The organism is Paraburkholderia sp. GAS38, from assembly GCF_050434965.1.
GTDB lineage: Bacteria > Pseudomonadota > Gammaproteobacteria > Burkholderiales > Burkholderiaceae > Paraburkholderia > Paraburkholderia phenazinium_A.
In genome coordinates, this window is record NZ_JBNDJO010000010.1 from 1 (window position 1) to 229536 (window position 229536).

Sequence of the window (229536 nt, forward strand, 5' to 3'; positions counted from 1 at the left end):
CAACTGGGTACGGACGCGGGCGACGGCCAGGCCCCCACGGCGACGTACCGCTACTACGACAGCGTGACGGGCTACCTCAACGGCTGGTTCGACCATGCGAGCCAGCAGGGCACGGTGTGGCTGCGCTATGCGCCGGACAGCCGCGACCTGTCGCGCATGGAGATGAGCGATGCGACGGTGGACTACAGCCGCGATGCGGAGCACCGGGTCACGCAGATCCAGTACCAGCTCAACCACGACGTGCGCACGTTCAGCTACGGCTACGACGCGCTCGGGCGGCGCAGCCACGCGACGCTGGCCAATGGCATCACGGCGGACTACGCGTGGGATGCGGCCAGCCAGCTGACGGGCATCACGTACAGGCGCGCGGACGGCAGCGTGCTGGGCGAGCTGACGTATGGCTACGACGCGGCGGGGCGTCGCACGAGGGCAGGCGGGAGCCTGGCGAAGGTGGACCTGCCGCAGGCGGTGAGCGACGCGCAGTACAACGGCGCGAACCAGCTCACGCGCTGGGCGGGCATGGCCTACACCTACGACCTGAACGGCAGTCTCGCGAGCGACGGGGCGAACCAGTACAGCTGGAACGCGCAGGGCCTGCTGGGACAGATCAGCGGTGCGGTGACGGCGAGCTTCAGCTATGACATGTCCGGGCGTCGCCGGGACCAGACGGTCAATGGCCACCGGATGCAGTCGTTCTGGATTGGCGACGAGCTGAGCTTCACGATTCCGGATAACGACTGGTCAAGGCGGATTCGCGTGTTCTCGCCGTACCCGGAGGGTGGACTGGATGAGCTGACGTACCGGCGGGTTGGGGATGATGCGGGTGGGGATCGCTATGTGCTGCGCGATGCGAATAACAATGTGATTGCGCTGACCGATGCGAACCAGCAGAGCCAGACGCAGTACAGGTACCAGCCGTATGGGGTGACGACGCCGGCGGGTGCCGCGGATGTGAATTCGCAGCAGTACACCGGGCGGGAGAATGATGGGACGGGGGTGTATTACTACCGCAATCGCTACTACAACCCAGCGACCGCAAGGTTCATCAGTGAAGACCCGATCGGCTGGGCGAGTGGGCAGACGAATGCGTATGCTTATGTGGCTGGGAATCCGCTTCAGTTCAGTGATCCCTTTGGTGAGGCAGGGATAATCACGGGATTTACGCGGCATGGCTTGAATCAGGCTATTAACCGAGGTGTTTCACCGGGCGCTATGTGCGACGCGGTGAACAATCCAATCAGCGTTACCGAGCGATCGAATGGGACTACCAGGTACACGGGGGCCGGTGCCGTTGTAGTGCTGAACCCAGCAGGTCGGGTTGTAACGGTTTGGGGCCAATAGAGGGGCAACCGATGAGCGGAAAACAGCGGCATAGCCAAGCCTTGCAGGATGCAGTCAAAGAGGTTCTGCTTCGTGAGTGGGATCCAATAGGTATCGGGGGGGAAGATGCCGCGAAGGATGAATACGACGCCTATGTCGCCAAGGTTTGCGCGCTCATTGCGCAAAGGCAGTCGGTTGAGGACGTGATCAAATATCTGTTATGGGCAGAGACAGAACAGATGGGATTGCAGGCAGATGTTGAGCGAGCGCGAAGAGTGGCCGGAAGGCTGGTTCAACTCGTTTAATTGCCGCGCTCCGATGATCTAACGTCGTTACGTGAACGAAGGGCCGCGCGAGCGGCCCTTCTGTATTCAAAGCGGCGTAATAAGGAGCTTCTGGTGTTGGTGATACGTACGCGCTGTCCGGGCTCGAAACCGGCGGTCTCGATCCATCGTCCGGAGAGCTTCATCCACGGAAAGGTGGCCGGTTCCTTGCACATATGGAAGGGCAGGCGTGCCGGTTTCTGATAGCGCCAGGATTCCTGGATGGTGACAGACCGTTCGGTGACGGGTGGACGTGCTTTATGATTGGCATCAGCCATGATCAACTCCTTGTGCGAGTTAGTGGTGGTCAGCGGGCGGTGAGTGTTGGTAGCACTCATCGCCCGCGCTGCGTTTACATCACTTCAGTCTGGACGAGCATCGTTCGGCCTCGTACTTGATGATCATGCCTTCGAGCAGTTGCTTGATAACGGCCTGCTGTTTCTTTGGCATGCTGGCGATGGCCTGGAACTGCATGGTCAGATCGGCGTCAGCCTCAAGCTCCTCCTCCTCAAAAATCAGGGAATCGGTGGTCACACGCAAGGTCCTGGCGATCTTCTTGATAGCCTCCAGGGAAGGTTGCGAGGTACCGGCTTCATAGCGCTTGATCTGGGTGATGTGCAGGCCGATGGCGTCGGCCAGTGCCTGCTGTGTCAGGCCCTTCTGCTTGCGCAGGGTGGCGAGTCGTGCGGCGATGCTCATAGTAGAAAACCAGTGGGTCGAGAACGCCCCGATCATATCCCCGCGAAAACCTGAAACAGGAGGCGGCGCTCAGGCGGGCAGGGAAGTTACCCCGCGGGCAGGCTGATTACTACGCTGGACGGCTGGATCTGGATATCTGAGATAACGATACTGTGCACGGAATCAAAGACGGTGTAGGGGCGGGTCCACCCCGCGCTGTTTTCCGCGTTGTTCCAATCGGGCCGATCTCACAAGGCCGTCTACCCACCCCTCTTCCCCCGCCGTCCCCCCGGCCCAAACGCAAACCCAAACGCCAGCAAAAGCAGCGAAACAGCCAGCACCGTATTATTCCCACTGCTCACATACGGCGTCTTCCCCGAGGTCCCTTGCACGGTGACATCAATCGCCCCTACCGTATAAGGCGCAAGCCGCGCCAACACGTTCCCATGCGCATCAATAGCAGCTGTAGTGCCGGTATTAGTCGCCCGCAGCATCGGCCGTCCGGTCTCGAGCGAGCGCATCCGCGCAATCTGCAGATGCTGGTCAAGAGCGATCGTGTCGCCAAACCACGCCAGATTAGTGGAATTAACCAACACCCCCGCCGGCGTATCGCTCTCACGAATCGATCTTGCAATCTCCTCGCCGAAAATATCCTCGTAGCAGATATCGACCGCCACCGGCTGGTTATGCACGAGGAACGGCTTCTGCACCGGCACCCCACGCGCCAGATCCCCGAGCGGAATATTCAGCATCGCCACGAACCAGTGAAAGCCCCAAGGCACGAACTCGCCAAACGGCACCAGATGATGCTTGTCGTAGCGGTACAACTCACGCGAGCCGGGCGTGATGCCGAACAGGCTATTGGTCACATCAGTCAGGTGACCATCAGGCGTAATCGTGCCGCCCAGCGCGCCGAACAAAACCGACGTCCCGGTCGTATCCACAAAGTGACGAACAGCGATCGCAAACGGGTCCGGCAGCTCCTGGATGAACACAGGAATCGCCGTCTCCGGCGTCACTACGAGATCGGCGGGCTTCGCCGTAATCATCTGCTGATATTCGTTGATGGCGGCGATCATGCCGGCCTGTTCGAATTTCATCTCCTGCTTGACGTTGCCTTGCAGGAGCCGCACGTTAAGCGGCGCATTGGCCGGAATCGTCCACGCAACCAAAGGCAGCAACATGCCAGCCGCGATCAGAACAATCGCCACCATCCCCGCAGGCACGACACGAGCCACGCGCGTGGCGCCGTTACGCGCTTCCGCAGGCTCACGCAGACGCACCAGCGCCTGCACGATCAACGCCGCGACCAGCGCCAGCATCCAGCCCACGCCATACACACCGGCCACCGGCGCAAACCCCGCCAGCGGCCCGTCCACCTGCGCATAACCGCTCGCTAACCACGGAAATCCAGTGAACACATAGCCCCGCAGCCATTCACTAACCGCCCACGCGCTGGCGAACGCAAACGCACCGTGCCACGTCGGAGAAAACGGCTTGTCGTCGAGCGTGCCGTTGCGTGCATGACCGGCGCAAAACGACCACACGCCCGCAGCCAACGCCGGATACACCGCGAGATACAACGTGAACAGCACCAGCGCCGCCCCCGCGAGCGGCGCTGCCATTCCGCCGTAGTCGTGCATGCTGACGTACAGCCACCACACGCCCGTGACGTAGTTGCCGAAGCCGAACGCACCACCCGTCAAGGCGGCGCTTTTCCAGCCGTTAGTGCGCGTGAGCCACGCAAAGAAAAACACAAAGATCGCCAGTTCGAGCCAACCGCCGTGCGGCGTCGGTGCGAACGAAAGCGTGTTCGCCGCACCGGCGATCAGTGCGACGAGGTAATGCCAGCGCGGCAAGGTCCGGCCCGGCGCTTGCGCGACGGCGGACGTCACGCTACGGCGCAGACGGGAAGTGATCGGGTCGGCCATTATTGCGCGGTCGGTGTTAAGGAAAGGGAAGAACTCAGGTCTGCACGTGCTGCGCTTCGCGCTCGCGCTGGCCCGCGAGCGGGTCGCGGCGCACCAGCAGCATGTGGATCTGCCGCGCGTCGCCGCGCAGGATCTCGAAGATCAGGTCGTCGATGCGCACCTTCTCGCCGCGATGCGGCACGCGCCCAAAATGATGCGTGACGAGCCCGCCGATGGTGTCGACTTCCTCGTCCGAATAGTGCGTGCCGAATGCTTCGTTGAACTGCTCGATTTCGGTCAGCGCACGCACGCGGTAGCGGCCGTCCGGCGAGGCGATGATGTTGCCGCTTTCTTCATCGAAATCGTACTCGTCCTCGATGTCGCCGACGATCTGCTCCAGCACGTCTTCTATCGTGATCAGGCCCGCGACGCCGCCGTATTCGTCGACGACGATCGCGATGTGATTGTGGTTCACGCGAAAGTCGTGCAGCAGCACATTCAGGCGCTTGGACTCCGGAATGAACACGGCCGGGCGCAGCATGCCGCGCACGTCGAATTCCTCTTCTGCGTAATAGCGCAGCAGGTCTTTGGCGAGCAGCACGCCGATGATGTTGTCGCGATTGCCCTCGTAGACGGGATAGCGCGAGTGCGCCTTCTCCAGCACGTAAGGGATGAATTCCGCCGGCGTTTCCGCGATGTTGATCGCGTCCATCTGGGCGCGCGGAATCATGATGTCGCGGGCGCAGAGTTCGGAGACCTGGAAAACCCCTTCGATCATCGACAGCGAATCCGCGTCGATCAGGTTGCGCTCATGGGCGTCCTGCAGGATTTCCAGAAGTTCGCCGCGGGATTCGGGCTCGGGCGAGATGAAGTCGGTCAGACGCTCAAGCAGGGAGCGTTTTTCCTGTGGTTTGTCGCTAGTTCGGTGTCGACTGGGATACGTGTCGTTCATGGTGGTGCGCCCGGCAAGACTGGGCGCGCTGTTGCAGAGCATTAAGGATACACCACGCACATGGCAGGACCGTGTCCCGCCGGGCTCGCCGGCGAGTCAACGGCCACTTCGCATGGTCGGGGGGCTTGGGTCAATCCTAACGGATAAAGACGGCCGATGCGCATTGGAGCAAAAATCGGCGGCGGAAAGCCGGGTGTAAGGCGACTCAGCCGCCGTCGCTGCCGGCTTCCCGGCAGCGCGCCAGCAGCGCTTCGAGCGCGCGGTCCGGCATGCCGCTTTCGCGCAGCGCCGTCACAGTGCGGCTGACGTAGTCGAGCGTCGTGCCGTAGCGGCCGCAGGCGCAGCCGAACACCGTCTGCACGATCTCATCGGCCAGCTTGCCGGTGTAGCTCGGCACGTCGCGGCGCATGACGAAGGCGAGGGCGTCGACGCGCCGGCCATCGGCGAGATTGCACGGCAGCCAGGCCGGCCGGTAAGAGCCCATTGCCATTTCGCGGCGCCACAAGGTTTCCAGGTGCGGCATCGCGCCCTCGGCGGCCAGCCGGAACGCAATGCCGGTGCACGAGCCGCCGCGGTCGAGCGCCAGCACGAGCCCCGGCTGCTCCGGCGTGCCGCGGTTTACCCGCGACCAAAGGTACAGTCCGCGGTGATAGCCATGCACCTTGGCGCGCGTACCTTCGACTGTTGGCATCCCCGGGTTCCAGATCAGCGAGCCATAGCCGAACAGCCACAGGTCGCTTTTCCGGTCCCAGTCGCGCAGGGCGCATTCCAGCGAGGCGTGCAGTTCCTCGTCCGTCAGGAGCCGCGATTCGCCGAGCGCCGGCGGGTAGCCGGGGCAGGGCGGGCGGTCGTCGTCGGGTTCGGGGAAAGGGGCGCTCACGGCGGATTGTTCAGGCGGCTATTGGTAGGGGTCGGGGAAGCCGAGCTTGGCGAGGATCTCGGTTTCGATGGCTTCCATTTCCTGCGCTTCCTCTTCGACCTCGTGATCGTAGCCTTGCGCGTGCAGCGTGCCGTGCACCAGAAGATGCGCGTAGTGCTCGGCGAGCGGCTTGCCCTGCTCGGCGGCTTCCTTCTCGACCACCGGGCAGCACAGGATCAGATCGCCCGTGACCGGATCGTCTTCCGATTCGGCGTAGGCGAAGGTCAGCACGTTGGTCGAATAGTCTTTGCCGCGATAGGTGCGGTTCAGCGTGCGGCCTTCTTCCGCGTCGACGAGGCGCACGGTCAGTTCCGCATCGGCAAAGAGCGCTGCCTTGATCCAGCCGGCCACGGTAGCACGCGGTAGAATCGCCTTGTGCTCCGGCCAGGCCTTGGCGGCGGGGAATTGCAGGTTCAGCGTCAGTTTCGGGGTGCGGCTCATGCGTCCTGGTGTCGTAGCGTTTTAAGCGGATTCAACGCGCATCGGCCGGGTTGGCGTTCTTCTGCGAGTGTGCATCGTAAGCCTCCACGATGCGCGCCACCAGCGGATGCCGCACCACGTCGACGCTGGTAAAGTGCGTGAGCGCAATCCCACGGACGTTCGACAGCACCTGCTGCGCTTCGATCAGCCCGCTCTTGTGACCGCGCGGCAAGTCGACCTGGGTCGTGTCGCCGGTGACCACGGCCTTCGAGCCGAAGCCGATCCGCGTCAGGAACATTTTCATCTGCTCCGGCGTGGTGTTCTGCGCCTCGTCCAGAATGATAAACGCGTGATTCAGCGTGCGTCCGCGCATATAGGCGAGCGGCGCGATCTCGATCATCTGGCGCTCGAACATTTTTGCGGTCTTGTCGAAGCCGAGCAGGTCGTACAGCGCGTCGTACAGCGGCCGCAGATACGGGTCGACCTTCTGTGCGAGATCGCCCGGCAGAAAGCCGAGCCGCTCGCCGGCTTCCACGGCGGGACGCGTCAGCACGATACGCTTGACCTGATCGCGCTCCAGCGCGTCCACCGCACAGGCCACTGCCAGATACGTCTTGCCCGTGCCCGCCGGCCCGATGCCGAAGGTCACGTCGTGCGCGATGATCTGCTTCAGATACTCGCGCTGCGCCGGCGTGCGGCCGCGCAGATCGGCGCGGCGTGTGTACAGCTTGGGGCCGAGCGCTTCGAGGTCTTCGTCGCCGGTGTCGGCCGGTTCGTCGAACGGATGATCCGGGTCGTGGCGAAAGCGCGCGTCCGGGCTCTCCGCGCCGTTGCTGCGGCCGCGCGCGGGATGGCGCGACTCGACCAGCGCAAGCTGGATGTCGTCGACCGACAGCGGATCGCGCGCGCTGTTGTAAAAGTTTTCGAGGGCGGTGAGCGCCAGCTTCGCGCCCCGGCCGCGGATCGAGATGCGGTGACCGCGGCGTTGCAGCGTGACATCGAGCGCCTGCTCGATCTGCCGCAGGTTTTCGTCGAGCGGGCCGCAGAGGTTGGCGAGCCGCGCGTTGTCTTCGCGCGGTGCGGTGAATTCCAGATGCTGCTGAGTGGTCTTCAAGGCGGTGGATCGATCCTGTCGGTTTCAGTGCGCTTAATGGGTCGTGGCCGGCGCGTCGTTGTACAGCGGGTCATGCACCATCACGAGCTCGCCACGTAGCGAATGTGGGTACGCCTGGACAATTTTCACGTCTACCATCTGGCCGATCAGCCGCGCGTGCGATGCCGGCGGCACCGGGAAATTCACCACGCGGTTGTTTTCGGTGCGGCCGGCGAGTTCGTTGGGGTCTTTGCGCGCGGGCCGTTCGACCAGAATGCGCTCGACCTTGCCGACCATCGACTCGCTGATGCGGGCGACGTTTTCCTCGATCGTAGCCTGCAGATGTTGCAGGCGTTTGAGCTTCACTTCACGTGGCGTGTCGTCGTGCAGGTTCGCGGCCGGCGTGCCGGGGCGCGGGCTGTAGATGAACGAGAAGCTGGTGTCGTACTGCATCTCGTGGATCAGCGTCATCATCTTGTCGAAGTCTTCCTCGGTCTCGCCGGGGAAGCCGACGATCATGTCGGTGGACAGCGACAGGTCCGGGCGGATCGCGCGCAGCTTGCGGATCACCGATTTGTATTCGAGCACGGTATAGCCGCGCTTCATCGCCATCAGGATGCGGTCGGAGCCGTGCTGCACCGGCAGGTGCAGGTGGCTGACGAGCTTCGGCACCTTGGCGTAGGTATCGATCAGGCGCTGCGTGAATTCCTTCGGATGCGACGTGGTGTAGCGGATGCGTTCGATGCCGGGAATCTCCGCGACGTATTCGATTAGCGTCGCAAAGTCCGCAATCTCAGACGAACCGAGCGTGAGGCCGCCGCGGTAAGCGTTCACGTTCTGGCCGAGCAGCGTCACTTCGCGCACGCCCTGGTCGGCGAGGCCGGCGATTTCGGTCAGCACGTCGTCGAGCGGGCGCGACACTTCTTCGCCGCGCGTGTACGGCACGACGCAGTAGCTGCAGTACTTGCTGCAGCCTTCCATGATGGAGACGAATGCGCTCGGGCCGTCGACGCGCGCCGGCGGCAGGTGGTCGAACTTTTCGATTTCCGGGAACGAGATGTCGACCTGAGGGCGCCCGCTTTCGCGGCGCTTGTCGATCATCTGCGGCAGACGGTGCAGCGTCTGCGGGCCGAACACCACATCCACATACGGCGCACGGGCGACGATCGACGCACCTTCCTGGCTCGCCACGCAGCCGCCCACGCCGATGATCAGATTCGGATTCGCTTCCTTCAGCTCGCGCGCGCGGCCGAGTTCGGAGAAGACTTTTTCCTGCGCTTTTTCGCGCACCGAGCAGGTGTTGAAGAGAATGACGTCCGCGTCTTCCGGGGTGTCGGTCTTGACGAGGCCTTCGGCCGCACCGAGTACGTCGACCATTTTGTCGGAGTCGTACTCGTTCATCTGGCAGCCGTAGGTCTTTACATAAACTTTCTTGGTCATCGAGTTTCGCCGGTCGCAGTGATTAATCTGGGGGCGTCGTTAAGAGTGAAGAGAGGCGAAAACGTGTGCGGACCGAGGCGCGGCGCGAGGGCCGAAGCCGAAGGCGGCTGTGGCAAGGTATGAGCGGCACGTTGACAGCGTAGGCGAATATTATAGCCCTTCGCCGCGCGCGGATTGATTCAGCGGCCCGAGCGCCGGCAGGCCGAGCAGGGCCTCCAGCTCGCCGGACACCTGGGCGAAACGCTCGGCCAGAAAATCCAGCAGCACCCGCACGCGCGGCGCCATGAAGCGGTTGCGGTGGTACAGCGCGTGCAGCGGCGCATCTGGATACCGCCAGTCGCGTAGCAGGACTTTCAGGCCGTCCGAGCGCAGATCCGCTTCCACGTCCCACATCGACTTCACCACGATCCCGTAGCCGCGCAGCGCCCATTCGCGGGCGACCGCGCCGTCGTTGGTCTCGCGGGCCGTCTCGAGCGGCACCGTGTAGTGCTGGATCTCCTCGCCGCGCGTGAAGCGCCATTCGTTGACGGGACCGGACGCCGTGCCGAGCACGATGCAGTCGAAGCGCGCCAGATCGAGCGGGTCCCTGGGCTCGCCGCGCCGCGCGATGTACTCGGGCGCGGCGCACAGGACACGCCGGTTGGGCGCCAGCGGCCGGGCGATCAGCGAGCTGTCCTGCGGCACGCCGAAGCGGATCGCGAGGTCGATGTCTTCCTGCACGAGGTTCGAGAGCGAGTCCGACAGCGTCAGCGCGAACGTCACCTCGGGGTAGAGCAGGTTGAATTCGTCGAGCCAGTGCATCAGCAGGTTGCGGCCAAAGTCCGAGGTGGCCGAGATGCGCACCTTGCCGCGCACCACATTTTGACCCGCCTGCAGCAGGGCCTCGGCGTCGTCGAGCGCCCTCAGCGCCTGGCGGCAGCAGTTCAGGTACAGGCGGCCTTCGTCGGTGAGGCGCAACTGCCGGGTGGTGCGCTCGAACAGGCGCGCCTTCAGGCCGGCTTCGAGCTTCGTCAGACGGGCGCTGGCGGCCGCCGGCGTCAGGCCCAGCTTGCGCCCGGCCGCCGACAGGCTGCCCAACTGCGCCGCTTCGACGAAGAGGCGGATGTCGCCGAGGTTATCCATCCATTCTTCAAAATAATTTGATAATGCTTCAAATGCTACGCCCATTCTCAAACTGACGTGCAGCCGGGACAATGCGCCTACTGAAATTCTCTGGCCGGCCCGCAAGCCGGACTTCTGCGATGCCTATTCCCCTTCTTGCGCTAGCGATTAGCGCCTTTGCCATCGGCACCACCGAGTTCGTGATCATGGGCTTGCTGCCCGAGGTTGCGCGCGATCTGGCGGTGTCGATTCCGTCCGCGGGTCTGCTGGTGAGCGGCTACGCGCTGGGCGTCGCCGTCGGCGCGCCGCTGCTCGCCGTGGTGACCAGCAAGATGCCGCGCAAACTCGCGTTGCAGTTGCTGATGGGCGTGTTTATCGTCGGCAACGTGCTGTGCGCGGTGGCGTCGGACTACTCCGTGCTGATGATTGCGCGGGTCGTGACGTCGTTCGCGCACGGCTCGTTCTTCGGCATCGGCGCGGTGGTCGCCGCGTCGCTGGTGCCGCAGGAAAAGCGCGCCAGTGCGATTGCGCTGATGTTCACCGGCCTCACGCTCGCCAATGTGCTTGGCGTGCCGTTCGGCACCTTCATCGGCCAGGAATTCGGCTGGCGCACGGCGTTCTGGGTGGTGGCGGCGCTCGGCGTGGCATCGCTCGCCGGCATCGCCGCGCTGGTGCCGAACAAACACGACACCGGCCCGGCCGGCCTTGCCCACGAAGTGCGCGTGCTGAAAGACCCGCAGGTATGGATGGCGCTGGCGATGACGATCGTGGGCTTCGGCGGCGTGTTCGTCGTGTTCACCTACATCGCGCCGATCCTCGAGCAGGTAAGCGGCTTCTCGCCGCGCGGCGTCACGCTGATCCTGGTGCTGTTCGGCGTGGGCCTGACGATCGGCAACACCGTGGGCGGCAAGCTCGCCGACCGCGCGCTGATGCCGTCGTTGATGGGCATTCTGCTGGCGCTCGCCGTGGTGATGGCGATCTTCACGCGCACCAGCCATTCGCAGGTGGCCGCCGCGATGACGATTTTCGTCTGGGGAATCGCCGCGTTTGCGACGGTGCCGCCGTTGCAGATGCGCGTGGTCGAGAAGGCCACGGCTGCGCCGAACCTGGCGTCGACGCTGAATATCGGCGCTTTCAACCTCGGCAATGCGGGCGGCGCATGGCTTGGCGGGCTGGCGATCGGCCACGGCATGGGGCTCGACGCGCTGCCTTGGGTGGCCGCGGTCGTCTCCCTCGCGGCGCTGCTGCTCACCTGGCTGGCGGCGCGCATGGATGCGCCGGTCCGTAAGGGCGCGGTCGGCGAGGCGATATGAAGATTCGGCACAAGCTTTGCCAGAAACGTCCTCCGCAATACTGATAACAGTGTGAAGATAACTTCGTTGGGCGTAACGAATCGCGGTGCTATCTTGCCTCCACTAACCCTTTGCCCGCCATGTGGCGGCGCTACTGGAGGCACTCATGCATTCCCCGCTTGCGCTGGTTCGCGATCCCGCGAGTGACGCTCTCGAAGGGCCGCGGGCCGCGGAACCCTTCGATGCGTTGGAACATCTGGTCGGTGTCAATCTGGCCCGCTTGCGGGCTGAGCGGCAGTTGTCGCTCGATGCGCTGGCCCGCGCCTCGGGCGTCTCGCGTGCGATGCTGGCGCAGATCGAATCGGCTCGCAGCGTGCCGTCGATCAAGGTGTTGTGCAAGGTCGCCGCGGCGCTGAAGGTCTCGGTTGCCGCGTTCCTGCGCCGTCATGCCACCAACGGTTTCGAACACCTGCCCGCCGACCGGGCGACTCGCCTCGTCAGCTCGAACGGCCGTTATTCCGCGCGGCCGCTGTATCCCGATGCGGAACCGGCGACCGCCGAATTCCATGAGCTACGCATTGCGCCCTTGCATACCGAGCCGGGCATCCGCCGTGCGCCCGGTACGACGGTCAATCTGGTGGTGAGCGAGGGCACGCTGGAAGTCAGCGTGCACGATCAGCGCCAGTTGCTGGCCACCGGCGACGCGATCGTGTTCGACGCCGACCAGCCGCATAGCCTGCGCAATCCCGGCGACACCGAAGCGCGCGCGTTTCGCGTCACGCTGAATGCGGAAACGCCGCCGCGCTGGGATGTGCCGCACGATGCGGCTCGGCACCACGCCGCGCCGGTTTGATGGCGCCGGCCCGCGTACTCGTACGCGAGGTGCCTTTCTAATCCGTACCCGCTGCGCTGCAGACCGAGCGTGGCTGTTGTATGCTTCACCTGCCGGAAATTCCGGCAATCAGTGCGTCTTCAGGGCGGGGTGAAATTCCCCACCGGCGGTATGCAGGCAGCGCAATCGCGCTTGCCGGCGAGCCCGCGAGCGCCCGCGTTGTGAATGTCTTCAGAGGATCGGAGGCGCAGCGGGGTCAGCAGATCTGGTGCGATGCCAGAGCCGACGGTCATAGTCCGGATGGAAGAAGATGTGCAGATAGTCATGTCGGTCCCCGTTGCGCTGCCCGCATTTCTGGGCGGAGCGTGGGCGTTCCGTTGAACGTCCGCCGGGGCGAGTGCTGCCTGTTTGCAATGCCCTGAAACGTTTTTCGCCCAACTTTTGCGAGAGCGTTTCACATGTCCTTGACTACTTTTCCTGCCCCTTCGACGATTGCAGACGATGCGTTCGCCGATCTCCCCCAGCTCGCCAGCGAACCGGCTCCGCCGCGCATCGCCGCTGCCTTGCAAGCCATGCGCGATGGCCGCGCCGTGGTCCTGCAGGACGACCACGACCGCGAGAACGAAGCCGATCTGATCGTCTCCGCCGAGCGGCTCACCAACGAGACCATGGCGCTGCTGATCCGCGAGTGCAGCGGCATCGTCTGCCTGTGCCTGCCCGACGACAAGGTGCGCGCGCTGCATTTGCCGCCGATGGCCGCCCGCAACGAGAGCCGTCACGGTACGGCGTTCACGGTGTCGATCGAAGCGCGTGAAGGCGTGACGACCGGCGTTTCAGCAGCGGATCGCGTGACGACGATTCGTGCCGCGATTGCCGAGAACGCCAAGCCGACCGATATCGTCAGTCCTGGTCACGTGTTCCCGCTGCGCGCGTCGCCCGGCGGTGTGCTGGCGCGGCGCGGCCATACGGAAGGCACGGTCGATCTGGCGATTCTCGCCGGTCTCCGGCCTGCCGGCGTGCTATGCGAATTGATGAACGCAGACGGCACGATGACGCGCGGCGCGGATGTCGAGCGCTTCGCGGCGCAACACAATCTGCCGATGCTGACGATTGCCGAACTGGTGGAATTCCGTGCCGCGCTGGCGGCGGCGCGCGAGTGCTGCGTGGACGAAGCGTGATGGAGGTGTGATGCAGGGCAGAGCCCGCGCACGATCGGCGAGCGTGGGTTTTGCCCTTCACACTGCCACCCGGGCCGGCACCTTAAGACTGCACTTCCCCGAACTCGCCGCGCACGCCGGCTTCGACGAGCGCCGGCAGTTCGTCCATATGCTCCATGATGCGGGTCATGCCCATCTTGCGCAGCGCATCCGCATAGCCTTCCGGAATATGACTCGCGCCGACGAACGCGATCGTCTTCATGCCGGCCGCGCGTGCGGCGTTCAGACCGGCGACGCTGTCTTCAACCACCAGACATTTGGCCGGCTCCACGCCCAGTTGTTGCGCGGCGAACAGATAGACATCGGGGTAGGGCTTGGGCCGCGCCACCTGCTCGGCGCTGAAGACACGTTCGCCGAACACCTGCTGCAGCCCGGCGCGCCGCACCGAGGCTTGCACGCGCTTCATACGGCTATTCGAGACGACCGCTGCCGGCAACGACACCCGCTGCAGCGCGTCGCGCACGCCGCCCACCGCGGTGAGTTTCGAACTGAGCGCGAGTTCGACGTTGTGCTCGACCGTCTCGAGAAAATCGGCAGGCAGTTCGATGTCGAACGACGTCTTGATACCTTCGAGAAAGCGCGAAGTCTGCTGACCGAACGCCGTCTTCACGGCGCTGGTGAAGTCGAGACCGGGGAAGGTGGCCGAGAGCGTTTCGAGGAGTACGTGGTCAGCGATAACTTCGCTGTCGACGAGAACGCCGTCGCAGTCACAGATGAGATGATCGATCATGCCGGAACAGGGAGCGAGAGGCGCGTAGGCCGCGAGGCCCGTGCGCAAACTTTAAAGCATCATGATACGTGCTTTGTCGGCGTCTGCGCGGCCGTTTCGCTCCCGGCCGGTATGAGCATCAATGGACGTGCAGGTAGATCCATGCGGCAGCCGCACCGCCGGCGAGCGGGCCCATCACGGGCACCCATGCATAGCGCCAGTCGCTGTCGCGCTTGCCGGGAATCGGCAGCAGCGCGTGCATCAGACGCGGCGACAGATCGCGTGCCGGGCTCATCGCATAGCCCGTCGGGCCACCGAGCGAAATGCCGATGCCGAGCACCAGCAGGCCCACCGGCAGTGCATCCAGCGCACCGAGCCCGACTTGCGGCGAAGCGAGATACAGCACGCCGAGAATCAGCACGAAAGTGCAGATCATTTCGGTCAGGAAGTTATGCGGGGCGCTTCGAATTGCCGGCGCCGTGCAGAACACGCCGAGCTTGATGTCGGCATCCGTTTCCTTCTCGAAGTGCTGACGGTAAGCCATCCACACGAGGCCCGCGCCCGCCATGCCGCCGAGCATCTGCGCCGCGATATAGCCGCCCACCTTGCTCCACGCGAACTTGCCGGCCAGCGCGAGGCTGATCGTCACGACCGGATTCAGATGCGCGCCGCTGAACGACGCCGTCATGAAGACCGCGATGAAGACCGCCATCGCCCAGCCCATCACGATGACGATCAGGTCGGCACCCTTGCCTTTGGTGCGGGCGAGCAATACGTTGGCGACGGCCCCGTTGCCCAACAGGACGAGCATCGCTGTGCCGATGAATTCGGCAATATAGGGTGACATGATTTGTTCTCCAAAATATATTTGTTAGGGAAGCCGCCTCGGACGCGGCTTCATGGCCTCAATGCTGTGTCAATGGAGACACGCCCCTCGGCGTGTGTCAGAACGAACGATCACGGCGTATCGGCCCAGGCTTTCGCCGCGCGGACCGCGCGTTGCCAGCCGGCCAGATTGCTCTTGACCTCGCCCGGCTCCAGATCCGGCGTGAAGCGGCGATCGAGCGCCCACTGGCTCTGCAGCTCGTTGACGTCCTTCCAGTAGCCCACCGCGAGACCCGCCAGGTACGCTGCGCCGAGCGCGGTCGTTTCGCTGACCTTCGGACGGACAGCGTCGACGCCGAGGATGTCGGCCTGGAACTGCATCAGCAGATTGTTCGCGCAGGCGCCGCCGTCGACGCGCAACTCCCCGATGCGGATGCCCGAGTCGGCTTCCATCGCCTTCAGCACGTCGAGCGACTGGTAGGCGATCGAATCGAGCGCAGCCCGCGCGATATGCGCCGAGGTCGTGCCGCGCGTGACGCCGAACAGCGTGCCGCGTGCGCGTGCATTCCAGTGCGGCGCGCCGAGACCCGCGAAGGCCGGCACCAGGTACACGCCGTCGCTGTGCTGCACGCTGCGCGCGAGCGTTTCGATGTCCGCCGCGCTCTTGATGATGCCCAGCCCATCGCGCAGCCACTGCACCACCGCGCCGGCGATAAAGATGCTGCCTTCGAGCGCGTAGTTGATCTGGTCGCCGATCTGCCAGGCGATCGTCGTGACGAGGTTGTTCTTCGATTCGATCGGCTTGTCGCCGGTGTTCATCACGAGGAAGCAGCCTGTGCCGTAGGTGTTCTTCACCATGCCCGAGCGCGTGCACATCTGGCCGAACAGCGCGGCGTGCTGGTCGCCTGCGATACCGGCGAGCGGGATCTTCGAGGCGAACACCGTGGTCTTGGTGGGACCGTAGACTTCCGACGACGGACGCACTTCGGGCAGCATGCTGCGCGGAATGTCGAGCGCCTGGAGCAGTTCGTCGTCCCACTGCAGCGTGTGGATGTTGAAGAGCATCGTGCGCGACGCGTTGGTGACGTCGGTGACGTGCAGGCCGTGCTTGGTGAAGTTCCACACCAGCCAGCTGTCGACGGTGCCGAACGCGAGACGGCCTTGCTTGGCCTTTTCCCGCGCGCCTTCGACGTTGTCGAGAATCCAGCGGATCTTGGTGGCCGAGAAATACGAGTCGATCGGCAGACCGGTCTTGGCGCGGACTTTCTCTTCGAGGCCCTGAGCCTTGAGTTCATCGCAGAAGTCGGCCGTGCGGCGGTCCTGCCAGACGATGGCGTTGTAGATGGGATGGCCGGTTTCGCGATCCCAGACAATCGTGGTTTCGCGCTGGTTCGTAATGCCGATGGCGGCAATCGACGTACCGTTCATCCCGGCACGCGTGACGGCCTCGGCCGCGACGCCCGCCTGGGTCGACCAGATTTCCTGCGGGTCGTGTTCGACCCAGCCCGGACGCGGATAGATTTGCTGGAATTCCTTCTGGGCCGTCGAGATAACGTTGCCCTGACGGTCGAAAAGCATCGCGCGCGAGCTGGTGGTGCCCTGGTCGAGCGCGAGGATGTACTGATCCTGCATTGTCTCTTCTCCATGTTATGAATCACCGGATCGACGATCCGGCAACGGGAACGGCTTGTTGTTTTTTAGATGCTGCAACTGCCGTGGCTTCGTGCATTCCGGTTGCCGGGTTGCGCGCCGGAATGCGGTGTTATCTGTGCCGTGTGCCGATCGCGTCTGCGTTGGACGCAATGGGCTGATTAGTGCCTGGTTGTACTGACGGGTTCTAATGTGTCCCTATGCATGGCACATACTCATCCGTGCCACGTGTATGTCCTATGTTTACCTAAGCGTGCTGGCTCGCCGTGGTTTGCCTGAGCGGTTTGCGTTCGACGGGCGAGCTGGCGAACCAGTCGTCGATGCCCTGCGTGACGCTCGCCAGCGTGCCGGGCTCGACGTGCAGGCCGAGCTTCGAGCGGCGCCACAACACGTCTTGCGCGCTGCGGGCCCATTCGGTGTCGCGCAGATAGCGCAGTTCGGCCTCGTAAAGTCCTGGCGCGAAGGCGCGGCCGAGTTCGGCAAGCGAGTGCGCCTGGCCGATCACGCTTTTGGCGCGTGTGCCGTACGCGCGCGCATAGCGGTGCGCGAGATCGGCGGGCAGCCACGGGTATTGCTGCTTGAACTGCGCGAGGAAGCGTTCGAAATTCGCTTGAGCGATATCGCCGCCGGGCAGCGGCGCACCGGCGGTCCAGGCCGGAGCCGGGTTGTGCAGGGCGCGGCCGAGTTCGTCGACGGCTTCTTCGGCAAGCTTGCGAAAGGTTGTGATCTTGCCGCCGAACACCGACAGCAGCGGCGCTTCGCCGGCGGGCGCGTCGAGTTCGAGGCGGTAGTCGCGCGTGACGGCCGACGGGTTGTCCGCCCCTTCTTCCTCGAGCAGCGGACGCACGCCCGAGTAGGTCCAGCGCACGTCGGCCGGCGTGATCTGCTGCTTGAAATAGCGGTTGATCGAATCGCACAGGTACTGCGTTTCGTCAGCGGTGATCGCAACCTGCGCAGGGTCGCCGCGGTATTCGATGTCCGTGGTGCCGATCAGCGTGTAGTCGTGCTCGTAAGGGATCGCGAAGATGATCCGCTTGTCCGGATTCTGGAAGATGTAGGCGTGATCGTGTTCGAACAGGCGCTTCGTGACGATATGGCTGCCCTTGACGAGGCGCACGCTATGGTTCGCGTCGCGGCCCAGCGCGCCATGCAGCAGTTCGCCCACCCACGGGCCGGCGGCGTTCGCAATCGCACCGGCGCGCACGTCGAGCTGGGTGCCGTCGGCACGGCGCAGTTGCGCATGCCATTCGCCGCCGGCTCGCACGGCGTTGACGAGCTTGGTGCGCGTCAGCACCGTCGCGCCGTGTTCTTCGGCGTCGAGCGCATTCAGCACGACGAGCCGCGCGTCGTTGACCCAGCCATCCGAATACACGAAGCCGCGCCGGATCGATTCGACCAGCGGCGCGCCGGCCGGATGGCGGCGCATGTCGATGCCGCGCGAAGGCGGCAGCAGTTCGCGACGGGCGAGGTGATCGTAGAGGAACAGGCCGGCGCGGATCATCCAGGCGGGCCGCAGGTTCGGCATGTGGGGCATCACGAAACGCAGCGGCCACATGATGTGCGGCGCCGCGCGCAGCAGCGTTTCGCGTTCCTGCAGCGCTTTGCGCACCAGCCCGAATTCGCGGTACTCGAGATAACGCAGTCCGCCGTGGATCAGTTTCGTGCTGGCCGACGACGTATGTGCCGCCAGATCGTCCTGTTCGCAGAGCAACACGGACAGGCCGCGCCCCGCGGCGTCGCGAGCGATGCCGGCGCCGTTGATCCCGCCGCCCACGACGAGCAAATCGTATCTAGAGCCTTGCGTCACCTGCTGTGTCCTCTGCGTCATGTAAAGAAAACCTATCGAACCGATAGTGTTCGTTTTCGAACTTTAATGAACAAAATCGAAAAAGTAAAGTTCGAGTTGTATGAACATTAGTCCGAGGGTGTGGCGCAACGGTCTGCCACCGACGATACTCATGGCAATAGCCATGTCGAGGTGAAATATGCGGGGACTTTGGGTAACTGGCGTGACGGCGCTGCTGGTGGGATGCGTCAGCACACCGAGCCTCAACGGCAGTCTGGGCGCGCCCTCGTTCGCCGCGTTGCAGCAGATGTGCAGCGCGGCGCCGGTGGACTACGGCAACGACGCGCAGTCGGTCTACACGACCTTCTACGATGCGTATATCGCCAACCGGCGCGGCAAGGTATCGACGGCGGATTACTGCGCCTTCCAGACTTCGATCGCGCAGCACTACTCGACGCTCGGCGCGAGCAGCGATCCGCAGGCGCGTAATCAATGGGCGGCGTATTTCCTGGATCAGCGGGCGAGGGCGCTGAGCTGGCGGGCGGCGGTTGATCCGACCTTGCGCAGTGGTTGAGCGGCTAGCGGTACGGCACGCGGGTGGTGAGCCGGGAGCACTGGACAGGTGAGCGGTTACTTCGACGCCGGCTGAGCCAGCGCGCCCCGCCATAGCATCTTTCGCAGCTGCGCGAGCACGGCTTCGCGGCTCGGCCCCGGATGCGCGTCACTTTCCGGCGCGCTCTGCTGCCCTTCGGGCGGCGGCAACTGGTTAGCGAGCGCCAACATCGCAAAGCCATGCAGGCTTGCCCAGTAGGCGTAGGCAATCAGCCGCGGATCCCCTTCAAGGCGCCCAGCCGCCACGAGCGGTTCGAAATGCGCGCCCAGCAGGCGCCATGCGCGTTGCGAGGCGGCGGCAAGTTCCGGGTGGGCGGCATCGTCCGGCTGGGCCACATCGAACATCAGACGGTACGCGTGCGGTTCATCCAGGGCGAACAGAACGTAGGCGTCGCTCAGCACCGTCCCCCTGTTGGCGGGGTCAGCCGCGAGCACGGCCGCTTCCAGGCGCTGCGCAAAGCGGGTGAACGCCGCGGCCCGCACCATCGCAAGGATCTCGTCCTTGTCGCGAAAATACCGGTAGGGCGTCATGGCGCTGCAGCCCAGTTCCCTGGCCAGCTCGCGCATCGTGACGCCCTGCGCGCCGCGCGTGGCGAACGCGTTCTCGGCAATGCGGCGCATGGCTTCGCGGAACTGGTGAATGTCTTCGTCGGAGAGTGTCTTGGGCATGCCGGATGACGCATCGGTCCATCGCGTCAATTTACTGCGTAAATCAAGCGGGCACAACAAAACAGAGCGGGAATCGGATCGGAGAATGATTGGATGGGCGTGACGCGCGTTAGCGCATGGGCGCGCGCCCGGTCCACGCAGACGGAGCGCGGACCGATCGCCTGGCTGGCGTTGTGCGCCTCGGCACGCCGACGCACTAGGAAAGACGCTTGATCGCCCGGATTGCCGTATCGCCGATGTCCGTGACGCGCCACTGTTTCAGGCCCGAGGCGAGCTTTTCGAGTTGAACGAGCTGTCGTTCGAACAGCGCATCCAGTTCCTCTCGATCCATGTCGACCTGATTGGGAGCATCCTTGACGAGCAACAACGTGGCGAATTCATGCGGACTCAGCATCGTTCTCTCCATGTCAGGCTTTGCGCGGACGGCCCTGGGGGCGACTGGCCAGCGGGGCGGCAGGCGCAGCGCGATCCGCGACAGGATCAGGTGGGAGCAACAGCAATTCGAACCGGCGCGCCGTGAAAAATGGCGTCGGGGAACTGGAGTGTAGTCAACCGCACACTGAACCCCAAATCGTCCCCCGAAAATTTTCCATTTGACAATCCGGCCCTTCAGAGGCGGTCTGGACGGGCGGGCAAATCCTTGATTTCACTCGAGGTTTGGCGTGCGCTGCAGCAAAGCCGCGATGGCGTTTTCCGGCTGGCAGATTCGGTCAACCCCTCACTCCGCGACATAGACCTGAGTGCCGGCCGCCGCCAGCGTTTCAGTCATGTCGGCGGGCGGAGCGGCGTCCGTGAAAAGCGCGTCGATCTGGTTCAGATGGCCCTGGCGGACCAGCGCCGGGCGGCCGAACTTCGAATGGTCCGTGGCGAGGAACACCGTGCGCGCGTGCTCGATGATCGCCTCGGCGACCCGCACTTCGCGGGTGTCGAAGTCGCGCAGCGTGCCGTCGGTTTCGATGCTCGAAGTGCCGATGATCGCGAAATCCACCTTGAACTGGCGGATGAAATCGATCGCCAGCTCACCGACGATGCCCTTGTCCCACGGCCGCACGATGCCGCCCGTCACCAGCACCTCGCAGTCCGGATAGCCGCTCATCATGCTGGCGACGTTCAGGTTGTTGGTGATCACGCGCAGTCCGCGATGGCGGTTCAGCGCGCGCGCCACTTCTTCGGTGGTGGTGCCCAGGTTGATGAACAGCGACGCCTGATCGGGGATATGCGTGGCCACGAGTGTCGCGATGCGCCGCTTTTCGTCATGGAACATGCGTTGCCGCGCGGTGTACGAGACGTTTTCGGAGCTGGTGGGCAGGCTGGCGCCGCCGTGGTAGCGGCGCAGCAGGTTCATGTCGGCGAGCCAGTTGACGTCGCGCCGGATCGTTTGTGGGGTGACGTCGAAGTGAGCAGCCAGGTCGTCCACGGTTACGAAGCCGTCGCGTTGCACCCACTCGAGCAGTTCCTGTTGACGTGCGTTGAGGGTCAGGCGGGGGTCTCGGGTCATGTGTCTCGGGTCAGGTGATTGCGTCGGCGCCGGATGCGGCAACCAGCGCCAGGAGCGAGCGATGATTTAGGTGAGCTATTGTAAGACCAACGGACGGGTTGTCCGCCAACGTACGCGACATGCGCACGATCGCATCCGACGCGCAGCCCAACCCAGGTCCGGCTATTCAGAGGATTTCTGCATTTATTCATTTGATAAATGAATTTGTTTTTTCGACCGGTTCGCGCTGCAATCGAAGGTTCGTTCCGTGCTGGTTTTCTAATGGCCCCGGCGGAGGTACCGAGCCGGGCCGCGCTTTCCGAGAGTCCTCTACATGACCCGCTTCAACTGGCAAAACCCTTATCCGACACCGCGCCTGCCGGTCTTCGCGCGCAACATCGTTTCGACTTCGCACCCGCTCGCAGCCCAGGCCGGCTTGCGCATGCTGTGGAAGGGCGGCAATGCGGTCGACGCGGCGATCGCGGCAGCAGCGGCCATTACGGTGGTCGAGCCGGTCTCGTGTGGCCTCGGTGGTGACGCGTTCGCGCTGGTGTGGGATGGCGAGAAGCTGCACGGCCTGAATGCGTCGGGGGTGTCGCCGGCGGCCTGGAATGTGGACTACTTCAAGCGCAAGTACGGTGAAGAGCATGGTCTCGCGAAGCAGCCCAAGCGCGGCTGGGATGCGGTGACGGTGCCGGGCGTGATTGCGGGCTGGGAGGCGTTGCATCGGAAATTCGGTTCGCTGCCGTTTGCCGACCTGATGGAACCGGCCATCGAAATCGCCGAGCGCGGTCATGCGGTGGCGAGCATCGTCGCCTACAAATGGGCGGCCGCCGTGCCCGAGCTGAAGGATCTGCCGGGCTTCGCCCAGACCTTCATGCCGCGCGGCCGGGCGCCGGAAGTGAGCGAGCTGGTGCGTTTCCCCGGTCATGCGAAGACCCTGCGCAAGCTGGCCGAGCTGGGGCCACGGGCGTACTACGAAGGCGAGATCGCCGAGCAGATCGCGGCGTTCGCGCGCGAGGGCGGCGGCGCCATGACGGTGGAAGACCTGCGCAACTACCGCGCGGATTGGGTCGAGCCGATCGCCAAGGATTATCGCGGCTACACGGTCCATGAGATTCCGCCGAACGGCCAGGGCATTGCCGCGCTGATCGCGCTCGGCATCCTCGAAAAGTTCGATGTGGCCTCGCTCGCGGTGGACAACGTCGCATCGCAGCATCTGCAGATCGAAGCGATGAAGCTCGCCTTCGCCGATGTCTACCGTTACGTCGCGGACCCGCGTTCGATGGATGTCACGCCCGAGCAGATGCTCGACGACGCCTATCTGAGCTCGCGCGCGAAGCTGATCGATCCGAAGCGCGCGACGCAGTTCGACTTCGGCATGCCGAAGGCCGGCGGCACGATCTACATGTCGGTGGCCGACGAGCGCGGCATGATGGTGAGCTTCATCCAGTCGAACTACATGGGCTTCGGCTCGGGCATCGTCGTGCCGGACAGCGGCATTGCGCTGCAGAACCGCGGCTGCGGCTTCTCGATGGACCCGAAGTCGCCGAACGTCGTGGAGGGCGGCAAGCGGCCGTTCCATACGATCATCCCGGCCTTCCTCACGCAACAGGTCGACGGCAAGCAGGAAGCGGTGATGAGCTTCGGCGTGATGGGCGGCGACATGCAGCCGCAAGGTCACCTGCAATCCATAGTACGGATGCTCGATTACGGCCAGCAGCCGCAGGCGGCGTGCGACGCGCCGCGCTGGAAGGTGAACCGCGATTTCACGATCGATATCGAAGCGACGCTCGACGCCAACACGGCCCGCGCGCTCGAAGGTCTTGGCCATACGATCAAGTCGGTGGACGATCCGTATATGGACTTCGGTTCGGGTCAGTACATCTGGAAGCTCGATCGCAACGATCCTGAACGCGGCTACGTCGCGGCCAGCGACAGCCGCCGTGACGGGCTTGCCGCCGGGTTTTGAACGCCGCTACGCCCCTTCGCTTTGCGTGGGGCAGCCCTGGGTGAGGATCAAACCTTGGGGGCTGCCCCGCGTCTTCTGCAGATCCGACCATGACCGACCTCGCTTCGCCTGCCGCTGCGGCGGCCGCTCCTTATCCCGCCGCGCCGGTGTCGAAAGCGATGGTCCGGCGCATCATCTTCTCGTCGTCCGTCGGCAATGCGCTGGAATGGTTCGACTTTTCGGTCTATGGCTACTTCGCCAGCCTCATCGCGAAGCAGTTCTTCCCGATGCACGACGAGTGGCTCTCGACGCTGCTGGCCATCGCCACCTTCGGCATCTCGTTCCTGATGCGGCCGTTCGGCGCCGTGATCCTTGGCATCTACGGCGACCGGAAGGGCCGCAAGGCGGCGCTGACGCTCTCGATTGCGCTGATGATGGTCGGCACCTTGACGATGGCCGTGATGCCGCCGTATGCGGCGATCGGCCTCACGGCGCCGGTATTGATCCTGGTCGCGCGGCTCGTGCAAGGGTTTGCGGTGGGCGGCGAGTTCGGCAGCGCGACGGCCTTCATGGTCGAACACAGCCCCACGCGGCGCGGCTATTTCGCGAGCTGGCAGTTCGCCAGCCAGGGGCTTGCGGCGATTCTCGCGGCCGCGTTCGGCTCGCTGCTCACCGCGTGGATGTCGCCCGAGCACCTGAGTAGCTGGGGCTGGCGCATTCCGTTCCTGTTCGGTGTGCTAATCGGGCCGATTGGCTATTACATCCGCTCGCATCTGGACGAGACGCCCGAATTTCTGGCGCTGCGCCGCGAACGCGACCATGACGAATCAGGCGGCAAGCCGAGCGGCACGCCCCGCGGCAAGACAAGCGACCCGGCCGCTTCGTTCAGCAGCCAATGGGTGAACCTGCTTCTTGCGATCGGCATCGTCGCGCAATCGACGGTGGGCGTATACGTCCTGCAGCTCTATATGCCGCTGTATGCCGTGAAACAGTTGCACATGCCGGCGGCCGTCTCATTCGGCGCCGTGGTGCTCAACGGCGGTCTGCAACTCGTGCTGTCGCCGGTGATGGGCGCGTGGTCCGACCGCATCGGCCGTATCCGTATCATGCTGGGCACATCGTTACTGATGGGCGTGCTGATCTATCCAATGTTCGCACTGCTGCAGAGTCACCCCACCGTCGGCTGGCTGTTGCTCCTGCAAGGCACGGCCGGCATCCTCAAGGCCGCGTATTCGGGGCCCATGCCGGCCCTGATGTCCGAAATCTTTCCGACCCATGTGCGTTCGACGGGTCTTTCGATCGGCTACAGCATCGGCGTGACGGTCTTCGGCGGCTTTGCGCCGACGATCGTAGAGACCTTCATCCATCTGACCGGCGACAAGCTTGCGCCCAGCTATTACGTGCTGGCGGCTGCGTTGCTGTCCGGCCTGTCGCTTGCGATCGTCGCCTGGCGCAGACGCCGTGTGGGGCGCAGCATATCCTTCGCGCATTAAACGCGCGGCCCGCAGCGCAGCCGCTTCCCGGCCGCTGAGCCTTACCGCGCATTACGTTGCGCGTCGTCTATCGCAGTGTGTCCAACGGCGGGCAGCGCGTCGCAGGCTGCCTTTTTTGTGCGCTGCGGCCGCTTTGTGTTGTTCTGGAACATTTCGACTACCGGCCGTCGGAACTGCCGCGCGTGGGTATGGTCTGTGCTGTGTTATCTGCAGAGTTGCGGAACACCAGCTAAGATGCAAGATACAAGGGGTTAACTCTAATTCAAGGCGCTGTATCGACGCGACAAGCAGCCGGGCGAAACGCAGGCGGTTCTGGGCACGCTCTAGAAGTCGATATAGCTTTCGGAGCAAGGAACAAATGCACACTGAGCGTAACCATGTGATGCCCTGGCGGATTGAGGACATCGACCTCAGCCGGATTGACAGGCAACGGGCCGTGGCCAACGAAGATCTGCTGCTTCTGCTGTGCGCCGCTTCGTTCATTGAAAGCGGTACGGATCTCTACACCAGCAATCTGAGTACCTTCTTCAACGGCGACCCTGAAGTGTCGGCGTGGCTCAACAACGAGTGGGAGCCGGAAGAGATGCAGCACGGCCGGGCCCTGAAGACCTATATCGCTTACGTGTGGCCGGAATTCGACTGGGACACGGCCTTCAGCAATTTCTTCGAGGAGTATTCGAAGACGTGCTCCGTCGAAGACTTCGAAAAGACGCGTGCGCTTGAAATGGTTGCACGCTGCGTGGTGGAGACGGGCACGGCGACCTTGTATCGCGCGATCGGCGAATGCTCGGACGAACCGGTGCTCAAGGAGATCACCGACCTCATCCGCACCGACGAAGTCCGTCACTACAAGCACTTTTTCAAATACTTCAAGAAGTACAACAAGATCGAGGGCAATGGCCGCCTGGCTGTGCTGGGTGCGCTGATGCGCCGCGTGCTGGAAATCAAGAACGAAGACTCGGAGATCGCGCTGCGGCATGTGTTTGCGATCCGCTATCCGGAGCGCGTGCACGATTCCGCCTATAACCGCGACCGGGCGGCGCGCATCAATACGCTGGTGCGTCGCAATCTGTCGGCGGACATGTGCGTGAAGATGCTGCTCAAGCCGCTCGATCTGCCCGCGCGGATTCAACCCGGCGTGCATTACCCGCTCGCCAAGATCACGCAGCATGTATTCTTTCGCTAGCGGCGTGGGCTGGGTTAGCGGCTCGCCGACTCGGCAAAAGGTTTGAAGAATGGCCCGCCTGTGCGGGCCATTCTTCATTTCGTAGTTCGATTCAAAGACGATTGATGAACCGGAGTCAGGCGATGACCGATTCTGCATCCCGACACCCGCTCGAACAGATCGTGTTCGACGAATGGCCGGCTGCGCCGCGCGCATTGTTCGACGGCACGTCTCTCGCCAGCAAGACGGGTTTTACGGCGTCCTTTCTAACGACCGACGCAAACAATAGCCATGTGCGGACCTCGCTGCTGGGAGTAGGGGAGTTGTATGCGCCCGACTCGCGCACGCTGTGCGTCGCGTTATGGCCGCAATCGCGGGCGGCGGGTGTGCTCGCGCGCAGCGGCCGTGCGGCGCTGACGTTCGTCTGTGAGGAAGCGTTCTATCAGGTGCAGTTGCAGTTCGAGCCGCTGGCCGCGGTGCCTGGAGACAGCAGCGGTCTCGCCCACTTTATCGGCGCGATCGATACCGGCGAAGCGCAGCGCGTGCCCTATGCGCGCCTGACAGGCGGCATTACGTTCGAACTGGAGGAGGGAGGAGCGGCGGTGCTCGATCGGTGGGAACAGCAGATCGAGCACCTGAAGCAGGCCGCTGCGGCGGCCCGCCGTTGACGCGGCTAGGCAGCCAGGCTCACCGCCCGCGCTGCCCACCATTGCGCGGCGGCTGCGAGCTGCGCGGCGCATCGCCACGCGGCTTGGCGCCGCTCAGCAACGCGCCCGGGTTGCCGCCTTGCGGCTTGCCCTGACCCTGCGGCTTGCGCGGCGCATGCGTCGCACCGGCGTTGTCATGCGTGGCCGGACCCGGCTTGCCGTGATGGCGCGTCGTCTCGTGGCGCGGATTGTCCTTGCGCACCTGCGGTTGCGCGGCCGAGCCAGCCGGCTTGGCGCCTTGCGGCTTCGCCTGCTGCTGGGCGCCCGCCGGGCGCTGTCCCGAGCGCTGCCCCGGCTTGCCGGAACCGCCGTCGCGCCGGCCGCCGCCGTCACCCTTGGGTGCACCTTGACCTTGACGCGGCTGACGGCCACCACCACCGCCGCCGCCCCCCTGGCCACGGCGCAGGATCGGCTCCGGCTTCGCGTTCGGATCCGGTTCGAAACCGGCGATCACTTCTTGCGGCACGGCGCGCTTGATCAGCTTCTCGATGTCCTTCAACAACTGCAGTTCATCGACGCACACCAGCGACACCGCTTCGCCCGACGCCCCGGCGCGACCGGTACGGCCGATGCGGTGCACATAGTCTTCCGGCACGTTCGGCAGGTCGTAGTTGACCACGTGCGGCAACTGGTCGATGTCGATGCCGCGTGCGGCGATATCGGTCGCCACCAGCACCTGCAGCGTATTGGTCTTGAACTCGGCCAGCGCGCGCGTGCGGGCCGACTGGCTCTTGTTGCCGTGAATCGCCAGTGCGCTGATGCCGTCCTTGGTCAGTTGCTCGGCGAGGCGGTTCGCGCCGTGCTTGGTGCGCGTGAACACCAGCACCTGGAACCAGTTGTGTTCCTTGATCAGGTGCGTGAGCAGCTCGCGCTTCTTGTCGCGGTCCACCGGGTGAATCTTTTGCGCCACCAGCTCGGCCGTCGTGTTGCGGCGGGCCACTTCGATCAGGGCCGGCGAATCGAGCAGATTGTCGGCGAGCGCCTTGATCTCATCGGAGAAGGTCGCGGAGAACAGCAGGTTCTGGCGCTTCGGCGGCAGCTTGGCCAGCACGCGCTTGATGTCGTGGATGAAGCCCATGTCGAGCATGCGGTCGGCTTCGTCGAGCACGAGAATCTCGAGATGCGACAGGTCGATGGTCTTCTGCTGCATGTGATCGAGCAGACGGCCAGGCGTGGCCACCACGATATCGATCCCACGACGCAGCGCGTCGATCTGCGGATTGATGCCGACACCGCCGAACATCACCGTCGACTTCAGCTTCAGGTACTTGCCGTACGCACGCACGCTTTCTTCGACCTGCGCGGCGAGTTCGCGCGTCGGCGTGAGGATCAGCGCGCGGACTACGCGCTTGCCGGCGGCCGTGGTGACCGGCGGCATGGTGTTCAGGCGCTGCAGGATCGGCAGCGTGAAGCCGGCCGTCTTGCCGGTGCCGGTCTGCGCGCCGGCGAGCAGGTCGCCGCCGTTCAGCACGGCCGGAATGGCCTGCAACTGGATCGGAGTAGGAGAGGTGTAACCGAGCTCGTGTACAGCGCGGACCAGCGGTTCGGACAAGCCGAGGGAATCAAAAGACATAAAAACTCTTTGCAATGCGGTATCGCGAACGGCAAATGCGCAGCCGAGAGGCGCGCATTCGAGGCCAAAGCCCAGATCCGGTCGCAGGGAAATCGGCGGCACACGCCAGCGTGTGCCGAATGCTTCAACGCGCTATCAAGACACGTTGACTGGCTTTAAGTTCGCCGTCGTGGTGTGTTACGCGACGTAGCGCGCAACACTGACGAATTGACACAGACTGCCCGCCAGTACGAACAGGTGCCAGATACCATGTCCGTGCCGGATGCGCTCGTCGTTGATGAAGAAGTAGATGCCGACGCTGTAGATGACCCCGCCGGCCACGAGCCATGCGGTGCCCGCGGTCGGTAATGCTTCGACCAGCGGACGAATGGCAACGAGCGCGAGCCATCCCATCAAGACATACAGCACCATCGAAACGCTACGGGTGCGGCGCCCGAGCGTCAGTTCCTGCACGATGCCAAGGACCGCAAGCCCCCAGCTTACCCCGAATAGGGACCAGCCCCACGGCCCACGCAAGGTGACCAGCGTGAACGGCGTGTAACTGCCGGCGATCAGCAGGTAGATCGCCGAATGATCGCATTTTTGCAGGACCGCCTTCACGCGCGGGTTGCGCACGCTATGGTACAGAGTGGATATAGCATACAGCACGATCAGCATCGCACCGTAGACGCTGAAACTGACGACCTTGTACGGATCGTCCTCCAGCGCGCCCATCGTCACGAGCGCAGCCAGCCCCGCCACCGACAGCACCGCGCCGACGAGGTGGGTAATGCTGTTAAAACGCTCACCGACATGCACGACATCTTCTCCTACCCGGTCCATGTGTGCCATTGTGCACGACGATGTCCGGCCCCGGTCCAAAAAACAGAAGGGCGCGGCCGCGATTTCCCGCAGGCCGCGCCCTCCTTACCTCTTGCGTCGCTCAGTCGAGCGGCGCGGAACGCAGATCCGCCACCTGCTGCGGCGACACCGCCGTGCCGTGGTTGCCCCACGACATCCGGATGTAGGTCACCACGGCTGCGACTTCCTGATTCGACAGCGATTGCGCGAACGGCGGCATGCCGTACGGCTTCGGATTGCCATCCGTACTCGGCGGATACCCGCCGTTCAACACCATGCGGATCGGGTTCACCGCCGACGGCATCTGGATAGACGGGTTGTTGGCCAGCGGCGGGAAGTTCGGCGGTTGGCCGAGACCGTTCGCCTCGTGGCACTTCGCGCAGTTGTCCGTGTAGACCTTTTGACCTTGCTGCAGCAGTTCAGTGCCGAACTGCGCCGACGTTTCCAGTTGCAGATTTTCCGGCGCTTCGCTCTTCTGCGGAATGGTCTTCAGATACGTGGACATTGCCTGGATGTCTTCGTCCGACATGTACTGCAAGCTGTTGTGAACCACTTCAGCCATCGGACCGAACACCGCGCCGCGTTGCGACACGCCGGTCTTCAGCAGATCCTGGATGTCCTTGATGTCCCAGTCGCCCAGACCCGCTTCCTTGTTCGACGTCAGCGACGGAGCGTACCAGTTCTGCAGCGGGATCAGGCCGCCCGCGAAGGCGGCCGAGTTCACCGGGCCGCCCATGGCGTTGATCGACGTGTGGCACATGCCGCAATGGCCGAGGCCTTCGATCAGGTACGCGCCGCGATTCCACTCCACCGACTTGGTCGGATCCGCCTTGTACTCGCCTTCACGGAAGAACAGCGTGCGCCAGCCGATCAGCAGGTTGCGGTTGTTGAACGGGAACTTCAGTTCGTGCGGACGGCTCGGCACGTTGACCGGCGCGACCGAGCGCAGGTACGCGTAGATCGCGTCCGCATCGGCCCGCGTGACCTTCGTGTAGCTCGTGAACGGGAAGCCCGGGTACAGCAGGCTGCCGTCCTTGGAGCGGCCGGTGTGCATGGCGCGGTAGAAGTCGTCCTGGGTCCACTTGCCGATGCCGTATTGATCGTCAGGCGTGATGTTCGGCGTGAACATCGTGCCGAACGGCGTGGCCATGGGCAGGCCGCCGGCGAACTCCTTGCCGCCGCGCACCGTGTGGCAGGCAATACAGTCGCCGGCCCGGGCGAGATACTCGCCCTTCTTGATCAGATCCGCCTGGTCGGCGGGGGTGGCGGCCATGGCGCTGCCGTTGTGCAGGTTGTCGCCGCCCGACCACAGGACGGGAACGAGGGCCGCGGCCGCAGCCACGACGACTGCCGAAAGGGCGAACACAGTCTTGCGTTTCATTTGGTCATCTCTCCCGGTGCCTTATTGCGGTTCGCTGCCGCAGGCAAGCGGAGTCTTCATCGAACGGGCCGGAGCCGGCACGGGATTCTGCGGTGCCGTCTGGGTGGACAACCATGAAGCGACAGCATTCACGTCGTCATCGGTCAAGCGGGTGGCGATGGTGTGCATGCAGTCAGGCGCAATGGCATGCCGCGAGCCCGAGCGCCAGGCGCCGAGCTGTGCGCTGATGTAGTCCGCATGCAGACCGACCAGACCCGGGATGGCCGGTTCCATGCCGGTCAGCGCCTTGCCGTGGCACGCGGCGCAAGCCGGGATCTGTTTCGATGCGTCGCCATGCAGCACGATGTCCTGGCCGCGCGCGATCGTATCCGACGAGACCGTGGGTTTGGCCGGAGGCGGGTACGGCGGGCGCTGCTGCGAGAAGTACGCCGCGATCTGATGAAGGTAGTCGTCCGAGAGATACGTGACGAGGTAGTTCATGGGCGGGTACTTGCGACGCCCTTCGCGGAAGTTCTTGAGCTGGTTGTACAGGTAGTCAGCCGGTTTGCCCGCGAGGCGTGGGAAGTAGTCGTTGTCCGTCCCCTGACCGTGCGTGCCGTGGCAGGCCGCACAGGCCTGCACGCGCGCTTCCATCGTGTCCGGAGTCTTGGGTTGAGTCTGCGCTTTCGCAGCGCTAAAGACGCCTGCGGCCGAGATCAGCAGCAGGGCGAGCAGCGGGCGGAAAATGCGTCTAGAAGACACGCGTAACTCCATCAAATTCGGGGACCCGACCGAACTTCGTGCGGCTCGGCTTGAGGGCAACGGGGGGCTGGCGCGACGCAGCATTCTATCATCGCTGGGTGATGGTGACTATTTGCCACAGGCTGCATCGTTCCCCTCGTAAACGCCGATGTGACAGTTTGGCGCAGTGTGTATCGGGCGTGTCTCACATGCTTTTGGGATCGGCTTTGCAACCCTTCGCTGACCATTGCGCGGCGTCGGCCTGCAACTAAGTTGAACCCACACGCACACGGACCATCGAAGCGTACACTCCCGGGGCGCCGGTGTCTTGCTGCGCTGCGCGCATCCCTTCCCCCTGTATTTTCGACAAGCAATCCGCCTTTCATGAAGCTATCCGATTTCCCCCGTTCAGCGCCGCAGCCACTCGCTGCCGGACGCTCCACCATCACATGGACCGCGGCTTCGGCTGCCGGCCATCGTATCCAGGGCACTCACGCGTTGGCTGTCAAATGAGGGTCGACGGATTGTGGATCGGGCAGGTCGCCATGGCCGCGCTCATGAATGTCGCGTTTGCGTATGCGGTCGGTTCGGCGCTGCTCGGCGCGTGGCTCGCGAAAGATGCCCAGGCCAAGGTCGCGCCGGCGCGTCCCGCATGGTTGCGTGCGCAACGCTCGATGCTGACGGCCACCGTCGTGCTGGTGCTCGCCGACCTCGGCTGGCTGCTGTATCAGGCCGCGGCGATGAGCGGCAGCGCCTTGCCGCAGGCGTTCGGCGTGATCCCGACGGTGCTGTCGCAGACGCACGTCGGCTATGCGTGGAGCGTTGCCTTTGTCGGTGCGCTGGTGTTGCTGTTGACCGCCATGTCTTCGCACGCGAGCACCTTGCGCAATGCGCTGCTGTGGCTAGCGGTGATCGCGATCGGCGCGGGCAAGGCGTCGCTCGGTCATGCGGCCGATGCCGGACCGGCGTCCGCCGCGATCGGCGTGCAGACCTTGCACGTGCTCGCCACCAGCGTGTGGGGCGGGCTCGTCGTGACGGCCGGCCTGACGGTGCTGCCGGCGCTCGGCACGTCGACCGCGCGCGGCATCCTGATCCGCACGGCCATGCAGGTCTCGAACGTGTCGCTGGTCGCGGTGGTGTTCGTACTGCTAACGGGGATCTTCAACGCTGTGCGGGGATCGGGTGGGTCGTTCGAGGCCATTCAGATCAGCACGTGGGGACATGTGCTGATCCTCAAGCTGGCACTGGTCGCGCTGGCGCTGGTACTCGGCGGGTTGAACCGTTTCCTGGCGCTGCCGCGGCTGCGCCGCACCGCGTCGACGATGGACGCTCACACTTTCACCAACGTGCTGTACCTCGAAGCGCTGGCGATGATCGGCGTGTTCATCGCGGCGGCCGCGCTGTCGCATAGCGTGCCGGCGTTCGTTCCGCTGGGCTGAGGGCGCGGGTCGCGGCTCGCGGCCCGATCAATCACGGCCCGGCCTATAGCAGCCCGGCCCGTGGCGTCTCGCCCCACCGCGTCCCAGCCAAAAAAACGCCGCACAGCATACATGTGCGGCGTTAAACACACGGTCGCCCGGCAGGAGCCGGTTGCCCCGTTATTGCAGGTTAAGCGGCGAGCGCCTTGGGCACCCGCTCCAGCATCGTTTCAGGAAACATCTCCTGACGCAGTTCGCCGTCGTCGTCGAACCATTGGCAGATCAGCCAGGTGCCCGGTGCGAACACCACCGGCCCGACCCATGTGGCCGTCATCGCACGGCCACCCGATTTGAGCGTCAGCACGTCGCCGCCGCGGTATGGGGTTCGTTTTGACAGAAGCATCGCTTTCATCCCGTTCGGTCGTCCACTCGGTTCTTATCGGCTGCTTCGGTCGGGCCGGGCGCTCAACGCCTGATGACCCGCGCCGGCTGCCCGGTCCGTTGCAGCTATGCGGCTTATTCGAAGCCCAGCTTGTGGCCGAGGATCGGCGCGCAGAACAGCGCGATCGCGCAGCCGCTTACCTTGCCTTCGAGTTCGGCGCTGGCGGCGTGTGCGCCGTAGAGTTGGGTCAGCAGGTCGAACAGTTGCGGCGCGCAATAGATCACGGCGGCGGCGAGGAAGCACTTCTCCACCGTCGAGATGCGCCAGCCGCGTTGAAACGCCATTACCGCGCCGATTACGCGCAGTACGCCGAACACCACTAGCGCGCCCACGGCCGCCTGTTCGCGGATCAGATAGTCAGGAAGAAATTCGCCCATGATGGTCTCTCGCATCGTCTTTTGCATGCGATAGAGCAAAGAGCGGGCCAGGCGCGCGGCGCGTGCCGGGGTGACGGCCTGAAAGCCTTGTGCGGCAAGGCTTTCAGGTGTTGAGGAGGAATCGTGAGCAGGCCCCGGACGGAGTTTTTAGACGGATTCTGTCCGGAATGTTACGTAACTGAGACGCCGTGGCCGTCGGGCGCCCGTAACATCCCCGGGCAGGCGTGGAGACGCTTATCGGATCCGTTCGATCCGGCCGACCAGAAACAGGTACGACAAAGCGCCCACCACGCCGACCGCGCTCATGAACACGAGGGCCGGCGCGAAATCGTTGCCTTTGACGAGCAGGCCGATCACGATCGGCACGCAGATCGACGACAGATTGCCCATCAGGTTGAACATGCCGCCGGTGAGGCCGAGCAGTTCTTTTTTCGCCATCGATGAAACCAGCACCCAGGTGATCGACGAAAAGCCGCTGCCGAAGAACGCGATGGCCATGAACAGGATCACCATCGACGGACTGTCGACGAAGTTCGCGCCGACGATCGTCGTGGACAGCAGCAGGCCCGTGACGATCGGCACCTTGCGTGCGACCGTGGCCGAGACACCGCGCCGGATCATCGCATCGGAGATCAGCCCGGAGGCCAGAATGCCGACGAAGGCGGCGAGAAACGGCACGGCGGCCATGAAGCCTGCCTTCAGGAAATCCATGTGGCGGTACTTGACGAGGTAGGTGGGAAACCACGTCAGGAAGAACCACAGCGTCGAGGTCACGGCGATCTGGCCGATATAGATGCCCCAGAGCTTGCGGTTGCCGAGCACGGCGCGCCAGTCGGCGGCGCTGTAGCGTGGCTGAGACGCGCGGGCGCTGCTGAGTTCGACAAGGCCGCCGCCGCGACGGATCGTATCGAGCTCCGCCTGGTTGATTCCCGCCGTCTCGGACGGTTCGCGATACAGCGCGTACCAGACCAGCGCCCACACCACGCCAATGAGTCCCGTGAGGATGAACACGCCGTGCCAGCCGAAGTGCTGCTGGGTGAGGACGAGCGCAGGCGTCAGGAAGGCGAGACCGACGTACTGGCCCGAGGTGTAGACGGCAATGGCGCGGGCCCGCTCGCTATCGGGAAACCAGGTGGTGACGATGCGGTTGAGCGTCGGATAGGCCGGCGCTTCGAGCACGCCGAGCAGCACGCGCAAGGACAGCAGCAGCACGAACGCGCTGGCGAAGCCCTGCAGGACGGTGGCGAGCGACCAGAGGCCGATGATCAGCGCCATCATCAGACGGGGCCGCGCACGATCCACCAGCATGCCGCCGGGAATCTGCAGCAAGGCATATGACCAGCCGAAGGCCGAGAACACCAGCCCCATGTGGGCCGGATCGAGTTGCAGGTCCTGCGCGATGGCGGTGGCCGCAATCGACAGGTTGCTGCGGTCCAGATAGGTGATGACGACGGTGATGAACAGCATGACCAGCAGACGGTGGCGCTTGCCGGTCGCGGCTTGCGTTTCGAACGTGGTTGTCTCCACTTAATGCTCCTTCTTTTATTGGCTTGCGCGCCGGATCTCACCCGACGCAAAAACGCCGCCCGCAGGCGGCGTTTCATCGCATCACAGGCTTACCACTCGGCGACGCTGCCGTCCGTATGGCGCCACACCGGATTGCGCCAGCGGTGGCCGACCTTGGCCATCTCGCGGACCTTCTCCTCGTTGACCTCGATGCCGAGCCCCGGGCCCTGCGGAATCGACACGAAGCCGTCTTCGTATTTGAAGACCTCGGGATTCTTGATGTAGTCGAGCAGGTCGTTGCCCTGGTTGTAGTGGATGCCGAGACTCTGTTCCTGGATGAACGCGTTGTAGCTGACCGCGTCGATCTGCAGGCAGGTGGCCAACGCGATCGGGCCGAGCGGGCAGTGCAGCGCGAGCGCCACGTCATAGGCTTCGGCCATCGAGGCGATCTTGCGGCACTCGGTAATGCCGCCCGCGTGCGAGGCGTCCGGCTGGATGATGTCCACATAGCCGCCCGCGAGGATGTGCTTGAAGTCCCAGCGCGAGTAGAGCCGCTCGCCGAGGGCGATCGGCGTGTTGGTCTGATTGACGATGTCGCGCAGCGCCTCGGCGTTTTCCGAGAGCACCGGTTCTTCGATGAAGAGCAGCTTGTACGGATCGAGTTCCTTGGCGAGCACCTTCGCCATCGGCTTATGCACGCGGCCGTGGAAGTCCACGCCAATGCCGATGTTCGGCCCCACCGCCTCACGCACGGCCGCCACGTTGTTGATGACGCCCTGCACCTTGTCGAAGGTATCGATGATCTGCAGCTCTTCCGAGCCGTTCATCTTCACCGCCTTGAAGCCGCGTTCGACCACGGCGCGCGCGTTGTTGGCGACGTCGCTCGGACGGTCGCCGCCGATCCACGAGTAGACCTTGATCCTGTCGCGCACCTGGCCGCCCAGCAGCGCATGCACGGGCACGCCGTGGTGCTTGCCCTTGATGTCCCACAGGGCCTGGTCGACGCCGGCAATCGCGCTCATCGTGATCGGGCCGCCGCGGTAGAAGCCCGCGCGGTACATCACCTGCCAGTGGTCTTCGATCAGCAGCGGGTCTTTGCCGATCAGATAGTCCGACAGCTCTTCGACGGCCGCCGCGACGGTATGCGCGCGGCCTTCGACGACCGGCTCGCCCCAACCGACGATGCCTTCGTCCGTCTCGATCTTGAGGAAGCACCAGCGCGGCGGAACGATGAAGGTTTCGAGCTTGGTGATTTTCATGGTGCGTGTCTCCTTGAGCCTGCTAGGCCGATCCTTGAGTGGCGGATGCTGGTGGATGCGTCTGCGTCCACCAGCGCGATATCTGAGGAGTCACATGCTACAACAAAATCGCCTTTAAATACTATTAATAGTACTATTGGCGGACGCATTCCATGCGCTTCCGGTGTAGGTGCTGTGGCCGGGATGCCGGATAATCGCGGTCGTTTCGACAATGAAGAGCGCCGGAAGACGGCGGGGAGAGCACTTATTCAGCACGATCTGCACGGGCGCGTCGCCCATCTGCTGGCCACAGCCATTCTGCGCGGCGACTACGCGCCGGAGACCATCCTGCCGCGCGAAGCCGAGTTGATGGAAACCTTCGGCGTGAGCCGCACGGTACTCAGGGAAGCGCTGCGCACGCTGACGTCCAAGGGGCTGATCGAGTCGCGTCCGCGGATCGGCACGCGCGTGCGACCGCGCGCGGCGTGGAACTTGCTCGATGTGGACGTACTCGACTGGTACTCGCGGGTGGCCGAGCCGATGGCCTTCGCGCTCAAGCTGCAGGAAATGCGCGAGATGATCGAGCCGTATGCGGCGGCGCTGGCGGCGGCCTCTCATACCGCGCAGACGTTTGCCGCGCTCGACGCGGCGCATGCGGCGATGGTGGCCGCGCGCAACGTCGACGAATGGGTGCGGGCCGATCTGCGTTTTCATCTGAGCGTGCTGACGGCGTGCAGCAACGAATTGCTGATCCCGCTGGGCACGCTGATCGAACGCACGCTCGAGGCGCAGTTGCGCCTGAATGCGAAGCGCGCGGAGGTCTACAACGCGTCGCTCGCCGAGCACACGGCGGTGTTCGAAGCGATCCGCGCACGCGACGCGGCCGGCGCGCAGCAGGCAATGGCGGGCTTGCTCGGCGTGACGCGGCGGCGCATCGAGGGCTGAGCGTCGAGCGCGCCGCTACGCGCGCTAGTCCATCGCCGCGTGCGCAACCGACGCGTCCGGCGCTTTGTGCGCAGGGCGAATCAACAGCAGCAGCGGCACCACCAGCAGCGTGGCCACGAACATCAGCTTGAAGTCGTTCAGGTAGGCGATCATTGAAGCCTGCTGGGTGATCGACGCATTCATCACGGCGATGTCGTAGCGCGAGCCGTTCTCCAGCATGGGCTGCATGACGGGATTGAAGATGTTGACGTTCGCCGCCAGGTCCGCATGGGCGACCTGGGTGCCGCGCGTCATCAGCGTCTGCACGATCGAAATGCCGATACTGCTGCCGATATTGCGCATCAGGCTGTAGGTTGCGGTGCCGTCGGCGCGCAGTTCCGGCGTGAGGGTGGAAAACGTCAGCGCGCTCAGCGGCACGAACACGAGGCCGAGTCCGAAACCCTGGATCACGCCGGGCCACACGATATCCGAGGCGGACAGCACGATCGTGTAGTTCATCATTTGCCACAGCGCGAACGCGGAAATCAGGAAGCCCGCGAGCAGCAGCAGGCGCGCGTCGATGCGTTTGAGCAGGCGTCCGGCGCAGAGCATGGCGATCATCGTGCCGGCGCCGCTGGGCGCCGTGACCAGACCGGTGGTGGCGACCGGATAGTTCATCAGCGTCTGCAGCATGGGCGGCAGCAGCGCGCGCGTCGCATACATCACCGCGCCGATGACGAAAATGAAGAACGTGCCGGTGGCGAAGTTCGGGTCCTTCAGCAACTCGTATTTGAAGAACGAAGTTTTGCCGACCGTCGCTGTGTGGACGAGAAAGAACGCGAAGCTGATGGACGCCAGCAGCGCTTCGATGACGATTTCGTGCGAACCGAACCAGTCGAGTTGCTCACCGCGGTCGAGCATGGCCTGCAGCGCGCCGATCGCGAGGGCCAGCGTCGCGAAGCCGAAGGCGTCGAACTTCACGTCATGGCGCGGCGCCTTGCTCGGCAGAAACGTCAGGACCCCGAACAGCGCAAATGCGCCGACCGGCAGGTTGATGAAAAACACCCAGCGCCAGTTATAGCTTTCCGTGAGCCAGCCGCCGAGCGTCGGACCGAGAATCGGCCCCACCATCACGCCCATGCCCCACACGGCCATGGCTTGCCCCTGCTTCTCGCGCGGGTTGATGTCGAGCAGGATGGACTGCGACAACGGCACCAGCGAGGCCCCAAAAATCCCCTGCAGCAAACGCGAGGCGACGATCTCGCTCAGCGTCTCGGACAGGCCGCACAGCGCCGAGGCGATCGTGAAGCCGGCAATCGAAAACGCCAGCAGCCGCTTGACGCTGAAGCGGTCGGACAGCCAACCCGTCAGCGGCGTGGCGATGGCGGCGGCGACGATGTACGAGGTCAGCACCCACGTGATTTCGTCCTGCGACGCCGACAGCGTGCCCTGCATGTGCGGTAGCGCCACGTTGGCGATGGTGCTGTCGAGCGTCTGCATCAAGGTGGCGAGCATGATCGATACGGTGATCATGGGCCGGTTCAGCGCAGCGGCAGTACTCCCAGATATTGAGTCGGAAGACATGGGTGGGCGGGGCGGGCGGCGGGTGGAGACTCGGGTTGGAATAGATAGTAAGCATGCTTAGTATATAGATGAGGACGCCGTGCGAATACCAGGAACTGTACGGGTGTGGTGTGTGGTGCAGTCGTACAGGGCGGGGCCGCTGTTCGGCGCCCGCTTAGCCGGGGCTTTCGTATAATCGCGCGATGAAAACCCAATTCGAAGAGCGCTTCGGCTTCCTGATTTCGGACGTGGGCCGCCTGACCGGCAAGCGTTTCGACGATCTCGCCAAGTCGAGCCTCGATCTGACTCGCGCGCAATGCCGTGTGCTGGCTTATCTCGCCCACTACGGGGACGTCAACCAGGCCCGTCTCGCGGACCTGCTCGAGGTCGCGCCGATTTCGGCCGGGCGTCTGCTGGACCGCATGGAAGAGGGCGGCTGGATCGAGCGCTGGAGCAATCCCGAGGACCGCCGCGAACGGCAGGTGCGCATGACCGCCAAGGCCGAGCGCGCGCTCGGCAAGGCGCGCAAGGTCGGCGACGAAGTGGCCGCGGAGGGTCTGAGCGGCTTCAGCGACGAGGAGGCGAAGCAGTTGATCGCGTTGCTGCAGCGGGTGCGCGGCAATCTCAGCCGGATTGTGGATCGCTAAACGGTGATAGAGGGTGCGCTCGCGCGACGGATTGGCCCGTCCGTTTCCGAGCAGGCCATGCCCGCTAAACCCAGAGTTTCCACGGGACCGGCTGCCATCGCGCGGCAGGCGGGGCGGGTGCGTTCGTTCGCGATTGGGGGCCGGCGAGGCGCATCATCAGCAAGGAGTCGACGGCCGATTCGAGCGTCTCGAGTTCGACTGGCTTGCGAATAAACACATTCCAGAGCGCCGATTTGTCCGCGGGCGGCGTGCGGCCCGACGACATCACCACGGGAATCTGGGCGAGCGCCGGATAGCATTTCAGGCGCTGGCACAACTCCACGCCGTCGGTGCCCGGCATGTTCCAGTCGGTGACGATCAGATCGGGCAGACAGCGGCTCGCTTTCGCCAGGGCCGTCTTGCCGTCTTCCGCGACGATCACGTGGTGGCCGCGCTCCTCCAGCACAAGCTTGAAAAGCCAGAGCGAATCGATCTCATCGTCGACGAGCAGAATGGTAGACATGGTTCCAACATTCAGATGCCTTTCCTGCTTTGGCGCAACAACCATGCCGCCAGGGCACGGGGGTCGCTGTGATGCGGTACGGTGGTCGTCAGTCCGCCTGCGCGATGAGCCTCGTCAACTGGTCCGCCGACACCGGCTTGGTCACGTGCACGTCGAAGCCGGCCTCCGTGGCGGCCCGTTTATCTGCCTCGCCGGCATAGCCCGTTAGCGCGATCAGCCGTGTGCCGGCGAGACTCGCGTTGGACCGCAGTATCCGCGCGAGCTGCATGCCGCTCATATCCGGCATGGAGACGTCGATCAAGGCCAGGTCCGGAACGAACGTCTCGACCGCGGCCAATGCATCCGCGCCGCTGTACGCAGTGCGGACCTCGTGCCCGTCCATTTCCAGCAACATGGAGAGGGCGTCGATGGCGTCGGCCTGGTCGTCGACGAGAAGTATTTTTTTGGGTTGCGTCATTGCGTGGGGGCTAAAGGGTCGGGTGGATGCGTCTAGCGCCAAAGTTTTTGCATCAGTGCGAGCAGGGCGACCGGCGGTGTCCCTTTGCGGCAGTAACCGTCGAAGTTGTGCCGCGCCGTGCCGGTTTCGCGGACATGATCGTCATCGAGCGACGTAAAAGCCACGATTCCAAGGTTCGTCGTGGGTAAGTACGTGCGCAAGGCCTGAGCGGTTTCAAAGCCGTCGCGCTCCGGCATCATGATGTCGAGCACCACCACATCCGGGACCCAGTCCCTGACACAGCGCAGTGCCTCGCCGCAACCGCCGGCGGTGCGCGTTTCAACGCCTTCGTAAGAAAGATAGGTGGCAAGCGCTTCGGCCGCGTCGGCGTTGTCGTCGACCACCAGCACGCGCGGGTGGACGTTGAGGACACGAATCTTGCGGGCGCTCCAGGTTTGACAGAGTGATGGGGACGGGGCTTGGTGCAATTCTCGAATGCCTTTAATACGGGTTCTTAAGCGTGCAGCAAGGCTCATGCCACGGCGCGATCAACGCGGCGGTCGGTCACCCTTGCAGAGTTGTTCGATCGTAGTCAGAAAAATTTGCATGGGCGCGGGCTTGCGCAGGCAGGCATTCCACGTTTGCACCTCTTCGACGCTGGGCGGCGCGGCCGAGTGAATCATGATCGGCACGCGGGCGAGGTCAGGATGAGCCTTTAGTTGGCGGCATAGCTCGGCGCCGCCCATCAGGGGCATCATCCAGTCGGTGATCACCAGATCCGGGATGCTTTCCTTCAGACGCTCGAGTGCCTGGAAACCGTTGCGTGCACAACATACCCTATAACCTTCGTCGAGCAGAATGGCCTGCCATGCGGCGAGGATTTCCGGGTCGTCATCCACAAGCAAAATCGAGTGCATTTGCAATGGCCAGTTCGTGAACGTCGTTTTAGCCGTTACAGGCACGCAAAAGCCGTTCCATTGCGTGTGGTTGGGGTCATAATGACTTCGCTTTCAAGGGCCGTGGGGCGCGCGTGGCCGGTCCGAACCCCTGCCGCAAAGGGCTGCGGGCCTGCGGCGGCAGATCTGACCGGGGCGAATGTTCGGATGAAGAGCGTCGTCGATACAGCGCGTGCCGCGTTCGATACGGTAGATGTCGATTCCTTTTTGTAGAAACGTTACTCACCGAGTGGCCGTTATGACTGATACACCCAAAGGGCCTCTGCGCGGGTTCGCCGATTTTCTCCGCAGCGAGCGGGTTCGCTTGACCGAGCAGTGGATGAAAGAGGTCTTCGGCGACGTCGACCTGATCGAGGCCGACAAACTGACGTACGAACAGCTTGCCGATCACCTGCCGGAGATTCTCGACGGGTTGTGCGCCGCGCTCGACGCGGAGGATCTCGAGAAGGTGGAGCCGGCCATCGAACGCGACGCGCGCATGCATGGTCTCGTGCGCTGGCGCCAGGGATACCGGATCGAGGAACTGGTGCGTGAACTCGATCTGTTCCATCAGACGCTGGCCGGGGCTCTCGAGACATTCGCCGATACCGAAAGCGGCTTCACGCGCCGCCACGAAAGACGGGCCCGGCGCCTGATTGCCGAAGCGTTGAGTTTCGTCACCTTGACGTCGATCCGCGAGGTGGTGAGCGAGCGCGACCGGAAAATCGACGACTACACCGGCAAGCTCGAACGCGCGAATCACGAATTGAAGCTCAACCAACGGCTGGTCAGCGATCTCCATGAGTCGCGCATGCAGATCACCCGCAGTGTGGTGCATGACCTGCGCAATTTCCTGAATGCGTTCTCGGTGGCCTTGACGTTGATCGGGCGCGCACCGGCCAAGGCTGAGGCCGCGTTGACGCTGGCCCATCGTCAGGCGGCGGATATGAAGCAACTGGTCGACCAGATGGTGGAGTATTCGGTCGTGCTGGGCGATAACAGTCCGTCGGAAGCGGAGCCGTTTGATGTGAGGGCGTTGTTCGACGAACTGGTGACTTCGTGCCGACCTGCTATCGAAGCAAAAGGCTTGCGCCTGAAAACCGCCTGTGACGCCGAACTCGTGTCCGTGACTTCGAATCGTCTCAAGGTGAAGCAGGTGGCGCTCAATCTGTTGTCGAACGCGACCAAGTACACGGCCACGGGCGAAATCGAACTGGCTATCGGCGGCGCGGGAGAGGGCCACTGGTCTATCCGGGTCTCCGATACGGGCATTGGGATCGCGGCTTCGGATGCGGACCGGGTGTTCGATGAATTCGAGCGCGCCGCCGGTGACGATATACCGGGCACAGGGCTGGGCCTTGCGATCGTCAAGGAGCTTTGCCGCGTACTGCATGGGCAAATCCGCTTCGAGTCGCGTGAAGGTCGTGGGACGACGTTTGAGATCTGCTTTCCGCTTGACCTGGGATTAGTGGAGTAGTCGGGCAGCAGGTTTGCGTCGCCGGTTGGCGGTTGCATTCTTCGCGGAGCATACTGCCCCCTCGCCAGGTTCGGACAAGGGACAGTCGTGAAGCGATGGATTATTCGTATTGCATCGGCGCTTGTTGCGCTGATTGCTTTAGTCGTATTGACAGGCAGTGGTTATGAGTTCATTCAACGGCATCACGTGACGCGGGATTTTCCTGCGCAGGGGACGCTAGTCGATATCGGTGGCCGCAAGATTCAGCTTGATTGCAGAGGCACGGGATCGCCCACGGTTGTGTTCGAATCAGGTCTGGATATCAATGGGTCGCTGAGTTGGTCCGCTGTTCAGGATGCGGTGGCTAAGACCACGAGAGCCTGTTCGTATAGCCGCGCAGGCATCATGTGGAGCGACGCGCCAGGTCGCGCTCAAAACGGCCGGACCGTGGCCGAGGATCTGCACAAGACCTTGAACGCAGCCGGCGAGCATGGTCCGTTCGTGCTGGTCGGGCACTCGCTGGGCGGTCCCTACATCATGACTTATACCCATTACTACGGTCAGGACGTCGCGGGTCTGGTGTTCGTGGATGCTTCGCATCCGGACCAGACGCAACGGCTCAAGGGTGTGATGCCGGAGCAGAGCATCTTCCTCGGCAAACTCGCCGCGTCGCTCGCCTGGACCGGCGCGTTGCGTCCCGTTGCGCCCGTTCTGGTTCCGCAGGAGTCGCACCAGGATCTGCACGATGTCGAGACGATTCGCGCGTACGCGCCCACGTCTCTCGGTCCGATGATGCTTGAAGACGAAGCGCTAAACGAGACGCTCACCGAAGCGGGGACTTTCCGCCAGCTCGGCAACCGGCCGCTTTTTGTGCTGACCGCCATGGCGCCGTTCTCCGATGCGGAGCTTCAGTCCATGCAGATCACGGCTACGCAAGGGCAGAAAATCAAGGCGGTCTGGAAGCAGATGCAGGACGACGAGGCGACGTGGTCGTCGAGAAGTCAGCATCAACTCGTGAACGACTCGAGCCACTACATTCAGTTTTATCGCCCTGATGCGGTGATCGACGCGGTGCTTTCGGTGGTCGGGACTGTGCGGGCGGATCAGCATCAATAGTTCGATGCTGGATCGCGCAGCTTGCGAATGCACGCTGCATGAGCGCAAAACGTGGCGTCACGCGTGTCGCGCCTCACGCACGTTTTGGCAACTTTTTATTGACAAGCCATAGCGTGCAATAGAAACTTCAAGACATGAAAGCGCCCGCCCATATCGCCACCGCGACTAAACACCGAATGATCGTACGTTGGTACGAATCATCGGAGGCGTGTGTGCGTTAGCAATTTGCAGTAGCGCAAGTCACAAGGCCTCGCCGGAAACGGATGAGGCCTTTTTCTTTTGGTGGCTCCTCCGTCTCGCGGCTCAATCGACGGAGATGACCATGCACGACGCTAGCCAGCAGTCCGATTGTTCCTGCTTCCCTCATGACCATTCTGTGCGCGCGATGCATGTGCCGAGGATGGTGATTCACTTAAGCCTTCTGCCGCGGCAGACCATGTCGTGGCGCGTGATGGCCCACTGCGAAATCCGCGCTCATGGCGAGCGTGTCTGGTTGACGCGCATCTTTTCTCCGTACGACCACTGGCTGCAAGCGGGAGATGTGATCCGGGTCGCGCGCGGCGAACGCATCTGGTTGAGTGCAGACGGCGAGCGTCCAGCGGAAGTGACTTTAACTAGCGAGTACGTTGGGCGACGACGTAGGTTCGATCGATGGCCTGTGGTGCGCTGGGTGGAGCGCGCTTTCGATAGCTTGTTGCCGGTGGCGCGGTAAGGCGCGATCGACGCTTGCTGGTTGGACTGATTACTACGTTATATATAGGAATGCGAAATGAATTCGGATGTGCAGAAGCCAGTGGCGAATAGAGATGTCGCAGGTTGGAGAGGGTTTGTTTCGGGCGAGGGACTGCAGTGGGTGGTTGGCATTGCCAACATGCTATTGATACTCGGCTTGTTTGTATTGGCTGTCGCGAAGGCGCCGTCGAGCGTGAGGTCCAATAACGCGCGTTGCCTTCAGCAGGTCGCCAACGAGGAGCACGTGAGTCTGGAAGCGTTCTTTCAGAATCCGGCGGAGCAGGATGCGCTGGTCCAGGCTATGAATGTCTGTTCCCGGTGAGCCTACTGTTGAGGCGGCATGGTCGAGTCGTAAGGCTGAACCAGTTCCGAGCATGTGAACTCACCCGTTGTCGAACCTGTTTTCGCGTCGGCGACGCGGTGAGTCTCATTGCACGCGAACATGCTCGCGTCTTTTTGCAGGTAGTAGACGGTTGTGACCAGACTGAGGCTGCCAGGCGACGGGGCATGGTCCACCGCGACAAGCTTGTATCCGCTTTGGATCAAGGTCGCGAAGGTGGTCGAGGCATCTTTCCATTGCTGGTTCGGAGCCGCGTGGGCAGACAGGGCGGCGAGGGAGAGGAGGGCTGAGGCTGCGAGGTTCTTCATCGGGGGGCTTTACTCTCGGAAGGTGTGTTTATACTCGACACGCGCGGTGAGGCAAAGGTTCAATTTGTTGGGCCGGGAGGGAGCGTTGCTCTTGACCATCGGAACTCGCAATCGTCACGCCTCGCTCGCCGACTTCACGAACAGGTGGCCAAGTCTGCTGGCGAGGATGAACCATCCGACTGCGGCATTCAGAAAGACCTCGAGCAGCCAGCCGTGAAAAAAGCCGGATGACGTAGGCCCGGAGAAAATGCCCGGCAAAAAGAAGCCGAACATGCACAGCGCTGCTCCAAGCAGCAGCCAGCCGAAATCGACGGCTCGCTGAGCGCTCGTTGTGAGGATCGGCATAGTCAGGAAAATTACGATTCCGAACCCGAAAAGCATGTTTAGGATTGGAATCGACATGACGAAAGAGAAGATGAAAATGAACATCGTGCGACCGATGTTCTTGCTGCGCTGCATTTGGGTTTCAACGCTTGCGATCTTCGGTTTTTGCGCTTGCATGGTTGTTCCTTGGAAAAGCGCCGAGGCCGCGCGGTTGGCGGGCGTCGGCGAAGGGGCCGCTGAAAGGGTCATTAGGGCCTGGAAAACTTGACTAGCTCGACGTGGGTACTCGTCGGCGCGACGCCGGCTGCTTTGTCGGAGAAGTCGGCTTTCACGATGCGACCGACGCTCGGGGCATACCAGTCCGTTTCGCTAGTGCGCCCGCCCCCTTTGTTTCCCCCGCCTGCGGACCATGAGACGAGCTGCTCGACGCGCAAAGCTTCGAACGAGCCTGCAGCGGTGTCAACGCGCTCCACGCCGACGACCTTCGTTTGCCGCTGGCCGATGGCTTCCCACGAGCCGGAGTGATAGGCGTAGGACGAGGTCCATTCGTCGCCGACGCGTAAAGGGAAGCGAAGCTTGCCATCGCTCGGCTCGTAGCTGGCCGTTCCCAGCTTCACGATATTGCCGTTGGCGTCGAGGATCGTCGCGCCACCGTTGACTATCGCGCGGCCGTCCTCGACTCGCGCGACAGTCTGCGTGTAAGTTGAATTTTTGGCGGGTTCAAGGTCGTTCCTGTATTGAAACGTCCAGGTCTCGCCCGTGACGTAGGCGGGCGCGTCAGCTTGCGTAAGCGGCGCCGGCTGGGCGACGGGAGCGGGAAAGCTCGCCGGAGACACGGCGGAGGCCGCGATTGCCGCTGAAGCGGCGAGTGAAGTCAGGTCCATAATCAGCAATCCAAAATGGTTCAAAAAGTGGGCGACCGCCGCTCAACGCTTGCCGTTGCCGACTGCCCGCGCGTCAGCCTTTGCCGACGTCGCTGGCGATCCATCCATCCGAGCCTTTGAGCATGCGAACGCGACTGGCTCCGCCATTGGATTCAAGGTCGCATACGTAGGCCTTGTCGCCATCGTTCTTGCAGCCGATGAGCTTGATCCCATCGACTGCCTGCTTTTGCTGGTCGATTTGCTTGTCCAGGAAGGCGCTCTTGCCCATTAGCTGCTCGGCTTGCGCGCGCCCGGCCTCGACTTGCTTTTGCAGCGCGGCGCGCACATCGCCCTCGCTCGGAGAGCCACTGCATGCTGACAGCAGAACAGAGACGCAGATGGTGCCGACGGTGGCCGCGCGTTCGATTAGTTGTTTCATGTCGAAATCTCTTCAGTTCAGGATGATTCGCCGCGGTGCGACTTGCTTCAAGGCATTGGCTTCGCTTGCGCTTGACGAGCTGGTCGACGTCGGCGCGCCGATCGGCGTGTTGGCGGTCGCGGCGGTCGTAAAAGCCCAGGACAGCGAGAAGGGCGTCGCGGCCAGAGACGTGTTCGAGAGCGTGCCGGTCACTTTAACTGTGTAAGTCGTGCCCGTTTTCAGCGGCGAGAACGGTACGCACATGGCCTCGCGCGCCGCCTCGGAGTTGTTCGAGCTGTCGACTTCCTGGCACGGGACGCTTGCGCCCGTGGAATCCGTGATAACGAACGACACGTTCGAGAACGCGGCGTTGTCTCCACCCGTTAGCGTCACCGGATAGCCGACCACCGTGTTTTCATACGGCTGAGATTGCGTCGTCTGCGCCATCGGATTGGGGCTTTCGTTGGCGAACCACGAGGTGTCGACGTTCAACATGCCGTTGTATGGCCACGCGACGAGTTGGCTGTCGGCGATGAACTGCTTGTAGTCGGCGAAATCGACAGTCAGCGTCGACAGTTGGGAATCGCTTGTTGTGTTCGCGACGCCAACCCCGGCATGCACTGAATCGAACAGGGCAACCGCGCGATGGAACGGAGCGTCAAAGAGCCCTGTGATCGCTTCCGTGGAATTTGCGAAGGGCCCTGAGAATCCGGCTGTGATCTCGCCGACGGACTGAGTCGAGTAATAGAGGTTGACTCGTTCGAGTGGCGTCGCTGCGGTGTAACCCGCTTGTCCCGAAGTCTCGTCGTGCCCGACGATGTCGTTGTCCTGCTCCCAGATCGAATGGTTTTGTGCCGCCTGGGCCACGCCCGTCTGCGACGAAAGCGCTGGCAGACCGATTTGCGCGCGCTGATAGTTGATGAAGTTGAGCGCATCCGTTGTCGTGTCGCCGGTCGCGGCGAACGAGCCGGCGCTTGCGCCCGGCGCGGCGAGCAGGGCGACGCTTGGCGCTGCGGCGCTCGAGCTTGTGCCACTGGAAGATTCCCCGCCGCTGCTACCGCCCCCTCCGCCGCATGCGGCGAGCATGCACGCCGCCGCTGCGGCGCAAATTGCTGTTCTTTTCATGATGGTCCTGGCTGTTGCCGGAGCATCGACGTCCAATCCGTCGATCTCCGTGCGTTAAATGAGGCGTATTGCGTTCTCGCTATAGCGTTACGCGTCAACTTTTTGTGCGTGGCGAAGCTGATACGAGCGTCTCGCGTCGTTTTTTGTGACGCCAGGAGGCGACAAATGACAAGTGAGGCGTCGGGCAGCGATGGCCAGGCGCCACGAGGCTGAGCGACAACGAGCGCGGCCGCATTGCAGCGCGTGGGCGCGGCCAAAGGCATAACGAAGGTTTCCGCGATGCAGATCGCATCGAGTGGCGCGGCCATCTTTTGCTTCGACAACTGGCGACGCTCGGCCTGCGTTTGGATTGATAGTTCTCGACATGACGATTCCCCGATGATGGTCGGAGCGACTTTGTTGTTTGCCGTCGCGCCCTGACCGTTGTGCAAATGATCGACAAAAGGCACCCGGAGCGTCCCTCATTTTGTCCACGAAAACCCGTCGTTTTGTCCAACGTGTCGTTTTGTGAGTTCTCGATCTTTTGAATGACAGGTTTCGCGAATAAGATGCGGAAAAGCCAAAAGGGGTTGTCAATGCCGCAGCCATTGCGATTTGATAGCGCGCGCCTTAAAGCGGACGACGCGGAAGAAATTTGGCGCGAAGTGATGCGCCCCATGTATGAGATTGAGCGGTCGAAATCAGATCTGGCCGCCCAGATAACCGCTTGGAGCCTTGGCGGCACGATGCTGCTCACACATCACGCCGCGAAAGACGAAGTGCAATTCCGGCGGACGCGGAAGCGCATCGCGACTTCCGATTTGGACCAATACCTCGTCCACTGCCTGCTTGGCGGCGAACTGATGTCGGCGTCCGCGGAGGGCGAGCAGCGAGTGCCGCTCAACTCCGTCGCTGTTCGCGACATGTCGCGCGAAAACATTGGCTTTGCGCGTGATGCACCCATGCTGACTCTGAGCATTCCACGGCGAGCGCTGGACAAACGCATGCCTCAAGGGGCTGTTCTGCACGGCGCCTGTTGGGATGCGGCTGACCCTGTCGGCGCGCTCGTCGCGTCTCACATGCGCGCCTTGGCACAGGTCTTGAGCGAGATGACGGACGAGCAATCGAGCGTTGCGGCGGAGGCCACGCTGGAATTGCTCGCTGCGTGCCTGTTGCCGAAGGCGATTAAGCGTGAAGTCACAAAAGACGACCCGCGCCTGGCCCCGATGCTGCGCACGCAAGCAGAGGCGCACATTGAACGCCATTTGATCGATCCTGAACTGGGCGTCGCGTCGCTCTGCAAAGCGCTAAAGGTTTCCCGAACCGCTCTCTATGACCTTTTTGCGGTATCGGGCGGGGTGGCTAAACACGTTCGGGAACGCCGGTTGGATGAGGCGATGCGTCGCCTGGTCGACCCGAAGCGGCTGCGTGAGCGCGTCGGCGAGATCGGTTATGGCGTGGGGTTCGCGAGCGAGACGACATTTGCGCGCGCGTTCAAGGAACGTTTCGGATGCGCACCTAGCGAGGCGCGTGGGGAGCAGTTGGCGCCGAAAAAGACCACCGTGGATGCCGCGATGGACAACCTGGAGGCGATGCGCGCGGCGGTGATCAGTCTGCGGGCATGACAAAGGCGGTCCGAATGGCGTAAAACATCAAGCGCGAAAGCGCGACCCTATCCTTCGCCATACCGTTGAGTCTGGGTGTCAACGCGCACGGCCTCGCCGGCAGCGCGCGAGTTTACCGCCCAAACAACAAGCCCCGCCGCTCAGTGAAGAGGGGCGGGGCCGTCAGCGAAACTGGTGGCGAATCAGGGATTCGAACCCCGGACCTGCGGATTATGATTCCGTCGCTCTAACCGGCTGAGCTAATTCGCCTAAAGAAGAAGCGAGATTATGAAGATGGCGGTGGGAGCTGTCAACCCCTGCCGCCCAACATTTTCACCCTTCACCGCCGAGACCCTAACCGGACCCGGCGGCGGGAGGCGCAAGCCTCAATCCTTCGCGTAAATATCCGAGTCCTTGGTTTCCTTGACGAACAGCACGCCAATCACAAACGTGATGAGCGCGATCACAATCGGATACCACAGCCCTGAGTAGATATTGCCCTTCGCCGCCACGATGGCGAACGCGGTAGCCGGCAGGAACCCGCCGAACCAGCCATTGCCGATGTGATACGGCAGCGACATCGACGTATAGCGGATCCGCGTCGGGAACATCTCCACCAGCATTGCCGCAATCGGCCCATACACCATCGTCACGTAGATCATCATGATGGTCAGGATCACCACGCTCATCGGCCAGTTGATCTGCGACGGATCGGCCTTGGCCGGATAGCCGGCGGCCTTGAGCGTCGAGCCGAGCGACTCGTCGAACGCCTTGCCCTGCGCCTTCGCGTCCGCCGCCTTGCCGTCGAACGTGTTGATCACCGTATCGCCCACCTTGATCTGCGCGAGGGTGCCGGCCGGCGCCGCAACGTTGTCGTAGTTCAAGCCCGCCTTCGACAGCGCGCTCTTCGCAATGTCGCACGACGAGGTGAACTTCGCCGTACCCACCGGGTTGAACTGGAACGAACACTCATCCGGATTGGCGATCACCACGATCGGCGACTTTTGCGTCGCGGCTTCGAGCGCCGGGTTGGTGAAGTGCGTGAGCGCCTTGAACAGCGGGAAGTACGTCAACGCGGCGATCAGCAGGCCGGCCATGATGATCGGCTTGCGGCCGATCCGGTCCGACAGCGAGCCGAAGAACAGGAAGAACGGCGTGCCGATCAGCAGAGCCAGCGCAATCAGGATGTTGGCGCTCGAACCGGCAACCTTGAGCGTCTGCGTCAGGAAGAACAGCGTGTAGAACTGCCCCGTGTACCAGACCACGGCCTGGCCGGCCGTCAGCCCGATGAGCGCGAGAATCACGATCTTCAGGTTCTTCCATTGGCCGAATGCTTCGGTCAGCGGCGCCTTGGAGGTCTTGCCTTCCGACTTGATGCGTTCGAATGCCGGCGATTCATGCAGTTTCAAGCGGATCCACACCGAGACCGCCAGCAGGATGATCGATGCAATGAACGGCACGCGCCATCCCCAGACGCCGAACGCGTCCTCGCCGATCGACGTCCGCACGCCGAGAATCACGAGCAACGACAGGAACAGGCCGAGCGTGGCCGTCGTCTGGATCCAGGCAGTGTAGAAGCCGCGCCGGCCGGCCGGTGCGTGTTCCGCGACGTAAGTCGCCGCGCCGCCGTACTCGCCGCCGAGCGCGAGGCCCTGCAGCAGCCGCATCGCGATGAAGATCACCGGCGAAGCCATGCCGATCGCCGCGTATCCGGGCAGAAAACCGACCAGGAAAGTCGAGACGCCCATGATCACGATGGTGATCAGGAACGTGTACTTGCGCCCGACCATATCGCCGAGACGCCCGAACACAATCGCGCCGAACGGCCGCACGGCGAAGCCTGCCGCGAAGCTGAGCAGCGTAAAGATGAAGGCTGCGGTGGGATTGACCCCGGAGAAAAAGCTCTTGCTAATGTAGATCGCGAGTGAGCCGGCCAGGTAGAAGTCGTACCACTCGAAAACCGTGCCTAGCGACGATGCGAAGATTACTCGCTTCTCTTCGTGCGTCATCGGCACGTGGGAGATTTGCCCGCCAACGGTTGCCATATGTCGTCTCCAATATTGATATATACGCGGCCCGCCCGGAAGACGCGCCCGTGATCGGATTATTGGAGTGGAAACTTACGGCCTACTGACGCGGTATCTCAAAACAAAGAGAATAGGGAGGTGGGGTCGGATGCGGTCTTTGTCTGCCAAGATGCATTCAAGTGTCGAGCATCGTCAAATAAATTGTCGGCATCTCGCGAATTTATATTTTCTGGGCGCCGGGCGGTTAGGGTAAGTCCCGGGCCGTTTCGCGTACCTTTAAGCTGACGCGCACGAGTGTGCCGGCCAGCCGCGGCGCCGATTGATAGACGTTGTCGTCGATCGTCAGCGTGCCGCCGTGCATGGTTGCGATCTCGCGGACGATGGCGAGGCCAAGCCCGCTGCCGTCGCCCTCCCGGCCGAGAATCCGGTAGAAGCGTTCGATCACCCGCGCCCGTTCCGCGACCGGAATGCCGAGGCCGGTGTCTTCCACCTCCAGATGGACCTGCCGCGTGGCCGCGTCCGGCCTCACCCGCACGGTGATACGTCCGCCGGCCGGTGTGTAGCGGATCGCGTTGTCGATCAGGTTGGAGAGCATCTCGCGCAACATCAGCAGACTGCCGTCTATTTCCACCGCTTCGTCCGGCCCTTCGTAGCCGAGATCCATCTGCTTGGCGAGCGCGGCCTGCACCCAGTCGCGTACCGCGTTGCGGGCAACCTCGGTGATCTCGACCGGCGCAAAAATCTGCCCCGACAGCCGGTTTTCCGCCCGCGCCAACGCCAGCAACTGTGTGACGAGCCGCGCCGCGTGTTCGGAGCTGGTGGCGATCTGCTCGAGCGAGCGGTGCACTTCCTCGGACACGTCCTGGCGCAGCGCCAGCTCGGCCTGGGTGCGCAGGCCGGCGAGCGGGGTCTTCATCTGGTGGGCTGCATCGGCGATGAAGCGCTTTTGCAGCTCCATATTCTGTTCGAGACGCGTTAGCAGGTCGTTGAACGACGTGACCAGCGGTTCGATCTCCGGCGGTGCGCGGCGCGATTCGAGCGGCGACAGGTCGTCCGGACGCCGCGCCCGGATATGGGCTTGCAGCGCGTGCAGCGGCGCGAGCCCGCGCGACAGTCCGAACCACACCAGCACGATCGCCAGCGGCAGGATCACGAACTGCGGCAGGATTACGCCTTTGATGATGTCGTTGGCGAGCTGGCTGCGCTTGTCGAGCGTCTCGCCCACCTGCACCAGCACCGGCAGCGCGCCAGGCGTCTGTGGAAACTCGACCGTCGTATAGGCGACGCGGATGTCGTTGCCGCGCAGCACGTCGTCGCGGAACTCGACGAGCCCCGGCGGCGGCCGGTCTTCCTCGTGCGGCAGCGGCATGTCGCGATCGCCGCCCACCAGTTCGCCGCGCGTGCCGAGCACCTGGTAGAACACCTTGTCGACGTTGTCCGCACTCAGGAAGTCACGCGTCGCATCGGGCAGCGACAGTTCGGCGACGCCGTTGACCGGATGGATCTGCCGCGCCAGCACATAGGCATCGGTTTCGAGCGCGCGGTCGAACGGGCCGTTGGCGATCGACTTGGCGACCAGATACGTGACCGCAATGCTCATCGGCCACAGCAGCAGTAGCGGCGCCAGCATCCAGTCGAGAATTTCGCCGAACAGCGAGCGCGGCCGGGCCTCGGCGGCGGCTTCGGTTTCGTCGGGCGGCGCGAACGGGTTCGCGTAGCGGGCGTCGCGCGCCTCGTCGTCGAGGTCCGCCGCTTGCGCTGTGGCGCGCTCTACGCGTGCGGACATGGGTGGTCTCTATTTGAAGTGGTGGCTCGCGGGCATCGCGCTGGATGCGGGCGAGGCGGGCGCGGCCGGTTCGGGCGTCGAGCGTGAGGCGTGCGTGTCGGACGCCGCTCCGGCCGGCGTGGCCGAGGTGGCCTTTTCCAGGCAGTAGCCGAGGCCGCGCACGGTGATGATGCGCACACCGCTCGGCTCGATCTTCTTGCGCAGCCGGTGCACGTAGACTTCGATCGCGTTGTTGCTGACCTCTTCGCCCCATTCGCACAGGTGATCGACCAGTTGCTCTTTCGACACCAGCCGGCCGATCCGCTGCAGCAGCACTTCGAGCAGGCCCAGTTCGCGCGCGGACAACTCGATCACCTGCTCGTTGATATAAGCGATCCGGCCAACCTGATCGAACGACAGCGAGCCATGCCGCACCACCGTCGGGCCGCCGCCCGCGCCGCGGCGGGTCAGCGCCCGCACGCGCGCCTCGAGTTCGTTGAGGGCGAAGGGCTTGGCCATATAGTCGTCGGCGCCGAGGTCGAGGCCTTTGACGCGTTCGTCGACGCTGTCCGCCGCGGTCAGGATCAGCACCGGCAGGTTCGAATTGCGCGCCCGCAGACGGCGCAGCACCTCAAGCCCGGACATGCGCGGCAGGCCGAGATCGAGTATCAGCAGGTCGAACGTTTGCATCGACAGCGCGGTATCGGCTTCGACGCCGTTCTTCACGTGATCAACGGCGTATGCCGATTGGCGGAGTGATCGAACGAGACCGTCCGCGAGTATGCTGTCATCTTCGGCAATGAGAATTCGCATGATGCGCCAGCCTGGCTTTGCCGGCACCGTGATATCGCCCGGCGCGCAGCGGTCTCCAACGATTTTTGTGGGTAGTGTGGCGCACCCCGATCGCACATAAATGTCTCCACGTGCGAATCGTGCTTGCCAAAACTACTGTTTTTTTATACAGTGTCTGCGTTTAGCGTGCTGTCCGTGATGAATGGGCTGCACATCTGCCTCAGACGCCGTTCATCATAGCAAAGGACGATTCATGGAAGAAAGCAAGAAAGGCTCGGCTGGACTGACTGCTGAAAAGAGCAAGGCATTGGCTGCCGCGCTCGCGCAGATTGAAAAACAGTTCGGCAAAGGGTCGGTCATGCGACTCGGCGCAGGTGAGGTAGTCGAAGATATCCAGGTGGTCTCAACGGGATCGCTGGGTCTTGACATCGCACTGGGTGTCGGCGGTTTGCCGCGTGGCCGTGTGGTCGAAATCTACGGGCCGGAATCGTCGGGTAAAACCACGCTGACACTGCAGGTTGTCGCCGAAATGCAGAAGCTCGGCGGCACAGCAGCGTTTATCGACGCGGAACACGCGTTGGACATCCAATACGCCGGCAAGCTCGGCGTGAACGTGAACGATCTGCTGGTTTCGCAGCCGGACACGGGCGAACAGGCGCTGGAAATCTGCGACGCGCTGGTGCGTTCGGGTTCCATCGACATGATCGTGATCGACTCGGTCGCGGCACTGGTGCCGAAGGCTGAAATCGAAGGCGAAATGGGCGACTCGCTGCCGGGTCTGCAAGCGCGTCTGATGTCGCAGGCGCTGCGCAAGCTCACCGGCACGATCAAGCGTACGAACTGCCTCGTCATCTTCATCAACCAGATCCGTATGAAGATCGGTGTGATGTTCGGCAACCCGGAAACCACCACGGGTGGTAATGCGCTGAAGTTCTACGCGTCGGTGCGTCTGGACATTCGCCGGATCGGTTCGATCAAGAAGAACGACGAAGTGATCGGCAACGAAACGCGCGTGAAGGTCGTCAAGAACAAGGTCGCGCCGCCGTTCCGCGAGGCGATTTTCGACATCCTGTACGGCGAAGGCATTTCGCGTCAGGGTGAAGTGATCGACCTGGGTGTGTCGGCGAAGATCGTCGACAAGGCTGGCGCCTGGTACAGCTACAACGGCGACCGGATCGGTCAGGGTAAAGACAACGCACGTGAATTCCTGCGTGAGAATCCCGAGATCGCACGCGAAATCGAAAATCGCATCCGTGAATCGCTGGGCGTGAACGCAATGGCGGAAGCCGCCGTGGGCGCAAGCGCTGAAGTCGCGGGCGAAGAGGAGTGATCGTCGCGTGATACGCAAGGGCCGGCCTGTATCTCATGCAGGACGTGATGCGGACGGCCCGCGTGACGGTGATCCCGACGGAGACTCCTTCGACCCGTTCGAGTCTTTCGACGCGCACGATCAGGCTTCGGGCCGCGCGTCTGCGTCTCAACGTACTTCCGGCAGTTCCACATCGCCGGATTCTGGCGATGCCGCCAGCGCTTCCGCAGAAACCACCTACACCCGCTCGCGCCGCACGCCCGGCGAGGCGCCGTCCGATGACGACCGCGCCGCAAAATCCCAGCGCCCCGCTCGTTCGCTGAAAGGCCGCGCGCTCGGTTACCTGTCCCGCCGCGAATACAGCCGCGCCGAACTCGCGCGCAAGCTGACGCCCTTCGTCGAAGAGACCGATTCTCTGGAGACTTTGCTCGATTCGCTTGAAAGCGAGGGTTGGCTATCCGATTCGCGTTTCGCCGAGAGCCTGGTCCACCGTCGCTCGTCACGTCTTGGCGCCAACCGGATTGTCGGTGAGTTGAAGCGGCACGCGGTCGGCCAGACGTTGATCGAGGAGGCGAGCGCCCAGTTGCGCGAAACCGAACTGGCGCGTGCCCAGGCGGTCTGGCGCAAGAAATACGGCGAGCTTCCGCAAACCCAGGCTGAGCGAGCAAAGCAGGCGCGCTTTCTCGCCGCGCGCGGATTCTCCGGCGCGACGATCAGCAAGATCCTTAAGGGCATCGAGGACGAGTGGGCTGACGGCTAACGGCTAACGACGGCTAACATCAGACGCGCAGCGGGCCGCAGCCAGGACGCAGCCGGACCCAGCAACTCACACCCACACCACCCAGCAACCCACACCCCCGTCCGAACCGTTTGGCGCCCACGCCCGACGCGACACCAGGCCGCATCCGCCGGCCCCGGATTGGTGCTATGCACAATCCAACCTGTCTCAAATACCCGGTATGCTAAAATCAAGGGGTTTTCCAATTCGGCCTTTTCCTTCCGCATGCCGCTTTCCCCGCCCGTCTCCCGTCAGTTGCGCCATCGCCGCGCAATTCGTGCGGAAGCCTATGAGCGCGAGGACGGCCTGTGGGACATAGAGGCGTGTCTCACCGACCAAAAGCCACGTGATGTGGCACTTGCGTCGGGCGTCCGGCCCAACGGTCTGCCGATCCATGAACTCTGGCTCCGCATTACGATCGATCGCAAGCTCAACGTTGTCGACGCGCAAGCGTCGTCCGACTGGGTGCCCTATCCCGGTCTGTGCGAAGCCACCAATCCCGCCTATCGGGCCCTCATCGGGCTCAATCTGTTCAACAACTTTCGCCGCGAAGCCGCCCGTTTGCTGGGAGGCACGGCAGGTTGCACGCATCTCACCGAGTTGTGCGCTTTCCTTCCCACGGCCGCCATTCAGGCGTTCGCCGGTGAAGTGTGGAACACGAACGATAGTAAGCCGCCGCACGAAGCGGCTCCAGGGGACGCATCAGGGGACGGTTCACCCAAAGCCTCAGACGAACACTCAAACGACAAGCCGCCATTCCAGCTGGGTCGCTGCCACGCGCTGCGATTCGACGGCGAGGCGGTGCGACAGTTTTATCCGCGCTGGTATGGCCACGCGCCGCGTTCAGCGGAGCGTGCGGATACAGCAAGCGAACAAACACGCCACGCCGCCGGAAACGGCAACGGCGCCGGCACGTCCCGTTTGAACGACAGCAGCGGAAACGAAGTTCAATCCAACTCTCAGACTGAAGGGAATCACGCATGAAGATTCACGAGTACCAGGGTAAGGAAATCCTGCGGAAATTCGGCGTCGCGGTACCGCGCGGCAAGCCGGTCTTCTCGGTGGATGACGCGGTCAAGGCCGCTGAAGAGCTCGGCGGCCCGGTATGGGTCGTGAAGGCTCAGATCCACGCGGGTGGCCGTGGCAAGGGTGGCGGCGTGAAGGTCGCAAAGTCGCTGGAACAGGTTCGTGAATACTCGAACCAGATCCTCGGCATGCAACTCGTCACGCACCAGACTGGCCCGGAAGGCCAGAAGGTGAATCGCCTGCTGATCGAAGAAGGCGCTGACATCAAGAAGGAACTGTATGTCGGCCTCGTGATCGATCGCGTCTCGCAGAAAGTCGTCGTGATGGCTTCGAGCGAAGGCGGCATGGACGTCGAAGAAGTCGCGGAAAAGACGCCTGAGCTGATCCACAAGATCGCTGTCGACCCGTCGGTCGGTCTGAAAGATTCGGAAGCGGATGAACTCGCCACGAAGATCGGCGTGCCCGCCGCTTCGTTGCCGCAAGCACGCGCGATCCTGCAAGGCCTGTACAAGGCGTTCTGGGACACCGACGCATCGCTGGCCGAAATCAACCCGCTGATCCTGACCGGCGACGGCAAGGTCATCGCGCTGGACGCCAAGTTCAACTTCGACTCGAACGCCCTGTTCCGTCATCCGGAAATCGTGGCTTACCGCGATCTGGACGAAGAAGATCCGGCTGAAGTCGAAGCATCGAAGTTCGACCTCGCGTACATCTCGCTCGACGGCAACATCGGCTGCCTCGTGAACGGCGCTGGCCTTGCAATGGCAACGATGGACACCATCAAGCTGTTCGGCGGCGAACCGGCGAACTTCCTGGACGTGGGCGGTGGCGCCACGACCGAGAAGGTCACGGAAGCGTTCAAGATCATGCTGAAGAACCCGAATCTGACGGCCATTCTGGTCAATATTTTCGGTGGCATCATGCGCTGCGACGTGATCGCGGAAGGCGTGATCGCGGCTTCGAAGGCTGTCTCGCTGAAGGTGCCGCTCGTGGTCCGCATGAAGGGCACGAACGAAGACCTGGGCAAGAAGATGCTGGCTGAATCCGGCCTGCCGATCATCGCGGCAGACAGCATGGAAGAAGCGGCTCAGAAGGTCGTCGCGGCCGCTGCGGGCAAGGCGTAAGCCTGCCGGGCGTTTTCCAGGCGAATTTGCCAAGGCGGGTTTGCCAGGGCGGGTTTGCCAAGGATTAACCAGGATTACGAATGGCGGCGCGTGAGCGACGCGGGTGAAGAACAATCCCGCCCCGCTCGCGGCGCCAGACGAACAGAGGTCAATACATGTCGATTCTGATCAACAAAGACACCAAGGTCATCACGCAGGGCATTACCGGCAAGACCGGTCAGTTCCACACGCGTGCTTGCCGTGAATACGCAAACGGCCGCGAAGCTTTCGTCGCCGGCGTGAACCCGAAGAAGGCCGGCGAAGATTTCGAAGGCATTCCTATCTACGCAAGCGTGAAGGAAGCGGCGGCTGAAACCGGCGCAACCGTTTCGGTTATCTACGTTCCGCCGGCAGGCGCAGCGGCAGCAATCTGGGAAGCCGTCGAGGCGGATCTGGATCTCGCAATCTGTATCACGGAAGGCATTCCTGTCCGCGACATGATCGAGATCAAGGACCGTATGCGTCGCGAAAACCGCAAGACGCTGCTGCTCGGACCGAACTGCCCGGGCACGATCACGCCGGACGAACTGAAGATCGGCATCATGCCGGGTCACATCCACCGCAAGGGCCGCATCGGCGTCGTGTCGCGTTCGGGCACGCTGACGTATGAAGCAGTCGGCCAGTTGACGGCGATCGGCCTCGGCCAGTCGTCGGCAGTCGGTATCGGCGGCGACCCGATCAACGGTCTGAAGCACATCGACGTCATGAAGATGTTCAACGACGATCCGGATACGGACGCCGTCATCATGATCGGCGAGATCGGCGGTCCGGACGAAGCGAATGCCGCTGAGTGGATCAAGGGCAACATGAAGAAGCCGGTGGTTGGCTTCATCGCGGGTGTCACGGCTCCGGCCGGCAAGCGCATGGGTCACGCTGGCGCGCTGATCTCGGGCGGTGCCGATACGGCAGAAGCCAAGCTGGAAATCATGGAAGCTTGCGGTATCAAGGTCACGAAGAACCCGTCGGAAATGGCGCGTCTTCTGAAGGCGATGCTGTAAATCGAAATAGGCCGGCCAGATCGGCCTGTTTTTTGATACTCTTACGAACTCCTTTCGTAAGAGCGCAGTCCTAAAGCGAGGGAGCGAGTAATTGCTCCCTCGCTTTTTTGTCGACCAGAGTTAGCGCTTTGGCTGTCGGTCAGAGTTCGCGCTTACTCTGGTCCCATGCAGCCTCATCGCGGTCGACTGCGCGCTCTGCATTCTTTGGTTTTCTGTTCATGCTCGAGTTCTTCACCACGCTCCATTGGGGCGCCGTCATTCAGATCATCGTGATCGACATCCTGCTGGGTGGCGATAACGCGGTGGTGATTGCGCTCGCCTGCCGCAACCTGCCGGCGTCTCAGCGCGTGAAGGGCGTTTTGTGGGGCACGGCCGGGGCGATCGTGCTGCGTGTCGCGCTGATCGCGTTCGCGGTGGTGCTGCTCGACGTGCCGTTGCTGAAATTCGCCGGCGGCCTGCTGCTGCTGTGGATCGGCGTGCGTCTGATGGCGCCCGCGCACGATGCCCACGACAGCATCAAGCCCGCCGACAAGCTGATCACCGCGATCAAAACCATTATCGTCGCGGACGCGGTGATGAGCCTCGACAACGTCATCGCGATTGCCGGCGCGGCCGAAGCGGCCGATCCGGAGCATCGCCTCGCGCTGGTGATCTTCGGGCTGATCGTGAGCATCCCGCTGATCGTGTGGGGCAGTCAGTTGGTGCTGAAACTGCTGGACCGCTTTCCCATCGTCATTACGCTCGGGGCGGCACTGCTGGGCTGGATTGCCGGCGGCCTCATCATCAACGACCCGGCCGGCGACCGCTGGCCGATCCTCGACTCGCCGGTGGCCGAGTACGGCACGAGTATCGCCGGTGCGCTATTCGTGGTGATCCTCGGCTACCTGCTCAAGCGCCGCAACGCGAGCCGGGCCGCCGGACAGTTGCCGCCCGGCGCGCCGCCACCTTCGCATTGAGGGTGGCGTGGTCTGCGGACCATCCGGCAGTAGAGGCCTCGCGTTAGCCATTCGGCTGACTGTTTAGGATCCGCGCGGCTGGCTACGATCAAGGCGCCTGTTCCGATTCACGGAGCAGGCGTTTTTCGTTTCAGGAGCCTGCCGATGACCGTTACTGTTCTCACCTCTTCATTCCGTTGCGTCCTGTTGCGGCGCGACGACCCTGCCTCGGGCGCACCCATCGCCGACCCCGGCGTGCAATGGCCCGCGCGGATCGTGCGCGCCAGCCGCAAGCTCGGCTTCACGCTGATCGAACTGATGATCGTGCTCGCCATCGTCGGGGTGATCGCCGCGTATGCGATTCCCGCCTACCAGGACTATCTGGCCCGCAGCCGCGTGGGCGAGGGCTTGTCGCTCGCCGCTTCGGCGCGGCTTGCGGTGGCGGAAAACGCGGCCAGCGGCAGCGCGCTCGGCGGCGGCTATGCCCCGCCTACGGCCACGCGCAACGTCGAGTCCGTGAGCGTCGATGACGATACCGGCCAGATCACCGTCGCCTACTCCACACGCGTGGCGCCGGCCGGCTCGAATACGCTGGTGCTGGTGCCGTCGGTGCCCGACAACGCCGATACGCCGACTGCACGGGTCGCGCTGGTCAAGGGCGCGACCCAACCGGGAACGGTGACCTGGGAGTGTTTTGCCGGCGGCAAGAGCGCGTCGTCATTGCCCGCGCCGGGTGCTGGGCCGGCACCTGCCGACGCGCCGACCTTACCGTCTAACCTGGCGCCGCCTGAATGCCGGAGTTGAGGCTCAGTCAGGCGTGGAGATGGCGTAAGGGTGCCGGAGCTGTGTGATTTCGGGATATTTGGGCTGTCCGGCGCACAGCGGGAGGATTTTTTTGTATAGTGCGCCGGTTGCTGACGCCCCCGGTTACTCATGCCCACCCCATTTGCGCGCTATTTATCTCTGGTACTGCTGGCTTGTGCGTTGATTCTTCCTTACGCCGTAGTCAACCATACGTATCCGATCCCGACGTTTTACGCGGAATTTACCGCGTTGACGCTGTACGTGCTGACCAGCGCCGCCGTTGTGCTGCTGGTCTGGACGGAGCGCTCGCGCGTCACGTTTGCGTCGCCGGTGGTCGCGCTGGTGCCCTTGCTGTTTGGGCTGCTGCTGGTCGCGCAGACGTTCGTGCTGCCGGTCGCCCAGCCGTCGATGAACTGGCTCGGCGGCGGCTACCTGCTGGCGGCCTTCATGGCGACTCACGCCGGCTACAGCTTCACCCGGGTCAAGATGACCGAGACGGTGCTGCGCTGGGCGGCGGCGGCGCTGATCGTCGGCGGGCTGTTCGCGGTGTTCTGCCAGGTAATCCAGGTGTTTCATCTGGAGACCAAGGTGACGCCGCTGGTCGTCGCGTACAACATCACGGTCGATCGCCGGCCGTTCGGCAATATGGCGCAGGCCAATCACCTCGCCACCTATATTGCCTTCGCGATGGCCGGCGCCCTGTTCCTCGTGCAGACGCGGCGCTTGCCGGTGATCGCGTGGGCATTGCTGTCGATTATTTTCTCGACGGGGCTGGCGCTGACTGTTTCGCGTGGTCCGTGGCTGCAGATGGGTGTGATCGTGGTGGCCGGTTTCTGGATGGCGTTTGCCGAAATCCGCAGCAATCCCGCCTTGCGCCGCAGTAACCGCGAATGGCTGATTCCCGTGGCGCTTGGCGTGTTGTTCTTCATCGTCAATGCCGTGGTCCGTTGGGCCAACGTGCACTACCAGCTCGATCTGGCGGAGTCCGCGGCCGACCGCTTCAAGGACGCTGGCCAGATTGCCCCGCGCCTCGCGCTGTGGAAATACGGCTGGACGATGTTCAAGACACACCCGTTGCTGGGCGTCGGCTGGGGCGAGTTTCCGCGTTACCAGTACGATTTTGTCCGCACGCTGGGCGGCGTCGAGATTGCCAACAACTCGCACGACATCTTCCTCGATCTGTTGGGCAAGACCGGGCTGATCGGCTTGGCGATCGTGCTGCTGGGTCTGCTGGCCTGGCTCGTGCGCGTGGTGCGTGCACCGCACACTGCGGCGCGCGTGTTCGGCATCGCGTTGATTGGCGTGCTGGTGATGCATGCACTGGTCGAGTATCCGCAGCAATACATGTTCTTCCTGCTGCCGGCGATGTTCGTGTTCGGTCTGCTGGAAACGCGTTCGTTGCGACTGGTGCCGGGGCGCGTGTCGTTTGGCGTCTACGCGGTCATCGTGTTCGGTGGGTTGGCGGCGTTGTATCCGGTCTGCCGCGACTATAACCGCGCCGAGGTGCTGTACTACGGCGCGCGTCCGGCCGAGCAGTATGCCGACGATCCGTCGTTCCTGTTCCGCGCGTGGGGCGAATACGGGATGGCGACGCTGTTGCCGATGAACGCGATGGATCTGGATCACAAGCTGGCCATGCACAAGCAGGCGCTTGCGCTGCTGCCGGGGGAAACGGTATTGCGTCGCTATGCGGTGCTGCAGGCGCTGAGCGGCGATACGAATGCCGCCTTCGATACCGTGGCGCGTCTGAAGATTTTTTCGGAGGAGCTGCATGACTGGCCGTCGCAGCAGGGCTATCTGTACGAACTGTGCGATGAGCAGAAGAGCCTCGCGAGCTTCAAGGCGGAACTCGTCAAGCGGTACGGTACGCCGCCGAAGGACGTCAACCAGGACGATGACGACAGCGACAACTGAGCGCCGTCGCTGTCCGGCTTGAGGGGGGCGGTTGGGCGCAGCGGCGCTTAAGCCGCCACCCAATCTCCCGACTTCCCGCCGTGCTTCTCCAGCACTTTCACATCGGTGATCGTCATGCCGCGATCCACCGCCTTGCACATGTCGTACACGGTCAGCAGACCCACCTGTACGGCGGTCAGCGCTTCCATCTCCACGCCCGTGCGCCCCAACGTTTCCACCTGCACCGTGCAATGCACGCCAGGGAGCGTCTCGTCGAGTTCGAAATCCACCTTGACGCGCGTTAGCGCGAGCGGATGACACAGCGGAATCAGATCGGCGGTGCGCTTCGCGCCTTGAATCGCGGCGATGCGCGCGATCCCGATCACATCGCCTTTCTTCGCGTTGCCGTCGCGGATCAGCGCAAACGTCTCCGGCAACATGCGGATCGAGCCGCGCGCAATGGCGATGCGTTTGGTTTCCTGTTTGGCGCCGACGTCCACCATATGCGCTTGGCCGGCGGCGTCGAAGTGAGTGAGTTCAGGCATGGTGGGGCTCCTTCTGAGGGCGCTTATCTTAACAGCGCGGTGCCGCGGGCGATGGCCTCGCTGCCGGCCAACTACAACCCCGCGCCTTTTTGAACAACCGCCTGCGCCGGACTCGCCACAAAACCAAACCGCGCCGCCACATCGGCATGCGTTACGGGCTGCAACGGCAGCGTGATGCCGTCGCGCCAGTGGAACCGCCCGCTGTGACCGTCCTCCGCCAGTTCGGCGTGCTCAGAGAACAGATCGAGATCGTGATCGTGCAGCACGGCGATACGCGGCGGCGTCGATGAGTCCGTGAACAGCACACCGCCTTCATCATCCAGATACGCCGCGACAGGCTCAAACGCGTTTCCCGCCTGATCCGTCAACGTCAGCGTCAGCGAGCCATCGCCGCCGTCATCGCCGTCGCCGTCACTCGCGCCACTGCCACCATCGTCAGCCGCAGCAAGCCGAACCACCCACGGCGTATAACCCAACTCCACATACACCCGCTGCGGCCCGTTCTGAAAGAACCACTGCCCGCTGGGATCCGCTTCATAGTTCCGGTTGATGAACGCCAGCAACGCCGCATGGCGGATCGGCTCACCCGGTGCCCCACGCGCCTGGGCCGCCTCGTCGCGCATGCGCCAGTTGCCGCGCCGGTCGAGCAGCAGCCAGCCGGTGCAATGCGGCACGTTGGGCCATTTGGCGAGCGCCTGGCGAACGATGTCATCCATGGTCGACGAATGGGGTGAGGTAGTTGAAAACGCGCTGCGACAGCCAGTCGATACGCCCCGGAAACGGTCCCGTCATGAAGCCGACATGGCCGCCATGCTGCGGCTGATCGAGCTCGACCGCGCCCGATACCTCATGCCGCGCCGGCAGCACCGCGCCCGGCAGGAACGGATCGTTGCGCGCATTGAGCACGAGGGTGGGCACGGTGATCTCCGGCAGCAGCGGCCGGGTGGTCGCCCGGGTCCAATAGTCGTCGGCATCGCGAAAGCCGTGCAGCGGCGCGGTGACGACGTTATCGAACTCGTACATGGTACGGCTGGCGAGTACCGCGTTGGCGTCGAACAGGCCCGGATACTGTTCGAGCTTCTGCAGCGCCTTCACCTTCAGCGTCTTCAGGAAGTTGCGCGTGTAGATCTTGCCAAAGCCTTGCGACAACGCCCGGCCGCCGGCATGCACGTCGAGCGGGGCGGAGATCGCCGCCGCCGCGCTGACAAACGACGCGTCTTCGCGCCGCTCGCCGAGCCAGCGCAACAGCACGTTGCCGCCCAGCGAAACGCCCGCCGCGACGATCGGGCCGCGATGCGTCTCGCGCAGTCGTCGCAGCACCCAGTCGACCTCGGCGCTATCGGCGAGGTGATAGAAGCGCGGCAACAGATTCAGCGGTCCACTGCAGCTCCGAAAGTGCGGCACGACGCCGTGCCAGCCGCGCGCGTGCGCCGCAGCCATCAAGGTGCGGGCGTAGTGTGAGCCGGAATTTCCTTCGAGGCCGTGAAACAGGACAAACAGCGGAGTGTCGGACGAGCCGGCGTGATTCGATGTTTGCGGTGCCTGCGGCCCGGTCACCAGCCAGTCGAGTTCGATGAAATCGCCATCCGGCGTATCCCAGCGCTCGCGCCGGTAAGCCACCGCGGGAAGGCGGGCGAACAGAGCGGGAACAATGGTTTGGACATGGCTGTTCGGCAGCCACAGCGGCGCGCGATAGAACATGTCGACGCTCGCCTCAACCGCCGCCACGACGGCAGTTGCGGGGGAAGCGTTCTTGTTGTGCGTCGTACTCATACCTGCGACCGGAAAAAGCAGAAACGTGCAACGTCAGTGCAAAGACCCCTGACCATGACGCATTTTGGCAGCAAACTGATTCGCCGCTTCGTTCGGCATCGCACTTGCGTGAATATGTGCGATTTTCCATTCACCGCGCTCGTGGACCATCACGTAGGTGGTGAAGACCATGGTGGGCGCGACTTTCGGATCGGCCGGGCGGTGCGCTTCTGCAATCGCATACACCACCGTGCCGAGACTGTCGTACACGCGGATGTCGACGGGTTCGATCGAAACCGGCGTGGCTGCGAGCTGGACGGCCAGACCCGCGCGAATGGTATCGAGACCGTGCAGGTGGGCGCCGTCGGCGCTGATGTAGCTCGCGAATTCCTCATCGATCCACAGGCCCATCAAACTGTCGATATTGACCTCCGCGACCGCCTGGTAATAGGCGTTGAGGGTATCCGCAGCGGCTTCGAAGATGTGGGCAAAACGTGGCATGGCTCGTCAGTCTCTTGTGCGCGGCGCGCGCGGTTGCGGGGCAGCAGTAAAAACAGGACAACCAGGAACAACCCGGCGGGACAACCGCGAGGATGCCCGCGCTCCAGGGCGCGGGGATGACGCCGCGTGGCGTGCTTGCAACGCGGCGTGCGGCTGTCCGACGGTTCAGCGTTGCGCGAGGAGCATGCCGCGCAGATCGCCGAAAACCTGCTCGGCGCTCAGTTGCCGCAAGCAGTTCAGGTGACCGAGCGGACACTCGCGCTCAAAACAGGGACTGCATTCGAGATGCAACCATTGTACCTTCGCAAGCTCGGACAATGGCGGCGTGTGGCGCGGATCGGTCGAGCCGTACACGGCCACGAGCGGCCGGCGCAGCGCGGCCGCCACGTGCATCAGTCCGGAATCGTTGGTGACCACGGCGTTGGCGCGCGAGATCAGCGCGCACGCTTCGCCCAGCGCGGTCTGGCCGCACAGGTTGCGCACGTTCGGCGCGCGCTCGGCGATGGCCTGGGCGAGCGGTGCGTCTTTCGGCGAACCGAGCGCGACGATCTGCGTATAGGGGAACGACTGGCCGACGATTTGCGCCAGCGCCGCGAAATGCTCGGGCGGCCAGCGCTTGGCCGGACCGTATTCGGCGCCGGGGCAGAACACCAGCAGCGGCACCCGCGTGTCCAGATTGAAGCGAGCCGACACGCGCGAGGCTTCGTTCAGGTCGGCGTCGAGCCGCGGCATCGGCAGGTCGTCGGGCACTTTGGCGCCCGGCTTGTAGGCGAGCGCCGCGTAGTGGCCGACCATCGGCGGCCGCGCGTCCTTGCGTGGATTCGCGTGGCGCACGTTCAACAGGCCATAGCGGCTTTCGCCGGTATAGCCGATGCGCAGCGGAATACCGGCCATCCACGGAATCAGCGCTGATTTCAGCGAGTTCGGCAGCACGTAAGCCGCGTCGTAGCCGACGTCGCGCAGGTCGCTGGACAACTGCCAGCGGCGCAGCATCTGCAGCTTGCCGTGCGCGAGATCCGTGGCGTAGACGTCGCGGATCTCGGGCATGCGTTCGAGTACGGGTGCGACCCACGAGGGCGCAACCGCGTCGATCACGATGCGCGGATGCAGTTTCACGAGGCGCGAGAACAACGGCTGCGCCATCAATGCGTCACCGATCCAGTTCGGTGCGATAACCAACGCGCGACGCATCAGGGTGGATTTCCGGAGTCGAAACGAAGCGCTGCGCCTATCTGCGCGCGGCGTTCGGGTTTAAATAGGGAAGCGGCCGCATACCTCGCGCGAAGCCCGTGTGTCGGGCCTCGCCGCGGTTGCGGCCTGATTGTGATGGGCGTGCCCAGCGGGTGCGCGGCGATCAGTGGCCTTTGACCACTTCGCCGTCGCGCAGCTTGTAGCGCGTGCCGCAATACGGGCAGCGCGCTTCGCCGTGCGTGACGTCGATAAACACCCGCGGATGGGCGCTCCAGCGCGCCATGGACGGGTTCGGACAGTAGGCGGGCAGGTCTTTTGCCGACAGTTCGACCAGCGGCATTTCCTTGATTTCGCTCATGTGGGCTTTCTCTGTGGAGACAGGGCGCAGGCGCGCCGGCTAGGGCGGCCTGCTGTATTTTCAGAATCAGATTTTCGCGAGCCAGTGCGCGTACTTCTCGCTCTTGCCGTTGACGATGTCGAAGAAGCCGCTTTGCAGCTTTTCCGTAATCGGACCGCGCGAGCCCGAACCGATGGTGCGGTTGTCGAGTTCGCGGATCGGCGTGACTTCAGCGGCGGTGCCGGTGAAGAACGCTTCGTCGCAGGTGTAAACCTCGTCGCGCGTGATGCGCTTTTCGATCACTTCGATGCCGGCGTCTTTCGCCAGCGTGATGATCGTGTCGCGCGTGATGCCGTCGAGGCACGACGACAGGTCGGGCGTGTACAGCTTGCCGTTGTTCACGAGGAAGAAATTTTCGCCCGAACCTTCCGACACGTAGCCGTCCACGTCGAGCAGGAGCGCTTCGTCGTAGCCGTCGGCGGTGGCTTCCTGGTTAGCGAGGATCGAGTTCACGTACCAGCCCGATGCCTTGGCGCGGACCATGGAGACATTCACATGGTGGCGCGTGAACGACGAGGTCTTCACGCGAATGCCTTTCTTCAGGCCGTCTTCGCCCAGATACGCGCCCCACGGCCAGGCGGCGATCGCCACGTGGATGGTGTTGCCCTTGGCCGAGACGCCGAGCTTTTCCGAGCCGACCCAGATGATCGGGCGCAGGTAGCAGGACTCGAGCTTGTTTTCGCGCACCACTTCGCGCTGCGCGGCGGCGAGCGTTTCGTGGTCGAACGGTACGTCCATCTGGAAGATCTTGGCCGAATTCAGCAGGCGCTTGGTGTGTTCCTGCAGACGGAAAATGGCGGTGCCGCCGTCTGCCGTCTTGTAGGCGCGTACGCCCTCGAAGACGCCCATGCCGTAGTGCAGGGTATGCGTGAGCACGTGGATCTTGGCGTCGCGCCAATCGATGAGCTTGCCATCCATCCAGATCTTGCCGTCGCGGTCGGCCATTGACATACGATTCTCCAGCAGTGCGTTTGTGAAGGGTGTTGCGCAAGGCCGACCCGATGTCCGGCAAGCGGCGAAGTCCGTTATTTTAACGTCTTTTGCACACGGAACGGGCATTTGGCCGCACGGCGGACGCTATAATTCGGCGCACGCATAATACAAATCCGAATGCGCCAGCGGGTGCTCGACGACCTGGCGCCGACTCCATGCTGTCGCGGCGCCACCCCGCGTCTCGCCGTCCGCTGATGCTCGCTAGCCTGTCCGATCTCCACCGCCGTGCCTTCCGCGAAGGCCTGCGCGACTATTCGCCCACGCTGATGGCGATCTTCTCCTGGGGTCTCGTCACCGGCATCGCGATGAGCAAATCCGTGCTCACGCTGCCGCAGGCGCTCACCATGTCGCTGCTCTGCTATGCCGGTTCGTCGCAACTGGCGGTGCTGCCGCTGCTCGCCGCCAAATTGCCGGTCTGGACCGTGCTGCTGACCGCGGCCATGGTGAATACGCGTTTTGTGATCTTCAGTGCGGGTCTGGCGCCCCATTTCTCCTATCTGCCCATGTGGCGCCGGATCGTGCTCGGCTACTTCAACGGCGACGTCATCTATCTGCTGTTTCAGAAGAAAAGCTTTCAGACCGGTTACGTGCCGGGCAAGGAAGCCTATTACTGGGGCATGGCGAGTGCGAGCTGGCTGTCCTGGCAGGTGTCGTCGATCATCGGCATCCTGCTCGCCAGCATGATTCCGGACAAGTGGGGCCTCGCGCTCGCCGGGACGCTGGCGCTGATTCCCGTGATGGTCTCGGCCATCAACAGCCGGTCGACGCTCGTCGCTGTCTGCATTGCCGCGATCGTCGCGCTGCTCGGCTTCGACCTGCCGTACCGGCTGGCGCTGCCGTTGGCGGTGCTGGCGGCGATTGTCGCCGGCAGCGGCGCCGACCTGCTGATCGAGCGGGCCGATTTGCGGCGCATCCGCAGCGCCGCCGCCGATTCCCACGGAGATGCCCCATGACCAGCACGCAAATCTGGATCGCCATCTTCGGCATGATGTTCGTCACGGCGCTCACGCGCGCGCTGTTCCTGATCGGCGGCGAACGCACCGTCCTGCCGGAGCGCGTCCAGCGTATGCTGCGTTATGCGCCGGCTGCGGCGCTCGCCGCCGTGGTGCTGCCGGACGTGCTGGCGACCCCCGACGGACTCTCGTTCGCGCTGTCGAATCACGATTTTTACGCCACGCTTGCCGGGCTCGCCTGGTTCCTGTGGCGCCGCACGATGCTCGGCACGATCGTGGTCGGGATGCTGACCTTCACGGTTCTGCGTCTTGTTTTTCAGTGAGCGCCGCGCCGATGTTGCGATGCAGCATGCTGCCGTATCTCCCAAATACGGGACATTCGGGCGGGCGCGGGGCAGAACGGGATGGCAATCGGTTAAAATACTCGACTCCCGGATCACTGCGCGACGCTGCGGCAGATGCCGTCGGCGCCTGTTCGAGGAGCCACCCCTGCGGGGCTCCTGAGCGGAGGCTGTTCGCGCGCTGTCCATCACCGCCTTCCAATCAACTCGCAACCCAACGCTCATGAACCAGGTATTGCGTCTCTCCGATCTGATCGCCGAAGGCAAGCTGTCCGGCAAGCGCGTGTTCATTCGCGCCGACCTGAACGTTCCGCAGGACGATCAAGGCAACATCACCGAAGACACCCGTATCCGCGCCTCGGTGCCGGCCATCAAGGCTGCGCTCGACGCGGGCGCGGCCGTCATGGTCACCTCGCATCTGGGCCGTCCCACCGAGGGCGAACTCAAGCCGGAAGACTCGCTTGCGCCGGTTGCGAAGCGTCTGTCCGAACTGCTCGGCCGCGACGTGCCGCTGGTGGCGAACTGGGTTGAAAACGGCGTGAACGTGGCGCCCGGCCAGTTCGTGCTGCTGGAAAACTGCCGCGTCAACAAGGGCGAAAAGAAAGATTCGGACGAGCTCGCGCAGAAGATGGCGAAGCTCTGCGACATCTACGTCAACGACGCGTTCGGCACCGCGCACCGCGCGGAAGCCACCACCCACGGCATCGCGAAGTACGCGCCGGTGGCGTGCGCCGGCCCGCTGCTGGCCGCTGAGCTCGAAGCGCTCGGCAAGGCGCTCGGCGCGCCGAAGCGTCCGCTGGTGGCGATCGTCGCCGGCTCGAAGGTGTCCACCAAGCTGACCATTCTGAAGTCGCTGGCCGAGAAGGTCGACCAGCTGATCGTCGGTGGCGGCATTGCCAATACGTTCATGCTGGCGGCCGGCCTGAAGATCGGCAAGTCGCTCGCCGAAGCCGATCTGGTCAACGAAGCCAAAGCCATTCTCGACGCAGCGAAAGCGCGCGGCGCCTCGGTGCCGATCCCGACCGACGTCGTCACGGCCAAGGAGTTTTCGCCCACCGCCAAAGCTGAAGTCAAGGCCGTAGCCGACGTGCAGGACGACGACCTGATCCTCGACATCGGACCGGACACCGCCAGGGCGCTCGCCGCGCAACTGGAAAAGGCCGGCACGATCGTCTGGAACGGCCCGGTCGGCGTGTTCGAATTCGACCAGTTCGGCAACGGCACGAAGACCCTGGCAGACGCCATCGCCCGTTCGCCGGCGTTCTCGATTGCAGGCGGCGGCGACACGCTCGCGGCCATCGCCAAGTACGGCATCCACGACAAGGTGAGCTACATCTCGACGGGCGGCGGCGCTTTCCTCGAATTCCTCGAGGGCAAGAAGCTGCCGGCGGTCGTTGTCCTGGAATCGCGGGCTTAACGTGGCGACGCGCTCCCCATCGCCGAAAACTGCAAAGACGCGGGTGAAGCCTTCGGCGAAACACCCGGCGGCCACCGCAGCGAAGTCAGCACCAGCAGGGGAGCGTGCCGCACGCTCCGCCGGGACACCGCAGTCCGCGGTTCCCGCCGTTTCACCCGCTATTTCACCCGCCGGTCATGCCGGCGGCGCATTATCCGCAGCACCGCTGGCGTCCCGCACGCCGGTCTCGAACACCGCTTCATCCCATAAAGCGACGCCGGTTTCAACTGGCGCGCAGCCCCTGGCAGCATCCTTCGGTGCGCAGCCTCCGCACCCGACTCGCAGCGCTCTTTCCAGCGATCCCATCCAGACGAGGAGACTCATGCATCGCGCCACCAAGATTGTCGCCACCATCGGCCCGGCTTCCAGCACGCCCGAAATCCTGTTGCAAATGATTAAGGCGGGGCTCGATGTGGTGCGCCTCAACTTCTCGCACGGCACGGCCGACGACCACCGCCAGCGCGCCGAATACGTGCGCGAAGCGGCCCGTCAGGCGGGCCGCGAAGTTGCCATCATGGCCGACCTGCAAGGCCCGAAGATTCGGGTCGGCAAGTTTGAAAACGGCAAGACCACGCTGATTCCCGGCAACCCGTTCGTCCTCGATTCCGAATGCGAACTCGGCAACGACGATCGCGTCGGTCTCGACTACAAAGACCTGCCGCGCGACCTGAAACCGGGCGACGTGCTGTTGCTCAACGACGGCCTGATCGTGCTCGACGTCGTGCGCGTGCTCGGCAGCGAGATTCACACCACCGTGAAGATCGGCGGCGAGCTGTCGAACAACAAGGGTATCAATCGCCAGGGCGGCGGCCTCACGGCGCCGGCGCTCACCGCGAAAGACATGGAAGACATCCGCACGGCCATGTCGCTCGGGGTGGATTTCGTCGCGGTCTCGTTCCCGAAGAACGCCACCGACATGGAAATGGCCCGCCAGCTCGCCAACATCGCAGGCGCGCCGTACGGCATCAAGCCGAAGATGATCGCCAAGATCGAGCGCGCGGAAGCGATTCCGGCGCTGCAAGGCATCCTCGACGCCTCGGACGGCATCATGGTCGCGCGTGGCGACCTGGCCGTGGAAGTGGGCAATGCCGCCGTGCCGGCGCTGCAAAAGCGCATGATCCGCATGGCGCGCGAATCGAACAAGTTCGTGATCACCGCCACGCAGATGATGGAGTCGATGATCTACGCGCCGGTGCCGACCCGCGCCGAAGTGTCGGACGTCGCCAATGCGGTGCTGGACGGCACGGACGCGGTGATGCTGTCGGCCGAATCGGCCGCCGGCAAGTACCCGGTGCAGACCATCGAAACGATGGCCGCGATCTGCGTCGAAGCGGAGAAGTCCGAGCAGTCGGAGCTGGACAAGGATTTCCTCGACCGCACGTTCACCCGCATCGACCAGTCCATCGCCATGGGCGCGCTGTTCACGGCGTTCCACCTCGGCGCGAAGGCGATCGTCGCGCTGACCGAATCGGGCTCGACCGCGCTGTGGATGTCGCGTCATTGGACCCATGTGCCGATTTTCGCGCTCACGCCGCGCGTCGGCAGCGAGCGGGCCATGGCGATCTACCGCAACGTGACGTCATTGCATCTGGACACCAGCAGCGACCGCGACACCGCCTTGCAACAGGCGCTGGAGACGGTGGTGAGCAAGGGCTACGCATCGCGCGGCGACATGGTTGTGCTGACCGTCGGCGAGCCGATGGGTCAGGCCGGTGGAACGAACACGCTGAAGATCGTACGGGTCGGCGAACCGTATTGATCGGCATTAAGACTGCTTAGGATCGGCACGGCGAAGCAGCCGCATCACCCCGCGAGAGGCGGAGCGCAGGTCTTTTGGGGCAAGCCTCGCGGCGAGCCCCGAGCCTGCTGCTCACGGGTATGCGGCATGCTTCGCGATAAAATTGTCAAAAATAGATGCCGACGGCACAGGATTCGTTTCAATCTAAGGAGTAATGCATGCCTCTCGTATCAATGCGTCAACTGCTGGACCATGCCGCCGAAAACGGTTATGGCCTTCCGGCATTCAACGTGAACAATCTGGAGCAGGTGCAGGCCATCATGGCGGCGGCGGATCAGGTCGGCGCCCCGGTGATCATGCAGGCGTCGGCGGGCGCGCGGAAGTATGCGGGCGAGCCGTTCCTGCGCCATCTGATCGAAGCGGCCATTGAGTCGTATCCGCATATTCCGGTCGTGATGCACCAGGATCACGGCCAGTCGCCGGCAGTCTGCATGGCGGCCATCCGCAGCGGCTTCAGCAGCGTGATGATGGACGGTTCGCTGGAAGCGGACGGCAAGACGGTGGCATCGTATGAGTACAACGTCGACGTGTCGCGCAAGGTGGTGGAAGCGGCGCACTCGATCGGCGTGACGGTGGAAGCGGAACTCGGCGTGCTGGGCTCGCTGGAAACGATGCAGGGCGACAAGGAAGACGGCCACGGCGCGGACGGCAAGATGACCCGCGAGCAGTTGCTGACCGATCCGGAGCAGGCGGCCGACTTCGTCAAGCTGACGCAGTGCGACGCCCTGGCGATCGCCATCGGCACTTCGCACGGCGCGTACAAGTTCAGCAAGAAGCCCACCGGCGACATCCTGTCCATTCAGCGCATCAAGGAAATTCACCAGCGCATTCCGAACACCCACCTGGTGATGCATGGTTCGTCGTCAGTGCCGCAGGAGCTGCTCGCGGAAATCCGCGAATTCGGCGGCGACATGAAGGAAACCTACGGCGTGCCGGTCGAAGAAATTCAGGAAGGTATCAAGCACGGCGTGCGCAAGGTTAATATCGATACTGACCTGCGTCTGGCGATCACCGGTGCGATCCGCCGCTATATGGCGGAAAATCCGGGCAAGTTCGACCCGCGCGACTACCTGAAGCCGGCGCGCGAAGCAGCGAAGCAGATCTGCGTGGACCGTTTCGTCGCCTTTGGCGCCGAAGGCCAGGCAGGCAAGATCAAGCCGCTCGCGCTTGATAAAATTGCGGAGAAGTACAAGTCGGGCGGCCTTTCGCAGGTTGTCCGCTAGGCAGGCAGTACAGTACGGACCTGGCCATCCGGCCAGGTTGCGGTCCGTTTCGCCGTTCCCGCATCATAGGGGGAACGGCGTTTCCCTTTTGTTCCGGTCTCATTTTTGCCCCACTTTTAGCGAACTACGACGATGTCTACCCTCTACGAATCCACGCTCCGCTCGCTGCCGTTGCTCGGCCGCGGCAAGGTCCGCGACAACTATGCGGTGGGCAACGACCAGTTGCTGATCGTCACTACCGACCGTCTGTCGGCGTTCGACGTCATCATGGGCGAGCCGATTCCGAACAAGGGTCGCGTGCTGAACCAGATGGCCAATTTCTGGTTCGACAAGCTGAAGCACATCGTGCCGAATCATCTGACGGGCGTGGCGCCTGAGTCGGTGGTGGCGGCGGACGAAGCCGAGCAGGTGAAGGGCCGCGCCGTGGTGGTGAAGCGCCTCGAGCCGATCCTCGTCGAGGCGGTGGTGCGCGGCTATCTGGCCGGTAGCGGCTGGAAAGACTACCAGGCTACCGGTTCGGTGTGCGGCGTGGAACTGCCGCCGGGTCTGCAAAACGCGCAGAAGCTACCCGAGCCGATCTTCACGCCGGCCGCCAAGGCCGAAATGGGTCACCACGACGAGAACATCACGTACGACGACATGGAACGCCGCATCGGCACCGAACTGTCGGCCACGATCCGCGAGATCTCGATCAAGCTGTACAAGGAAGCGGCGGATTACGCGGCTACGCGCGGCATCATCATTGCGGACACGAAATTCGAATTCGGCCTGGATAACCACGGCAAGCTGTACCTGATGGACGAAGCGCTGACTGCCGATTCGTCGCGCTTCTGGCCGGCGGACGAGTACCAGGTGGGCACCAATCCGCCGTCGTTCGACAAGCAGTTCGTGCGCGACTGGCTCGAAACGCAATCGTGGAAGAAAGAGCCGCCGGCGCCGAAGCTGCCCGATGAAGTGGTCGCGAAGACGGCCGCGAAGTACCAGGAAGCGCTCGAGCGCCTGACCGGGCAGAAGCTCGCTTAACGGCGCGAGCGCAGATTAGGAAGATGAGGAAGTCTCACAGATGAGCCAAGTCCAGACTGCCCACGCGGCACAGACAGCCCACACGCATGCGGCGCCGCTCGTCGGCGTGCTGATGGGGTCCAGTTCCGACTGGGAAGTCATGAAGCACGCCGTTGCGATCCTGCAGGAATTCGGCGTACCGTATGAAGCGAAGGTCGTATCCGCGCACCGGATGCCCGACGAAATGTTCGCGTATGCGGAAGGCGCGCGCGAGCGCGGCCTGCGCGCGATCATCGCGGGCGCCGGCGGCGCCGCGCACCTGCCCGGCATGCTGGCCGCCAAGACTACGGTGCCGGTGCTCGGCGTGCCGGTGGCGAGCAAGTACCTGAAGGGCGTCGACTCGCTGCATTCGATCGTGCAGATGCCCAAGGGTGTGCCGGTCGCGACGTTCGCCATCGGCGAAGCGGGCGCGGCCAATGCGGCGCTGTTCGCGGTGTCGATCCTGAGCGTCACGTCGACCGAATACGCGAACGCGCTCGCAGCATTCCGCGTGCGCCAGAACGAAGCGGCACACGCCATGGTATTGCCGGCGCTGTAAGCGCCACGATATCCCGATGTCCCTAGCCTGACCCCCGGTGCGGCGCGTATCCCTACGCGCCGCCCGTGACCGACCACTGAGATGAATCCAGACAACACACCGGTTTCACCGATTCTGCCCGGCGCATGGCTTGGCATGGTTGGTGGCGGCCAGCTCGGCCGCATGTTCTGCTTTGCCGCCCAGGCGATGGGCTATCGCGTGGCCGTGCTCGATCCGGACGAAGCCAGTCCGGCTGGCGCCGTCGCCGACCGTCACCTGCGCGCCGCCTACGACGACGAAGCGTCGCTTACCGAACTCGCGCGGCTGTGCGCGGCGGTATCGACGGAATTCGAGAACGTGCCGGCCACGAGCCTCGACTTTCTGGCGCGCACGACCTTCGTGAGTCCGGCCGGTCGTTGTGTCGCCGTGGCCCAGAACCGGATCGCCGAGAAGCGGTTTATCGTCGAATCGGGTGTCGCGGTGGCGCCGCATGTGGTGATCGAATCGTCGAACGCGCTCGCCGCGCTCGACGACGCCACACTCAACGCCGTGCTGCCCGGCATTCTGAAGACCGCCCGCCTAGGCTATGACGGCAAGGGCCAGGTCAGCGTGCGCAATGCCGAGGAAGTGCGCGAGGCGCATGCGTCGCTCGGCGGCGTGCCTTGCGTGCTGGAAAAACGGCTGCCGTTGAAGTTCGAAGTGTCGGCGCTGATTGCGCGCGGCGCGAACGGCACGTCGGTGGTCTATCCGCTGGCGCAGAACACGCACCGCGACGGCGTGCTGTCGCACACCATCGTGCCCGCACCGGACGCGAGTCCGACGCTCGTCAGCCAGGCGCAGCAGGCCGCGCTGCAGATTGCCGACAAGCTCGGCTATATCGGCGTGCTGTGCGTGGAGTTTTTCATTCTGGAAGACGGCTCGCTGGTTGCCAATGAAATGGCGCCGCGTCCGCACAATTCCGGCCACTACACCGTCGATGCGTGCGCGACCAGCCAGTTCGAACAGCAGGTGCGCGCCATGACGGGCATGCCGCTCGGCGACACGCGCCAGCACTCGCCGGCGGTGATGCTGAACATCCTCGGCGACGTCTGGTTCCCTGACGGAGGCAAGCGCGCCGCCGTCACGCCGCCGTGGCACGAGGTGGCGGCGATGCCGGCCGCGCGTCTGCATCTGTACGGCAAGGAAGAGGCGCGTCCCGGCCGCAAGATGGGGCACATCAACTTCACCGCGGCGACGCTCGACGAAGCCCGCACGGCCGCGCGCGATTGCGCCCGGCTGCTGCATATCCTGAAGAGCTGACGCGCTCGCCATCATGCCGGATCAAGCCAAACCTGCTGATCGTACGAACACGACTGCGACTGCGGCGGCTGCTCAGGCGGCGAGCGCCGCCGAAGCAACCCAACCCGCCGGCGCTACGCCGGAAGAACCGGTGGTCAGCGCCGCGCAAATCGAGCATGCTGCGGCGTTGCTCGACGCGGGCGAACTCGTCGCGTTTCCCACCGAAACCGTTTATGGCCTGGGCGGCGACGCGCAAAGCCCGGACGCGGTGGCGCGCATCTACGCGGCGAAGGGGCGGCCGGCGAATCATCCGGTGATCGTGCATCTCGCACCGCACGGCGACCCGGGTTATTGGGCCGAGCATCTGCCGCCCGAAGCGCTGCGCTTGATCGATGCGTTCTGGCCGGGGCCGCTCACGCTGATCCTCAAACGAGCCGCGCATATTCCCGCGGCCGTGAGCGGTGGGCAGGACTCGGTGGGTTTGCGCTGTCCGTCGCATCCGGTGGCGCAAGCGTTGCTCGAAGCGTTCAGCGCGCTGCGCGGTGGTCATGGCGGCGTGGCTGCGCCGTCGGCGAACCGCTTCGGCCATGTCAGCCCGACCACGGCGCAACACGTGCGCGAAGAGTTCGGCGGCGCGATTCACGTGCTCGATGGCGGCTCGTCGGATGTCGGCATCGAGTCGACCATCCTCGATCTGTCGCGCGGTTTTCCGGCGCTGCTGCGCCCGGGACATGTCACGCCGCAGGATATTGCCGAGGTGCTGGGGGAAGCGCCGCGTCTGCCGGATGGTTCGGATGCGACGGCGCCGCGTGCCTCCGGCACGCTCAAGGCGCACTACGCGCCGCGCACGCCGCTTGCGCTATTGCCTTTCGAAGCGTTGGAGCCCTTGCTGGCGGCGCGCGAGGCGGGCGAGCGGGTCGCCCTGGTCGCACGGGTGTCGCGCGCGGGTCATTGGGCGGACGCCGACGGCGTGCACTTCATGGCGGCGCCCGAGGATCCTCATGTCTATGCGCGCGAGTTGTACAGCTTGCTGCGGGCACTCGACCGCGCGAACGTCGCGCGCATCCTGATCGAAAAGCTGCCCGATACGATCGAATGGATCGCGGTGAACGACCGGCTCGGCCGGGCCGCGGCGGCATTCGAGGCACAGGGGTAGATTCCCACGAAAGCAGTGGCAGCCTCGGTCTCGGACCCGGCGCGCTCAAACCGATCAGCGACGCCCGCACGCGGCGCAACCAGACCACCTGCACCGCGCCACTGCCTCCAGCCACTGCCTCCAATCACGCAAGCAGAAGCGGACGGAATGGTGGACATCATCCTGATGGCCATGCCGAAAGCGAAGGCCTTGCTCGGCCTGTGAAAAAAGCAGCGGATCACCCAGACCCGCCGCTTCCCTCATGACTTACTTGCCCAGGCCCGTCGCAGCGATCTGCTGTTCGACGTACTGCGCGAACAGCGCGTGCGTGTGCGTCGTCGGGTGAACCGTGTCGGCGAACACGTAGGTCTGGTCGGCACCGGACACCGTGTAGTTCTGCGGCGAGCAGAACAGCGACGAGGCGAACTGCGAGCCGTACTCGGCCGGCGTCAGGCCGTTCAGCACAGCGGGATTCGCCGTGGCGTAGGCGGTGGCGTTGGCGGCCATCGCCGTCAGGTTACACGCCGTACCCGTGTTCGACACCGTGAAACCGAGCGACTGGTAGTTCGGCAGCAAGACGGTGTCGAACCACGTGAACGCATCGGCGAGGACCACGGTGCCGGACTTGATCAGCGGCGCGACAGCTTGCTCGAGCGCCCCGTTATAGGCGGCGGTGATGCCGGTCAGCAGCGCGGCCGAGCCGGCCGTCTGGGCGTTCGCGGCGACGCCGAGCGGGGTCTGGCCGATGTCGGGTATGGTCATCAGGACCACGTGCTTCGCGCCCGAGTTGACGATGGTCTGGATTTGCGTCGCGAGCGCGGCGGCGGCCTGCGCCACCTGGGTGTTGTTCTGCTGCAGATAGTAGGCGATGAACTCCACCTGGCCGGCCTGCGTGTTCGGGAACGTCCCGTTCGCGACGAGTTGCGGATAGGTCGTCTGCAACGCGGTGGCGAGTGCCGTCAGATTGGCTGTGGTCGCGTACTGGAAGATGTCGTTCGCACCGCCATTGATCAGCACAAGCTGGTTCGCGTTGAAGCTGCCATGCGCGCTCAGGTATTCCGACACCTGGGTCTGCACCGGCACTGTCGTTGCCGCCAGGTTATTCGGCGCCCAGCCTTCGCCTTCTGCGTTGACGACGTCCGAGCCGCCCTGCGCGTAGCCGTAGCCGCCCGCTGCCGCCAACGGCTGGCCGAAGCCGCCCAGGTAGGCCGGCGTCAAGGTGCCGCCGTAGTATTCCGCGACCTTTTGCGTCCAGATTTCACCCGGGTTGGTCGTGAAGCGGCCGCCACCGAAGTCCGCCGTAATGACCGGCGAATAGGTGCCCACATCCGAGAGGCTGTCGCCGAACGACACGACCTGCAGGTTCACACCGCCCGCCGGCGTGGCGCTGCTGGAGCTGCTGTTGTTGCTGCTGCCGCCGCCGCAGGCTGCAATCATGGCGAAGGCTGCGCTGGCGATCGCGACCTGAGTCAGGCGCACCAGCCCCCGTTGTTTCATTCCCTGTTGTTTCATGTTGACTTCATCTCCTCGTATGTGGCCTTTTGCCATGTGATGCAGGCGGCGTCCACCGCGTCGGCGGCGTGACGACAGCTTACAGAATCTTCCCCGGTCTGCGGGGCGTTCGAAACGCGGACCGGTTGCTTGCAGATGCGTGGTTGTCCGATGCGTTCGCGGCGATCTCGCTGTTCTGCGCGCCAAGCGACGCGTGATACGCAGCGGCCCACGCGGGCGGCCCGAATAACGCGCTCAGCTTGTTGCGCCAGCCCTGCACGCGCAGCACGTCGGCGCCCATCGAGGCCCATTCGTGAAACGTCGCCTTCAGCGGGTTGTAGGTGTGCAGCGGTTCGACGATGCCGTACACCGGCGCGTCGTGCGCATCCTCGTCCACGTAGCTGCCGAACAACCGGTCCCAGATCACCAGCACGCCGGCGTAATTGCGATCGATATAGCGGTCGTTGCGGGCGTGATGAACGCGGTGGATCGACGGCGTGTTCAGCACGTATTCGAGCCAGCCGAGCTTGCCGATCGCCTGCGTATGCACGAAAAACTGAAAGCCGAGATTGATCAGCACGATGGCGACAATCTGCCTGGGCGGAAAGCCCATGACGGCGAGCGGGATCCAGAACAGCCACATGCCGGCGATCGGGTACATCAGGCTCTGGCGGAAGGCGGTCGAAAAATTCATCCGCTCCGACGAGTGATGCACCACATGCGCGGCCCACAGCCACCGGACCCGGTGACTGCAGCGGTGAAACACGTAATAGAGCAGGTCCTGCGCGACGAACAGCACAACGAACGATACCCAGCTCGGCTGCCACGTGTAGACGCGGAAGTGGTCGAAGCAATACGCATAGACGGGGATGATCGCGAGCCACGCGACTTTGTCGGCGGCCTGCTGCAGCAGCGCGAGCGCGGCGTTGCACAGCGTGTCGCGCCAACTGTAAAGGCGCGCCTCGGGACGCGTGCGATGCAGGTGCCACGCCTCCCAGCCGATACATGCAAGGAAGACGGGCGCCATGGCGAGCAGCAGCAATTCGGCATCGAATTGCATGGACGTCTTCCTCCGTGGTCCCTGACCGCTGCGAATGCCGCAGCGGGCGTTGTCGTTATCGTTTGAACCGGCAACGCTGCCGCAGGCGGCGCGCGACCGGCGCGCGCCATGGTGCGTTTCACGCGCGCTTCAAACACTGCCGCAAGCGTACACGCTCTGCGGCTTGTCGCGCATGGCTTCGCTAGAAGGAATCCTCAATGCTGGGTGCGCTTGTGCGGGTTTTTCCTGGGCTTGCTGTGCGGTTCCTCGGCCACGTCCTGCATCGGTTGCGAGGGCCCCTGATAGACCCATTCGAGCAGCGCGTCGTGGGCCGCGCGCGCGGCCTCGGAGTGTGGATCGTTGATGATGCTGACCACGATGTAGCTCACGCCGTCTGCGGATGCCACGTAGCCGGCGATCGCGCGCACGTCGCGCAACGTGCCGGTCTTGATGTGCGCATTGCCGCCCACGGGTTGCGAGGTCAAACGGTTGCGCATCGTGCCGTCGACGCCCGCCACCGGCAGTGAATCGACGAACACCTGCGCGACCGGGCTCGCGTTGGCCGCCTGCAACAGATCCGCCAGCGAGAGCGCCGTGATGTGCTCGTCGCGCGACAGGCCCGAGCCGTTGTCGAGCGACAGGTACTCCATGTTCAGGCCGCTCTTCTGCAGGAACGCTTCGATCGCGTGCGCGGATTTTTCCGGTGTCGCGGGCGGCTTGCTGGTGACTGCGCCGATGGTCAGGAACAGGTTGCGCGCCATCGTGTTGTTGCTGAACTTGTTGATGTCGCGAACGATGTCGGAGAGCACCGGCCCCTCATGCGTGGCGATCAGGCGCGCCTCGGCCGGCACCGGACCTTCGCGGGTCGCACCGGTGAAGGTGCCGCCGGTCTGCTGCCATAGCGCGAGGAAACCGCCCGCAAAAAAGGCCGAGTGATCGAGCACCGCCACGTTGAGGGTGCGCGGCCCGCAGCGCTCGGCGTAGTCGCCGGCAAACGATGCGATCACCGTGCCGTTCGGTTGCGGCGTCACAGCCGGAGTAGGTAGTTCGCCGCGGCAGGGTCCACCCGTGGCGTGCAACTGGTTGTCGATCTGCAGTTGCGCGAGCGCGGGGATCACGTCGATCGCGACGCTGCCGTCGGGCGACGGCGTGAGCGTGAACGAGAGCGACTTGAAGGCGTAGAGCAGCGGATCGGGGCCCACGTTGTAGGGCGCGGTCGCGTCGTCGTCGAACGGCGGCAGGTCGCGCGTCGACGGGTCGAAATAGCGCTTGTCGAGCACCAGCGCGCCGTCGATGCCGTTGATGCCGGCCTTGCGGATCTTCTGCACGAGATCGATCAGTTCTTCTGGCACGAGCTTCGGGTCGCCGGTGCCCTGGATATACAGATTGCCGTGCAGGATGCCGCTGGCGTCGAGATTGCCGTCCGCATAGGCGCTGGTGCGCCAGCGATAGTCGGGCCCGAGGATCGACAGGCCCGAGTAGGTGGTGACGAGCTTCATCGTCGAGGCGGGCATCATCGGCTTGCCGGCGTTGAGTGCGACGATCGGCGTGCGGTCGCCGACTTTCTCGATCACCACGCTGATCGCGGACAGCGGCACGTGGGCGTGCGCGAGGCCGGCCATGACGGTGGCCGGCAGCACAGTGCTGACGTTGACCGAAGGATGCTTGGCCTTGATGCGGGCTTGCGCCGGCGTGGCGCATGCGAGCGCGGCGCACGCGAGCAGCAGGGCGGCGGCGCCCAGCGGAACGCGCCGCGCAGCGGCGGCAAATGGGACGGATGAAGGGGCGTACGGCGGGGCGGACGGCGCGAGGCGGCGGACGAGAAAAGACAGAAAGGCGTGCGTCATGAACGGGCGAAAAAACCAAAGAGTCACGGCTGAAGCGCGGCGCGCCAAGCGCTGCGCTCATGTAGGGCATGCAAGTGGTGTAACGGCCGCGCGCAGCAAATCTTCATCGCCATATGCGAGGCCGTTACATTACTTGTGCGTGCCGCCATGGGGTCACTGAGCCGGAGCCGCATGGCGCGTTACGCAAAAGCGCTCATTGTAGAGACATGCCGCGGCCATGCGGTGAAATTGCATCGCACCTGCAGCAATCGACGGGGGTCCAATCGCACGAGCCCGGGCCGGGCGCTAGAATGCGGCATCATGAATGTTTCGGAATCGTAGAGCCATGCGCATATTGCTAGTCGAAGACGACCGGATGATTGCCGAGGGCGTGCGCAAGGCGCTGCGCGGCGAAGGCTTTGCCGTCGACTGGGTGGAGGACGGCGAGGCGGCGCTCAGCGCGGCCGGCGGCGAACCTTACGATCTGGTTCTGCTCGACCTGGGCCTGCCCAAGCGCGACGGCCTCGATGTGCTGCGCGCGCTGCGCGCCCGCGGCCACACGCTGCCCGTGCTGATCGTCACGGCGCGCGATGCCGTGGCCGATCGCGTCAAAGGGCTCGACGCCGGCGCCGACGATTACCTCGTCAAACCGTTCGATCTCGACGAACTCGGCGCCCGCATGCGCGCGCTGATTCGCCGCCAGTCGGGCCGCAGCGATTCGACCATCCGCCACGGCACCCTCACGCTCGACCCCGCGTCGCACCAGGTCACGCTCGCGGGCGCGCCGGTGGCGCTGTCGGCGCGCGAATTCGCGCTGCTCGAGGCGCTGATTGCGCGGCCGGGCGCCGTGTTGTCGAAGAGCCAGCTCGAAGAAAAGATGTACGGCTGGGGCGAGGAAATCGGCAGCAACACCGTCGAGGTGTATATCCACGCGCTGCGCAAGAAGCTCGGCGCCGACCTGATCCGCAACGTGCGAGGTCTCGGCTACATGATCGCGAAGGACGCCTGAGCCGATGCGTTCCATTCGCCGTCAATTGCTGTTCTGGCTGCTCGCCATCGTGTTGCTGGGCGTCGGTATTGCCGGCTGGCTGATCTACCGCCAGGCGCTCGCCGAAGCCAACGAGCTGTTCGATTACCAGTTGCAGGAGATCGCGGAAGCGTTGCCGTCCGAGCCGTTCTCGCAGGTGCTCGGCTCGCGCGATACCGGCGACGAGGGCATCGTGCTGCAGATCTGGAATCGCAACGGCGCGTTGATGTACTACTCGCGGCCGCGCGCGCCGCTCGCGCCGCGCGCGGAACTCGGCTTTTCGACGGAGCGCACCGATCGTGGCGACTGGCGCGTCTACGGCGCGATCGTCGGCGACAACGTCGTGCAACTGGCGCAGCCGGTGTCGGTGCGCAACCGGCTTGCCGCCAACGTCGCGTTACGCACGCTGTGGCCGCTGATCGTGTTGCTGCCGCTGCTCGGGCTGGCGGTGTGGGTGGTGGTCGGTCGCGGGCTCAGGCCGCTGCGCCGGGTGACCGGCGCGCTCGAAACACGGCATCCCGAAGCGCTCGATCCTTTGCCTGACAGCCGTCTGCCGCTCGAAGTGCAGCCGTTGGTGCGCGCGCTCAACGGTCTGCTGCAGCGGCTCGCCACGGCACTCGATACGCAGAAGGCCTTCGTCGCCGATGCCGCGCACGAACTGCGCACGCCGCTCGCCGCCGTGCAGATCCAGACCCAACTGGTGGCGCGCGCCACCGACGACGCCACCCGCCGCGAAGCGCTGACGGATCTGCAAGCCGGCGTCACGCGCGCCACGCGGCTCGCCGAACAGTTGCTGGCGCTGGCGCGCTCGGAACCGGACGGTCACACGCAAACCAAGGCGATCGATCTGCACGCGCTGCTCGCGGATTGCGTGCTGGCCTACACGCCGCTTGCGCAGCAGCGTGGCGTCGATCTGGGCGTCGAGGCGAACGAGGCCGCCACCGTGATCGGCGACCCCGATGCGCTGCGCGTGATGCTCAACAATCTGGTGGACAACGCAACCAAATACACGCCGCGCGGCGGCCGTGTGGACGTGAGCCTGCTGGTCGACGCGGGCCATCCAGTGGTGCGCATCGCCGATAACGGACCGGGCATTCCGCTTGCCGAACGCGAGCGCGTATTCGATCGTTTCTATCGCGCCGGGGAGAGCGCCGACCGCGCGCGTACCGACGTCTCGGGCAGCGGCCTGGGACTCGCCATCGTGCGCCGGATTGCGCTTCAACATGGCGCGAGCGTCATGTTGGGCGACTCGCCCGCGGGCGGTCTCGAGGTCAGCGTGCGGTTCTGATCGCCTTCGATCTCAGGGCTATGCGCCGAAGAAAATTTGCGGCGCGCGGTAAGGAAAAGCGAGCAGATCTGCGGGAGTTCCACTGTTTAAGACTCCTTTAAGCGATAGCACGTACGCTTCATCCCATCCCCAAAGCCTTTCTCCCTGTCAGGAGTACACGATGAATGCGAAAACCCTGTCCCGCAGCGCTGTTGCCGTTGCAGTTGCCGTGGCGTTGTCCGCCGGCTATGTGGCGGGCCATCGCGATGTCCCCGCGCCTCAGGTCATCACCCAGGCGCAGGCCGCGATGATGCCTGCCGAGGCCGCAGCAAAAACCGGCATCCCCGATTTCTCCGGCCTGGTTGAAACGTATGGCCCGGCCGTCGTCAACATCAGCGCCAAGCACGTGGTGAAGCAGACCGCGGTGCGCAGCGGCGGCGACAACGCCGGCAATGCGCAGCAACTGCCGATCGATCCGAGCGATCCGTTTTACCAGTTCTACAAGCACTTCTTCGGCGGCATGCCCGGCATGCAGGGCGGCGGTGGCGACGGCGGCGATCAGTCCGACCAGCCGAGCGCGAGTCTTGGCTCGGGCTTCATCGTCAGCAGCGACGGCTACATCCTGACCAACGCGCACGTTGTCGACGGCGCCAACGTCGTCACGGTCAAGCTGACCGACAAGCGCGAATTCCGGGCGAAGGTGGTCGGCGCGGACAAGCAGTCGGACGTCGCCGTGTTGAAGATCGACGCGAGCAACCTGCCTACCGTCAAGATCGGCGATCCGAACCAGAGCAAGGTCGGCCAGTGGGTCGTGGCAATCGGCTCGCCGTACGGCTTCGACAACACGGTTACCTCGGGCATCATCAGCGCGAAATCGCGCTCGCTGCCGAACGAAAACTACACGCCGTTCATCCAGACCGACGTGCCGGTCAATCCCGGCAACTCGGGTGGCCCGCTGTTCAACCTGCAGGGTGAGGTGATTGGCATCAATTCGATGATCTACTCGCAGACCGGCGGCTTCCAGGGCCTGTCGTTCGCGATTCCGATCAACGAGGCGATCAAGGTCAAGGACGACCTCGTCAAGACCGGCCATGTGAGCCGCGGGCGCCTGGGTGTCGCGGTGCAGGGCTTGAACCAGACGCTGGCCAACTCGTTCGGCCTCAAGACGCCGAACGGCGCACTGGTCAGCTCGGTGGATGCGGGCGGGCCGGCCGCCAAGGCGGGTCTGCAGCCCGGCGACGTGATCACCGCGGTGAACGGTTCGCCGGTGGCGGATTCGACTGACCTGCCTTCGCAGGTGGCGAGCCTCGCGCCCGGCAGCACGGCGACCGTGACCGTGTGGCGCGACAAGGCAAGCAAGGACATCAAGGTGACCATCGGTTCCATGTCGGATGCCAAGGTCGCGAAGAACGACAATGCGCCCGAGCAGGTCCAGGGACGTCTCGGTGTGGCGGTTCGGCCGCTCACGCCGGACGAAAAGAACAGCGCCTCCGTGTCGCACGGTCTGCTGGTGCAACAGTCGGGCGGTGCGGCTGAGAACGCCGGCATTCAACCGGGCGACGTTATTCTGGCGGTCAACGGCCGCCCGGTGACGACGGTCGATCAGCTCAAGCAGATGATCGCTCAGGCGGGCAACAGCATCGCCTTGCTGATCCAGCGCGACAACGCACAGATTTTTGTGCCGGTCGATCTGGGCTGACGTAAAAGTTGCCGGTCCATTTGCATAAACTGCCGACGGACCGGCGTCTTGCTCATGCATTGCGCCCGTTTTCTCGCGGGAGTACGAGGTCCGCCCGGCGCTCGATCAGGCTCCGGGCGGCACGCGGGATTGCGGCGGGCGCCGGAGGGTAGGCGGGCACGACTGTTGCAGCTATCAGTCGGGCAGACCTACCAGGACTCAAAAGGAGCGATGCAATGAAACTTCAAGGCAATCAGCGACGGCTCGTTGCGGCTGTGGCAACCGCAGCGCTGACGCTAGGTCTCGCGGGCGGCGCCTGGGCGCAGCAGCCCAGCGACACCACGGGCGGCAATACCTCCGACAACACGAGCGCCGGCAACGACAACGGCGGCGGCATGCCGCAGATCCAGCATCAGGGTGACGTGGCCTTCGTGTCGGGCGGCGTCGGCAGCGACGAGTCGAAGGCCCTGCAGGGCGCGGAGCGGCGCTGGCCGCTGGCGTTGCGCTTTACCGGCCCCGGGTCGGACTTCCTCGCGGACGTGCATGTGCAGATCGTCGACGCGCACGGCGCGGACGTGCTGCAGGCGACCTCGCGCGGGCCGTACATGCTGGTGAAGCTGCGTCCGGGCCGCTACACGGTGCATGCACGCTACAAGAGCGACGATCAGCAGAAGGCGGTGACGATTCCGGCCACGGGCAGCGCGAAGTCGGCGTTCTACTGGAACACGCAGTAACCGGCGCCTGCGCGAAGGTCGCGCAATCGGCCGAAGATTGGCCGATAATGAAGCCACGGGGTCTCCCGTGGCTTTTTTTTCGCATACGGAGCCGTGACATGAGCGACGCTTCGACGACCAACGGAAGTCCCTGTGGGGCGCCCAAAGGAAACCCCGCCGGAGGTGATGCCGCCCACGGCGCTCAGGCGTCCGCTGCATCGAACAGTGCTCATCGCATCGAAATTGCCGTCAACGGGCGCCGGGTGCGGGTGATTCACCAGGGCGTCACGATGGCCGACACCCAGGCCGCCCTCACGCTGGCCGAAACCGGCCTTCCCGAGGTGTTTTATTTTCCGCGCAGCGATGTCAATATGGCGCGGCTCGAACGCTCCAACCATACGTCGCATTGCCCGTTCAAGGGCGAGGCGTCGTATTTCCATCTGCGCACCGAAGACGGCCTGGTCGAGAATGCCGTCTGGTGTTATGAAAGCCCGCTTGACGGGGTCCAGCAGATCAAGGGATATCTGGCGTTTTATGCATCGCGCGTTGACCGCATCGATCAGACGTCCTGATCTCGCGGGCGCGCGTTCATCGGGGAGGCTGCCATGGAACTGAACAACGCGTTACGGATTGCACTTGCACCGTCCGATGTCTGGGACGCGCTGCAGGATCTCGCGTTGCTGCGCGCCAGCCTCGACAATTGCGAATCGTTCACCCGTCTGGCGGGCGGCGAGTACGCCTTGACGCTGACCGTGCCGCTCGGACCGTTGCGCGCCCGCTACGAAGTGCGGGCCCATGTGGCCAGCAAAAATGCCGCCGAGCCCGAGGCGCCGCATCGCGCGCTCAACTTCAAGGCGCGCGCCGAGGGTGTGGGGTCGCTGCGCGGGCAGATCGACGTCACGCTGCGCGCGGACGAAATGGCCCCGAACCGGGCGCCCAGCACGCGGATCGACTATTCGGTGTGGGCCACCTTGACTGGACCGCTCGCGGAATTGCCGACGCGTCAGATCGAGAACGCGCTGCACGAGCTGGCCGACGATTTCTTCGCCGAATTCTGCGCGGTCGTGCAGGCCAAGCACGGCCAGGGACCGAACCGCGCACGCGGCGCGCACAGCCGGCGCCAGCACGTGTTTCTGCGGCCGATCAACCTGGGCGGAATGGCGCGGCGCGTGCGGCCGCACGATCACAGCGGCAGCCTGAGCGGGCGCGCGACCAGCACGCTGTTCGGGGCGCGCGCTTCGCATAGCGTGTCGCATCGGGAGCCCACTCCGCATGCCATGCCGCAGTGGCTCTGGGCCGTCATGATTCTGCTGGTGGCCGTGCTGATGTACGCGGCGCACTGGTTCAGCCAGAGCTGAGCGAGGGCGGGGCCCACCCCCTCGCCGTGTCAGACGCCGCGAAACTCCCGTCGCCAAGCCGACGGCGAGGTGCGAAACGCCTCCTGGAAATGTTGCCGCAGCGAGGCCGTCGAGCCGAAGCCCACCATGCCGGCAATCGCTTCAACTGACTGATCGCTGCTTTCAAGCAACTGCTGCGCGCGGCTGAGACGCTGCGCGAGCAGCCATGCGCCCACCGTCGAACCGGTCGCGAGCCTGAAGCGCCGCGTGAAGGTGCGACGGCTCATCAGGGCCCGCTCTGCCAGCGTGTCGAGCGTGTGCGGCGCATCGAGGTTTGCCGCGACCCAGTCGAGCAGTCCTGATAGCCGGTCGCCGCGCAGGTTCGGCGGCACCGGTTGCTGGATGTATTGAGCCTGGCCGCCTTGCCGATGCGGCGAGACGACCAGCCGGCGCGCGACGTAGTTGGCAGCCTGCGCGCCGCACAGGCGCCGCAGCACATGCAGACAGCAGTCGAGTCCGGCGGCCGTGCCGGCCGAAGTCAGGATGTCGCCGTCGTCGATATAGAGCACGTCGGGGTCGAGCCGCACGCGCGGGTAGCGGCGCGCGAAGTCGTCGGCCCATGCCCAGTGCGTGCTGGCCGGACGCCCGTCGAGTATCCCCGCGGCCGCCAGCACGAAGGCGCCCAGGCACAGGCCGACCAGCTGCGCGCCGCGTGCATGGGCGCGGCGCAGCGCGTCGAGCAGCGCGGCAGGCGGCGTCTCATTGGGATCGCGCCAGGTGGGCACGATGATCGTGTCGGCGTCGTCGAGGGCTTCAAGCCCGTGCGTCGCGGCAATCGAAAACCCCGCGGTGGTCGAAAGCACGCCGGGTTCGACGGCGCACACGCGGAAGTCGAACAGCGGCACGCCGCCATCGTCGCGGTTCTCCCCGAACACCACGCATGGCACGGACAAGTGGAACGGACTGATGCCGTCGAAGGCGATAACGGCGACGATGTGCGGCTGGGCCACGGCAGACCTTCCCGGAAAATTCACAATGGCCCGATTCTAGCGAAGCTTGTCATGTGGGTCACTGTCGGCGGCGCGCGCGAAAGCGAACAATGCCGTCAATGCCGCTGCGCCGCACAGACTCGCACACCGACTCAATACAGCAGACGCACGGCGAGTCCACCCAATCAACGAAGGAGCCTTGCCATGTCAACAACGCCGCGCCGCGCCCTGCTGGTCATCGACGTACAGAACGAATATGTCACCGGCGATCTGCCGATCGAATACCCGGACGTGCAGACTTCGCTCGCCAATATCGGCCGGGCGATGGACGCGGCGCGCGCTGCCGGCGTGCCGGTGGCGGTGGTGCAGAACTACTCGCCGGCCGGCTCGCCGATCTTCGCTCGCGGCACGCCGGGGGCGGAGTTGCATCCGGTGGTGGCCTCGCGCGAGCGCGATCACCTGATCGTCAAGGATCTGCCGAGCGCGTTCACCGGCACCGATCTGGCCGACTGGCTGGCCGCGCGGCAGATCGATACCTTGACGGTGGTCGGCTACATGACGCACAACTGCGACGCGTCGACCATCAATCATGCGGTGCACGCCGGATTGACGGTCGAGTTTCTGGAGGATGCGACGGGGTCGTTGTCGTACGAGAACCAGGCGGGGTTTGCCAGCGCAGAGGAGATTCACCGGGTGTTCAGCGTGGTGCTGCATTCGCGCTTCGCGGCGGTGGCGAGCACGCAGCAGTGGATCGCGGCGGTAGAGGCGGGTGTGGCGCTCGAGCGCGGCAATATCTACGTGTCGAATCAGCAGGCCCGCGCGAGGCTGGCAAAGGCGTGAAGGGGGTGAATGGCTAAAGGCCTGAAGAGGCCTGAAGACCCGCGCGCGGGCAGGCGCCCAAACGCCTAAGCCGTACCGCCCCCCGTGCGCAACGCGGGACTGAGCCTCAGCGCGTCGAACATCGCTTCGACCATCTGCTGCGCGTGCACGTCGAAATCGTCGGACTCGGGCAGGAGCAGCATGTCGCGCAGCGACCCGCCGACGAACGCGTGCAGCATGGTCGCCGCGAGCCTCGTGTTCAGATCGGCGGGCATCTGTCCTTTGGAGATCGCATTGCGCAAGCCGACTTCGAGCTTGCGGAGCCCCTCGCGCATATTGCTCTGATAGCGGGCCATCACCGGCCCCATCTCTTCGACGAATTCGCACTTCAGAAACAGGATGTCGAACACGCGCCGCCGCCGCGGGTCCGCCGCGGTGTCGCGCAGGCACACGGTGCAAATTTCGATCAGCCGCCCGAGCGGGTCGGCTTCTTCCGGGTTGACCGAGGCGGCCTTGAGTTCGTCGAGCGGCAGCAGCACGCGGTCGAACATCTCGTTGAACAGATCGCCCTTGTTGGCGAAGTGCCAATAGATCGCGCCGCGGGTGACGCCCGCGGCCTGGGCGATGTCGGCCAGCGACGTGCGCGACACGCCTTTCTCAAAAAAGACCTGTTCGGCGGCATCGAGGATGCCGGCGCGCGTCTCCAGCGCTTCTTCCTTGGTCCTTCTGACCATGTTCGTCTGACCTGCCTGTTTTGCGGGATTTCCCGGGCACTTTTAAACGCGGCCCGTCACAATACATCCGATTGTTGTGGCTTTTGCGAACAATTATTGCCGCACGAAGCCCGTAAGGTTAGTGAAACACACTTTAACATCCATACGCGAATGTATATATAATAGCACCCCATCGATCGGATAGCCCAAGCGGTGACGACCGGTTAATATCCGTCACTGTTGTCTTTCAAAACGCTAATGCGCCGAACCGGAAAGGTCGGCGCCGTGCGGCATTTCCGGGTTTGGTGCCATTCACCAATGGATGTCCAGCGAGGTTCGCAGCACTGGGCTTCCGGTCACGCGTCGCGAGACGCATGTGTGCGCTGTTGTCCCCGGGGTAGGGATGCGCGCACTTTTTCATTCTCTCAGCCTTGACAGAGGTCGCTCCATGCGCGTCGAACGGGTTCCATTTCGCTTAATCAGTGCCGCGACGGCTGCCATCTTGCTGGCAGCGTGCGGACCAAAACAATCGGCCCCGCCACAACAAACGCCGGAAGTCGGCATCGTGACCGTCGAACCGACGGCCGTGCCTGTCGTCACCGAACTGCCGGGCCGTACCAATGCGTTCCTCGTGGCGCAAGTGCGCGCGCGGGTGGACGGCATCGTGCTGCGCCGCGAATTCACCGAAGGCAGCCAGGTGAAGGCCGGCCAGCGTCTCTACAAGATCGACCCGGCGCCGTATATCGCCGCCTTGAATAGCGCCAAGGCGACGCTGGCCAAGGCCCAGGCGAATCTGGTGTCGGTCACCGCCCAGGCCAACCGCTACAAGGTGCTGGTCGCGGCCAATGCGGTCAGCAAGCAGGACTACGACAACGCCGTGGCCTCGGAAGGCCAGGCGGCAGCAGACGTCGCATCGGGCAAGGCGGCGGTCGATACGGCGCAGATCAACCTCGGCTACACGGACGTGGTGTCGCCGGTGAGCGGCCAGGTCGGCATTTCGCAGGTGACGCCGGGCGCCTATGTGCAGGCGAGCGCGGCCACGCTGATGTCCACCGTGCAGCAGCTCGACCCGATGTACGTCGACCTGACGCAATCGAGCCTCGACGGCCTCAAGCTGCGCCGCGAAGTGCAGGAAGGGCGTCTGAAGACGACCGGCCCGGATGCCGCCAAGGTCACGCTGATTCTCGAAGACGGCCGCACCTATTCGGAAACCGGCAAGCTGCAGTTCAGCGACGTCACGGTCGACCAGAGCACGGGTTCGGTCACGGTTCGCGCGCTGTTCCAGAACAAGGACGGCGTGCTGCTGCCGGGCATGTTCGTGCGTGCGCGGATCGAGGAAGGCCTGAACGACAAGGCGATCGTCGTGCCGCAGATCGGCATTACGCATGACCAGAAGGGTACGCCCACGGCGCTGGTCGTCGGTGCGGACAACAAGGTTGCGTTGCGCCAGCTCGTCACGTCGGCCACGTACGGTTCGAACTGGGTCGTCGATAGCGGCCTGAACGCCGGCGACCGCGTGATCGTGCAAGGCACCGACAAGGTTCGCCCGGGCATGGAAGTCAAGACCGTCCCCGCGCAACTGCCTGCCACACCCGCTTCCGACGCCACTGCTCAAGGTGCGCCGGCCGCCAGCGGTGCGCAGTCGGCACAAGCTGCCTCTGCTGCATCGGGCGCGTAATAACAGGGAGCCTGTTTCATGGCAAAGTTCTTTATCGATCGCCCGATTTTTGCATGGGTGATCGCCATCATCCTGATGCTCGCGGGCATCGCGTCGATCTTTACGCTACCGATCGCGCAATACCCGACCATTGCACCGCCGGCTATCCAGATCAGCGCAACCTATCCGGGCGCGTCGGCGAAGACGGTTGAAAACACCGTCACGCAGGTGATCGAGCAGCAGATGAGTGGTCTCGACCACTTGCTGTACCTGTCGTCCACCTCGGACGACTCGGGCACGGCGACCATCACGCTGACGTTTGCGGCCGGCACCAATCCTGACATTGCGCAGGTGCAGGTGCAGAACAAGCTGCAGCTCGCCACGCCGCTTCTGCCGCAGGAAGTGCAGCAGCAGGGGACGAAGGTCACCAAGTCGAGCAGCAGCTTCCTGCTCGTCATGGCCTTCAACTCTGAAGACGGCAGCATGAACAAGTATGACCTGGCGAACTACGTCGCCTCGAACATCGAAGATCCGATCAGCCGGATCGACGGTGTGGGTACGGTCACGCTGTTCGGCTCGCAGTACGCCATGCGGATCTGGCTCGACGCCAACAAGCTCAACAACTTCGGCCTGACGCCGGTTGATGTGCAGACGGCCATCACGAACCAGAACGTCCAGGTGTCGGGCGGCTCGCTCGGCGGCACGCCTGCGGTACCGGGGCAACTGCTGCAGGCGACCATCAGCGAAGCCACCTTGCTGCAGACGCCGGAGCAGTTCGGCAACATTCTGCTGAAGGTGAACCAGGACGGCTCGCGCGTGCTGCTGAAGGACGTGGCGCGTATCGAACTGGGCGGCGAAAACTACAACTTCGACACGAAGTACAACGGCGTGCCGACGGCAGGCTTCGGTATTCAGCTTGCCACGGGCGCCAACGCGCTGGCTACGGCCAACGCGGTGCGTGCGAAGATCGAGCAGTTGTCGAAGTACTTCCCGCACGGTCTCGTCGTGAAGTACCCGTATGACACGACGCCGTTCGTGCGCCTGTCGATCGAGGAAGTGGTCAAGACGCTGCTCGAAGGGATCGTGCTGGTGTTCCTCGTGATGTACCTGTTCCTGCAGAACCTGCGCGCGACGTTGATTCCGACGATCGCGGTGCCGGTGGTGCTGCTGGGTACGTTTGCGATCATGAGTGCGGTGGGCTTCTCGATCAACGTGCTGTCCATGTTCGGCCTGGTGCTCGCCATCGGCTTGCTGGTGGACGATGCGATCGTGGTGGTGGAGAACGTCGAGCGGGTGATGGCCGAAGAGGGCTTGTCGCCACGCGACGCGACCCGCAAGGCCATGGACCAGATCACCGGCGCGCTGGTCGGCGTGGCGCTCGTGCTGTCGGCGGTGTTCGTGCCGGTGGCGTTCTCGGGCGGTTCGGTGGGCGCAATTTACCGGCAGTTCTCGCTGACCATCGTGTCGGCGATGGTGCTGTCCGTGATGGTGGCGCTGGTGCTGACGCCGGCACTTTGCGCGACGATTCTCAAGCCGATTCCGCAGGGCCATCACGAAGAGAAGAAGGGCTTCTTCGGCTGGTTCAACCGGACCTTCGAGAAGAGCCGCGACAAGTACCACAGCGGCGTGCACCACGTGATCAAGCGCTCGGGCCGCTGGCTCATCATCTACCTGGTGGTGATCGTGGCGGTGGGGATGCTGTTCGTGCGTCTGCCGAAGTCGTTCCTGCCGGATGAAGACCAGGGCACGATGTTCGTGCTGGTGCAGACCCCGTCGGGCTCGACCCAGGAAACCACGGCGCACGCGCTGAAGGACATCTCGGACTACCTGCTCACCACCGAGAAGGGCATCGTCGAATCCGTGTTTACGGTGAACGGCTTCAGCTTCGCGGGTCGTGGCCAGAACGCGGGTCTGGTGTTCGTGCGGATGAAGGACTACTCGCAGCGCCAACATGCGGACGAAAAGGTCCAGGCTCTGGTGGGGCGTCTGTTCATGCACTTCGCGGGCTACAAGAACGCGCTGGTGTATCCGGTCAACCCGCCGTCGATTCCTGAACTCGGCACCGCAGCCGGCTTCGACTTCGAACTGGAAGACCGTGCCGGGGTGGGTCACGAGAAGCTGATGGAAGCGCGTAACATGCTGCTCGGCATGGCGGCGAAGGACCCGATGCTGGCGCAGGTGCGTCCGAACGGCCTGAACGACACGCCGCAGTTCAAGGTGACGATCGACCACGAGAAGGCGTCGGCGCTGGGTGTTTCGCTCGCCACGATCGACCAGACGTTCTCGATCGCCTGGGCGTCCTCCTACGTGAACAACTTCCTCGATACGGACAGCCGGATCAAGAAGGTGTATCTGCAGGGCGATTCGCCGTTCCGGATGAACCCGGAAGACCTGAACGCGTGGTATGTGCGTAACGGTGCGGGCACCATGGTGCCGTTCTCGGCATTCGCCAGCGGCGCGTGGACGTATGGCTCGCCGAAGCTGGAGCGCTACAACGGTATTTCCGCGGTAGAAATCCAGGGTGCGGCGGCGCCGGGCAAGAGTACGGGTCAGGCGAACGCGGCCATCGAAGCGATTGCGGCGAAACTGCCGGCCGGTATCGGTTACGAATGGACGGGTCTGTCGTTCCAGGAAATCCAGTCGGGTTCGCAAGCGCCGATTCTGTACGGCATCTCGATCCTCGTCGTGTTCCTGTGTCTGGCGGCACTGTATGAAAGCTGGTCGATCCCGTTCTCGGTGATCATGGTGGTGCCGCTCGGCGTGTTGGGCGCACTGCTGGCTGCCACGCTGCGTGGCCTCGAGAACGACGTGTTCTTCCAGGTGGGTCTGTTGACCACGGTGGGGCTGTCGGCGAAGAACGCGATTCTGATCGTGGAATTCGCCCGCGAGCTGCAGCAGGGTGAAGGCATGGGGCCGATCGAGGCCGCGCTGGAAGCGGCGCGTCTGCGGTTGCGGCCGATCCTGATGACCTCGCTCGCGTTCATTCTCGGCGTGATGCCGCTGGCTATCAGTAACGGCGCGGGCTCGGCGAGCCAGCACGCAATTGGTACCGGCGTGATCGGCGGGATGTTGACCGCCACCTTCCTCGCGATTTTCATGATCCCGATGTTCTTCGTCGTGGTTCGTGCGAAGTTCGGCGGCGAGAAGGAAGACCCGGATGAGGCGCTCGAACACTATAACCAGCACCATCCTCATGACCCGCAGGGCGGCAACGGCTCGGGCAAGGAAGGACATTGAGATGCAAAAACACTCTTTGATTGCAGTGGCGGTCGCGCTCCTCGCAACGGCTTGCACGATGGAGCCGAAGTACGAGCGGCCGGCCGCGCCGGTCTCCGGCGCGTTCCCGGCGAGCGGCGTGTACGCGACGCAGCCGGGCGCGGCGGGCGGGGGGGCGCGTAGCGCCAACGGCCAGGCCGCGGTGGACATCGGCTGGCGCGACTTCTTCGCCGACGCGCGTCTGCAGCGGCTGATCGAGCTTGCGCTGAAGAACAACCGCGATCTGCGCGTGTCGGTGCTGAATATCCAGCAGGCGCAGGCGCAGTACCGGGTGGCGCGCTCGAGCCTGTTCCCGACCATCAACGCGGCGGGTTCGGAGACCAAGACGCGTACGCCGACGGATCTTTCGCTACCGGGTCAGGAGCTCACGACCGAGTATTCGGTGGGGCTCAACGCGTCGTGGGAGCTCGACTTCTTCGGCCGGATTCGCAGCCTGAAGGACCAGGCCCTGGACCAATACCTGTCCACGGCCCAGGCTCGCAAGGCGGCGGAAATCGCGCTGGTGTCGTCGGTGGCGGACCAGTATCTGACCTTGCTCTCGGATGACGATCTGCTGAGGGTCACCCAGGATACGTTGAACACGGCGCAGGCCTCGTACAACATCACGAAGCTGCAGTTCGAGACGGGTACGGGTTCCGAGCTCGATCTGCGTCAGGCCGAGACGGTGGTCCAGCAGGCGCTGGCGAACCAGCAGGCGCAGGCGCGTCTGCGGGCGCAGGCGGAAAACGCCCTTGTGCTGCTGGTGGGTGAGCCGTTGCCGGACGATCTGCCGGTGGGCAAGCAGCTTGGCGATCAGGATCTCCTCACGGACATCCCGGCCGGCTTGCCGTCCGATCTGCTGACGCGTCGTCCGGACATCGTCGAGGCTGAAGAGAGCCTGCTTGCTGCGAACGCGAACATTGGGGCGGCGCGCGCTGCGTTCTTCCCGAAGGTCTCGCTGACCGGCAATTTCGGCACGCTGAGCCCGTCGCTGGGTGGGCTGTTCAAGCCGGGTTCCGCGGCGTGGTCGTTTGCGCCGCAGATCACGTTGCCGATCTTCACCGGTGGCGAGAACAAGGCGAATCTCGATCTCGCCCACATCCAGAAGAACATCCAGATCGCGCAGTACGAAAAGGCGATCCAGACGGCCTTCCGGGAAGTGGCGGACGGTCTCGCGGCACGCGGCACGTACGATCAGCAGATCCAGGCACTCGAGCGCAATACGTTTGCTGAACAGCGCGCGCTGACTCTGTCGGAGTTGCGCTACAAGAACGGCGTGGACAGCTACCTGTCCGTGCTGACTGCGCAGACCAACCTGTACTCGGCGCAGCAATCGCTGATTGCGGCGCGTCTGAACCGTCTCACGAACCTGGTCGATCTGTACCAGTACCTGGGTGGCGGCTGGATCGAGCGCAGCGGCGAACAACCGCGCCCGGCCGATGCGCCGGTCGACTATAGCGCGGCCAGTACGCCGGCGGCGGCTTCCGCGGCTTCGGTGAACTAAGCCTAAGGCAGCAGGCGCGGACGGATTCTTTTGCGGAATCCGCTTCGCGTGCAGCAAAGAAAAACGCCACGGCTTGCCGTGGCGTTTTTCTTTGCCGCGTGAGTTTGAGCGACGACAATTCAATCGGATTTTTCGGAATCGTCGGATTTCATAATATTTCAAACTCCTTAAAAGTGGTTGCGCTGTCATTGGCATAACTAAATATAAAGGATATGTCCAATTCTTCAGATGCATGAACTCATGCATGGCCGACAACGGCTGCTAAGGAACCACATTATGATTGAGAACAAAGATCTCGCCGCACAAGTCAACGAGAAGCTACTCTCGGCAAACCGCTCGATTATCGATGCTTTGAAGTTGATCGAGGAACGCGGCTCAGCGAAGGAAGTTCAAACATTTCGTGTCGAAGCCGCGAACGTGGCCGGACATCTCTTCGCTCTTCTCTTAAGACCGCTGTGGCAAGCGCATCCTGAACTGGCTCCCGAAGGACTGGATATGGGCCAGCCGTCACGGAAAAGGGGAAGGCGGTAAATCATAAAACGAGGGCGCGAGAAACTCGCACCCTCGTTTGTCGTACGGCGCAATACTTGCCGAGAGCTAGCTTTAGGTTGGGAGCACCGGATGACGCCGGCGCGCAGAGTCACGCGTTCGTCGGTATCTCTACCCAATTCACCTCAATGCAGATCCACCGCCCGCAACATCTCATCGCCAGCCGCCGCGTCGTCATTCCCACCACGCCCGTCGAAATCATGTCCGGCGCGGCGGATCTCACGCTTCGCCGCACGTTCCCCTTTGACGCCGTTGAACACGAGGTTCAGCACCACCGCGGACACCGAAGCAAGCAGAATCCCGCTATGCAGCAGTGGCGAGAGCGCCGGCGGCAACTTCTCGAAGAAATGCGGCGAGACCACCGGCACGAGCCCGAGGCCGATACTGACCGCGACGATAAACAGGTTGTGGTGGTTCTTCACGAAGTCCACCTTCGACAGCACCTTGATGCCGTTCGCGGCCACCATCCCGAACATCACGATCCCCGCGCCGCCGAGCACGAATGCCGGCACCGAGGCGACCACCTGGGCCATCTTCGGAAACAGACCGAGCAGCACGAGAATCACGCCGCCCATCGCGCAGACAAAGCGGCTTTTCACACCCGTCACGCCGATCAGCCCGACGTTCTGCGAGAACGACGTATGCGGGAACGAGTTGAAGATGCCGCCGATCAGCGTACCCAGACCGTCGACGCGCAGGCCGCGCACCAGCGTCTTCTGATCCACCGGACGATCCACCATATCGCCGACCGCGAGGAACATGCCGGTCGATTCGATGAAGGTGACGAACATCACGGTGACCATCGTCGCGATGGCGAGCGGATCGAAGTGCGGCAAGCCGAAGTGGAACGGCATCACGATGCCGACCCACGGGGCGGCCGTCACGCCTGCCATGTTGACGCGCCCGAGCAGCGCCGCGATCACGAAGCCGGCGACGATGCCGAGCAGCACCGAGATGTTGGCGATGAAGCCCTTGCCGAACTTGTTGATCATCAGGATCAGCGTCAGCACGACCAGCGACAGGCCCAGATAGACCGGGTTGCCGTAGTCGGGGTTCCCGACGCCGCCGGCCGCCCAGTTGATGCCGACTTCCATCAGCGAGAGCCCGATCACGGAAATCACCACGCCGATCACCACCGGCGGGAAAAAGCGCAACAACTTGCCGACGGCGGGCGCGAGCAGGATGCCTATGACCCCCGCCGCGATGGTGGAGCCGAAGATATCGAGGATGCCCAGGCTCGGGTTGGTGCCGATCGCCACCATCGGGCCGACGGCCGCGAACGTGCAGCCCATGATGACGGGCAGGCGAATGCCGAAGATCCACAGGCCGAGCGTCTGGATCAGCGTCGCGATACCGCACGAGAAGAGGTCGGCGCTGATCAGAAACGCAATCTGATCCTTGGGCAGTTTGAGCGCGCTGCCGATGATGAGCGGCACCGCCACTGCACCCGCGTACATCACGAGGACGTGCTGAATGCCGAGCGTGAGCAACTGGCCTGCGGGCAGTCGCTCGTCGCACGGGTGAACCGTGTTCGATTGCATCTTGTCTCTCTCCACCATCTCGTTTTGGGATGGCTCCAAGGTATGCGGAGAGAAAAGGCGCAACAAGACCACTGGGGCCTATTCCCGGCTTCGCGATGATCATATGGGTGAGGGCGGTTTGAAAGGCAATCGAAATGCCTATGCTGCGCAAACCGGCTGTGAGCCCCTTGCTGCGGTGCGAACTCGTAGGGGCGCCAGCGGGTCGGGCAAAAGCGATATGTGTGAAAATCCATGAGGTGTATTCGAAGCGACGCATAGTGCTGTTTTGACGCCGCTTCCCGGATGGCGGGGTTAACCCGCGAGTGGCGCTTTGCGGAGGCGCTCGCATGGCGTGGCGCGATGTCGTGTATGAGCAATGACGCGGCGAGTGCTGGAATACGCATGGCGGCGTTTTCGGCGATCATAGGCGCCGGCCACGGAACACGCTCCGTTCGACAACCCGCGCAAGCGGGCATGACGACCGGACGCAAGTCACGGCATGCCTGCCGGCGCCACGGCGCGGCTGCATGCCTTGCATTCAGAGAACGATTCAGGGAACTACAGGAGCATTCATCATGAAGACGAAAGCCGCCATCGCATGGAAAGCCGGCGCACCGCTGACCATCGAAGAGGTCGATCTCGAAGGGCCGCGCGCAGGCGAAGTGCTGATCGAAGTGAAGGCGACGGGCATCTGCCACACCGACTACTACACGCTGTCGGGCGCGGACCCGGAAGGCCTCTTCCCTGCGATTCTCGGCCATGAAGGCGCGGGCGTGATCGTCGACGTCGGTCCTGGTGTCGGCACGCTCAAGAAGGGCGATCACGTGATTCCGCTCTACACGCCGGAGTGCCGCCAGTGCAAATTCTGCCTGTCGCGCAAGACCAACCTGTGCCAGGCGATTCGCTCCACCCAAGGCAAGGGCCTGATGCCCGATGCCACCTCGCGTTTCTCGCTGGACGGCAAGCCGCTGTTTCACTACATGGGCACGTCCACGTTTTCGAACTACATCGTCGTGCCGGAAATTGCCGTGGCGAAGGTGCGTGAAGACGCGCCGTTCGACAAGATCTGCTACATCGGCTGCGGCGTGACGACGGGCGTCGGCGCGGTCGTGTATTCGGCCAAGGTCGAGGCGGGCGCGAATGTGGTGGTGTTCGGCCTGGGCGGCATTGGCCTGAACGTGATCCAGGGCGCGAAGATGGTGGGCGCGGACAAGATCATCGGTGTCGACATCAACCCGGGCCGTGTCGAACTGGCGAAGAAGTTCGGCATGACGCACTTCATCAACCCCAATGAAGTCGAGAACGTCGTCGACCATATCGTACAGTTGACCGACGGCGGCGCCGATTACTCGTTCGAATGCATCGGCAACACCAAGGTGATGCGCCAGGCGTTGGAGTGCACGCACAAGGGCTGGGGGCAGTCGTTCATCATCGGCGTGGCGGCGGCCGGAGAAGAAATCAGCACGCGTCCGTTCCAGCTCGTGACGGGCCGCGAATGGAAGGGCTCGGCGTTCGGCGGCGCTCGCGGCCGCACTGACGTGCCGAAGATCGTCGACTGGTACATGGAAGGCAAGATCAACATCGACGATCTGATCACGCACCGCCTGCCGCTCGAACGCATCAACGAAGGCTTCGACCTGATGAAGAAGGGCGAGTCGATCCGCTCGGTCGTGCTGTACTGATGCCGGACTCACTGAGCAACCAAGGGAGCGCGCGATGCTCGAACTGCTAGCTGCGCACGCCTGCCACGGCGGCGTGCAACGCTTCTACCGGCATGACTCGAAGGTTACCGGATTGCCCATGCGCTTTTCGGTGTATTTGCCGCCGCAGGCCATGCGCGGCGGCGAAGCGGCTGCGGTGCGCGTGCCGGCGCTGTTCTATCTCGCCGGGCTCACCTGTACCGAGGAGACCTTCCCGATCAAGGCGGGCGCGCAGCGCTTCGCCGCGCGCCACGGCATCGCCCTGATCGCGCCGGACACCAGTCCGCGCGGTGCGGGCATCCCCGGCGAAAGCGCAGCGTGGGACTTCGGCGTGGGAGCGGGCTTCTATGTCGATGCCACCGAAGAACCGTGGTCGAGGCACTTCCGGATGTACTCCTACGTGCGCGACGAACTGCGTGAGACCGTGCTTGCCAACCTGCCGGTCGACGGCGAGCGCCTCGGCATCTTCGGACACTCGATGGGCGGCCACGGCGCGCTGATGCTGGCGCTGCGCAATCCGCAGATCTACCGCTCGGTGTCGGCGTTCGCGCCGATCGCGGCGCCGTCGCGTTGTCCTTGGGGTGAGAAGGCCTTCACGGGTTATCTCGGTGAAGACCGTGCCGCGTGGAAGGCGTATGACTCGAGCGAGCTGGTGGCGAGCGTGTCGCACAAGTTCGCGCAGGGGATACTGATCGATCAGGGACTCTCCGATCAGTATCTCGCCGAGCAACTCTATCCCGACGTGTTCGAAGCGGCGTGCCGTGCGGCAGGGCAGCCTGTGACCTTGCGTCGTCATGAAGGCTACGACCACGGCTACTACTTCATCTCCACTTTCATCGAGGACCACCTCGCGCATCATGCGAAGGTGTTGCTTGCCTGAAGCGCAGAGTAGACACGGCGCATCCGCGGTCATCGCGGTGCGCCGCCTTCGCGCCTTTACCGCCGTCCCAACAAACTCCCGGCATACACCAGCGCAGCTAGCGCAGTGATCCAGAAGCTGGTCGGCCAGTCCGTATAGAAGGCCAGCGTCAACCCAAGCCATGCCTGCGCAAGCGCCAGCAGCGCCGCGAGCACCAGCCCGATGGACAGCCGCGTCGTGAGGTTTTGCGCGGCCGCCGCCGGCCCCACCATCAACGTGAACACCAGCAGCACGCCGACGATCTGTGTGCACGCGGCCACCGCCAGTGCGGCAATCGCCAGAAACAGCACCGACACGAGCCGCAGCGACACGCCCTTGGCCTCGGCCAGCTCCGGCTGCAGCGAAGCGAACAGCAACGGCCGCATGATCGCCGCGAGCGCGGCCAGGCTCACAACGCCCAGCGCCGCCAGCACACCTAACGTGGACGCATTCACGCCCAGCACATTGCCGAACAGCAGCGCGGTGATCTGGGTCGCGTAAGCGGTGAAGAAGTGCAGGAACAGCAGCCCGAAGCCGAGCGCGAGCGAGAGGATCACGCCAATCGCCACATCGCGTCCCGCGAGCTTCTCGCCGAGCGCGCCCATGCCGACACCTGCAGCCAGCGTAAAACCGATCATCCCCCAGATCGGCGAAATGCCGATCAGCACCGCGCCGGTCGCGCCGGTGAAGCCGACGTGCGAGAGCGCATGGCCGGCGAAGGTCTGGCCGCGCATCACCAGAAAATAGCCGACAATCCCCGCCAGCACCGCGACGATCCCCGACGCCGCGAAGGCGTTGACCATGAAATCGTATTCAAACATCGTTCGTGTGTCCGTCGCGTGAGGCGTGATGGTGGCCGTGGCTGTGGCCATGCGAGTGCGAATGGCCCGACGCGCCGCCGTGATCGTGGGCGTCGTCTTCATGTTCGTGATCGTGCTTTTCGACTTCGACGTCGCCTGACATCACGAAGATGCGGCCGTTCACGCGCATCACGTCGATGGGCGACCCGTAGAGCCGCGACAGCACCGGCTTCGTGATGACTTCATCGACGGTGCCGAGCGCCGCCACGCCGCTGCCGAGGTACAGCACCCGGTCGAGCGCGTGCAGCAGCGGATTGAGTTCATGCGCGGAAAACAGCACCGCGATGCCGAGTTCCTGCTGCACGTTGCGCACCAGTTCGACCACGCTCTTCTGATGATGCGGGTCGAGGCTGATGAGCGGCTCGTCGAGCAGCAGCAGTTTCGGGTTGCCGAGCAGGCACTGCGCGAGCAGCAGACGCTGCCGCTCGCCGCCCGACAGCTCCGACAAAGGCCGCGCCGCGAGCGCGCGGCCGCCTACCAGGTCCAGCACGCGTTCGACGTCCGCGCGGGTCTTGGCATCGGCGTGCGGCAGGCCCCAGCGGTGGCCGTCGGCCGCCATCGCGACGAAATCGCGGCCGCGCACCCGCCGGCCGGCGAGCGCGCTGCGCGTCTGCGGCATATAGCCGATCGATGCATTGCCGCGCACCACGGGCTGGCCGTGGACGCGGATCGTGCCGCTCGCCGCCGGCACGAGGCCGAGCACTGCGCGCATCAGCGTGGTCTTGCCTGCGCCGTTCGGTCCGAGTACGCCGATGAATTCACCTTGATTCACCTGCAGACTCGTATTGCGCAGGATCGCGCGGCCGCCCAGTTCCAGCGTCACGTCCTCGAGTTCGAGAACGGGCGCGGTTCCTTGCGACGTGCGGCCAGTCAGATTCATTGAGTGGTTCCTGTGTTTGCCTGGCCCGCTGCCAGCGCCGCACTGAGCGCGTCCAGTTGCGACAACATCCACACCTGGTAGTTCTTGCCGGCCGGTTCGGTCTCGGTGACGCTCATGGTCGGTACGTGCGATTGCTGCGCGAGTTTCAACATGCGTTTGGTCAGGGCTTCGGTTGCCTGGCTGTTATAGATCAGAACGTGCACGCGCTTTTCGCGCAGGTCCTTTTCGAACGCGGCGATATCCGACGCGCTCGCTTCCGTGTCGTTCATCGTCGCCAGCTGGAAGCGCATATTGCGCATCGCCAGGCCGATCGCGTCCGACATATAACCGAACACCGGTTCCGTCGCCGTCACCGGCACGCCCGCATAGCGGCTGTGCAGCTCGGCGACCCTGGCGTCGATCGGCTTCAACGAATCGAGAAACTTCGCGAGGTTCGCATCGTACGCCGTCTTGTTCGCCGGGTCAGCCGTTTCGAGCGCGGTGGCGACAGCGCGAGCCACGGCCGGCATCGTAGCCGGGTCGTACCAGAGGTGTGGATTATCGCCGCTCTTCTTGCCGATCAGGTCGGCTGCGACGATGATCGTGCGCTTCGCGTTGTTCTTCGAGGCGTTCAGCAACTTCGCCATCCACGGATCGTAATCGGCGCCGTTGTAGACCACAAGGCTCGCGTGCTGCAGCGCGCGGGCGGTTTTCGGGCTGGCTTCGAACAGATGCGGGTCTTCGTCCGGGTTGCTCAGGATGCTGGTGACGTCCACGTGATCGCCGCCCAACTGATGCACCACATCGCCGTAGAAGTTTTCCGCAGCCACCACCTGGATCTTCGCAGTCTGCGCGAAAGCGGTCTGGCCAAGCGCCAGCACGGCCGCACCGGCTACGAGATACTTCGACAGACTGAGCGCACGGCGTGCGTCATGCCACTTCAAGCTGAGTTTTTTCATCGGTTTCCCTGCTGCGTAAAAGTAAGGTGCGAGTTGAATGCGAGGGCTTCTGTCGACCCGGGTGTGCTTCGAGGTGAGGCGGGGATGCAATGATATAACGTATCTCATAGATTTGTCGCCAATCCTGCCGCGCTGCACCATCGAAATCTTGTTTCGCGCCTTGACATGACCGAACGCGTATCCGATCATTCGATCACTAACAGAGCAATTGTTCGCGCAATGAGCGTTCGCTCGCTGCGCAGTCAAACTCGAAACGAACTGGAGACACGCAGTGGCAGCGCGATTGCAAGGGAAGGTGGCGATCCTCACAGGTGCGGCAAGCGGAATCGGCGAAGCCGTGGCCCGGCGTTATCTCGACGAGGGCGCGCGCTGTGTGCTGGTGGACGTCAAGCCGGCCGACACCTTCGCGCACGCCTTGCGCGAAACCGACGGCGAGCGCGTGCTGACACTCAGCGCCGACGTCACGCGCCGCGACGACATCCAGCGGATTGTCGCGAGCACCGTGGAGCGTTTCGGCCAGATCGATATTCTCTTCAATAATGCCGCGCTGTTCGACATGCGCCCGCTGCTCGATGAATCCTGGGACGTGTTCGACCGGCTCTTCGCCGTCAACGTGAAGGGCATGTTCTTCCTGATGCAGGCGGTCGCGCAGCGGATGGTCGAGCAGGGCCATGGCGGCAAGATCGTCAATATGTCGTCGCAGGCCGGCCGGCGCGGTGAAGCGCTGGTTTCGCACTACTGCGCAACCAAGGCCGCCGTACTAAGCTATACGCAGTCCGCGGCGTTGGCACTCGCGCCGCACAAGATCAACGTCAACGGCATCGCACCGGGTGTCGTGGATACGCCGATGTGGGAACAGGTCGACGCGCTGTTCGCCCGCTATGAGAATCGCAAGCCCGGCGAGAAGAAGCGTCTGGTCGGCGAGGCGGTGCCGCTCGGCCGCATGGGCGTGCCCGAAGACCTGACCGGTGCGGCGCTGTTCCTCGCTTCCGCCGATGCCGATTACATCACCGCGCAAACCCTGAACGTAGACGGTGGCAACTGGATGAGCTAAGGCCATGAAGCTGACCGGCTCGCCTCCCAATTTGCATAACAACGCAGTAAAACATAACGTACCAGAAAGGAGACAAGTGATGAAAGCAGCCATGAAACCCGCGCTCAAGGCGGTCGGCGCCGCAGCAGTCGCGTGCGCAGCACTGAATGCCTCGGCCGCGACGGTGACGATTGCGACCTTGAACAATCCGGACATGATCGAGCTGAAGAAGCTGTCGCCGGCGTTCGAGCAGGCCAATCCGGACATCAAGCTCAACTGGGTCATTCTTGAAGAGAACGTGCTGCGTCAGCGCGCCACCACCGACATCACGACCGGCAGCGGCCAGTTCGACGTGATGACGATCGGCGCCTACGAGACGCCGCAATGGGGCAAGCGCGGCTGGCTCACCCCGATCACGAACCTGCCCGCCGCCTATGACCTCAACGACGTCGTGAAGACGGCGCGCGAAGGGCTCTCGTACAATGGCTCGCTGTACGCGCTGCCGTTCTACGTCGAAAGCTCGATGACGTACTACCGCAAGGACCTGTTCGCGGCGAAGGGGCTGACCATGCCCGACCAGCCGACCTATGACCAGATCCAGCAGTTCGCCGACAAGCTCACCGACAAGGCCAACGGCATCTACGGCATCTGTCTGCGCGGCAAGGCGGGCTGGGGCGAAAACATGGCGTACGCGACGACGGTCGTGAACACCTTCGGCGGCCGCTGGTTCGACGAGAAGTGGAACCCGCAGCTCACCTCGCCGGAATGGAAGAAGGCCATCACGTTCTACGTGAACCTGCTGCAGAAGGACGGCCCTCCGGGAGCGAGCTCGAACGGTTTCAACGAAAACCTGACGCTGATGTCATCGGGCAAGTGCGCGATGTGGATCGATGCGACGGTGGCTGCCGGCATGCTGTACAACAAGCAGCAGTCGCAGATCGCCGACAAGGTGGGTTTTGCTGCGGCGCCGATCGAAGTCACGCCGCACGGCGCGCACTGGCTGTGGGCGTGGGCGCTGGCGATCCCGAAGTCGTCGAAGCAGGCCGACGCGGCGAAGAAGTTCATCGCCTGGGCGACCTCGAAGGAATACATCGAGATGGTCGCGAAGGACGAAGGTTGGGCTTCGGCGCCTCCGGGAACGCGTCAGTCGACGTACGCCCGTCCTGAGTACAAGGCGGCGGCTCCGTTTGCCGACTTCGTGCTGAAGGCGATCGAAACGGCGGACCCGAATCATCCGACGCTTAAGCCGGTGCCGTACACCGGTGTGCAGTTCGTCGGCATTCCTGAGTTCCAGTCGTTCGGTACGGTAGTGGGTCAGAGCATCTCCGGCGCGGTTGCCGGTCAGATGACGGTCGATCAGGCACTGGCCGCTGGCCAGGCCACAGCCGAGCGCGCAGTGCGCCAGGCTGGCTACCTGAAGTGACGTGAAACACGCCGGCTGACGCCAGTCAGCAGGCCCTTGGCAGCACAGTGGGCCGTCGCGGCTCTCTGGGCGAGCCTGCTCACCGCGTCCATACTGCATGGGCCGGTGCCGGCTCACTCCGGATTCGCCGCGCTATCCCGCGCTTTACCGTACAGGTGGTCACATCATGCGTCCTCTGCGCCTTCCTCTCATGCATGCCCATCCCCAGACCGAAAAAGAGCGCGAAACGCGCAAGGCCAATTCCGCTCGCTGGCTAGCGGCGCCGTCCACCGCCGTGCTGGTGCTGTGGATGGCGATTCCTCTGGCGATGACGATCTGGTTTTCGTTCACGCACTACAACCTGCTCAATCCCGATGAGAAGGGTTTTGCCGGGTTCGACAACTATAAGTACCTCGCGACCGATCCGTCGTTCCTGCCTTCGATCGGCCACACCCTCGAATTGATCATCTCCGTGCTGGTGATTACGGTGGTGGGCGGGGTGCTGATGTCGGTGCTGTTCGACCGCAAGTTCTACGGCCAGGGCGTTGCGCGGCTGCTCGCCATCGCACCGTTCTTCGTGATGCCGACCGTCAGTGCGCTGATCTGGAAGAACATGATCCTGCACCCGGTGTACGGCCTCATTGCCCAGGGCATGCGGGCGATCGGCCTGCAGCCGATCGACTGGTTCGCCGACTATCCACTCACCGCGATCATCATGATCGTCGCGTGGCAGTGGCTGCCGTTCGCATTCCTGATCCTGTTCACCGCCATCCAGTCGCTCGACCAGGAGCAGAAGGAAGCGGCCAAGATCGACGGCGCGGGCGCCTTCTCGATGTTCTTCTACATCACGCTGCCGCACCTGAAACGGGCCATTGCGGTGGTGGTGATGATGGAAACCATTTTCCTGCTGTCGATCTTCGCCGAAATCTACACGACCACCGGCGGCGGCCCAGGCACGGCGACCACCAACCTGTCGTACCTGATCTATTCGCTCGGCCTGCAGCAGTTCGACGTCGGGCTGGCCTCGGCGGGCGGGATTCTCGCCGTCGTGCTGGCGAACATCGTGTCGTTCTTCCTGGTCCGGATGCTCGCGAAGAACCTGAAAGGGGAGTACGAAAAATGAGCCACGTTGCCGCTTCACCTGTTTCAACGACGACCACTTCGTCGAAGAACGCGCCATGGGCTGTCTTCAAGCGCGCCATTCCCGGTGTGCTCGCATGGGCGATCGCGCTGCTGCTGTTTTTCCCGATCTTCTGGATGACCATCACGGCATTCAAGACCGAGCAGCAGGCTTACGCGTCGTCGCTGTTCTTCATCCCGACGCTCGACAGTTTTCGCGAGGTGTTCGCCCGCAGCAACTATTTCTCGTTCGCGTGGAATTCGGTGCTGATCTCGGCGGGCGTCACGGTGCTGTGTCTGCTGCTGGCCGTGCCGTGTGCCTACGCGATGGCGTTCTTCCCGACCCGCCGTACGCAGAAACTGCTGCTGTGGATGCTGTCCACCAAGATGATGCCGTCGGTGGGTGTGCTGGTGCCGATCTACCTGTTGTGGAAGAACACCGGGCTGCTCGATAGCGTCTCGGGTCTGGTGATCGTCTACACGCTGATCAATCTGCCGATTGCAGTGTGGATGACCTTCACCTACTTCGCCGAGATTCCGCGCGACATTCTCGAAGCCGGACGGATCGACGGGGCAGCGACCTGGCAGGAAATCGTCTACCTGCTGATGCCGATGTCCTTGCCGGGCCTCGCATCGACCGCACTGCTGCTGGTGATTCTTTCGTGGAACGAAGCGTTCTGGAGCATCAACCTGTCCAGTTCGAACGCCGCGCCGCTGACCGTGTTCATCGCGTCGTATTCGAGTCCCGAGGGGCTGTTCTGGGCCAAGCTCTCGGCCGCTTCGCTGCTGGCGGTGGCGCCGATCCTGATCGTCGGCTGGCTGTCGCAGAAGCAACTGGTGCGGGGTCTTACGTTCGGGGCGGTTAAATGACCGTGATCGAAACAAGGCTGGCGTTGCTCTGCGATTGCGACGGCGTGCTGATCGACAGCGAAGCCGTGGCGGCGCGCATGCTGGTGCACGAACTCGAAGCGCGCTGGCCGGATTGCGATGTCGAACCGGTGGTGTTGCCGCTGCTCGGATTGCGTATCGAGCGGGTGCTCGAAAACGCCGCCGCGCAACTCGGCCGCAGTTTGAGCGCGGACGACATCACGGCGATTCGCCATGCCGTTGAAGTCGCTGCGATGCAGGCGCCCGCCGTGGCCGGCATCGCGGAGGCGCTCGCGCAGATTGCGCTGCCCAAGGCGTGCGCGAGCAACAGCTTCAGGGCCTATGTGCAGACGGTGCTGGCGCGCACGGGCCTCGACGCGTTCTTCGGCGACCGGCTCTACTGCGCGGATGCTGTTGCGATGCCGAAGCCTGCCCCCGATGTGTACCTGGCGGCGGCGAGCGGCTTTGGCCTTGCGAGCAGCGCCTGCCTGGTGGTGGAGGACAGCGTGACGGGTGTGACGGCCGCGAGCGCGGCGGGCATGACGGTGCTGGCCTTTATCGGCGGCGGGCATGCGAGCGAGTCGCAGATTGGTGCGTTGCGCGCGGCCGGCGCGGCCCACGTATTCGACGATATGACGCAATTGCCGATGCTGGTGGACCAATGGACCCAGCGCGTGACGGCGGAATCGCATTGAGACGCGCTGCAATCGCGACGCAGCAGGACGGCGCGACGAGCAGACGCTTTCAAACTGGATTAACGTAGTACGAGCAACACACGGAGACACATCATGGCAAGCTTAACGCTGCGTAACATCAGAAAAGCCTACGACGACAACGAAGTGATGCGCGACATCAATCTCGACATCGCGGACGGTGAGTTCGTCGTGTTCGTCGGTCCGAGCGGCTGCGGGAAGTCGACGCTGATGCGCATGATCGCCGGCCTCGAGGACATCACCAGCGGCGACCTGAACATCGACGGCACGCGCATGAACGATGTGCCGCCGGCCAAGCGCGGCATTGCGATGGTGTTCCAGTCGTACGCGCTTTATCCGCACATGACGCTGTACGACAACATGGCGTTCGGCCTCAAGCTTGCCGGCACCAAGAAGCCGGAGATCGACGCGGCGGTGCGCAACGCGGCGAAGATTCTGCATATCGACCACCTGCTCGATCGCAAGCCGAAGCAGTTGTCCGGCGGGCAGCGGCAACGGGTGGCGATCGGCCGCGCGATTACGCGCAAGCCGAAGGTGTTCCTGTTCGACGAACCGCTGTCGAACCTCGACGCCGCGCTGCGCGTGAAGATGCGCCTCGAGTTCGCCCGTCTGCACGACGAACTGAAGACCACGATGATTTACGTCACGCACGATCAGGTCGAAGCCATGACGCTGGCCGACAAGATCGTGGTGCTGTCGGCGGGTAACGTGGAACAGGTCGGCAGTCCGACGATGCTGTATCACGCGCCGGCCAACAAGTTCGTGGCAGGGTTTATCGGTTCGCCGAAGATGAACTTCATGGAAGGCGTGGTGCAGTCGGTCACCCACGACGGCGTCACGGTGCGCTACGAAACCGGCGAGACCCAGCGTGTGGCGGTGGAGCCGGGCGCGGTGAAGCAGGGCGACAAGGTGACGGTTGGGATTCGCCCCGAGCATCTGCACGTCGGCATGACCGACGACGGCATCTCGGCCCGCACGATGGCGGTCGAGTCGCTGGGTGACGCGGCTTATCTGTACGCGGAGTCGAGCGTGTCGCCGGAGGGGATCATCGCGCGCATTCCGCCGCTTGACCGACATACGAAGGGCGAGACGCAGAAGCTGGGCGCGACGCCTGAGCATTGCCATCTGTTCGATGCCGAAGGGAAGGCCTTCCAGCGCAAGATCGTTGAGGTGCTGGCGGCTTGAGATGCGACGGACGCGGCGCAACGCCGCGTCCTGTTCGGGTACGCGGCGCTCACAGGTTGCCGGCACTCAATGCCCGTGGTTCCATGAAAGTGTGCCGGAAGTATTCACGCACGGCATGCATCCCGGGGCTCAACTCTGTGTTTCTGCGCCAGGCCAGACCGACGCTCATCGGCGGCACCGCATCGCGCAACTGCATGGTCTCGATCCGCCGTCCTTCGAGCGACCAGGGGCGATACACCATGTCGGACAGAATCGCCACACCGCTGCCGTTCGCCACCATGCTGCGCACCGCTTCCACAGACGAGGTGCGCAGTTTCACGTTCGGCCGGTAGGGCGTCTCGTTCCAGTAGCGCAGCGCGGTATAGGCCGCTTCGTCAACCGTTAGCATGACGAAGGGTTCGGCGGCGACATCGGCGAGCGTGACAACCTCGCGCTTCAGTAAAGGATGTTGCGCGCACAGCCAGAGCCTGCGAACCGAATGGATAACCGGTTCCAGCATCAACTCCGGGTTCGCGACGTTCGACGTGAGCAGTACCGCCATGTCGTAGCGACCGGCGATCAAACCCTCCTCGATCGACTCGCGGTTCAATTCGTGCAGTTGAATCGTCAGGCGCGGATACAGCGTATTCAGGCGCTGCAGATGATGCGGCAAGAAATAGCCCAGTACGGTATAGCTCGCGGCGATGGCGAGGGTCCCGGTGAGCGTGCTCTCGAGGTTCGGAATGCGCATTGCTTCATCGACCGACGACAGGATCGTATACGCCTGGTTGAGGAAGCGCCGGCCGGTGGTAGTCAAGGTGACGCCGGCCGCAGTGCGCAAGAACAGCTGCGTGCCCAGGCTGTCTTCGAGTTCCTTGATCGCGTTAGTGACGGCGGACTGCGAAATAGTCAGTTGAATGGCGGCTTGCGAGATCTGGCCGAGTTCGGCAGTGGCCACGAAATATTTGAGTTGCCGTAGGGTCAAGGCCATACCGTTCGCCTGAAAAAAGGATATTGCATCAAGCAGTATCTTATCTTCGCCAAAAACCGGCGCCGGTTCCGATCGTCGTGTCGGGTTGAATGTCCTGACGAACAGGCCTGGGCGAATCCGCCCGATCGCGAGGACATCTGAAAAACAGATAACGTGCCATATAAAAATAGAACTATTTTGGCGAGCGACGGGCAGTTAATGTTTCCCTCACCCGGCCGGATGTGCATCTCTCACGCACTGAGGCGGCTGATCCACGGAGACATTCAGCATGAAGAAGCACAGCGTCGATTTGAATTCCGACATGGGCGAAGGCTTTGGCGCATGGCAGATCGGCGACGGCGTCGATGAAGACATCATGCCGCTCATCAGTTCGGCGAACATTGCGACCGGCTTTCACGCGGGTGACCCCAACATCATGGCGCGCACCGTGCAGCTCGCGAAGCAGGCGGGCGTCGGGGTCGGCGCGCATCCGGGGTTTCGCGATCTGGTGGGGTTCGGGCGCCGCACGATCACCGAGTCGCCGCAGGCGCTCGTCAACGACATCATTTTCCAGCTTGGCGCGTTGCGGGAATTCGCGCGGCTCTACAACGTCAGCGTGCAGCATGTGAAGCCGCACGGCGCGCTCTACATGCTGGCCGCGCGGGACGAAGGCCTGTCGCGCCTGCTGATCGAAACGCTGCAGAGGCTCGATCCGACGCTTCTCCTGTATTGCATGGAAGCGTCGGTCACCTACCGGATCGCGCGCGAACTCGGCCAGCCGGTGATTCGCGAGTTCTACGCCGATCGCGATTACGACCGCAGCGGCTCGATCGTTTTTACGCGGCGGGTCGGACGGCTCGACGCGGCCCAGGTCGCGGCGAAGGTGCTGCGCGCCTGTGTCGAAGGACGGGTCGCGACGGTCGACGGCGACGACATCGCGATCGACTTCGACTCGGTATGCATCCACAGCGATACGCCCGGTGCGCTCAAGCTGGTCGAGTCCACGCGGGCGCTGCTGACGCGCCACGACATCCGCGTCGCCGCGCCGCTGCCTGCACGGGTCCACTGACACCCATCATCAGAGCCGTATCAGCATCGAATCAGACTTGAGGAGCACACAGATGGCACAACACGACATCGTCAGTCCCTTGCCGGGCACCTTTTACCGGCGGGCATCGCCGGATGCGGCACCGTACGTCGAAGTAGGCGCGTCGGTTACAGACGGCACCGTGGTAGGACTGGTGGAGGTGATGAAGCAGTTCAGCGACGTCGAAACGACTGTGAGCGGACAAGTCACCGAGATTCTCGTCGAAGACGGCGAGCCGGTGGATGCCGGACAGGTTCTGATGCGAGTCGAGGCCTAACGTGACAAATGCAAGCAATCGGCTGGACACGAACGCTTCCACGACAAGCTTCTATCGGCCGCAGCGTATTCGCACCGTGCTGGTGGCGAACCGCGGCGAGATCGCAGTGCGGGTGATTCGCGCGGCGCACGAGTTGGGCATGCGCGCGGTCGCCGCCGTCAGCGATGCCGACCGCGACAGTCTGGCGGCGCGCATGGCGGACGAAGCCGTGCCTATCGGCCCGGCGCACGCGGTGAAGAGCTATCTGAATCCGGCGGCGATTCTGGCCGCAGCGAAGCAATGCGGCGCGGACGCTATTCACCCCGGCTACGGCTTCCTGTCGGAGAACGCCGCCTTTGCGGCGCAGGTCGAAGCGTCAGGGCTGATCTTCGTCGGACCCTCGTCAACCGTGATCGCGACCATGGGCGACAAGGCCCGCGCCCGCGAAACGGCGCAGCGCGCCGATGTGCCGACCGTGCCAGGCAGTAACGGCATTGTGTTGTCGCTCGGTGAAGCACGCGAGATTGCCGCTCGCATCGGTTATCCGGTGATGATCAAGGCGGCCGCCGGGGGCGGTGGACGGGGCATTCGCGTCGCCCACGACGCCGCGCAGCTCGACGCCGAGTTGCCGCTTGCGCAACGCGAAGCGCAGGCCGCATTCGGCGATGGCGGCGTGTATCTGGAACGCTTCATTGCCTGTGCGCGGCATATCGAAGTACAGGTGCTAGGCGACGGCAAAGACGTGGTTCACCTGTTCGAGCGCGAGTGCTCGCTGCAGCGGCGCCGCCAGAAGATCCTCGAGGAAGCGCCTTCGCCGTCGCTCACCCCGGCATTGCGCGAGGTGCTGTGCGCATCCGCCACGCGGCTGGCACGGCAAGTCGGATATCGCAGTGCGGGGACGCTGGAATACCTGTTCGACGATACGCGCGGCGAGTTTTATTTCATCGAAATGAACACGCGCATTCAGGTCGAGCATCCGGTCACCGAGGCGATCACAGGCGTCGACCTGGTACGGGAAACGCTGCGCATTGCCGATGGGGAGCCGTTGCGTTTCCGTCAGGGTGACATCACGATGCGGGGTGCCGCGCTCGAATGCCGGATCAACGCGGAAGATCCCGAGCAGGATTTCCGCCCGAATCCCGGGCGGATCGATGAACTCGTGTGGCCGACCGGCCCAGGTGTGCGCATCGATTCGATGCTGTATCAGGGGTACGCCGTGCCGCCGTTCTACGATTCCCTGCTTGCCAAACTGATCGTGTCCGACGAGAGCCGGCCCGCGGCGCTGGCGCGACTCGAGCGGGCGTTGGGCGAGTTGCGCATTGGCGGCGTGAAAACGACGGCATTGCTACACCGCGCGCTGCTGTCCGATGAGGACGTGCGCGCCGGCCGCTATCACACCAACTATCTCGAGGCGTGGATGACCGGCTGGCGCGCCCAACTTTCCGCGGAGGCAGCATGACGATTCGGTACACGTTCGGTGGCGATGAATTCATCTTCGTCGAGATCAGCGAGGACATGTCGCTCGATGCGTTCTTCAAGGGGACGGCGATCACGCGCGAACTGCAACGCCGCAAAGTGGCGGGCGTCACCGAGATCTGTCCGGCGAACGCGTCATATCAGGTGCGCTACAACCCGGACATCATCGCGCCTGATGTACTGCTTGCGCTGCTCCAGACGATCGAGGCGGAGGTCGGCGCCGCCGATCTGAACATCGCGACGCGCATCGTCGAAGTGCCGGTGCTCTACAACGACCCGTGGACCCACGAAACGCTGATGCGCTTTCGCGAACGCCACCAGGATCCCGACTCGACCGATCTGCAATACGCCGCCCGTATCAACGGATACGGTGACGTGGATGCCTTCATCGCTGCGCACGCCGGGTCGCCGTGGTTTGTCTCGATGGTCGGCTTCGTGGCGGGTCTGCCGTTCATGTTCCAGATGGTCGAACGCAAGCGGCACTTGCAGGTGCCCAAGTACCTGCGGCCGCGCACCGATACGCCGAAGCTGACGGTCGGTCACGGCGGCTGCTTCGGCTGTATCTACTCGGTGCGGGGTGCGGGCGGCTATCAGATGTTCGGCGTGACGCCTGCGCCGATCTTCGATCCGGCACAGCGCCTCGACTATCTGCGTGACTTCATGGTGTTTTTCAGGCCCGGCGATATCGTGAAGTTCAAGCCGATCGACCGCGACACCTACGACAAGGCGCTCGCCGAAGTCGAGGCCGGCACGTTTTCGTTGCGCGTGCGGCCCGTGAATTTTTCGCTAGACGCTTTCATGCGTGATCCTGACGCGTACAACCGCTCACTGGTGGAGGTGCTCGATGCCAACTGACTTGCTCAAGGCGATCGAGGTGGTCAAGCCCGGTCTGGCTACCTCGGTGCAGGATACCGGCCGGCAAGGGTATTACCACGTCGGCATTCCTCCCTCAGGTGCGCTCGATCAATACGCGCTGCGGGCGGCCAATCTGCTGGTCGGCAATGCCGAGGAGACGGCGGTGCTGGAGTGCACGCTGCTCGGACCGCAACTGCTGTTCAACGTGGAGACGTTAATCGCGGTGACCGGCGCCGAGATGACGCCGAAGATCGACGGCGCGGTGCAGGCATGCAATGTGGCGTTGCGTATCAAGGCGGGCAGCACGCTGACGTTCGACTACGTGAAAGGCGGTGCCCGAGCGTACCTTTCAGTGGCGGGCGGGATCGATGTGCCGGTCGTGCTGGGCAGTCGCTCGACGTACACACTGGGTGCGATTGGCGGCCTTGAGGGACGGCGTCTGCAGAAGGGCGACAGCCTGAGCGTCGGCAGTGTGCGAGGTCCGGTACGCGAAGGCGCGGTACTTCCCGATGCCTTGCGCGTGCCGCTCGCGCGGGAGGTGGAATTGCGCGTGCTGCCGGGGCTCTACCATCATCGTCTGACGGACGAATCGGCCCGTACGTTCTTTGAAGACACGTGGGCGGTTGCGCCCGAAGCAGATCGCATCGGCTACCGCTACAAGCAGGGACGTCCCCTCACATTCCGCGAACGCGAGCAGCCGTTCGGTGCCGGCGCGGATCCCTCGAACATTGTCGACGCCTGCTATCCGATCGGGTCCATCCAGGTGCCGGCTGGCCTCGAGCCGATCATCCTGCATCGGGATGCGGTGTCGGGTGGCGGCTACGCGACCATCGGCACGGTGATCAGCGCCGACATGGATGCGATCGGTCAAATGCAGCCCAACCATCTGGCTCGCTTCGTACCGGTCACGATGGCGCAGGCGCTCGCCGCGCGACGCGACGCGCAATTGCGGCTTGCGCGTCTGCGCGAGGTGCTGCTGCGCTAGCGCGGGAGTCGTACGTTCGCCGTTTCTCGCAATACCGGTTGTCATTCACGTGTCGCCACTGTGCCGCATGCGGTGTGGTGGCGCCATTTCCTAATTCATAGGTGTACTGAGGAGTACGATCATGGCCAACCTGGCACAGGAAGCAGCCGAAGGAGAGCTGGATCTATCCACGCTCGCCATTCCGGAGAACGCCCGGATGCCCGCGTTTTCGCTCACGATGGCGTGGTGGGCGGTTTGCAGCGCGGTGTTCTATATCGTCGTGGGCGCGACCCTCGCACTCACCTACGGTGCGCGCAACGCGCTGATCGGGATGGCGTTGTCGGTGGTGTCATATGGGCTCGTCAACTCGGTCATCAGCCGCTACGCGATTCGCACCGGGCTGTCTGTCGCGCTGTTTTCGCGGGTGCTGTTCGGCAGCGCCGGAGCGGCGCTCGCCACGCTGATTTTTTTCGCCACGGCGATTTACTACGCGGTATTCGAAGGCTCGGTGATAGCCGTCGCGGCACACAGTCTGTTTCCGCTGCTCGATTATCGGTGGGCCGCGCTGATCGTCGTGTGCTATAGCGTGCCGCTCGTGTTCGGCAGCGTGCAGCACTGGCTCGACAGGTTCAACGGCGTGCTGCTGCCGTTCTATCTGCTTGGGCTGGTGGCGGCGGTCGTGCTGACCACGCACGAATACGGCTATAACCCGGCGTGGCTCGATTTCGGACCCAAGGGCGCGCTGCCGGCCAACGGCTGGTGGAGTTGCTTCGTCTACTACATGGGCGTCTGGGTGCTGATGATGTTCACGTTCGACTATGCGCGCTTCGGCCGCAAACAGGATGCGACGTACCACGGCCGTTTCAACTTCGGCATGCCGTTCTATCTGGTGACGTTCCTTTTGAACGGCGCGGTCGGCATCTATCTGGTCAGCTCGATCCCGTCGCTCGGTGCGCTCTCCGAAGTGTCGGTCGTGCTCGCGTTGCTCAAACTGATGGGCATCTGGGGCTTGCTGTTCGTGTGGGTGACGCAGTCGCGCATCAATACCGCGAACTACTATCTCGCGGCGATCAATATGCAGGCCTTCTTTCAGAAAGCGGCAGGGCTGCGCGCGCCGAAGTTCGTGTGGGCACTCGTCGTCGGGGTGGTCGTCTACGGCTTGATGATGGCCGACGTGTTTTCGAAGATACTGCAGGCGCTTGCTTATCAGGGGATCTTTGTGGTTGCGTGGGTCGGCGTGGCGCTCGCGCATATCCTCTCGACCCGCTATGACGAACTGCTGGGCGGTGAGATCGAGTGCCGCGACTCGCACGTGCCGGCTTTTAACCCGGGCGGTTTGACGGCATGGTTTGCGGGGGCGTTCGCTGGCCTCGTGCTGATGAATGTGCCGGGGTTGGCGCAGTCGTTCTCCGCACCGGCGAGCTTTGGCGTGTCGTGGCTCGTCTATCGGGGGATGCTGATGTCGGCGAAGCGGACGTGGTTCGTGCGGGGCTAGAGCGGGGCGGCTCAGCAGGGGCCGCCCCGGCTCAACGGACGGCGCGCCTTGACTTCACGCTTCCAGCGCCGCGCGCGCAACCCGCTCGTCGGTCACCAGCCCCGACAGCCATCCGCCTTTCAGCACCGCAATCACCGCATCGCGCTTGCGTTCGCCGCCGGCGAAGCCGATCGTCGGGCGCCGCGGCGGCGAATCCAGTGCGACGCTGGTCACGCGCTGCCCCGTCGACGATTCGACATGCGCGCCGGTTGCGTCGATCGGCAAGCCGAGCATCTCGGCCACCGCCTTGTGCTGCATCAGTTCCTTCACTTCCGCCGCGGTGATGAAGCCATCCTCGTGCAGCGGACAGTGCGGCCCGACATTGCCGATCCCGACAAACGCGACATCCGCCTCGCTCGTCAACGATTCGACGATCCGGTACAGCCGGTGATTGCACCACTGCGCGCGTTCGGCCTCGCTATCGGCGAGCAGCGGCGCGGGCAGCAGAAAGTGCTTGCCGCCGGTCTTCTCGGAGATGTGCAGCGCGACGTCATAGCGGTTCGAGGAGCCGTCCTGGGCGATCGCCCCGACCATGGATACCAGCCGGTGCTGCGGACGGTCCAGCTGGGCGATCTGATCGACCGCGGCTTTCAGGGTTCGGCCGCTGCCCACCGCGACCACCATCGGCTTTTCTTCGTTCAGATACCGTTCCATCACCTGCGCGCCGGCGACCGCCAGCTTGCGGTCGATCTCTTCGGAGGTGTCGCTGTCCACCGGCACCACCTCGCACATCGACAGGCCGTAGCGCTTCGATAGCTGCTCGGCGAGCGCGAGGCAATCGGCCAGTTGATGGTCGACCCGCACCCGGATCAGGTTCTTCTCGACGGCGAACGCGACCAGCCGTTGCGCCACCGGTCGCGAGACCTGCAGCTTCTCGGCGATTTCGTTCTGGGTGTTGCCGGCCACGTAGTAGAGCCAGGCGGCGCGCGTGGCGAGGTCGAGTTTTTCGTTGGACTTGGGCACGATGGGCTTCTTGTGGTTTGCGCCGATGATAGCAGCCGCTCAGCCTGCCGATTCCGGCATGAATGTCATCCCTAAGCCAGCCGCTCGCGCGACGGGTCGAACAGCGGCCGTACGTGCCGGTACAACGCCCGGAAGCCATCCAGCCGCGTGCGCAAGGCCGCATGCCGGGTCGGGTTCGGGGTGAATTCCACTTCCACCGGCGGCTTGCTCAGCACCAGCGCCGGATCGCCGCCGGCGGCCAGCCAGCCGAGGCGGGCCGCGCCGAGCGCAGCGCCGGTCTCGCCGCCGCCGTGCTTGCGGGTGGTGGTGTTGAGCGCATCGGCGAGCAGTTGCGCCCAGTAGTTGCTGCGCGCGCCGCCGCCCAGCAGCGACAGCGCGCTCGCTTCGGTGCCGGCCGCGCGCAGGGCGTCGAGGCCGTCGGTGAGCGCGAAGGTCACGCCTTCGAGCACGGCGTAGCCGAGCAGCGCGCGATCGGTGGCGTGGTTCATGCCGAAGAACACGCCTTGCGCATACGGATCGTTATGCGGCGTGCGCTCGCCGGACAGATACGGCAGGAAGAACGGCGCGCTCGCCAGCGCGTCGGGCGCGAGCGCTTCGATTTCGGCGAGCAGGGTGGGTTCGTCGGTCGAGGTGAGCTTGCAAACCCAGCGCAGGCAACTCGCCGCCGACAGCACCACGCTCATCTGATGCCAGCGGTCCGGAATCGCGTGGCAGAAGGCATGCACGGCGGAAGCTGGATTCGGCCGGAAACTGTCGCCGACGACGCACAGCACGCCCGAGGTGCCGAGCGATACGAAACCGTCGCCCGGTTGCGTGGCGCCGATGCCGATCGCGCTGGTGGCATTGTCGCCGCCGCCCGCCGCGACGACGACACCTTCGCCCAGACCAAACTCGCGCGCGATGTCGGCGCGCAAGGTGCCGGACGATTCGCTGCCTTCGCACAGGCGCGGCATCTGCGAGCGGGTCATGTCGCAGGCGGCGAGCAGCGTGTCGGACCAGTCGCGCTTCGCCACGTCGAGCCACAGCGTGCCGGCGGCGTCCGAGGGATCGGACACCTTGTCGCCGGTCAGTTGCAGGCGCAGATAATCCTTGGGCAGCAGCACGCAGGCGGTCTGGCGGAAGATCTCCGGCTCATGGCGTGCCACCCACAGCAGCTTGGGCGCTGTGAAACCGGGCATCGCCAGATTGCCGGCGATCTCATGCAGCTCCGGCGCCCGCTCGGTCAGCTCGGCGCATTCCTCGACGCTGCGCATGTCGTTCCACAGGATGGCCGGACGCAGCACCCGGTCTTGCGCATCGAGCAGCACCGCGCCGTGCATCTGGCCGGACAGGCCGATGCCGCGCACCTGGGCGAACTCGTCGGGGTGCTTCGCGCGCAAGGTGGACAGGGCGGCGCGCGTGCCGTCCCACCAGTCGGAGGGATTCTGTTCGGCCCAGCGCTGATGCGGGCGCGAGACGGTGAATGGAGAACCTGCCGTGCCGACGACGCGGCCATTGGACGCAAGCAGCAGGACTTTCACTTCGGACGTGCCGAGGTCGATGCCGAGATACATGGGCGCGGAACCTTCGTCGTTGGGGATGCGCTACTTTAGCCGCACACGGCGGGCGATGCCATGGGCGTTAGACCTGGCCTGGGGTGGAACGGGGTGTTGTGGAGCAGGGCGGAAGCCTGGAGGCGCGGTGGGCGCGCCCCCAAACCTCCTGAAACTCAGGTGCGCTTCGCCAGCCACGCATCCACGCGGGCCAGCGCGCCGCGCAGCGCTTTCTCCAGATGCGGCGTCTGCGCCATGCTGCCCCACAGCAGCCGGTCGGCGCAGAAGGCCTGCAGCGGATCCGGTGCGGCAAAGAAGGCGCGGGCGACGCGCTCGTCCATCACGCCGTCCTGATAGGCGTACGGCAATTTGCCGGCCTGCCAGCGGTCGAGAAAGCGGAAGAACAACGCCGGCAACACCGCGGTGGCCGCCGGTTCGACGCCGCGCGCGAAGCATTCGGCGAGCGTCGGCGCAATGAAGCCGGGAATCTTCGAGAAGCCGTCGGCGGCGACCCGTTGATTGGTGTCCTGGATGTGCGGATTGCTGAAGCGGTCCAGCACGACATCGCGATAGCGCGCCAGGTCGAGCGGGCTCGGCGTGAGGCAGGGGATCACGTCCTCGGTCACGTAGTCGTAGGCGAACTGGCGGATCCCGGCGTCGAGCGTGCCTTCGTGGATGTAGTTCAGCCCGACCAGCGTGCCCGCCCACGCGATGCAGCTATGGGTGGCGTTGAGGATGCGGATCTTGGCCTCTTCGTACGGCACCACCGAGTCGACCAGCTCCGCGCCGACGCGCTCCCAAGCGGGACGTCCGGCGCAGAAACGGTCTTCGATCACCCACTGGATGAACGCCTCGCCCATCACCGGCACGGCGTCGTCGAAACCGGTGGCGGCGAGCACGCGCTCGCGCACGTCCGGGGTCGGCCGCGGCGTGATGCGGTCGACCATCGAACTCGGCGAGGTGGTGTTGGCGTCGAGCCATGCGGCGAGCGCGTTGGCGCCGCGCCGCTCGAGGAATTCGCTCATGCCGGCGTGAAACCGCTCGCCGTTGCTGCGCAGGTTGTCGCAGCTTTGCAGCGTCACCGGGCCGGCATTGCGTTGCACGCGAGCTTCCAGAATCGCCGCCAGCGCACCGTAGATGGTGGTGTGGCCGCCCTTCAGGTCGGCTGCGAGATCCGGGTTGGCGGTGTCGAGGCGGTCGTGTTCGTCGAGGTAGTAGCCGCCTTCGGTGACCGTGAAGGCGATGATCTTGCACGCTGGATCGGCGCCGGCTTCGATCAGACCGTCGAGGCTTTCGGACCACGACACCACGCGTTCGATCGAACGCACCGTCTCATACTCGCGCTTGCCGGCGGGCGTCACGGTTTCGAGCGTATAGACGCCGTCCTGCGCAGCGAGCGCGTCGAGCACCGGATTCATGTCGCCGCGAATATTGCCGACGGTAAGCGACCAGCGGGGTTCGCCTTCCTTGCGCAACTCGTTCAGGCGGTGCAGATACCACGCCTGATGGGCGCGGTGAAACGATCCTGCGCCGATGTGCAAGATCACGTGGGCGTCCGCGACGCCGCTTTGGCCGCTATTCATGTCTGTCTCCGGTGTCGACCGTCGTTAGCGCATCAGCGCTGACGACGGTCCCATGCCATACGGTGGCGAAAGCGCTTCGCGCACAGTCTGGGCGTGCATTTTCTGATTTGGAGCATTTGCTCTGTATGTGAGCGAATGATCGTACCCGGCGAATCGAAAGTCAAGGCGGCAAACGCGTCAATCTGTGGCGCAGCGCCGCGTGGCGAGCGCTTCTGGAGAGGGGCAGTCCGTTCACGCCGTTATAGGGAGCGACTTTGCGGGGCTGCTGCATTGCATCAAACTTGATGCACAAAGTGCCCGGACGAACGCCGCGCAAAAAAGTATTAGTCGGCGGTGCCGTTTTTAGTGGCGGGCCAGCGGTTTGAGGTCTAATTTTCGTTATACAAACCGAAGACCGGCGGCGCGCTCAACCAGTCGCGCCGTACCGGGCCGATTCAATGGAGGAAGACACGTGCAACCCGATCTCGAACTCGTGGCTGTGAGCCGCGACGAATCGTTCAAGGCGTGGTATCACGGCTACCCGTACCGCACGGTGCGCTGGCATTTTCACCCCGAATACGAAATCCATCTGATCGTGGCGACCACGGGCAAGATGTTCGTCGGCGATCACATCGGCAGTTTTGCGCCGGGCAATCTGGTGATGCTGGGACCGAACCTGCCGCACAACTGGGTGAGCGATGTGCCCGAAGGCGAAACCGTCGAGCAACGCAACCTGATCCTGCAGTTCGGTCAGGAGTTCGTCACGCACTGCATGGAGAGCTTTCCGGAGTGGCGTCAGGTGGAAGCCTTGCTGGCGGGTTCGCGGCGCGGCGTGTTGTTCGGGGCGCAAACCAGCGCGGCGATCCAGCCGCTCTTTCTGGAGTTGCTGGCCGCACGCGGCTTGCGTCGCCTCATGCTGTTCATGTCGATGCTCGAAATGCTGGTGACTGCTGAGGATAGCGAACTGCTTGCGAGTCCTGCGTATCAGGCGGATCCCACCGGGTTCGCGGCGACGCGCATCAATCATGCGCTGTCGTATATCGGCAAGAATCTTTCGGCGGAGTTGCGCGAGTCGGACCTGGCTCAACTGGCCGGTCAGAGCGTGAGCGCGTTCTCGCGTTATTTTCGCCGCCATACGGGCATGCCGTTCGTGCAGTATGTGAACCGCATGCGTATCAATCTTGCGTGTCAGTTGCTGATGGACGACGCGTTGAGCATTACGGACATCTGCTACAAGGTGGGTTTCAATAACCTGTCCAATTTCAACCGTCAGTTTCTGGTCGCCAAGGGTATGGCGCCGTCGAAGTTTCGTCGCTATCAGCAATTGAACGATGCAAGCGGTGACGCCTCCGACGAAGCGGCTGCTCGCGATGCGGGCGGCGAGAATGCGCCGTCGATTGTGCCGGCTGTGCCGGCTCACGATCATGCTCATACGCGGACCGCACGCGCTGCTTATCCGCAAGCTTAAGCCGCGATCATGCACCGGCTATAACCCTCTATGAACACAACCTTTGATTTTTCAGGGCGCTCGATTCTCGTCACGGGCGCATCGAGCGGCATCGGCCGTACCACCGTCGAGCTGTTGTGCGCGAGCGGAGCGAGTGTCGTCGCGGCGGCGCGTAACGTCAGCGAACTGGCGCGTCTAGCTGAAGAGACCGGATGCGAGCCGCTGGTGCTCGATGTCGGCGATCCGGCCGCCATCGACGAGGCGCTGGCGGATCTCGACGCGTTCGATGGCCTCGTGAATTGTGCGGGCATCGCGTTGCTGGAGCGCGCGATCGATACGACCGCGGCGAGTTTCGATCGCGTGATGGCGGTGAATGCGCGCGGCGCGGCGCTGGTGGCGCGCCATGTGGCGCGGGGGATGATCGAAGGCAAGCGGCAGGGGAGTATCGTCAATGTGTCGAGCGAGGCGGGGCTTGTGGCGCTGGATGATCATTTGAGCTATTCCGCGTCAAAAGCGGCGATGGATGCGATCACGCGCGCGCTATGCATTGAGCTTGGGCCGTACGGGATTCGCGTGAATAGCGTGAACCCAACCGTGACGCTTACGCCGATGGCCGTGCTGGCCTGGAGCGATCCGGCTAAACGTGGGCCGGCTTTGGAGGGGATTCCTTTGAAACGCTTCGCCGAGCCGCGTGAGGTGGCGGAGCCGATTTTGTTTTTGCTAAGTGATGCGGCTTCTATGATTAGTGGGGTGGCGTTGGCGATTGATGGGGGGTATACGGCGAGGTAGTCGGAAGGGTGTATTGCCTGCAGTGTTTAAGAATTTTTCATTCAGGAATGCTTGCCGTTTCGTGCGATTTTTCTGGCGAGGGTAGGTCGCCGTTGTAGTTTCGGAAATTTCGTATGCCGCTTTGCTACGTTCCCATGCAGTGTGTCGTGCTTTACGTTTATCTAGCGACACCTTGCAAAGGGACGGTTGATGAAAAATAAAATGTCATGTCACGGGCCAGCATTCATGTTGGCCCGTTTGCTTTCGGCGATCGTTTTGCTGTTGGTGGCATTCGGAGCGAATGCTGAAAACGGAGACGGGATTTGCTTCGGCCTTTACCCGAAGTCTGGGGCGATTCAAGGCACGTCGTCTTGTCCGCTTATCGCTTCCAGCAATACCCCAGTTGGGATGGCCACGTACCGATGTACGGCAGAACTGCCCGTCGTCAAGCGGTGGTGCGCCGCTCCGCCTGATGATACGAGCGACGATCGAAGCTGCCCGGTAGCGGATCCGGTCTATGCGAGCTCCGGCGCAACCACTCTCTCTGAAGTCGACTTTCATAGCGGTGACGACCGGCCGTTTGTGTTCCGTCGTACCTATCGAGCCGGACCCGTCACGCGACCGGATTCGGGCTTTGGCTCGCTATGGTTTCACAACTGGCAGCGCCAGCTAAATCTCACGGCCGTGAACGGCGCTCCTTCCCGGGTTGTTGCTTACAGGGAGAACGGGAGCTCTGTGTCGTTCAGCAAGGCATCCGGTGCATGGCGCCCAACTGACGGAACGCCGCTGACGCTCGCGCAAAGTTCGTCTTCGTGGACGCTAAATGACCTGACCGATGGAAGTGCCGAAACCTATTCCGCACAAGGAATCTTGTTGTCCGTCGCCGATCACGACGGACGGATCACTACGCTGACTTATAGCGATAGCAATACCCCTGGAAACGTGGCGCCAGCACCAGGCTTGCTCGTAAGCATCAGTGAGCATGCGGCAGGGACGAATCCGTACTACGACCTTGCGATACGGCTGACCTACGATGCGAAGTGGCGCATCACGCAGATGGGCGATTCGACGGGGAATGTCACGCAGTATGGCTATGACACTTATAACAATCTGGTATTGGTCACCTGGCCGGATGGCAACGTGCGTCGCTATGTCTATGAGGACACGCGTTTCGCGAGCGCCCTGACGGGTGTGATCGATGAGACCGGCTCCCGTATCTCGACATGGACATACGACGCCAACGGGCGCGCCACGGCGGTTAGTCATCCCGACACAACTCGGAATGCGTCGTTCGCCTACGGGAGCGGTGCGACGACCGTCACCAGCAGCCAGCGCGCCACGACGGTGAATTTCTCCCCGTTTGGCGGTACATCGCGCCCGACTGGCAATGACGCTGGGTACAGCATGGGTTGGGATACCCTCGGTAACCTGACGACCGATATCGCGCCGTATGACAAGAATGTCCAATACGTGTACGACGAGTTCAATCGCCCTACCCAAGCGACTGTTCGCAACAAGTTGGGCTTGGGTATCACGACAGTGCGGTATGCAGACTCGGTTAGTTTGCGTCCGTATATGGTCGCTTCGCCGGGTTGGCTCCGAACGTACGTCTACGATAGCAACGGTAACGTGACCGGCATTAGCGAGCGTCCGACGACCGATTCAACCGGCGCGAGTGGGTTCGACGCAAGGCTTGGTGATGGGATAAGCCGAAGCTATGGGCTTGTGTACAACTCTGCGAATCAGGTGACGTTTGCGCAGATGTACGAAGACGGTCGATTGACTGGCGAATGGGGGGTCACGCAAGACCAGACTGGGAATCTCCGTTCGATTCTCGACCGGAAGACCGGCACCTCGATCAACATGAGGCTCCGTGATACGGCTCACAGAGTCATCACAATCGAGGGGCCAGGCTTCTTTGCCAACCCGGCATATGACATCCGTGGCCGTCTCACTACTTTCCAGTACCAGGAATATCCTGGACCTCTGAACGGAAACGTCAAGCGTTTCCTCAAGGTGAACTATACGTATTCGGCGGATGGCCGGGTGGTTGGTCGGACGGCGACGGTATCGACAAATCTCGGGCCTGACGTATCGATCGGCAGCGACGAGATTGACAAATGGCTCGACAATTTCGAATCGGGTGTCGCACCCGCAGGGCCGCCGGTCAATTTGCTGGGTTGGGTAAAAGCGCTGCAGTTTGTTCAGGAGCAGGGGCTGGAGCCAGTGTGTCCTGAGTGCGCCATTGCGTCGGGGGCTCGCTTTGCCTGGCTCGTTTACCAGCTTGCAAAAGACCCCATGTGGGTGGCCAAGAATGGCATTCGACAGGCGACGGAGGCGAAGCAATGTAAGCCGACCGGGGCGAACAATGCAGGTAATATCAGGTTCCAGACCACCCACTATGCATCGCGACTTGAGCAGGAAGGGGTCAACGTTGCGGACGCACAAAGTGAGGTTGCAGATATAGTGAACAATATCAGCTCAGACATGACGCCGAATACGGACATGGTAGGAAGAATGACGGTCGACGGAGTTTTGGTGGAGTGGCGGGCGTTTATGTTGCCAGACGGTACAGTGAGTGTTGGAACCATCTTTCCGGTACGTTGATATGCTTCGCGCACTAACCGACAATGAAATAGCTTTTATCACCGGCATAGCTCACCGGCTAGACGATGAGGCTTCCAGGAGGCTGATGAGTGATCTGGCGAGCGCGCAGGCAGAAGTCACATTGCCAGATGGAGCATTAATCCGTTTTCACCTCGCCGGATATCAACGCGCGCCGTACTCCGGGCAACGGCTATATCCGGCCGAGGGATTGATGGATGATGTAGACGGCTCGCCGATTGCACTGCTGCTGTTCGCTGACCCAACTGACAGACTCTTCGAGCTTGAATATGTGCGTTGGTGGGGTGGGGATTTGCAGAAACCGAACTGGTCCACAGTTCGGTTTATACCCGACTCGCCCCCCACGAAAACAGGCACTGCATGAGCGGCATCCTGTTCAAGTCCACGATGGGCAAAGAGCGAACCCTGCCTCTCGGAGTGTTGCACGGGTAAGGCGGAGAGCTGCTCAAAGTTGGAGTCATGAGGCGGTATCGGCTCCGTGAGACCTGCGTCGAGGCGCTGACCATCGACAGCACGTGTCGCGACTTCCGGAGCCGATCCGCCTTGTCTACGAATAAATTTGTATGGATGCCACCAGCGTTGATGCAAACCTCAGCGACCAAGTCTCGACATCGTGCGTGAGCTGATTGAGAACGAGCGAGGCTTCATTCGCAGCGTGGCAATGCGGCTTGATCCAGCAGAGCGGGACAAGCTCCTACATGATTTGACAACCGCGCGCGTGGAATCCATAGCGTACGACGATTCCTTGCTCGTACTCCATCTCGATGGCTATCAACGGCCTGCCGAGTGGGGACAGCACACGTATCCGCAGGGATATGGACGGAGCGGTGGTGGATGTTCTGCTGCTTGCGGACGCGGCCCACCGGCTTTACCAACTCGAGTTTGTTCGTTACTCAGACGGCCCTTTGCTGCGGCCGAACTGGTCGACTCTTGAGATCGCTCATTGCAGTACGAGGCAAGGGGCCAAGTAAAGTGCGATATGCGGGAAGCGACATAGGAAAAGAGAGAGCGTGTTCTTGCGAGTCCGAGGAGGCCTTCGCGGCCGCAAGAACCGTCATCAAATGTTTTGTTGTTGACCAGCAACGTCGCCTAAAGCATCGTCCTAACATGCCACAACTCTGGAAACAGCACGACATCAAGCATCTTGCGCAGATAGAGCGCCCCACTCGTCCCGCCCGTGCCCTGCTTGAACCCAATAATCCGCTCAACCGTGGTCACATGCCTGAAGCGCCACTGCCGAAACGCGTCCTCCAGATCGACCAGCTCCTCGGCCATCTCATACAGTTCCCAGTATTGCGAAGGATTGCGATACACCTCAAGCCACGCCGCCTCAACCGACGCGTCGTGCGTAGTCGGCTGGGTCCAATCCCGCTCCAACCGCTCCGGCGCGATCGCAAACCCACGCCGCGCGAGTAACCGGATCACTTCGTCATAAAACGAAGGCGCTTCGAGCGTGGCCTTCACTTCAGCAAGCACATCAGGCCGATGCGCATGCGGCTTCAGCATCAACTCATTCTTGTTACCGAGCAGAAACTCGATCTGCCGATACTGATGCGACTGAAACCCAGACGAGCTACCCAGATAAGGCCGCATCGCGGTGTACTCGGAAGGCGTCATGGTCGACAGCACGCTCCACGCCTGCACCAGTTGCTCCATGATGCGCGACACCCGCGCGAGCATCTTGAACGCAGGCGGCAACTCATCGCGATGCACCGCATCGAGCGCAGCACGTAGCTCATATAACGCGAGCTTCATCCACAGTTCGCTGGTCTGATGCTGGATGATGAACAGCATCTCGTTGTGATCCGGCGAGAGCGGATGCTGCGCGGACAAGATGGAGCCGAGCGACAGGTAATCCCCATAGCTCATCGACTTCGAGAAATCGAGCTGGGCGTTGTGCCAGCCGTCGTCATCGGCTGCCGGAACGTGCGGCGCGTGCGCAGTCTGCGTAGCGTGTGCCGCCGCGCTACCGCTGCCGTGACCAAAAGGACACCCCCCCTGCGCCGGCGCAGCACCGGACTCTTCTTGCGAACCAGGAACGCCCGGCGTTTGCATATGATCGGTCATCGCGCGCTCCTTAGGTCACCGCACCGCGCGCGGCAAATTCCGGCGCTCGCCAGGTCTCTTTGACGAGCACCTCCCGCAGCGTCTCGACGGCGTCCCACACATCGACAAAGCGCGTATACAGCGGCGTAAAGCCGAAGCGCAACACATGCGGCTCCCGATAATCGCCAATCACGCCACGCGCAATCAACGCCTGCATCACCTCATAACCATGCGGATGCTCAAAGCTCGCATGCGAGCCGCGTTGCTTGTGATCGCGTGGCGTGACGAGCTTGAGCGGAAACTCCGCGCAGCGCGATTCGACCAGCTCGATAAACAGATCGGTGAGCGCGAGTGATTTCTGGCGAATCGCCTGCATATCGGTTTGCAGGAACACATCGAGTCCGCATTCGACCAGCGCCATCGACACCATCGGCTGCGTGCCGCACAGAAAGCGGCCCACGCCGTCATCGGGCTTGTAGACCGGATTCATCTCGAACGGTGCGCGATGACCCCACCATCCCGACAGCGGTTGCGCAAACGCATTCTGATGACGATGCGGCACCCACACGAACGCCGGCGAGCCCGGCCCGCCATTCAGATACTTGTACGTGCAGCCCACCGCGTAATCCGCGCCCACGCCGTTCAGATCCACCGGCACGGCGCCCGCCGAGTGCGCCAGATCCCACAGCGCGAGCGCGCCTTTATCGTGAATCAGCTTCGTGAGCGCCGCCATGTCGTGCATGTAGCCGGTGCGGTAGTTCACGTGAGTGATCATCGCAATCGCGGTGTCGTCGCCGATCGCCGCCGGCAGTTCCGACGGGTCGTCGACGAGGCGCAGTTCGTAACCCCGGTCGAGCTGTTCGATCAGGCCTTGCGCGATGTACAGGTCCGAGGGGAAATTCGAGCGTTCGGAGACGATCACGCGCCGCTTCGGGTCGCGCTGGTTCGCGAGCCGCACGGCAGCGGAAAGCAGCTTGAACAGGTTGATCGAAATGGTATCGGTGACGACCACTTCGTTGTGCGCCGCGCCGATCAGCGGCGCGAGCTTGTTGCCCAGGCGCCGGGGCAGCGCGAACCAGCCCGCGCTATTCCAGCTGCGGATCAGGCCTTCGCCCCATTCGGCGGCGATCACGGTCTGCGCGCGTTGCGCCGCGGCGGCCGGCGGCACGCCGAGCGAATTGCCGTCGAGGTAGATGGTGGTGGTCGGCAGCGCGAACTGGTCGCGCAGGGAGCCAAGCGGGTCGGCGCGGTCGAGCGCTACAGCTTCGTCACGGTTGTTCATGATGGTCCAGTCAAATAATCGGTGATCAGGTGTTGGCGGCAGGCAGCGCGCGCAGGACGGCGCGTACCGGGCTCGCGTCGAGCGTGGCGAACTTCAGCGGCAGGGCGATCAGCTCATAGTCGCCGGGGGCGACGGCGTCCAGCACGATGCCTTCGAGAATCGCCATCCGGTGGGCGCGAATCCGGTGATGCGCGTCCATCGTCTTCGAGTCCTGCGGGTCCAGCGACGGCGTGTCGATGCCGATCAGCTTGACGCCGTGCGCCGCGAGCAGGTCGATCGTCGCCGGTGCGACCGCGCAGAACGCGCTGTCCCACGCCGTGGTCGGCGCGCGCTCGTAGGTGCGCAGCAACACGCGCGGCGGCAGGTCGTCCAGCGCGCCGGCCACCTGCCCCGGCGTCACGACCGGCGAGGCGCCGATGCAGTGAATCACGCGGCAGCGGCCCAGGTAGGCGTCGAGCGGCACCGCGCCGATGGCGGCGCCCTCGGCGTCATAGTGGAGCGGAGCGTCCGTATGCGCGCCGGTGTGCGGCGACAGCGTGAGCCGGGCCACATTGACCGGCGAGCCGGCTTCCATGCGCCAGACGCGTTCAATGCCGACCGGCGTGTCGCCCGGCCAGACGGGCGTTGCGGTGTCGATGGCGGGGGTGATGTCCCAGAGTGTGTTCATGTCTCCCTAGTCTCTTGCGGTCTATGCAAGGAATGATAGGCGGGCCGCCAGGAAATGTGCTTGCGAAAAAATCTCGTTTTTTGGTCCCCGTTGGAACATAATTTGATGCAAACAGGAAAGGGAGACCGAATGTGAACGCGATCTCGCTCGACGCCACCGATTGCCGTATCTTGACGGTGCTTCAGCAAGAAGGAAGGATCAGCAATCTAGACCTGGCGGAGCGCATCTCGCTTTCGCCTTCCGCCTGCCTGCGCAGGCTGCGCCTGCTGGAGGAACAGGGTGTCATCGAACGCTACCGGGCGTGCCTGAACCGCGAGGTGCTGGGCTTCGAGCTGGAGGCGTTCGTGCAGGTGTCGATGCGCAACGACCAGCAAAACTGGCACGAGCGCTTTGCGGAGGCGTTGCGCGACTGGCCGGAGGTGGTCGGCGCGTTCGTGGTGACGGGCGAGACCCACTATCTGCTGCGGGTGCTCGCGCACAACCTCAAACACTATTCGGATTTCGTGCTGGACCGCTTGTACAAGGCGCCCGGCGTGATGGATATCCGCTCGAATATCGTGCTGCAGACGCTCAAGGAGGATTCGGGCGTGCCGGTGGCGCTGGTGGCCGCGGCGGCGGCCCGCGGCAGCGTGGTCGCGGGCGACTGACTGGCGGGAAACGGCGGTGGAATCGTCGCCGGGCACCGCCGGTGGAGTTCTACAGCGGTTTCAATCCGTGGAATTGCCCGCTCTGGAATACCAGCGGCGCGAGGTCGCCGGCATTCTCATGGACGCCGCAGCGTTCCACCTCGCCCACAAAAATGACGTGGTCGCCTTCCTCGTAGCGGCTGCGGTTGTGGCATTCAAACCACGCTAGCGCACCGTCGAGCACCGGCATCCCGGAATCGCCCGCCGCGTGCGAGACACCCTCGAAGCGGTCGCCCTTGACGGTCGCAAAACGCTTGCACAGCTCAAGCTGCGACGCGGCCAGCACGTTGACCACATAGTGACTGTTCGCCTGGAACGCCGGCATCGACGCCGAGCGCGTGGCGAGGCTCCACAGCACGAGCGGCGGCGCGAGCGACACCGAATTGAACGAACTCGCCGTAATGCCGATCAACTGGCCCGACGCCGCACGCGTGGTGATCACCGTGACGCCGGTGGCGAACTGACCCAGCGCCTTTTTAAAGGCGAGCTGGTCGAAGTCGGGCGGAACGGCGCGCTTCATTGGAGGCGGGTCCACTGGTTTGGCCGGGTGGCCGCATAGCGGGCGCGAATGGAATAAATTGAATCGAAAGTCATGTAGAAAATCGGCGATTTGTCCCAATTTTAACGGAATCGCAGGCGGACTGGCCGTGAACCTAGGCCGTCGTCATTGACGTGGCCCGCTTCATGCGACGAACCGGTAGATGCCGCGAGAGGTTGAGTGCGAGGGCGGCAGCGCGATGTCGCCCGGCCTGGGCGGCACCGCACAACGGCGGGCGGCAATCAATCAGGAGCAGGCAGCATGACTCAGACAAATGAAGTCGCCACCCTCGGGGGCGGATGTTTTTGGTGTCTCGAGGCCGTGTTTCTCAGCGTCGAGGGCGTCACCGCGGTGGAGTCCGGCTATGCGGGCGGCAAGACGCAGCGGCCGACCTACGAGCAGGTGTGCGACGGCGACACCGGCCACGCGGAAGTCGTGAAGGTCGAATTCGATCCGGCCAGAATCGGCTACCGCGAGATTCTCGACATTTTTTTCGCGATCCACGATCCGACCCAGCTCAACCGGCAGGGTAACGACGTCGGCACGCAGTACCGTTCGGTGATCTTCACGCACGCCGACGCGCAGCGCGAGACGGCGCTGCAGGCGATCCGCGAGGTGGCGGCCGAAGGCATCTACCACGGGCAGATCGTCACCCAGGTCTTGCCGCTCGACGGCAACTACTGGCCGGCCGAAGCCTATCACCAGAACTATTTTGCGCAGCATCCGAGTCAGGGCTATTGCTCGGTCGTGGTGGCGCCGAAGGTCGCGAAGTTTCGTCAGAAATTCGCACATCGGGTCAGGGCGGGTTGAGGGCGAGTAGAGCGGCATAGGCCTCGGCGATCGCCCGCGCCAGTTTGATGCAGCTTAGCGGCGCCGACCCCTCCGCCTTGTTGTTGACGGCAATCACCACCGGCTGCCCCGCGATGGCATAGCGCGCGGCCAGTTCGGCCAGCGCCATGCAGGTGGCCGGATCCTCGTCGACAAGGCGGTCGAACGGCTCGTACTTCGCCTTCGCCTGTTCGTATTTGAAGCCGCCGTGCAGGCTCCAGCGCACGATCAGCGGCCCGGCCGGTTCTCCGTCGAGCAGCGCGAGCGCCGCCGCCTGCCGCAGCGGGTCGGGCATGCGCGCATGCAGACCCACGCAGTAGCGCACGCCGGCTGCTTTCAGCGTCCGGATGAAGCGCGGCGTCAGCAGGCACGCGTCGCGAATCTCGACTGCATACCACGCACCTTCCGGCAAACGCGGCAACGCGCCCAGAAACTCGGCGAGACGTTCGATGAAGCCGGCCGGGTCGGCCAGCATCTGATCCGGCAGCGGCGAAAACTGGAACACCAGCGCGCCGGCTTTCGTGCCGAGGCCGTCGAGACAGGGCCGCACGAATTCGTCGGTGGCCAGTTGCGCATTCAGAAAACACGGATTGAGCGAAACCGGTTCGCCGCGCTCGGCGCGCACCGTGGCATCCGTGACGAGAGCGGGCGCTTTGACGATGAAGCGGAAGTGGTCGGGCACCTGCTGCGCATAGCGCAGATAGTCGGTGACGGTGAGCGGCGTATAAAACGAGCGGTCGATGCTGACCGTACGCAGCAGCGGATGCGCGCCGTAAGCGGTGAGGCCGTCGCGCGACAGTTTGCTGTTGCTGTAATCGTCGCCGTACACGATGCCTTTCCAGCCCGGGAACGACCACGTCGAGGTGCCCAGATGGATCTGCGGCGGCAGGCTGCGGGCGATCTCCAGGACTTCGGCTGAGGGTTCGACGGCGAGGACGTCGCGGGTGCGGCGCTTTTTGCCGGCGGTAGGGGCGGGCGGCGGGCCGTTGCCGATTGCCACGTCCGTCGCGGACCCAGGTCCCACCTTCGCCGCAGTTGAGTCACTTGTCGCGTCACGTGCACGCGCAGTAACCGGCATGCCGAACAGATCCAGTTGCCCGGCATCTACTTCCGGTGGCTCCGCTGCCGTGTCGTTCAGCAACGGGAATTCGCTTGCTCCGCCTTCGTCCATCGATTTCTGGTCTTGCTGTCAAAAGTTGCGCCGGAGCGGCTGCGCGGCGGTGCGGTGCTCCGGCGCAACCGCATCACAGCGGTTTGTCGTACATGTACCGGCGCGACCACGGCAAGGTCTTCGCGCTGCGGCCGGCCTTGCGGCACACCACCTGGTAGATCGACACGTCGTCGTTCTCGAACGCATACGCGCAGCCGGCCAGATACACACGCCAGATGCGGAATTTCTCGTCGTCGACCAGCGTGCGGGCTTTTTCCGCATGGGCTTCGAAATTCTCCGCCCAGATATCGAGCGTGTGCGCATAGTGACGGCGCAGGCTTTCGACGTCAACTGCTTCGAGCCCGCCGCGCTGCATGGCCTCGAGCGCGAGGCTGATGTGCGGCAGCTCGCCGTCCGGGAACACGTAGCGGTCGATGAACTCGCCGCCGCCGAGCGACGTCTCGCCGCTGTCCGCATCCGACGAGGTAATGCCGTGGTTCATCGCGATGCCGTCGTCCACCAGCAGGTCATGCATCTTCTGGAAGTAACCCGGCAGGTTCTTGCGGCCCACGTGCTCGAACATGCCCACACTGGTGATGCGGTCGAACTGGCCTTCGAGATCGCGATAGTCCTGCAGGCGGATCTCGATCTTGTCTTCCAGCCCGGCGGCTTTCACGCGTGCGGTCGCCAGATCGAACTGGTTCTGCGACAGCGTAATGCCCAGGCACTGCGCACCGAATTTCGACGCCGCCCGCAGCACGAGCGCGCCCCAGCCGCAGCCGATGTCGAGCAGGCGCTGACCGGGTTGCAACTGGATCTTGGTGAGAATGTGGTCGATCTTCTTGATCTGCGCGGTGGCGAGATCTTCATCGCCGTTTTCGAAGTACGCACACGAGTACACCATGTTCTCGTCGAGCCACAGCTGGTAGAACTCGTTCGAGACGTCGTAGTGATACTGAATGGCCTTCTTGTCCGACGACTTCGAGTGATTGAAGTAGCGTCGCACGCGCGCAAGCTTGCTGGCGTTCGTGACCGTGTTGCGGGCCAGCGAGTAGCCGACGTTGATGATGTCCGACAGCTTGCCTTCGATGTCGATCTTGCCCTTCACGTACGCCTCGCCCAGATTGTCGAGACTCGGTTCGAGCAGGTAAGGCAGCGCCGTAGCGCTCTTGACGTGTAGCGTGACCTGGGGCGCGGCAAACTGCCCAAAGTCGTGTTGCTGACCATCCCACAGCACAAGGCGCGCTGGCAGGTTCGCCTTGGTTCTCACTTCTTCCACCCACTGCGCCAGCTTCTTCTCCCAGAACATGTGATTTCTCCGTGTCCGATGAAATACAAAGCAAAGCTTTTCAGGTCGCTGCGTGCCGTGGCGTAACTCCAGGGCCTTGATGGCCGCGCGACCTTGGCCGGTGCGTGCGCTGCTTCTACGGCAGTCGGGCGCGCCGGCGTTGATATAAGTTCAGGGCGACAGCCGGGCGATCTGCCAGTCGCCCCCTTCTACCGCACGTGTATAGAGTAGACGGTCGTGCAGACGCGACGGCCTACCTTGCCAGAATTCCATGGCGTCGGGAATCAGGCGATAGCCGCCCCAATGCGGCGGCCGCGGCGGATGCTCGCCGTATTGCGCGCTGATTGCCTTCTCCCGCGCTTCGAGTACCGCGCGGCTTTCAATTACCTGACTTTGTTCGGATGCCCACGCGCCGATGCGCGAACCGAGCGGCCGTGATTCGTAGTACTGGTCGCTTTCGGCGGCGCTCGCCTTGACGACGCGGCCCTCGATGCGCACCTGGCGCTCCAGTTCGATCCAGTAAAACAACAGGCTCGCATGCGGGTTGTCCGCGAGTTCGCGGCCCTTGCGGCTTTCGTAATTGGTGAAGAACACAAACCCGCGTTCGTCGACTGCCTTGATCAGCACGATTCGGGCCGACGGACGGCCGCGCGAATCGACTGTGGCGAGCGTCATCGTATTCGGCTCGGGTAGTTTGGCGTCGATGGCCTGCGCAAACCATGCGTCGAATTGACGAAACGGATTGCGGTCGGCATCGGCCACGTCCAGTGAACCCAGCGAATAGTTTTTCCGAAGTTCGGCGAGTGAGGTCATCTTCTTATGCGAACACTACAGTTCGGCCAGTATAGCTAAGGAACAAATTTCCTGCGTGCGGCGTGACACGGTGTGCGGCGCCTTGAGCGAGGCCCACGCAGGGCTTTAGCGTCGGTTGTGACGCGATCAGGCAAAATACCGGATTGGCGCATGCGTGTGTTTCTTAACGGTGTTTCCGACTGCGACTCGTTTGCGCCTTGACAGGTTTTGTCTGCTTTTTAGTTTGCTTCGTGGTTGGCCGCAGTTTGCTGTGTACTTTGCTGCGGTTTGCGTTTTATGCCCGTTGCTTTTATCCGCTGCTTTACCCGCTTTTTGCCCGATCCCAACGAGCCCCTGACCATGTCGACACTCAGTTCTACCGCGCATTCCGATCTTACTACCAGCCCCGGCGGCTTTGAAGCCGCCGATCATGCGCGGCGGTTTGGCGGCATTGCCCGGCTGTATGGCGCGCCGGCGCTCGCGGCGTTCGAGCGTGCCAGCGTGGCGGTGATCGGCATTGGCGGGGTCGGCTCGTGGGTGGCCGAGGCGCTGGCGCGCAGTGCGGTGGGCAGCCTGACGCTGATCGATCTCGACAACGTCGCGGAAAGCAACACGAACCGGCAGATCCACGCGCTTGACGGCAACTACGGCAAGCCGAAGGTCGAGGCAATGGCCGAACGGATCGCGCAGATCAATCCGCTGTGCGACGTGCGGCTGGTGGAAGACTTCATCGAGCCGGACAACTTCGCCAAGGTGCTGGGCGGCGGTTTCGACTACGTGATCGATGCCATCGACAGCGTGCGTACCAAGACCGCGCTGATCGCATGGTGTGTCGAGCAGCAACAGCCGTTAATCACGGTGGGCGGCGCGGGCGGCCAGCTCGACCCGACGCGCATCCGCATCGACGATCTGGCGTTGACGATTCAGGATCCGCTGCTCTCGAAGGTGCGCGCGCAATTACGCAAGCTGCATGATTTCCCGCGCGGTCCGAAGGCCAGATTCAAGGTGAGCGCGGTGTATTCGGACGAACCGTTGATCTACCCGGAAGCCGCCGTTTGCGACATCGACGAGGAAGCTGAGCACGTCACTACTTCGCCGGGGCATACCGGACCGGTCGGCTTGAACTGTGCGGGATTCGGTTCGAGCGTGTGCGTGACGGCGAGCTTCGGGTTCGCCGCCGCCGCACACGTGCTGCGCGCGCTGGCAGCCGTTTAGAACAGCGCCGCGCTCAGCTTGCGCCGCCACTGCGAGACGATTTCCGGCTGATGGGCGGCGAGATCGAACACCGACAGCATGGTCTTGCGGCCGATGTCGTCGCGGAACGTGCGGTCGCGCTGCACGATGGCGAGCAGATGCTCGAGCGCGCCGGCATAGTTGCGCCGCGCAATCAGCGCGCTGGCGAGGTCGAAGCGGGCTTCGAGATCGGCGGGCTCGGCGGCGACACGGGCTTCCAGCGCGTCGGTGGGCGGCAGGTCCGCGGCTGCATCCACGGCGTCGAGGCGCGTCTTGATGGCGTTGAAGCGTGCGTCGATGCCCTGGGTGGTCTTCGGCGACAGCAGGTCCACCTCGTTGCGCGCTTCGTCGATGCGGTTGTCTTCCAGCAGCAGTTCGATCAGATCGAGACGCGCGTCGTCGTAACCCGGGTCGTAGGCTAGGCCGGCCTTGAGCGCGTCGTAAGCGTCTTCGCGGCGGCCTTCGGCGAGCGCGGCCTGGGCTTCGGCGCGTGCGGCGTCGGCGCCTTGCGGCACCAGCCGGTCGAGGAAGGCGCGCAACTGGCCTTCCGGCAGCACGCCGACAAACTGGTCCACGGGTTGGCCGTCGGCAAAGGCCATGACGTGCGGAATGCTGCGTACCTGGAAGTGCGCGGCCAGTTCCTGATTCTCGTCGACGTTCACTTTGACGAGGCGCCATTTGCCGGCATATTCGGCTTCGAGTTTTTCCAGCATCGGGCCGAGCGTCTTGCACGGTCCGCACCACGGCGCCCAGAAGTCGACCAGCACCGGCGCAAGCGTCGAGGCGGTGATGACGTCTTTTTCGAAAGTGGCCAGGGTTGTTTCCATTGCATCCTCGTCGGTATAACAGGTCGAGCGTATAGATGGGGGCGAATGCAGCGGCTTCAATGCACGCCTCCTGCCTTGCGGCGGGACTCCCGCGAGCCCGGCTCAAGCCGCATCCGTGCGCGTCTTCCGTTCAGTGCGTTTAGTGTGGCGTGCGTCCAGTGCCTTCAGTGCGCTGGGCGTTCGGGCAGCGGAATCCACTCCGTTTCGCCCGGGACTTTGCCCATTTCCTGATTCGTCCAGGCGAGTTTGGCCTGGTCGATTTTCTCGCGCGAGCTGGCAACGAAATTCCATTCGATGAAGCGCTCGCCATCGAGCTTTTCTCCGCCGAGCAGCATCACGGTGGCGCCGCCGCTGCTGGCGAGCGTCACGGTTTCGTCGAGCGCCAGAACGGCCATCTGGCCGGCTTCGAGCGGCGCGCCGTCAATCTCCAGATCGCCGTCCACCAGGTAGACGCCGCGTTCCTCGTGCTCGGGTTCGAGCGCGAAGGCGCCGCCCGGCGTGAAATGCGCGGCCACGTAGAGCGTGCCTGAGAACGTCGTTACCGGCGCGGTCTGACCGAACGCGGTGCCGGCGATCACGCGCAGCGTGACGCCGTTGCGTTCGATTTCGGGCAGCGTCGCGGCGGCGTGATGCTCGAAGGACGGTTCGATCTCTTCCGCGTCGAGCGGCAAGGCGACCCAGGTCTGGATGCCGTGCATCGTCAGGCCGCTCGCGCGGTCTTCGGGGGGCGTGCGTTCCGAGTGGACGATGCCGCGACCGGCGGTCATCCAGTTGACGTCCCCGGGGACGATTTTCTGCTCCGAGCCGAGGCTGTCGCGATGCATGATCGCGCCTTCGAACAGGTAGGTGACGGTGGCGAGGCCGATATGCGGATGCGGACGCACGTCGAGGCCCACGCCGGGTTCGAGGGTGGCGGGGCCCATGTGGTCGAAGAAGATGAACGGCCCGATCAGGCGCGCCGCCAGCGCCGGCAACACGCGGCGGACGGTCAGGCCGCCGACGTCGCGCAAGTGGGGCTTGAGGACTGCTTTGATCGAGGAGGACATGGGCAGGCTCGGTGGGTGGTGGATGGGGTCATTCTACTGGTGTGCGGGGGATGGTGCTGTTTGCGGCGGGGCTGGCTCCGCTAAACTCCCACTTCCGACAACAACACAAGGAGACGGCGATGGCGCCGAAGGATCTGCTGCTGGCGCTGGTGGTGGTCATTGCCTGGGGCATCAACTTTGTCGTGATCAAGGTGGGCCTGCACGGCGTGCCGCCGATGTTGCTCGGCGCGCTGCGTTTCGGCCTCGCCGCGCTACCCGCCGTGTTCTTCGTCAAGCGCCCGCAGATGCCCTGGCGCTGGCTGCTCGCCTACGGCGCGACGATCTCGTTCGGCCAGTTCGCGTTTCTCTTTTCCGCCATGTACGTCGGCATGCCGGCCGGTCTGGCATCGCTGGTGCTGCAGGCGCAGGCTTTCTTCACGCTGATCTTCGCCGGCGTCTTCCTGCACGAGCGCTTTCGCGCGCCGAACGTCGTCGGGCTGGCCATTGCATCCGGCGGCCTCGCTGTGATCGGCATGCAGGGCGGACACGCGATGACCCTCGCCGGCTTCGTGCTGACCTTGTGCGCGGCCGGTTCGTGGGCGCTCGGCAACATCGTCACGAAGAAGGTCGGCAAGGTGGATCTGGTGGGGCTGGTCGTGTGGGGAAGCCTGATTCCGCCGCTGCCGTTTCTTGCGCTGTCTTACGCGTTCGAAGGGCCGCAGCGGATCGTGGCTGCGTTGTCGGGCATCGGCGCCACGTCGATCTTCGCGGTGGTGTATCTCGCCTTCATTGCGACGCTGCTCGGCTACAGCCTCTGGAGCCGTCTGCTGGCGCGCTATCCGGCGAGCCAGGTCGCGCCGTTCTCGTTGCTCGTGCCGATTGTCGGTCTTGCGTCCGCTTCGGTGTTTCTCGACGAGCATCTGACGACGCCGCAGATCGCAGGCGCCGCGCTGGTGATGGCCGGTCTTGCGGTGAACGTGTTCGGCGGCTGGCTCGTGCGGCGTTTTGTGCCGGCGCGCTAGGCCGCCTCACGTCATGCGGTTCTTCGCCAGCGGCGGATTGGCCGCGAAGTACCGCTTGATGCCCTTCAGGATCGCGGACGCCATCTGGTCGCGATAGGCGTCGTCGTTCAGGCGCTTCTCTTCGTCCGGGTTGCTGATGAAGGCCGTCTCGACGAGGATGGACGGAATGTCGGGCGCCTTCAGCACGGCGAAGCCGGCCTGTTCGACCGAGCCCTTGTGCAGCTTGTTGATGTCGCCGATCTCGTTCAGCACGAAGTTGCCGTAGCGCATCGAATCGCGGATCTGCGCGGTGGTCGACATGTCGAACAGCGCGCGGTTGACCGCGGCGTCGTCCGATTTGATGTTGATCCCGCCAATCTGGTCCGACGAGTTTTCCTTGTTCGCCATCCAGCGCGCCGCGGCGCTCGATGCGCCATGGTCCGACAGCGCGAACACCGACGAGCCGCGTGCGAGCGGCGTGGTGAACGCGTCCGCGTGGATCGACACGAACAGGTCGGCGCCGACGCGCCGCGCTTTCTGCACGCGAACGTTCAGCGGCACGAAGAAATCGTCGTCGCGCGTCATCATCGAGCGCATGTTGGGCTGCGCATCGATCTTGGCGCGCAGCTTCTTCGCGATGTCGAGCGCGATGTGCTTCTCGTAGGTGCCCGCACTGCCGATCGCGCCAGGGTCTTCGCCGCCATGACCCGGGTCGATCGCCACGGTCAGGAGACGCACCGTGCCGCTCTTGCCGGACTTCGGTGTGGTGAAGGCGTAGGTGTCGTCGGCGCTGTCGCCGCTATCGCTGTTGTTGCCGTTGTTGTTGGCCAGTGCGCTCGGCGGCGCCGCCGGCTTGCTGGGCGTCGGCGCCTGGGCCAGCGCTCGCGGCGCGGGCACGGGTGCGCTGTGCACGGGCGGCCGCGGCGCATCCGGAGCGCTGCCGTTGTCCTGCGCGTAGCGGTCGAAAAACGCCTCGCTGTTGTCGGCGGTGGGCGGTGTGGTGCCGGGGCCGCTCAACGTGCTGGGCGGCGCGTTATTTTCATCGAGGCGCTGCTGCTTGTGCTCGCTCTGCGCGAGCAAATCCATCATCGGATCCGGTGCGACCGCCGGGTACAGGTCGAACACCAGCCGGTACTTGTACGAGCCGACCGGCGGCAACGTGAACACCTGCGGCTTCACCGAGCCTTTCAGATCGAACACCATCCGCACCACATGCGGTTGATACTGGCCGACACGTACCGCCTGGATCTGCGGATCGTTCGGCGTGATTTTCGACACCAGGTCCTTGAGCGCCTGGTCGAGATCGAGGCCGTTCAGATCGACCACCAGGCGGTCGGGGCCTTGCAGCAGTTGCTGGGTGTTCTGCAGCGGCTGATCGGATTCGATCGTCACGCGGGTGTAGTCGCGCGCCGGCCAGACCCGCACGCCGAGCACCGAGCTGGCCCAGGCGAGGCGCGGCGCAACGAGGCCGAGCACGAGCGTCGAGGCGCCGGCGCGGAGAATCTGCCGGCGCCGCCAGTTATGCGTTGCGGTAGCGGCGGACTCGATCGAGCGAAATGGTTTGATTAACATCTTTCTAGACATGCTTTTCCTGATTCGCTGTACGCCCGGGCAATCAGCAGCCGGCCGTCGCCATCCACATCGAGCGAGAAAACAAGATCCGGCACGCCTAGCAGACCGCCCGCGCGTTGCGGCCATTCGACGAGGCAAACCGCGCCGCTGTCGAAGTACTCGCGAAAGCCGGCGTCGGCCCATTCGGCCGGATCGGTGAAACGGTACAGATCGAAGTGATAGAGCTCAAGTTCCCCATCGGGTCTTTCGACCGCATACGGTTCGACGAGCGTATAGGTGGGACTGCGCACCCGCCCAGTGTGACCGAGGCCGCGCAACGTGGCGCGCACGAGGGTGGTTTTGCCCGCGCCGAGGTCGCCCGTCAGTTGCACCTGCAGGCCGTGAAATGCCGCGTGGCCGCCATGCGCCTGGTGCGCTTTGCGCACGCCCTCGATGGCCTCTGCGAAGCGCACGCCGAACGCACTGGTGGCGGCTTCGTCCGCGAGCGCAAAGTGACGCTCGAGCAGGACGGCGGCAGGCGGTTGGATCGAGAGATCGGAGTTGTCGGGCATTCTCGTAAAATGGCGTGATGAACCGAAGTCCGGAGTCCCCCGTTTCCTGCACGCCTGCGTCCGATGACGATGCGCCTGCCATGCGTCGTTTCGATGAAGCGGCGCTGGCGGCGCTTGCCCTGCGCATCAAGGCGTGGGGCCGCGAACTAGGTTTCGGGGCGGTCGGCATCAGCGATACCGATCTCTCCGCTGCCGAGGCTAATCTTGCCGCATGGCTCGAAGAGGGCTGCCACGGCGAGATGGATTATATGGCTAAACATGGGATGAAACGCGCGCGGCCCGCAGAGCTTGTGGCCCATACGCGACGCGTCATCAGTGCGCGGATGGCCTATTTGCCCGCGCATTTGTCTTCACATTCGCCCTCGCGTTCGTCACCCGCGGAAGAAGCTGGAAAGGCCGGTGAAAGCCCGCAGCAGGAAGGGCGCAACTGGCGCGCCGTTGAGCATGCAAGGCTTGGCGATCCTGCGGCGGCGGTGGTTTCGATCTACGCGCGGGGCCGCGATTATCACAAGGTGATGCGCAACCGCCTGCAGCAGCTCGCCGAAAAGATCGAAGCGGAAATCGGCGCCTACGGCTACCGCGTGTTCACCGATTCCGCCCCGGTTCTCGAGGTCGAACTCGCGCAGAAGGCGGGCGTCGGCTGGCGCGGCAAGCATACGTTACTGTTGCAACGCGACGCCGGTTCGCTGTTTTTCCTCGGCGAAATCTATGTCGACGTGCCGCTGCCGACCGACGCCGAGACTTCTCCGGACGACGCGCCGCAGACGCCCGGCGCCCATTGCGGCAGTTGCACGCGCTGCATCGACGCGTGCCCGACCGGCGCGATCGTCGCGCCTTATAAGGTCGACGCGCGTCTTTGCATTTCCTATCTGACCATCGAACTGAAAGGCAGTATTCCGCCGGATTTGCGCCCGCTGATCGGTAATCGTGTGTATGGCTGCGACGATTGCCAGCTGGTCTGTCCGTGGAACAAGTTTGCGCAGGCCGCGCCGGTTGCCGATTTCGACGTGCGGCACGGACTCGATCGCGCGACGCTGGTCGATCTGTTCGACTGGAGCGCCGACGAGTTCGATACGCGCATGCAGGGCAGCGCGATTCGCCGCATCGGCTACGAGTGCTGGCTGCGCAATCTGGCGGTCGGCATGGGCAACGCGCTGCGTGCCGATCCGGCAAGCTTCGCCGGCGGCGCGCGAGCGGCGATTGTCGACGCCTTGCGCCGTCGTGTGGAAGATCCGTCGCCGCTCGTGCGCGAGCACGTCGAATGGGCGCTTGAAGCCGCGTAAGCAGGCGGCGTACAGTAGCGGGGTTTCGGGCACGGCAGCGCGCATTGCCCCGCGCTCCGCGCCCCGGCCGACGCGAACCGGTCGCGAAGACACATTGGGCAAGTACAGGACCATTGGGCAGGCACATCATGTTCAACGCAGTGATCGACGCGCCGTTCGGCAAGATCGGCATCCGGCTCGAAGCCGAGAAGGTGCGCGAGATTGTCTTTTTGCCGGAGTCGGTGAGCAACGTCGCACCGGAGACGCCGTTGGCAAGGCAAGCGGCGCAGCAGATCGAACGCTATCTGGAGCGTGCTTCGGCGGGCTTCGACCTGCCGCTGGCCGCTGTGGGTACCGCGTTTCAGCAACGCGTGTGGGCGGGCATCAGCGCGATTCCGCCCGGGGTCGTGCTCACCTACGGGCAGCTTGCCAGGGAGGTGGGCAGCGTGCCGCGCGCGGTCGGCCAGGCGTGCGGCTCGAACTATTTTCCGCTGGTGATCCCGTGTCATCGCGTGGTGTCGTCAAGCGGTCTTGGCGGCTTCGCGCATCATGCGAACGACGATTTTTTCCACAACGTGAAGCGCTGGCTGCTGGCGCATGAAGGTGTGCCCTACGCATGAGCGAAGCTATCGTTGCCATCCCTGCTGACGACTCCGCCGCGCCCGCTGCGTCGCCGCTGTTCGTGGCAAGCAACGCCTCGATCGACGCGTTCTGCGACGCGCTGTGGCTCGAACATGGCCTGTCGCGCAACACGCTCGATGCCTACCGGCGCGATCTGCGCCTGTTCTGCGAGTGGCTGGCGCAAAGCCGCAACAGCTCGCTCGATACCGCCAGCGAAGCCGATCTCACCGCCTATAGCGTGGTGCGGCAGAAGGATAAGTCGACCTCGTCGAACCGGCGCCTCTCGGTGTTCCGGCGCTACTACGCCTGGGCCGTGCGTGAGCATCGCGCCCAGGTGGATCCGACGCTGCGCATCCGCTCGGCCAAACAGCCGGCGCGTTTTCCTGCGACGCTGAGCGAAGCCCAGGTCGAAGCGCTGCTTGGCGCGCCCGATATCGACACACCGCTCGGCCTGCGCGATCGCACGATGCTGGAACTGATGTATGCCAGCGGCCTGCGCGTCACCGAGCTTGTCACGCTGAAGACGGTGGAAGTGGGACTTAACGAAGGCGTCGTGCGGGTGATGGGCAAGGGCTCGAAGGAGCGCCTGATTCCATTCGGCGAGGAAGCACATGCGTGGATCGAGCGCTACCTGCGCGAGGCGCGGCCCGCGTTGCTGGGCGCGCGTGCCACCGACGCGCTGTTCGTCACGACACGCGCCGAAGGCATGACGCGCCAGCAGTTCTGGAACATCATCAAGCGTCATGCAGCGGCCGCCGAGGTGCATGCGCCGCTCTCGCCGCATACGCTGCGGCATGCGTTTGCGACGCATCTGCTAAATCACGGCGCCGATCTGCGCGTAGTGCAGTTGCTGCTGGGGCACACGGATATTTCGACCACGCAGATCTACACGCACGTTGCGCGTGAGCGGCTGAAGTCGCTGCACGCGGCACATCATCCGCGCGGGTGATGGGGCTGCCTGGCTAATGCGGCTTCTGTGGTTGACACCGCGAATACGGCTAGCCCGGCCAATCCGGCTAACGCAACGAATGCGGCTGCCGCTGCCGCGAGGCTCGTCGCTCAAACCAGATCGCGCAGCCGATGCTTGAGGATCTTGCCCGTTGACGCCGCCGGCAGCGCAGCGAGCGCCCGAACTTCGGCGGGACGCTTGTACGGTGCAAGACGCTCGCCGCACCACGCGATCAACTCTGCCGGCGTAACCTTGGCGCCGGCCCGCAGTTCGACGAAGGCCACGACCTCTTCATTGCCTTCGACCGCCCGCCCGATCACCGCCGATTGCACGACGTCCGGATGTGCATTCAGCACGTGCTCGACTTCCGCCGGATACACGTTGAACCCCGAACGGATGATCAACTCCTTGCTGCGCCCGACGATGTGCAGGGCGCCGTCCGCATCCTGGCGCGCGAGATCGCCGGTCTTGAGCCAGCCGTCTTCGGTTACGGTCGCGCGGGTCTGCTCCGGGTTGCGGTAGTAGCCGAGCATGACGTTCGGACCACGCACCCACAACTCGCCGATCTCGCCGTGCGCGGCGTCCACACCCTCGAGCGTGACGAAGCGCACCTCGATGCCGGGAATCGCCTGGCCGACCGAGCAATCGCTGCGCGGCGCATCGAGCAAGGTCTGCGCGACAGTGGGGCTGCTCTCGGTCATGCCGTAGCCGTTGTGCAGCGTGAGACCGTAGACGCTTTCGACATGGGCCTTCAGCGCCGCGTCGAGCGGCGAGCCGCCCGAGTAGGCAAAGCGCAGATGCGGCGCGGACCACGCATGACCGTGCATCTGCAGATGTTCGAGCAGCTTGGCGTGCATCGCGGGGACGCCCTGGAAGATCGACACGCGCTCTTCGGCGAGCGCGCGGCGCACGGCTTCGGGCGCGAAACGCGGCGCGAGCCGCAAGGTGGCGCCGGCATACAGGCTGCCGAGGCACACCGAGGCGAAACCGTAGACATGCGACATTGGCAGGACGGCGTACACCACATCGTCCGGGCCGACACTGCGCAGGCCGCTCGAAATCGCCGCGATAAACAGCAGGTTGCGATGCGACAGCATCACGCCCTTGGGCGCGCCGGTGGTGCCCGTGGTGTAGATCAGCGCGGCGCACTGACGCTCGCTTGCGGCCTCGACCGGTTCTGCCGCGACGGTGTCGTCAAGCGTATAGGCCCACGCGCCGATATCGGGCGCGAGCGCGGGCGCCGTAACTGCGCCATGGCGCTGGGCGTGTTGCTGCGCGTCGGGCGAGCTTTCCACGGCATAGGCGATGAGGCGCGGCCTGGCGTGAGCGCGGATTGCGTCGAGCTCGGCGGCGGACAGGCGCGCGTTCGAGACGAGTGCCCACGCGTCGAGCGCAGCGGTGGCGAACAGCAGCACGACCTGCACGATGCTGTTTTCCGCCACGATCATCACGCGGTCGCCGCCGCGAACGCCCGATTCGCGCAGCAGCGCGGCGGTCGCCTCGACAGCTTCGAGCAGTTGCGCGCTCGTCAGACGGCGCGCATCTTCGATCAGGGCGACGTGCTGCGGATCGCGCGCGGCGGCCAGCGCCGGGATCTCGGCGATGCGCCGCGGTAGCGCCGCCAGCAGGCTGGGAACGTGGATGGCGCGGCGCGCGGGCGAGTCGAGGGTCAACGCTGTCTCCTTGAAACGGTAGGGTATCCGTACGCGTCGCGCCGGATGATTTACGAACGATCGTGCCACAGTGGCCACAGGCGCACAATTGGCCGTTCGGCAAATAGCCGTTGTGCGAGGTCGCTATTACAATGCGCCGATGAGCAAATCCAGACACGTCTCCGAAACGCCTGCCACTCAGTTTTTGCGCCGCCATGGCGTCGCGTTCGGCGAACATCCTTATGATTATGTGGAGCACGGCGGCACCACGGAATCGGCGCGCCAGCTCGGTGTCGACGAGCATCGGGTGGTCAAGACGCTCGTCATGGAAGACGAGCACGCCAAGCCGCTGATCGTGCTGATGCACGGCGACCGTACCGTCTCCACCAAGAACCTTGCGCGGCAGATCGGCGCGAAGCGCGTCGAGCCGTGCAAGCCCGAAGTGGCGAACCGGCACTCTGGCTACCTGATCGGCGGCACCTCGCCTTTCGGTACCCGTAAGGCGATGCCGGTGTATGTCGAGTCGAGTATTCTCGAACTCGAACAGATCTGGCTGAACGGCGGGCGGCGCGGCTTTCTCGTCAGCATTGCCCCCGCCGTGCTGACTACGCTGCTGGCCGCGAAACCGGTGCAATGCGCGAGCGTGGATTGAGGACCACCCAACTTCCGGCTCCGCGTCAGCATTGCTCGAAAAGGGTCAGGTAAACCCGCGTAGCCCGGCGTTTTCGTGCCGGGCCTCTGCAAAAGTGGCTGGCCGCGCCGGTCCGGTTGGGTAGAATGTTCGCCGTTTCGTTCGTGCCGTGGGGTGCATGTTGCACCTGTTGCACCTGTTGCACCCGTCGCGCTTTCCGATACCTATAAGAGTCCCCAGATGCAAAACCTGATCGTCGCCGTCGTCGCTTATCTGATCGGTTCGGTGTCGTTTGCCGTGATCGTCAGTGCCGTGATGGGCCTGGCCGACCCGCGCTCCTACGGTTCGAAGAATCCCGGCGCCACTAACGTGCTGCGAAGCGGCAACAAGACGGCCGCGGTCCTCACGCTGGTGGGCGACGCGTTCAAGGGCTGGCTCGCCGTCTGGCTCGTGAGCCACTTCGGTCCGCATTACGGCCTTGACGATACGGCGATCGCGCTCGCCGCGATTGCCGTGTTCCTCGGCCATCTGTATCCGGTTTTCTTCCGCTTCAAAGGCGGCAAGGGCGTCGCGACGGCCGCGGGCGTGCTGCTGGCGATCAACCCGGTGCTTGGCATCGCCACGTTGCTGACCTGGCTGATCGTTGCGTTCTTCACCCGCTATTCGTCGCTGGCGGCGTTGGCGGCTGCGGTGTTCGCGCCGCTCTTCGACGGCTTCCTGTTCGGCGCGAACATCATTGCGCTGGCGATCGTCGTGATGAGTTCGCTGCTGGTCTGGCGCCATCGCGGCAACATCGCGAAACTGATGGCGGGGCAGGAAAGCCGCATCGGCGACAAGAAGAAGGCCGAGGCTCAGAAGAAGGCCGAAGCGCAGACGGCCGCGAAGCGGCACTGAGGCTGAAGCGGGCGGGGGCAAGCGGGGACACTGCGGGGCGGGGTCCACACGGCTCCACGCGGCGCCGGGCGGCGCACCGCGACTGTCTCAAGACCGCTGAGTGCCCCCGAGCGGCGCGATTGAGCGCCGGCTTCACCCCCTCGCCTGAACGCCTTGGTCGCGCACCTTAGTCGCGGAAGTTGTTGAAGTCGAGCGGCGTATCCGTGACGTCCTTGCGCAGCAGCGCGATCACGCTTTGCAGGTCGTCGCGCTTGGTGCCGTTCACACGCACCGCGTCGCCCTGAATGCTCGCCTGCACCTTGATCTTGCTGTCTTTCACGAGCCTGACGATTTTCTTCGCCAGATCGCCCGAGACGCCTTTCTTCACGGTGACGACCTGCTTGACCTTGTCGCCGCCGATCTTCTCGATCTTGCCGTAGTCGAGGAAGCGCACGTCCACGTTGCGCTTGGCCATTTTCGACACCATCACGTCCTTGACCTGGCCGAGCTTGAAGTCGTCGTCGGCATACAGCGTCAATTCGTGTTCCTTGTGCTCGACCCGCGCGTCCGACCCCTTGAAGTCGAAGCGGGTTGAAATTTCCTTGTTGGACTGCTCGATCGCGTTCTTGACTTCGATCATGTTGGCTTCGCAGACGACGTCAAACGATGGCATTGCTCTCTCCCAATAGTGCGGCGGTGCGTGGCGCCGCCGGACGGCTGCGCACGACGCACTCGCTATAATCACGAACCGGACGTCATTTTACCGACGCCTTACTCTTTTGCCCAAGGCCGCTGCGGATGATCACCCGGCCTGCGGCAGACGGCCCTCACATTTCGATGTCCCCGATGTCCCACCAGCCCGACTCCACTTCTTTCCTCGCCGACTTTCGGCTGCAGGCGCACAACACGTTTGGTTTCGATGTCCGCGCGCGCCTGGCATGCCGCGTCGAGCACGAGGCGCAACTGCTGGCCGCCGTGCGCGACCCGCGTGCGGCGGGCCTGCGCCGTCTGGTGCTGGGCGGCGGCAGTAACGTTGTGCTGACCGGCGACTTCGACGGCCTCGTGCTGCTCGTCGCACTGCGCGGCCGCCGGCTCGCGCGCGAAGACGACGAAGCCTGGTACGTCGAAGCAGCCGCTGGCGAAAACTGGCACGAATTCGTGGCCTGGACCCTGGCGCAAGGGATGCCCGGACTCGAAAACCTCGCGCTGATCCCCGGTACGGTGGGCGCGGCGCCGATCCAGAACATCGGCGCTTATGGCCTGGAAATGTGCGAGCGCTTCGCGTCGCTGCGCGCGGTCGAACTAGCCACCGGCGAGGCGCGTGAACTCGACGCAGCCGCTTGCCGGTTCGGCTATCGCGACAGTTTTTTCAAGCGCGAAGGGCGTGACCGCTTTGTGATTACGTCGGTGACCTTTCGTTTGCCGAAGGCCTGGGTGCCGCGAGCGAGCTACGCGGACATCGCGCGGGAACTGGCCGCTGAGGGTCATGGTGACACATCGCCGGACGCGCAGGCGATTTTCGATGCCGTCGTCGCGGTACGGCGCGCGAAATTGCCCGATCCGGCGCAACTCGGCAATGCGGGTAGCTTCTTCAAGAATCCGGTGATCGACGCCGTGCAGTTCGACGCTTTGCAGCAGCGCGAGCCGGAGGTGGTGTCTTACCGGCAGCCGGACGGTGCGGTGAAGCTCGCCGCGGGTTGGCTGATCGACCGCTGTGGCTGGAAAGGGCGCGCCATGGGTGCGGCGGCCGTACATGAACGCCAGGCGCTGGTGCTGGTGAATCGCGGCGGGGCGAATGGTGCGGAGGTGCTTGCGCTGGCGCGGGCCATTCAGCACGACGTGCGCGAGCGGTTTGGTGTTGAACTGGAGGCGGAGCCGGTCTGTTTGTAGGCCAGTGCGCAGCACCGTGGCGCTTGACTTCGCTCACGCAAAATCAAGCGCCGACGGAATGCTCGTCGCCAACCTGCTTTCAGCGCATACGGCTCCGAGCGCGGCGCGTGCGTGGATGCCCGCCTCGTAATCGGGCCCCGTCGCGTCTCACGCAGACCTTGCTCAGTGGTTCAGCTTGCCGAGCAAGAGAAATTCCATCAAAGCCTTTTGCACATGCAGGCGGTTTTCCGCTTCGTCCCACACGACGCTTTGCGGTCCGTCGATCACTTCCGCGCTGACTTCCTCGCCACGGTGGGCCGGCAGACAGTGCATGAAGAGCGCATCGGAATTGGCGCGCGCCATCATCTCGGCATCCACGCACCAGTCGGCGAAGGCCTTCTTGCGCGCTTCGTTTTCCGCCTCGAAACCCATGCTGGTCCAGACATCTGTGGTGACCAGATCGGCGCCGGCGCAAGCCTCGTTCGGATCGTCAAATTCTTCGTAGAACGGGGCGCTTTCGGCTGCCACCATCGCACGGTCGAGCTTGTAGCCCGGCGGCGTGGACAGGCGCAGCTTGAAGCCGAGAATCTGCGCCGCTTCGATCCACGTGTAGAGCATATTGTTGGCGTCGCCGACCCATGCCACCGTCTTGTCGCGAATCGGACCGCGATGCTCGAAATACGTGAAGATGTCAGCCAGCACCTGGCACGGGTGATACTCGTTGGTGAGGCCGTTGATGACCGGCACCCGCGAATTCTCGGCAAAGCGCTTGAGGATGTCCTGACCGAACGTGCGGATCATGATGATGTCCACCATGCGCGAGATTACCTGCGCCGCGTCTTCGATCGGCTCGCCGCGGCCCAGTTGGGTGTCGCGCGTGCTCATGAAGACGGCATGGCCGCCGAGCTGGAAGATGCCCGCTTCGAACGACAGGCGCGTGCGCGTCGAGTTTTTCTCGAAGATCATCGCGAGCGTGCGGTCGTGCAGCGGATGGTAGGTCTCGTAGTTCTTGAACTTGCGCTTGAGAATGCGCGCGCGTTCGAGCACGTACTCGTAGTCTTCCAGCGAGAAATCGTTGAACTGCAGGTAGTGGCGAATTTTCTTGGCGGTCATGAAACAAATACGGCGGTCTCACCCGGCGAAATTGCCGGACGGCGCCGCCGTCGTTTGTGGTGGAGGGTAGCCCCCCTTCCTTACGGAAGAGGAGCCCCCTTGGAACCGGACTTGCGACTTTCACCGCATCCGGCTCGAGCCTATCGACGAAGCTCCCCTATTGGAGAACCGGCTTAGTTACAACAACATTCAGGTTATGCACTTGCTGGTGGCAATGCGGGTGCAGGAGAACACGATTAGACAGCGCGTCCGAGCCGCCATGCATCCGGTATTCCAGATGATGATCATGCCAACCCGTTTCCTCTGTCAACTCCGTGCCGCACAGCGCACACAATCCACCTTGAGACATATACAGCGTAACCCATTCGCGCCGGTACGACATGGATTGCTCCAGCCGCGCCTGTCGAAGTTGTTCGCCGTACTGTTCCCACTGCGGGTCGAAAGGATTGTATGCTCCCTTGACCTTCTTGTGCCGCTGAATCGGTGTACCGGTGATCTGGTACAGCTCCAGTAAGCCCTTACTGCCGTCATCTTTCACCACAGGAGCGGCGAACACCCAATTCCGCGCCCCAACCGAATGGAAATATTTCTTCCTGATCCAGTCGCGGTTCTTCTGCGGATGCCGCCGTTTCGACCACCGCCAGAGTCTCTGAAAAATCAGGTACTCCATGCGGCTGTACGTCGCCTTGGCTACCACGGGGCGGTGATACTGCGCCCAACCACGTAGCATCGGGTTCAGCAAGCGAATCAACTCCTCTTGCTTTACCGTCTTGTTGCCGCTAATCACTTCCACCACCTTGCGATAGAACGCTTGCGCGTTCTTCTTGCCCGGCTTGATAAGTAGCGTTCCCTGATACTTACGGAAATGCCACCCAAGGAAGTCGAAGCCGTGGTCAATATGGACGATCCGCGTCTTTTCCTCAGATAGTTGCAGCCCTCGTACAGCGAGGAATGCTTCGATCCAAGGTCGGACTTCAGTCTCCAGCACCTCTTGCGACGTGCCAGTTATCACAAAGTCGTCCGCGTACCTTACAACATTGACTTTTAGCTTCTTCGCCTTCGCGAGACCAAACTTTGCACCGAGGTGTTCGGCAAGTTCTCGTTCCAGTCCGTTCAGCGTCACGTTAGCCAACGTCGGGGAAATAATGCCCCCCTGCGGCGTACCGGCTTCAGTCGCCTGAAGCTGGCCCTTATAAATCAAGCCAGCGTTCAACCACTTCCGGAGGATCGCTTTGTCCATCAGGACGTGGCTTTCCAACCAGCCATGGTTGATATGGTCAAAGCAGCCCTTAATATCGGCCTCCAAAATCCAAGCAGCGGAAACCTTCTTGGACGTCGAGAGAAATATTTGGGCCATGGCATCGGCCGTCGAACGATTCTTCCGAAACCCATACGAGTTCGGATCGCTCGTCGTCTCCGCCACCGGCTCCAAGGCGAGTAAGTACAGAGCCTGCATCGCTCTGTCCAGCATGGTGGGGATGCCCAACGGGCGCATCTTTCCATTCGCCTTGGGGATAAAGACCCTCCGTAATGGCAGAGGCCTATATCCACGCCTTTTCAACCTACCGACAGCAAGCCATCGGCTTTCAGGCGTGTCCCATAGCTCGCGATCGACTCCAGCCGTTCGCTTGCCTTGGTTTTGCGTAACGCGTCGTACCGCCCACAACTTGGCGGACAACGTGCGGGTTAGCATCCGTTGCAGTGCCTTCACTCTGCGCCATTTGCCTTCCTGCGAAGCCTTCGCAATTCGAATCTGCATCCCTCTCACGTTCCTTTCAACCCGCTGCCAATCTACGGCGTGCCAGTTGTCCAGCGCGTGGGAAAGCGCAGATCCATCCTTCCGAATGGATACTTTCATGCTGCTCTCCTTCTCGAAAAATAAAAATCCCGAGCAGGAGAACGGAGTTGTCCCCTTGTGGGAGCCAACTTCGCTCCCACAAGGGAATCCAAATAGATGTCGGTGTACTGCAACCGACCCAGGTATCGAGTCAAAGGGTAGTCAGCCGTCTTGCGACGGTAGACCAGACGGAAGTCTGCCCGCTTTCGCGTGAGATAATGTTGCTACCTCTATCCGTACCATTACAGTTCGGCGTTCGCTTTTTCCGTCCTCCCATACCTGCACGGCCAACAGTGTTCCTTGCGGTTCACCTGCCAGAGACTTTCGTCCCCGGCAGCAGTACAGGCTTACCACGTTCCCTGTCTGTCACACGACTGGTTTAGGGCCTGCCTATTCCCCGGTGGTTGTAAACGACGACGTAACCCGACGAGTCAACGAGTTAGCCAACCACGTACCTTTTGGTCAGTGCCAGTAGCAGCTTCGGCACAACGCGTGCTTACGAGGTTTATCAGCAGTTCACATATGTTGCCCATGCCAGCCAGCCTAGCTCCTCAACCCCCTTGCTGCTGGGAGTCTTCAAGACAATACCTCACGGTTTCGCCTTGCCCGATGCCGGGGGCTACGTTGTCAGGAGAGCTTCACACCTCACCGTTGCCAGTGACGCATGTCTCCGTAGGCTACTGCTAGTCGCATAACAGGTTCGCTGCCTACCAATGAATACAGCCGGTAGGTTGAACAATGACAGACAGAGCTTTCGCTCGCGTCGTACATGAAAAGACGGGCAGTGTTACCCGATGAAATGCTTCGCCAAGCCAGCAGCCACCACGCTCGCAACCGCTAAGCCACCGACGAACCAACGAAGATCGTCGAGTCTTTTAGCAATACGACCGAGGTGAGCTCTCATCTCGACAAACCCATCCACAATGGATGCGATGTCGCGACGGACTGCATTTACACCGTACTGGTCCCGCTTGTCCATGTTGACCACCTTTGTGAGACGGGAGACTGTCTCTCAGGGAACCCCAGACCGGCGAACCGATCTCACGGCCTATGTATAGACGTTAGAAGTCTACCAAGGGGACGAACCGTGACTTACTACGGGCGCTGAGATTGTTTAAGGAAAGCTCGGCCTTTCCAAAGGCTTGATTTTTAGAGAGGTTGTCTCCTCTACACGACTACTGCGAGCGTCGTGTCGCACAACTCGATGCAGCATAAAGGATTTTCACCCGTTTGACGAGCTAGCCGGACGGCAGGGCGGCGATTCCTGGACGAGCACAGGACGCGTAGGAGAGTTCTTGTGTGCGGTGCGGAAAGAGGCCCGCTGAGCTATAATCTCGGGGTTTCCCAAAAGCCCGGCAAGCAGGTTCCACGCTTGCTGGACACGGCTCGCGCGCCCGGAAGGCTTTCCTCGCGGTGCGCCGTCATGACGATTGCCGAGGTGGCCTTTGTCGGCACCGCGGCCCTTGGCGGCGAGGTCCGCGAGGTCGTGTACGACGTGTTCAGTTAGCCGTTCAGGCAGCCGCATTCGCTGGCATTGTGCTGGGCAGTCACACAGGTATCCCTACATGGCCGAATCAGCTCCAACCGAATATTTCATTCAGGGCATCACTTCGAACGGAAAGAAGTTTCGGCCGAGCGACTGGTCGGAGCGCCTCGCCGGGGTCATGTCCATGTTCGGGCCGGGTGTGAGAAAAGGGCCGAACGCCTACATGCAGTACTCGCTGTACGTCCGCCCTACGATGCTCGACGATCTCAAATGCGTCATCCTCGACTCGCGGCTGCGCGATATCGAGCCGATGGCCTTCGACTTCGTCATGAACTTCGCGAAAGACAATGATCTGCTGGTGACCGAGGCCTGCGAATTGCCGCCGGAGCACGGCACGCAACAGGCGCTGAAGGCGAAGTAACACAGAGCGTGCTACGCCGGCAGGCAGCCTGACTCAGCGGCGGCGAGGAAACTCGAGTCGCAAGGCAAATGGAAATGATGAAACCCGCAAAGAGCGGGTTTTTTTGTGCCCGGCTTTGTGCTCCGCGACCGGGCAGGTCTGCTGGGCGCGCGTAAGGCGCTTGCCTCGGACACAAAAGCAAACAAAAAAGCCCGCCGAAGCGGGCTTTCATGACGCAGCGGAAACAGGAGGTAGCCCACCGAAGCGGGCTGACCGGATTTACTGCGCTGCGGGCGCTTGCAGACCCTTGATGGCTGCAGCGAGGCGGCTCTTATGGCGAGCTGCCTTGTTCTTGTGAACGATTTTCTTGTCGGCGATGATGTCGATCGTCTTCGACGACGACAGGAAGATCTCAGCGGCCTTGGTCTTGTCGCCGGCGTCGATCGCCTTGCGAACAGCCTTGATAGCCGTGCGGAACTTCGAGCGCAGCGCCGAGTTGTGCGAGTTTGCTTTCGCGGCCTGACGGGCGCGCTTGCGTGCTTGTGCGGAGTTAGCCATGACGGTTCCTTATCCTGTTCCTGTTTCCAGTACCTGACCTTCAAGTGGCCGGGCGCTGCTTTTAGATCGAACCCTTGGAAGCGATTGCCCAAGAGCGCAAAAAGTGTCGAAATTACTGACGAATCTACTGATTCGCTACGCGAATCAGGCCCGTTTCAGCAGACATTCAGAGGGTGCTTAGGGTACGCACCGGAGGCACACGAATGCTGTCCGAAAATTGATCGAGCGTCGAAACCGGCGATTATAGCAACAAAAACAGGCACGTGGCAAACGAAAATACGGGGTCCGGCGTGTGGGCGGCCCCGCCGGCCGTACGCCATTCCCCGGCGTGTGTCCCACAAAACGAAAGCTCAAGCGAAAGCCCGAGCGAACGTCTGGCCGACAAATCGGTCCGATTCGGGTCCCGGCTGATCGTCCGCACCTGCGGCACCCGTATAATAAGCGCCCCATGAATCTATTCCGAGCCCTGCTGACGGTCAGCGGCTTCACGCTGCTGTCGCGCGTGACCGGACTGGCCCGCGAAACGCTGATCGCCCGTGCGTTCGGCGCCAGCCAATTCACCGACGCGTTCTACGTCGCCTTTCGCATTCCCAACCTGCTGCGTCGCATTTCCGCGGAAGGCGCGTTCTCGCAGGCGTTCGTGCCGATTCTTGCCGAGTTCAAGAATCAGCAGGGACATGACGCGACCAAGGCGCTCGTCGACGCAACCTCGACTGTGCTCGCCTGGGCGCTGGCCATCCTCTCGCTGATCGGCGTGGTGGGGGCCTCCGGCGTGGTGTTCGTGGTGGCCTCCGGTCTGGCGCACGACGGCCAGGCGTATCCGCTCGCCGTCACGATGACGCGCATCATGTTCCCGTACATCGTGTTCATTTCGCTGACGTCGCTGGCGTCGGGCGTGCTGAATACTTACAAGAACTTTTCGCTGCCCGCTTTCGCGCCGGTGCTGCTGAACGTGGCGTTTATCGTCGCGGCCGTGTTCGTCGCGCCGCATATGAAGACACCGGTCTATGCGCTGGCCTGGGCGGTGATCGTCGGCGGCGTGCTGCAGTTCCTCGTGCAGTTGCCCGGCCTCAAGAAGATCGACATGGTGCCGCGCATCGGCTGGAACCCGGTGCGCGCGCTCGCGCATCGCGGCGTCAAGCGGGTGCTGTCGAAGATGGTGCCGGCCATGTTCGCGGTGTCGGTGGCGCAGATCAGCCTCATTATCAACACCAACATCGCGTCGCGCATCGGACCGGGGGCGGTCTCCTGGATCAACTACGCCGACCGGCTGATGGAGTTCCCCACCGCGCTGCTGGGCGTCGCGCTCGGCACGATCCTGCTGCCGAGCCTCTCCAAGGCCCACGTCGACGCCGATCCGCACGAGTATTCGTCGCTGCTCGACTGGGGGCTGCGGGTCACGTTTCTACTGGCCGCGCCCAGCGCGATTGCGCTGTTTTTCTTCGCCGAGCCGCTGACGGCCACGCTGTTCCACTACGGCAAGTTCGACGCCCATTCGGTCGTGATGGTCGGACGCGCGCTGGCGGCGTACGGCGTCGGCTTGATCGGGCTCATCCTCATCAAGATCCTCGCGCCGGGCTTCTATGCGAAGCAGGACATCAAGACGCCGGTCAAGATCGGCGTGGGTGTGCTGGTCGTCACGCAGTTGAGCAATTTCGTCTTTGTGCCGATCTTTGCGCATGCCGGCTTGACGCTGAGCGTTGGGCTCGGCGCCTGCATGAACGCGCTGCTGCTGTTTATCGGCTTGCGCCGGCGCGGCATCTATATGCCGTCGAGCGGCTGGCTGGTTTTCTTCGTGCAGATGATCGGCGCGTGCCTCGTCCTCGCGGGGGTGATGCACTGGTTTGCCATCAGCTTCGACTGGATCGGCTTGCATGCCCAACCGCTCGCGCGCATCGTATTGCTCGCAGCGTGCCTCGTTCTGTTTGCTGCGCTATATTTCGGTATGCTCTGGCTGATGGGCTTCAAGTACGCGTATTTCAGAAGGCGAGTGAAGTGATCACGACGACGCGGGTTCTCGACTATTTCAGCACGCTGGTCGCCGAAGACGACAGTCTGCCCCTGACCGAGGCAGCGCTCTCGCTTGCACAGGATGCTTATCCCGATCTCGATCTGCAAGGCACGCTCGCCGAGCTCGACGAGCTGGTGGTGCGCCTGCAGCGCCGCATGCCGGCCGACGCCGACATCAAGCAGAAGGTCGGCATTCTGAACCGCTTTTTCTTCCGCGAGCTGGGCTTCGGCAGCAACCTCAACGATTACTACGACCCCGACAACAGCCATCTGAACGTCGTCCTCAAACGGCGCCGCGGCATTCCCATTTCGCTCGCGGTACTGTATCTGGAGATGGCCGAGCAGATCGGCATTCCTGTGCGCGGCGTGTCGTTTCCCGGGCACTTCCTGCTGCGCGTGACCACGCCCGATGGCGACGTGATGCTCGATCCGACCACGGGGCATTCGCTGTCGGAGTCGGAGATGGTGGAGATGCTCGAGCCGTATGTGGCGTCGGCGGGCGAGTCGGTGAGCCGCGCCTTGCGGATGCTGCTGCAACCGGCCACGCGCCGCGAGATCATCGCGCGGATGCTGGGGAATCTGAAGTCCACCTATCTTCAGACGGAACGCTGGCAGCGCTTGCTGGCCGTTCAGCAGCGTCTTGTGATTCTGCTGCCGGAGAGCATCGAGGAAATCCGCGACCGCGGTTTCGCTTATGCGCGGCTCGATTATCTGCGTCCGGCGCTCGAAGATCTCGAACGCTACCTCGGCGATCGGCCTGACGCTGACGATGCAACGGTCGTCGAATCGCAGTTGCACGAGTTGCGGCAGCGCACGCAGCATAACGATCGCGATTGAGGCGGTTTTGCCGGCGCGGCGACGCACCTGGTGCGCGGCCGCTGCGGCCAACCGGCCCCAGTTAGCTCATACGAAAGACCCAAAGTAAAACGCCTGCGACGCGCATCGAGCGCACCGCAGGCGTTTTACTTTACTTTGGGCAGTGCGTGGACGATGCATCCTGCCCAGCAAGCCGTATTACTTCGGCTGCATCCGGATCGCACCGTCCAGACGGATCACTTCGCCATTGAGCATCGGGTTGTCGAAGATCTGCTTGGCCAGCATGGCGTACTCGCCTGGTTTGCCGAGGCGCGGCGGGAACGGCACCATCGCACCGAGGGCATCCTGCACCTCCTGCGGCATGCCGAGCAGCATCGGCGTTTCGAAGATGCCCGGTGCAATCGTCATCACACGAATGGCGTTGCGCGACAGATCGCGTGCGATCGGCAGCGTCATGCCCACCACGCCGCTCTTCGATGCCGCGTACGCGGCCTGGCCGATCTGGCCGTCGAACGCCGCGACCGATGCCGTGTTGATGATCACGCCGCGCTCGCCCAGCGCGTTTGGCGCGTTCTTCGCCATTGCCGCCGCGGCGAGGCGGATCATGTTGAAAGTGCCGATCAGGTTGATCGAGATCGTGCGCGTGAACGACTCGAGCGGATGCGGCCCGTCCTTGCCGACGGTCTTGATGGCCGGCGCCACGCCCGCGCAGTTGATGAGGCCGCGCAGCGTGCCGAGTTTGACGGCGGCATCGACGGCCTGGATGGCGTCTTCCTCGCGGCTCACATCGCACTTGACGAACACGCCGCCCAACTCCTGGGCGAGCGCTACGCCGGCGTCCTGATTGAGGTCGGCCACCACGATCTTGCCGCCTTCCGCGGCGAACAGGCGCGCAGTTGCCGCGCCGAGACCGGATGCACCGCCGGTGATCAGGAATACATTGTCACGAATCTCCATGTCTTCTCCTTTGCTTCAGTTCGGTAATCGTCACGATCGAATATCTTTTCGATAGTCGATTGTAACGGCTGTGCTGCAGCGCGGAAAGCGAAAGGGCAGGGCGGCTGCACCGGCGTGGTGCGTTGGGAGAATGCCCAGTTTGATTCGGATAACTGAGTAAATGAAGCGTGGCGTACACGCGGCTACGGAACCGGCGAGATACGGAAATGCGGGACATGCCGAGTATTTGCCGCTGGAATAAAAAACCCGCCCATGCGGGCGGGTTGTCTGATTGACGAGCAGCAGCGCCAGTCGACGTGCCGCTTGTCATTCATGCCATCTTGCTTACTTCAGCGCATCGAACACGCGTGCGCGGATCTCATCCACGCTGCCGAGGCCGGAAATCGCGCGATACTGCGGCGCCTTCAGGCTGCTCGATGCATCGCCGTTCTTCGCCCACGTGGTGTAGTACTCGATCAGCGGCTTGGTTTGCGCCTCATACACGTCGAGGCGCTTCTTGACGGTTTCTTCCTTGTCGTCGACACGCTGGATCAGCGGTTCGCCCGTGACGTCGTCGACATTCTCGACCTTCGGCGGGTTGAACTTGACGTGATACGTACGGCCCGATGCAGCGTGCACGCGGCGGCCGCTCATCCGCACGATGATCTCGTCGAACGGCACGTCGATTTCCAGCACGTAGTCGATCGCGACGCCTGCATGCTTCATGGCTTCCGCTTGCGGCAGCGTGCGCGGGAAACCGTCGAACAGATAGCCGTTCGCGCAGTCCGCTTCCTTCAGGCGTTCCTTGACGAGGTTGATGATCAGCTCGTCCGACACCAGTTCGCCGGCATCCATAAAACGTTTCGCTTCAATGCCGAGCGGCGAGCCAGCCTTGACGGCCGCACGCAGCATGTCGCCGGTGGAAATTTGCGGAATGCCGAACTTCTCTTTGATGAAGGTCGCCTGAGTGCCCTTGCCCGCTCCGGGAGCACCCAACAGGATCAAACGCATGTGATATCTCCAGATCTATGTGAATTCTTTCGCGGCGCGACGCTTTAAAGCTCTTGCGAGCTTATCTGCACGTTGGGTTCAGGGGGCCTGCATCGAACTGGCCGCCATGCGCCTTGCGCTGCACGTCGAGGAGGACGGCGCTGCAAGGGGGATAGCGGGACGACCGGGCAAACCCTGACGAACGATCATTGCAGATGGTGCGCACAACCGTTTGATTATGCCATGGGTTTTTACGCCGACGGACCGAATAACGACCTTACGCGGGCGAGATCGGCGGGCGTGTCGACGCCCGGCAGCGGGACTTCCGGCGTGACGAGGACGGCAATCCGCTCGCCGTGCCACATGGCGCGCAACTGCTCGAGCGCTTCGACCTGTTCGATCGGCGAGTGCGTGAGGCTCGGGTACGAGCGCAGAAACTTTGCACGGTATGCATACAGGCCGATATGCCGGTAGACCGTTGCCGGCGCAGGCGGCGCGGGCATGGCGGCGACGTCCGGCCAGTGTGGCTGATAGGCGTCGCGGGCCCACGGAATCGGGGCGCGCGAGAAGTACAGCGCGACGCCGCGCGCATCGAGGACGACCTTCACGACGTTCGGGTTGAAGATCTCGGCGGGGTCGGTGATCGGATGCGCGGCGGTGGCGATGGCGCAGCCGTGGCTTGCCGCGAGGTGCGACGCAACGCCGCACACCAGCGCCGGATCGATGAGCGGTTCGTCGCCCTGCACGTTGACCACGATCGTGTCGTCGCTCCAGCCGAAATGCGCGGCGACTTCCGCGAGACGGTCGGTGCCCGACGGATGGTCGGCGCGCGTGAGCATCGCTTCGATGCCGTGTTCGCGGGCAACGTCGAGTACCGATTGCGCATCCGATGCAATCAGCACGTGCTGCGCGCCCGAGGCGAGTGCGCGTTCTGCGACGCGCACGACCATCGGCTTGCCGCCGATATCAGCCAGCGGCTTGTTGGGCAGACGGGTCGAGGCCAGCCGCGCCGGAACGACGGCGATGAAGGGCGGGGTGGCGGGGGCAGTGGCTTGGGTCATCGGAAGGGCGGAGGCTGGACCGGAACAGGGCGCGCGCAAGCGTGGCGCGCCGGCGAAAGCGAATGAGGCGACGGACAGGCCCTCAGCGCAGATTGCCGTGAGGGCCTCGCGGCCTTACGCGCCGGGCGTGGGTTGGCCCGCCCCGGGATTCAGCGGCTCCACCGGCGTGCCTTCGACCGTTTGACGGGCTTCGTCCACCAGCATCACGGGAATGCCGTCGCGGATCGGATAGGCCAGCTTGTCTGCGTTGCAGATGAGTTCCTGCGCCGGACGATCGTAGCTGAGCGGGCCCTTGCAGATCGGGCAGACGAGAATTTCAAGCAGGCGAGCGTCCACGGAGTTTCTCCACAACTAATTCAATGAGGCGATGATCGAGCGCGGCTTCAACCGGGACCACCCAGATGCGCGCATCGTGCCAGGACCCCAATTTTACCGCATCCTTTTCGGTGATCAGGATTGCGTCGGCATCGACGTCCGCGAATGGATTGCTGCTGAACGCGTAGTGATCGGGCAGCGCGCGGGTGTCGGGCGTCAGGCCTGCCGCGCGCAGCGTCGCGAAAAAGCGCTCCGGCGCGCCGATGCCGGCCGCGGCCAGCACGCGATCGCCGCTGAACTGGGCGAGCGGACGGCGCAACGACGGGTTGCCGAGATGCCACGCGTCGCCGGGCGTGAGGGTGAGCGCGAAGCTGTTCGGCCACGGCGGTAAGGTGCGGTCGTACGGGTTGTTGATCAGCGTCGCGTCGCGGTGGCGCGAGAGCGGCTCGCGCAGCGGGCCGGCCGGCAGCAGGAAACCGTTGCCGCCGAGGCGATGGTCGAACACCACGATTTCGGCGTTGCGCGCGAGGCGGTAATGCTGCAGGCCGTCGTCGCTCACGATCACGTCGACTTCGCGATGCGCGGCGCACAGCGCCTGCGCGGCCGCCACGCGATCCGGACAGACCCACACCGGCGCGCCGGTGCGGCGGGCGATCAGCAACGGCTCGTCGCCACCATCCTGCGGCGACGAGGCCGGTGTGACGGCAGTCGGCCGGCCGACGCGCGCGCCATAGCCGCGCGAGACGACGCCGGGATGGAAGCCGGCGCCACGCAGCGCTTCGACAAGCGCGATCACGGTGGGCGTCTTGCCGGTGCCGCCGACCGTCACATTGCCGACCACCACCACCGGCACGCCGACGCTCACCCGCTTGAGCCAGCCGAGCGAAAAGGCGGCGCGCCGCGCGGCGGCGATCGTGCCGAATACGCAGGCGAATGGCAGCAGTGCCCAGGCGAGCGGGCCGCGCTGTTGCCACTCGCGGGCGAGGCGCGTTTCGATTTGGGCTTTGACGTCGCTCATGCGACCGACACCGGCGTGCGCAGCAACGGCGGCGCCGATTCGGATGAAGACGACGTGATGCACGGGGCAAGTATCAACGCGTTTCTCCAGGCAAAACCAGCAAAACAGAAAGGCAAGCCGTGGCGGCGAGCAGACGACCCCACGCGGCTCATGATGCCCTTGAACCCGGCACTCTAGCGTGCGGGTGTCGTGCGCGGCAAGTCGCGAGGGTCGCACACGGGCGCGCGGGCGCAACAACTGAGGTCTCGGCAGCCTGTGGATAACTTTGTGGAGAACCCGGTATCGGCGAGGCTGGAAAGGCCGTTCTGCGCGGCTCCTGTCGGCATACATTGGTATTAATGGGATATAAAGTCTATATAAATCAACAGCTTGATTCGATGCCACTGGGCTCCGCGCGCCCCTTGACAGCACTCCGAAAGCTTCTCCTGGCATGTGGACACTTTTAACAATTGGTACGACGCGCTGGACGTGGATGGCCGCTCGGTCTATCGTCTGTCCGGCCTGTCATCCCTATTCCTCGCATGAACTCCGAAAGTCCTTTTTCGTCCTCGGCCACCTCCGGCGGCGACGTCGTCGTGCCGGTGTCGGCGCTCAACCGCGCCATTGGCACGATGCTCGAACGCTCGTTTCCGCTCGTCTGGGTGGCGGGGGAAGTGTCGAATTTCACCCGCGCGGCCAGCGGCCACTGGTATTTCTCGATCAAGGACGCGCAGGCGCAGATGCGTTGCGTGATGTTTCGCGGCCGCGCGCAGCACGCCGAGTTCACGCCGCGCGAAGGCGACCGGATCGAAGTGCGTGCGCTCGTCACGATGTATGAGCCGCGCGGCGAACTGCAGCTCAATGTCGAAGCGGTGCGCCGTACCGGGCAAGGTCGGCTTTACGAAGCGTTTCTGAAACTCAAGGCGCAACTCGAAGCAGAGGGGCTTTTTGCCGCCGAGCGCAAGCGGCCGTTGCCCGCCCATCCGCGCTCGATCGGCATTGTCACGTCATTGCAGGCCGCCGCGTTGCGCGACGTGCTGACCACGCTGCAACGGCGTGCCCCGCATATTCCGGTGATCGTCTACCCGGCGCCCGTGCAAGGCGTGGGCGTGAGCGCGAAACTCGCGGCGATGGTCGAAACGGCGAATGCGCGGCGCGAGATCGATGTGCTGATCGTGTGCCGCGGCGGTGGTTCGATCGAAGACCTGTGGGCCTTCAACGAAGAAGTGCTGGCGCGCGCGATTGCCGAAAGCCGGGTGCCGGTGGTGAGCGGCGTCGGTCACGAAACCGATTTCACGATTGCCGACTTCGCCGCCGACGTCCGTGCCCCGACGCCCACCGGTGCCGCCGAACTGGTCAGTCCGCAACGCGCGCTGTTGCTGCGCGATCTCGATCACCGTCACGCCACCTTGGCCCGCGGCTTTGGCCGCATGATGGAGCGGCGCGCGCAACAGCTCGACTGGCTTGCGCGCCGGCTTGTCTCACCGTCCGAGCGGCTCGCGCGGCAACGCACGCATCTGCAGCAACTCAGCGTGCGGCTCGCTTCGGCGGGTGCGCGTCCGGTGCGTGATGCCCGAGCACGGTTTTCGCTGCTGCAGATGCGCTGGCAACGCTGGCGTCCGGACCTCGCCGCTCATCGTGCAGCAGTGAATACGCTGGCGCAGCGGCTGGACGACGCGGTGCTGCGCCAGCATGAACGCCAGACCGCTCGTGTGACGACGCTCGCCGCGCGCCTCGAAGTGCTGAGTCCGCAGCGCACGCTCGAGCGCGGCTATGCGGCCTTGCTCGACGCGAACAACGGCCGTGCGGTGCGCGCGCCGGCCTCGCTGAAGCCCGGGCGGCACCTCACCGTGCATCTTGCCGAAGGCGCTGCCGACATCACGCTGGCCGACGTGCAGGCACGTTTGGCGGACGGCTTCTGATACGTGCCCCGGGCTCCGGCCCGGGTCGTACATTTGACCGTGGCAAGGGCATTGCGCGAGCACTAATTACGTTATTTGGGCGGGTTTTCTGCGCATGCCAGACATAAAGTCCGTTGGTTTGCGGGGTTATTCCAACTCGCCTACAATCGAGTGCTCTACAGCGTTATCCTCAGACTGACCCCCCACAAACAGATAGAAGGAAAGCACCATGGAACATACGCTCCCGCCGCTGCCGTTTGCAAAAAACGCCCTCGTCCCGAACATGTCGGAAGAGACGCTTGAGTATCACTACGGCAAGCATCACCAGACCTATGTGACCAACCTGAACAATCTGATCAAGGGCACGGAGTTCGAGAACCTGTCGCTTGAAGAGATCGTCAAGAAGGCAACCGGCGGCCTCTTCAACAATGCTGCACAAGTGTGGAATCACACGTTCTTCTGGAACAGCCTGTCGCCGCAAGGTGGCGGTGCACCGAAGGGCGCGCTCGGCGACGCGATCAACGCGAAGTGGGGCTCCTACGACAAGTTCAAGGAAGAGTTCGCCAAGACCGCAGTCGGCACGTTCGGCTCGGGCTGGGCATGGCTCGTGAAGAAGGCAGACGGCTCGCTCGACCTCGTGTCGACCAGCAACGCTGCTACGCCGCTGACCACGGACGCGAAGGCACTGCTGACGATCGACGTGTGGGAACACGCGTACTACATCGACTATCGCAATGCTCGTCCGAAGTTCGTCGAAGCGTACTGGAACATCGTGAACTGGGCTTTTGCCGAGAAGAATTTCGCGTAAGGTTCGAAGCGGCTCCAGCTGAACGAGGGGCCGCAGTAGCGTTTGAAAATAGCCGTGACAATGAAGGCCCTCCAATGCGAGGGCCTTCTGCTTTTTCAGCGCCGAGCGGCGACGAAGCCGCTCGCTTTGCATGGCCATCCTCGGGCCGCGCTGCCATGCACATTCCGCAACCTCCTCATGAAAATAATGCAATGGCTTTATGGCGCCAGTTGACTTCAAATTGGTACGGTCATTCTATTTTCCGCCCTGCTCGGCGCCCTTGCCGGACCCGGCACGCAGGATCTGAGAGAACGATCGCGCACATCGCCTTCATGCGGTGTGCTGGAGACAGCGGTCGGGTGGTATCGCAGCGATGCAATCAAGTCCGCAGCAAGCGGCTATCAAAAAGAGGAGACATGCATGCGTTTGATCAGTCAGGGTATTTGCGGGGCCACGCTGGTGCTTGCCGCAGGCAGTGCAGCGGCGGCTGATTCGAGTGTGACGTTGTACGGTGTGGCCGACACCTTCGTCCAATACCTCGACAATGGCGGTAATCATTCGTTTTCCGAACGAAGTGGCGGCGCCACCGGCTCGCAGTTCGGCCTCAAGGGCAACGAGGATCTGGGCGGTGGCCTCGCCGCGCAGTTCGACGTTGAGACCGGCTTTAACATCAACAACGGCACCTTGTTCGCCGATACGTCGACGCTGTTCTACCGGCAAGCCTGGGTTGGCCTGAACGATTCGAAGTACGGCTCGCTGACGATGGGCCGCCAGTACGAGCCCAGCTTCCGGGTGGTGTACCCAACCGATCCTTACCGCGCGAACGAGGTCCTGTCACCGTTCTCCGCGGCCGTGCTCGCTGTCGACAAGAAAACGCTCTCGACACAGTACGACTCCGGCCGCGCCAGCAACTCGATCCTCTACCAATCGCCGAACCTGGGCGGCCTGCAGCTTTACGGCATGTACGCGTTCGCGGCCACCGTCACGCAGCCGGTGCCGGCGACCACCGGCAATATGCTGAACCTGGGCGCGAGCTATTCGGGCTACGGCCTGTATGCGGGCGTCGCCTACGTGAATCAGCATCCGGGGCAGGAGACCATTGCCGGTCTGCCGACTGCGCTGAGTCTGCTCGGCACCGAGCACTTCATCGGCGCGCTTGCGTACCGCGTGGGGATCGTGAACTTCCAGTTCAACTACTCGTATCAACGTGCGCAGGACCCGTCTGCGCGGTCCCTGGCGGCGGTGCTCGGCACAGCGCACTCGCTTAGCATCGCCGAGCTGGGCGCGACGATCCAGGCAACGGCCGCGGATACGATCGAGATCGCAGGGGTCCAGCGCAGCGTGCGTGGCGCGCATGACAATGCGCCGGGTATCCAGATCGGCGCCGATCATTCGATCTCCAAGCGCACGAGCTTCTATGTTCGCGCCGGCTACATCAAGAATAACGGCAGCGCGACGGTAAGCTGGCCCGGCGACACGGTGAGCGAGCCAGACACCAAGCAGGTTCTGGCGACGGTGGGCATGACGCATCGCTTCTGAGCGGTGGCGTTGAACGGCGATTCGCTTGAGGCGTGCGCACGTGTTGTTTCGCGTGCGCTCTCATGCCGTGTGAGCCGGCCCGTGCTGCGGTCGTGTGGCTTCGATTGGGCGGCGCGGCATCGAAGCAGCGCCGCCAACGCGCAGGATCACTCAGCGTCCGAGGTCGCCGCCGTCTTGCGCGGCCGACGGCTACGCGTCGTCGATTTGCGCGCGGTCTTGCGGGCAGCCGGCTCCTCCGCTGCGGCTTGAGCGGGCGCTTCCTGTGGCGCTTCATTGACCGACGCTGCTTCAACCGCTGGCGCCGCGGCCTTCTTCGTTTTCTTGGCTGCGGGCTTGCGGCTGCCACGTCCCGTGCGACGCGTCTCCTGCGTTGCCGGCGTTTCCGGCGTGCTAGCCGGCAACGCCTCAGGCAACGGTTCTGGATCGAACGTGAACATCGCGGGTTCGGCCACGGCTTGCTCATGCTCTTCGACTGGCTCGTCGTACGCAAAAGGAGAGCGGCCGCCGTGATTGCGCCGGACTTCAGGCTCCTCGGCCAGCGCTTCCGGCTCGTCGTGGCTAGCCACCGGTTCTGCGCGCACCGGCTCGGCCGGCAAGTCGCGGCCCGTCTTGCGGTTGCTTCGGCCGCGACGGCGTGCGTCATGCTTGTGGCCTGCGTCCGCCGGTTGGGCCGGTTCCGCCACCATGCTCTCCTGGCTCTGCTCCGCCGCTTCGCTCACCGACTCGCTGACAGTCGTCGCAATGGCGGCCGTGCTGCGATACACATACGCGCCGGATTTTTCGTCGCGGCCGAATTCGAGCAAGCCGCGCGCTTGCGCTTCTTCAAGCAGATTGCCGAAGGCACGAAAGCCGTAATAGGTTTCGTTGAAGTCGGGCTTGCGCCGCTTGATGGCGTTTTTCAGCACCGAGGCCCAGATCTTGCCGCTGTCGCCGCGCTCGGAGGCGAGCGCATCGAAAGTCTGCACGGCGATTTCCACTGCCTTGGTGCGGCGCGACTCCAGGTCTTCCTTGGGGCGCTTTTCTTCGTTCGGCGCGCGTTTGGCGGCGGCGGCCGTGGGCTGCTGCGCGGGACGTGCGGTCTCGCGCTTCACGACGGTCCGCTGACTTTCGCGCACGAGGTCGTCGTAGAAAATGAATTCGTCGCAGTTCGCGATCAGTAGATCGGACGTGGATTGCTGGACGCCGACGCCGATCACCTGCTTGGCGTTTTCGCGCAACTTGGAGACGAGCGGCGAGAAGTCGGAGTCACCGCTAATGATGACGAAGGTGTTGACGTGCGATTTGGTGTAGCAGAGATCGAGCGCATCGACGACGAGGCGGATATCCGCCGAATTTTTGCCGGACTGGCGCACGTGCGGAATTTCGATCAACTCGAAGTTGGCCTCGTGCATGGTGCCCTTGAAGCTCTTGTAGCGCTCCCAATCGCAGTACGCTTTCTTGACGACGATGCTGCCCTTGAGCAGCAGCCGCTCGAGTACCAGCTTGATGTCGAACTTCTCGAACTTCGCGTCGCGCACGCCAAGGGCGACGTTTTCGAAGTCGCAGAACAGCGCCATGCTGATGGTTTCGTTGGATGACGCCATGTATTTCTCCAATGAGGCAACCGTCGAACTCGACGGAATCGCGACCATGATAGCGACTCCTGCGACGGGTTTACAGGTTTGTGCGCGCGAGCACTTCCCGGCAAAGCAAAACGCCCTCGATTTCGAGGACGTTGCCGCGGCTCCTCCTGCGCACCCTCGGCGCAATACATCGCCGCAGATCAAAGTAAACGTGCCGAGTTTGTCATTCATTTCTGACTTTTGGCCGCTTACAACTACTCCCGTCGCTGGATTTGCAGAATTCGGCGCCATCCATGCAAGCGGAGCAAAGCGCGCCCGCAGCCCTCGCCTCTAGCGACGGGCCGGCGGTGTTACTGAGTAGAGTTGGCGGGACAAGCAGGGGACAGGTTCACCATGAATCAACCAGAAGCGATCAACGTCGCCGGCGGCGGCGCGGGCATCGAGGTCGAGAGTCGCTCGATCGACTACATTCCCGAAACGGAGCGGCATGCGCGCCTCGGCAGCCAGGGGCCGTTCTGGTTCCTCGGCAATTTCCATTTCTTCACGATCTCGATCGGCTTCGTCGGTCCGGGCATGGGCTTGTCGGCCGGGTGGACCACGCTCGCGGGCGCACTGGGGATCATGTTCGGCACCGTCTTCATGGCCTTCCACGGCTCGCAAGGTCCGGAGATGGGGCTGCCGCAGATGATCCAGTCGCGCGCGCAGTTCGGCTATCGCGGCGTGATCCTCGCGCTGCTCGCCACGTTATTCGTGTTCGTGGGGTTTAACGTCGTCAATGTTTCGCTGATTACCGACGGCCTTAAACACGTATTCGGCCTCGACGCGACAGTGGCCGCCGTGGTGGCGATTCTCGCCGGCGCGTTGCTGTCCATTTACGGCCACGATCTGATGCACAAGGCCTTCAAGTGGGCCCTGATCGTGACGTTGCCGCTGTATGCGCTGGTGACGCTGGCACTGATGTTCGGCGCCGGCCACAGCGCTTCGGCCACGACCGCCGCGGCGCCCGCACCGGCGCTCGGCTTCAGCTGGATTGCCTTTGCGACGCAGTTTGCGATCGGCGCCAGCTACAACATCTCGTATGCGCCGTACGTGTCCGACTATTCCCGCTACCTGCCGAAGCACACCAGCCGCCGCAAGCTGATCGCCGCGATCTTCCTCGGCGCGTCGCTGTCGGGAGCGTGGATGATCGGCCTCGGCGCCTGGCTCGCGCAGCAACTGAAGGCCGAGGATGCGCTGGTGGCCTTGAATCAGGTGGGTTCGTCGATGTTGCCGGGTCTCGGGCATGTGATCGTGATGGTGTCGGTGGCGGGCTTCCTGCCGATCATCGCGCTGAACACCTATAGCGCGATGTTGACGCTGCTCACCGGCGTCGATTCGATCCGCAAGGTCAAGCCGACGCGCCGCGCCCGTGTGATGTCGATCATGGCGATCAGCGCGGTCGTGCTGTTCTGCGTGCTGGCGATCAAGGGCAACGGCATCGCGCTGCTCAATACCTTCCTCGTGCTGATGCTTTACTTCCTCGTGCCGTGGACGGCGGTCAATCTGGTCGACTACTTCTTCGTACGCAAAGGCCGTTACGCGATTCCGCATTTCTTCACGCCCAAGGGCATGTACGGCGCCTGGCAGGTGCGTGGGATTGCTGCGTATATGATCGGGTTCGCTGCGATGGTGCCGTTTTTCTACGTGTACGACGCCGAAGCGCAGAAAGAGGTGTTCGTGGGCTACTTCGCGCGGCTGCTGGGTGGTGTGGATATCGCGTGGCTGGTTGGGCTGATTGTGTCCGGTGGCGTGTACTGGTTGCTGAGCCGCTCGCTCGATCTTCAGGCCGAGGAAAAAATCATTCGGAGTATGAAGGAAAGCGATTTCGCGGCGATCGCGCAGCGCGTGCAGGACGAGCGGTGAGAGAGGCGGGCGCGGCGTGTGGGCGCTGCTGCGCCGCTGGCGAATGCTCGGCCAACGCCAACGCCAACGCCAACGCCAACGCCAACGCCAACGCCCGCGGCCCAGCTCCCGTCCGCATTGAAGCGATGCTGCAACCTCAGCTCATATTGCGGTCCGCTTCAACAACCCCCAGCGCGTCGCGGCTCAGCAGCACGTCGTCAATCAGACCATAGGTCTTCGCATCGGCCGCCGACATGAAGTTGTCCCGGTCGGTGTCCTTCACGATCTGCTCGACGCTGCGCCCGGTATGCTGCGCCATCAGCGCGTTCAGGCGCTCGCGCTGATACAGCACCTCCCGCGCCTGGATCTCGACATCGGCGGCGGTGCCCTGGCTGCCGCCCGAGGGCTGATGAATCATGATCCGCGCGTTCGGCAGGGCGTAGCGCTTGCCCTGCTGGCCGGCGGTCAGCAGAAACGTCCCCATGCTGGCGGCAAAGCCCGTGCAGAGCGTCGACACTTCCGGCTTGATGAACTGCATCGTGTCGTAGATCGCGAGGCCGTCGTAGACCGAGCCGCCCGGCGAGTTAATATAAAAAGAAATATCCTTATCGGGATTCTCGGATTCGAGAAACAGCAACTGCGCGACGATCAGGCTCGCGGACTGCTCGTTCACCGGGCCGACCAGAAACACAATGCGCTCGCGCAGCAGCCGCGAAAAGATGTCGTAGGCGCGCTCGCCGCGACCGGATTGTTCGATGACGGTGGGCACGAGGCCGAGGCCCGTGAAGGAAGGGGTGCTGGAGTGCATGCGCGCCTCGTTTGCGGTTGGATGAGCGGACAACAACCCGGCGCCGCTGTGGGCGCGAGTGTCTGTCCACATGACGAAGGCGCGCGCCGAGGTGTGACAGGAAATTATTTGCACCGACCTGTCACACCAGGCGGCGTTCAAACGTCTACGTAGAGAGGATGCGGGCTGCCGCGCCAGTCATGATTTCGGCCCGCGCGGCGTTCTTCACGTTTCTGGGAGCATCACGAATGACGGAACAGGGAATCGACAAGGCCTCCGCCTTCGAGGCCGCCCGAGCGAGGCTCGTTGCGCTGGCCTACCGCATGCTGGGCAGCCGCGCGGAAGCCGAAGACGTGGTGCAGGACGTCTGGCTCAAATGGCATCTCGCCGATACCCGCGAGGTGCGCACGCCGCTGGCATGGCTGACTACCATCACGGCGCGCCTCGCTATCGACCGCTTGCGTCACCTGCAACGGGAGCGCAACGCGCGCGCCACCGGCTGGTTGCCGGAGCCGTGGCTTGAGGAGCTGGCGCCGTCGGCCGAAGAGTTGGCGCTGCGTTCGGCGGAGATGTCGTATGGACTGATGCTGTTGCTCGAGCGGCTCAAGCCCGATGAACGGGCTGCCTTTGTATTGCACGAGGCTTTCGATTGCGACTATGCGGAGATTGCCAGGATACTGCAGCGCACGCCTGCGGCTTGCAGGCAGATCGTGCATCGCGCGAAGACGCGTTTGCAGCGTGAGGGCGCGCCTTTGCAGCGGCCCGATCCGGCGGCGCATGCGCGACTCGTCGAACGTCTGCGGGCGGCGCTGGAAACACAGGATCGGGCTGGGCTGGTGCGTCTCTTTAGCGACGCGCCGGAGATCGTCAGCGACGCGCCTGTGCACGCGATGTGCGCCACGCATGCCGAACTGTTGTCGATCGACGGCATGTTGGGAATCGCATTGCTGAACCAAGGCGAAATCGCCGCGCTGCTCGATGTATCGACGAGCGGCGGCCGGATCGTAGCACTGCGCATCGTCACTCATGCCGCGCATCTGCAGTCAGTGCAACACCGCTACGGCTTGCCCGCAGTCGTGCGCCTGCTCAACACCATCCGCATGCGCAAGCCGCTCAGCACCTCAGTTACGGTGTGCAGCGACTTCCCAGTTGATGTCGACGCATAGCACCTGCATGCCGTGCGGTGTCTGCGCGGCAATCGACGCCGTCACGCAAAGGTGTGCTTCGTTGATCGACAGATAGGGCGGCGTCAGATGCACCTGCCCTGGCGTGCGCATCGCGCCGATGAAATACGGCCGACGCTCCCAGCTCGCGCCTTCCGAATGCAGCAGCGGGCGAAACCGCTTGGCGCGTTGCGACGCGCGTCCGGGCGGCAGCACGTTGTCGCCGATCTGCCGGCCGGAGCCGTCCAGCACGAAGCAGCGAGCCGTCTCGCCGAGCGAAAGCAACGGCGCGGTGGCATGAGCGACCGATTCGCCGGCCACCAGTTGCGCACTGGCCGTCTCAAGTGCCTTCGCATACGGCGCGAGCCGCGTAGCCTGGGTCCGTTCGCGCGCCGCCACACGCTCGCGCAGCGCGGCCGACAACGCATCCATCAGACCCGCAGCCGCCTGCGGCTTCACCGGTTCCACGCTCGGCCCCGCGAAAAACGCCCCCTGCACGAAATCCACATTGCATTCGAGCGCGATCAGCGCGTCGCGCTCGGTCGAGAGGCCGCCCATCAGCACCAGTTGCCCGGACTCGTGCAGCAGCGAGACGAGCCCCGGCAGCACGCGTTCGATATGCGAATGCTCGCTCGCCTGCGCCAGAATGCAGCGGTCGAGCGTGACGATGTCGGGCCGCAGATTCCAGACCCGATCGATGTTCGAATGCTTGGCGCCGAACCCGTCCAGCGCGATCAGAAAGCCCGATTTACGCAGCGCGTCGACGATCTCCGCAAAGCGCGTCGTCTCGCCACCGGCCTGCTCCGACACCTCGAGCACCACGCGTTGCGGCGGCAGACCGAGCGCCTTCAGCCCGGCGAGCAAGGCGTCGCCATAACTGGTGTCCATCAGTGCCGCAGGATGCAGGCTCAGGAAGAGCCATTCGTCGTGGCTGTCGAACGCGTTGAAATTGCCCAGATGCAGCGATTCGGCGAGCCGCCCGAGTTCCAGCAGATCGCCGCGCCGTGCGGCCTGGGTGAAGACTTCGTGCGACGGCACCTGCAGCGCATGTTCGTCATGGGCGCGCAGCGAGGCGTGATAACCGATCGCGCGCCGGTGCGACACGGAAAACACCGGCTGAAACACGCTGAACACCGTGTAGCCGCCGTACAGGACGGTGCGCCGGGAGCCTTCGTCGCCCGCCATGGGGCGCGGCGGCTGGAAGCCGGGAGGATCGAGTTCGATCATGCTCATGATGTGTCAGTCGTGTGAAGGGTGGCGGCGTAGCTGGCACGCATAAGGGGCAAGTTTACAGGATAGGCGAGCAAGAACCGTGCAAACGCCGGAATTAGGCTTCGCGCGTTGTCAACCACTCATTGTGCGCCGGTATGCGCGCTGCGGCTATGCGGCGCACAGCCGTGGTGCGCCGCGCGCCCTGTTGCGGGTCGGGCGAACTGCCGCGCAGGAGCGCCGGAAGATCTGCTGCGACGACTCGCGCCGCGCTTGACGCCTCAGTTCCGTTCGGACGGATCGGTCTTTTTCGCGGTGCTGCGGATGTCCGCCGATAGCTGCGCGAAGATCCACGACGAGCAGGACGTGATGATGCCGACGCACAGGAACGTCGCATGGAAGGCCGGCAACGAATTGGCTTCCGTCACCTTGTGGATCAGCCCGGTGAAGGTCGTCAGCAAGGCGCCCGCGACGGTGACGCCGAGGCTCATCGAGAGCATCTGTACCAGCGAAAACAGGCTATTGCCGCTGCTCGCGCCGCCGGTGCCGAGATCCTTCAGCGTGAGCGTGTTCATGGCGGTGAACTGCATCGAGTTCACACCGCCGAAGAACGCCAGTTGCACAAGCCGCAGCCACAGCGGCTGACTGACGCTCGTCAGCGAGAAGCTCGCCATGGCGAGGCCGACCAGCACGGTGTTGGTCACCAGCACGCTGCGATAGCCGTATTTCGTGATCAGCCGCGTCGCAAGACGTTTGGAGCTCATGCCGGCCGCGGCCACCGGCAGCATCATCAGGCCGGCTTCGAAGGCGCTGTAGCCGAGGCTCACCTGCAGCAGCAAGGGAATCAGATACGGCATCGCGCCGCTGCCGATCCGCGCGAACAGGTTGCCTAGCAGACCGACGCTGAACGTATTGATCTTGAACAGATCGAGCGGGAACAGCGGATGTGGCTCGCGCACCGCATGCAGTCCGTAGGCGACGAAGCAGGCGAGGCTCAGGATCAGTAGCACGAGCACGGTGGCTTGCTGGATGCCGAGTTCGGTGCGGCCGTCGAGCGCGAACGAGATCGCCACCATGCCCACCACCAGCAGCACATAACCCTTGATGTCGAACCTGGCGGTATCGGGGTTGCGGCTGTCCTGCATGAAGATGAAGGTCGCAATGCAGCCGACGATGCCCACCGGCACATTGATCAAAAAGATCCAGTGCCACGAGGCGATCTTGACGAGCCAGCCGCCGAGCGTCGGGCCAATCAGCGGTCCGATCAGGCCAGGAATGGCGACGAAGGCGAGAGCCGGCAGATAGCGTTCGGCGGGGAAGGTCCGCAGCACGGCGAGGCGCCCCACCGGCAGCAGCATCGCACCGCCCACGCCCTGCATGATGCGGTAGAGCACCAGTTGCGTCAGCGTGTGCGAGTTGGCGCACAGCAGCGAGCCGATGGTGAACACCAGGATCGCGCTGAAGAACACCTTGCGCGTGCCGAGTTTGTCCGCGAGCCAGCCGGACACCGGGATCATCACCGCCATCGTCAGCGAGTAGGCGATCACCACCGATTGCATGCGCAACGGCAGTTCGCCGAGACTCGTCGCCATCGCCGGCAGCGCTGTATTGACGATGGTGGAGTCGAGCGTCTGCATGAAGAAACCGGTGGCCACGATCCACAGCATCACGGTGAGTGAGCGTGCGGTGGGCTGAGCGGCGGGGGAGGCGGGTGTGACGGCGGCGTTCGGCGGATTGGACATGGAGGGCGGCTGCTCACGCGTACCGGACGGGCTGAGGAGTGCCCATTTTAGGGAAATCCGCGTGCCCGTGCAGTGTGGTTTACGGGGTGAGCTTTGCCGCCGCCTCGAAGAAGGCCTGCGCTCGCGGATCGCCGGCATACGCGGCGTTGATGCGGATCCACGGGCTTACCTCGGCGTTTGGCCGGAAATAGCTGCCCGGCGCGACGGTGACGCCGAGCGGCGCGCCGCATTCGACCAGCCGTGTGGAGTCCTCGACATGCGGCACGCGCGCCCACACGAACTTGCCGCCGAGCGGCGTTTCGAACACCTCCCAGCCGCTTGCTTCGAGTGCCTGGACGGTCGCGCCGAGCGCATCGCGCATGCGCCGGCGCAGCCGTTCGAGGTACTTGCGGTAGGTGCCGCGCTCGAGCATCGCCACGGCGACGGCTTCTGCAAAGCGCGAACCGCCGATGCTCGTCAGCATCTTGATGTCGGCGAGATCCTTGATGGTCGCGTGGTCGGCGACCACCACGCCGATTCGCAGCGACGACGACAGCGTCTTCGACAAGCCGCCCACATAGATCACGTGCTCGAGCTGATCGAGCGTCGCGAGGCGATCGGTGAGCTCGGTCTGGAAGTCGGCATAGATGTCGTCTTCGATGATCTTGAAGTTGTATTCGCGGGCGAGTTGCAGCAGCCGGAACGCGACGGGCGGCGAGACGATCGTGCCGGTCGGGTTGTGAAACAGCGTGTTGATGAAGAACGCCTTTGGCCGGTGCAGGCGCAACTGCGCTTGCAGCACCTCGAGATCCGGGCCGTTGCGGGTGCGGGGAATGCCCACCAGCTTTACGCCGTGCAGCTTCAGCAGACCGAACAGGTTGTAGTAGCCGGGATCTTCGACAAACATCGTGTCGCCGGCTTTCAGCATGTAGCGCATCAGCAGGTCGAGCCCCTGGCTCGCGCCATTGGTGATGAGGATCTGCGAGGCGTCGGCCGCGATGCCGAGTTGCCCGAGGCGGCTTTGCAGATGCTCGCGCAGCGTCGGGTTGCCGAACGGCGTCGTGTAGTCGACGAGGCTCGCGGGGTCCACCCGCGAGACGTGGCGGATCGCATGGCCGAGGCCGTCCATGTCGCGCCATGCTTCGGGGATAAAGCCGCTGCCGAGCTTGAGCGTCTCGCCGGGGTGGTTGAACTGCTGCAGGATGTGGACCGCTTCTTCTTCGGCCCGGCGCGGGTCCGAAATGCCTTGCGCGCCGCTCAGGCTGCGGTGCCGCTCCGCGACGAAAAACCCCGAGCCGTGGCGCGAATCGAGGTAGCCGAGCGAAACCAGCCGGTCGTATGCCTCGATCACCGGGAAGCGGCTCACGCCGTAGTCGGCGGAGAACTGACGGATCGACGGCAGCCTCGCGCCCGGGTGGGCGGCGCGCGAGCGGATCCACGCGGTGACGCCGGTGACGATCTGCTCGGTCAACGGGACGCCGCTGTCGCGGTTGAGTTCGATTTCGAGTTTCATGAGGTCGCGCGCCTAAACGCCGGTGAACCGTGCCTTTGGATCCTGCGGATGGATCCGGCTGCGGTCAACTGTCAGTTTTTTCAACTGCACAGTTTCGCGGAAACTGTTCGTAACTGTGCATGGGACTTCCATGATCGCACGGCAATAATCAAGTCAACCAGAAAAGCCGTTCAAGGAGCAATGCGATGCGTGAAATCCGTACTTTCGAACTCGATCATGGCGAGCCGGCAGCCGCCTGGCGTGTCACGCAGGCGCTCACGCTGCAGGTGATGGCGGGCGAGGTCTGGCTGACGGTGCAGGGAGATCTGCGCGACTATTGGCTGTCCGCGGGCGAGACCTTCGACCTGAAGCGCGGCGAGCAGGCGTGGGTCAGCGCGGGTCCGGGCAGTGCAAGGCTTGCCCTTGCATTTGCGAGCGGCTCGGAGGGCGTGCAGATTCGCCCCGCTGCGACGCGGGCGTGGCAGTCCGTCCGGAGTCTGATGCCGCGCTGGCTGCAGACGATCTGAAGGGCGGGAGCGTCGGACGAGCAACCAGGCTGCGGCGTATCTCCGTCAGCCGGCCTGCTCATCGTTCTGCTCATCGTTCTGCTCATCGTTCTGCTCATCGTTCTGCTCATCGTTCTGCTCATCGTTCTGCTCATCGTTCTGCTCATCGTTCTGCTCATCGGCCTGCTTCGTACTCCCCAATGTATCGCGCGCGCGGCCGGATCAAGCGGCCGTCCGCGCTTTGTTCCATGGCGTGCGCGATCCAGCCCACTACCCGGCCGACCGCGAACAGCGTGAACGCGGCGCCGGCGGGCAAGCCCAGCACGCGTTCGATCGCCGCCAGCGCGTAGTCCAGATTCGGCTCCGTACCGGTCGTCTCGCGCACTCCACGGGCCAGTGCATGGACCTCGGCAATTGCCGAGCGCGCCGGCGCGCATTCCGTCAGCACATCCAGCAACACGCGCGCACGCGGATCGCCGTCCGGATACAGCGGATGCCCGAAGCCGGACAACACGGCGCCGTAGATGCCATGCTCGCCGGGGTTGAGACGGGTGGCCAGAAAGCGATCGAGATCGGGCGCGCGGGCGGCTTCGTCGAGCACGGCGGCGGCGCGTATCGACTCGCCGCCATGACGCGGGCCCGATAACGCCGCAAGACCGCCCGCCACTGCGCCGAACAGATGGGTCCCCGTCGACGTGATGCAGCGGACCGTGAACGTCGAGGCGTTCAGTTCATGATCCGCGCAGGCGACCAACGCCGCGCGCAACACGCCGATTTGCTGCCGGTTGCGGATACCCCAGGCGGCGGCGAGTTGCCGGTGCATCGGCTCGTTCGACGGCGCCGCCGAGATCAGCGCCGCCGCCAGCAGACGCATCACCGCGCACGCCGTGTCGAGTTGCGCATCGCGGCCTTGCGCCCAGACACGCGGCATTTGCGCCGCGGCGGCCGGTAGCAGCACCAGCGCGCGGTCGAGCGGCGTGCTGTCGCTCCACAGCTTGAGCCATGCGGACCACTGTGCCGCGCCAAGCAGCGCCGGCGCTGCTTCGCCCAGGCGGCGCGGGCTGCATTCCCATAGCAGCGCCGCCACTTCCTCGAGCGAGGCCGTGCGCGCCAGTTCCACCGCATCGCTGCCGCGATAGAACAGGTGGCCGTCGGCGATCAGCGTGATGGACGATTCGAGCACCGGTACGCCCCAGTCGAGCACCTTCTGCGCCACCTTGCCGGCGCGCTTGCCGTCTGCCTTGCGGCGCGCGAGCCGCCGCACTTCGGCCGCGTCATAGAGCCGGTGCTTGCCGTGCGCATCCGGCGCCGAATGCAGCATGCCGCGGCTCACATAGGCATAGAGCGTCGGGACGCTGATGCCGAGCAGGGCGGCGGCTTCGGTTGCGGTGAGCTGGGTGGACATGGATATAAGCGGGCGAGAAAACCGGAGAAATCAATATATATTGATTATCTTAATCAAGATTGATCGAAGTGGGGTGAAATTCTAGACTGGCTTGGCAGGCCTCTCTCCACCTTCACTACGATTCGCCATGACACCTCATCTCGCACTCGATCATCTCTGGACCGCGGCCGGTTGCGACACCGCCGCGCTCGACACCGTTTCGCTGACGGGCGAAGACCCCGGCCTGCCTTCGATCTACCGCGTCGGCACGCTCGCCAGCGCGACGATCGCCGCGACGGGTCTCGCCGCCGCCGAATGCTTCCGCCTGCGTACCGGTTGCCGGCAACGCGTCGAGGTCGATATGCGGCGCGCACTGGCGGCGTTTCGCAGCGAGCGCTATCTGCGCGTGAACGGCGGTTCGCCGCCGGCGCTGCGCGATCCCGTGATGGGCTTCTACGCGACACGCGATGGCCGCTGGATTCAGTTGCACACCAATTTCCCGCATCATCTGGCGGGCATCCTGAAGGTGCTGGGTTGCAGCAACGATCGCACGGCGGTCGCCGAGGCGATTCGCGGCTGGGACGGCGCGGTGCTCGATCAGACGCTCGCCGACGCCGGCCTGTGCGCCGCGTTGATCCGCTCGCCGCGCGAATGGGCCGCTCACGAGCAGGCCCAGGCCATCGCCAATCTGCCGCTCTTCGAAATCATGCGGATCGGCGATGCGCCGCCTGAGTCCGCCGGGCGTGGCGGCGTCGATCGGCCGTTGGCCGGCGCAAGGGTGCTCGACCTGTCGCGCATCATCGCGGGGCCGGTGGCGGGACGTGCGCTCGCGCAGCATGGCGCGCAGGTGCTGATGATCAATGGCCCGCACCTGCCGAACATCGAGCCGCTCGTGATCGACAACGGCCGCGGCAAGCGCTCGGCGACGCTCGATCTGCGCGACGCCGCGGGCCGCGAGCAGTTGCGTGGCCTGGCAGCCGATGCCGATGTGTTCCTGCAGGCCTACCGGCCGGGCACGCTCGCCGCGCGCGGCTTCGCGCCGGAGGCGCTGGCGCAGGTGCGTCCCGGGATCGTGTGCGTGTCGATTTCCGCGTATGGGCACACCGGACCGTGGGCACAGCGCCGGGGCTTCGACAGCCTCGTACAGTCCGCGAGCGGCATTGCGTGGACCGAGAGCCGCGCGGCGCATAGCGACGAGCCGAAGCATCTGCCGTGTCAGGCGCTCGACCACGCCACCGGCTACCTCGCGGCGTTCGGCGCGATGGTCGCGCTGGCGCGCCGCGCCACGGAGGGCGGTAGCTGGCATGTGCGCGTGTCGCTGGCGCAGACGGGGCGCTGGCTGCAATCGATGGGACAGATCGAGGACGGTTGGCGCTCGCCCGAGGTCACGTCGGAGGATGTGCAGGACTGCACGGAAACCGTCGATTCGCCGTTCGGCACGATTCGCGGGACCTTGCCCGCTGAGCGTCTGACGGAGACGCCGGCGTTCTACGGCAGGCCGCCCGTGCCGATCGGCACTGACGCGGCCGTCTGGGCGGAACAGGAATAGGCGCGGACGGCAGGCGGGCGTGCAGCACGCGTCGGGCAGCGACAGCGCGTCGAGTCGCCGTGCCCCTACTGCGCTTGCGCGAACCTGCGCGGCTCGCCCTGCGAACTACTTGCGCAGCTCCGCGACGAAATCGTAGTAATCGTTGCGGCAATACGTGTCGGTCAATTCGATCGCGCGCTGGTCCGCGGTGTAGCCGACCCGCGTGATCAGCAGCAGCGCTTCGTTCGGCGCAATGCTCATCTGCTGCGCGATCTCGTCGCTCGCGTTGACCGCGCGGAAATGCTGCAGCGCGCGCACGATGCCGAGGCCACGTTGCTCGAGGTAGCTGTACAGCGAATCGCCGATCGCCTGCGGATCGGGAATCACCGCGGCCGGGAAGGTCGAGTTTTCCACCGCCATCACGATGCCGTCGGCCAGCCGCAGACGCCGCAGGCGCGTCACCGCGGCCGCCGGCGAGAGGCCGAGTTGAATCACTTCATCGCGATTGGCCGGCACGATTTCGCGCGAGATCCATTCGGAGCTCGGACTGAAACCGCGCCGCCGCAGCATTTCGCTGAAGCTCGACAGACGCGAGAGCGGGTCTTCATAGCGCGGCGTGATAAAGCTGCCCGCCCCCTGGGTACGGCGGATCAAACCCTGTTCGACGAGCAGGGCAATCGCCTTGCGCGCGGTGATCCGCGAGACGCCGAGCGCGTCCGACAACACACGTTCGGAGGGTAGCGCCTCGCCTGCGTTCCAGCGGTTTTCATGAATCGCGTTGCCGAGCTTGCGAGCGAGTTGCAGATAAAGCGGCGTATCGTTTTCCGGGTCCGGGCGCAGGTCGCGCCAGCGGTCTTCCGAGGCAGAGTTCATGGGGCAGACGCAAGAAGGGCAAGCGGCAATTCTATGACATCGGCGCGCTGCGTTATAGCGGGCTTTTGCCTGGGGGCCGATTTGACAATTCGCGAGCAGCTAAACTGGGCAGATAACTGGCTATCGGGCATCCGCAGCAAGCCCTCCGCCACCGGCCCTCCGTAATGAACCCTTCGCACCCCAAGGAGACAACATGTCGACCGCCATCGCCACTGTGAGCTTGCCCGACGGCGAGCGCATTCCGAAGCTCGGGCAGGGCACCTGGGAGATGGGCGAGCAGCCCGCGCGCCGCGCTAGCGAGATCGCGGCGTTACGCGCCGGCGTCGAACTGGGCGTGACGCTCATCGATACCGCCGAGATGTACGGCGACGGCGCGACCGAAAGCCTGCTCGGCGAGGCGCTCGCCGGACTGCGCGAGCGCGTTTTCCTCGTCAGCAAGGTCTATCCGCACAATGCCAGCCGGCGTGGCGTGCAGGCGGCCTGCGAGCAGAGCCTGAAGCGCCTGAAGACCGACCGGCTCGACCTGTATCTGCTGCACTGGCGTGGTTCGGTGCCGCTCGAAGAGACGGTCGAAGGCTTCGAGGCCTTGCGCCGGGCGGGCAAAATCCGTCACTGGGGCGTCAGCAACTTCGACACCGACGATATGGAGGCGTTGATCGCCGCGCCGGGCGGCGACGCGTGTGCGACCAATCAGATTCTCTACAACGTCGCGCGGCGCGGTGCGGAATTCGATCTGTTGCCATGGCTCGCCGCACGGGACATGCCAACCATGGCGTATAGCCCGGTGGATCACGCACGCTTGCCGAAGCGCTCGCCGCTCGACGACATCGCCGATGCGCGCGGCGTCTCCGTGTTTCAGGTGGCGCTGGCGTGGGCGCTGCAGCAGCCAGGCGTGTTCGCGATTCCGAAGGCAGGGCGCGTCGAGCACGTGCGCGACAATCATCGCGCGCTCGAACTGCAACTGGATACCGGCGAACGCGCGGCTATCGATGCGTACTTCAGGCCGCCGCGCAGCAAGCGCCCGCTCGAAATGCTGTGACGCTCGAGGCCGGCTGCGCTCAGTTGCAGGCGTGATGCAGATGGACCGAGCCGAGTACGGCGACTTCGGCGGGGGTGCGTTTGAGGGACTCTTCGTTGACCTGAGCAGCGTCGCCGACGAAGTCGTCGACGATCGATGCAACCGGCACGTTGCGCAGACACAAGGACACGCGTTGGGTTTCGTTGGCCGGCAGCGAGGCGCGCTGACCGAGGAACAGCACGCCGTATTGATAGCCGTGGATGATGCCGCGTATCGCGCCGACGCATTGGCCCTCGGCGACGTTATCAGCCTTCTGCTTGCAGGTCTGCATCAGCGACCAGGCGGAAAAGGATGGATCGACGGGAGGGGCGGCCTGTTGTTGCGCGGCCTGCTGTGCTGCCTGTTGTGCCGCCTGCTGTGCCTGCTGATCCGCCGTTTGCGCGTGTGCCAGCGTGGCGAAGCCGAGTGCTGCTGCCATCAGCAGGCCGGTGGCTGTTCGCGCTGCGGCGCGGGGGACATGTGCTTGCATGTTGAGGTGCCCTCATATCGAACGTTGAATCTGGTATGAGGGCGTTGCCGCTGTTTGGTTCCAGCCGGTTTGACGCGCATGGGGTTTGCGTCGATCCGGATGTATGTGATGGCTCGTCATCGGCCCCGGCCTGGGCGGTGACGCTCGACCGGGGGATCGAGACGTCACCGCCTGCACTTGCCGGGAGGGGCTGCCGCGACGGAGCACGGCGTGCGGTAGGGAACGGCTCGGGGGCGCCGTTCCCGTGGATCTAGTGTCCGTTACCGCCGTTGCCGTTGCCACCGCCGTTGCCGCTTCCACCCTTGCCTCCGTGACCGCCGCTGCCGAAGCCTCCGCCAAAGCCGCCAGGACCGCCACCGAAGCCACCCGCAGGACCGCTGCCGCAACCGCAGCCGCTGCCCATGCCACCGCCAAACCCGCCGCCGGGTCCGCCGCCATGACCACCACTGCCGGGGCCACCACCGCTGGGACCACCGCCGCTGGGACCACCGCCGCTGGGGCCACCGCCGCTGGGACCGCCACCGCTGGGACCGCCGCCGCTGGGACCACCGCCGCTGGGACCACCGCCGCTGGGACCGCCACCGCTGGGGCCGCCACCACTAGGACCGCCACCGCTAGGACCACTACCACCGCCCTTCGCGCCGCCACTCGGGCCGCTGCCGGCGCTAGCGCCAGCGTCACCCGACCCTGCACCGGCATTGGCGCCTGCGCCACCAGCACCTGCGCCCGCACTCGCCGCGCCGGCACCCGCGCCGCCAGGTCGATGCGACGTGCAGTTCCCGGACTCGGTGTTACGGCACTCCTGAACCGAGAAGATCGTCGCGACATCGTCAGCCATGGTGGTTGCATAGGCTGCCTCGCCGGTCGCGGACGGGTCGTCCTGCGCGAGTTGGGTCGTCGCGGCCGCACCGCTGGCGGGCAACGGAGCAGCCGCTGCAACCGCCGGCTTCATGCCGCTTACCGACGAATCCGCGTAGGCCGCATGACAGGCCAGCAACCCCGCGCCCGCAGCCAGTACAGTCACTCCTCTGGCTATCCCGTAGTAGTACTGATTTAATCTTATGGTCTTCATTACTTCTCTCCCGAGGAGGCGCCAGCTCCTCGTCCGCTGCCGTCTCTCACGCCGTTTCGTCCGCGAATGGCCTGTTGCGTTGCGGGCCTCATCGCTCCCCGAGTTCGCTTTGCGCGCCACGTGCCACTGCATAACGCACGCGATGTGCGCGGAACGCTGTCACCGTTCTGCCGATCGTTGGTGGCTCCGGCTCGTGTGAGTGATGCCCCCTCCCCCGCGCGGTCAGGCAAACGCCGGTTGCCCGTTCGTTTGCCGCGCGCGATGTCGACGGTGCGCGGCGTACCGCGGCGCCGGTCCATCTGGATGGAGTTCAGCAAGGCGGTTCGCGCACGCGGCTGGATCGTTCAACGCGGGCCGGATACCGCTTCTTCTATAGCGATATCCATGCCATTGCCCGCGGAAGCCCGTCCGATGTGGCCTCTCTGCGATGGGCGCGGCGCGGGGCAGGGTGAATCGACGGAAAACGTTTCGGACGTGAAACGTCGTGCTATGCGTCGCGCGCTGCGCCTTGCAGTGCGCGCAGGTCGTGGAGGGGGATGTGGCAGCGGATCCTGTGCCCGTCGCCGGCATCGACGAAGGGCGGGTCCTGCTGTTCGCAGAGGGCGCCGAGCTTGCGCGGACAGCGCGTATGGAACACGCAGCCCGAGGGTGGCGCCGCCGGGCTCGGGACTTCGCCGGACAGGCGGATCCGCTCGCCGTGCGCGGCGGCGTCGAGCGCGGGGGCCGAAGACAACAGCGCTTCGGTATAGGGATGATGCGGTCCGTCGAACACCGCGGCGGCCGGTCCGATCTCGAGCAGGCGTCCGAGGTAGAGCACGGCTATGCGATCGGACAAATAGCGCACCACGTGCAGATCGTGCGAGATGAACACGTAGCTCACGCCGCGCTCGCGCTGCAGATCGGCGAGCAGGTTGAGGATCGAGGCTTGCACCGAGACGTCGAGTGCGGAAGTGGGCTCGTCGCAGACCACCACGCGCGGTTCGCCCGCAAACGCACGCGCAATTGCAACACGCTGCTTCAGCCCACCAGACAATTGGCGTGTGCGTGCGCCCAGATAGCGATCGGGCAGGCGCACTGCCGCCGTGAGCGCGGCGAGCCGTTCGTCCTGCGCGGCGCCGCGCAACGCAGCGAGCCGCGACAGCGCGCGGCCGATCAGCCGCTTCACCGAGTGCGAGCGGTTGAGTGCCGAGTCCGGGTTCTGGAACACGATCTGCAGCGATTTGACCTGCTCGTCGTTGCGCCGGGTGACGCGTGCCGGCAGCGGCGTGCCGTCGAGTTCGAGGACGCTACCGGCGTCGGGTGCGAGCAGACCGAGCATCAGCTTGGCGAGTGTGGTCTTGCCGCTGCCCGATTCGCCGACGAGGCCGAGTGTCTCGCCGGTGGCGAGATCGAGCGAGACGTCGTCGACGGCCTTCACCGCGACGCCCGAGACGTGGAAGGTCTTCGAGACCCGCTCGGCGCGCAGCACCAGTGCGCCTGAGCTGGCGGCCTGCGCCTGCGCCTGCACGGCTTTATCGGCGTGCGTGCGCGGTGCCGGCACGTCGGCGTTCGCGCGGGGCAATTCCAGCGCGCGTTCGTGATAGTGGCAGCGCGACATCTGATCGCCGTGCGCAGCGGCCACCCGGTGCGGCGGCGGCGCCTCGCGGCGGCAGCGGTCGTCGGCAAGACGGCAGCGCTCCGCGTAGATGCAGCCTTGCGTGACCGAGCCGGGCGCCGGCAACTGACCTGCAATCGTATCGAGCCGCTCGAGCGTCTTGCTGCGGCCCGAAGTGGGCAGGCAGCGCAGCAGCCCAACGGTGTACGGATGACGCGGCCGTGCAAACACGTCTTGCGTGGCGCCTTCTTCGACGAGCTTGCCCGCATACAGCACGCCGACCCGCTCGCACATGCGCCCGATCACCGCGAGGTTGTGGCTGATGAACAGCACCGAGGTGCCGAGTTCTTTGCGCAGTTGCGCGACGAGATCCAGCACTTCGGCTTCGACCGTGGCATCGAGCCCGGTGGTCGGTTCGTCGAGAATCAGCAGGGCAGGGTTAGAGGCCAACGCCATTGCGATCACCACGCGCTGCTGCATGCCGCCCGACAATTGATGCGGATAACTATCCATCACCCGTTCGGGCGCCGCGATGCGCACGCGCTTTAGCATCTCCAGCGTGCGCGTGAGCGCTTCGCTGCGGGTGGCGCCGGCGGCTTCGAAGGCTTCGGCGACCTGACGCGCAATCGTCATCGACGGATTCAGCGCGCGCCCCGGGTCCTGGTAGACCATCGAGATCGCCGTCGCGCGCAAGTTGCGCAATGCGTCGGCGTCGAGCGCCTGCACATCCTGTCCGGCAATCAGGATCTTGCCCGCTTTCACCTTGCCGTTGCGCGGCAGATAGCGCAGCGTCGCCATCGCCATGGTCGACTTGCCGCAACCGGATTCGCCCACGAGTCCATAGGCTTCGCCACGTCGTACGCGCAACGAGATGTCGTGCAGGACCTCGCGGTCGCGTCCGCGAATCCGGTAGGTGACCGTCAGACCGACGACGGTCAGGGCGTCGGCGCGCTCGCTCTTCGAGACGTCGAAGGCGGGGAACGAGGCGGGCGGTGGGCCGTTCATCGGTCGAGTACGCCTTGTACGCTGTCGGCGATCAGGTTCACGCCGACTACCAGCGAGGCAATCGCCACCGCGTCGAAGACGACGGTCCACCACGCGCCGCCGGCCATCAGCGTGTACGACTCCGACAACGCGAGGCCCCAGTCGGCGGACGGCGGCTGAATGCCGAAGCCGAGAAACGACAGCGTCGCCACCGCGAAGATCGCGTAGCCGAGGCGCACGGTGGCTTCGACGATGATCGGCGGCAGCACGTTCGGCAGGATCTCCACGAACATGATGTACGGTGCACGTTCGCCGCGCAGTTGGGCCGCGGCGACGTAGTCGAGATGGCGTTCGGCGAATACGGCGGCGCGTACGGTGCGCGCGGTGATCGGCGTGAAGGTAATGCCGATCACGAGGATCACCGTGAAGTTCGATGCCCCGACGGCGGCCAGCGCGAGCAGCGCGACGATCACGAGCGGCAGCGCCAGCACGGCGTCGATGGCGCGTCCCACCACGTTGTCGACCCAGCCTTCGAAGTAGCCGACCACGAGGCCAAGCGCCGTGCCGGCCACGGTGCCGAGCAGCGTGGCGAGCGGCGCAATGGTGAGGATGTCGCGCGCGCCGACAATCACGCGCGAGAACACGTCGCGGCCGAGCTGGTCGGTGCCGAACCAGTGCGTATGATCGGGTGGCGTCAGCGAGTTGAGCGGGTCGGAGGCATAGGCGTCGAGCGGCGCGATCCACTGCCCGGCAAGCGCGCACACGACCCACCACACCACGATCACCACGCCGACCACGAAGGTCGGCGAGCGCAGCAGCACGCGCAACTGATCGAAGCGGGGCTCGCGCGTCTGAGGGGGCGGCGTAGCCGGGACGATCGTGCTCATTCGCCGCTCCTCACGCGCAGACGCGGATTGAGCAACACCTGCAAGGCATCGGCGGCGAGATTCGCCACCGTATAGACGACGCCGATGGTCAGCACGCCGGCTTCGAGCATCGGAAAGTCTTTCGCCTTGGCGGCGTTGTAGATCAGCGAGCCGATGCCCTGGTAGTGGAACAGCGTCTCTACGACGACGAGGCCGCCGATCATGTAGCCGAGCTGCGTCGCGGCGACGGTGATGGTGGGCAGCAGCGCATTGCGCAACACGTGTCGCCAGATCACGACGTGTTGCGGCAGGCCCTTGAGAATGGCGGTACGGGTGTAATCGGCGTCGAGCGCTTCGACGGTGCCGGCGCGCGCCATGCGCGCGATGTAGCCGAAGAACACCAGCACGAGCGGCATGACCGGCAGGATCAGATGCTTCAGTTGTTCGAGCACGCCGGCGCCGGGTGGGTAGGTGGCTTCGATCGGCAGCCAGCGCAACCATACGCCGAAGATCAGGATCAACGCGATCGACGACACGAATTCCGGCACGACCGTCGCCGACAAACCGGCGATGCTGATGGTGCGGTCAAGCCAGCGTCCCGCATGCATCGCGGCCCAGACGCCGCCCGCAATCCCCAACGGCACGACGACGATGAACGCGAGCAGGCCGAGCTTCGCGGAATGCGCGAGCGCATCGGCGATGAACGGTCCCACCGGCTCGCGATAGGCGTACGACAACCCCATATCGCCGCGCAGGAAATGCGTGATCCACTCGACGTATTGCGTCAGCAACGGCCGGTCCGCGCCGAGCTGATGATTGAGCGCGGCGACCGCGCGCGCGTCGGCGAGCGGGCCGAGAATCGAGCGGCCGATGTCGCCGGGCAGCAACTGGCCGCCCGCAAACACGATCATCGACAGCAGCCACAGCGTGATCAACGACAGCGCAAGACGGGTCGCAAGAAAGCGCGCGACCCGTCCCGCGTTGCCGGTTGCAACGCGAGGCGGGGAGGGGGTGAGCGCGGTCGACATGATGGGCGGGTGGCGGAGCGCGCCGCGATCAGGCAGCGGGACGTGGTGTGCTGACCATTACGCGCTGAGCGTCACCTTGTCGAAGTACAACTGCGCGAGCGCCGTAAAGCGCATGCCGTTGACGCCCGCGCGCATCGCAATCAGTTGATCGTAGAAGAACGGAATGATCACCGGTGTCTCGTCGAGCAGCAGCGTCTGGATCTGCCCTGAGAGCTTGCGCTGCGAGCCGATGTCGACGGCCGCGACGAACTGCGCGACCAGTTGGTCATACTGAGGATTCTTGAAGTGCGCGGCGTTCCAGGTGCCGGTGCTCGTCAGCGGCGCGTTCAGGAACACGTTCGGCACGCCACGATGGCCGTAGTCGGTGATGCCGAGCGGCGAGTCGAGCCAGTCCGATTTGCCGGGCGTGCCCGCGCCGTAATAGAGCGACTGGCTCTCCACCTTCAGATTGATGCGCACGCCGATCGCCTTCGCCGCGTTTTGCACGACCACGGCGAGATCGGGAATCTCCATGTACTTTTCGGTGGTGAGCGTGACGTCGAAGCCGTTGGCGGCGCCCGCTTGCGCAAGCAGTTGCTTTGCCTTGGCAAGGTCGATCTTGCGTTGCGGCACGCCTGCGTCCGACGATGGAAACACCGGCGCAAACGGGCTGTCGTTGCCGAGTTGCGCCTTGCCGCGAAACAGGCCGCGCACGATCACATCGCGGTCCAGCGTCAGGGCCAACGCCTGGCGCACGCGCTTGTCCTTGAAGAGCGGATCGTCGTTGCGCATGTGGATCTGGCGATGCGCGCTCGACTTCACCGCTATCGTCTTGAACTCGGGGTTGTTCATGAGGCCCGCGCCGCCCTGTACGGTGAACGTGCCCATCACGTCTGCCTGGCGTCCTTGCAGCGCGAGAATCTGCGCCTGCTCGTCGGCGTAGAACGAGAACTGTACGCGTTGCGGTAACGCTTTGTTGCCCCAGTAGTCGGGATTGCGTACGAACGAGGCGCCCACCTTCGGCGTGTACTTCTCGAGCTTGAACGGACCCGTGCCAATAAAGCTCTTTTCGTAGTTGCCCGCGTAGCTGGCCGGCAACAGGATGGCGTTGTAATTGTCCGAGGAAACGTAGTAGGGGAAGTTGCCGTTCGGCGCGTCGAGATGGAAGGCGACCGTATGATCGTCGACGGCCTGGGTGCCGCCCTTGGACAGCACGCCCTTGAGTACCGAGAGCGCCGCAGAACCGCTGGCCGGATCGGCGAGGCGGTCGAAAGTCGCCACGACGTCTTTGGCGGTGAACGGCTGGCCGTCGCTGAACTTCACATTCGGACGTAGCTTGAAGGTCCAGACGTCGCCCTTGTCGTTCGGCTTCCATGAGAGCGCGAGCGCCGGCTTCAGGACCAGTTGCTGGCCGTCGTCGTCGATCAGGAATTCGCCGGTCTGAACCAGCAGCGCGAGGCCGCCGGCGTCGGTGACGGTGAGCGGGTCGATCGCGCCGGTCGGCGTCAGATGGGCCACGCGGATGGTCGCGTTGGCTGCGCCCGCGGTGCCTTGGGCACGCGCTTGCGGCGAGGCGAACAGGCCGCCGCCGGCCAGCGAGAGCCCGATGACGCTGGCGTAACGCAGGAGTTCGCGGCGCGACAGACGGCCGGCAAGGAATTCGTCGATCGCGTGATTGCCGTATTGATCGGCGCTGTGCCGTGCCGTGTCGAGCGCGAGGAGTCGGTCCGCGGGAGTCTTCATCGATGGGGTGTCCAGTCCGTTCTGATAGGTGCCGGGCGGCGGACGCACGGCAGGGGCGACGGTATTGCGATGGCGAAAAGCGGTTTCAGTGTAAGCGATTGCCCACCGATTCGGAATGCTTGCGGCGGCCTCGCACCGGCCTCACGCGCTTAAAAGGGTCAACCTGTGTCGCGCTGACAACGTTCGGCGGACCGCCGCCGGCAGCCCTTTCAGCGCCGTATAACACTTGCCGATGCACCGGCAGAAGAACCGCTGCGACAGCGACATCCTTACCGGTCGGCTCAGGGCTCGTGCGGATGCTTGTGAATCGGATCGACCCAGAACACGGTTTCGGGCGCTTCGACGGCGTCGATGTTCAGATTCACCACGACGGCTTCGTTGTCGCTGCGCACCAGCACGCATTCGAGCGGGTCGTCGGTACTGGCGTTGATCTCCTGATGCGGCACGTAGGGCGGCACGAAAATGAAATCGCCGGGACCGGCCTCGGCGGTGAACTCGAGGTGCTCGCCCCAGCGCATGCGCGCCTGGCCACGCACCACGTAGATCACGCTTTCGAGCGCGCCGTGATGATGCGCGCCGGTCTTGGCATTCGGGTGAATCGTCACTGTGCCCGCCCAGATTTTTTGCGCGCCGACGCGCGCTGCGTTGATCGCGGCGGCGCGGTTCATGCCGGGGGTTTGCGCGGTGTTCGAATCGAGCTGATCGCCGCGGATGACCTTGACGCCGTGTTCGCGCCAGTCGACGGGCGCGCCGGCGGCGTCGGGTTCATGGGAGTGGGCGTGGTCGTGGTCGTGCGGATGGTCGTGGCTCATGGCGTGTCTCCGGTCGCTGGCGAAAAAAAGCCCGCTCGCAATGAACGGGCCTTTTCCAAGCCAGGTTTCAGCGCTTACTTCTGCTTCGCATTGATCACCGCTTCGGCGACGTTGTTCGGCGTCTCGGCGTAGTGCTTGAACTCCATCGTGTACGTAGCGCGGCCTTGCGTTGCGGAACGCAGCGAGGTCGAATAGCCGAACATCTCCGCGAGCGGCACTTCGGCGCGCACCAGCTTGCCGCCGCCTCCGGCGATGTCTTCCATGCCTTGCACGAGCCCGCGACGGCTCGACAGGTCGCCCATCACGTTGCCCATGAAGTCTTCGGGCGTTTCCACCTCGACAGCCATCATCGGTTCGAGCAGCACCGGCTTGGCCTTGCGCATGGCTTCCTTGAACGCGATCGAACCGGCCATACGGAACGCGTTTTCGTTCGAGTCGACGTCGTGGTACGAGCCGAAGGTCAGCGTCACCTTCACGTCGACCACCGGATAGCCCGCCAGCACGCCGGCCTTCAGCGTTTCCACAATACCCTTGTCGACCGCCGGGATGTATTCGCGCGGAATCACGCCGCCCTTGATGGCGTCGACAAATTCGTAGCCCTTACCTTGAGCCGACGGTTCCAGCGTGATCACTGCGTGCCCGTACTGACCGCGGCCGCCCGATTGCTTGACGAACTTGCCTTCGACATCCTCGACCTTGTTGCGCACCGTTTCGCGGTACGCAACCTGCGGCTTGCCAACCGTGGCTTCCACGCCGAACTCGCGCTTCATCCGGTCCACCAGAATTTCCAGGTGCAACTCGCCCATCCCGGAGATGATGGTCTGGCCGGATTCTTCGTCGGTCTGCACGCGGAACGACGGGTCTTCCTGGGCGAGACGGTTCAGCGCAATGCCCATCTTTTCCTGATCGACCTTGGTCTTCGGCTCGACGGCCTGCGAAATCACCGGCTCAGGGAAGATCATCTTTTCAAGGATGATGACGTGGTTCGGATCGCACAGCGTGTCGCCCGTGGTCGCTTCTTTCAGACCGACTGCCGCGGCAATGTCACCCGCGTAGACTTCCTTGATTTCCTTGCGCTCGTTCGCATGCATCTGCAGGATCCGGCCGAGGCGTTCCTTCTTTTCCTTGGCCGAGTTGTAGACGGTATCGCCCGAATTCACCACGCCCGAATAGACGCGGAAGAAAATCAGCTGGCCGACGAACGGGTCGGTCATGATCTTGAAGGCGAGGGCGGAGAACGGATCGTCGTCTTTCGGATGACGCTCGATTTCGTTATCGTGCTCGTCGTGACCGGTGATGGCGGGGATGTCGAGCGGCGACGGCAGATAGTCGATCACCGCGTCGAGCATCGCCTGCACGCCCTTGTTCTTGAACGCGCTGCCGCACAGCATGGGCACGATCTCATTGGCGATGGTACGCACGCGGATGCCGTGCTTGATTTCCTCTTCGCTTAGCGTCTCGCCGCCCAGGTATTTGTCGAGCAGTTCCTCGCTCGCTTCAGCGGCGGCCTCGACCATCTTGTCGTGCCATTCCTTCGCCGTAGCCGCGAGCTCCGGCGGGATGTCCCGGTACTCGAACTTGATGCCCTGGTTCTCTTCGTCCCAGTAGATCGCCTTCATCTTGACGAGGTCAACCACGCCCTGGAAATGATCTTCCGCGCCGACCGGAATCTGGATCGGCACCGCGTTGCCCTTCAGGCGATCGCCGATCTGCCGTTGCACGCGGAAGAAGTCTGCGCCGACCCGGTCCATCTTGTTGACGAACGCAATGCGCGGCACCTTGTACTTGTTCGCCTGACGCCACACGGTTTCGGACTGCGGCTGCACGCCGCCGACCGAGTCGTACACCATGCACGCGCCGTCGAGCACGCGCATGGAGCGCTCGACTTCAATCGTGAAGTCGACGTGGCCCGGGGTGTCGATGATGTTGATCCGGTGTTCCGGATAGTTGCCGGCCATGCCTTTCCAGAAAGCAGTCGTGGCAGCCGAGGTGATCGTGATGCCGCGCTCCTGTTCCTGCTCCATCCAGTCCATCGTCGCCGCACCGTCGTGAACTTCACCGATCTTGTGAGTCACGCCGGTGTAGAACAGGATGCGTTCGGTGGTGGTAGTTTTGCCGGCATCGATGTGAGCGCTAATGCCGATGTTCCGGTAGCGCTCGATGGGAGTCTTGCGGGGCACGTGAACCTCCTTGGAGTGGTTCGCCGGTGACGGGCGTCGCGCGGCGCGCGAAGCCGCCCGGACGATCTCGGTGCTGCTGTAAGACTATAAGCATAGCGCGTGACACCCGCTTTTGCAGGATTCTTGCCAGGCGGGCGTGACGGCCAGCCCGTGGGCGTTGCGGCGGCATGTGCAGGTGCAAAAAAGCCGGTGGTCCTGGAAGGCCACCGGCTTCGCGGATGGGGCGGGCGGCGGGAAGGCGAAAGGCCGGCGCCTGGTTGGCCGGCGGCCGCGTACATGTCCTCGGCCTTCTGCCTGCGCTGAGCGCGCTGACTGCGCTTACTGTGCCGCGGGCAGGCCCTGCATCGTCATCCCCGCCTTGATGCCCTTCGACTCGAACCAGTTCTTGCTCATTTCCAGCGCATAGACGCCGTTGTTGCGCGGGCAATGGTTGTTGGTGGTCTCGGCATCCATTTCGTCGATGTCGGTGATCGTGCCGTCGGCGCGCATGAAGGCGATCGACAGCGGGATCAACGTGTTCTTCATCCAGAAGCAGTGCACGGCGTTCTCGTTGAACACGAACAGCATGCCTTCGTTGGGCGCGAGTTGCGTACGGTACATCAGGCCTTGCTCGCGATCCGGATCGTTGGCGGCCACGGCGGCGTCGATGACGAACATGCCGACCGTCAGCCTGGTGCGCGGGAAGTCGCCGGGCTGCTTCGCACCGGGCGGCATCTGCTGCGCGTAGGCGTTATGGACAGGGGCCAGCGTGAACGAAGCGGCAGCCAACGGCAATGCAACAGCAAACGCAAAACGCGCAAACAACGAGCGCAGGGAAATTCGCACGGCAGGACTCCAGGCAGGAAATTAACCCGCGCATGTTACGCGAGCGCGTCAGAGCACGTCAAAAACAAAAAGGCAGATCGCCTTGCGGTGATCTGCCTTTCAACGCCGTAAGAACGGCAAGTGCTGCTAGTTCTTGACTGCGTTTTTACAACAAACTTACTCCGAAGCGCCCGAAGCTGCAGCAGCTGCTGCTGCCTTCTTCTTCGATGCCTTCTTGTGTGCTGCCTTCTTCGTGGTCTTCTTTGCCGACGAAGCTGCTGCTGCCGGAGCTGCCGAAGCTGCGACCGGTGCCGAAGCTTGTGCGAATGCTGCCGTTGCGAAGAGGCCAGCGACCAGAGCGGCGATCAGTTTGTTCATTTTGTGAATCCTCAGCTTTAGTTAATTAACCAAATGACCCGGTTATATATGAGTCATGTCGGTAAACGTGCCATCCACCTTTCGGTTGACAGCCGCATCAACAAATTTTCGTGACGCGTCTGCTAGCGCTCGGACTCCCTGCACTGACCGCAAGAACGGCTTGCACAAAGGCCCTCAAGGCTGAATGCCGGATAGCTTCGGGCGGCATCTGCGTCGAATAACGCGTGAACTCGCGACGCGGTTGACGCAAATTTTCGGGAATATTTATTCCGCCGCGATGTAAAGGCCAATGGCGCCCGGCAAAGCGCCGCAATGGAAATGACACAAATAAAAAATGCTTGCGGATACAACGGTTTAGCGGGGATTTGCCTAAACCTTAAGCATCAGCGGATGCCGTCCCACGGTGCGCGCGGAGCGAGGTCGAGCGAGGCGCCGGGCTCAAGGCCGAGCGAAAAAATATCGAGCGCGCCGATGCCCACACGCACGAGCCTCAGAGTGGGGAAGCCGACGGCCGCCGTCATGCGGCGGACCTGACGGTTCTTGCCTTCGGTGATCGACAGTTCGATCCAGGTGGTGGGGATCGCCGCGCGAAAACGAATGGGCGGATTGCGCGGCCAGAGGGTCGCGGGCGGTTCGATCAGTTGGGCATGACAGGGACGTGTCACAAAGTCGCCGAGATCGACGCCGCTTGCGAGCTTCGTGAGCACCGCCTGATCCGGCGCACCTTCGACCTGGGCCCAGTAGCGCTTGACGAGCTTGTGACGCGGCTCGGCGATGCGCGCCTGCAGCGTGCCGTCGTCGGTGAGCAGCAGCAGGCCTTCGCTATCGGAATCGAGGCGGCCGGCCGGATAGACGCCGGGGACCTTGACCCAATCCGCAAGCGACGCGCGGGTTTCGTGCGGCGAGAACTGGCAGATGGTGCCGAACGGCTTGTTGAGGGCAAGGAGGCGCATGCGGAATCCGGCGGACACCGGCCGGTTTGGGTGTCTCTCCCGGCGCCGGCTGGCACCCGTTCGACGCCCGGCTGGGCAGGTTGTGTGGCAAATGGCGGGATAATAATGCATAATCGGCCACGGTAGATCTTATGTCTTATATAAGACATAAGACACCGATGCTCTCTCCGAATCCCGCTATCGTTGCCTCGCCCTGCCTGAAAACCCCAGGCCGCGGCCGGCGCCTGTGGTCTTCACCGTGGGCTAGAATGGCCGTTCGGCCGCTTGCAGGCGTTCGGCATTGCGCGTAACGAGGAGCGCCCAGTTCCGCAGTCCCCATCTGCTTCACCAGAACAGCCATCACTGGAGTCCGATCATGCCGTATCAGCACATCAAGGTTCCGACGGGCGGAGACAAGATCACTGTCAACGCAGACTACTCGCTCAATGTTTCTGACCAACCGATCATTCCGTACATCGAAGGCGACGGTACGGGTACCGACATCACGCCGGTCATGATCAAGGTGGTCGATGCGGCGGTCGAGAAAGCCTACGCCGGCAAGAAGAAGATCCATTGGATGGAAGTCTTTGCCGGCGAGAAGGCGACCCGTGTCTATGGTCCGGACGTGTGGCTGCCGGAAGAAACGCTGGCCGTGGTGAAGGAATACGTGGTGTCGATCAAGGGCCCGCTCACAACGCCGGTGGGCGGTGGCATCCGCTCGCTGAACGTGGCGCTGCGCCAGGAACTGGATCTGTACGTCTGCCTGCGCCCGGTGCAGTACTTCAAGGGCGTGCCTTCGCCGGTGCGTGAACCGGAAAAGACCAACATGGTGATCTTCCGCGAGAACTCGGAAGACATCTACGCCGGTATCGAATGGGCTGCGGGTTCCGAACAGGCCAAGAAGGTCATCAAGTTCCTGCGCGAAGAAATGGGTGTGAAGAAGATCCGTTTCCCGGAGACGTCGGCCATCGGCATCAAGCCGGTGTCGCAGGAGGGCACGGAACGTCTGGTGCGCAAGGCGCTTCAGTACGCGATCGACAACGATCGCCGCTCGCTCACGCTGGTGCACAAGGGCAACATCATGAAGTTCACCGAAGGCGCGTTCCGTGACTGGGGCTACGCGCTGGCGCAGAAGGAATTCGGCGCGGAACTGGTGGACGGCGGCCCGTGGATGAAGTTCAAGAACCCGAAGACGGGTAGCGACATTGTCGTCAAGGACGTGATTGCCGACGCATTCCTGCAGCAGATCCTGCTGCGTCCGGCCGAATACGACGTGATCGCCACGCTGAACCTGAACGGCGACTACGTTTCGGATGCGCTCGCGGCGCAGGTGGGCGGTATCGGGATTGCGCCGGGCGCCAACCTGTCGGATTCGGTGGCGATGTTCGAAGCCACCCACGGCACGGCGCCGAAATACGCGGGCAAGGACTACGTGAATCCAGGCTCGGAAATTCTCTCGGCGGAAATGATGCTGCGCCACCTCGGCTGGTTCGAAGCGGCGGACATCATCATCAAGTCGATGGAAGCGTCGATTCTGCAAAAGCGCGTCACCTACGACTTCGCGCGTCTGATGGAAGGCGCGACGCAAGTGTCGTGTTCGGGCTTTGGTCAGGTGTTGATCGAGAATATGTGAGCGTGAAGTTCGGCTTGTTGCCGGCTCACTCAGAAACCCCGGTATGCCTGTGGCATCCGGGGTTTTTTAATCGAGCGTGTATCACGCGGCCTCGAGCGCCACGCGCGGATGCAGGCCGGCGCGTACCGCGAGCGTGATCAGCATGTCCAGGTGGATGCGACCTCGTTACCTTCCGGCGATTCCTTATGGATGACGAAATATCCGGCGAAGGAATGAGGCTCAGACTGACGGTCCGCCAGGCAATGCGCCATCGCAATCGCCGCTGTCGCCACTGCGACGAATTGTCGCAGTGGGTATCCAGTACTCCATCTCACAAACGAGCTTCGCAGACCCCACAACGGTTGCTCTGCATCACTCGACGCATCAGCTCCCATGTTTTAATGCCCTGTTCATAAATAAAAATAATTCGGTATTCTTAATTTTTCGTTTGAGTCCGATAGGACGGACTACAGGCCGATTGGTCATCTTAAAAAAACATCCTGATAAACCGCAGAGCCTCGGCTCGTATGGTTCGAAATCACCCCCTCTGATATAAGTTTGCGACTTTGGTACGTGCGTCGTCGGCGCTGGTTTGGCCGCACCATGGCGCGCTCGATATTCGAAGAGGAAGAGAATGACGGACGAGAAGATTCGCGCGAATGTTTATGTGGCGACACCCAGCTATGGCTCGGTGGTCGCGACGGACTATGTCCTTGGCCTCCTTGACCTGTACGAGACCTCCGAGCGTTATGGGTTCGGTCTGCAGACGCATTTCAACAGCTTCGATAGCCTCATTACTCGCGCCCGCAACACGATGGTCGCCGAGTTCCTCGCGGACAGCCGCTTCACGCATCTGATGTGGATCGACGGCGACATCGGTTTCAAGGGTGCCGACGTGGTGCGGCTTCTGAAGGCGGACCGGCCGGTGGTGGCGGGCGTGTATCCGCTGAAATCGGACGGCTGGCCGCGTTCCGGTTTGTCCGAACCTTTGGCGGTCGGCACCACCAAGGCCGATTTTCAGGCCCGCTTCGCGACTTACCCGGCCGTGGCGCGCACCGGCAAGCTCGAGCCCGACGCGGATGGCTTTCTGGATGTCCTCTACGCGCCCACCGGATTCATGCTCATCAAGCGCGAGGTGTTTCGCGCCTTGATCCAGCGCTTTCCGGAGCTTCACTGCCGCACGCGGATGCAGGGTCGCGAGGACGACGATGCGGGCGTGGCGGCGTCTCTTCACTATTCGTTCTTCGACACGATGATCGATCCGCAAACGCGCGTGTACCTGTCCGAGGACTACGCGTTCTGCCGGCGCATCGAGAGCATTGGCATCACGCCGGCGGTCGATACGCGGTCGAACTTTACCCATCAGGGTGTAGCCGTGTTTCGGGGCGATCTCGCGCGCAGTCTGAAACTGCAGCGCTCCGCGAGCCGTCTCGGGGCGAGGCAAGAGGGCGCTCGCCGGTAGCCTGAACGCACAAGCCCGACGCTGCAAGGCGGCCGGGGCTGCTGCGGCATGGTTTTGGCGTTGTTCGGTTGGCGCGCTCGTCAACGGGGTATCAGGAGGTCATGCACTCTGCGCTATGATGCTTCGATCCACCACCCGCACACGCGACGCGCGACACCTTCCGCCATGATCTGTCTCGGGCGATTACTCATCGTGCTTTCCCTTGCCTTGCTAGCCATGCAAGGCGCGTTTGCACACGAGCATGTCATGCCTATGCAGGGCAAAGGCGTTGCCATGCAGATGGCGGGAGTCGCGAGCAATCGGGGCGCGTTGTTGCATAGCGCGCCCAGCTTGTCTTTCCACTGTGAAACGGCGGTGGCGGGAGAGCCGCTTTGTGGTCGCGATCATGGCCACTGCGCCTGCTGCATGTCTGCGTGCGGCGTTCATTGCGGTGCTGTGTTAACCACCGCGCGTTTCGAACCGCGTTCACTCGACACCACGCTTCCTCCGCCGTTTGCCGAGCCACGGCGTGACGGCGTGACCCACGCTCCTCCTGTACCGCCGCCCATCGGCTGATCGTTTCCGGCGTCGCCTGTCCATGATCATGTACAGACGACGCTTGCTGACCCGTATGGCCCGCCATGCGGGCCCGGAATGATGGCGCGCCTTGAGCAGGCTGCTCTGCGCGTGCTCCAACAGAGGAAACGATCGATGATTCGCAGGGAATTTCTCGTCCGCGCGCTGAGTGTCGCCGCGGCGTCGCTGTTTGGACGTCATGCGCTTGCGCAAGACGCGGCGCATGGGATGCGCGACATGTCCGGCATGAGCGGCATGCAAGGCATGTCCGATATGCCGGGGATGCCCGGCATGGCGCAAGGCCGCACACCGGGCGCCGCGGCGCTGGCCGCGCCCGACGCGTTGCCGTCCGGCGCGCCGCTTGCCGCATTGCGCACGCTGGTCAACGAAAGCCGTGAGGCGGGCGTGTTCCGGGCCACGCTGGTCGCGCAACCGGCGCAACATACGCTCATGCCCGGCCACCCGACGACCTTCTGGCAGTACGGACAGGCCGGCGACCATCCGGACACCGCGGCCATGCAAGGCCAGGTTGTCGGACCGCTGATCGACGTGCGCGAGGGTGACACGGTTGAAATCCGCTTCGTGAACCGCTTGCCACAAGCGTCGACGATCCATTGGCACGGTTTGCCGGTGCCGCCGGACCAGGACGGCAATCCGTCGGACCCGGTCGCGCCGGGCGCCTCGCGCATCTACCGCTTCACACTGCCGCCGGGCAGCGCCGGCACTTACTGGTATCACCCTCATCCGCATATGATGTCGGCCGAACAGGTGTTTCGCGGACTCGCGGGGCCGATCGTGGTCCGCGCGGCCGTCGATCCGCTCGCCGGCTGGCCCGAGCGCCATCTGTTCTTCTCCGATCTGAAGCTCGCGAGCGACGGCACGATTGCGCCGAACGACATGATGGACTGGATGAACGGCCGCGAAGGGCAGTTCGTGCTGGTCAACGGCGCGCGGCGTCCGCTCATCGTGATGGCGGCGGACGAACGCTGGCGCGTATGGAATGCCTGCAATGCCCGTTATCTGAGATTGTCGCTAGGGGAGGGGCGCACCTTTACGCAGGTGGGGACGGACGGTGGCCTGCTGCAGCAGGCGCGCGAAGGTCTGACCGAGCTGTTGCTGGCGCCCGGCGAGCGTGCAGAGTTGATTGTCCGGAGCGTGGGGGGGACGCGCGAGGCCGGAGGGCAGCCGCAATCCGGCGAATCTGCGCAGCCAGACCGGTCCGCGATGTCTGCCCAGTCTGCGCGCGCAGTCCTGAGCGCCGAGGTCTACGACCGCCGCAAGATGGCCATGTCGCACGGCAGTCTGCCGCCCGATTCCGCCCACCCGCTTGCCGATGTGCAGTTCGAACCGCGCACGCCAAACGCGCCCGGTCGCGCGGTAGCCATTCCCACGACGCTGCGTGAGATCTCTCCACTCGGAGCGCCCGTCAGCCAAAAATCCGTGGTGTTTTCGGAGCGGATGGACATGGCCGCGATGCACCGTCCCGGCGCGTCCCGCAACGGCATGCCTGCCGGTATGACCTTCATGATCAACGGCGCGAGCTTCGATCCCCGGCGCATCACGCTGACCAGCCGCCGCGGCGAGGTCGAACGCTGGTCGATTGAAAACCGCACGGATATGGATCACCCGTTCCATCTGCACGGCACGCAATTTCAGATACTCGAGCGCGAACAGGCGGGTGTCGTGACGCCTGAGCCTTATCTGGCGTGGCGCGATACCGTCAACGTGCAACCGGGTGAAACGGTGCGCATCGCTACGATGCAGAACCAGGCGGGCGAGCGGATGTTCCACTGCCACATCCTCGAACACGAGGACCTCGGCATGATGGGCATGCTCAAAGTGATCTGACGGCGCGCCCCAACCGACCCGCGGATGGCCCGCGCGCAACGCCGGCAACGCGGGCCGCGCAAAACGCGTCCCCAGAATGAAGAAACCCGGCACGAAGCCGGGTTTCCAGGGTACGGGTATCGAACAGATTCAGGCAGCGGCCTGGATGTTCGATGCCTGCTTGCCTTTGGGGCCTTGCACGACCTCAAAGCTGACCTTTTGACCTTCCTTCAGGGTTTTGAACCCATTCATCTGGATGGCCGAAAAGTGTGCAAACAGATCCTCACCGCCTTCGTCGGGCGTAATGAATCCGAAACCTTTCGCGTCATTGAACCATTTGACCGTACCAGTTGCCATACCTACTTCCCCTGTAACTCATGACACCACCACGAGCCCTCGAAAAGCTTAACGGCCGCAGTCTGCAGCCGCTCCCTCCTCACAAGCTCACCATCGGCATTTTTTCGAATTTGTGGCTGACTGAAAAAAGTGCCAGCTTGATTGTTGAGGCTCTTTATTCGAGTGTCAAGAAAATTTTGAGACGCCTCCAACGGCGTTGCAAACATCCCATTTCCAGGGTTTTTACCGCTTTTCTTATGTGCGGTGGCGCAAGCGTCCCGTCTTGAAAAGTCGCATAATCGACTCACATGCTGTTCTGCGGGTCGGTGCTCCCGCAAGTCTTACCGTATCAGGATCAGGTGGCGCGCGAGCGCCCCGGACCTGTCTCTTCGCGCGGGGCCCCTCGGGGCCAGCAAACTTGGGGCAGCCCGGCGTTTTGCGGGAGGCTGCCGCGCACACGTTCAGCTTGCTGCGGCAGGTTGTGCGATACTCGATCCAAGTGCACTGCAACAGCAGAAGCAACGAAATTCCAGGAGGGCCGGCTCCGCAATCGGCTCCGTGCAAGGCGCACGCGTGACAGGCAGTGCCGTCATGTGGAGGCGAATGGGAACGCCGGCCAGCCGGTCGGGTTTTGACAGGATTGCGGGCCTGTGCGAGTTGTTTAGAATGGGTGTATGGCAATTATCCCGGACAAGCAGGACGGCACCGTACTGGAGCGGCAGGAAAAAAAGCTGAAACCGCCCTCCATGTATAAGGTGGTGCTGTTGAACGACGACTTCACGCCAATGGAATTTGTCGTGATGATCGTGCAGGAATACTTCAATAAAGATCGTGAAACCGCAACGCAGATTATGCTGAAGGTGCATCGCGAAGGCAGGGGAGTTTGTGGGGTCTATACGCGGGACATCGCGTCGACCAAAGTCGAGCAAGTCGTTACCCACGCACGGCAGGCCGGGCATCCGCTGCAGTGTGTGATGGAGGAAGCATGATTGCCCAGGAACTGGAAGTCAGCTTGCACATGGCGTTCATGGAAGCACGCCAGGCGCGGCACGAGTTCATTACGGTCGAACATCTTTTACTGGCCCTGTTGGACAATCCGACGGCGGCAGAGGTGTTACGCGCCTGCGCGGCCAACATCGAGGATCTGCGCCAGAACCTGCGCAACTTCATTCATGACAACACGCCAACCGTGCCTGGCACGGACGACGTCGACACGCAGCCCACGCTGGGTTTCCAGCGCGTGATCCAGCGTGCCATCATGCATGTGCAGTCCACCTCGAACGGCAAGAAGGAAGTGACCGGCGCGAACGTGCTGGTGGCGATCTTCGGCGAAAAGGATTCGCACGCGGTCTACTACCTGCAACAGCAGGGTGTGACGCGTCTGGACGTGGTGAATTTCATCTCGCACGGCATTGCCAAGACCAGCAGCACCGACGCCGCCAAGGCGAGCGATGCCAACGCCGAGTCTGACGAAGCGGCCGCGCAGAAAGAAACGCCGCTCGCCCAATTCACGCAGAATCTGAACCAGATGGCGAAAGACGGCCGCATCGATCCGCTGATCGGTCGCGAGTCGGAAGTCGAGCGCGTGGTGCAGGTGCTGTGCCGCCGGCGCAAGAACAATCCGCTACTGGTCGGTGAGGCCGGCGTCGGCAAGACGGCGATCGCCGAAGGGCTCGCCTGGCGCATTACGCGCGGCGAAGTGCCGGATATTCTGGCCGACGCCCAGGTGTACTCGCTCGACATGGGCGCGTTGCTGGCCGGCACGAAGTATCGCGGCGATTTCGAGCAACGTCTGAAGACGGTCCTCAAGGAATTGAAGGAACGTCCGCATGCCATCCTGTTCATCGACGAAATTCATACGCTGATCGGCGCGGGCGCGGCCTCGGGCGGTACGCTGGACGCGTCGAATCTGCTGAAGCCGGCGTTGTCGTCGGGCACGCTCAAGTGCATCGGCGCGACGACGTTCACCGAATACCGCGGCATCTTCGAAAAAGATGCGGCCCTGTCACGCCGCTTCCAGAAAGTGGATGTGACCGAGCCGACCGTCGAACAGACGGTGGCGATCCTGCGCGGCCTGAAGTCGCGCTTCGAAGAGCATCACGGCGTGAAGTACTCGTCGGGTGCGCTGTCGGCGGCTGCTGAGCTGTCGGCACGCTTCATCACGGATCGTCATCTGCCGGACAAGGCCATCGACGTGATCGACGAAGCCGGCGCGGCACAACGCATCCTGCCGAAGTCGAAGCAGAAGAAGACCATCGGCAAGGGCGAGATTGAGGAAATCATCTCGAAGATCGCGCGTGTCCCGCCGCAAAGCGTGTCGCAAGACGATCGCAGCAAGCTGCAGACGCTGGACCGCGACCTGAAGAGTGTGGTGTTCGGGCAAGACCCGGCCATCGACGCACTGTCGGCCGCGATCAAGATGGCGCGCGCAGGCCTCGGCAAGCTGGACAAGCCGATCGGCGCGTTCCTGTTCTCCGGTCCGACGGGTGTCGGCAAGACCGAAGTGGCGAAGCAACTGGCGTTCACGCTGGGTATCGAGCTGATCCGCTTTGACATGTCCGAGTACATGGAGCGTCATGCGGTGAGCCGTTTGATCGGCGCGCCGCCGGGCTATGTCGGTTTCGATCAGGGCGGTCTGCTGACCGAAGCCGTGACGAAGAAGCCGCATTGCGTGCTGCTGCTCGACGAAATCGAAAAGGCGCATCCGGACATCTACAACGTGCTGCTGCAGGTGATGGACCACGGCACGCTGACGGACAACAACGGTCGCAAGGCAGATTTCCGCAACGTCATCATCATCATGACGACGAACGCGGGTGCCGAGGCAATGGGCAAGTCGGTGATCGGCTTCACGACGCGCCGCGAAACCGGCGACGAAATGGTCGACATCAAGCGCATGTTCACGCCGGAGTTCCGTAACCGTCTGGACGCAACCATCAGCTTCCGCTCGCTCGATGAGGAAATCATCATGCGTGTGGTCGACAAGTTCCTGATGCAGCTCGAAGACCAGTTGCACGAGAAGAAGGTGGACGCGCTCTTCACCGACGCGCTGCGCAAGCATCTCGCCAAGCACGGTTTCGATCCGCTGATGGGCGCGCGTCCGATGCAGCGTCTGATCCAGGACACGATCCGTCGTGCACTGGCGGACGAACTGCTGTTCGGCAAGCTGATGAGCGGCGGCCGCGTGACGGTCGACGTGGATGCGGAAGACAAGGTGCAGCTCACGTTCGACGAGCAACCGGCGCCGCGTAATCCGAATCCGGAGGCGATCGAAGTCGAATAAGCGCTTAGCGCTACGTAGCTAGCAAAGCAAAACGGCGCGGGCCTAAAAGCCCACGCCGTTTTTTTATGCGCGTCAGTCAGATAAGCGCGGTGCCAACTGTACCGCCTCTGCCAGGTACGAGCGCTTTGGAAAAAACCTCAGTGCTTGCCGGTACTCCCGAACCCACCCACGCCACGCTCGCTGGTTTCGAAATCGTCGACGATGTTGAATTCGGCCTGCACCACCGGCACGATCACGAGTTGCGCCAGCCGCTCCATCGGATTCAGCGTGAACGTGGTCTGTCCGCGATTCCATGTCGAGATCATCAGTTGCCCCTGGTAATCCGAGTCGATCAGCCCCACCAGATTACCGAGCACGATACCGTGCTTATGTCCCAGCCCCGAGCGCGGCAGGATCAGCGCTGCATATCCCGAATCGCCCACGTGAATTGCCAGACCCGTCGGCACCAGCGCCGTTTCGCCGGGTTGCAGCGTCAGCGGTTCGTCGAGGCACGCGCGCAGATCGAGGCCCGCGCTACCGGTCGTGGCGTATGCCGGGAGTTGGTCGCGCATGCGCGCGTCGAGAATCTTCAGGTCGAGTTTCATGCAGTTCGAATCAATGGGTGGGAAGAGGGGAAAGGCTCAGCGTTGCTTTAGCGTCCGAGCTGGAACGCGTCGGCAAGAAGTTCGTACGAACGCAGCCGCGCGCGGTAACTGCCCGCTACGGTCAGCACCACCAGTTCGTCGGCCTGGAACTGCGCCTGCAGGTCGAGCATGCGCTCGGTCACCTGCTCCGGCGTGCCGATGATGCTGCGTGGCTTCTCGCGGTCGATCACCAGCTTTTCGCGTTCGCCGTACTCCTGGGCAAGGCCTTGTTCGATGTTGGGAATCGGTGCGTTCAGACCATAGGCCATCTGCACGCGGCGCAGATCGACGGCTTTTTCCAGATCGGCCGCTTCCTGTTCGGTGTCGGCGCAGATCACGAATACAGCGGCGGCCAGATAGGGCTGCGCTTCGTTACCGGCCTTGAAGCGCTCGCGATACGCGTGCGCCACCTGATGGCCGAAATGCGCGTTGATGAAATGCGCGAACGCGAAGCGAATGCCGAGTTGCGCGGCGAGCAGTCCACCGAATTCGCTCGAACCCAGCACCCATAACTGCGGGCGAGTCTCGACCTGCGGCTGCAGCAGCACACCCTGTGCGACGTGATCGGCCGGCAGCGTGCCCTTCATCAGCCCGACCAGATCGGCGACCTGCTGCGGGAAGATGTCGCCACGGTTGTAGTCGCCGGCGGCGACGGCCTGTGCCGTGCGCATATCGCCGCCAGGCGCGCGGCCGACGCCGAGGTCGATGCGATTGGGAAACAGCGCTTCGAGCATCATGAACTGCTCGGCGACCTTGAACGGGCTGTAGTACGGCAGCATCACGCCGCCGGAGCCGAGGCGAATCCGTTGCGTGACGCTGCCAAGGCGCGCCAGCATCACCTCGGGGCAGGGGTTCGACACGCCGCGCAGCCCGTGATGCTCGGCGCACCAGTAGCGCGTGTAGCCGAGATCGTCGGCGAGTTGCGCGAGTTCAACGGTGGCGGCGATGGCGTCCGCCACTGAGTGCCCGTCGATCACGGGCGTTTGATCGAGCACGGATAGTAGCGTCATGACAGTACTGCTCCAGTGTGACTCAAGGTTCCGGCAAAGAGGACTGCTCAGTTGCCCGAGCGTTACCGGATCAGGCTCGTATCGGGCAACCGCTTCGCGATTTCGGCAATCAATGCGCTCGCAAGCGCCTGCTTGTCCGCGCGCGGCAGCTTCGTCGCGGCGCCGGCCTCGAACAGGACCACTTCGTTGTCGTCGAGGCCGAAGGTCAATGGGCCCAGATTGCCGATCAGCAGCGGCACATTCTTGCGCACGCGCTTTTCTTCGCCGTGGACTTCCAGGTCGCCGCTTTCCGCCGCAAAACCGACGCAGAAAGGCGGGTGAGGCAGCTTCGCCACTGCGGCAAGGATGTCCGGATTTTCGACGAAGCTGAACGTGGGCATGGCACGCTCAGCGGTCTTCTTGATCTTGTGTTCGCTGACATGATCGACGCGCCAGTCGGCGACCGCCGCCACGCCGATAAAGATGTCGTAGTCGGGCACGGCGCGCATCACCGCATCGTGCATCTGCTGCGCGGTTTGCACGTCCTCGCGGATCACGCCCCACGGTGTTTCGAGCGCGACCGGACCGGCTACCAGATGCACGTCGGCGCCGGCCTGCTGGGCCGCGCGCGCCAGCGCGAAACCCATCTTGCCGCTCGAGCGGTTGGTGATGCCGCGCACCGGATCCAGCGGTTCGAAGGTGGGGCCGGCGGTCAGCAGCACGCGGCGGCCGGCGAGAATCTTCGGCTGGAAGAACGAAGCGATCGCCTCGTAGGTGGCGGCGGCTTCGAGCATCCGGCCATCGCCCACTTCACCGCAGGCTTGCGGACCGGAATCCGGCCCGAGCACTTCAACGCCGTCCGCGCGCAGTTGCGCGACGTTGCGCTGAGTGGCCGGGTTTTGCCACATCTGACGGTTCATCGCCGGCACGACCAGCAGCGGACAATCGCGTGCGACGCACAGCGTCGACAGCAGGTCGTCGGCCATGCCATGTGCCAGCTTGGCGAGGAAATCGGTCGAAGCCGGCGCAATCACGATCGCATCCGCTTCACGCGACAGGTCGATGTGCGCCATGTTGTTCGGCACGCGCCCGTCCCACTGGCTGCTGTAGACCGGACGGCCCGATAGCGCCTGCATGGTGACGGGCGTGATGAATTGCGTCGCCGCTTCGGTCATGACGACCTGCACGGTTGCGCCTGCCTTGGTCAGCAGACGCGTGAGTTCGGCGATCTTGTAGCAGGCAATCCCGCCGGAGAGGCCGAGGACGAGATGTTTTCCTGCGAGTTCTGCGGTTGCCAACGCAAGCCTCCGAGACAAAGCATGATGGCCGGCCAGGCGCGCCAGCCCCGAAACTCGCGGCGTTAGCGCGAGCCGCGCACGCGCCGCAATTCGTCGAGTACGAGCAGTATCGCGCCGATCGTAATCGCGCTGTCGGCGAGGTTGAACGCCGGCCAGTGCCAGCTGCCCACGTGAAAATCGAGGAAGTCGATCACGTGGCCATAAGCCAGCCGGTCGATCACGTTACCGAGCGCCCCGCCGAGAATCAGCGCCAGGGCGGTGCAGAACAGCTTCTGCCCGCCGTGACGCTTGAGCAGGTAGCAAATCACCAGCGCCGCGACCACGCCAAGGCCCGTGAAGGCCCAGCGCTGCCAACCACCCGCCATGGCGAGGAAGCTGAAGGCGGCGCCGCGGTTGTACACCAGAATGAGGTTGAAAAACGGCGCGACCGCATGCGGGACGCCGTAGGCAAACACCTTCTGGATAGCGATTTTCGTGAGCTGATCAAACAGGATGACGATCAGCGCCACGCCAAGCCACGGTGCCAGCGAACCGCTGGCGGGTTTCGACAGGGTTCTTGCCATTATGCCGCGCTCCTCGTTTCACCGCTTCCGAACAGGTTGCTGAAGCACCGGCCGCACAGCGTGGGGTGCTCAGCGTTCTCGCCGACGTCCGCGCGGTAGTGCCAGCAGCGTTCGCACTTCAGATACCTCGAGGCGCTCACTTCGACGCCTTCGTCCGCTTCGCTCGCCACCTTCACGACCGTCGCCGAGGACGTGATCAGCACGAACTTCAGATCCGCGCCGAGGCTCGCCAGCGCGTCATGACGCGCGCCGCTCGCGCGGATTTCGACTTCCGCCTGCAGCGACGAGCCGATCAGGTTCGCGACGCGCGCTTCTTCCAGCGCCTTGGTGACGTCGCTGCGCACCGCGCGCAGCAGCGTCCACTTGTCGAGCAGCGCGGCGGCATCCGCGACTTCCGGATAGGCGTGATACGTCTCCGTGAAGATGGTTTCGCTGTTCGGCTGGAACACCTTCCACGCTTCTTCCGCGGTGAACGACAGGAACGGCGCCATGATGCGCAGCAGGCCGTGGGCGATGTGATACAGCGCGGTCTGTGCGGCGCGGCGGGCGACGGAATCGGCCGCCGTGGTGTACAGGCGGTCCTTCAGCACGTCGAGGTAGAAACCGCCGAGGTCTTCCGAGCAGAACGTCTGCAGCTTGGCCACGACCGGGTGGAACTCGTACTTGTCGTAGTGCGCGAGGATGTCCGTCTGCAGATTGGCCGACAGCGCCACCGCATAACGGTCGATCTCGAGCCAGTCTTCTTCCGGACGCGCGTGTTTCTCGAAGTCGAAGTCCGACAGATTCGCGAGCAGGAAGCGCAGCGTATTGCGGATGCGGCGGTAGCCTTCCGTCACGCGCTTCAGGATTTCCTCGGAGATAGCCAGCTCGCCCGAGTAGTCGGTCGAAGCGATCCACAGGCGGATGATTTCCGCGCCGAGACGGTTCGCGACTTCCTCCGGATCGATGCCGTTGCCAAGCGACTTGCTCATCTTGCGGCCTTCGCCGTCGACGGTGAAGCCGTGCGTCAGCAGCGCGTTGTACGGCGGCCGGCCGTCGAGCATCGACGCCGTCAGCAGCGACGAATGGAACCAGCCGCGGTGCTGGTCCGAGCCTTCCAGATACAGGTCGGCCGGGAACTGCAGCTCGTCCTTGTGCGAGCCGCGCAGTACGTGCCAATGCGTCGTGCCGGAATCGAACCACACGTCGAGCGTGTCGCGGTTCTTTTCGTACATGTTGGCGTCGTCGCCGAGCAGTTCGCGCGGATCGAGCGTTTGCCACGCTTCGATGCCGGCCTTCTCGACGCGTTGCGCGACTTCTTCGAGCAGCGCCAGCGTGCGCGGATGCAGCTCGCCGGTTTCCTTGTGCACGAAGAAGGCCATCGGCACGCCCCATTGGCGTTGGCGCGACAGCGTCCAGTCAGGACGGTTGGCGATCATGCTGAACAGACGCTGCTTGCCCCACGACGGATAGAACGCCGTGTTCTCGATACCTTCCAGAGCGGTTTCGCGCAGCGTCTTGTCGGTGTCGTTCGGCTTCACGTCCATGCCGGCGAACCACTGCGAGGTGGCGCGGTAGATAATCGGCGTCTTGTGGCGCCAGCAGTGCATGTAGCTGTGCGTGTACTTTTCCGTGCGCAGCAGCGAGCCGGCCGCTTCAAGCGCTTCGACGATCTTCGGATTGGCCGCCCAGATGGACAGGCCGCCGAACAGCGCGAGCGATTCGATATAACGGCCGTCGCCCATCACCGGACTGACGATGTCCGAATCGGCCATGCCGTGCGCCTTGCACGACACGAAGTCTTCCACGCCATAGGCGGGCGACGAGTGCACGATGCCGGTGCCGGTTTCCGTCGTCACGTAGTCGCCGAGATAGACCGGCGCCGTGCGCTTGTAGCTCGGATGCGCCGAAGCGAGCGGGTGATGGAAACGCAGGTTGGCGAGCCTGGCGCCCGCGGTGGTGGCGACGACGCTGCCTTCGAGGCCGTATTGCTTGAGGCACGCTTCGACACGCTCTTGCGCGAGGATCAGCAGGCCGCGCGGCGTTTCCACCAGCGCGTAGACGATCTCCGGGTGGACGTTCAGCGCCTGGTTGGCGGGTATCGTCCACGGCGTCGTGGTCCAGATCACGATGCCGCCTTCGCTGCTCGGCAACGCCGCGAGGCCGAATGCTTGCGCGGTCTTTTCCGGCTCGGCGAAGGCGAACAGCACGTCGATGGTCGGATCGGTCTTGTCCTTGTACTCGACTTCCGCCTCAGCCAGCGCCGAGCCGCAGTCGAAACACCAGTTCACCGGCTTCAGGCCGCGGAACACGTAGCCCTTTTCGATGATCTTCGCGAGCGCGCGGATTTCGCCGGCTTCGTTCGTGAAGTTCATGGTCTTGTACGGGTTGTCCCACTCTCCGAGTACGCCCAGACGGCGGAAGCCGACCTTCTGCTTCTCGATCTGCTCGGTGGCGTAGGCGCGCGCTTTCTGCATGACCTCGGCGGCCGGCAGCGACTTGCCGAACTGCTTTTCGATCTGGATTTCGATCGGCATGCCGTGGCAGTCCCAGCCCGGCACGTAGGCCGCGTCGAAGCCCGCCATGTTGCGCGACTTGACGACCATGTCCTTGAGGATCTTGTTCACCGCGTGGCCGAGGTGGATGTCGCCGTTCGCATACGGCGGGCCGTCGTGCAGGATGAACTTCTTGCGGCCCTTGGAGGCGGCGCGGATCGTTTCGTAGACCTTGCGCTCCTGCCATTCCTTGACCCATTGCGGCTCGCGTTTGGGCAGGTCGCCACGCATCGGGAACGGCGTGTCGAGCAGGTTGACCGGGTATCGGGACTGCGGTTTCGAATCGGCTTTCTTGTTGCTCATGGTGTGGTCGCGGTGAATTCTTTCGATGCGCACTAAAGGCGCAATATGCGCACGATGCGCGGGGCGTTGCGCGCCCGGCAGGCAAGTCGCGTGATCCACGGACGCCCTTCGATGCGCGCGGCGGAGGGTACGTGCGACGCTTGATGCTGACAGCGCCGGCACGTACCGCGGCGGCTATCTAATTCGGTCGGTGGCTGAAGTGGCAAAGCCGGTGGAGCGGCTGCCCGGCGCGCCGGTGCCCACCGCCGCGAACCACGCACGCGCGTTGGCGACGTCGCGCGCAATGGCGGCGGTCAGCGTTTCGAGGTCGACGTACTTCTCCTCGTCACGCAGCTTCTTCAGAAATTCGACGCGTACGAGTTTGCCATACGCGTCGCCGTGCCAGTCGAGCAGGTGCACCTCGAGCAGCACGCGGCCGGAGTCGTCGACGGTGGGACGCAAGCCGAGGCTGGCGACGCCCGGCAACGGCTCCGCTGCGATGCCGTGCACGCGGACCACGAAAATCCCCGCCAGCGCCGGGCGCTTGTGGGCGATCGGCAGGTTCAGCGTGGGAAAGCCGAGGTCGCGGCCCAGCTTCATGCCGTGGACGACGTGGCCGCTGATCAGGTAATCGCGGCCCAGCGCGGCGCGCGCCGAGTCGAGGTCGCCGGCAATCAGGGCCGCGCGCACGCCGGAGCTGGAGATGCGCGCACCGGACGGATCCGCGACGGTGGCCATCTGTTCGACTTCGAAACCGTGCTGCAGGCCGGCGGCCTTGAGCGATTCGAAATCGCCCGCGCGCTTCGAGCCATAGCGGAAATCGTCGCCGATCATCACCCAGCGCGCGTGCAAGCCGTTGACGATGATCCGCTCGACGAACGCATCCGGCGACTGGCTGGCGAAGGTGTGGTTGAAATGCTCGACCACCACCCGGTCGACGCCATTGGTGCGCAGCGCCTCGAGCTTGTCGCGCAACATGGCGATCCGCGGCGGGGCGCCGGCCGGATTGAAGAATTCACGCGGGTGCGGCTCGAAGGTCATCACGCAAACGGGCAGGCCGCGGGCGTCGGCGGCGGCCCGCACATGGGCGAGCAAAGCCTGATGGCCGCGGTGGACACCGTCGAAGTTGCCGATGGTCAGTGCGCAGGGCGCACGACTCTCGGCATTGGGAAGACCGCGGAAGACTCTCACAATAGCGTGTTGGGCGACGTTGTGTGTGGGGACGGCGTGTAACGGCGACGTGTGACGGCGTCCATAACGGTAACGTATCATGCCGGACCGCAAGGGCGGCCGGCAGGGACGGACCGGACTCCGCAAAACACACGATTATAAACGCTCAAAGCAAGGCACGGCGGCGCAGCGCCGTTCCGGCGGTCCCCGAATGATAAAATCCGCGGATGAAAAAACTTGTCATCCTGATTTCCGGGCGGGGCAGCAACATGGAAGCCATCGTTCGCGCCTGTTCGCGCGAAGGCTGGCCGGCGCAAGTCGCCGCCGTGATTGCCAACCGTCCAGACGCTGCGGGCCTTGAGTTCGCCGCGTCGCACGGCATTGCCACGGCGGTGGTCGACCACCGCCAGTTTTCCGACCGCGAGACCTTCGACGCGGCCCTGGCACGCGAAATCGACGCTTTCGCGCCCGATCTGGTTGCGCTTGCCGGCTTCATGCGGGTGCTGACGCCCGGCTTTGTCGACCGCTACGCGGGCCGCATGCTGAACGTTCATCCGTCGCTGCTGCCGAGCTTTACGGGCCTCAAGACGCACCAGCAGGCGCTCGACGCCGGCGTGCGGCTGCACGGCGCGTCGGTCCATTTTGTTACGTCCGAACTGGATCATGGGCCTATCGTGCTGCAATCCGCCGTGCCGGTGCTGCAGGGCGACGACGCCGCGGCGCTGGCCGGGCGCGTGCTCGAGACCGAACACACGATTTACCCCCGCGCGGTGCGCTGGTTCGTCGAAGGGCGCCTTGCGCTCGACGGACTGCGCGTCACGCTCACGCCGCCGGAGCCGCAATGGCTCTTTGCCGACATCAATAGCAACAAGATCGCCGGAGAGGGCGTATGAGACTGCATGGATTTCTGATTGGACAAACTGAAACGCTGCTCGCGGACGTGCTGAAGCTGGCCGGCCCCGCCGACGCCGCCACCAGCCGTTTTTTCCGCGCCCACCCGAAGCTCGGGCACGGCGAGCGCGGCGTCATCGCCGAAGCGGTGTTCGCGGTGCTGCGGCGGCGGATGGAGTTCGCCCATCTGGCCGAAAGCGGCACCGGCAGCCCGGCGCGCCGCATGGCCTTGCTGGGCCTGATGCAGACGGCGGGGCGCTCGGCCCTGAAGCCGTTCGTCTCCGACAGCGAGTCCAACTGGCTTGAACACGTCGCGAAGATCGACCCGGAGAGCCTGCCGCTGCGGATTCGCATGAACCTGCCGGACTGGATCTATCAGGCGCTCTCCAAGCGTTTCGAAGCCGACGAACTGGCGCAGCTCGCCGCCGCGCTGAACTATCCGGCGCCGCTCGACCTGCGCGCCAATCCGATCAAGGCAAGCCGCGACGACGTGCTCGGCGCGCTGTCGAAGGCCGGCATCGAGGCCGGCGCCACGCCGTTTGCGCCGTTCGGCGTGCGGGTGGTCGGCAAGCCGCCGCTCACCAAGCTCGACGCATTCCAGAACGGCTGGGTCGAAGTGCAGGATGAAGGCAGCCAGTTGCTGTGTACGCTGGTGGCGCCCAAGCGGGGCGAGATGATCGTCGATTTCTGCGCCGGCGCGGGCGGCAAGACGCTCGCGCTGGGCGCGATGATGCGCTCCTCGGGCCGTCTGTATGCGTTCGACATCTCCGAGCGGCGCCTCGCCAAGCTCAAGCCGCGCCTCGCGCGCAGCGGGCTGTCGAACGTCAACCCGGTGCTGATCGACAGCGAGCATGACGCCAAGATCAAGCGTCTGGCGGGCAAGATCGACCGCGTGCTGGTGGATGCGCCGTGCAGCGGTCTCGGCACGCTGCGGCGCAATCCGGATCTGAAATGGCGCCAGTCGCCGGAATCCATCGCCGAACTGGCGCCCAAGCAGTTGTCCATCCTGACGAGCGCCGCGCGTCTCGTGAAGGTGGGCGGCCGGCTCGTCTACGCGACCTGCAGCATTCTGGAAGCCGAAAACGAAACCATCGTCGAGCAGTTCCTCGCCAATCACCCCGGCTTTGCCGTGGTGCCGGCGGGCGAAGTGCTGGCCGAGCAGCGTGTCGAGCTGGAGATGGGCGACTACCTGTCGCTGTGGCCGCACCGCCACGCCACCGATGGCTTCTTCGCTGCCGTGCTGGAGCGCCGCTCCTAAGCGGCCTGGGCGCGCCCGGCCGTTGCGCAAACGAGTCGCGGCGCGCTGGACGCACCTACCCCACCATGCAGAATCGGATCTTCTCTCACCTGTTCGGCGACGTCGGCCACGACTTCGGTCAGCCGGTGATGCTTTGGCAGGTCGGCTTGCTGCTCGGCACGCTCCTGCTCGCGTGGGGGCTTGCCTGGCTGCTGCGCCGCACGCTCGACCTGCGCCGGCAGACGCGCTATCAGGCGCTGCGCTTCGGCGCGGAAAGCCTGAACCGCGCATTCTTTCCGCTGATCGGCGCCGCGCTGGTCTGGCTCGCGCAGGCGGTCGCCTCGCCCTTCATGCATACGGCGCTACTCGACCTGGCGCTGGTGCCGCTGTTCGGCATCGGGCTGATCTATGTGATGTTCTTCTTCGCCCGGCGCGTCTTCGGCAGCGACGGCGAAGCCCATACGCTGCTGTTTTTCGTCGAAAAGGTCGTCTCGCTGATCGTCTGGGTCGGCATGGTGCTGACTGTGATGGGCATTCAGGACGACGTCCTCGACTGGATGGCCAGCGTGCGCTTTCGTGTGGCCAATGCGCACATGACGCTGCTGTCCCTGTCGACGGGGCTGCTGTGGGTCTGCGTGACGATGGTGGTGGCGATGTGGCTCGGCTCGGCGTTCGAGGAGCGGCTGATGCGCGCCCGCACGCTCGATGCGAACCTGAAAGTGGTGGTGGCGCGGGTCGGCCGCGCGTCGTTCATGCTGGCGGCGGTGCTGATCAGCCTGTCGCTGGTGGGCATCGACATTACGGTGCTGGGGGTGTTCGGCGGCGCGCTGGGGGTGGGGCTCGGCTTTGGCTTGCAGAAGATCGCCAGTAACTACGTGTCGGGCTTCATCATCCTGATCGACCGTTCGCTGCGGATCGGCGACACCATCAATACCGGCGGCCTGCAGGGCATGGTCACGCAGATCCGCACGCGCTACACGGTGGTGCGCGGACTGGACGGCATCGAAACGCTGATTCCAAACGAAAAGCTGATCACCGATGTCGTACAGAACCAGTCGTCCTATCTGACTCGCGGGTACGCGAAGATCGCCGTTCAGGTGGCGTACACGTCGGATGTGGACGAGGCCATGGCGCTGCTTGCCGAGGCTGCGCACGGCGTCGACCGGGTGCTGCTGGATCCCGCCCCGACGCCTTATCTGGTCGGATTCGGCCCGGACGGCATCAACCTGGAACTGGGTTTCTGGATCGAGGACGCCGCAACCGGCACCTCCAGCGTGCGCTCGGCGATCAACCGCAATATCTGGCGTCTGTTCGGCGAGCACGGCATTTCGATTCCCTACGCGCAACGCGAGCTGCGGATTGTCGGCGCGGGCGACATTCTGTCGCGACCGGTAAATCTGACCGGAGACGCAGCCAACGAGCCCGGCAGTGCCGCCTGAGGCGGCTGTGCGGCCTTGCAAGGCCGCCAAAAATACCGCATCAGCGTGTTTGCCCTGGTTGATGCGCTACAAAAAATCCCCAATTGTTACAAACACTTGGAACGGTTCGCGTAGAATAACGTCCAATCTGTTCGTATGCTTTCACTTTCTTGACACCGCGTTTTTGGTTAGTCTCTCGGTTACTCTGTACGTGTTGTCTTTTGGTGTCCTGTCACTCTCGTTCCACAGGTAAATTGCCTTGTTGAATTCCTTGCTTGATTTTCTTGCCCACGGTCTGCTGCGCTTCTCGTGGTGGCAACTCGTGGTGTACACGGCCGTGGTGACGCACATCACGATCATTGGCGTGACGGTGTATCTGCACCGCTGCCAGGCGCACCGCGCCCTCGACCTGCATCCCGCGGTCAGTCATTTTTTCCGCTTCTGGCTGTGGATGACCACAGGCATGTTGACCGGCCAATGGGCCGCGATTCACCGTAAGCACCACGCCAAGTGCGAGACCGAAGAAGATCCGCACAGCCCGCAAACGCGCGGCATCTGGAAGGTGTTGCTGGAAGGCGCCGAGCTCTATCGCAGCGAAGCGAAGAACGAAGAAACCATGCGCAAGTTCAGTCACGGCACGCCGAACGACTGGATGGAACGCAACGTCTACACGAAGTACCCGATTCTTGGCGTGAGCCTGATGATGGTGCTCAACGTCGCGCTGTTCGGCCTCGTCGGCCTGACGGTCTGGGCCGTGCAGATGATCTGGATTCCGTTCTGGGCGGCGGGTGTTGTCAATGGTCTCGCGCACTTCTGGGGCTATCGCAACTTCAACTCGGCTGATGCGAGCACCAACATTTTCCCGTGGGGCATCCTGATCGGTGGCGAAGAACTGCACAACAACCACCATACGTATGCGACGTCGGCCAAGCTGTCGAACAAGTGGTACGAGTTCGATATCGGCTGGATGTATATCCGTATCATGTCGGCCTTCCGTCTGGCCAAGGTGAAGAAGATTGCACCCACGCCGCGCCTGACCACCGGCAAGCTCGTGCTGGACCAGGACACCTTGCAGGCCGTGCTGGCTAACCGCTACGAAGTCATGGCCCGCTACGGTAAGGCGCTCAAGCGCGCATATCGCCAGGAACTGGCGCACCTGAAGGAAGTGGGCGCGCGCGAAAAGTACCAGGTGATGCGCGGTGCACGTAGCTGGTTCCACAAGGAAGAAGCCGGCCTCGACGAACCGCAGAAGCGTCAATTGCCGCAAATCTTCGCGAACAGCCAGAAGCTGCGTACCTACATCGAGTTGCGTAACGAGCTCGCGGCCATGTGGGAGCGTTCGAACGCCTCGCGCGAACAACTGCTCGTGCAATTGCAGGATTGGTGTCATCGTGCAGAACAAAGCGGTATCAAGGCACTCCAGGAGTTTGCGACGCGTCTGCGCCGCTATGCCTGAGCCAGGAAACTAAGCACGAAATCTATTAAGATTCAGGTTCGTCACAAAACCCCGCGTTGGCGGGGTTTTGCTTTTTTGGGCCGCATAAAACGTTGGACGCGAGGCATAAGGCGCACGGCGATCTGCGGCGCATCAGCAGGGCAGAGGGGATCATGAATCAGCAGGCGATCAGGAGCGTCGAATACGACCGGCCGCAGGCGCAGGGCTTGACCTGCGGCATCGGACAGGCGTGGGCCAAGGTGCCCGAGGCGCCGTCGGCAGAAGAAAAGGTTGCGCTGAAGGCGCGTATCCGCGCGTTGCTTGAGCGTGAGAAGGCGGTGCTCGTTGCGCACTATTACGTCGACGCGGAGCTGCAGGAGCTCGCCGACGAGACCGGCGGCTGCGTGGCGGACTCGCTCGAAATGGCGCGTTTCGGCCGCGATCATGAGGCGCAGACGCTGGTCGTCGCCGGTGTGCGCTTTATGGGCGAGACCTCGAAAATCCTCAGTCCCGGCAAGCGCGTGCTGATGCCGGATCTGGATGCAACCTGCTCGCTCGACCTGGGCTGTCCCGTCGACGAGTTTTCCGCATTCTGTGACGCGCATCCGGATCGCACGGTGGTGGTCTACGCGAACACCAGCGCAGCCGTGAAGGCGCGGGCGGACTGGATGGTGACGTCGTCGATCGGCCTCGAGATCGTCGCCGACCTGCACGCGCGCGGCGAAAAGATTATCTGGGCGCCGGACCGGCATCTCGGCAGCTACATCCAGAAGAAGACCGGCGCGGACATGCTGCTCTGGCAGGGCTCGTGCCTCGTGCACGACGAATTCAAGGGAATTGAACTCGATCTGCTGCGCGAACAGTATCCGGACGCCAAGGTGCTGGTGCATCCCGAGTCCCCGGAGAGCGTTGTGGCGCTGGCCGATGTCGTGGGCTCGACGACTCAACTGATCGACGCCGCGCAACGGCTCGATGCGAAGCACTTTATCGTGGCGACGGATCTCGGCATTCTGTACAAGATGCGTCTGGCTGCGCCTGGCAAGACCTTTATCGAAGCCCCGACGGCCGGCAATAGCGCAACCTGCAAAAGTTGCGCGCATTGCCCGTGGATGGCAATGAACGGACTGGCGAATCTGGCCGACGTGCTGGAGCGTGGTCACAACGAGATCCTTGTCGATCGCGCCGTGGGCGAACGGGCGCGCTTGCCGATCGACCGCATGCTCGACTTCGCCGCGCGTCACAAGAAGCGGGTGCAGACGAGCGGCGACCTCGCGAAAGACACGGCATTGTTTTCGAACGTGGGAGCGGCGTAATGGGGGCGGTCGAACAGACATACACGCGGTATCAGGTTGACGCGGTCTCCCCGTTGTTTGCGGAAGTGCGTGCCCAATACGGCGCGGCGTTCGACGTAGCGCTCGCGCGCAATGTTGCCGATGCGCTGGCGGAAGATGTGGGCACCGGCGATCAGACCGGACGCCTCGTGCCCGCCGACGATCTGCGCGACGCCCGCATCATTGTGCGTGAGGACGCTGTGTTATGCGGCGTGCCGTGGTTCAACGCAGTGATGCACCACGTCGATCCGCGCATCGACGTGCAGTGGCGCTATCGTGAAGGCGAACTTATGACGGCCGACACGACGGTTTGCAAACTGCGCGGCCCGGCGCGCGCATTACTCACGGCTGAGCGCAACGCGCTGAATTTCCTGCAGATGCTTTCAGGTGTGGCGAGCGCGACGCGCCGCTACGTCGACGCCATCGCCCATACGCAGGCGCACGTTCTCGATACGCGCAAGACCTTGCCTGGTCTGCGGCTCGCCCAGAAGTACGCGGTGCGCGTGGGCGGTGGCGCCAACCAGCGGCTTGCGCTCTACGACGGCATTCTCATCAAGGAAAACCACATCGCGGCAGCGGGCGGAGTGGGGCCGGCGATGGACGCCGCGCTCGCCTTGAACGCGGGCGTGTCGATCCAGATCGAGGTGGAGACGCTGGAGCAGCTTGAAACGGCGTTGGCGCATCGTGCGCAATCCGTTCTGCTCGACAACTTCTCGTTCGACGCCATGCGCGATGCCGTGCGCCTCACGGCGGGGCGGGCGGTGCTCGAAGTGTCGGGCGGCGTGAACTTCGAGACGGTGCGGACGATTGCGGAGACCGGCGTGGATCGTATTTCGATCGGCGCGTTGACGAAGGACGTGCGCGCAACGGATTACTCGATGCGGATTGTCTGATTTTTCGGCTTCGGCTTCGGCTTCAGGCTGCCTCTGCGGCGAAAAGGCCATCGCACACGAGCGATGGCCTTTTCGCTTTCACGCGGGTTCGGTCGGGACGATGGATGATCCGCCACCCGCACGATAAACCGCGTATCAGATGTTGCGGTTCCGCACGTTCTCGGGCGACAGCACTGTCGGCAATGCTTTCGGTAGCGCGGCAGGCCAATCGCGGCTGAAATGGAGTCCACGGCTTTCGCGCCGCGAGCGGGCGCTGTCGACGATTAGCGACGCCACGTCCACCAGGTTGCGCAATTCGAGCAGATCGCGGCTTACCTTGAAGTTCGCGTAGTACTCGAGGATTTCGTCGCGCAGCAGCGCGAGGCGATGCCTGGCGCGGGCAAGCCGCTTGTCGGTTCGCACGATGCCGACGTAATTCCACATCAGGCGGCGCAATTCGTCCCAGTTGTGAGCGACGACCACTTCTTCGTCCGGGTCGGACACGCGGCTCTCGTCCCAATCGGGCAGCGGCGCATGGGCGGCGGCGCTGAACCCTTCCGCTTCGATGGCGGCCGCCGCGGAGCGGCCGATCACGAGACACTCCAGCAGCGAATTGCTGGCGAGGCGGTTGGCGCCGTGCAATCCGGTGCAGGAGGTTTCGCCGACCGCATAGAGGCCCGACAGGTCGGTGCGGCCTGCCAGGTCCGTGACGACGCCGCCGCAGGTGTAGTGCGCCGCGGGCACGACCGGAATGGGTTCTTTGGTGATGTCGATGCCGAACTCGAGGCAGCGCGCGAGGATGGTCGGAAAATGCTCTTGCAGGAAACTCGCGGGCTGATGACTGATATCGAGGTACACGCAGTCGATGCCGCGCTTCTTGATCTCGAAGTCGATCGCCCGCGCGACGATGTCGCGCGGCGCCAGTTCGGCGCGCTCGTCGTGCTGGGGCATGAAGCGCGTGCCATCCGGCAGCTTCAGAATGCCGCCTTCGCCGCGCACCGCTTCCGAGATCAGAAAGGATTTGGCGTAGGGATGGAACAGGCAGGTCGGATGGAACTGGATGAATTCCATGTTCGAGACGCGGCAGCCGGCGCGCCACGCCATGGCGATACCGTCGCCGGTCGCGGTGTCCGGGTTCGTGGTGTAGAGGTACACCTTGCCCGCGCCGCCCGTGGCGAGCACCGTATGCGGCGCCTCGATGGTGACCGTGCGGCCGCTTTCCAGATCGAGCGCATACAGCCCGTGACAGCGTCGGCCCGGCAGGCCGAGGCGGTCCGACGTGATCAGGTCGATGGCATAGTGATTTTCCAGCAGCGTGATGTTCGGATGTCGGCGCACGCGCTCGCTGAGCGTGGCGACGACCGCGTGGCCGGTGGCGTCCGCTGCATGAATGATCCGGCGGTGACTATGGCCGCCTTCGCGCGTGAGGTGAAAGCCGAGCTCGGCCGCATCGTCTTTGGTGAACGGCACGCCCTGGGCGATCAGCCATTCAATGGCTTCGCGCCCATGTTCGACGATGAACCGCGTGGCCGCTTCGTCGCACAGGCCGCCGCCGGCAATCAGTGTGTCGCTGACATGGTTTTCGATGCTGTCCGCGGAATCCAGCACGGCGGCGATGCCACCCTGTGCCCAGTCGCTCGCGCCTTCGGTCATTGAAACCTTGGCAATCACCGCGACCCGCCGCGTCTCCGCCAGATTCAATGCAACACTCAGACCCGCCAGGCCGCTACCGACAATTGCCACATCAAAATTCATTTCCTGCGTCTCCATCGCTTGATCAGCCGTTGCGACTCGTGTCGCCGCTCACCGATAAACGACAGAGGATACGCGTCGCATGACTCGAGGGAAAGCTAGCCGAATGGCCAATGCCGCAAGCAAAGGAGAACGTGCAGGGAAATGGGCTGAGACGCTCAGGGCCGCGGTTCGCACGACGTTGATGGGCGGTGCTGAAAAAAGCGCGCTGAAAACAAAAAGCCCCGCACGGATGCGGGGCTTTCGTCTTCGTCAACAAACAGGAAGCAAGATCTTATTTGATCTTGGTTTCCTTGTACGGCACATGCTTGCGGACGACGGGATCAAACTTGCTGATCTCCATCTTTTCCGGCATGTTGCGCTTGTTTTTCGTCGTGGTGTAGAAGTGACCCGTGCCTGCGGTCGATTCCAGCTTGATCTTGTCGCGTGCGCCTTTTGCCATCATTTACTCCTTAGGCTTCACCGCGTGCGCGCAGATCTGCGAGCACAGCGTCGATACCGTTCTTGTCGATCAGACGCAGGCCGGCGTTCGAAACGCGCAGACGCACCCAACGGTTTTCGCTTTCCACCCAAATACGGCGGTTTTGCAGGTTCGGCAGGAACCGGCGCTTGGTCTTGTTGTTCGCGTGGGAAACGTTGTTGCCGCTCATCGGCGCTTTCCCAGTTACTTGGCATACGCGTGCCATATGAGAGCACTCCTAATACGCTAATTCTGAGTTCGGACGCCGCGAAAGTTATCCGGAAGGGTTGCGATGATTACTCAGTCGCTTATCCGCCGGAAGGCCTTTGATGGCTTCGGAACAGGGTTGGAAACAGGCAAACCGGAATTCTAGCAGAAAAAAACCCGATAAATCAAACCTTATTTGCGATCGGCCATGGGGGCAACCGTACGACAACGGCGCGACGGCGTAAGGGCGCAGCCGCGATACGGCGGGCCCCGCGGCGCCGGGACCGCGCAAGCTCACGACCAGCCGGCTCGGGCAAACGAGAACGTCTCGTGCGTGCCGATCACGAGATGATCGACCAGTTGGACGTCGATCAACGCAAGCGTGTCGCGCAGCACCTGCGTCAGGCGCCGGTCGCTGGCGCTGGGTTTGACCGCGCCGGAGGGGTGATTATGCGCCACGATCATGCTGGCTGCATTTGCCGCTAGCGCGCGGCGGACGATTTCGCGCGGATAGACCGCCATGCGCGTGAGCGAACCGCGCGAGCTTTCTTCAAAGTCGATCAGGCGGTGCCGGGCGTCCAGAAAGAGGCACACGAAGACTTCATGGGGCCTGGAGCCTATCAACAGGCGCAAGTAGTCTTCGACTGCTTCGGGGGAATCGATCAGCGGCTTTTCGCGCATCTTTTCCACGAGCGAGCGCCGCGCCAGTTCGAGGATGGCGAGCAACTGGGCCGTTTTCGCCGGGCCGATGCCCGGCAGGCCGTCGAAATCCGCCGGTGTGGCGTCGAGCAGCGCCCGCAGCGAGCCGAATCGCTTCAGCAGGGAGTGGGCGATGCGAAATACATCGTGCCCCGGCAGCCCCGAACCGAGCACCAATGCGACCAGATCGGCATTGCTCAGGGTTGCGGGCCCGAAATCGAGCAGGCGTTCGCGCGGCATATCGCGTTTGCCGCGCGAACGCTTGCGTCCGGTGAGCCGGCGCGGGGTTGCCCACGATGTATCCGGGCGGGCCGCGCTGAACGCGAGCACGTCCGCCCCGAACTTGTCTGGCCTGGCGGCGGGTGCGCCCGGTCCGTGCGGCTCGGGCACCCCCGCGCTTGCGGCCAGCCTGAGCCTGGCCGGTCCGCGCGCCGCCGCTTGGGGCGCCGCTAGCCCGGACACTTTCGCCGCAGCGTTGGTCTCTACAGGATCTGCCGCTGTTTCCACGCAGGCGTAATCGTCCATCTCATTGTTCTCCGGTTAGAAGGCGGGAAAGTCCTCACCTGTGGCGGCAGCGGATACGATGCACCCAAGCCGCCGCTGGATATGTGGCTTACAATAGGGCCTTTGCGCACGGCACCATGACGGTTTGCCACCCGCACCGGCTGCGCCCTGCGCGCACGTGTGCGGCGCGTCCCGACTGAACGAGTTATTGCATGAGCATCATCGACATCTCTGAAGTGAAACCCGGTTCGCACGTCACGCTCCATTACCGGCTTTCGCTTGCCGATGGCGCCGAAGTCATCAACACCTTTACCGAAAAGCCGGCCACGCTCCTGCTGGGCGCCGGCCAACTGGCTCCGCCGCTGGAAGATATTTTGCTGGGATTGAAGGTCGGCCACCATTCGACCTTTCAGCTAACGCCGGAGCAGGCGTTCGGCCCCCGCAATCCGGAACTGCTTCAGCGGGTTTCGCTCGCCACGTTGCGCGAAAACAGCATGATCGGTGAGGATTTTTCGCCGGGCGATCTCGTCGAATTCAACGCACCAGGTGGCGGACGTTACGCAGGCGTGTTGAAGGAAGTCGGCGAAACGTCCGCCCTGTTCGATTTCAATCACCCGCTCGCCGGCCAGGCGTTGGCGTTCGAAGTGAAAATCATCGGGATTCTGTAAACATGAGCACCACGGATACGACTCTGACTGAAGCCGAGATCCTGCTGGCGCAACCGCGTGGGTTTTGCGCGGGTGTCGATCGGGCCATCGAAATCGTCGAACGCGCGATCAAGCTGCACGGTTCACCCATCTACGTGCGCCACGAAATTGTCCACAACGCCTATGTCGTTGAGGATCTGCGCAAGAAGGGCGCCATCTTCATCGAGCAGCTGGAAGAAGTGCCGGCCGGCAATACGGTGATCTTCAGCGCGCACGGCGTCTCCAAGACCGTGCGCTCGGAAGCCGAATCGCGCGGCCTGCGGGTTTATGACGCAACCTGTCCGCTCGTCACCAAGGTGCATATCGAAGTGGCGAAGATGCGCCAGGAAGGCTTCGATATCGTGATGATCGGTCACAAGGGCCACCCGGAGGTCGAGGGCACGATGGGGCAGGCGGGCGAGGGCATGTATCTCGTCGAAGATATCGAGGACGTGCAGGCGCTGCAACTCGCCGACCCGGAACGGATTGCGTTCGTCACGCAGACCACGCTGTCGGTCGACGATGCGGCCGAGATCATCGCCGCGCTCAAGGCCAAGTATCCGGCCATCAAGGAGCCGAAAAAGCAGGACATCTGTTACGCCACGCAGAATCGCCAGGATGCGGTCAAGTTCATGGCGCCGCAGTGCGACGTGGTGATCGTGGTGGGCAGCCCGAACAGTTCCAATTCGAACCGCTTGCGCGAGGTTGCCGAGAAGCGCGGCATTCCTTCGTATATGGTGGACTCGCCCGACCAGATCGATCCGGCCTGGATCGTCGGCAAGCGCCGCATTGGCGTGACAGCCGGCGCCTCGGCTCCCGAGGTGCTCGCCCAGGCGGTCATTGCCCGTTTGCGCGAACTGGGTGTGCGCAACGTGCGCGCGCTTGAAGGCATCGAAGAAAACATCGCGTTTCCGTTGCCGCGCGGTTTGGGCTTGCCGGCCTGACATTCCGCTCACGTCTCTGTAAGAAAGCGCGCCTTGGGCGCGCTTTTTTTATGTCCCCCGAGGAAGCGGCGCTTTCCATTAATAAGTGCCAAATCACAAAAATGGAGCTGTTTTCAGCGCACGCCACACAAATTTTCTGCGTCCCGATGATTTTATTTTATCGCTCGGGCAATGATCGATCCCCATTTGTGACCGCGATATTCGACACTGGCGATTTTTGATGCACTAACATTGTGCGGACAGTCCGGCCGATATAGAAACGTAGTACCTATCGCTCAGCGCGATGAAATCAGGCGGCCACCACGATCGCTGCAACACTTGATGCTGCTGGGGTCTACGATGGTGCAACTGATGCACGAAAAAATGTCGCAACCGGGTTGCGCCTTTTGTGCGTTATTGCTCACAAAATGCGGTTGCAATGCAGGAAAACCCTGCCGTTTCAACAATATTGCCCATCGCATAATTGGAGTTACAATGCGCGCGTTCTCAAGGCCTCCGGGTCTCGAGCAATGAATTTGGCAAGGCGCTGGAGACCTACTTAATGCGAGTCAAGTTTGCTTACGCCGTGTCCGCTCCGGCCGCGGTAGAGATGCTGACCGCGTGCAGCAAGAAGAGCGATGTCGAGGCGGGCACGGGCGCAACGAGCGCCATCGCCGGTCATGCGGCCCCATTAATGGGAAGGATTGCCTATCCAGGCAAACACAACGAAAACGGGACGCGATTGGCGGTTGAGGAAATCAGCATCGAGCGGCGGGCGAGCGGCAGCCAGCGCGTCCCGTTAGCAAATGACGAGGTCCCGGAGATCCGGGCCATTCTCACCATGATCAAGCGTGTTCAGCCGGACGTAGGCCAGTCCGGCGGAATGAACACGACGGACGGGGCGCATGCGAAGCAGGCGGCCACGTCCGGTATCGGGGCACAAATCCTTGGCGGCGACGGCGTGTATACCGCCAAGGTGGGGGAGCTGGCGGAATCCGCCATGCGCAACCCGGTCTGTTCGAAGGCGGGTGTTGTGCTTTCGATGCGGAACCCGGGAGCGGACTTCAAGCAGCAGGCCGAAGATCGTTCCCACACGCCGGTGCAGATTGACGCGCCGTTCGCGCATGACGCTTTGTGCGTGATCGTCGATGCAATGAAGCGCGCCAACTCAATCGACGCGCCCAAGGTGCTGGCTGCGATGCCGTCCACCGGTTACAACGGGGTAACCGGCCACATCGCATTCGACCACAAGGGTGATTTGAAAGAAGGCGCCATTACGCTTTACGACTTCAAGGACAGCGAAGCAGCGGTCCTCGACGCCGTAGAGATGTAATGACGGTAGTACAGCCTGACGGCACCTGGCCCACCCATTGGTGTCGTTTTTGCATCCGGTGCCGACGAAGCGGCGACTGCATCCCGGTCGCATGACGAGTTGGCGGCGGATAACCCTTACCGGTCTTTTACATCAGTACCCGCAGTGCCGTTGCGATTCCGTACAACATGACCGCCCACCGGTCGATGCAGACGCGAATCCAGTCGCACGGGCTAAGGAGCATTAAATGGATATCTTCATCCAGCAGATCCTCAACGGACTGGTGCTTGGCAGCGTTTACGCCATCATCGCACTGGGCTATACGATGGTTTACGGCATCTTGGGCATCATCAACTTCGCGCACGGCGATGTGTTGATGGTGGGCGCGATGGTTGCGCTCTCAGCCATAGGCGTGCTTCAGAACCACTTTCCGGGGCTAGGCAATGTGCCGACGCTCATCATCGCGTTGATCATCGCAGCGGTCGTCTGCTCGGTGGTCGGCTATACGATCGAGCGCGTGGCCTACCGGCCGTTGCGCCGTGCGCCGCGTCTCGCGCCGCTGATCACCGCCATCGGCGTGTCGATCCTGCTGCAGACGCTCGCGATGATGATCTGGTCGCGCAATCCGCTGCCGTTCCCGCAACTGCTGCCTACCGATCCGCTCAACGTGATCAAGGCCGGCCCCAACAATCCGGGCGCCGTGATCTCGATGACTGAAATCGTCATCATCGTGGTCGCGTTCCTCGTGATGGGCGGGCTGCTGCTGCTCGTGCACAAGACGAAGCTCGGTCGCGCCATGCGTGCGATTGCCGAGAATCCGAACGTCGCGAGCCTGATGGGCGTGAATCCGAACTTCGTGATCTCCGCCACCTTCATGATCGGCTCGGCGCTCGCTGCGCTGGCCGGCGTCATGATCGCCTCGGAATACGGCAACGCGCACTTCTACATGGGCTTCATCCCCGGTCTGAAGGCCTTTACCGCGGCTGTGCTGGGCGGCATCGGCAATCTCGGCGGCGCCATGGTCGGCGGTGTCGTGCTTGGCCTGATCGAACAGTTGGGTGCGGGCTACATCGGCAACCTGACGGGTGGCGTGTTCGGCAGTAACTACCAGGACGTGTTCGCATTCATCGTGCTGATCGTCGTGCTGGTGTTCCGTCCGTCGGGCCTGCTTGGCGAACGTGTCGCAGATCGCGCCTGACCTGGGCTAAGGAGCAAATAACATGACCTCAATTCAACCGATCGAGCCGTCCACGACGCTCATCCCTGAAAAGAACATGACGAAGACCCTGACGGTCGGCGTCATCACCGCGATCTTCGTCATCGCCGCACCGATGATCATCGGCGCAGTCGGCGGCAACTACTGGGTGCGCGTGCTCGACTTCGCGATGCTGTACGTGATGCTGGCACTGGGCCTGAACGTGGTGGTCGGCTTCGCCGGCCTGCTGGACCTGGGCTACATCGCGTTCTACGCGATCGGCGCCTACACGACGGCCCTGCTGTCGTCGCCGCACCTGACGACCCAGTTCGCCTGGATCGCGCATCTGTTCCCGGGCGGCCTGCATACGCCGTTCTGGATCATCGTGCCGATCGCCATGGCGCTCGCGGCGATGTTCGGCGTGCTGCTCGGCGCTCCGACGCTGCGTCTGCGCGGCGACTACCTCGCCATCGTGACGTTGGGCTTCGGGGAAATCGTGCGGATCTTCATGAACAACCTCGACCGTCCGGTGAACATCACCAACGGGCCGCAGGGGATCACGGGGATCGACCCGGTGCAGGTCGGCGGCTTCAGTCTCGCGCAGACCCATACGTTCCTCGGCTTCCAGTTCACGACGGTGTACATGTATTACTACCTGTTCGTGCTGTGTGCCTTGCTGGTGATCTGGGTGTGTACGCGTCTGCAGCACTCGCGGATCGGCCGTGCATGGGCCGCGATTCGTGAAGACGAAATCGCCGCCAAGGCGATGGGCATCAACACCCGTAACGTGAAGCTGCTGGCGTTTGCGATGGGCGCATCGTTCGGCGGCCTGTCGGGCGCGATGTTCGGCGGCTTCCAGGGCTTCGTGTCGCCGGAATCGTTCACCTTCTGGGAATCGGTCGTGGTGCTGGCCTGCGTGGTGCTGGGCGGTATGGGCCACATCCCGGGCGTGATTCTCGGTGCGGTGCTGCTCGCGGTGTTTCCGGAATTCCTGCGCTCGACGATGGGGCCGCTGCAGAACATGATCTTCGGCCATGAAATTGTCGATACCGAAGTGATCCGTCAGTTGCTGTACGGTCTCGCGATGGTTCTCATCATGCTGTACCGCTCGGAAGGCCTGTGGCCGGCACCGAAGCACGAGGACAAGATTGCGAAAATCGCGAAGCGCAACAGCAAGAAGCCGGTGCGCGCCTAAGGCCTGGAGGAGAAATCTAATGAGCGACAATCAAATCCGCCTGTCCGTCAAGGGCGTGAACAAGCGTTTCGGCGGCCTGCAGGCACTGTCCGATGTGGGCCTGGAAATCAAGGCCGGTGAGATCTACGGTCTGATCGGTCCGAACGGCGCCGGCAAGACCACGTTCTTCAATGTGATCACGGGGTTGTACACGCCGGACTCCGGCGACTTCAGGCTCAACGGCGAGACCTACACGCCGACCGCGGTGTACCAGGTTGCGAAGGCCGGCATTGCCCGTACGTTCCAGAACATCCGTCTGTTCGGCGGCATGACCGCGCTGGAAAACGTGATGGTGGGCCGTCACGTGCGCACGAAGCATGGCCTGATCGGCGCCGTATTCCAGACGCCGTCGGAGCGCAAGGAAGAGCGCGAGATCAAGGAACGCGCGCTGGAGTTGCTGGAGTACGTCGGCGTGCTGCAATACGCGGACTATACCTCGCGCAACCTGTCGTATGGTCACCAGCGTCGTCTGGAAATCGCTCGTGCGCTGGCTACAGATCCGAAGCTGCTGGCGCTGGACGAACCGGCCGCCGGCATGAACGCGACGGAGAAGGTCGAACTCACCAAGCTGCTCGACAAGATCCGCAGCGACGGCAAGACGATCCTGCTGATCGAGCACGACGTGAAACTGGTGATGGGCCTGTGCAACAACATGACAGTGCTCGATTACGGCAAGGTGATTGCCCAGGGTCTGCCGCAAGACGTGCAGAAGGACCCGAAGGTGATTGAGGCATATCTGGGTGCGGGGGTCCACTGATGGCTACGGCAATGTTGAAAATCAAGGGCCTGCAGGTCAATTACGGCGGTATTCAGGCCGTCAAGGGTATCGACCTGGAAGTGGCGCAGGGCGAACTGGTCACGCTGATCGGCGCGAACGGCGCAGGCAAGACCACGACCATGAAGGCGATTACCGGCCTGAAGGCGTACGCGGCGGGCGACATCGAGTACATGGGCGAGTCGATCAAGGGCCTGCCCGCGCACGAGCTGCTCAAGCGCGGTCTGGCGATGGTGCCGGAAGGCCGTGGCATCTTCTCGCGCATGTCGATTGTCGAGAACATGCAGATGGGCGCGTATCTGCGTAACGACACGGACGCCATCAAGGCGGACGTGGATCGCATGTTCGGCTTCTTCCCGCGTCTGAAGGAACGCGCTTCGCAGTACGCGGGCACGTTGTCGGGCGGCGAGCAGCAGATGCTGGCGATGGCGCGCGCAATCATCAGCAAGCCTAAGCTGTTGTTGCTCGACGAGCCGTCGATGGGCCTGTCGCCGATCATGGTCGAGAAGATCTTCGAAGTGGTGCGGGCGATCTCGGCCGAAGGCATGACCGTGCTGCTGGTCGAGCAGAACGCGCGTCTGGCGTTGCAGGCGGCCAATCGCGGCTACGTGATGGACTCGGGTCTGGTGACGATGTCCGGCGACGCGAAGCAGATGCTGGATGATCCGAAGGTTCGGGCTGCTTATCTGGGTGAGTAAGCCTCGCTGACCTGCTAAGGAAAAAAGGCCGCATGCGTCGTTCGATGCATGCGGCCTTTGTCATTTCAGACACATGACGTCCGGCGCGGCGTCGGCGAATTCCCCCAGCCGCTTGCCCATACTGATCACAGCATCTGCGCGATATCCGAGCGCTTCATAAAACCCGCGAATATCTTCCTTCGCCGAGAGCACCTGCAGATTCACCTTCGGGCAGCCGCGCGCGGTCAGCGCCGCCTCCGCATGTGCGACCAGCCGCGTGCCGATGCCGAGCCGCCGCCGCGTCGTGTCCACCGCGAGCGAGTACATCCAGCCTCGGTGCCCG

214 protein-coding genes, 1 tRNA gene and 1 riboswitch (1 of these 216 only partly in view) are annotated in these 229536 nt (G+C 63.6%); of the genes, 104 read left to right on the forward strand and 111 right to left on the reverse strand.

The genetic code is table 11. The annotated features are described in order from the left end of the window. Both P3T42_RS22290 and P3T42_RS22295 read left to right on the forward strand, forming a co-directional pair. Positions 1–1341: RHS repeat-associated core domain-containing protein (locus P3T42_RS22290; RefSeq protein ID WP_429307275.1), on the forward strand; the 1341-nt coding region annotated here is incomplete at its 5' end. Between the two features lie 11 nt (positions 1342–1352). Next, positions 1353–1625, forward strand: a complete 273-nt coding sequence (locus P3T42_RS22295) for a hypothetical protein (RefSeq protein WP_429307276.1) — start codon at positions 1353–1355, stop codon at positions 1623–1625. Here P3T42_RS22295 and P3T42_RS22300 read toward each other — a convergent pair. From P3T42_RS22300 to P3T42_RS22340, 9 genes are all read right to left on the reverse strand, one after another. Then, on the reverse strand, positions 1622–1921 hold the full coding sequence (locus P3T42_RS22300; protein WP_429307277.1) for a SymE family type I addiction module toxin: 300 nt from the start codon (positions 1919–1921) through the stop codon (positions 1622–1624). The genes P3T42_RS22295 and P3T42_RS22300 overlap by 4 nt on opposite strands. A gap of 79 nt (positions 1922–2000) precedes the next feature. Next, the gene (locus P3T42_RS22305) at positions 2001–2342 is read right to left on the reverse strand and encodes a helix-turn-helix domain-containing protein (RefSeq protein WP_429307278.1); all 342 of its coding nucleotides are present in this window, start codon (positions 2340–2342) and stop codon (positions 2001–2003) included. Positions 2343–2581: 239 nt separating this feature from the next. Beyond that, positions 2582–4252 carry an apolipoprotein N-acyltransferase gene (gene lnt, locus P3T42_RS22310; RefSeq protein ID WP_429307279.1) on the reverse strand — a complete coding sequence of 557 codons (1671 nt, stop codon included), beginning with the start codon at positions 4250–4252 and terminating at the stop codon, positions 2582–2584. Positions 4253–4286: 34 nt separating this feature from the next. Continuing rightward, positions 4287–5183: an HlyC/CorC family transporter gene (locus tag P3T42_RS22315; protein WP_074301761.1), complete on the reverse strand. Its 897-nt coding sequence runs from the start codon at positions 5181–5183 to the stop codon at positions 4287–4289. A 205-nt stretch (positions 5184–5388) separates the two neighbouring features. Next, positions 5389–6063, reverse strand: a complete 675-nt coding sequence (locus P3T42_RS22320) for a gamma-glutamylcyclotransferase (RefSeq protein WP_429307280.1) — start codon at positions 6061–6063, stop codon at positions 5389–5391. Between the two features lie 18 nt (positions 6064–6081). Beyond that, positions 6082–6543, reverse strand: coding sequence for an rRNA maturation RNase YbeY (gene ybeY, locus P3T42_RS22325; protein ID WP_074300745.1), 462 nt, complete (start codon positions 6541–6543; stop codon positions 6082–6084). A gap of 31 nt (positions 6544–6574) precedes the next feature. Further along, the gene (locus P3T42_RS22330) at positions 6575–7636 is read right to left on the reverse strand and encodes a PhoH family protein (protein WP_074300744.1); all 1062 of its coding nucleotides are present in this window, start codon (positions 7634–7636) and stop codon (positions 6575–6577) included. A 33-nt stretch (positions 7637–7669) separates the two neighbouring features. Next, positions 7670–9055, reverse strand: coding sequence for a tRNA (N6-isopentenyl adenosine(37)-C2)-methylthiotransferase MiaB (miaB, locus tag P3T42_RS22335; protein WP_429307281.1), 1386 nt, complete (start codon positions 9053–9055; stop codon positions 7670–7672). Between the two features lie 150 nt (positions 9056–9205). Further along, positions 9206–10177 carry a LysR family transcriptional regulator gene (locus tag P3T42_RS22340; protein WP_074300742.1) on the reverse strand — a complete coding sequence of 324 codons (972 nt, stop codon included), beginning with the start codon at positions 10175–10177 and terminating at the stop codon, positions 9206–9208. 119 nt (positions 10178–10296) lie between these two features. On the opposite strand from P3T42_RS22340, the gene P3T42_RS22345 reads away from it, so the two are divergent. From P3T42_RS22345 to ribB, 3 genes are all read left to right on the forward strand, one after another. After that, positions 10297–11469, forward strand: a complete 1173-nt coding sequence (locus tag P3T42_RS22345; protein WP_429307282.1) for an MFS transporter — start codon at positions 10297–10299, stop codon at positions 11467–11469. Positions 11470–11614: 145 nt separating this feature from the next. Beyond that, positions 11615–12301, forward strand: a complete 687-nt coding sequence (locus P3T42_RS22350) for a helix-turn-helix domain-containing protein (protein WP_074300740.1) — start codon at positions 11615–11617, stop codon at positions 12299–12301. A 111-nt stretch (positions 12302–12412) separates the two neighbouring features. Beyond that, a riboswitch (FMN riboswitch) is annotated at positions 12413–12596 on the forward strand. Between the two features lie 142 nt (positions 12597–12738). After that, positions 12739–13458, forward strand: a complete 720-nt coding sequence (ribB, locus tag P3T42_RS22355; protein ID WP_429307283.1) for a 3,4-dihydroxy-2-butanone-4-phosphate synthase — start codon at positions 12739–12741, stop codon at positions 13456–13458. Between the two features lie 82 nt (positions 13459–13540). Here ribB and P3T42_RS22360 read toward each other — a convergent pair whose 3' ends face one another. From P3T42_RS22360 to glpD, 4 genes are all read right to left on the reverse strand, one after another. Beyond that, positions 13541–14227 carry an HAD family hydrolase gene (locus P3T42_RS22360; RefSeq protein WP_429307284.1) on the reverse strand — a complete coding sequence of 229 codons (687 nt, stop codon included), beginning with the start codon at positions 14225–14227 and terminating at the stop codon, positions 13541–13543. A 118-nt stretch (positions 14228–14345) separates the two neighbouring features. Beyond that, positions 14346–15053: an MIP/aquaporin family protein gene (locus P3T42_RS22365; RefSeq protein ID WP_074300737.1), complete on the reverse strand. Its 708-nt coding sequence runs from the start codon at positions 15051–15053 to the stop codon at positions 14346–14348. A gap of 110 nt (positions 15054–15163) precedes the next feature. After that, the gene (gene glpK / locus P3T42_RS22370) at positions 15164–16663 is read right to left on the reverse strand and encodes a glycerol kinase GlpK (RefSeq protein WP_074300736.1); all 1500 of its coding nucleotides are present in this window, start codon (positions 16661–16663) and stop codon (positions 15164–15166) included. A gap of 265 nt (positions 16664–16928) precedes the next feature. Continuing rightward, a complete protein-coding gene (gene glpD / locus P3T42_RS22375) occupies positions 16929–18488 on the reverse strand; it encodes a glycerol-3-phosphate dehydrogenase (RefSeq protein WP_429307408.1) in 1560 nt (519 codons plus the stop codon). A gap of 178 nt (positions 18489–18666) precedes the next feature. On the opposite strand from glpD, the gene P3T42_RS22380 reads away from it, so the two are divergent. Further along, positions 18667–19041, forward strand: coding sequence for a hypothetical protein (locus P3T42_RS22380; RefSeq protein ID WP_074300735.1), 375 nt, complete (start codon positions 18667–18669; stop codon positions 19039–19041). 56 nt (positions 19042–19097) lie between these two features. Here the strand turns inward: P3T42_RS22380 and P3T42_RS22385 are convergent, their stop codons facing one another. The 3 genes from P3T42_RS22385 to P3T42_RS22395 all read right to left on the reverse strand — a co-directional run bounded on the left by P3T42_RS22385 (position 19098) and on the right by P3T42_RS22395 (position 21246). Beyond that, positions 19098–19748: a TetR/AcrR family transcriptional regulator gene (locus tag P3T42_RS22385; protein WP_429307409.1), complete on the reverse strand. Its 651-nt coding sequence runs from the start codon at positions 19746–19748 to the stop codon at positions 19098–19100. A 196-nt stretch (positions 19749–19944) separates the two neighbouring features. Beyond that, positions 19945–20142: a hypothetical protein gene (locus P3T42_RS22390; protein ID WP_074300733.1), complete on the reverse strand. Its 198-nt coding sequence runs from the start codon at positions 20140–20142 to the stop codon at positions 19945–19947. A 324-nt stretch (positions 20143–20466) separates the two neighbouring features. Continuing rightward, complete coding sequence (locus P3T42_RS22395) at positions 20467–21246, reverse strand: DeoR/GlpR family DNA-binding transcription regulator (protein WP_074300732.1); 780 nt, start codon at positions 21244–21246, stop codon at positions 20467–20469. A gap of 313 nt (positions 21247–21559) precedes the next feature. Here P3T42_RS22395 and ggt point away from each other — a divergent pair, with 313 nt between their 5' ends. From ggt to P3T42_RS22415, 4 genes are all read left to right on the forward strand, one after another. Next, positions 21560–23197: a gamma-glutamyltransferase gene (ggt, locus tag P3T42_RS22400; protein ID WP_429307285.1), complete on the forward strand. Its 1638-nt coding sequence runs from the start codon at positions 21560–21562 to the stop codon at positions 23195–23197. 89 nt (positions 23198–23286) lie between these two features. Next, positions 23287–24669, forward strand: a complete 1383-nt coding sequence (locus P3T42_RS22405) for an MFS transporter (RefSeq protein WP_429307286.1) — start codon at positions 23287–23289, stop codon at positions 24667–24669. Positions 24670–25027: 358 nt separating this feature from the next. Further along, positions 25028–25855: a ferritin-like domain-containing protein gene (locus P3T42_RS22410; RefSeq protein WP_074300729.1), complete on the forward strand. Its 828-nt coding sequence runs from the start codon at positions 25028–25030 to the stop codon at positions 25853–25855. A gap of 122 nt (positions 25856–25977) precedes the next feature. Then, complete coding sequence (locus tag P3T42_RS22415) at positions 25978–26502, forward strand: hypothetical protein (protein ID WP_429307287.1); 525 nt, start codon at positions 25978–25980, stop codon at positions 26500–26502. A 19-nt stretch (positions 26503–26521) separates the two neighbouring features. Here the strand turns inward: P3T42_RS22415 and P3T42_RS22420 are convergent, their stop codons facing one another. From P3T42_RS22420 to P3T42_RS22435, 4 genes are all read right to left on the reverse strand, one after another. Next, positions 26522–28114, reverse strand: a complete 1593-nt coding sequence (locus P3T42_RS22420; RefSeq protein ID WP_429307288.1) for a DEAD/DEAH box helicase — start codon at positions 28112–28114, stop codon at positions 26522–26524. 177 nt (positions 28115–28291) lie between these two features. Then, positions 28292–28912 (reverse strand): PAQR family membrane homeostasis protein TrhA, encoded by a 621-nt coding sequence (trhA, locus tag P3T42_RS22425; RefSeq protein WP_429307410.1) that lies wholly within the window; start codon positions 28910–28912, stop codon positions 28292–28294. A gap of 124 nt (positions 28913–29036) precedes the next feature. Further along, a complete protein-coding gene (locus P3T42_RS22430; RefSeq protein WP_074300726.1) occupies positions 29037–30335 on the reverse strand; it encodes a c-type cytochrome in 1299 nt (432 codons plus the stop codon). Positions 30336–30356: 21 nt separating this feature from the next. Beyond that, positions 30357–31088 carry a c-type cytochrome gene (locus tag P3T42_RS22435; RefSeq protein ID WP_074300725.1) on the reverse strand — a complete coding sequence of 244 codons (732 nt, stop codon included), beginning with the start codon at positions 31086–31088 and terminating at the stop codon, positions 30357–30359. Between the two features lie 476 nt (positions 31089–31564). Between P3T42_RS22435 and P3T42_RS22440 the strand changes: the two genes are divergently transcribed. Next, positions 31565–32494, forward strand: a complete 930-nt coding sequence (locus P3T42_RS22440; protein ID WP_074300724.1) for a CopD family protein — start codon at positions 31565–31567, stop codon at positions 32492–32494. 169 nt (positions 32495–32663) lie between these two features. Here the strand turns inward: P3T42_RS22440 and P3T42_RS22445 are convergent, their stop codons facing one another. The 4 genes from P3T42_RS22445 to dgoD form a co-directional block, all read right to left on the reverse strand. After that, positions 32664–32876: a YodC family protein gene (locus tag P3T42_RS22445; protein ID WP_083640754.1), complete on the reverse strand. Its 213-nt coding sequence runs from the start codon at positions 32874–32876 to the stop codon at positions 32664–32666. Positions 32877–32989: 113 nt separating this feature from the next. Next, positions 32990–33292: a hypothetical protein gene (locus P3T42_RS22450; protein WP_074301758.1), complete on the reverse strand. Its 303-nt coding sequence runs from the start codon at positions 33290–33292 to the stop codon at positions 32990–32992. A 234-nt stretch (positions 33293–33526) separates the two neighbouring features. Then, entirely contained in the window at positions 33527–34759 is a 1233-nt protein-coding gene (locus P3T42_RS22455; RefSeq protein WP_429307411.1) for an MFS transporter, read from the reverse strand. 149 nt (positions 34760–34908) lie between these two features. Continuing rightward, a complete protein-coding gene (gene dgoD / locus P3T42_RS22460; protein ID WP_074263425.1) occupies positions 34909–36057 on the reverse strand; it encodes a galactonate dehydratase in 1149 nt (382 codons plus the stop codon). 183 nt (positions 36058–36240) lie between these two features. Between dgoD and P3T42_RS22465 the strand changes: the two genes are divergently transcribed. Next, positions 36241–36981, forward strand: coding sequence for a FadR/GntR family transcriptional regulator (locus P3T42_RS22465; protein ID WP_253190225.1), 741 nt, complete (start codon positions 36241–36243; stop codon positions 36979–36981). A gap of 24 nt (positions 36982–37005) precedes the next feature. Here the strand turns inward: P3T42_RS22465 and P3T42_RS22470 are convergent, their stop codons facing one another. Continuing rightward, entirely contained in the window at positions 37006–38493 is a 1488-nt protein-coding gene (locus tag P3T42_RS22470) for a DHA2 family efflux MFS transporter permease subunit (protein WP_429307289.1), read from the reverse strand. Between the two features lie 233 nt (positions 38494–38726). Here P3T42_RS22470 and P3T42_RS22475 point away from each other — a divergent pair, with 233 nt between their 5' ends. Beyond that, on the forward strand, positions 38727–39170 hold the full coding sequence (locus P3T42_RS22475) for a MarR family winged helix-turn-helix transcriptional regulator (protein WP_144157643.1): 444 nt from the start codon (positions 38727–38729) through the stop codon (positions 39168–39170). A gap of 64 nt (positions 39171–39234) precedes the next feature. Here P3T42_RS22475 and P3T42_RS22480 read toward each other — a convergent pair whose 3' ends face one another. From P3T42_RS22480 to P3T42_RS22495, 4 genes are all read right to left on the reverse strand, one after another. Beyond that, positions 39235–39672 carry a response regulator gene (locus P3T42_RS22480; protein ID WP_429307290.1) on the reverse strand — a complete coding sequence of 146 codons (438 nt, stop codon included), beginning with the start codon at positions 39670–39672 and terminating at the stop codon, positions 39235–39237. Between the two features lie 88 nt (positions 39673–39760). Continuing rightward, positions 39761–40129, reverse strand: a complete 369-nt coding sequence (locus tag P3T42_RS22485) for a response regulator (RefSeq protein WP_074300718.1) — start codon at positions 40127–40129, stop codon at positions 39761–39763. A 32-nt stretch (positions 40130–40161) separates the two neighbouring features. Beyond that, positions 40162–40545, reverse strand: coding sequence for a response regulator (locus tag P3T42_RS22490; protein ID WP_074301756.1), 384 nt, complete (start codon positions 40543–40545; stop codon positions 40162–40164). A gap of 111 nt (positions 40546–40656) precedes the next feature. Next, complete coding sequence (locus P3T42_RS22495; RefSeq protein WP_429307291.1) at positions 40657–41070, reverse strand: response regulator; 414 nt, start codon at positions 41068–41070, stop codon at positions 40657–40659. A gap of 232 nt (positions 41071–41302) precedes the next feature. On the opposite strand from P3T42_RS22495, the gene P3T42_RS22500 reads away from it, so the two are divergent. The 4 genes from P3T42_RS22500 to P3T42_RS22515 all read left to right on the forward strand — a co-directional run bounded on the left by P3T42_RS22500 (position 41303) and on the right by P3T42_RS22515 (position 44669). Further along, a complete protein-coding gene (locus tag P3T42_RS22500) occupies positions 41303–42520 on the forward strand; it encodes a sensor histidine kinase (protein ID WP_429307292.1) in 1218 nt (405 codons plus the stop codon). A gap of 279 nt (positions 42521–42799) precedes the next feature. Beyond that, positions 42800–43615, forward strand: a complete 816-nt coding sequence (locus P3T42_RS22505; protein ID WP_429307293.1) for an alpha/beta fold hydrolase — start codon at positions 42800–42802, stop codon at positions 43613–43615. Positions 43616–43937: 322 nt separating this feature from the next. After that, a complete protein-coding gene (locus tag P3T42_RS22510) occupies positions 43938–44327 on the forward strand; it encodes a DUF2917 domain-containing protein (RefSeq protein WP_429307294.1) in 390 nt (129 codons plus the stop codon). A 57-nt stretch (positions 44328–44384) separates the two neighbouring features. Then, on the forward strand, positions 44385–44669 hold the full coding sequence (locus tag P3T42_RS22515; RefSeq protein ID WP_429307295.1) for a hypothetical protein: 285 nt from the start codon (positions 44385–44387) through the stop codon (positions 44667–44669). Between the two features lie 2 nt (positions 44670–44671). Here the strand turns inward: P3T42_RS22515 and P3T42_RS22520 are convergent, their stop codons facing one another. From P3T42_RS22520 to P3T42_RS22540, 5 genes are all read right to left on the reverse strand, one after another. Beyond that, on the reverse strand, positions 44672–44995 hold the full coding sequence (locus P3T42_RS22520; protein WP_429307296.1) for a hypothetical protein: 324 nt from the start codon (positions 44993–44995) through the stop codon (positions 44672–44674). A 114-nt stretch (positions 44996–45109) separates the two neighbouring features. Next, complete coding sequence (locus P3T42_RS22525) at positions 45110–45496, reverse strand: hypothetical protein (RefSeq protein WP_074300713.1); 387 nt, start codon at positions 45494–45496, stop codon at positions 45110–45112. A 71-nt stretch (positions 45497–45567) separates the two neighbouring features. Then, the gene (locus tag P3T42_RS22530) at positions 45568–46203 is read right to left on the reverse strand and encodes a hypothetical protein (RefSeq protein WP_429307297.1); all 636 of its coding nucleotides are present in this window, start codon (positions 46201–46203) and stop codon (positions 45568–45570) included. A gap of 73 nt (positions 46204–46276) precedes the next feature. Beyond that, positions 46277–46621 (reverse strand): hypothetical protein, encoded by a 345-nt coding sequence (locus P3T42_RS22535; protein WP_074300711.1) that lies wholly within the window; start codon positions 46619–46621, stop codon positions 46277–46279. Between the two features lie 12 nt (positions 46622–46633). Next, positions 46634–47725 carry a CAP domain-containing protein gene (locus tag P3T42_RS22540; protein WP_074300710.1) on the reverse strand — a complete coding sequence of 364 codons (1092 nt, stop codon included), beginning with the start codon at positions 47723–47725 and terminating at the stop codon, positions 46634–46636. A 575-nt stretch (positions 47726–48300) separates the two neighbouring features. Between P3T42_RS22540 and P3T42_RS22545 the strand changes: the two genes are divergently transcribed. Beyond that, positions 48301–49329 carry a helix-turn-helix domain-containing protein gene (locus tag P3T42_RS22545; protein ID WP_171991727.1) on the forward strand — a complete coding sequence of 343 codons (1029 nt, stop codon included), beginning with the start codon at positions 48301–48303 and terminating at the stop codon, positions 49327–49329. A 172-nt stretch (positions 49330–49501) separates the two neighbouring features. Here P3T42_RS22545 and P3T42_RS22550 read toward each other — a convergent pair. The 4 genes from P3T42_RS22550 to P3T42_RS22565 form a co-directional block, all read right to left on the reverse strand. Next, positions 49502–49578, reverse strand: a tRNA-Met gene (locus P3T42_RS22550). A 116-nt stretch (positions 49579–49694) separates the two neighbouring features. After that, positions 49695–51353, reverse strand: a complete 1659-nt coding sequence (locus tag P3T42_RS22555; RefSeq protein WP_074300708.1) for an MFS transporter — start codon at positions 51351–51353, stop codon at positions 49695–49697. Positions 51354–51579: 226 nt separating this feature from the next. Beyond that, positions 51580–53121, reverse strand: coding sequence for a sensor histidine kinase N-terminal domain-containing protein (locus P3T42_RS22560; protein WP_429307298.1), 1542 nt, complete (start codon positions 53119–53121; stop codon positions 51580–51582). A gap of 9 nt (positions 53122–53130) precedes the next feature. Next, complete coding sequence (locus tag P3T42_RS22565; protein ID WP_074300706.1) at positions 53131–53913, reverse strand: response regulator transcription factor; 783 nt, start codon at positions 53911–53913, stop codon at positions 53131–53133. Positions 53914–54145: 232 nt separating this feature from the next. Between P3T42_RS22565 and recA the strand changes: the two genes are divergently transcribed. The 8 genes from recA to P3T42_RS22605 all read left to right on the forward strand — a co-directional run bounded on the left by recA (position 54146) and on the right by P3T42_RS22605 (position 62819). Continuing rightward, positions 54146–55222 (forward strand): recombinase RecA, encoded by a 1077-nt coding sequence (recA, locus tag P3T42_RS22570; protein WP_074300705.1) that lies wholly within the window; start codon positions 54146–54148, stop codon positions 55220–55222. Between the two features lie 7 nt (positions 55223–55229). Next, positions 55230–55961, forward strand: coding sequence for a recombination regulator RecX (recX, locus tag P3T42_RS22575; protein ID WP_429307299.1), 732 nt, complete (start codon positions 55230–55232; stop codon positions 55959–55961). 243 nt (positions 55962–56204) lie between these two features. Beyond that, on the forward strand, positions 56205–56963 hold the full coding sequence (locus P3T42_RS22580) for a DUF2889 domain-containing protein (RefSeq protein WP_429307300.1): 759 nt from the start codon (positions 56205–56207) through the stop codon (positions 56961–56963). After that, the gene (sucC, locus tag P3T42_RS22585; RefSeq protein ID WP_074300702.1) at positions 56960–58129 is read left to right on the forward strand and encodes an ADP-forming succinate--CoA ligase subunit beta; all 1170 of its coding nucleotides are present in this window, start codon (positions 56960–56962) and stop codon (positions 58127–58129) included. The genes P3T42_RS22580 and sucC overlap by 4 nt, the downstream gene beginning before the upstream one ends. 155 nt (positions 58130–58284) lie before the next feature. Continuing rightward, the gene (gene sucD, locus P3T42_RS22590; RefSeq protein WP_074300701.1) at positions 58285–59166 is read left to right on the forward strand and encodes a succinate--CoA ligase subunit alpha; all 882 of its coding nucleotides are present in this window, start codon (positions 58285–58287) and stop codon (positions 59164–59166) included. 218 nt (positions 59167–59384) lie between these two features. After that, complete coding sequence (locus tag P3T42_RS22595; protein WP_074300700.1) at positions 59385–60122, forward strand: TerC family protein; 738 nt, start codon at positions 59385–59387, stop codon at positions 60120–60122. A gap of 144 nt (positions 60123–60266) precedes the next feature. Continuing rightward, positions 60267–60905 (forward strand): pilin, encoded by a 639-nt coding sequence (locus P3T42_RS22600; RefSeq protein ID WP_429307301.1) that lies wholly within the window; start codon positions 60267–60269, stop codon positions 60903–60905. A gap of 129 nt (positions 60906–61034) precedes the next feature. Further along, a complete protein-coding gene (locus P3T42_RS22605) occupies positions 61035–62819 on the forward strand; it encodes a PglL family O-oligosaccharyltransferase (RefSeq protein ID WP_429307302.1) in 1785 nt (594 codons plus the stop codon). 47 nt (positions 62820–62866) lie between these two features. On the opposite strand, the gene moaC is transcribed toward P3T42_RS22605, so the two are convergent. The 7 genes from moaC to P3T42_RS22640 form a co-directional block, all read right to left on the reverse strand. Next, positions 62867–63343, reverse strand: a complete 477-nt coding sequence (gene moaC / locus P3T42_RS22610) for a cyclic pyranopterin monophosphate synthase MoaC (RefSeq protein WP_074300698.1) — start codon at positions 63341–63343, stop codon at positions 62867–62869. 71 nt (positions 63344–63414) lie between these two features. After that, positions 63415–64059 (reverse strand): DUF2946 family protein, encoded by a 645-nt coding sequence (locus tag P3T42_RS22615; protein WP_429307303.1) that lies wholly within the window; start codon positions 64057–64059, stop codon positions 63415–63417. Further along, the gene (locus P3T42_RS22620) at positions 64052–65116 is read right to left on the reverse strand and encodes a hydrolase (RefSeq protein WP_074300696.1); all 1065 of its coding nucleotides are present in this window, start codon (positions 65114–65116) and stop codon (positions 64052–64054) included. Before P3T42_RS22620 ends, P3T42_RS22615 begins: the two co-directional genes overlap by 8 nt. Before the next feature lie 33 nt (positions 65117–65149). Then, entirely contained in the window at positions 65150–65596 is a 447-nt protein-coding gene (locus tag P3T42_RS22625) for a nuclear transport factor 2 family protein (RefSeq protein ID WP_074300695.1), read from the reverse strand. 165 nt (positions 65597–65761) lie between these two features. Beyond that, the gene (gene waaF, locus P3T42_RS22630) at positions 65762–66787 is read right to left on the reverse strand and encodes a lipopolysaccharide heptosyltransferase II (protein WP_074300694.1); all 1026 of its coding nucleotides are present in this window, start codon (positions 66785–66787) and stop codon (positions 65762–65764) included. Positions 66788–66950: 163 nt separating this feature from the next. Then, the gene (locus P3T42_RS22635) at positions 66951–67145 is read right to left on the reverse strand and encodes a zinc-finger domain-containing protein (protein ID WP_074300693.1); all 195 of its coding nucleotides are present in this window, start codon (positions 67143–67145) and stop codon (positions 66951–66953) included. 66 nt (positions 67146–67211) lie between these two features. Beyond that, the gene (locus P3T42_RS22640) at positions 67212–68135 is read right to left on the reverse strand and encodes a branched-chain amino acid transaminase (protein ID WP_074300692.1); all 924 of its coding nucleotides are present in this window, start codon (positions 68133–68135) and stop codon (positions 67212–67214) included. A 236-nt stretch (positions 68136–68371) separates the two neighbouring features. Here P3T42_RS22640 and P3T42_RS22645 point away from each other — a divergent pair, with 236 nt between their 5' ends. The 9 genes from P3T42_RS22645 (at position 68372) to P3T42_RS22685 (ending at position 77961) form a co-directional block, all read left to right on the forward strand. Beyond that, complete coding sequence (locus tag P3T42_RS22645) at positions 68372–69130, forward strand: AzlC family ABC transporter permease (RefSeq protein ID WP_429307412.1); 759 nt, start codon at positions 68372–68374, stop codon at positions 69128–69130. Continuing rightward, complete coding sequence (locus P3T42_RS22650; protein ID WP_429307304.1) at positions 69127–69453, forward strand: AzlD domain-containing protein; 327 nt, start codon at positions 69127–69129, stop codon at positions 69451–69453. The genes P3T42_RS22645 and P3T42_RS22650 overlap by 4 nt, the downstream gene beginning before the upstream one ends. Before the next feature lie 241 nt (positions 69454–69694). Further along, the gene (locus tag P3T42_RS22655) at positions 69695–70888 is read left to right on the forward strand and encodes a phosphoglycerate kinase (RefSeq protein WP_429307305.1); all 1194 of its coding nucleotides are present in this window, start codon (positions 69695–69697) and stop codon (positions 70886–70888) included. Positions 70889–71249: 361 nt separating this feature from the next. After that, positions 71250–72686, forward strand: coding sequence for a pyruvate kinase (gene pyk / locus P3T42_RS22660; RefSeq protein ID WP_074300689.1), 1437 nt, complete (start codon positions 71250–71252; stop codon positions 72684–72686). A gap of 197 nt (positions 72687–72883) precedes the next feature. Further along, the gene (fba, locus tag P3T42_RS22665; RefSeq protein WP_429307306.1) at positions 72884–73948 is read left to right on the forward strand and encodes a class II fructose-bisphosphate aldolase; all 1065 of its coding nucleotides are present in this window, start codon (positions 72884–72886) and stop codon (positions 73946–73948) included. A gap of 132 nt (positions 73949–74080) precedes the next feature. After that, complete coding sequence (locus tag P3T42_RS22670; protein ID WP_074300687.1) at positions 74081–74971, forward strand: phosphoribosylaminoimidazolesuccinocarboxamide synthase; 891 nt, start codon at positions 74081–74083, stop codon at positions 74969–74971. 40 nt (positions 74972–75011) lie between these two features. Further along, a complete protein-coding gene (gene purE / locus P3T42_RS22675) occupies positions 75012–75548 on the forward strand; it encodes a 5-(carboxyamino)imidazole ribonucleotide mutase (protein ID WP_074300686.1) in 537 nt (178 codons plus the stop codon). A gap of 81 nt (positions 75549–75629) precedes the next feature. Beyond that, entirely contained in the window at positions 75630–76826 is a 1197-nt protein-coding gene (locus tag P3T42_RS22680; protein WP_429307307.1) for a 5-(carboxyamino)imidazole ribonucleotide synthase, read from the forward strand. A gap of 13 nt (positions 76827–76839) precedes the next feature. Then, a complete protein-coding gene (locus P3T42_RS22685) occupies positions 76840–77961 on the forward strand; it encodes an L-threonylcarbamoyladenylate synthase (RefSeq protein WP_429307308.1) in 1122 nt (373 codons plus the stop codon). Between the two features lie 246 nt (positions 77962–78207). Here the strand turns inward: P3T42_RS22685 and P3T42_RS22690 are convergent, their stop codons facing one another. From P3T42_RS22690 to dacB, 3 genes are all read right to left on the reverse strand, one after another. Continuing rightward, complete coding sequence (locus P3T42_RS22690; RefSeq protein WP_074300684.1) at positions 78208–79452, reverse strand: SGNH/GDSL hydrolase family protein; 1245 nt, start codon at positions 79450–79452, stop codon at positions 78208–78210. Between the two features lie 79 nt (positions 79453–79531). Further along, the gene (locus P3T42_RS22695; RefSeq protein ID WP_429307309.1) at positions 79532–80491 is read right to left on the reverse strand and encodes a sterol desaturase family protein; all 960 of its coding nucleotides are present in this window, start codon (positions 80489–80491) and stop codon (positions 79532–79534) included. Between the two features lie 194 nt (positions 80492–80685). After that, positions 80686–82317, reverse strand: a complete 1632-nt coding sequence (gene dacB / locus P3T42_RS22700; protein ID WP_429307310.1) for a D-alanyl-D-alanine carboxypeptidase/D-alanyl-D-alanine endopeptidase — start codon at positions 82315–82317, stop codon at positions 80686–80688. A 325-nt stretch (positions 82318–82642) separates the two neighbouring features. On the opposite strand from dacB, the gene P3T42_RS22705 reads away from it, so the two are divergent. From P3T42_RS22705 to P3T42_RS22730, 6 genes are all read left to right on the forward strand, one after another. Continuing rightward, entirely contained in the window at positions 82643–83305 is a 663-nt protein-coding gene (locus tag P3T42_RS22705) for a response regulator (RefSeq protein WP_074300681.1), read from the forward strand. A 4-nt stretch (positions 83306–83309) separates the two neighbouring features. Further along, positions 83310–84611: an ATP-binding protein gene (locus tag P3T42_RS22710; protein WP_429307311.1), complete on the forward strand. Its 1302-nt coding sequence runs from the start codon at positions 83310–83312 to the stop codon at positions 84609–84611. Between the two features lie 160 nt (positions 84612–84771). Next, entirely contained in the window at positions 84772–86289 is a 1518-nt protein-coding gene (locus tag P3T42_RS22715; protein ID WP_429307312.1) for a DegQ family serine endoprotease, read from the forward strand. 215 nt (positions 86290–86504) lie between these two features. Then, positions 86505–87002 carry a carboxypeptidase regulatory-like domain-containing protein gene (locus P3T42_RS22720; RefSeq protein ID WP_429307313.1) on the forward strand — a complete coding sequence of 166 codons (498 nt, stop codon included), beginning with the start codon at positions 86505–86507 and terminating at the stop codon, positions 87000–87002. Positions 87003–87100: 98 nt separating this feature from the next. Beyond that, on the forward strand, positions 87101–87553 hold the full coding sequence (locus P3T42_RS22725) for a DUF427 domain-containing protein (RefSeq protein WP_083640650.1): 453 nt from the start codon (positions 87101–87103) through the stop codon (positions 87551–87553). 33 nt (positions 87554–87586) lie between these two features. Next, entirely contained in the window at positions 87587–88339 is a 753-nt protein-coding gene (locus P3T42_RS22730) for a CoxG family protein (protein WP_429307314.1), read from the forward strand. A gap of 29 nt (positions 88340–88368) precedes the next feature. Here the strand turns inward: P3T42_RS22730 and P3T42_RS22735 are convergent, their stop codons facing one another. Then, a complete protein-coding gene (locus tag P3T42_RS22735; protein ID WP_429307413.1) occupies positions 88369–89355 on the reverse strand; it encodes a helix-turn-helix domain-containing protein in 987 nt (328 codons plus the stop codon). Between the two features lie 156 nt (positions 89356–89511). Here P3T42_RS22735 and P3T42_RS22740 point away from each other — a divergent pair, with 156 nt between their 5' ends. Further along, on the forward strand, positions 89512–90147 hold the full coding sequence (locus P3T42_RS22740) for a cysteine hydrolase family protein (RefSeq protein WP_074300675.1): 636 nt from the start codon (positions 89512–89514) through the stop codon (positions 90145–90147). Between the two features lie 65 nt (positions 90148–90212). On the opposite strand, the gene P3T42_RS22745 is transcribed toward P3T42_RS22740, so the two are convergent. Next, positions 90213–90860 carry a TetR family transcriptional regulator gene (locus tag P3T42_RS22745; RefSeq protein WP_429307315.1) on the reverse strand — a complete coding sequence of 216 codons (648 nt, stop codon included), beginning with the start codon at positions 90858–90860 and terminating at the stop codon, positions 90213–90215. A 427-nt stretch (positions 90861–91287) separates the two neighbouring features. Here P3T42_RS22745 and P3T42_RS22750 point away from each other — a divergent pair, with 427 nt between their 5' ends. From P3T42_RS22750 to P3T42_RS22765, 4 genes are all read left to right on the forward strand, one after another. Beyond that, the gene (locus P3T42_RS22750; RefSeq protein ID WP_429307316.1) at positions 91288–92517 is read left to right on the forward strand and encodes an efflux RND transporter periplasmic adaptor subunit; all 1230 of its coding nucleotides are present in this window, start codon (positions 91288–91290) and stop codon (positions 92515–92517) included. 18 nt (positions 92518–92535) lie between these two features. Continuing rightward, a complete protein-coding gene (locus P3T42_RS22755) occupies positions 92536–95733 on the forward strand; it encodes an efflux RND transporter permease subunit (protein WP_074300672.1) in 3198 nt (1065 codons plus the stop codon). A gap of 1 nt (position 95734) precedes the next feature. Further along, positions 95735–97255, forward strand: coding sequence for an efflux transporter outer membrane subunit (locus P3T42_RS22760; RefSeq protein WP_429307317.1), 1521 nt, complete (start codon positions 95735–95737; stop codon positions 97253–97255). A gap of 276 nt (positions 97256–97531) precedes the next feature. Next, entirely contained in the window at positions 97532–97786 is a 255-nt protein-coding gene (locus P3T42_RS22765) for a hypothetical protein (RefSeq protein WP_429307318.1), read from the forward strand. Positions 97787–97929: 143 nt separating this feature from the next. Here the strand turns inward: P3T42_RS22765 and P3T42_RS22770 are convergent, their stop codons facing one another. Beyond that, the gene (locus P3T42_RS22770) at positions 97930–99345 is read right to left on the reverse strand and encodes a nucleobase:cation symporter-2 family protein (protein ID WP_074301749.1); all 1416 of its coding nucleotides are present in this window, start codon (positions 99343–99345) and stop codon (positions 97930–97932) included. Between the two features lie 554 nt (positions 99346–99899). Here P3T42_RS22770 and P3T42_RS22775 point away from each other — a divergent pair. After that, positions 99900–101006, forward strand: a complete 1107-nt coding sequence (locus P3T42_RS22775; protein WP_074300670.1) for an S-(hydroxymethyl)glutathione dehydrogenase/class III alcohol dehydrogenase — start codon at positions 99900–99902, stop codon at positions 101004–101006. A 34-nt stretch (positions 101007–101040) separates the two neighbouring features. Next, a complete protein-coding gene (gene fghA, locus P3T42_RS22780) occupies positions 101041–101904 on the forward strand; it encodes an S-formylglutathione hydrolase (RefSeq protein WP_429307319.1) in 864 nt (287 codons plus the stop codon). 56 nt (positions 101905–101960) lie between these two features. Here the strand turns inward: fghA and P3T42_RS22785 are convergent, their stop codons facing one another. The 3 genes from P3T42_RS22785 to P3T42_RS22795 are packed head-to-tail and all read right to left on the reverse strand — an operon-like array spanning position 101961 to position 104600. Then, entirely contained in the window at positions 101961–102743 is a 783-nt protein-coding gene (locus P3T42_RS22785; RefSeq protein WP_074300668.1) for a metal ABC transporter permease, read from the reverse strand. After that, positions 102736–103662 carry an ABC transporter ATP-binding protein gene (locus tag P3T42_RS22790; protein WP_429307320.1) on the reverse strand — a complete coding sequence of 309 codons (927 nt, stop codon included), beginning with the start codon at positions 103660–103662 and terminating at the stop codon, positions 102736–102738. The genes P3T42_RS22785 and P3T42_RS22790 overlap by 8 nt, the downstream gene beginning before the upstream one ends. Further along, positions 103659–104600, reverse strand: coding sequence for a metal ABC transporter solute-binding protein (locus tag P3T42_RS22795; RefSeq protein ID WP_429307321.1), 942 nt, complete (start codon positions 104598–104600; stop codon positions 103659–103661). The genes P3T42_RS22790 and P3T42_RS22795 overlap by 4 nt, the downstream gene beginning before the upstream one ends. 271 nt (positions 104601–104871) lie before the next feature. On the opposite strand from P3T42_RS22795, the gene P3T42_RS22800 reads away from it, so the two are divergent. From P3T42_RS22800 to P3T42_RS22825, 6 genes are all read left to right on the forward strand, one after another. Continuing rightward, complete coding sequence (locus tag P3T42_RS22800; protein WP_074300665.1) at positions 104872–105654, forward strand: L-iditol 2-dehydrogenase; 783 nt, start codon at positions 104872–104874, stop codon at positions 105652–105654. A 79-nt stretch (positions 105655–105733) separates the two neighbouring features. Next, positions 105734–107056, forward strand: a complete 1323-nt coding sequence (locus P3T42_RS22805) for an ABC transporter substrate-binding protein (RefSeq protein ID WP_074300664.1) — start codon at positions 105734–105736, stop codon at positions 107054–107056. A 166-nt stretch (positions 107057–107222) separates the two neighbouring features. After that, entirely contained in the window at positions 107223–108158 is a 936-nt protein-coding gene (locus P3T42_RS22810) for a carbohydrate ABC transporter permease (RefSeq protein ID WP_074300663.1), read from the forward strand. Then, positions 108155–109024, forward strand: coding sequence for a carbohydrate ABC transporter permease (locus tag P3T42_RS22815; protein ID WP_074300662.1), 870 nt, complete (start codon positions 108155–108157; stop codon positions 109022–109024). The genes P3T42_RS22810 and P3T42_RS22815 overlap by 4 nt, the downstream gene beginning before the upstream one ends. Continuing rightward, a complete protein-coding gene (locus P3T42_RS22820) occupies positions 109021–109716 on the forward strand; it encodes an HAD family hydrolase (protein WP_074300661.1) in 696 nt (231 codons plus the stop codon). The genes P3T42_RS22815 and P3T42_RS22820 overlap by 4 nt, the downstream gene beginning before the upstream one ends. Before the next feature lie 93 nt (positions 109717–109809). Continuing rightward, the gene (locus tag P3T42_RS22825) at positions 109810–110919 is read left to right on the forward strand and encodes an ABC transporter ATP-binding protein (protein ID WP_074300660.1); all 1110 of its coding nucleotides are present in this window, start codon (positions 109810–109812) and stop codon (positions 110917–110919) included. Between the two features lie 49 nt (positions 110920–110968). Here the strand turns inward: P3T42_RS22825 and P3T42_RS22830 are convergent, their stop codons facing one another. Then, complete coding sequence (locus P3T42_RS22830) at positions 110969–111889, reverse strand: LysR family transcriptional regulator (protein WP_074300659.1); 921 nt, start codon at positions 111887–111889, stop codon at positions 110969–110971. A 268-nt stretch (positions 111890–112157) separates the two neighbouring features. Here P3T42_RS22830 and P3T42_RS22835 point away from each other — a divergent pair, with 268 nt between their 5' ends. From P3T42_RS22835 to P3T42_RS22860, 6 genes are all read left to right on the forward strand, one after another. Further along, entirely contained in the window at positions 112158–112937 is a 780-nt protein-coding gene (locus P3T42_RS22835) for a 5-oxoprolinase subunit PxpA (protein WP_429307322.1), read from the forward strand. 52 nt (positions 112938–112989) lie between these two features. Next, positions 112990–113232 carry an acetyl-CoA carboxylase gene (locus tag P3T42_RS22840; protein ID WP_074300657.1) on the forward strand — a complete coding sequence of 81 codons (243 nt, stop codon included), beginning with the start codon at positions 112990–112992 and terminating at the stop codon, positions 113230–113232. Between the two features lie 22 nt (positions 113233–113254). Continuing rightward, complete coding sequence (locus P3T42_RS22845) at positions 113255–114670, forward strand: acetyl-CoA carboxylase biotin carboxylase subunit (RefSeq protein ID WP_143788559.1); 1416 nt, start codon at positions 113255–113257, stop codon at positions 114668–114670. Beyond that, positions 114667–115542, forward strand: a complete 876-nt coding sequence (locus P3T42_RS22850; RefSeq protein WP_074300655.1) for a 5-oxoprolinase subunit B family protein — start codon at positions 114667–114669, stop codon at positions 115540–115542. The genes P3T42_RS22845 and P3T42_RS22850 overlap by 4 nt, the downstream gene beginning before the upstream one ends. Continuing rightward, positions 115532–116527, forward strand: a complete 996-nt coding sequence (locus tag P3T42_RS22855) for a biotin-dependent carboxyltransferase family protein (RefSeq protein WP_429307323.1) — start codon at positions 115532–115534, stop codon at positions 116525–116527. The genes P3T42_RS22850 and P3T42_RS22855 overlap by 11 nt, the downstream gene beginning before the upstream one ends. 121 nt (positions 116528–116648) lie before the next feature. Then, the gene (locus P3T42_RS22860) at positions 116649–118001 is read left to right on the forward strand and encodes a purine-cytosine permease family protein (protein ID WP_074300653.1); all 1353 of its coding nucleotides are present in this window, start codon (positions 116649–116651) and stop codon (positions 117999–118001) included. A 54-nt stretch (positions 118002–118055) separates the two neighbouring features. On the opposite strand, the gene P3T42_RS22865 is transcribed toward P3T42_RS22860, so the two are convergent. The 3 genes from P3T42_RS22865 to dalD form a co-directional block, all read right to left on the reverse strand. Then, positions 118056–119003 carry a sugar-binding transcriptional regulator gene (locus P3T42_RS22865; protein WP_429307324.1) on the reverse strand — a complete coding sequence of 316 codons (948 nt, stop codon included), beginning with the start codon at positions 119001–119003 and terminating at the stop codon, positions 118056–118058. Between the two features lie 71 nt (positions 119004–119074). After that, complete coding sequence (gene xylB, locus P3T42_RS22870; protein ID WP_074300651.1) at positions 119075–120556, reverse strand: xylulokinase; 1482 nt, start codon at positions 120554–120556, stop codon at positions 119075–119077. 155 nt (positions 120557–120711) lie between these two features. Beyond that, complete coding sequence (dalD, locus tag P3T42_RS22875) at positions 120712–122118, reverse strand: D-arabinitol 4-dehydrogenase (protein ID WP_429307325.1); 1407 nt, start codon at positions 122116–122118, stop codon at positions 120712–120714. 451 nt (positions 122119–122569) lie between these two features. On the opposite strand from dalD, the gene P3T42_RS22880 reads away from it, so the two are divergent. The 4 genes from P3T42_RS22880 to P3T42_RS22895 all read left to right on the forward strand — a co-directional run bounded on the left by P3T42_RS22880 (position 122570) and on the right by P3T42_RS22895 (position 127301). Next, the gene (locus tag P3T42_RS22880; protein ID WP_074300649.1) at positions 122570–123565 is read left to right on the forward strand and encodes an AraC family transcriptional regulator; all 996 of its coding nucleotides are present in this window, start codon (positions 122570–122572) and stop codon (positions 123563–123565) included. Positions 123566–123595: 30 nt separating this feature from the next. Continuing rightward, complete coding sequence (locus P3T42_RS22885; RefSeq protein ID WP_074300648.1) at positions 123596–124333, forward strand: SDR family oxidoreductase; 738 nt, start codon at positions 123596–123598, stop codon at positions 124331–124333. 189 nt (positions 124334–124522) lie between these two features. Next, positions 124523–126919 (forward strand): DUF6531 domain-containing protein, encoded by a 2397-nt coding sequence (locus tag P3T42_RS22890; protein WP_429307326.1) that lies wholly within the window; start codon positions 124523–124525, stop codon positions 126917–126919. Between the two features lie 85 nt (positions 126920–127004). Beyond that, complete coding sequence (locus tag P3T42_RS22895) at positions 127005–127301, forward strand: hypothetical protein (RefSeq protein WP_143788481.1); 297 nt, start codon at positions 127005–127007, stop codon at positions 127299–127301. Between the two features lie 725 nt (positions 127302–128026). Here P3T42_RS22895 and kynA read toward each other — a convergent pair. The 3 genes from kynA to kynB are packed head-to-tail and all read right to left on the reverse strand — an operon-like array spanning position 128027 to position 130932. Next, positions 128027–129004 carry a tryptophan 2,3-dioxygenase gene (gene kynA / locus P3T42_RS22900; RefSeq protein WP_429307327.1) on the reverse strand — a complete coding sequence of 326 codons (978 nt, stop codon included), beginning with the start codon at positions 129002–129004 and terminating at the stop codon, positions 128027–128029. Positions 129005–129014: 10 nt separating this feature from the next. Then, the gene (gene kynU, locus P3T42_RS22905; RefSeq protein ID WP_074300643.1) at positions 129015–130265 is read right to left on the reverse strand and encodes a kynureninase; all 1251 of its coding nucleotides are present in this window, start codon (positions 130263–130265) and stop codon (positions 129015–129017) included. 25 nt (positions 130266–130290) lie between these two features. Beyond that, positions 130291–130932 carry an arylformamidase gene (gene kynB / locus P3T42_RS22910; RefSeq protein WP_429307328.1) on the reverse strand — a complete coding sequence of 214 codons (642 nt, stop codon included), beginning with the start codon at positions 130930–130932 and terminating at the stop codon, positions 130291–130293. Positions 130933–131063: 131 nt separating this feature from the next. Between kynB and P3T42_RS22915 the strand changes: the two genes are divergently transcribed. After that, positions 131064–131579: an Lrp/AsnC family transcriptional regulator gene (locus P3T42_RS22915; RefSeq protein WP_074300641.1), complete on the forward strand. Its 516-nt coding sequence runs from the start codon at positions 131064–131066 to the stop codon at positions 131577–131579. Between the two features lie 49 nt (positions 131580–131628). Here P3T42_RS22915 and P3T42_RS22920 read toward each other — a convergent pair whose 3' ends face one another. Further along, the gene (locus P3T42_RS22920; RefSeq protein ID WP_074300640.1) at positions 131629–132138 is read right to left on the reverse strand and encodes a flavin reductase family protein; all 510 of its coding nucleotides are present in this window, start codon (positions 132136–132138) and stop codon (positions 131629–131631) included. 279 nt (positions 132139–132417) lie between these two features. On the opposite strand from P3T42_RS22920, the gene msrA reads away from it, so the two are divergent. Next, entirely contained in the window at positions 132418–132966 is a 549-nt protein-coding gene (gene msrA, locus P3T42_RS22925) for a peptide-methionine (S)-S-oxide reductase MsrA (protein WP_429307329.1), read from the forward strand. Here msrA and P3T42_RS22930 read toward each other — a convergent pair. The 3 genes from P3T42_RS22930 to pdxH form a co-directional block, all read right to left on the reverse strand. Next, the gene (locus P3T42_RS22930) at positions 132953–134155 is read right to left on the reverse strand and encodes a DUF72 domain-containing protein (RefSeq protein ID WP_429307330.1); all 1203 of its coding nucleotides are present in this window, start codon (positions 134153–134155) and stop codon (positions 132953–132955) included. The two genes, msrA and P3T42_RS22930, sit on opposite strands and share 14 nt — an antisense overlap. Positions 134156–134228: 73 nt before the next feature. Then, entirely contained in the window at positions 134229–135443 is a 1215-nt protein-coding gene (locus P3T42_RS22935; protein ID WP_429307331.1) for a class I SAM-dependent methyltransferase, read from the reverse strand. Between the two features lie 150 nt (positions 135444–135593). Next, positions 135594–136235 carry a pyridoxamine 5'-phosphate oxidase gene (gene pdxH, locus P3T42_RS22940; RefSeq protein WP_074300636.1) on the reverse strand — a complete coding sequence of 214 codons (642 nt, stop codon included), beginning with the start codon at positions 136233–136235 and terminating at the stop codon, positions 135594–135596. Positions 136236–136574: 339 nt separating this feature from the next. Here pdxH and tcdA point away from each other — a divergent pair, with 339 nt between their 5' ends. Further along, positions 136575–137429: a tRNA cyclic N6-threonylcarbamoyladenosine(37) synthase TcdA gene (gene tcdA / locus P3T42_RS22945; protein ID WP_429307332.1), complete on the forward strand. Its 855-nt coding sequence runs from the start codon at positions 136575–136577 to the stop codon at positions 137427–137429. Here tcdA and trxA read toward each other — a convergent pair. Together trxA and P3T42_RS22955 are read right to left on the reverse strand one after the other, a co-directional pair. After that, positions 137426–138274, reverse strand: a complete 849-nt coding sequence (trxA, locus tag P3T42_RS22950; RefSeq protein WP_074300634.1) for a thioredoxin — start codon at positions 138272–138274, stop codon at positions 137426–137428. The two genes, tcdA and trxA, sit on opposite strands and share 4 nt — an antisense overlap. A 164-nt stretch (positions 138275–138438) precedes the next feature. Then, positions 138439–139320, reverse strand: coding sequence for a pirin family protein (locus P3T42_RS22955; RefSeq protein WP_074300633.1), 882 nt, complete (start codon positions 139318–139320; stop codon positions 138439–138441). A 119-nt stretch (positions 139321–139439) separates the two neighbouring features. Between P3T42_RS22955 and P3T42_RS22960 the strand changes: the two genes are divergently transcribed. Then, complete coding sequence (locus tag P3T42_RS22960; RefSeq protein ID WP_074300632.1) at positions 139440–140321, forward strand: EamA family transporter; 882 nt, start codon at positions 139440–139442, stop codon at positions 140319–140321. A gap of 6 nt (positions 140322–140327) precedes the next feature. Here the strand turns inward: P3T42_RS22960 and P3T42_RS22965 are convergent, their stop codons facing one another. Together P3T42_RS22965 and tsaE are read right to left on the reverse strand one after the other, a co-directional pair. After that, positions 140328–141884, reverse strand: a complete 1557-nt coding sequence (locus P3T42_RS22965) for an N-acetylmuramoyl-L-alanine amidase (protein WP_074300631.1) — start codon at positions 141882–141884, stop codon at positions 140328–140330. Next, the gene (gene tsaE / locus P3T42_RS22970) at positions 141866–142423 is read right to left on the reverse strand and encodes a tRNA (adenosine(37)-N6)-threonylcarbamoyltransferase complex ATPase subunit type 1 TsaE (RefSeq protein ID WP_429307333.1); all 558 of its coding nucleotides are present in this window, start codon (positions 142421–142423) and stop codon (positions 141866–141868) included. Before tsaE ends, P3T42_RS22965 begins: the two co-directional genes overlap by 19 nt. A 17-nt stretch (positions 142424–142440) precedes the next feature. On the opposite strand from tsaE, the gene queG reads away from it, so the two are divergent. The 3 genes from queG to xerD all read left to right on the forward strand — a co-directional run bounded on the left by queG (position 142441) and on the right by xerD (position 145255). Next, on the forward strand, positions 142441–143706 hold the full coding sequence (gene queG / locus P3T42_RS22975; protein WP_429307334.1) for a tRNA epoxyqueuosine(34) reductase QueG: 1266 nt from the start codon (positions 142441–142443) through the stop codon (positions 143704–143706). 128 nt (positions 143707–143834) lie between these two features. Then, positions 143835–144305: a methylated-DNA--[protein]-cysteine S-methyltransferase gene (locus tag P3T42_RS22980; protein ID WP_074300628.1), complete on the forward strand. Its 471-nt coding sequence runs from the start codon at positions 143835–143837 to the stop codon at positions 144303–144305. Then, complete coding sequence (gene xerD / locus P3T42_RS22985) at positions 144302–145255, forward strand: site-specific tyrosine recombinase XerD (protein ID WP_074300627.1); 954 nt, start codon at positions 144302–144304, stop codon at positions 145253–145255. The genes P3T42_RS22980 and xerD overlap by 4 nt, the downstream gene beginning before the upstream one ends. 110 nt (positions 145256–145365) lie before the next feature. Here the strand turns inward: xerD and P3T42_RS22990 are convergent, their stop codons facing one another. Then, a complete protein-coding gene (locus tag P3T42_RS22990; protein WP_429307335.1) occupies positions 145366–146928 on the reverse strand; it encodes a class I adenylate-forming enzyme family protein in 1563 nt (520 codons plus the stop codon). A gap of 139 nt (positions 146929–147067) precedes the next feature. On the opposite strand from P3T42_RS22990, the gene ybaK reads away from it, so the two are divergent. Further along, on the forward strand, positions 147068–147559 hold the full coding sequence (ybaK, locus tag P3T42_RS22995; RefSeq protein WP_429307336.1) for a Cys-tRNA(Pro) deacylase: 492 nt from the start codon (positions 147068–147070) through the stop codon (positions 147557–147559). Positions 147560–147778: 219 nt separating this feature from the next. Further along, positions 147779–148432 carry a glycerol-3-phosphate 1-O-acyltransferase PlsY gene (gene plsY, locus P3T42_RS23000; RefSeq protein ID WP_429307337.1) on the forward strand — a complete coding sequence of 218 codons (654 nt, stop codon included), beginning with the start codon at positions 147779–147781 and terminating at the stop codon, positions 148430–148432. Positions 148433–148598: 166 nt separating this feature from the next. Here the strand turns inward: plsY and P3T42_RS23005 are convergent, their stop codons facing one another. Then, complete coding sequence (locus P3T42_RS23005; RefSeq protein WP_074300623.1) at positions 148599–149084, reverse strand: YajQ family cyclic di-GMP-binding protein; 486 nt, start codon at positions 149082–149084, stop codon at positions 148599–148601. 173 nt (positions 149085–149257) lie between these two features. Here P3T42_RS23005 and murB point away from each other — a divergent pair, with 173 nt between their 5' ends. Further along, positions 149258–150301, forward strand: a complete 1044-nt coding sequence (gene murB, locus P3T42_RS23010; RefSeq protein ID WP_074300622.1) for a UDP-N-acetylmuramate dehydrogenase — start codon at positions 149258–149260, stop codon at positions 150299–150301. Positions 150302–150463: 162 nt separating this feature from the next. On the opposite strand, the gene argF is transcribed toward murB, so the two are convergent. The 3 genes from argF to P3T42_RS23025 all read right to left on the reverse strand — a co-directional run bounded on the left by argF (position 150464) and on the right by P3T42_RS23025 (position 154209). Continuing rightward, positions 150464–151393: an ornithine carbamoyltransferase gene (gene argF, locus P3T42_RS23015; protein ID WP_074300621.1), complete on the reverse strand. Its 930-nt coding sequence runs from the start codon at positions 151391–151393 to the stop codon at positions 150464–150466. 157 nt (positions 151394–151550) lie between these two features. After that, entirely contained in the window at positions 151551–153251 is a 1701-nt protein-coding gene (gene ltrA, locus P3T42_RS23020) for a group II intron reverse transcriptase/maturase (protein ID WP_074300620.1), read from the reverse strand. 766 nt (positions 153252–154017) lie between these two features. After that, positions 154018–154209, reverse strand: coding sequence for a hypothetical protein (locus P3T42_RS23025; protein ID WP_074300619.1), 192 nt, complete (start codon positions 154207–154209; stop codon positions 154018–154020). Positions 154210–154795: 586 nt separating this feature from the next. Between P3T42_RS23025 and P3T42_RS23030 the strand changes: the two genes are divergently transcribed. Then, positions 154796–155137, forward strand: a complete 342-nt coding sequence (locus P3T42_RS23030; RefSeq protein ID WP_074300618.1) for a DUF3579 domain-containing protein — start codon at positions 154796–154798, stop codon at positions 155135–155137. Between the two features lie 258 nt (positions 155138–155395). Here the strand turns inward: P3T42_RS23030 and rpsT are convergent, their stop codons facing one another. Next, a complete protein-coding gene (rpsT, locus tag P3T42_RS23035) occupies positions 155396–155674 on the reverse strand; it encodes a 30S ribosomal protein S20 (RefSeq protein WP_429307338.1) in 279 nt (92 codons plus the stop codon). Between the two features lie 448 nt (positions 155675–156122). On the opposite strand from rpsT, the gene murJ reads away from it, so the two are divergent. Continuing rightward, on the forward strand, positions 156123–157673 hold the full coding sequence (gene murJ / locus P3T42_RS23040) for a murein biosynthesis integral membrane protein MurJ (RefSeq protein ID WP_074300616.1): 1551 nt from the start codon (positions 156123–156125) through the stop codon (positions 157671–157673). Then, positions 157670–158521 (forward strand): SirB1 family protein, encoded by an 852-nt coding sequence (locus P3T42_RS23045; RefSeq protein WP_429307339.1) that lies wholly within the window; start codon positions 157670–157672, stop codon positions 158519–158521. Before murJ ends, P3T42_RS23045 begins: the two co-directional genes overlap by 4 nt. 177 nt (positions 158522–158698) lie before the next feature. On the opposite strand, the gene P3T42_RS23050 is transcribed toward P3T42_RS23045, so the two are convergent. The 5 genes from P3T42_RS23050 to lpxK all read right to left on the reverse strand — a co-directional run bounded on the left by P3T42_RS23050 (position 158699) and on the right by lpxK (position 162820). Next, positions 158699–159457, reverse strand: a complete 759-nt coding sequence (locus P3T42_RS23050; RefSeq protein ID WP_429307340.1) for an SDR family NAD(P)-dependent oxidoreductase — start codon at positions 159455–159457, stop codon at positions 158699–158701. A 324-nt stretch (positions 159458–159781) separates the two neighbouring features. Further along, positions 159782–160447, reverse strand: a complete 666-nt coding sequence (gene adk, locus P3T42_RS23055; protein ID WP_074300613.1) for an adenylate kinase — start codon at positions 160445–160447, stop codon at positions 159782–159784. Positions 160448–160677: 230 nt separating this feature from the next. Beyond that, complete coding sequence (kdsB, locus tag P3T42_RS23060; protein ID WP_429307341.1) at positions 160678–161487, reverse strand: 3-deoxy-manno-octulosonate cytidylyltransferase; 810 nt, start codon at positions 161485–161487, stop codon at positions 160678–160680. Between the two features lie 114 nt (positions 161488–161601). Continuing rightward, the gene (locus P3T42_RS23065) at positions 161602–161823 is read right to left on the reverse strand and encodes a Trm112 family protein (RefSeq protein ID WP_074300611.1); all 222 of its coding nucleotides are present in this window, start codon (positions 161821–161823) and stop codon (positions 161602–161604) included. After that, positions 161804–162820: a tetraacyldisaccharide 4'-kinase gene (gene lpxK / locus P3T42_RS23070; RefSeq protein WP_074301748.1), complete on the reverse strand. Its 1017-nt coding sequence runs from the start codon at positions 162818–162820 to the stop codon at positions 161804–161806. The genes P3T42_RS23065 and lpxK overlap by 20 nt, the downstream gene beginning before the upstream one ends. 521 nt (positions 162821–163341) lie before the next feature. Between lpxK and xseA the strand changes: the two genes are divergently transcribed. The 3 genes from xseA (at position 163342) to P3T42_RS23085 (ending at position 167026) form a co-directional block, all read left to right on the forward strand. Then, positions 163342–164721: an exodeoxyribonuclease VII large subunit gene (xseA, locus tag P3T42_RS23075; protein WP_429307342.1), complete on the forward strand. Its 1380-nt coding sequence runs from the start codon at positions 163342–163344 to the stop codon at positions 164719–164721. A 208-nt stretch (positions 164722–164929) separates the two neighbouring features. Next, positions 164930–165508, forward strand: coding sequence for a superoxide dismutase (locus P3T42_RS23080; RefSeq protein ID WP_074300609.1), 579 nt, complete (start codon positions 164930–164932; stop codon positions 165506–165508). Between the two features lie 399 nt (positions 165509–165907). Next, positions 165908–167026 carry a porin gene (locus P3T42_RS23085; protein ID WP_074300608.1) on the forward strand — a complete coding sequence of 373 codons (1119 nt, stop codon included), beginning with the start codon at positions 165908–165910 and terminating at the stop codon, positions 167024–167026. A 146-nt stretch (positions 167027–167172) separates the two neighbouring features. On the opposite strand, the gene P3T42_RS23090 is transcribed toward P3T42_RS23085, so the two are convergent. Next, positions 167173–168609 (reverse strand): NYN domain-containing protein, encoded by a 1437-nt coding sequence (locus P3T42_RS23090; RefSeq protein ID WP_429307343.1) that lies wholly within the window; start codon positions 168607–168609, stop codon positions 167173–167175. Between P3T42_RS23090 and P3T42_RS23095 the strand changes: the two genes are divergently transcribed. Both P3T42_RS23095 and P3T42_RS23100 read left to right on the forward strand, forming a co-directional pair. Further along, positions 168608–168922 (forward strand): hypothetical protein, encoded by a 315-nt coding sequence (locus P3T42_RS23095; RefSeq protein WP_429307344.1) that lies wholly within the window; start codon positions 168608–168610, stop codon positions 168920–168922. The two genes, P3T42_RS23090 and P3T42_RS23095, sit on opposite strands and share 2 nt — an antisense overlap. 59 nt (positions 168923–168981) lie before the next feature. Continuing rightward, complete coding sequence (locus P3T42_RS23100; RefSeq protein ID WP_429307345.1) at positions 168982–170490, forward strand: purine-cytosine permease family protein; 1509 nt, start codon at positions 168982–168984, stop codon at positions 170488–170490. Positions 170491–170626: 136 nt separating this feature from the next. On the opposite strand, the gene clpP is transcribed toward P3T42_RS23100, so the two are convergent. Further along, positions 170627–171277, reverse strand: coding sequence for an ATP-dependent Clp endopeptidase proteolytic subunit ClpP (gene clpP, locus P3T42_RS23105; protein ID WP_429307414.1), 651 nt, complete (start codon positions 171275–171277; stop codon positions 170627–170629). Between the two features lie 227 nt (positions 171278–171504). Between clpP and P3T42_RS23110 the strand changes: the two genes are divergently transcribed. Beyond that, complete coding sequence (locus P3T42_RS23110) at positions 171505–172422, forward strand: sigma-70 family RNA polymerase sigma factor (protein ID WP_429307346.1); 918 nt, start codon at positions 171505–171507, stop codon at positions 172420–172422. Here the strand turns inward: P3T42_RS23110 and P3T42_RS23115 are convergent. From P3T42_RS23115 to P3T42_RS23125, 3 genes are all read right to left on the reverse strand, one after another. Beyond that, complete coding sequence (locus P3T42_RS23115; RefSeq protein WP_074300604.1) at positions 172378–173652, reverse strand: EAL domain-containing protein; 1275 nt, start codon at positions 173650–173652, stop codon at positions 172378–172380. The genes P3T42_RS23110 and P3T42_RS23115 overlap by 45 nt on opposite strands. Before the next feature lie 257 nt (positions 173653–173909). Next, positions 173910–175370: a multidrug transporter subunit MdtD gene (gene mdtD / locus P3T42_RS23120; protein WP_429307347.1), complete on the reverse strand. Its 1461-nt coding sequence runs from the start codon at positions 175368–175370 to the stop codon at positions 173910–173912. 79 nt (positions 175371–175449) lie between these two features. Beyond that, positions 175450–176862, reverse strand: coding sequence for a PLP-dependent aminotransferase family protein (locus P3T42_RS23125; RefSeq protein ID WP_074300602.1), 1413 nt, complete (start codon positions 176860–176862; stop codon positions 175450–175452). 185 nt (positions 176863–177047) lie between these two features. On the opposite strand from P3T42_RS23125, the gene P3T42_RS23130 reads away from it, so the two are divergent. Then, positions 177048–177368, forward strand: a complete 321-nt coding sequence (locus P3T42_RS23130; RefSeq protein WP_074300601.1) for a DUF2917 domain-containing protein — start codon at positions 177048–177050, stop codon at positions 177366–177368. A gap of 45 nt (positions 177369–177413) precedes the next feature. Here the strand turns inward: P3T42_RS23130 and P3T42_RS23135 are convergent, their stop codons facing one another. Continuing rightward, complete coding sequence (locus P3T42_RS23135; protein ID WP_429307348.1) at positions 177414–177548, reverse strand: hypothetical protein; 135 nt, start codon at positions 177546–177548, stop codon at positions 177414–177416. After that, positions 177523–178752: a citrate synthase family protein gene (locus P3T42_RS23140; protein WP_429307349.1), complete on the reverse strand. Its 1230-nt coding sequence runs from the start codon at positions 178750–178752 to the stop codon at positions 177523–177525. The genes P3T42_RS23135 and P3T42_RS23140 overlap by 26 nt, the downstream gene beginning before the upstream one ends. A 127-nt stretch (positions 178753–178879) precedes the next feature. Between P3T42_RS23140 and P3T42_RS23145 the strand changes: the two genes are divergently transcribed. Then, the gene (locus P3T42_RS23145) at positions 178880–180280 is read left to right on the forward strand and encodes a CoA transferase (protein ID WP_429307350.1); all 1401 of its coding nucleotides are present in this window, start codon (positions 178880–178882) and stop codon (positions 180278–180280) included. A 105-nt stretch (positions 180281–180385) separates the two neighbouring features. Here P3T42_RS23145 and P3T42_RS23150 read toward each other — a convergent pair whose 3' ends face one another. Then, a complete protein-coding gene (locus P3T42_RS23150; RefSeq protein ID WP_074300598.1) occupies positions 180386–181132 on the reverse strand; it encodes a GntR family transcriptional regulator in 747 nt (248 codons plus the stop codon). A gap of 193 nt (positions 181133–181325) precedes the next feature. Here P3T42_RS23150 and P3T42_RS23155 point away from each other — a divergent pair, with 193 nt between their 5' ends. Further along, the gene (locus tag P3T42_RS23155; protein WP_429307351.1) at positions 181326–182171 is read left to right on the forward strand and encodes an aldo/keto reductase; all 846 of its coding nucleotides are present in this window, start codon (positions 181326–181328) and stop codon (positions 182169–182171) included. Between the two features lie 19 nt (positions 182172–182190). Here P3T42_RS23155 and P3T42_RS23160 read toward each other — a convergent pair whose 3' ends face one another. The 11 genes from P3T42_RS23160 to P3T42_RS23210 form a co-directional block, all read right to left on the reverse strand. After that, complete coding sequence (locus tag P3T42_RS23160) at positions 182191–182679, reverse strand: hypothetical protein (protein ID WP_429307352.1); 489 nt, start codon at positions 182677–182679, stop codon at positions 182191–182193. Between the two features lie 250 nt (positions 182680–182929). Continuing rightward, the gene (locus tag P3T42_RS23165) at positions 182930–183751 is read right to left on the reverse strand and encodes a hypothetical protein (protein WP_429307353.1); all 822 of its coding nucleotides are present in this window, start codon (positions 183749–183751) and stop codon (positions 182930–182932) included. A 487-nt stretch (positions 183752–184238) separates the two neighbouring features. Next, positions 184239–186350, reverse strand: a complete 2112-nt coding sequence (locus P3T42_RS23170; protein ID WP_429307354.1) for an ABC transporter ATP-binding protein — start codon at positions 186348–186350, stop codon at positions 184239–184241. After that, on the reverse strand, positions 186347–187216 hold the full coding sequence (locus P3T42_RS23175) for an ABC transporter permease (protein WP_074300594.1): 870 nt from the start codon (positions 187214–187216) through the stop codon (positions 186347–186349). The genes P3T42_RS23170 and P3T42_RS23175 overlap by 4 nt, the downstream gene beginning before the upstream one ends. Then, positions 187213–188223, reverse strand: a complete 1011-nt coding sequence (locus P3T42_RS23180; protein WP_074300593.1) for an ABC transporter permease — start codon at positions 188221–188223, stop codon at positions 187213–187215. Before P3T42_RS23180 ends, P3T42_RS23175 begins: the two co-directional genes overlap by 4 nt. Before the next feature lie 57 nt (positions 188224–188280). Next, positions 188281–189945, reverse strand: a complete 1665-nt coding sequence (locus P3T42_RS23185; protein WP_429307355.1) for an ABC transporter substrate-binding protein — start codon at positions 189943–189945, stop codon at positions 188281–188283. 281 nt (positions 189946–190226) lie between these two features. Further along, entirely contained in the window at positions 190227–190757 is a 531-nt protein-coding gene (locus P3T42_RS23190; protein ID WP_429307356.1) for a cupin domain-containing protein, read from the reverse strand. Between the two features lie 74 nt (positions 190758–190831). Then, complete coding sequence (gene fusA / locus P3T42_RS23195; RefSeq protein ID WP_074300591.1) at positions 190832–192937, reverse strand: elongation factor G; 2106 nt, start codon at positions 192935–192937, stop codon at positions 190832–190834. A gap of 318 nt (positions 192938–193255) precedes the next feature. Continuing rightward, positions 193256–193762 (reverse strand): DUF192 domain-containing protein, encoded by a 507-nt coding sequence (locus tag P3T42_RS23200; RefSeq protein WP_429307357.1) that lies wholly within the window; start codon positions 193760–193762, stop codon positions 193256–193258. 156 nt (positions 193763–193918) lie between these two features. Continuing rightward, a complete protein-coding gene (locus tag P3T42_RS23205) occupies positions 193919–194119 on the reverse strand; it encodes a hypothetical protein (RefSeq protein WP_429307358.1) in 201 nt (66 codons plus the stop codon). Positions 194120–194502: 383 nt separating this feature from the next. Beyond that, positions 194503–195072 (reverse strand): pseudouridine synthase, encoded by a 570-nt coding sequence (locus tag P3T42_RS23210; protein WP_074300588.1) that lies wholly within the window; start codon positions 195070–195072, stop codon positions 194503–194505. A gap of 355 nt (positions 195073–195427) precedes the next feature. Between P3T42_RS23210 and icd the strand changes: the two genes are divergently transcribed. The 3 genes from icd to P3T42_RS23225 all read left to right on the forward strand — a co-directional run bounded on the left by icd (position 195428) and on the right by P3T42_RS23225 (position 200528). After that, the gene (gene icd / locus P3T42_RS23215) at positions 195428–196684 is read left to right on the forward strand and encodes an NADP-dependent isocitrate dehydrogenase (protein WP_074300587.1); all 1257 of its coding nucleotides are present in this window, start codon (positions 195428–195430) and stop codon (positions 196682–196684) included. Positions 196685–197297: 613 nt separating this feature from the next. Continuing rightward, complete coding sequence (locus P3T42_RS23220) at positions 197298–198125, forward strand: hypothetical protein (protein WP_074300586.1); 828 nt, start codon at positions 197298–197300, stop codon at positions 198123–198125. 690 nt (positions 198126–198815) lie between these two features. Further along, positions 198816–200528 carry a multicopper oxidase family protein gene (locus tag P3T42_RS23225; RefSeq protein WP_429307359.1) on the forward strand — a complete coding sequence of 571 codons (1713 nt, stop codon included), beginning with the start codon at positions 198816–198818 and terminating at the stop codon, positions 200526–200528. Between the two features lie 129 nt (positions 200529–200657). On the opposite strand, the gene cspD is transcribed toward P3T42_RS23225, so the two are convergent. Then, positions 200658–200864 (reverse strand): cold shock domain-containing protein CspD, encoded by a 207-nt coding sequence (cspD, locus tag P3T42_RS23230; RefSeq protein ID WP_017776809.1) that lies wholly within the window; start codon positions 200862–200864, stop codon positions 200658–200660. Positions 200865–201517: 653 nt separating this feature from the next. On the opposite strand from cspD, the gene clpS reads away from it, so the two are divergent. Together clpS and clpA are read left to right on the forward strand one after the other, a co-directional pair. Then, positions 201518–201832 (forward strand): ATP-dependent Clp protease adapter ClpS, encoded by a 315-nt coding sequence (gene clpS / locus P3T42_RS23235; RefSeq protein ID WP_074300583.1) that lies wholly within the window; start codon positions 201518–201520, stop codon positions 201830–201832. Then, positions 201829–204126, forward strand: a complete 2298-nt coding sequence (gene clpA, locus P3T42_RS23240; protein WP_074300582.1) for an ATP-dependent Clp protease ATP-binding subunit ClpA — start codon at positions 201829–201831, stop codon at positions 204124–204126. Before clpS ends, clpA begins: the two co-directional genes overlap by 4 nt. Before the next feature lie 137 nt (positions 204127–204263). Here the strand turns inward: clpA and dut are convergent, their stop codons facing one another. The 6 genes from dut to P3T42_RS23270 form a co-directional block, all read right to left on the reverse strand. After that, on the reverse strand, positions 204264–204710 hold the full coding sequence (gene dut, locus P3T42_RS23245; RefSeq protein WP_429307360.1) for a dUTP diphosphatase: 447 nt from the start codon (positions 204708–204710) through the stop codon (positions 204264–204266). A 47-nt stretch (positions 204711–204757) separates the two neighbouring features. Continuing rightward, positions 204758–205759 carry an LLM class flavin-dependent oxidoreductase gene (locus tag P3T42_RS23250; protein WP_074300580.1) on the reverse strand — a complete coding sequence of 334 codons (1002 nt, stop codon included), beginning with the start codon at positions 205757–205759 and terminating at the stop codon, positions 204758–204760. A gap of 62 nt (positions 205760–205821) precedes the next feature. Next, positions 205822–207036, reverse strand: coding sequence for a bifunctional phosphopantothenoylcysteine decarboxylase/phosphopantothenate--cysteine ligase CoaBC (coaBC, locus tag P3T42_RS23255; protein WP_074300579.1), 1215 nt, complete (start codon positions 207034–207036; stop codon positions 205822–205824). 62 nt (positions 207037–207098) lie between these two features. Next, positions 207099–207599 (reverse strand): signal peptidase II, encoded by a 501-nt coding sequence (gene lspA / locus P3T42_RS23260; protein ID WP_074300578.1) that lies wholly within the window; start codon positions 207597–207599, stop codon positions 207099–207101. Beyond that, on the reverse strand, positions 207599–210436 hold the full coding sequence (ileS, locus tag P3T42_RS23265; protein ID WP_429307361.1) for an isoleucine--tRNA ligase: 2838 nt from the start codon (positions 210434–210436) through the stop codon (positions 207599–207601). Before ileS ends, lspA begins: the two co-directional genes overlap by 1 nt. A 174-nt stretch (positions 210437–210610) precedes the next feature. After that, positions 210611–211606: a bifunctional riboflavin kinase/FAD synthetase gene (locus P3T42_RS23270; RefSeq protein ID WP_429307362.1), complete on the reverse strand. Its 996-nt coding sequence runs from the start codon at positions 211604–211606 to the stop codon at positions 210611–210613. 206 nt (positions 211607–211812) lie between these two features. On the opposite strand from P3T42_RS23270, the gene purN reads away from it, so the two are divergent. The 6 genes from purN (at position 211813) to nadC (ending at position 218790) form a co-directional block, all read left to right on the forward strand. Then, positions 211813–212478, forward strand: a complete 666-nt coding sequence (purN, locus tag P3T42_RS23275; RefSeq protein ID WP_429307363.1) for a phosphoribosylglycinamide formyltransferase — start codon at positions 211813–211815, stop codon at positions 212476–212478. After that, positions 212475–213734, forward strand: a complete 1260-nt coding sequence (locus P3T42_RS23280) for an RsmB/NOP family class I SAM-dependent RNA methyltransferase (RefSeq protein ID WP_074300575.1) — start codon at positions 212475–212477, stop codon at positions 213732–213734. Before purN ends, P3T42_RS23280 begins: the two co-directional genes overlap by 4 nt. 65 nt (positions 213735–213799) lie before the next feature. Beyond that, the gene (locus P3T42_RS23285) at positions 213800–215152 is read left to right on the forward strand and encodes a mechanosensitive ion channel family protein (protein WP_074300574.1); all 1353 of its coding nucleotides are present in this window, start codon (positions 213800–213802) and stop codon (positions 215150–215152) included. Positions 215153–215390: 238 nt separating this feature from the next. After that, positions 215391–216587, forward strand: coding sequence for a DesA family fatty acid desaturase (locus P3T42_RS23290; RefSeq protein ID WP_429307364.1), 1197 nt, complete (start codon positions 215391–215393; stop codon positions 216585–216587). Between the two features lie 152 nt (positions 216588–216739). Then, positions 216740–217879 (forward strand): quinolinate synthase NadA, encoded by a 1140-nt coding sequence (gene nadA, locus P3T42_RS23295; RefSeq protein WP_074300572.1) that lies wholly within the window; start codon positions 216740–216742, stop codon positions 217877–217879. Then, the gene (nadC, locus tag P3T42_RS23300; protein ID WP_429307365.1) at positions 217879–218790 is read left to right on the forward strand and encodes a carboxylating nicotinate-nucleotide diphosphorylase; all 912 of its coding nucleotides are present in this window, start codon (positions 217879–217881) and stop codon (positions 218788–218790) included. The genes nadA and nadC overlap by 1 nt, the downstream gene beginning before the upstream one ends. Positions 218791–218925: 135 nt before the next feature. Here nadC and nadB read toward each other — a convergent pair whose 3' ends face one another. From nadB to radC, 4 genes are all read right to left on the reverse strand, one after another. Beyond that, a complete protein-coding gene (gene nadB / locus P3T42_RS23305) occupies positions 218926–220524 on the reverse strand; it encodes an L-aspartate oxidase (protein ID WP_074301743.1) in 1599 nt (532 codons plus the stop codon). Between the two features lie 271 nt (positions 220525–220795). Then, positions 220796–220963, reverse strand: a complete 168-nt coding sequence (gene rpmG / locus P3T42_RS23310; protein ID WP_074263557.1) for a 50S ribosomal protein L33 — start codon at positions 220961–220963, stop codon at positions 220796–220798. 10 nt (positions 220964–220973) lie between these two features. Next, positions 220974–221207 (reverse strand): 50S ribosomal protein L28, encoded by a 234-nt coding sequence (gene rpmB, locus P3T42_RS23315; protein ID WP_007180631.1) that lies wholly within the window; start codon positions 221205–221207, stop codon positions 220974–220976. Positions 221208–221482: 275 nt separating this feature from the next. Beyond that, a complete protein-coding gene (gene radC / locus P3T42_RS23320) occupies positions 221483–222217 on the reverse strand; it encodes a RadC family protein (RefSeq protein ID WP_429307415.1) in 735 nt (244 codons plus the stop codon). 386 nt (positions 222218–222603) lie between these two features. Here radC and P3T42_RS23325 point away from each other — a divergent pair, with 386 nt between their 5' ends. From P3T42_RS23325 to P3T42_RS23355, 7 genes are all read left to right on the forward strand, one after another. Next, the gene (locus tag P3T42_RS23325) at positions 222604–223059 is read left to right on the forward strand and encodes an FKBP-type peptidyl-prolyl cis-trans isomerase (RefSeq protein WP_074300570.1); all 456 of its coding nucleotides are present in this window, start codon (positions 222604–222606) and stop codon (positions 223057–223059) included. 2 nt (positions 223060–223061) lie between these two features. Then, on the forward strand, positions 223062–224021 hold the full coding sequence (gene ispH, locus P3T42_RS23330; RefSeq protein WP_074300569.1) for a 4-hydroxy-3-methylbut-2-enyl diphosphate reductase: 960 nt from the start codon (positions 223062–223064) through the stop codon (positions 224019–224021). Positions 224022–224562: 541 nt separating this feature from the next. Next, positions 224563–225333: an ABC transporter substrate-binding protein gene (locus tag P3T42_RS23335; RefSeq protein WP_429307366.1), complete on the forward strand. Its 771-nt coding sequence runs from the start codon at positions 224563–224565 to the stop codon at positions 225331–225333. A 226-nt stretch (positions 225334–225559) separates the two neighbouring features. Then, entirely contained in the window at positions 225560–226510 is a 951-nt protein-coding gene (locus P3T42_RS23340; protein ID WP_074300567.1) for a branched-chain amino acid ABC transporter permease, read from the forward strand. A gap of 22 nt (positions 226511–226532) precedes the next feature. Beyond that, the gene (locus tag P3T42_RS23345) at positions 226533–227702 is read left to right on the forward strand and encodes an ABC transporter permease subunit (RefSeq protein ID WP_074300566.1); all 1170 of its coding nucleotides are present in this window, start codon (positions 226533–226535) and stop codon (positions 227700–227702) included. A gap of 19 nt (positions 227703–227721) precedes the next feature. Beyond that, the gene (locus tag P3T42_RS23350) at positions 227722–228498 is read left to right on the forward strand and encodes an ABC transporter ATP-binding protein (RefSeq protein ID WP_074300565.1); all 777 of its coding nucleotides are present in this window, start codon (positions 227722–227724) and stop codon (positions 228496–228498) included. Beyond that, positions 228498–229214, forward strand: a complete 717-nt coding sequence (locus tag P3T42_RS23355; RefSeq protein ID WP_074300564.1) for an ABC transporter ATP-binding protein — start codon at positions 228498–228500, stop codon at positions 229212–229214. Before P3T42_RS23350 ends, P3T42_RS23355 begins: the two co-directional genes overlap by 1 nt. 60 nt (positions 229215–229274) lie before the next feature. Here P3T42_RS23355 and P3T42_RS23360 read toward each other — a convergent pair whose 3' ends face one another. Next, on the reverse strand, positions 229275–229536 hold the 3' portion of the coding sequence (locus P3T42_RS23360; RefSeq protein ID WP_429307416.1) for a GNAT family acetyltransferase. 221 nt of this gene lie beyond the right edge of the window; only the last 262 of its 483 coding nucleotides appear in the window; its start codon lies off the right edge, out of view — the gene reads right to left on this strand; it ends in the stop codon at positions 229275–229277.

Bases quoted from the DNA above. Each gene is read 5' to 3' on its own strand.
- P3T42_RS22670 (WP_074300687.1), top strand. From the start codon at position 74,081: ATGTCTACCCTCTACGAATCCACGCTCCGCTCGCTGCCGTTGCTCGGC.
- P3T42_RS22920 (WP_074300640.1), bottom strand. From the start codon at position 132,138: ATGAAGCGCGCCGTTCCGCCCGACTTCGACCAGCTCGCCTTTAAAAAG.
- P3T42_RS22775 (WP_074300670.1), top strand. From the start codon at position 99,900: ATGAAGACGAAAGCCGCCATCGCATGGAAAGCCGGCGCACCGCTGACC.
- P3T42_RS22410 (WP_074300729.1), top strand. From the start codon at position 25,028: ATGCACACTGAGCGTAACCATGTGATGCCCTGGCGGATTGAGGACATC.
- P3T42_RS22500 (WP_429307292.1), top strand. From the start codon at position 41,303: ATGACTGATACACCCAAAGGGCCTCTGCGCGGGTTCGCCGATTTTCTC.
- P3T42_RS22770 (WP_074301749.1), bottom strand. From the start codon at position 99,345: ATGCAATCGAACACGGTTCACCCGTGCGACGAGCGACTGCCCGCAGGC.
- ggt (WP_429307285.1), top strand. From the start codon at position 21,560: ATGACCCGCTTCAACTGGCAAAACCCTTATCCGACACCGCGCCTGCCG.
- cspD (WP_017776809.1), bottom strand. From the start codon at position 200,864: ATGGCAACTGGTACGGTCAAATGGTTCAATGACGCGAAAGGTTTCGGA.
- P3T42_RS23140 (WP_429307349.1), bottom strand. From the start codon at position 178,752: ATGTCCACCCAGCTCACCGCAACCGAAGCCGCCGCCCTGCTCGGCATC.
- xerD (WP_074300627.1), top strand. From the start codon at position 144,302: ATGAGCGAAGCTATCGTTGCCATCCCTGCTGACGACTCCGCCGCGCCC.
- P3T42_RS22960 (WP_074300632.1), top strand. From the start codon at position 139,440: ATGGCGCCGAAGGATCTGCTGCTGGCGCTGGTGGTGGTCATTGCCTGG.
- P3T42_RS23185 (WP_429307355.1), bottom strand. From the start codon at position 189,945: ATGAAGACTCCCGCGGACCGACTCCTCGCGCTCGACACGGCACGGCAC.
- P3T42_RS22825 (WP_074300660.1), top strand. From the start codon at position 109,810: ATGGCAAGCTTAACGCTGCGTAACATCAGAAAAGCCTACGACGACAAC.
- P3T42_RS22850 (WP_074300655.1), top strand. From the start codon at position 114,667: ATGACGATTCGGTACACGTTCGGTGGCGATGAATTCATCTTCGTCGAG.
- sucC (WP_074300702.1), top strand. From the start codon at position 56,960: ATGAAGATTCACGAGTACCAGGGTAAGGAAATCCTGCGGAAATTCGGC.
- nadB (WP_074301743.1), bottom strand. From the start codon at position 220,524: ATGAATTTTGATGTGGCAATTGTCGGTAGCGGCCTGGCGGGTCTGAGT.
- P3T42_RS22745 (WP_429307315.1), bottom strand. From the start codon at position 90,860: ATGGTCAGAAGGACCAAGGAAGAAGCGCTGGAGACGCGCGCCGGCATC.
- P3T42_RS22640 (WP_074300692.1), bottom strand. From the start codon at position 68,135: ATGTCAATGGCCGACCGCGACGGCAAGATCTGGATGGATGGCAAGCTC.
- dacB (WP_429307310.1), bottom strand. From the start codon at position 82,317: ATGACGCACGCCTTTCTGTCTTTTCTCGTCCGCCGCCTCGCGCCGTCC.
- P3T42_RS22860 (WP_074300653.1), top strand. From the start codon at position 116,649: ATGGCCAACCTGGCACAGGAAGCAGCCGAAGGAGAGCTGGATCTATCC.
- sucD (WP_074300701.1), top strand. From the start codon at position 58,285: ATGTCGATTCTGATCAACAAAGACACCAAGGTCATCACGCAGGGCATT.
- rpmG (WP_074263557.1), bottom strand. From the start codon at position 220,963: ATGGCAAAAGGCGCACGCGACAAGATCAAGCTGGAATCGACCGCAGGC.
- recA (WP_074300705.1), top strand. From the start codon at position 54,146: ATGGAAGAAAGCAAGAAAGGCTCGGCTGGACTGACTGCTGAAAAGAGC.
- P3T42_RS22835 (WP_429307322.1), top strand. From the start codon at position 112,158: ATGAAGAAGCACAGCGTCGATTTGAATTCCGACATGGGCGAAGGCTTT.
- P3T42_RS22470 (WP_429307289.1), bottom strand. From the start codon at position 38,493: ATGATCACCGTATCGATCATGCTCGCCACCTTGATGCAGACGCTCGAC.
- lpxK (WP_074301748.1), bottom strand. From the start codon at position 162,820: ATGAGCGACGTCAAAGCCCAAATCGAAACGCGCCTCGCCCGCGAGTGG.
- P3T42_RS22620 (WP_074300696.1), bottom strand. From the start codon at position 65,116: ATGAGTACGACGCACAACAAGAACGCTTCCCCCGCAACTGCCGTCGTG.
- P3T42_RS23080 (WP_074300609.1), top strand. From the start codon at position 164,930: ATGGAACATACGCTCCCGCCGCTGCCGTTTGCAAAAAACGCCCTCGTC.
- ybaK (WP_429307336.1), top strand. From the start codon at position 147,068: ATGAGCAAATCCAGACACGTCTCCGAAACGCCTGCCACTCAGTTTTTG.
- P3T42_RS22405 (WP_429307286.1), top strand. From the start codon at position 23,287: ATGACCGACCTCGCTTCGCCTGCCGCTGCGGCGGCCGCTCCTTATCCC.
- ltrA (WP_074300620.1), bottom strand. From the start codon at position 153,251: ATGAAAGTATCCATTCGGAAGGATGGATCTGCGCTTTCCCACGCGCTG.
- P3T42_RS22465 (WP_253190225.1), top strand. From the start codon at position 36,241: ATGCCGGATAATCGCGGTCGTTTCGACAATGAAGAGCGCCGGAAGACG.
- kdsB (WP_429307341.1), bottom strand. From the start codon at position 161,487: ATGACCCAAGCCACTGCCCCCGCCACCCCGCCCTTCATCGCCGTCGTT.
- P3T42_RS22840 (WP_074300657.1), top strand. From the start codon at position 112,990: ATGGCACAACACGACATCGTCAGTCCCTTGCCGGGCACCTTTTACCGG.
- ispH (WP_074300569.1), top strand. From the start codon at position 223,062: ATGAGCACCACGGATACGACTCTGACTGAAGCCGAGATCCTGCTGGCG.
- P3T42_RS22685 (WP_429307308.1), top strand. From the start codon at position 76,840: ATGCCGGATCAAGCCAAACCTGCTGATCGTACGAACACGACTGCGACT.
- P3T42_RS22515 (WP_429307295.1), top strand. From the start codon at position 44,385: ATGAATTCGGATGTGCAGAAGCCAGTGGCGAATAGAGATGTCGCAGGT.
- P3T42_RS22830 (WP_074300659.1), bottom strand. From the start codon at position 111,889: ATGGCCTTGACCCTACGGCAACTCAAATATTTCGTGGCCACTGCCGAA.
- P3T42_RS23280 (WP_074300575.1), top strand. From the start codon at position 212,475: ATGAGACTGCATGGATTTCTGATTGGACAAACTGAAACGCTGCTCGCG.
- murJ (WP_074300616.1), top strand. From the start codon at position 156,123: ATGAATCTATTCCGAGCCCTGCTGACGGTCAGCGGCTTCACGCTGCTG.
- P3T42_RS23220 (WP_074300586.1), top strand. From the start codon at position 197,298: ATGACGGACGAGAAGATTCGCGCGAATGTTTATGTGGCGACACCCAGC.
- P3T42_RS22300 (WP_429307277.1), bottom strand. From the start codon at position 1,921: ATGGCTGATGCCAATCATAAAGCACGTCCACCCGTCACCGAACGGTCT.
- P3T42_RS22360 (WP_429307284.1), bottom strand. From the start codon at position 14,227: ATGATCGATCATCTCATCTGTGACTGCGACGGCGTTCTCGTCGACAGC.
- P3T42_RS23085 (WP_074300608.1), top strand. From the start codon at position 165,908: ATGCGTTTGATCAGTCAGGGTATTTGCGGGGCCACGCTGGTGCTTGCC.
- P3T42_RS23095 (WP_429307344.1), top strand. From the start codon at position 168,608: ATGTATTTCTCCAATGAGGCAACCGTCGAACTCGACGGAATCGCGACC.
- P3T42_RS22545 (WP_171991727.1), top strand. From the start codon at position 48,301: ATGCCGCAGCCATTGCGATTTGATAGCGCGCGCCTTAAAGCGGACGAC.
- P3T42_RS23110 (WP_429307346.1), top strand. From the start codon at position 171,505: ATGACGGAACAGGGAATCGACAAGGCCTCCGCCTTCGAGGCCGCCCGA.
- P3T42_RS22680 (WP_429307307.1), top strand. From the start codon at position 75,630: ATGAATCCAGACAACACACCGGTTTCACCGATTCTGCCCGGCGCATGG.
- P3T42_RS22560 (WP_429307298.1), bottom strand. From the start codon at position 53,121: ATGTCCGCACGCGTAGAGCGCGCCACAGCGCAAGCGGCGGACCTCGAC.
- msrA (WP_429307329.1), top strand. From the start codon at position 132,418: ATGACTCAGACAAATGAAGTCGCCACCCTCGGGGGCGGATGTTTTTGG.
- P3T42_RS22820 (WP_074300661.1), top strand. From the start codon at position 109,021: ATGACCGTGATCGAAACAAGGCTGGCGTTGCTCTGCGATTGCGACGGC.
- P3T42_RS22450 (WP_074301758.1), bottom strand. From the start codon at position 33,292: ATGGGCGAATTTCTTCCTGACTATCTGATCCGCGAACAGGCGGCCGTG.
- P3T42_RS23225 (WP_429307359.1), top strand. From the start codon at position 198,816: ATGATTCGCAGGGAATTTCTCGTCCGCGCGCTGAGTGTCGCCGCGGCG.
- P3T42_RS22695 (WP_429307309.1), bottom strand. From the start codon at position 80,491: ATGCAATTCGATGCCGAATTGCTGCTGCTCGCCATGGCGCCCGTCTTC.
- kynA (WP_429307327.1), bottom strand. From the start codon at position 129,004: ATGACCGATCATATGCAAACGCCGGGCGTTCCTGGTTCGCAAGAAGAG.
- P3T42_RS22645 (WP_429307412.1), top strand. From the start codon at position 68,372: ATGCTCGCTAGCCTGTCCGATCTCCACCGCCGTGCCTTCCGCGAAGGC.
- P3T42_RS22715 (WP_429307312.1), top strand. From the start codon at position 84,772: ATGAATGCGAAAACCCTGTCCCGCAGCGCTGTTGCCGTTGCAGTTGCC.
- P3T42_RS22390 (WP_074300733.1), bottom strand. From the start codon at position 20,142: ATGCTGAGTCCGCATGAATTCGCCACGTTGTTGCTCGTCAAGGATGCT.
- P3T42_RS23285 (WP_074300574.1), top strand. From the start codon at position 213,800: ATGCAGAATCGGATCTTCTCTCACCTGTTCGGCGACGTCGGCCACGAC.
- P3T42_RS22430 (WP_074300726.1), bottom strand. From the start codon at position 30,335: ATGAAACGCAAGACTGTGTTCGCCCTTTCGGCAGTCGTCGTGGCTGCG.
- P3T42_RS23160 (WP_429307352.1), bottom strand. From the start codon at position 182,679: ATGCAAGCACATGTCCCCCGCGCCGCAGCGCGAACAGCCACCGGCCTG.
- dgoD (WP_074263425.1), bottom strand. From the start codon at position 36,057: ATGAAAATCACCAAGCTCGAAACCTTCATCGTTCCGCCGCGCTGGTGC.
- P3T42_RS22455 (WP_429307411.1), bottom strand. From the start codon at position 34,759: ATGCTGTTCATCACCGTCGTCATCACCTATCTGGACCGCAGCAACCTG.
- P3T42_RS22595 (WP_074300700.1), top strand. From the start codon at position 59,385: ATGCTCGAGTTCTTCACCACGCTCCATTGGGGCGCCGTCATTCAGATC.
- P3T42_RS22750 (WP_429307316.1), top strand. From the start codon at position 91,288: ATGCGCGTCGAACGGGTTCCATTTCGCTTAATCAGTGCCGCGACGGCT.
- P3T42_RS22710 (WP_429307311.1), top strand. From the start codon at position 83,310: ATGCGTTCCATTCGCCGTCAATTGCTGTTCTGGCTGCTCGCCATCGTG.
- P3T42_RS22475 (WP_144157643.1), top strand. From the start codon at position 38,727: ATGAAAACCCAATTCGAAGAGCGCTTCGGCTTCCTGATTTCGGACGTG.
- P3T42_RS22580 (WP_429307300.1), top strand. From the start codon at position 56,205: ATGCCGCTTTCCCCGCCCGTCTCCCGTCAGTTGCGCCATCGCCGCGCA.
- P3T42_RS22885 (WP_074300648.1), top strand. From the start codon at position 123,596: ATGAACACAACCTTTGATTTTTCAGGGCGCTCGATTCTCGTCACGGGC.
- pdxH (WP_074300636.1), bottom strand. From the start codon at position 136,235: ATGACCTCACTCGCCGAACTTCGGAAAAACTATTCGCTGGGTTCACTG.
- P3T42_RS22540 (WP_074300710.1), bottom strand. From the start codon at position 47,725: ATGAAAAGAACAGCAATTTGCGCCGCAGCGGCGGCGTGCATGCTCGCC.
- P3T42_RS23180 (WP_074300593.1), bottom strand. From the start codon at position 188,223: ATGTCGACCGCGCTCACCCCCTCCCCGCCTCGCGTTGCAACCGGCAAC.
- ribB (WP_429307283.1), top strand. From the start codon at position 12,739: ATGTCCTTGACTACTTTTCCTGCCCCTTCGACGATTGCAGACGATGCG.
- P3T42_RS22930 (WP_429307330.1), bottom strand. From the start codon at position 134,155: ATGGACGAAGGCGGAGCAAGCGAATTCCCGTTGCTGAACGACACGGCA.
- P3T42_RS23090 (WP_429307343.1), bottom strand. From the start codon at position 168,609: ATGGCGTCATCCAACGAAACCATCAGCATGGCGCTGTTCTGCGACTTC.
- P3T42_RS22965 (WP_074300631.1), bottom strand. From the start codon at position 141,884: ATGTCTAGAAAGATGTTAATCAAACCATTTCGCTCGATCGAGTCCGCC.
- dalD (WP_429307325.1), bottom strand. From the start codon at position 122,118: ATGAATAGCGGCCAAAGCGGCGTCGCGGACGCCCACGTGATCTTGCAC.
- P3T42_RS22740 (WP_074300675.1), top strand. From the start codon at position 89,512: ATGTCAACAACGCCGCGCCGCGCCCTGCTGGTCATCGACGTACAGAAC.
- P3T42_RS22810 (WP_074300663.1), top strand. From the start codon at position 107,223: ATGCGTCCTCTGCGCCTTCCTCTCATGCATGCCCATCCCCAGACCGAA.
- P3T42_RS22565 (WP_074300706.1), bottom strand. From the start codon at position 53,913: ATGCGAATTCTCATTGCCGAAGATGACAGCATACTCGCGGACGGTCTC.
- P3T42_RS22790 (WP_429307320.1), bottom strand. From the start codon at position 103,662: ATGAATCTGACTGGCCGCACGTCGCAAGGAACCGCGCCCGTTCTCGAA.
- dut (WP_429307360.1), bottom strand. From the start codon at position 204,710: ATGAAACTCGACCTGAAGATTCTCGACGCGCGCATGCGCGACCAACTC.
- P3T42_RS22755 (WP_074300672.1), top strand. From the start codon at position 92,536: ATGGCAAAGTTCTTTATCGATCGCCCGATTTTTGCATGGGTGATCGCC.
- rpsT (WP_429307338.1), bottom strand. From the start codon at position 155,674: ATGGCTAACTCCGCACAAGCACGCAAGCGCGCCCGTCAGGCCGCGAAA.
- P3T42_RS22655 (WP_429307305.1), top strand. From the start codon at position 69,695: ATGAACCAGGTATTGCGTCTCTCCGATCTGATCGCCGAAGGCAAGCTG.
- P3T42_RS23170 (WP_429307354.1), bottom strand. From the start codon at position 186,350: ATGAACGGCCCACCGCCCGCCTCGTTCCCCGCCTTCGACGTCTCGAAG.
- lspA (WP_074300578.1), bottom strand. From the start codon at position 207,599: ATGGCAAGAACCCTGTCGAAACCCGCCAGCGGTTCGCTGGCACCGTGG.
- ybeY (WP_074300745.1), bottom strand. From the start codon at position 6,543: ATGAGCCGCACCCCGAAACTGACGCTGAACCTGCAATTCCCCGCCGCC.
- P3T42_RS22890 (WP_429307326.1), top strand. From the start codon at position 124,523: ATGAAAAATAAAATGTCATGTCACGGGCCAGCATTCATGTTGGCCCGT.
- P3T42_RS23210 (WP_074300588.1), bottom strand. From the start codon at position 195,072: ATGCGCCTCCTTGCCCTCAACAAGCCGTTCGGCACCATCTGCCAGTTC.
- P3T42_RS22485 (WP_074300718.1), bottom strand. From the start codon at position 40,129: ATGACGCAACCCAAAAAAATACTTCTCGTCGACGACCAGGCCGACGCC.
- argF (WP_074300621.1), bottom strand. From the start codon at position 151,393: ATGACCGCCAAGAAAATTCGCCACTACCTGCAGTTCAACGATTTCTCG.
- P3T42_RS23115 (WP_074300604.1), bottom strand. From the start codon at position 173,652: ATGAGCATGATCGAACTCGATCCTCCCGGCTTCCAGCCGCCGCGCCCC.
- P3T42_RS22315 (WP_074301761.1), bottom strand. From the start codon at position 5,183: ATGAACGACACGTATCCCAGTCGACACCGAACTAGCGACAAACCACAG.
- P3T42_RS22980 (WP_074300628.1), top strand. From the start codon at position 143,835: ATGTTCAACGCAGTGATCGACGCGCCGTTCGGCAAGATCGGCATCCGG.
- trxA (WP_074300634.1), bottom strand. From the start codon at position 138,274: ATGGAAACAACCCTGGCCACTTTCGAAAAAGACGTCATCACCGCCTCG.
- P3T42_RS22895 (WP_143788481.1), top strand. From the start codon at position 127,005: ATGAGTGATCTGGCGAGCGCGCAGGCAGAAGTCACATTGCCAGATGGA.
- waaF (WP_074300694.1), bottom strand. From the start codon at position 66,787: ATGCGTCGCGCGTTGGTTATCGCACCGAACTGGATCGGTGACGCATTG.
- P3T42_RS23355 (WP_074300564.1), top strand. From the start codon at position 228,498: ATGGCTACGGCAATGTTGAAAATCAAGGGCCTGCAGGTCAATTACGGC.
- P3T42_RS22440 (WP_074300724.1), top strand. From the start codon at position 31,565: ATGAGGGTCGACGGATTGTGGATCGGGCAGGTCGCCATGGCCGCGCTC.
- P3T42_RS22650 (WP_429307304.1), top strand. From the start codon at position 69,127: ATGACCAGCACGCAAATCTGGATCGCCATCTTCGGCATGATGTTCGTC.
- P3T42_RS22855 (WP_429307323.1), top strand. From the start codon at position 115,532: ATGCCAACTGACTTGCTCAAGGCGATCGAGGTGGTCAAGCCCGGTCTG.
- xseA (WP_429307342.1), top strand. From the start codon at position 163,342: ATGAACTCCGAAAGTCCTTTTTCGTCCTCGGCCACCTCCGGCGGCGAC.
- P3T42_RS22690 (WP_074300684.1), bottom strand. From the start codon at position 79,452: ATGAAACAACAGGGAATGAAACAACGGGGGCTGGTGCGCCTGACTCAG.
- P3T42_RS22935 (WP_429307331.1), bottom strand. From the start codon at position 135,443: ATGTTCTGGGAGAAGAAGCTGGCGCAGTGGGTGGAAGAAGTGAGAACC.
- P3T42_RS22340 (WP_074300742.1), bottom strand. From the start codon at position 10,177: ATGGATAACCTCGGCGACATCCGCCTCTTCGTCGAAGCGGCGCAGTTG.
- P3T42_RS22535 (WP_074300711.1), bottom strand. From the start codon at position 46,621: ATGAAACAACTAATCGAACGCGCGGCCACCGTCGGCACCATCTGCGTC.
- P3T42_RS23025 (WP_074300619.1), bottom strand. From the start codon at position 154,209: ATGGACAAGCGGGACCAGTACGGTGTAAATGCAGTCCGTCGCGACATC.
- tsaE (WP_429307333.1), bottom strand. From the start codon at position 142,423: ATGCCCGACAACTCCGATCTCTCGATCCAACCGCCTGCCGCCGTCCTG.
- P3T42_RS22760 (WP_429307317.1), top strand. From the start codon at position 95,735: ATGCAAAAACACTCTTTGATTGCAGTGGCGGTCGCGCTCCTCGCAACG.
- P3T42_RS22525 (WP_074300713.1), bottom strand. From the start codon at position 45,496: ATGCAAGCGCAAAAACCGAAGATCGCAAGCGTTGAAACCCAAATGCAG.
- fba (WP_429307306.1), top strand. From the start codon at position 72,884: ATGCCTCTCGTATCAATGCGTCAACTGCTGGACCATGCCGCCGAAAAC.
- kynB (WP_429307328.1), bottom strand. From the start codon at position 130,932: ATGAACACACTCTGGGACATCACCCCCGCCATCGACACCGCAACGCCC.
- P3T42_RS23165 (WP_429307353.1), bottom strand. From the start codon at position 183,751: ATGAAGACCATAAGATTAAATCAGTACTACTACGGGATAGCCAGAGGA.
- P3T42_RS23005 (WP_074300623.1), bottom strand. From the start codon at position 149,084: ATGCCATCGTTTGACGTCGTCTGCGAAGCCAACATGATCGAAGTCAAG.
- lnt (WP_429307279.1), bottom strand. From the start codon at position 4,252: ATGGCCGACCCGATCACTTCCCGTCTGCGCCGTAGCGTGACGTCCGCC.
- icd (WP_074300587.1), top strand. From the start codon at position 195,428: ATGCCGTATCAGCACATCAAGGTTCCGACGGGCGGAGACAAGATCACT.
- purN (WP_429307363.1), top strand. From the start codon at position 211,813: ATGAAAAAACTTGTCATCCTGATTTCCGGGCGGGGCAGCAACATGGAA.
- P3T42_RS23030 (WP_074300618.1), top strand. From the start codon at position 154,796: ATGGCCGAATCAGCTCCAACCGAATATTTCATTCAGGGCATCACTTCG.
- P3T42_RS22795 (WP_429307321.1), bottom strand. From the start codon at position 104,600: ATGAAAAAACTCAGCTTGAAGTGGCATGACGCACGCCGTGCGCTCAGT.
- tcdA (WP_429307332.1), top strand. From the start codon at position 136,575: ATGTCGACACTCAGTTCTACCGCGCATTCCGATCTTACTACCAGCCCC.
- xylB (WP_074300651.1), bottom strand. From the start codon at position 120,556: ATGTATCTCGGCATCGACCTCGGCACGTCCGAAGTGAAAGTCCTGCTG.
- P3T42_RS23325 (WP_074300570.1), top strand. From the start codon at position 222,604: ATGAGCATCATCGACATCTCTGAAGTGAAACCCGGTTCGCACGTCACG.
- P3T42_RS22555 (WP_074300708.1), bottom strand. From the start codon at position 51,353: ATGGCAACCGTTGGCGGGCAAATCTCCCACGTGCCGATGACGCACGAA.
- P3T42_RS22530 (WP_429307297.1), bottom strand. From the start codon at position 46,203: ATGGACCTGACTTCACTCGCCGCTTCAGCGGCAATCGCGGCCTCCGCC.
- queG (WP_429307334.1), top strand. From the start codon at position 142,441: ATGAACCGAAGTCCGGAGTCCCCCGTTTCCTGCACGCCTGCGTCCGAT.
- P3T42_RS23155 (WP_429307351.1), top strand. From the start codon at position 181,326: ATGTCGACCGCCATCGCCACTGTGAGCTTGCCCGACGGCGAGCGCATT.
- P3T42_RS23125 (WP_074300602.1), bottom strand. From the start codon at position 176,862: ATGAAACTCGAAATCGAACTCAACCGCGACAGCGGCGTCCCGTTGACC.
- P3T42_RS22345 (WP_429307282.1), top strand. From the start codon at position 10,297: ATGCCTATTCCCCTTCTTGCGCTAGCGATTAGCGCCTTTGCCATCGGC.
- P3T42_RS22480 (WP_429307290.1), bottom strand. From the start codon at position 39,672: ATGTCTACCATTCTGCTCGTCGACGATGAGATCGATTCGCTCTGGCTT.
- purE (WP_074300686.1), top strand. From the start codon at position 75,012: ATGAGCCAAGTCCAGACTGCCCACGCGGCACAGACAGCCCACACGCAT.
- clpA (WP_074300582.1), top strand. From the start codon at position 201,829: ATGATTGCCCAGGAACTGGAAGTCAGCTTGCACATGGCGTTCATGGAA.
- P3T42_RS22350 (WP_074300740.1), top strand. From the start codon at position 11,615: ATGCATTCCCCGCTTGCGCTGGTTCGCGATCCCGCGAGTGACGCTCTC.
- clpP (WP_429307414.1), bottom strand. From the start codon at position 171,277: ATGCACTCCAGCACCCCTTCCTTCACGGGCCTCGGCCTCGTGCCCACC.
- adk (WP_074300613.1), bottom strand. From the start codon at position 160,447: ATGCGTTTGATCCTGTTGGGTGCTCCCGGAGCGGGCAAGGGCACTCAG.
- murB (WP_074300622.1), top strand. From the start codon at position 149,258: ATGTCCCACCAGCCCGACTCCACTTCTTTCCTCGCCGACTTTCGGCTG.
- P3T42_RS22615 (WP_429307303.1), bottom strand. From the start codon at position 64,059: ATGGATGACATCGTTCGCCAGGCGCTCGCCAAATGGCCCAACGTGCCG.
- moaC (WP_074300698.1), bottom strand. From the start codon at position 63,343: ATGCCTGAACTCACTCACTTCGACGCCGCCGGCCAAGCGCATATGGTG.
- P3T42_RS23145 (WP_429307350.1), top strand. From the start codon at position 178,880: ATGACACCTCATCTCGCACTCGATCATCTCTGGACCGCGGCCGGTTGC.
- P3T42_RS22385 (WP_429307409.1), bottom strand. From the start codon at position 19,748: ATGCCCAAGACACTCTCCGACGAAGACATTCACCAGTTCCGCGAAGCC.
- P3T42_RS22420 (WP_429307288.1), bottom strand. From the start codon at position 28,114: ATGTCTTTTGATTCCCTCGGCTTGTCCGAACCGCTGGTCCGCGCTGTA.
- nadC (WP_429307365.1), top strand. From the start codon at position 217,879: ATGGGGGCGGTCGAACAGACATACACGCGGTATCAGGTTGACGCGGTC.
- fghA (WP_429307319.1), top strand. From the start codon at position 101,041: ATGCTCGAACTGCTAGCTGCGCACGCCTGCCACGGCGGCGTGCAACGC.
- P3T42_RS22510 (WP_429307294.1), top strand. From the start codon at position 43,938: ATGCACGACGCTAGCCAGCAGTCCGATTGTTCCTGCTTCCCTCATGAC.
- P3T42_RS22305 (WP_429307278.1), bottom strand. From the start codon at position 2,342: ATGAGCATCGCCGCACGACTCGCCACCCTGCGCAAGCAGAAGGGCCTG.
- P3T42_RS22625 (WP_074300695.1), bottom strand. From the start codon at position 65,596: ATGCCACGTTTTGCCCACATCTTCGAAGCCGCTGCGGATACCCTCAAC.
- P3T42_RS22705 (WP_074300681.1), top strand. From the start codon at position 82,643: ATGCGCATATTGCTAGTCGAAGACGACCGGATGATTGCCGAGGGCGTG.
- P3T42_RS23205 (WP_429307358.1), bottom strand. From the start codon at position 194,119: ATGAACAAACTGATCGCCGCTCTGGTCGCTGGCCTCTTCGCAACGGCA.
- P3T42_RS22520 (WP_429307296.1), bottom strand. From the start codon at position 44,995: ATGAAGAACCTCGCAGCCTCAGCCCTCCTCTCCCTCGCCGCCCTGTCT.
- P3T42_RS22805 (WP_074300664.1), top strand. From the start codon at position 105,734: ATGAAAGCAGCCATGAAACCCGCGCTCAAGGCGGTCGGCGCCGCAGCA.
- P3T42_RS22380 (WP_074300735.1), top strand. From the start codon at position 18,667: ATGCGGGGACTTTGGGTAACTGGCGTGACGGCGCTGCTGGTGGGATGC.
- P3T42_RS22720 (WP_429307313.1), top strand. From the start codon at position 86,505: ATGAAACTTCAAGGCAATCAGCGACGGCTCGTTGCGGCTGTGGCAACC.
- glpK (WP_074300736.1), bottom strand. From the start codon at position 16,663: ATGCAGGATCAGTACATCCTCGCGCTCGACCAGGGCACCACCAGCTCG.
- kynU (WP_074300643.1), bottom strand. From the start codon at position 130,265: ATGAACAACCGTGACGAAGCTGTAGCGCTCGACCGCGCCGACCCGCTT.
- P3T42_RS22605 (WP_429307302.1), top strand. From the start codon at position 61,035: ATGCCCACCCCATTTGCGCGCTATTTATCTCTGGTACTGCTGGCTTGT.
- P3T42_RS22815 (WP_074300662.1), top strand. From the start codon at position 108,155: ATGAGCCACGTTGCCGCTTCACCTGTTTCAACGACGACCACTTCGTCG.
- P3T42_RS23100 (WP_429307345.1), top strand. From the start codon at position 168,982: ATGAATCAACCAGAAGCGATCAACGTCGCCGGCGGCGGCGCGGGCATC.
- P3T42_RS23250 (WP_074300580.1), bottom strand. From the start codon at position 205,759: ATGACGCTACTATCCGTGCTCGATCAAACGCCCGTGATCGACGGGCAC.
- P3T42_RS22725 (WP_083640650.1), top strand. From the start codon at position 87,101: ATGAGCGACGCTTCGACGACCAACGGAAGTCCCTGTGGGGCGCCCAAA.
- miaB (WP_429307281.1), bottom strand. From the start codon at position 9,055: ATGACCAAGAAAGTTTATGTAAAGACCTACGGCTGCCAGATGAACGAG.
- P3T42_RS22435 (WP_074300725.1), bottom strand. From the start codon at position 31,088: ATGGAGTTACGCGTGTCTTCTAGACGCATTTTCCGCCCGCTGCTCGCC.
- P3T42_RS22635 (WP_074300693.1), bottom strand. From the start codon at position 67,145: ATGAGCGAAATCAAGGAAATGCCGCTGGTCGAACTGTCGGCAAAAGAC.
- P3T42_RS22365 (WP_074300737.1), bottom strand. From the start codon at position 15,053: ATGTCACCCTATATTGCCGAATTCATCGGCACAGCGATGCTCGTCCTG.
- P3T42_RS22730 (WP_429307314.1), top strand. From the start codon at position 87,587: ATGGAACTGAACAACGCGTTACGGATTGCACTTGCACCGTCCGATGTC.
- P3T42_RS22600 (WP_429307301.1), top strand. From the start codon at position 60,267: ATGACCGTTACTGTTCTCACCTCTTCATTCCGTTGCGTCCTGTTGCGG.
- clpS (WP_074300583.1), top strand. From the start codon at position 201,518: ATGGCAATTATCCCGGACAAGCAGGACGGCACCGTACTGGAGCGGCAG.
- P3T42_RS23335 (WP_429307366.1), top strand. From the start codon at position 224,563: ATGCGAGTCAAGTTTGCTTACGCCGTGTCCGCTCCGGCCGCGGTAGAG.
- P3T42_RS23350 (WP_074300565.1), top strand. From the start codon at position 227,722: ATGAGCGACAATCAAATCCGCCTGTCCGTCAAGGGCGTGAACAAGCGT.
- P3T42_RS23340 (WP_074300567.1), top strand. From the start codon at position 225,560: ATGGATATCTTCATCCAGCAGATCCTCAACGGACTGGTGCTTGGCAGC.
- P3T42_RS22955 (WP_074300633.1), bottom strand. From the start codon at position 139,320: ATGTCCTCCTCGATCAAAGCAGTCCTCAAGCCCCACTTGCGCGACGTC.
- P3T42_RS22395 (WP_074300732.1), bottom strand. From the start codon at position 21,246: ATGACCCGAGACCCCCGCCTGACCCTCAACGCACGTCAACAGGAACTG.
- pyk (WP_074300689.1), top strand. From the start codon at position 71,250: ATGCATCGCGCCACCAAGATTGTCGCCACCATCGGCCCGGCTTCCAGC.
- P3T42_RS23050 (WP_429307340.1), bottom strand. From the start codon at position 159,457: ATGGAGATTCGTGACAATGTATTCCTGATCACCGGCGGTGCATCCGGT.
- P3T42_RS22415 (WP_429307287.1), top strand. From the start codon at position 25,978: ATGACCGATTCTGCATCCCGACACCCGCTCGAACAGATCGTGTTCGAC.
- P3T42_RS23150 (WP_074300598.1), bottom strand. From the start codon at position 181,132: ATGAACTCTGCCTCGGAAGACCGCTGGCGCGACCTGCGCCCGGACCCG.
- P3T42_RS22295 (WP_429307276.1), top strand. From the start codon at position 1,353: ATGAGCGGAAAACAGCGGCATAGCCAAGCCTTGCAGGATGCAGTCAAA.
- rpmB (WP_007180631.1), bottom strand. From the start codon at position 221,207: ATGGCACGCGTATGCCAAGTAACTGGGAAAGCGCCGATGAGCGGCAAC.
- mdtD (WP_429307347.1), bottom strand. From the start codon at position 175,370: ATGTCCAATCCGCCGAACGCCGCCGTCACACCCGCCTCCCCCGCCGCT.
- P3T42_RS22765 (WP_429307318.1), top strand. From the start codon at position 97,532: ATGATTGAGAACAAAGATCTCGCCGCACAAGTCAACGAGAAGCTACTC.
- P3T42_RS23130 (WP_074300601.1), top strand. From the start codon at position 177,048: ATGCGTGAAATCCGTACTTTCGAACTCGATCATGGCGAGCCGGCAGCC.
- P3T42_RS23345 (WP_074300566.1), top strand. From the start codon at position 226,533: ATGACCTCAATTCAACCGATCGAGCCGTCCACGACGCTCATCCCTGAA.
- nadA (WP_074300572.1), top strand. From the start codon at position 216,740: ATGAATCAGCAGGCGATCAGGAGCGTCGAATACGACCGGCCGCAGGCG.
- P3T42_RS22445 (WP_083640754.1), bottom strand. From the start codon at position 32,876: ATGCTTCTGTCAAAACGAACCCCATACCGCGGCGGCGACGTGCTGACG.
- P3T42_RS22785 (WP_074300668.1), bottom strand. From the start codon at position 102,743: ATGTTTGAATACGATTTCATGGTCAACGCCTTCGCGGCGTCGGGGATC.
- ileS (WP_429307361.1), bottom strand. From the start codon at position 210,436: ATGAGCAACAAGAAAGCCGATTCGAAACCGCAGTCCCGATACCCGGTC.
- plsY (WP_429307337.1), top strand. From the start codon at position 147,779: ATGCAAAACCTGATCGTCGCCGTCGTCGCTTATCTGATCGGTTCGGTG.
- P3T42_RS23190 (WP_429307356.1), bottom strand. From the start codon at position 190,757: ATGAGCCACGACCATCCGCACGACCACGACCACGCCCACTCCCATGAA.
- P3T42_RS23175 (WP_074300594.1), bottom strand. From the start codon at position 187,216: ATGAGCACGATCGTCCCGGCTACGCCGCCCCCTCAGACGCGCGAGCCC.